The following is a 230,686-nucleotide window of genomic DNA, read 5'->3' as shown; positions in this document are numbered from 1 at the left end:
GGGTGTTCGCTGCGTGGTGGTCGCGGCGCCGTGTTCGGCGTGATCGCAGGTGCGGCGGTGATGCGCTGCCTCTACAAAGCCATTGTGGTCTTGGGCATTGAGCAGCAGTGGGAGATGGTGATCATCGGCGGAGCGCTGCTAGCCAGCGTGCTGTTCGATGAGATTTGGCGACGTTACCAGTTGTGGAAGTCGGCCAAGTCGGTGGCCACGAGCTAGGTCGCAGTCAGCCTGCTGATCAAGGTTGGAACGTCAGCGTGACTTCCGTGCGATAGCGTTTGCCATCGCGGAGGATGACCATCGAGATCGGACGTTGATCAGGTTGAGCCATGCCAGCCAAAGCCACCAAGTGATCGTCGTCTTCCACGTTGATGGAATCGAACTGCAGGATGATGTCGCCACGTTGCAGGTGTGCCAATTCGGCTGGTGAACCGGGACGGATGTCCTTCACCCGAGCCCCGCCCAGCTTGATTTCTTCTTGCGAACCCAACCGTGACTCGAAGTCGGGAGTGATCTTCATCGAGGCGTAGATCCCCGACGCCGGCGACAGATCCGCTGCGGCGAAGTTGGGGTCCAGCGTGACACCGAGGTACCCGCGGCGAAGGCGACCGTGAACGATCAATTCCTGGGCCACACGAGCGGCCATGTTGATCGGGATGGCGAATCCAATTCCCTCGCTGCCTCCACTGCTGCTGGCGATGGCGGTGTTCAGTGCAATCACTTCCCCGCGAAGGTTCAGCAAGGGGCCGCCGCTGTTGCCTGGGTTGATGGCCGCATCGGTTTGGAAGAAATCCTGCAGGTCGATTCGCTCTTCGCCGAGCGACAAATCACGGCGTCCTTTGGCACTCAGGATTCCGAAGGTGACCGAGTGGCTGAGTCCGAAGGGGCTGCCGATCGCAATCACGAAGTCACCAATTTGAACTTGGTCGCTGTTGGCCAATCGAGCCGCCGGTGGCATCTTGGCAAACGAGCTGGTCCCGCGACGGATGGAATCTCGTTCGGCCGATTCGATCCCCGCGATGGAGGGCGACAGTTTCATGACCGCGACATCGGTGTTGGGATCCATCAAGATCTTTTCGGGCACCCAACGCCGGCCATCACTGGTTCGCATCACGATTTGATCGGCGGCAGCCCCTTTGATGACGTGACGATTGGTCAACACCCAAGATTCCCCAGCAACGTCGAGAACGACACCGCTGCCAGCTTCATCAAACGATTCAGCGGTCGCTCCGCTGCCCTGAGTCTTGTGGGCCTCGATGTGGATCACGCTGGGTTTGACCAAGTGACTGACCCGGCGGACCAGGTTGCCTAACCGGTCAAAGTGCTCCACTTCTTCGGACAACTCGTCGAACAAGCGATCCCGTGCCACGTCGACTTGGTCGGACGTTGGCAGCATGGCTCCGGAGCGAGGTCCTTCCAGGCGTGAGCCACTGCCGATGACATTTCGTTCGGGGGCACCGTCTTGGGCTGAAGCCAGCGGGCTATGGTGAACTCCAGACAACAAGGCCAGCAACATCAGCGTTGCGGTTCGAGCGGTTGTTCTGAAGGAGAAACTCATCGGAATTCCGTCGGCGATCGGAAGGGGGGTGCCGTGAATCAAGGCACGACTGCATTCGTCACGTTGGAGATGGATCACGTTGGCGAACGTCCGGACGCGGAATGGGAACGATGAGGAACGGGGGTGCCCCGGACGCCAGCCAACCAAGTCGGCGGTTGGAGAGCGGGGCGATTCTACGCATCGTCCAACTCGCCGGACCAGCTTTCGTTTGCTGAAACGCTGAGGCATAACTGCCAGAAACCGACCAATCCGAACTCGATTTCGTTCCCGTTTGCTCATTTCGAAGGGCTAATGGGAGCGAATATTCCGGTCTTTTGGGTTAACGGGGTGTTCTATGTTGTTTGATGGGGGGCGTACATTTATTCTGAGGAGCATTATCCAATCCCTTGATTAGGGGATTCATCGCACGTGAACGGCTGGTCTCATCATGAAACGCACCACTTGGAAAGCTCGACCTTCTCTGTCCCGCACCGAAGCGAAGAAAGCTCGCACACGCTCGGAAAGTCAGAAACGTTCCAGGCGGCGACGCAGCCGCATGGAGACGCTGGAGAGCCGTCATCTGTTGGCGGCGATCAGTGGCGAAGTGTTTTTGGATCTCAACCAAGACAGCATGCAACAGGCCACCGAAGACGGTGCTGCCGACGTGCGTGTTTACTTGGATGAGAACGTCAATGGACTCATGGATGAGGGCGAAGAGTCAGTCCTGACGGACTCCGCGGGGATCTTCTCGTTCTCGCAGTTGCCAGCGGGGGAATACCACGTTCGGGTGTTGCCGGGACAAGGCTTGGTTCAAACCGCCCCGCAAGCTTCGTTTGGTTTGTTGGAAACCGTGACGGATGAATCCGGAGTGAATGTTCGCGCGTCGCAAGCGTTCCAGTTTGGAACGAACGAGGTCGACAACAAACGTGTGGTGGAGTTGCTCGGGCAGCCCATCGTCAGTCGGCTCGATGGCATCACGCGAATCAATGACGGTGATTTGCTGGCGGTGGACACTCGTGCCAACGAAGTGTTTCGGATCAACCCCAGCAATGGTGAGATCACTCGCTTGGGCACCACCAACGTCGACATCGTTGGCGGGGTGGCTTACGACGCCGTGACGGACAGTGTCTACACCTTGGTGAGAGGTGGTGGTGACAATTCGTTGCGTCGTCTGGCGCAGCTGGATGTGAACACGGCCAAAGCGACTTTGATTGGTGGGGGACGTTCGGGGTTGGCATCGGTCGCGGACATCACGTTTGATCCTGTCAATCGAAGGTTGATTGGTTTCGACGACACGGACAATGAGTTCTTTGCATTTGACCTGTTTGGAAACGGCCAAACGCTGTCCTATTCGTCGCGAAGCGTGGACACGTTCACGATGAGTTTGGCTGGTTCGGATCTCACGGCAGGGCTGCCGGCGGACAGCACCTACGTGACCATGTTCGACGCTGATGACACCGATTTGGTGTCGACCATTTTGGTGGATGTCGACACGGGGGAGGTGACCGATTCGTTTTTCGTCAGTCAACCGATCAAGCCGGTGGCGCTGACACGTCCGACGACGGGCAACAACTCTCAGTATGTGGAAGTGACAGAATTCCAAACCGTTGCCGGTTTGGAATTTGGAATCTCACAGGACGTGATCGGATTCCGAGTTCGTCCGAGCAACCCGGAATCAGGTGTGGGAGCCTTGGGCCAAGAAGGGCTGACGGTGGTCGGCGGTGCCATTGGTCCCGATGTGGTGGAAGTCACCTTGAACCGACGTCCGGAGGCTGACGTCGTTTTCAATCTGGGTGTCTCGGCGCCCGGCGGAAGCAATCCCGGTGTGACCCTGGAAACCAACCAGCTCGTCTTCACGCCGGACGATTGGGACCAAGTCCGCCGTGTGTTGGTGTCACCGGACGCTGACAATCCCGTCAACGTGATCACCAACATCGATCTTGAGATTTCGGTGGATCGTGACTTGTCGGATCCCGCGTGGGGCGATCTGCCGCTGAAAAGTGTGGGGGTCCGTGTGTTGCCCCCAGTGTTGTCGGTGGATTTGAATCAGCCGGTGATCAATGAATTGATGATCGACGCTGGCTTCACCGCAGACTTCAGCAACCTCAGTGATCAGTACATCGAACTGCGAGGCACACCGAACGAGCGATTGGCCAACGGGACGTATTTTGTTGCGATTTCAGAAGACAGCTCCAACGAAGGATCGGTTGAAACCATCATCGACCTGTCGGGACAAACCTTTGGGGCCAATGGTTTCCTGGTTCTGCTGCAGGAAGGCAACACTTACGAAGCCGCGTTTGGTTCGCGAGTTCTGGAAAGCGATCAGTCCGGTTTCTTGGGGTTGCCCGACGGGATTTATTCGGATGAGTCCAACAACGGTTCCTTGTTTCGGACCTTTGACAACCGCGGCTACTTCTTGATTCAAACCGATGTCCCACCAGCGTTGGGGGATGACATTGACACCGATGACGACCAACGAGCGGACGAAGGTGGTTTGTTGTCGACTTGGCACGTGATGGATGCGGTCTCGATCCAAGACTATATCTTTGGTGATAACTTCGCTTACGCACCGATTCTGTTTGCGGAGAACATCAGTTCGACCTCACGCAGTTACGTATTGCCACCAGGCGGAACGGTGGTGGAAGCCGATGGGTACGGTTACGTCGGTCGACTCGGGGATTCCATCGGGTCTTCGCCGGAAGATTGGGTTTTCGGAACACCGGTTGATGCCGCCGATGGATCAGCGGTGGATTTTGAAACTGGCGGCAAGCATGAGCTGCTGGCATCGTCGGTTTCGCAGCCTGCGCTTGCGGACCGGTTGCTCAACCACATTGGAGAAAGCAACTTCGTTGGCGGTGTTCGCGGGCAGATTTTGTTGGCACCTTCCGCGGGCGCCATCGCGAACGGGGCCCCGGCGGATTTGCGGTTGCCCGGTCAGGGGATCACCGTCTTTGCTGACACCAACGACAATGACCGCTTGGACGATTTGACATTTGTCGTGGAACCCGATGATGTGGTCCCACCGTTTGATCCGCTGGACCCCACGGTCCAGGATCTGACGTATGTGCTGACCAACGAGTATCCAGGTGTCACGATCACCAGCACGAGTGGGAGCCTTTTCTCGAACACGCCTGTGTTGGCAGAACGCCAGTACTTGAGCGGTCGGATCAGTGGCAACCGCGTCTTCAGCGACGGTGGTTTCCAGCAGTTCACAACCTACAACCGCTTGCGGTTTGATTTCTATCGCCCCGTCAAATCCGTGTCCATCGATGCGCTCGGCAGTGCCTTCACGTCACTGGTTTCTTACGGACGTCTGGACGCCTACAACGCCGACGGTGATTTGATCGCCACCGCTGTCAGTGGCGTGTTGGTCAACGGTCGCCGCGAAACGGTGAGCTTGTCGGTGCCCTTTGATGAGATTGTTCGTGTCGAAGCCTATTCGGACACCACGATCACCGGTGGGACAACGTTTGGTGCCTTTGATCGATTGACCTACGTGCAAAGCGAAGCGTCCACGGAAACCGATCAAGACGGCATCTATGAATTGCGATCGTTGTTTGAGGGCAACTATGACTTGCAGGTTCAAACGGGCACGGGGGCGACCGCCCTGCTCGGCACCGCCGAACATCCTTTCACCGTGTCACGCTTTGAGAACTATGTCTTTGAAGATGTGTTCCGCGTCAACACGCTTCCGAAAACCTCTGACCAAGTGATCTTGGTCGACGAGAATTTGCCGGTTGGAACGGAGATCATTGTTCAGCAAGCCGATGATGCGGATCAGCCGGTCGATGGTGGCGTGCCGCTGCTGTACGAAATCATCGGTGGGAATTCAGCCGGGCTGGTGGTCGATTCAGGAACGGGGAACTTGACCGTGACCGGCGACGCCGATTTAGATTTTGAGACGGAACCGAATCGAATCATCTCAATGCGAATCACCGATGCCGCGGGTGCGAAAACAACCAATCGCATCACGATTTCGCTGCGGGATATCAACGAGGCGCCGGTCGTGCAGGACACGCCTTTGGTGGTCACCGAAGACGTGCCGGCAGGTTCTGCAATTGGACGGATCCAAGCGTTTGATCCCGACATCGCCTACAACCAACAGTTGTCCTTTGAGTTGGTCGGTGGCGAAGCTCAGGATGATTTCAGCGTTGACCCGGTGACCGGGGTGGTGACGTTGTTGAATGCCGGCAGCTTGGATTTCGAAAACAACACACAGCGAACGTTGTTGGTTCGTGTCAGTGATGACGCAGCGATTCCAGCAGAGAATGTCGTCGAACAGTTGATCTTGGTTCTCAACGAGAACGATCGGCCGACGATTTCACAAACGCAGTTCACGTTGCCAGAAGTCGCGACCGGAGAACTGTTCCGGTTGGAAGTCAGCGATCCCGACGAAGGCCAGACGCATCACTTCGAAGTTGTTGGCGGAAGCGCGGCCAACTTCCTGCGTGTCACACAAGAAGGTGCGGTGCGGTTGTTGCCAGGTGCTGAATTGGACTATGAGTCGTTCCCAAATATGACGTTGAGACTTCGTGTCAGCGACAACGGCAGTCCACCTTTGGCGGAAACGGTGAACATTCAAATCTCCTTGTTGGATGTGAATGAATCACCGAGGTTGCAGCCCACGGTGGTGCAGTTCAATGAAGGCGGCATTCCTTCGGTCGATCAAATCTTGACGTTGGTGGATCCTGAGCAACGTCCTCAAGATCACAGCATTGAATGGCTGGATGGGCCTTCGAACTCATTGTTTGAATTTGTGGCTGGAACCGGCGCAGATGCGGGAACAGGAACGTTGCAAATCGCCTCTGGCGTGGAATTGGATTACGAGGATCAAGCGGTTCATTCGTTGAGTTTCCGAATCACGGACACGGTGGATAGCTCCGTCCTTCCCGTCACCGCAACCTTGCTGGTGGAAGTCCTCAACCAGAACGAAAGTCCCAGCATCACCACCGAGCGTGTGGTTGTTTCGGAAGTGCCCTATCCCAACGGTGCTCCCAGTTCGAGTGAGGCGTGGGTGATTGTCGGCCGGATTGGTGTGACGGATCCCGATGGGGATGTGGTCACGGCTCAATTGGTTGGCGGCACCGGTTTTGGGAACTTTGATTTGGATCCCAATTCGCGTTTGCTTCGCGTTCGTCCCAACGCGGTCTTTGATGCGGATGTACCGGGGGCCCCTCCGTTGACATTGGTGGTTCGTGCGGACGACGGCACAACGTCGACGGACCGTACCCTCACCGTCCAGGTCAACAACGTCAACGAGCCACCCGTGTTTGACATGTCGCTCGCCAATGCGACGTTCCAAGACCGAGCGTTGGTCAGTGGCCAGTACCTGGAAATGCAATTGCCCGATAACATGGTCAGCGATCCGGAAGGCGGCAACTTCTCGATCCGCATCTTCGGTGAATCAGGCACGTTGCCAAGCTGGATGAAATACGACATCGAAACGCAGACGTTGACGGGGACTCCGGGGCCTTTGGATACCGGTGTTTATCAGTTGACGGCTCGTGCATTGGAATTCGGCCCTCGCCCATTGGCGACGGATGTTGAATTCACTTACACGGTTGCGATGGGGACCACACCGTTTCAAAACGGCCGCAACCGTTATGATGTCGATTCCAACCAATCCGTTGCACCGCTGGATGCACTGCGAATCATCAACCACTTGCAAGCCAACGGTCCCGGACCGATGGATGTCGGCAGTCTGGAGTCATTCCCAGGGTTCCTGGATGTTTCCGGCAATGGGGAAGTGACTTCGCTCGATGCGCTGCTCGTGATCAACGAGATCAATCGCATGGCCAACGAAGCCGCTCAGGCTGTCGCGGGGGCTGAACCCATCGCAGTCGAGACTTCGGTCGATGATTTCTTGCGTCGGGAAGACGCGGTGGACGAGGTGTTGGCAGCGGAACTGAATGCACCGACACTGTTTTAATGGAAGATGATGAGGCACGATGGTAGAAACGGGCACGGACGCCGATGACGCTTTGCCTGATTCAAGCTTGCGTTCCACCCGCTGGGCTCACGCCGAGCGGGTGTTGAAGGAATCCTTTGGGTTCGAGCGTTTGCTGCCGCCTCAACGGAAGGTCATTGAACGACTGTTTGACGGTCGCAATGTGGTCGCGGTGATGCCAACGGGAAGTGGCAAAAGCTTGTGCTACCAATTGGTCAGCCAATGTTTGCCTCACCTGACCGTCGTGGTGTCGCCCTTGGTCGCTTTGATGAAAGACCAAGGCGACTCGCTGAAACGGCGAGGCATCGAGGTGGCAAGGCTGGACCATTCCGCGTCGCCGCAAGAGCTGCGTTTGGACTTGCAACGTGTTCGATCGGGGCACTGCAAGTTGCTGTACGTTTCCCCAGAACGTTTTTTTAACGAGCGTTTTCGTGCGGTCTTGGGTGAGACACCGATCTCGATGTTGGCGGTCGACGAAGCCCATTGCATGAGTGAGTGGGGGCACCACTTTCGTCCCGATTACCTGCGGTTGCCGGACGTGGTGGAGGAGCACAGCATCCCGCAAGTGCTAGCGTTGACTGCGACGGCGCCGACGCGAGTCGTGCGTGAAATTCGGTCCGCGTTTGGGTTGGAGCGAACCGATGTTGTGAAGCTGCCGACACATCGTTCGAATTTGCACCTGCAGTGCACCCAGGTGACCTCTCGAGAGCGGGATGAACGCTTGCTGGAACAGCTTCGGGCGGCGGCCAAGTCCCGAAGCAAGGGCGTCACGATTGTTTACGTCACTCGTCGTCGAACCGCCGAGCAACTGGCAGAATCGCTGAACGAAGCAGGTCTTTCCGCGATGGCGTACCACGCAGGATTGACCGGCGAACAGCGCGATGCGATCCAGCACTGGTTTTTGGAATCCAACCAAGGCATTTTGGTCGGCACAGTTGCGTTTGGCATGGGGGTGGACAAAGCCAACGTTCGCCGAGTGATTCACTACAACCCGTCGTCCTCATTGGAAGGGTATAGCCAAGAGATCGGGCGGGGCGGTCGCGATGGCAAAGCGACGCAGTGTCAGACGTGGTTGGTTCCCGAAGACCAAGTCGCGATTCGCAATTTGCCGTGCAGCGACTGGCCGACGAAGGCGTCCGTGGAACGTTTGTTGGATCGATTGATCGGCCAACCGGATTCGTTTTATTTGGCGCTTGGCAAACTGGCGTGGGAAGTGAATTTGTCTGCCGGCGTGCTGGGGACGTTCATGATCCAGTTGCGCCAACGTGGATGCCTGGAACTGCTGCCCGCTCGGTACGACGTCTACCGAGTCAAACCGAGGTGCGAGATTTCGGAAATTGTTTCGCGGAGTGAAGCGATTGACCCGGAGGCTGCGGAAGCGATTGTGGCGTCGTTGGTCAAAGCCAAGCGGGCGTATCGCGTCAACTTGGTTCTGGCGACGCGGCAATATGGCGTGTCCCGGATTCGCCTGGTCGCGGCGCTCGAGGCGTTGGCGTTGTCCGGGATCATTGAATTGGAATCGTCTGAGTTGATGCACGGGTACCGCTGGGTCGAGCGGATTGCTCGGCCCGCGGCGACGGTGAAGCACTTGCTGAAACGCTTTGACGCGTCGATGGATGCGACGCAGCAGCGAATCGATTCGATGATGGATTTCTTGGCCTGCAGCGAGTGTTTGCCGGTCTCGATGGCGGCTCATTTTGGTTCCCGTCGCTCGCGGCCCTGCGGGAAATGTTCGGCCTGTCGCGGCGAGGGGCCGTGGGATACCCAGCTGAATCCACCCGATTCGATCGGCGATTCGGCCTCCAAAGCGATGGCAGATGCGATGGCCGAGTATCCCGACCTCTTTTCAGATCCGATCGATCGGGCCAAATTCCTGTGTGGCTTGTACACGCCCGCTTTCATGCGTTTTCGCGTGAACCGGCATTTCGGCTTTGGTGTCTGTGAATCCGTTCCCTTCACGACCGTTTTGGCGGCCATGCGGGCGAACTGATTCGATGGGATCACTCGCTCACCAGGCTGCTGATTTGGTCGTCAATGACGTTACAACGCATGTAGGATGGGCACTTTTGCCCTCAGAGTGGTGGATGTCGGCCAAGAGTGGCCAACCGACAACAAAATCAATTCGCCGTCGTGCGTCGGGTTAGGACTGGCAAGCTGATGTTGTAAAACGACCGACGGCACACCGTTCCACTGACTTTGTCCTCTCGTAACCCCGTTTCCGCGAAACCGCTTTTTGAGATTGGCACCCATGATCACCATCGTTGACTACCAAATGGGAAACCTCCGCAGCGTCCAAAAGGCGGTGGAGCGTTCGGGCGTGGAAGCGGAGATCACCAGTGACGCCAGCCAGATCGCGGCGGCCGAACGGTTGATTCTGCCGGGCGTGGGAGCGTTTGGGGATGCGATTGGCGAAATTCGTCGCCGCGATTTGGAAAAACCGATCAAGGACTTCATCGCGTCGGGCAAACCTTTTTTGGGAATCTGCCTGGGCCTGCAAATGTTGTTTGAGCAGGGGCTGGAAGGCGGCACCCACGAAGGCCTGGGGGTGTTGGCTGGCGACGTGGTCCCGTTTGAATTGCCGGTGGAATACAAGGTCCCGCACATGGGATGGAACGCGGTCGACGTTCAATCGGCGGGGGCCGATCTGGGCATTCCATCCGGAACTCATTTTTACTTTGTTCACTCGTACTACGTTCGTCCGACCGATCCGTCGGTGATTGCGCTGACCTGTGACTACGGCGGCGAGTTTTGTGCTGCCGTGCGTCGTGGCAACTTGATCGCGACGCAATTCCACCCCGAAAAGAGCCAGGGAGACGGACTGCGATTGATGCAGCGTTTCGCAACCTCGCCGGTCGAAGTCGCCTGAGTCACCCGCCATCCAGCCTGGAACACACATCCATGAATTCATCCATCTCGACTCCACCCGCGCACCAGCTGCAAACCGAAAACGGGAGTTTGCAAATTCGGTTTGAGTGGCAGCAGGATCGCTACGCTCACGTCGTTCGCTGGCAGTCTGAATCGGGCGAGGTGTGCGAAGCTCGCAGCGAAGAAGGCTCGTCCGACCAGGATTGGCCCGCCTCGCCAGCACTTCAACAGTTGTCGACCGAGACCATCGAAGGCGTGCCGACGATCCTGGGAGTCGGCTGTGCCGGCAGCAGCCACTTCAGCGTCAGCGTGCAAGTGTTGGAAACAGGCGGCACCGCGGCAGATGAGAACCCGCTCCCTGCTGTTCGATTCGACTGGGCGGTGAGGATGTCGGCTGCCGCTGCGAAGGAGCATCCGGACGCCGACTTGGGGACCAAGTACACGGCGGAAAAAATGCTGGCAAGTTCTTTGCATGGGCAAACCGAAACGGTTTGCGATCCAACATCGGATGGCGGATCCCGATTTGTGCCGGATCCATCCGGTGGTGGTCGCACACGGCAGTGGAGCTACGACCTGCTCGGGGCGGCTTGCGCAGATCCCGAGTAGCGCAAGTCGTCAAGACTTTCGGGGATTCGCGCTGCCAATCGAAACTCTTGACGAGTTTCGCTACCCGAACCCTTCTCCATCCGGTGGTGGGCGCACACGGCAGTGGAGTTACGACCTGCTCGGGGCGGCTTGCGCAGATCCCGAGTAGCGCAAGTCGTCAAGACTTTCGGGGATTCGCACTGCCAATCGAAACTCTTGACGAGTTTCGCTACCCGAACCCTTCTCCATCCGGTGGTGGTCACACACGGCAGTGGAGCTACGATCTGCTCGGGGCGGCTTGCGCAGATCCCGAGTAGCGCAAGTCGTCAAGACTTTCGGGGATTCGTGCTGCCAATCGAAACTCTTGACGAGTTTCGCTACCCGAACCCTTCTCCATCCGGTGGTGGTCGCACACGGCAGTGGAGCTACGATCTGCTCGGGGCGGCTTGCGCAGATCCCGAGTAGCGAAAGTCGTCAAGACTTTCGGGGATTCGCGCTGCCAATCGAAACTCTTGACGAGTTTCGCTACCCGAACCCTTCTCCATCCGGTGGTGGGCGCATACGGCAGTGGAGTTACGACCTGCTCGGGGCGGCTTGCGCAGATCCCGAGTAGCGAAAGTCGTCAAGACTTTCGGGGATTCGTGCTGCCAATCGAAACTCTTGACGAGTTTCGCTACCCGAACCCTTCTCCATCCGGTGGTGGGCGCACACGGCAGTGGAGTTACGACCTGCTCGGGGCGGCTTGCGCAGATCCCGAGTAGCGCAAGTCGTCAAGACTTTCGGGGATTCGCGCTGCCAATCGAAACTCTTGACGAGTTTTGCTACCCGAGCCATTCTCGGTTGCAAGCGACTCGTGAAGTAGCAGAATGACCCAAACCATCGGCGGTTCGTGGGAAACCGACCGCTCGCCCTCGGATTGAAATACACTGTGGGTTTTCATTCCTCAGGATGCTGCCTTGATGTCGAACCCCATTCCTCGTCGCCAAGCGTTGTTGGCGGCCTCCACTGTCGCAGCGGCGGCTTTGCCCGCCACTCAACTTCTCGCGGGAGAGTCACGCACAATGCTTGCTGCCAAGACGAATTTGATGGACATGATTCCAGTGCCACCGCTGGCGATGAACACCAGCACGCTTCGCGGGCACAACTTGACCGTGCCCCAGCAAATCGAGGTCGTTGCGAAAGCCGGATTTGATGGCATCGAACCGTGGATCCGTGACCTGCGAAGCTATGTCGACGGGGGCGGCAGCGTTTCCGATTTGAAGAAGCAGCTCGACGACGCAGGACTGAATGTTGTCGGTGCGATCGGATTTGCCCGTTGGATCGTGGATGATCCGGCGGAACGCCAAGCCGGTTTGGACGAAGCCAAGCGGGACATGGAGTTGGTGGCATCGCTCGGTGGCAAACAAATGGCAGCGCCTCCGATTGGCGTTCACCGAACCGAAGAACTTGGTGAGGACGGGGCACCTTCACTGGAGACGATCGGCGAACGTTACCGGGCCATCTTGGAGCTTGGTGACACGATGGGAGTGACTCCGTTGTTGGAGCTCTGGGGGTTCTCGCCGGTGCTGCATCGCCTGGCGGAGTTGGCCTACGTTTCGACGGCCGCCGCTCATCCGTCCGCCGCCGTGCTGCCGGATTTCTATCACATCTACAAAGGCGGCAATGAGATGTCGTCACTGGGGATGATCGAAGCGTCCCGCATGCCGTTGTTCCACATCAACGACTATCCCGGCCAGCCCGGCATCGATGTCATCGCGGACAAAGACCGGGTGTATCCGGGCGACGGGGTGTGTGACTTGGTGGGCACGATTGCGATGTTGCTTCGCAACGGATTCGTCGGCACGTTCTCGCTGGAGTTGTTCAACCCAGGTTATTGGAAGCTGCCCGCTGAGCAGGTCGCCGCGGAAGGTTGCCAGAAATCTCGCGACGTGATCGCCCAAGCGGTGGAAGCAGCGAAGCACGCCGCAGCCAACCAGGCTTGATCCGAATGAATCCGATTTTTGCCTGGGGACGACGGCACGGGTTTCTTCTGACGTTGGCGGTTTTGTTCGCGATTGGATTCACCGCCGCTGACGTGCTTCGTCCGGTCGCGGAGCAGGAATGGCTTCGCGGCGCGGTCGTGTTTGCTGTCATGTGGGCATCGGGGATGACGCTGCCGTTGCGATCGGTGACGGATGCGGTGCGGCGCCCCATGGCGGTGCTGGCCGCGGTCAGCCTCAACACGCTGGCGGTTCCTGTGGCGGCCTGGTGGATTGCAGGGTGGATGGCGCCGGAATGGAGGTTGTCGTTCTACGTCGCTTCGTTGGTGCCTTGCACGCTTGCGTCGGCGATGGTGTGGACACGCCGCGCCGGGGGGGACGATTCGATTCCGATGTTGACGACGGTGGTGACCAATCTCGCCTGCGTGGGTGTAATCCCATTGGGATGGTGGTGGGTGTCGGAAACCGAAGCCGTGGTGGAACTCACCCGTGGTCTGCAGGCGGTGGCTGGATCGGCAGTGACGGCCGAGGCCGCTGGAGCGGGCGGTCAGACGTTGGCGGAGCAAGCGGTCAAGTTGGGATTGGTGGTGGTGGCTCCGTTGACCTTGGCCCAGTGCATGCGTCTTGGGGGGTGGGCCGAGTGGGCGGATCGAACCAAGCCAAGGCTGTCTTGGGCAGCGCAGGGCGGCATCCTGACCATGGTGGTGTTCGGTGCCGTGACCACCGCCGACAAGCTGGCCTCGATCACCGAGGAAGGCGGGATGGCGGTCTTTGCTCAACTGATCGCGACTGCCTCGGTGATTCACCTGCTGTGTTTGCTGGCCGGAATCCTATTGACCCGTTGGGTTCTGGGACGCGGCCCCGAGACACAGATCGCCGTGGGTTTCTCCGCCAGCCAGAAGACGCTCGCGATTGGCTTGCAAACATCCATGGACCTGGGGGTCAGCGTGTTGCCGATGATCATCTACCACGTCATTCAGTTGGTCTGGGACACCGTGGTCGCTGACGCTTGGATGGCAAGGGGAAAGAAGGATTCGTCTGACTGAAGCTTGCGCAGCCATCTCGGGGCTTCCACCCCGAGCGATCGAGGCCGTGCAGTTTTTTGATGCCGTTTTTGAGCGGGTTTTCACTTGTCGCACCCCCCCTGAAACGAAGTTTCAGGGGAGGTCGAGCGACGCCGTTCAGGCGTCCGCGAGGGAGGGGGCACGAGCATGGGATCGCAGTATGAATTGCCCTCCCCCGAAAACCTCGCTGAAGGCTCGTTTCTCGACCCCTCCCGTTTCACGGGCGGGGTTCGCAAGATTTGATGAGCACTGCACTTAAAAACTGCACGACCTCGATCCACGAGGTCTCCGTCGGAGCCTTGGACGCAAATTCGCCCCCGAGGCGCCGTCAACACTAAGCAGGTCGGCAGGAGTGATCAAGCACAACCATGTGAGCCGTTTGGGCGTTAGCCCCGGTTGTGCGTGAAAACCGTGGCTAACGCCAGCGGCTCACATACCCGATGACACCTGCGTACCTGCTTAGCTCGGAGCGGAAGCCCCGAGACCAGCGTCCCACGCTCAGAGCAGTTCGTTCCTGCTCAAGCCGAAACGTTGCAAGTACTTTCGCAAGCGGTCGGCGTCGTTGGGTTTGGCCTTTGCTTTACGTGACTCGGCAAACAGGGTTCGGCCGGCGTGTGACAGTGATCGGCTTTCGCGACAAACCCGAATGACATCGGCAAGTTGCACGCGATCGAAGCGATCCAGCTTCGAGACTTGGGTTTCGTCCAAGCAGCTGGCCAAGATGGACGTGTCCTCGCGGTGGGCATCGGCGACCTGCCAACTGGATCGCAAGCGGGCGATTTCCTCGGTCACCAATTCGATCGTGATGCGTCCGCCTTCGGCAAGCGTGCCCATTCGCGTCACGGCCGCATTGAGATCGCGAAAGTTGGCGTTCCAAGGTGTGGCGGGATCCATGGCGAAATCGACAAACGCCTTTCGAGCCTCTTTGCTGATCGTGACCTTCTGTCCGGAGTCACGCGTGAACTGCTGCAGCTCGTAGTCCAGGTTGGGGTCGATGTCGGCTCGCCGTTCATGGAGGCCGGGCAATCGAAACGACCAAAGGTTGATTCTTGCCAGCAGGTCTTCGCGAAACCTGCCCGCACTGACTTCTGCGATCAAATCACGATTCGTTCCCGCGATCAATTGAAAGTCGCTGTGGATGCTTTGGTCGGACCCGACCGGCGTGAATTCTTTCTCCTCGATCGCCCGCAGCATCATCGCTTGTTCATCCAGTCCCAGTTCACCGATCTCGTCGAGGAACAGCATGCCGCCATCGGCGGATTTTAGCAGTCCCGCACGTGCCGAGCTCGCTCCCGTGAAGGCTCCCTTGGTGTGACCGAACAACGCTGACATGGCCTGTTCGCCTCGGATCGTTGCGCAGTTGACTTCGACGAACGGGCCGCTGACCTGTCGCCGGCTGTGCTTGAGTTCGTAAACGAGTTTGGCAAGCTGCGTTTTGCCAGCCCCAGTCGGACCGGACATCAAGATCGGTGCCTTCGTCGCCAGAGTCACTCGCTCGATCCGGTCAATCAGTGCATTGAAGGACGGGTCCTTGGTTTCAATGCCGTGTTTGAGGATGGAGCGTGCTTCGTCTTGTTCTTGACCAAAGCGTTTGGCCAGTTCGTCGTAGCGGGACAGATCCAAGTCGATGATCTGGAACGTTCCCTGAACCGAGGCCGCCTCCTGTTGCTTGGATCGACCTCTCGCTGGCGGCGGCGACGTTTGAATCAAACGCCCCGGCAAGTGGCGGGACTCCGTCAACAGGAACAGGCAGATTTGTGCGACGTGGGTCCCGGTGGTGATGTGAACCAAGTAGTCTTCGGCGTCCGTGTCGAAGGCGTAGTCGCGAGAGAACTGATGCAGTCCCGCGTAGACCTCTTCCAGATCCCACGGGTCTTTCAATGCGATCGGATGCACTCGCACGGACGTTTCAGGGGAGACGGTCTCGATGTCCTGGACGACTTGGTCGGCCAGCTTGGAGTAACGACGTTCGGCGATCAGTTCGAACCGATCGACGATCAAGTCATCCTGCTGGCAGATCGCCACCGAGGGGCGCCAGGTGCCCCACCGATCGCGAGATTTGCGGGGTTGGTCGAGATGGACGCCGAGTAGGCCGATAACAACGCATTTCTTGTTCATATCCCACAGTATAACTGGCGAGCGGTTTGGATAAGTCTTGGGTGTGTTGCCCACTCCCGTGAATTGAGCTGTGTTTTTGTAAGTCATTGTGGTGATGCGTCTTACGTTCTTTGCCGGGGGTTTGGCACGGGGGATGCGTTAAGAAACCAACCACAGCATTCGAAATTCTCCAGCACGAGGCTTCCATGACCACATCCACCAAGACTCGCTCCACCCCGAATTCGCGATTCAAGTACTCCGGCCCCGGAATGGTTTCGACCGGCGAAGCGACCGCGTTGCTGCGGACGGAAACGACCGCGCCGATTCGGGTCTTCGGAACCGAGTCCATTCGCGAAACCTTCGACGACTTGTGTTTGCAGCAAGCCGTCAATTCGCGATTGGCCCCCGGGGTCACCGATCTGGTTTTGAATCCCGACGCGCACTGCGGTTACGGAGCACCAGTGGGTTGCGTGATGGTTTCGCCCACTCACATTTACCCAGGTCCGGTTGGTGTCGACATCAAGTGTTCGATGAGCTTGTTGCAATTGGATCTTCCTGCCGAAGCGATCGAGGACCGCAAGGTTCGTCGAGCGTTGATTTCGGCGATCTGCCAGCGCACGCCGACGGGGGCTGGGAAGGGGCAGCGCAGCGTGACCAAGGCACGGCATGTCAACCGAACCCTCGGGAAGCAATTGGTGACCGAAGGGGCAAGCGACGATGTGTGCCGCGCTCTTGGGATCCCGACCGGATGGGCATTCCGATGTGAAGACTCACATCATGTCGGACACGATGACACGGGGTTGGCACTCGAGAGTCGACTCGAATCGATCCTGGGGCATCGCCACATGAGCAACTTCAGCGACAAGATGCAGCAACTGGGGTCGTATGGAGGCGGGAACCACTTTGGTGAATGCGAAGTCGTGGAAGTGGGCGACAACGACCGCGCCCGTGAAGTGGCTCAGACGTTTGGTCTGATCGATGGAAACGTTGCGTTCTTGTCGCACTGTGGATCTCGCGGGTTTGGTCACAACTTGGCCTCGGGCCAATTCCGTACCTTGCAAGACAAGTTTGATCGGTGGGGGATTCCGCTGCCTGCGGGCGATCGCCAATTGGTTTACGCTCCTTTGGGAACCGAGGAAGCGAATGACTACCTCGATGACATGGCGTTGGGAGCGAACTTTGCGACCGTGAACCATTTGCTGATCAATGCTCTCGTACTGGAAGCGTTCCAAGAAGTGATTCCGGGAACCCGCGGGAACTTGGTTTACTTCATCAGTCACAACATCGCTCGAAAGGAAATCGTGGACAATCGACCAGCCTGGGTGCATCGAAAGGGAGCCACGCGAGCGATGCCGGGTGGCCACCATTCGCTTGCCAACACTCCGTTTGCAAAATCGGGACACCCGATTTTGTTGCCGGGGAATCCACGCGATGGGTCAGCGGTGATGGTGGCTGAGGAAGGTGCGTCGGCGTCTTGTTACAGCGTCAACCATGGTGCGGGACGGACACTCGGGCGTCGTCATGCCAAGCGTGTGCTGGATCAAGCGACGGTGGACGCGGAATTTGATTCCAACGACATCTTGAGCAATTGCCGGAAGTACCCGATCGACGAAGCCCCCGCCGCTTACAAGGACTTCAATGAGGTCCTGCGTTCGGTCAAGTCCGCTGGATTGGCGAGCGAAGTGGCTCGTTTGAAAGCCCGTTTCGTGATCAAGGATGCGAGCAAAGCAGATGATTGAAATCAATGGAAGCGAGGGCGAAGGGGGCGGGCAGATTGTCCGCTCTTCGCTCGCCCTCGCGGCGGTCACGGGGCAACCCATTCGCCTCACCAACATTCGCGGCGGTCGCAAGAAACCGGGGCTGCTGCGTCAGCATCTGGCAGGTGTGCGGGCGATCAAGCAGGTTTGTTCGGGCGACGTCAGCGGAGACCAATTGGGTTCGAATGAATTGACGTTGGTGCCTGGGGAATTGTCCGGCGGCGACCATTGTTTTGAAGTCGGTTCGGCGGGCAGTGCGATCCTGGTTGCGCAGACCATCCTGCCGGTTCTTCTGCATGCGGATGCACCCTCGACGATCGAGATTGGCGGTGGGACGCACGCGGCTTGGGCGCCGCCATTTGATTTCTTTCGGCGTTGCTACCTGCCGTTGTTGGCTCGGATGAATGCGAACGTGGAAGTCGATCTTGAATCCCACGGGTTTTACCCTGCCGGTGGCGGGCGGATGGTGATGAAGGTCACGCCCTCCTCCGGCATGAATGGGCTCACATTGACGGACCGAATCGGGAAACTGAAACCGAAGGTCACCGCACTGGTTTCCCGGATTCCAGCATCGGTGGGTGAACGGGAGTGTGACCTGATCGCACGAAAAACCGGATGGGACAAGAAGGCATTCCAGGTGCTCGATGTTCCGCGAGCCGGTGGTCCGGGCAATGTCGTGATGATCGAACTGGGGTTTGACAACGTCTGTGAATTGATCATTGGGTTCGGCAAGATCGGAGTCAAAGCGGAGCAGATTGCGCGTGCGACGCTGCGTGAGGCTCGAGCCCACTTGGCCAGCGAGGTTCCCGTGGGAGCGTACCTGGCCGATCAATTGTTGTTGCCGATGGGCTTGGCCGCGCGCCACGGGCACCGCAGTGAATTTCGCACGGGACCATTGTCGCAGCACAGTCAAACCCACATCGAGGTGCTGCAGCGTTTTCTCGATGTCAAGATTCAGTCTGTCACTGATGAAAACGGTTCCGTCCACGTCAGCGTTGAAGGAAACGAAGGCTAGCCGAGATCGATTCGGCAACGCGGAATCCGACTGTCATGATTGATCGTGCGGGCAACGCTACCCCCCAGTCGTCTCGTTGGCGACTCGAGTGTGTTGGCGTCCTGGCGTTTCACTCTTGGGACGGGTGGTGGATGTTGGTTCAACGCAAAGACGCAGAGACGCAGAGCGATGGTTGGGGAGGTGCGTGCGATCGGCTTTCTAGCGTCTGTTAAGCAGGTCGGCAGGAATGATCGGGCATACTCATGTGAGCCATTCGGCGTTAGCCCCGGTTGTCTGCAGGCGGGGCAGGACCCGAGTTGAAGTGCCGTGCTCGCAACAACTTGCGAACCTCGCCCGTGAGCGACGGGCTTGTCGATTTTGCTGTAGGTTGGCCACTCTTGGCCGACATCCGCAACTTGGACGGGCAAGAGTGCCCATCCTATATGCGTGAAAACCTTGTTGACGAATCAATCGACAAGCCGCAACGGAAGCGGGCCGCGAATGGGTTGGCGAAGAGAGGCTTCGCTGGTGGACGGTGGGGAGTTGGTGGCGGGGAGGCTGAGAGGCGGGGCGGTGATTGAAAAAGTGAAATTGTAAATTGTAAAGTTCAAATTGTGCGGGGCTCTCCGGGGATGGGGAACACGCGTCACTTCCCATGCCCGGCCCTCACCCTCGCGCACGCCTGAACGGCGTCGCTCGAGCGAGTGGTCTGTCACGACTTGTTTTTCGGGTAGTGGACGAGGCCACGAGTCCTGAACTGGCGTCCAATCCAAGGATCGTGGCCTCATCCACTACGATCAACCCTCACTTTTAGCTGTAACAGACCACTGGTTTATCGCTCTTCCCAAACTTCGTTTTGGGAGAGGTACGTCAGGTGGAAATCCGCCGAAAAGCGGTCTCGGAAGGTGCACGACCTCCGAAGCTGGGGGAGAGCTCACGGATTGATTCGAGTCAGGTTGGCAGGCGTCTTTCGGCGACTGGCGTTCTCTTTACAGGATCAACTTCATGAGTTCTTCGGCGGAGAGTTTGGCGGATGATTCGGTGCCTTCGAGCAGGCTGTCGGCGAGGTCGCGTTTGCTTTCATGGAGTTTCAGGATTCGTTCTTCAATGGTCCCTGTGGTGATGAATCGGTACACCGTGACGGGCCGCTGCTGTCCCATCCGGTGGGCGCGGTCGGACGCTTGGTCTTCCACCGCGGGATTCCACCAGGGGTCCATGTGGATCACGTAGTCGGCTGCCGTCAGGTTCAACCCCACGCCCCCGGCTTTCAAGCTGATCAAGAACACATCGCCTTCGCCGTCCTGGAAGGCATCCACGCTGGTCTTGCGTTTCTTCGCGGGCGTGCTGCCGTCCAGGTACTGATACGAAATCTGACGTTCATCGAGTCGGTCTCTCAAGAGTTGCAGGTGGCCGACGAACTGGCTGAACACCAACACCTTGTGACCGCCCTCGATCAGATCCGTCACCGTTTCAGTAAACCGTTCGAGTTTTGCTGCTTTCAGGCCTGCGTTGGCGTCGACTAGATCGGGGTGACAACAGAATCGTCGCAGACGCATCAATTCCGCCAGGATCTTGATGTGCATGGGGCGGTCGTCGTCACTGTCCTCCAAGTTTTGGAGTGCCTTTTGACGAATGGCTTCGTACATCGCGGCTTCCTTGTCACCCAATTCGATCGGCACGGTGATTTCGGTTCGCGGTGGGAGTTCATCCAAAACTTGGGACTTCGTCCGTCGCAGAATGAACGGCGCGATCAATTGCTTGAGTTGTCGCTGGACGTCGCGGCGATGATCGCGTTCGATCGGAACGGCAAAGCGTTCTTGAAACGACTCCGAGGAACCGAGTAGTCCTGGGTTGATGAATTGAAACAGGTTCCACAGTTCACCCAGATGGTTTTCCATGGGTGTGCCGGTGAGCACGACTCGGAAATCCGCTTCGAGTCCCATCGCTGCTTCGCTGCGTTTGGTGTCTGCGTTCTTGATCGCCTGGGCTTCGTCGAGAACCAGCGTCTGCCAACGTCGGGATTGCAATTTTTCCGCTTCGTTGGCCAGCAAACCATAACTGCATATCAGCAGGTCTCGTTTTCCCAAGGACTCAATGACCGTCTCGCGATCCGCTTCGCTGAACAGGACCGGGCGCAGCGAGGGTGCAAAGCGTGCGATCTCGGAAACCCAGTTGGCGGCCACCGATGTGGGGGCGACCACCAATGCCGGGCCGGACTTGCCGCGGTGGAGCAGAACGGCGAGGCACTGCAGCGTTTTCCCCAATCCCATGTCATCGGCCAGGCAGGCACCCGCGCCCAGGTGAGCCAAACGGGTCATCCATTTGAAGCCGTCGACTTGGTAGTCGCGGAGTTCTGCGTCCAGCGTCTTGGGAACTTTCGGTCGCACGCGGTCGGCCGATTCGATTCGCTTGATCTGCGTCTTCCATTGTTGGTCGGCAATCAGGTCAGCGTTGCCGGTCAGTTCGGCGATCGCGGTGGTGCGAATGGTGGGGAACCGCACTTCGTCTTGGCGGCGATCCGTGTACGCGGCCATCGTTTCCAGTCGCTTGCGAAAGTGTTCGGTGAGCGCCACAAATCGACCGTCGTTGAGTTGCACGAATCGGGATGTGCTGGCGCTCGCCATCTCCAGCAGATCCATCATCTCGATGGCCAATTGGTTGTCCACCTGCAGTTTGCCCGAAGCGGCGAACCAATCCTGCCCCCCATCGATCTTGATCTTCCAGTCCGACTCATCTGCGGACCCGGCGATTTGAAAGGCTTGCCCCTTGGGCCAGTGCAACGTCAAACGTGATTCTTCCACCAGCGATTCCAGTTCCAGCAGCGCTTCGAGAGCCTCCGCCGCAGTGGGCAGATCGATGACCTCGACGTTGGCCTGCTCACCCAGGAAGTCGCAATCGTTTTGCACCGCACGAAGGCTGTCTGATTCCGCCTCCAAATCCCGGCGAGTCGATCGCATCTGACCGTCAACCTTGGTGACGACCGTTCGACTGCCCTGACCCGGAACGAAGAAACCGCCACTGTCACCAAAGGGGCGAGTGAAGAAGGTGATTTGCAGGCCTTGATCGTAAGGCGTCAAGTGAGCGTGAATGGCGCTGTCAGCGACGACTTGCTCCGCACCCTCGGCGGCGACTTCGATCTCCGAATGCAACGGCGCGATCGGTGCCAGTGGCCGCACCGCGTCGAGCAGTTGATCGACGGCGGAGTCGGGCACCGTCAGACCGTCGGACAAAATCGACGCCAGTTTCAACTGTGCGTCGCTGAATTGAACAATCGAAAACTTCGACGTGCTCTCGCGTTGCACCAGCAAATGACAGTCACGGGATGTTGGTCGAGGTGACAAGGAAATCGTGGCGCCACCCTCGGGCGATTGCTCGACCACCAAACGAGCCTGACCCTTTTCAATTTCAATTGGCGATCGGGAGTCGTCGTCCATGAACAGACAGGGGTGATCGACCAGGGCATCGACCAACAACGCGGTTTCAAAGTAGTAGTAACGTTCCGTGTACCCGTAGGGATCGCGTGAAATGTCGCAACGGAGCGAGCCGCAAATCTTTCGATCCGAAGGTTTCAAGAAATCAAACTCGGCGAGTCGACTCGGGTCATGGATTCGCTCCAGAGCAATGGGGCGACCTTTGGACCAGCCCTTTTTGCCATAGCTTTGGTGAACCGGTCGACAATCGAGAGGACGGTCATCGGTCGCAATGGTCACCAACCACGCCAGACGGTTTTGCTCTTCCGGTATCGCGGAGCCTGGCTGCTTGGCAGAGGGAGACGCGGGCTGGTAACTGGCCGCAAAAGCTTGCAAGGCGCCAAGTTGTGTTTTCCAAATGGGTGTTCGCTCGAACTGACCGGCCATCGGTGATGTGCCGGTGGCGTGGTACAGTTTCGCAATCATTTTCGCAGTCGATTGATTTGGTTTGAGCCGGTTGGCGAGGGTCATCGCTTCGGCCGCCAGCCAATCCATTCCCGAGGCGCGATACAACTCGCTGACTTTGGCAAGGTTTTTCAGTTCACGGGCTGCTTGTTCCGTGCTGAAACAAATTTCACGCGCATAACCGCTGAGCAAAGTTGCCAAGGGGCGAGAGGCATCATCGGTCCAACTGATTTGGATGGATTGGGCCAGTCCCGGGTCGCCTAAAAAGTCGCACCCGCTCAACACGGCGTCACATCCTTGCAGCAGATCTTCATCCAATTGCTTGATGCGTCGTTGGATGATCTTTGCAGCCGTTGCGGTCGCTCGGGGATCGGACTGCCGGAGCAATAGCAGCGGGTAGTGAAGTCCGGCGAAGGTTTGGCATGCCGTCGAGGACGAGCCTTTCTTTCGCGATGCAGTTGGCATGGCGGTGGCAAAGTGTTGGATCGCTTGATCTCGATCACCGTGCAGCAGGCAGACCAGCCCAAGGATTTCGGGGCGTTGGTGTTTCAGCAGTTCCGCCAACGGCTGCAAGGCGGCAACGCGGCCCGCGGCAAACAATAAATCGACACCCACCGAAATGGCAGCCTCGTCCTCGGGGGACGAGCGTTTCAACCAAGCTTCGACGTGATCGATCATCGCCGCCGAGCCATTCGCCGTGTGCAACAGGGACGGTCCGAAGACCCGCCAGTAGGCATCTTGAAGTTCGAAAGGCAGGCCTTCGTAGACGGTCTCGTCAAAGGGCGTCAGCAGGCCCATTGTTCGTGCTTGGACCGCGTCCTCTGAGGCATGGTCGAAGTAGCCCTCCAAATCGCCTTGATAGAATGCGATCCGTTGTTTCTTTAGTTTGTCTGAAGGCTGATGTCGCTCCCAGGAGTATCGATGTGATTTGTGAAATGCGTTCACGATGGCCACCAGATCCGAGAACGTACCCTCGTGGATCGATGATCTCAGAATCGCATCGCCCAGGGACGGCCGAATTTGGAATTTGGTGCTGGATGGAAGCTGAATGTAGCCGATGTTTCGCAGTTGACTCATCATCGGCTTGATGACGGCCTGGGTGATCTTGGGAGGTCCTGGTTTGCCAAGCTTGGTCAAGCAAGGCAGCGCTTTTCGTACCATTTTCGATAGATCGGACAGGTCGACCGGGCCCCAAGCGACGGCGAGGAGTTGACATGTCAACTGCTGCAGTCCATCAAGAGATTCGAAGGGTTTTTTCGTTCCGCGGGATGACAATGGTTGAGATTCCAAGTTGATCTGGGATTGGCAGTCTGGGAGCAGCGATCCAGCACTGAGTCGACGGCTCGCTGGACATCTCCCCGAGCGAAAAAAAGATAGTCTTCCCGGTGGACGTTGCCTAACCGGGGACCGGCTCCTTTTGCGCCGTTCGATCAGTTCTTCGAGGATTCGGTTGGGAGAAGTCGTGGACGAGCCCGGAGGATGTCGCAGCCTCCGGCGGTGTTCGCTTCGTTCGACCGCCGGCTACTCTCTTGAACGCCTCCGGCGTGTTCCCGTTGGCGAGGTCGAACAGGCTGATGGAGGCTGAACTCCGCTCTTGTGAAACACTGGCGTGAAACGTTTCGGGGGTGAATTGGGGTTTTTCTCATCCACGCGGATTTGCTACGTCGGAGGTTGAATTGTTCAATGAATCTTCCCGTCTCGGATGAACCGCATGGCGAGTCGCCTTTTCCAGTCGATCGTTCCGTTGATGTCTGTCCTCCTGACGGCCCCTGTTTTGGTGCTGTGCGGAGGCTGTCACGATGGCCCCATGTATGCGCTCAAGCATGCCAATCCCTACTTCACGATGCGTCAGTGGAAGGCGGATGAGGCGATCGGGGTGACGGATCACAAGCGTCGCCAAGAGCTGCAGTCGCTGGCGGATTCGATGATCGCGATGCCGGAAGAGCGCCAACTGACTTGGACACCGCACCTGGAACAGATCTATGAAAACGATCCCAGTGCCGAGATGCGTCGTTTGGCGATCTTGGCCGCCGGACGTTCGAAAGACGCGGGCACGCTCGATTTGGTCGCCAAAGGCTTGAAGGATGACAACCTGAAGGTCCGCATGGAATCATGCCGTGCGTTGGGTGAGCGACCCGAAGAACAGGCGGCTCAGTTGTTGGCGTCGATCGCAGGTGAATCTCAAGACCAAGACGTCCGCCACGCCGCGATCGCGGCGCTGGGCAAGCACCCCGGCGAGATCTCAACCAATTCGCTCAAGCTGGCCCTTCAAGACCGAGACCCTGCCACGCAAGATTTGGTGATCGAAACGCTTCGTGAGAGCACCGGGAAAGACCTGGGCAACGACCCCGCGGAATGGATCGCTGCCTTGAACGGTCAGGCAAGTGAAGTGCCTGCCAACGGTTCGCTGTTCCGGTAACGCAATCGTTCGGGAACCAAATCGGCGATCGCAGAGCGGCTTGCGTTCTCGGGTCGCGGAACTCGTCAATGGTTTCGATTTGCATCCTGAATCGCCGAAAGTCTTGACGACTTCCGCTACGGATGGAATTCAAAAACCAAGCTTCGCCGCGGGGCTCGTCGATTGGGCGGAGCCAATCGGCGACGATGCGTGATGGCAAACTAGATTTTGCCGTCGAGACCCATTTGGTAATACTTGTGGGTGATCTTGTCTTGGTTATCGAGCAACCAATCGATCGATGGTTCGTTGTTCATCGCTTTGTGAATCGCTTGCGCCATCGCTTGGCGGTGAATGTCGAACAAGGCCTTGTGGTCCAAGTTGTCGTCATCAATGACACCAGGGTTCAACCACACACTGCAGATGATGCCGAGGTCGTTGGCCTTTTCCTTGGGGAGATCGCCAGCGCGAACCGCATCCAAAACTCCGTTGGCGATCGCGGCTTGGACCGTGCCCATCAGGATGTTGGTGTAACGACTGTTTTTGACCGTCACTTTGCTGACGCACAACGTCACCGGACGGACTTGGATGTCGGTGTTCAGAATCGCGAAGACTTTGGAGTGACCCATTGATTGGTCCCCCGTCAAAGTGGCCAGGGCCGTGCCAACGGGGCCGTCGAGTTCGCCGATGACGACTTCGGGTTCCGCTGCGGTGAAGGGTGGGCCACCGGCGACAAGCGATTCGCCCGTGCGAAGAACAATGCGATCTGACATCAAAGAACTCAATCAAAGGGGAAGAGGGTGGGCTCTGTCAAAGCCACGTTCAAACGGATTGCGGGGCATCACCGTCGCGGAAGTCGTCAAGACTTTCGGGATTTCGTCAAGCAAGTCGAAACTCTTGACGAGTTTCGCTACCCTGATTTCAGGTTTTGACGCACGATCAGCTCGTGGTCGACCGACCGAAGGATGGACTTCCCAGTCCTACGGTGCAAGCAACTTTTGACGGACTGGTGGATTGATCCGCTGGTCCACTCGCTGACGCTTCGGGTTGGGATCGATTGGCTGATGCACCAACGAAGGCCGAGCGACCAACGGTTTCAGCGATCAGCCAGCGTTGGTGTAGTAGCCAGGTTCGTCCTTGTTGTCGCCATTGAAATCACCCACGATCGGCTGCGAATCCGCTGACTCTCGCGGCACGGCGATGCGTTTGTCGTTGGCGGTCAACTTTCGGTCGCCATCGCTGTCGATGATCCAGACATCGCCTCGGACCACACCAATTTCATCGATGCCGTCACCGTCGAAGTCGCCCACGATTGGCTCGTCACCGGGACGGCCAAAGTCGTGGGGCTTGGTTTTGCCTGTCCAACGACCGTCGGCATCATCATCGAGCAACCACTGGCCGCCGCGGAAAACACCGATTTGGTCAATGCCGTCGCCGTTCCAGTCACCGGCGATGGGTGTGTCGACTTGTTCGCCGTACTGGAAGACGTGGTCCACCGCATCGGCCAACAGTCCCCCATCTTCGCCCCGCATCAACATCCGTTGCTGATCTTCGTTGGCGGTGGTTTCACGGGGGACCAATTCCTCACGTGTCAGGCCACGTCGACGTGTGTTGGCGGGGTCGGGCAAACCGGGGTCGCGGCGGATGCGAGCCCAGTCGTTTTCCCAGCGGCGTCCGAAGATCCCGACGTCGTCTTTGCCGTCGCCGTCCCAGTCACCCACGACGGGGCGATCGAGTTCCGTTCCGAGCCGAACCCAAAGGTCGCCAGCGTCCCATGTGCCGTTGCCGTTGAGGTCCACGAACCATTGTCCACCGATGAACAACACCGCTTCGTCAACGCCATCGCCATTGAAGTCACCGGTGAGCGCGGTGGCATCGGGGTGTCCCATTTGAATGTGAGAGCCCGAATCGGATTGTGATGCCAGCGTTCGAACCGTGGGGGTTTGGATGTGCCAAAGACCCGCCATCAAATCGTTTCGCATCAACGAGCTCGGCAGCTTGCCTTTTCGTTCGCTTCCTTCTTCGCCATCGCCATCGAGTTCGGTGCGGTAGTTGGCCGGACGAATCAGGTCGCCGTCATCGGAGAACTCGTCTGCCTGAACGATTCCTGAATCGGCACCGCCGCCTCGTGGGAAGCCACCGTTGATCACGCTCAGGTGCCAGCTGACTTGCCATTCATCTGCGAAGAAGAATTGCTGGTGGGGATCCAGGTGGATTCCAAATGCCATCGGTCGGATCGGGGTCTCGAACGTTTCGATGGGCACCAAAGGGCGACTGATCGGATCGGGAGTCGGGTATTCTTCGGGTGGAAAGTCTGGCGGATCTTCGATGGCAATTTCGCTGAAGTTGTTGTCGGCACTGGTCTGGCCAGCACCCACGAACAATTGCAGGATCGCATCGAACTTCGGGTCGGTGGATGAGTCCGCCATCAGGTTTTGAACGGACGTCGGGAACGTCAGCGTTCCTTCGCCGCTGTCGGAAACAAAGTCAGCGACGTTGATTGCCAAACCGCCAAGCGTGCCGGGCGTGTCCAGCGAATCAATGAAGCCCTCGGGTTGGACTTGGTAGACCGAGTAAACCGTTTCAGGTCGCAAACCGCTGAAGACGTAGAAACCATTTTCGTCGGTGGTGACGCGAATGGTTTCGGTGCCATAGGTTCCCGCCAGGGCTCCGGTGGCGCTGTCGATGGGACTGCCCAGCACATTGCGAAGTTCGAGTGTGACACCAGACAATCGTGTGTCGTCGTCTGTCAATTCGCCATCGCGGTACTCTCGCAAGTCTTCCGGGCTGGGAGCTTCCCGGAGCACCAGGTTCTCGCCGTCTTGGAAGACGTAGCCAGTGATCGTTGCGGGTGGCAACTCAGGGAAGTCGTAGCCGGTCGCGTCGATGCCGCCAGGAATCGTGATTTCACCGATCACATCGCTGCGAAGGACACGGCCGCCGAAGTCGCCGACGATCTGGCCACCTTGGAAATAGTCATCGGGTTGTGACTCGTGGACCGAGTAGGTTCCCGGCGGCAACGAATCAAACGTGTAACGACCTTGGTTGTCGGTTTGCGTGGTCGCGATGACTTGATCGGTCTCATCACGCAACTCGATGATCACGTTGGCCAGCGGAGTCTCGCCGTCATCGAAGACGCTGTTGCGAACCGTGTCCGCCCAGACCATGCCCGAGATGGTGCTGGGCAGAACTTCGCAGAAGTCGTAGTTGATCAGCGACTCGCCCCAGCCGACCGGGATCGTTGAGATCACATCGTCGACGCTGTCGTTGCCGCCTGCACTGCCGGCCATTTGGCTGCCGTGGAAGTAGCCGTCCGGTTGGGTTTCGCGAACGGTGTAGGAACCGGCCTGCAAGTTTCCAAAGTGATACGAGCCATCCGCAATGGTGGTCGTTGTGGTGACCAATTCACCGGCTGAGTTGAACAGCTCAATCAACACGCCGCCCAGTCCCGGTTCGTCGTGGTCTTGGAAGCAGTCGGCGTCTTTGTCGACGTAGACCACACCCGACAACTCCGATGGCAATCGCTCGCAGAAGTCGTAGTCGGTCAGCGTTTCGCCCCAGCCGATGTCGATGGTCGAGATCACGTCGGCAAGGCTGTCATCGCCGCCGCCCGAGCCCGCCTTTTGTCCGCCATGGAAGTAGCCTTCCGGTTGCGTTTCACGAACGGTGTAGACGCCCGATTTCAAGTTGCCAAAGTGATAGGCACCATTGGCGTCGGTGGTCGTGCTGCCGACCAAGGCACCGTTCTCATCGAACAGTTCCACGATCACGCCGGCCAGGCCAATCTCGTCTGCATCGCGGAAGCAATCTGCATCTTTGTCGACGTACACGACGCCGGACAACTCAGAGGGCAGCAATTCGCAGAAATTGTACTGCGTCAGGGTTTCGCCCCAGCCCATGTCGATGGTCGAAATCACATCGGCTTGGGAGTCGTTGCCACCGTGGCTGCCCGCTTTTTGACCGCCGTGGAAGTACCCGCTCGGCTGAATTTCGCGAACGGTGTAGAAACCGGCTGGCAGGAAGGTGAACTTGTACGCACCCGAGGCATCGGTGAGCGTGGTCGCGATGACGTCGCCGGCTTCGTTGACCAATTCAACGCGAACGCCCGACAGTCCTTCTTCGTCTGCATCGCGGAAGCAATCTGCGTCGCGATCGACGTACACGATCCCAGAAATTTCCGACGGTGGCCGCTCGCAGAAGTCGTAGTTCACGGCGACTTCGCCCGACGTCAGCGTGATCGAGCCAATTCGGCTGCCGTTTTCGCTGACGCCGCCTGCCGAACCCGGTTTGGCGCCGCCTTCGAAGTAGCCGTCCGGTTGCGTTTCGATGACGGTGTAGTTGCCAGGAATCAGATCGGTGAAGGTGTACCGACCGTCCGCGTCCGTTTGGGTTTGAGCAACTTGCTTGCCGCTCTCGTCGACCAAGGTGATGGTCACGCCTTCCAGGACCGGTTCGTCATCGTCTTTGAAGCAATCTTCGTCGAAGTCGACGTGCACGCGTCCACTGAGCGACGCCAGTTGGCGTTCGCCGAAGTCATAGTTCACGCCGTGCAAACCTTGACGCAGCGTGATGCTGACGAAACTGTCTGCATCCGACCCCAGTCCACCGACCGTGGTTCCGTCGATTTGCCCAACGGAGTCGATGCCGTCGATGTATCCAAGCGGCTGGGTTTCGATGATACGGTACGTGTCCGCTGCCAAACCGCTGAACTTGTACTCGCCATCGGGCCCGGTGACGGTGGTGGCGACGACGTTTCCATCCGAGCCGACCAGCACCAATTCGGTGCCGGGGATCGCTTCTTCGCCAGCGTCTCGATTTCCGTCGTTGTCCCGGTCGTGATAAACCTCGCCCGACAACGATCCCGGGGCGGCTTCGCAGAAGTTGTACTCGTGGCCTTCGCCGCCGGGCGGCAACGCGACGTTGGTGATGCGGCCACCATCGACGGAGCCACCAATGGGCACGAAGATGTTCGAAGCGATCGTGCGAATCTCTCCGGGATGCGATCCGCCATCCAGCAACCCGTCAGGCGTGATCTCAACGATCTCGTAGACGCCTGTACGAAGGTCATCGAAGAGGTAACTGCCGTCCGCACCGGTCCGGGTGGTCGCGACCAATTTGCCTTGCTCGTCGATCAATCGAACTTCGACGTTTTGCAGAGGCGTGCTGTCACCGGCGTCGTGATCGCCGTCGCAGTCTGCACCCGGCGCGGCCAAGTACACAAAGCCACCAATCGAACCCAGAGGGACTTCGCCGAAGTTGTATTCCACCCCGACATCACCGCCACCAAGCACGATGTCGCGAATTTCGTCGCCGGGATTGATCGCCGAACCGACCACTTGGCCGTCGATGGTGCCGGCTGCGTCCTGGCCGTCTTCCAAATCAGCGGGCTGGTCGACTTCGACGATGCGGTAACGACCTGGCATCAAGTTCGTGAATTGGTACGAACCATCCGCGTTGGTTTTGGTTTCAAGCTGGTTCTGGGGTGCAATCGTGTCGACGGGGACCAACCGAACCGTGACGCCGCCCAAGCCGACTTCGCCAGCGTCTTTGGTGCCCGAGTCGTTGTCGTCTCGATAAACGAAACCACCGATTGAGGCTGGGATCGGAGTTTGCGTGGCGGTCCCAACGGCGGCCGCGGAGCGGTTGGGCCGACTGTCGATGTCCGACCCTTCATCTGGCGGCAAATCCAGACCGTATTCTTGGGCTGGGTCACCAAAGTCATTCAGGAAGATCGCATCGGCTTCGGCGGCGTAGTAGTCCGGGGCTTCGAAAAGTGCTTCTAGGATCGAGTCTTGGAACTCTTGTCCCGAAGTGATGACATCGAGTCGACTGTTGAATTCATCGAGGTCCGGGAGGTTGCGGAGCACTTCGTCCACGTCGATCGTGAACTCCAGCCGATCGCCCGCGCTGAAGCCACGGAAGTTGAGCTTCAGGAATTGCCCACCGTCGTCGACGCTTGCCGTGACATCGGCGGGAGTTCCATCGAGTGTTTCGATGTTCTGGACCGTGAATGGATGCGCGCCATTTTTGCCGCGACCGCCCACCTCGGTGTCAAAGATCGGGTCGCCAACCGAGATGCCGTCACCGTCTTTGTCAGTGCGGATGATCAGTTCGGTCAGCTCAGTGCCGGGGGCTCCGCCGGTGAAAGAAAGCAGGAACCGGTCGCCTTTGGAATCGCTGCCGACGTCTTGATCGGATTCCAAGTAGTCCGTTTCGAGATAGACCAATCCCACATGGATCGGATCCGCCACCATCAAACGACGACTCTCCAGCGACTCGATGCGCATCTTCCGCCCAGTCGAAGCAGAAGTGTTGGGTGTTAGCAATCGTTCGAGACGTTTCCAGATCACGTTTGGTACCTCCTTGTACCGCACATTGATTTCAGTTGAACACGAGGGAGTTCAGGTCAGCTGAAGGAGTGGAAGGATGAGATGCGGTCGACGGCTTAGCGAGGTGTCGGTTCGCTGGCCGGGGACGACCCGTCGTTTCCGAGTGCAATCTTGCTGTCAGCGATCGCGTTCTGATTCAGGTCCCAGCGTCGCAAAGTCGCATCGAATCCGCCGGAGAAAACCATGCCATCGACTGCGGCGAGTGTTGCCACGGAGCCCACATGGCCTCTCAGTTGCCCGGCGACATAAAGCGAGCGGCCGTCGTCTGCCAGGTCGACCAAGTGAATCACATCGTCACTGCCAGCGGCAGCGATGCGGTGACTGTCGACGATCGCCAACGAGAACAACCGTCCCGAGGTAATCGTTTGTTGTGACAACACCTCATTGGTCCGGGTGTCCCAACGCATGATCACGCCATCTTCGTCGACACTGACCAAGATGTCCGAGTTCGGCATGAACGCCAGGTCCCGAACTCGTCGCTGGTGCAGATGTTGGTCTGCAATCAGTTTGCCGGTTCGGGGATCAAACAAGTGCAGGTGACCATCGCGGCCTGCGATCGCCAGGGCTTCTCCATCGGCTCGGTAGACACAGCATCGCAAATCATTGCAATCGCAAAACAATCGCTCGTGGTTGCCGGCCTGGTTCGAGATCAAGAAAACCTCTTTGTCAAAACCGACCGCAACCATTTGATCCCCGGCGGGCGAAAAGCTGACGCACGCCAAGGCTGGGGCGGAGCCGATTTCTTGCAGCACCGAAAAGTCGTCGTTGCGATCCCAGATGATCAGGCGACCATCATTGCCTGCCGAGGCCAAACGGCTGCCGGTGGCATCAAATGCGAGCGTGCGAATCATGTCGCTGTGCCCGATCGGGGAGCTTGCCGATCGATGCCCATCGCCCAGGGTTCGAACCACTTGCAGCGTTTCCAGGCGAAGCAGGCGGATCACATGGTCGTCGCCGGCAACTGCCAGCCATTCGCCACGCGGATCGATTGCGATCGACGTGACCACGACCTGTTTCACAGTTTCATCCACCGGTGGCAGTCGGACGACGCGAGCCTCCGGCAAATCATTGGCAGTGATCAATTGGATGGGTTCACCCACCAATCCGCCGCCGTTGGCATTCGGAGGAGGGGCTGCCGTTGCATTCCAGGCCGGTGAAACCAGGGATGTGGTAGCCAGGGCGACCAAAAGTTGACGCCGATTGATTGTGTTTCTCATTTCGTATGCCCCCGCATGACGAACCAGGGTGAGGCGACGCGTTCCTTGCGTACGCACTCCAATCGGAAGGATCGGCATGATCCGCCCAAGTCGTGAACCGAAATCTTCACGCGACGTGTTTCGATTTCGGAATCACGTTGGGGGGGAAGTCGCCAGGGGGCGTTTTCACTCGCTTGGGTCGAGCACCGTTTGGCCGCCCGTCATCCGCAGATACGCCATCGCCAATGGCAAGCTCGCGATCGGAGCGGTGATGGCCTGGCCCACATAAAACAGCAGCGCCCCGACCGTCGAGAGCAGAAAGTAGAACGTGACCACCTTCAGGCTCACCTTTCGGTGCACCCAAGACAAAGCAAAACTCTCTCGCAAGCTTTCGCCGAACGACGCTCGTCGATCCGCGATCAAGAACACGCTGGGCCAGAGAAGCCATTGCAGTGCGAAGATCAAAACAAAGTAGACGCACCCCACCGAGAATGTGCCCACCAGTGTCGCGGTTTCACGCGGCAAGGGCAGCACCAACATGAACGCGATCATGGCAATCACACCCAGCACCAACAACATCGCCATCACGACGGCAACGAACAGCATGAACAACGTCATGTGAAACAGCACGATCGCGGGAACCGACAGCCTTCCGCGTGACGGTGTTTCGTTCGAATCAGGCGCGAATCGGATGGATGGCTGATGGCTGCCTCGACCGTAGCGACTCACGGCCAGCGTCATCCTCGCCATCACCGAGGTGGTGTAGGCGGTGGTCAGAATGCCAACCCCAGCCACCATCCCCGATGCCAACAAAAACGTCAGCAGTTGAGCGGTGTCCTGTTGAGCCAAGGTCCAAAGCTCGCTCAATTGTTGACATGGCCAAGCGACCAACACAAACCAGATCAGCGTGGTCAGGCAGGAGACGCCGAGCAGAACTTTCCAGTTGCTACGAAACAGCTGGAAGGCATCGAACAAAACGCTTTCGACCGACGACTCGGCAGGTTGCAACAGCGTGACCGCTCGTTGACGGTTGGCAAACGAATGCGGGTCAGCGGGCGAGTTTTCGCGGAAGGTGGAGAGATCAATGGGTTGAGAGCAGGCGGCACAGACACCGCTGCTTGGGAGACCGCCGCCAGATTCTTCGCCGCGTGAAACAAGCGGGAATTCGATCAGCGCCATGCAATGGGGGCACGTCACGCGCAAGGCTTGGTGGCTCATGAGAAAATCCCAGCAATCACGCGTTGGATTCGTCTGGTTTGGTCGCTTCGGTCTGGGGTGGCCCCGATCCGGTTGGCCCAGTGTCAGTGGGTTCGGCGTCAGCTGTTTCTGATTCGATCAGCCAAGGGTTCTTCCAGTCGCCGAATTGCGTCATGTAATCGGCGCAGGCTTGGCAGGTCTCGCTTTCCTTTTCAATCCAATCACGGGTTTGTTGGACCAATTCAATTTCGCGTTCCAGTTCCAATTTTCCGGTCAACACCATGCATCGCAGGAACACAAAGTACGTGTCCAGCACGTCGCAGCGACAATAATCGCTGATCTCTTTGAGGCCACCTGCGTCATAAGACGATTGGACTTGATCGCCACTGAGTCCCATTTTGCCGGGTTTGGCCAATGATTGGGCGGCCAAGTTGAGGCCGCCGTTGAAGCGAGAGGCTCCGAAATTGGTGAGCAGTTCCTGCAAATCCAGGTGGGCGTGCGTGCTGAACCGGTTGCGGCGTGATTTGTAACCGCTGTCGTCAAACCACTTGGGAATCGAAATCCCATACCGAAAGGCGGACAGTTCCATGATCGGAATGTCAAACGAACGCCCGTTGAAGGTCACCCACTGGGGCATGTTGTACATCTCCCAGCCTTGCCAGAAGTACTTGGTGATCACATGCGGCCGGAACTCGGGTTCGTCCAGCGATTTGATGTCCACCAACCGAAAGTCGGAGGTGACTTTCGCGACCACCACGGCAATCGGGATTTGGAACGTGTAGGGGATGAATGTCGACCCGGTTTGCTCCATCCGCTCCGCTTGATATTTCGCGATCGCTTCGTCGGGGGACAAGTCTTCACCCGAGTAACGGACACGGGAGATGAGATCGCCATCAGCGATGCTTTCGACATCAAAGATCAGGTGCGAGACTGAGTCACTCATGGTGCTTCCTTTTCAGCGTTTGCCCACGGCGAGATGGGCTGCGGTTGCCTTCGCCTCGGGACATTTTGACCGGTGCGCACAAACTACCACAGACGCCTGGGGATTGGGGAAATCGCGTTGAGGCCGACTCGTCCCGATGGACGCGAATCACAGCACCAGAAAGGTGAAACCGGCGATCACCGCGGCTTCCGCCAACACGCCTTTTGCGAATTCATGCTGGGTGCTGTCGGTGTGCAGTGGTTCGACCGGACAGGAATAGGTTTGACAAGTCTTGCAATCGCCCGCGGACAAGACGCACTGACAGGGCGGTTCGCTGGCCATTCGGTAGGGCCAAATGGCGGTGTTCGAGAGAAACCAAAACGTCGAGATCGCGTTGGTGAGGCAACCGTGCCCATCGCCACAACGTTCCAGGTTGCGTTCTTCAAAATGCAAAGGTTGGTGGAAAAAGCAAACCGGGTAGCGATCGTAAGTCGGGATGGCATGCCAGTCGCTCTCGATCACGTGCACGGCCAACGGGGCGAGCAGTTCCGCGGCATGATTCTCAGGGAAGGAACCCGCGACGTCCGCCTGCACCACGCGGATTTCACGCACCGGTTTTTCCAAAGCGGCGAATCGTGTTTGCAATCGTTCCGCGGCACGATGATCAGGATCCGCGGCGGTGGTTTCTGCGGCGGTTTGGTCAGTGAGTTGGTACGTGGCGGGCAGAGCGGCGAGTGTGCTGGTTCGCTCGGCATTCAGCATCGTCCGAAGCGACGCCGGTTTCGTGGCGGGACGTGTCGACTCGGACACTGGGGTCGCCGAGACCGGATCGGATGGCTGCGCGTTCAGGGTTGCGGAACTGACCCACCAGCACCCCATCAGCAGCAACGCCCAGCGTCCGCCGGGGGTGCTCCAGCGGTGCCGGCGATCTTCGGTGACGACGAAGGCGGGCGATCGAGATCGAATCGAAAGTGCTTGGATGAAGTTCATGGCGTCGCTTCAATTTGCGTCCCGGTACCGGAGGGAACTTCCACCGGTCTCTCATTGTCTCAATCGGCGGAACGAATTCCTTTCCCCATTTCGATCGCACCAACCGCTAAATCAGTGGAAATCGTTGCAATCGGAACACCTTCACGCCGGGATCTGGGCGGTTTTTTGCCCCGGAACCAGTTCTTGAGTGGGGAACCGTGTTTTGAATGTTCCTGAAGCAAGCACGGATTAGAATATTTTCTTGCGAAACCATCGCGGCACGCGTTCTTCACTCGGTCACCAAAGCCTTCGGATTCATGCGATCATTCCAGCCCAAATTGGCTCGCGATTGGAGGTCGAGGGCGGCTCGAATTTGGTCGCGTTCGAGGGCAAAATGGAACCAAACCGAATCCAGTGAAACCGGCCCAGCCGCTCGGTTCGTGCCCAGCATTCGTTCGCTTGAAAAACGGTTGGTTCTCAATGCGACCGCGGAGCTGACCGCACTGGGAGAGCTGTTGGTCCAAGGGGACGCCGGGTTTGACACGATCGAATCATCGCTCACCACGGGGGGCGAGCTTCAATTCACCGATTCGGTGACCGGCGTGATTCCCATCACGATCGGTCACGATGTGTTCGGGAATCCGATTCGCGTCGATTCGATCGGCGTGGATGCGATCACGAGTGGCCGCGTTCGGGTGGATTTGGGCGGCGGCAACGATTCACTGCACCTGCGACTTCCCGATGGTTTGAACGCGACCGTTCGGGGCGGGCTCGGCAATGACACGGTCGATGTGGAAGTGCTTTCCCCGTCGACGATCGGAAACGAGGTTGAAGTTTCCGGAGAAATGATTTCGGTCAGTGGCAATGCGAAGACTTCGTTTGAGTTGTTGCCCGAGTTGGGAACATCGGTCGTCAACATCACCGAACTGACCACCCAGGATGTGGGGCATGTCGATTTGGGGGAGGCCCCCATCACGGTCCATGACCGCGTGCAGTTGCTCGGACTGCAAGACGATCTGGTCTTGGAATCCTCTTTGACGACACCTGTTTTGGAAGTGACGGGCCAAGGCGCCGTGCGTCAGTTGTCAACGAGCACCTTGGTGGTCGATGACTTGGATGTGACCGCCGATGCGGGCGTGACGCTGAACCAATCCAGCAACGAAATCTCCACCGTTCGGATTCTGACCAGCGATTCAGACGTGCGACTGGTCAGTCAATCTGATTTGAGCGTGGAGCAGATCAACGCGGGCGACGCACGAGTCGAGGTGCTCGCGAATTCGATCAACGACTCAGCGGACGACAACTTGGCTGATTTGATCGCGGATGAACTTCTGTTGGAAGCGAATGACGGCATCGGCAACGTACGCGAGTTGGAATTGCAATCGGTGACGCAGTTGGATGTCGATGCGGGTGACGGCAACGTTGATTTGGTTTCGCTGGCGGTGGACGAACCCGTGGTGGCACGCATTGAGTTTGGAAGCGGCGATTTCCGCTTGGAACAATTCGGCGGGCTGGATCTGACACTTGAAAGCGTGATCGTCGACCAAGGATCGATCTGGGTTCGAAACGATGGCGACGTCATCATCAAGGATGTGGTGGCGGGCGATGGGTACGTGGATGTGCACGCCGAGGGCGATTTGATCTTGATCGATGACGACTCCATCGAGGATGGTCCCGATCGAAAATTGGATCCCGAGATCGTTGCCCTGGGTACCGATGGGCGAGTGCGTTTGGCATCCGATCAACGGATCGTTGCTTCGGACAACGTCCAGATTCAAGCCGCGTCCATCGAAGCCGGCGCGGTGACATTGTCCGCACCGGTCATCGAACTGGGACAGCAATTTGAAATCAACACCGGAGACGGTGTTGGTATCGCCAGGCAATTCACGCCGCGCCCAGAACTTGATCCTGAGGACTTGGTTCCACCCAACCCTGATTTGCCGCCACGTCCAGCCGCTCCACCTGTCGCGCCCGAGCCAGGGGAATTGACGGAAGCGTTCTACCAGCATGACTCCATTCGGACGAACATCCTGTCGCAGTTTGACGTCAATGATGCCGAGGGAATTCTGTCCGTGAACGTGGGGACGGAAGGTGAAAACGGTTTGACCCTCCTGATTGATTGGGGAGCCGAATCGGATCGCTTTCAGCGCGTCGAGAATTTGCCAGGTTCGTTTCAAACCGCCAGCGTCAGTCACGTTTACATGGAGGACGACATTCTGAACTCAACGTTGAACGGACGCGGAAGTGCAACGGACCCACTGAACGTGTTGTTTGCGGTGGAACATCATGAGTCGATCGTGTTGCTCGGTGAATCGATCTCGCAGCCCAACACGAACGGAATTCTTGTTTCGATGGATGTTCCTGGAAGCGTGATTTCATCGACGGACAATCCACTGACGCTAACATCCAGCGGCCCGATCCTTGAATCAGGAGCGGCCTTCTTTGTCATCCCACGTGTGAATGTTCCTTTGGCGTTTTTGCCCATTCGGGACGTGATTCCAGAACCGGTTGATCCGGTGACCCCTGTCGCAATGACCACCACCACAACGTTGACCAGTGTGACGTTCGAAACCTCCGAGGCTTCGTCCAGCCCCGCGTCCATTCGCGATGAGTACTTTCAGCTTCGCGCTCTTTCGCCGGATCCCGATGCGGCGGACTTGATCGAGCCCATCCGATTGCCCGAACGAACGCTGGAAGGCGATTCGCTGAATCGACTTTTTTCTCAGTTGCCCGATGGCGAATATGAAATTCAGTACGTGATTGACGAAGCGGACGAGCGCACCATCCTGCAGGTTGAATTGAGAGACGGGCGTCCGATCCAAACCGGTGATGACCTGGAGGCCGGGACGTTGCGTTTGACGCCTCTAGATCTGGATGACTCGGACCTGGATGACTCGATTTCCGATCAACTCCCGAGTGAGGAGCGTGATCGTGACGAATGACCGAGATCCCCAAGGCAAGCCAGACAAGGGCATGCCGGATGACGAGAACTTCACCGCGAACCAGTTTGATTTGGATGAGACGGTCGAAGAAACCGAACCGGTTCAACGAAGCGACCATCACGGGCTAGGTGAAACCGTTGACCAGGTCGACTTGGACGCCACCTTGGAAGAAGCCGGGACCATGCCGGACCATCCAGCGAACGACCCCAATGCGACGCTCCCTGATTTGGACAAGACGGTCGATGAAACTCAGTTGACGGTGGAAGATTCGGATCAAACGCTGGACGAGAATGATTTCACTGTTGCGGAGTCCGATGCAACGATCTCGGATTCGGGGGCGACCATTTCCGGTGTCAATGAAACCGTGGTGGAAGAATCGGACTTCGACCCTGAGGCGACGCTGTTGGAATCCGAAAAAACGGTTGCCGATGCCAGCCTCACCCTGATCGATGAAACGATCACCGAAGGGAGTGCGACCGTCGATGAGGCGGATGCAACCGTGGGCACGATCCTGACAGACGAGGACATTGGCCAAACCATCAACCCTCGTGAATTGACATCCGAGGACGTGAGCTATTGGTCCAAGCTGTCTCAGGAATTCCATACCGGCGCGGCCACCGTGGCTTCGTTCAGCGAGATCGGGTCGGCGGTTGCCGGTTCTTCGCTGCCGCTGCGCGGACGCCAAGTCACGACGCCGCAGGAAAGCGAAACCGAAGCGTCGGACTACCGGTTGGTTCGTCTGCTTGGCAAAGGCGGGATGGGCAACGTCTTCGTCGCTCGCCAAGGATCTTTGGATCGGTTGATTGCGGTCAAGATCATCAAGCCGCTGGAGGAAGACAAACGCGACGCACTTCGCAAACAGGGGCGGTTGGAGGCCACGGAGAACAGTCGACGTCAGCAATTTCTAACCGAAGCGGTGATCACCGGCGACTTGGATCACCCCAACATCGTTCCGATTCACGATGTCGCGGTGACCGGCGAGAACACGTTGTTCTACGCAATGAAGCGTGTTGTCGGCACGCCTTGGAACAAGGTCATCGGCGAGAAGTCGCGGGATGAGAATCTCGAGATTCTGATCAAGGTGGCGGATGCGATCGCGTTCGCTCACACCCGAGGAATCATTCACCGCGACATCAAACCTGAAAACGTGATGCTGGGGGATTTTGGCGTTGTGATGGTGATGGATTGGGGGATCGCTTTTGCGTTGCCGCAATTCGAAAAATTGAATTCGATCACACCCGCGAAGGGTTTGGGCGGCACGCCATCGTTCATGGCCCCGGAAATGGCAACGGGACCACTGGAGGCGATCGGTCCGGCGGCTGACATTTACCTGCTCGGCGCGACGCTGTTCATGATTGTCACCGGCAAGGCACCGCACCATGCGAAGAACGTTCGCGATTGTTTGCGAGCGGTTGCCACCAACGAAATTCGGGACGTTGATCCTCGGTACGAAGGTGAATTGCTCAACATCGCTCGCAAAGCGATGGCGACTCGCATCGAAGATCGCTATTCGAGCGTGATCGAGTTCCAAGAGGCGATTCGCGAATATCGCTCGCACTCCGAAAGCGTCTCGCTGGCGGCCAGAGCGACAGACGATCTGAAAGAAGCCGAACAGACTCATTCGTACACGTTGTTCTCGCGAGCGACGTTTGGGTTTGAAGAGGCACTGCATCTTTGGGATGGAAACCAAACCGCACGAGACGGCATGGCTCGGGCGCGGTTGGCTCACGCTTCTGCGGCCCATGACAACAAGGACTTCGATCTTGGTTTGTCGCTGCTGAAGCCGGATGGCGATCTGCTGCACGAATCGCCTGAGCACGAAGCCCTGGCGGCGAAGCTGGAACAAGCCATCCAGGATCGCAAGGCTCGTGAATCACGGTTCAAGTTCTTGAAGCGTGCCGTCGCCGCGATGTTGCTGTTCATCTTTGTCGGCGGTGCGTTCGCATTGGTGACGATCAATGCAAAAGAACAGGAGGCCCGACGACAGGCTGGAATCGCCGAGCAGCAAACCCAGATCGCGAAAGAACAGGAGCAGATCGCGCTGAACGAAAAAGAAATCGCCAACGAACAAAGGGACATCGCCGAGCAGCAAAGGGACATTGCCAAAGAACAGAAATTGGTTGCAGAAAAGCAGACGGATCTCGCCGAAGAACGGCGAAAAGATGCAGAAGAGCAACGGGAGATCGCGAAGGAGCAAACTGCGCTCGCGAATCAGCGGTTTGTGGAAGCCAATGAAAGCAGGAAGCAAGCAGTTCAGGAGGAAGCCAAAGCAAAGGCGAGCGAAAAAGCCGCTCAGATCGCTCAAGCCCAGGCGGAATACGAGTCGTATGTTTCTCAAATTGGATTGGCCAAAGCACGTGTGGATCGCAACGAGTTCTCCGATGCTCGACGTATCCTTTCGGAATTGACCGCTGGCTACCGTCAACGATTCCCCGAGGAGCCGTTGCCATGGGAATTGCGTTGGTTGTCGGCCACGGTTCACCAATCCAAGGCCGTTGTGTCGCTGCCGGTGATCGCGAATGAGTTGTCGTTGGCGGAAGTTCCAGTCGGCGGCACCCAGCGTGGTTTGATCACACAGGACGATGGGCGTCTGGCAACGTTCTCCATTGCGAGTGGCACGCGTCTTTCCAGCCTCGGTCATTCTCACACTTCCAATCTTCACCCTCCCGCTGGGAGGGTCGAGCGAAGCGAGGGGAGGGCCGCGTCTGATCTTCCATTGCTCATCGACGCAACATGGAGCGATCCCAATGGCGGTTCCATCACCACCGCCGCAATGAATGAATCAGGCGACCAAGTGGCGATCGGAATGCTCGATGGAAGGATCGAAGTTTGGAATGGGGATCTCTCCAAGCGAACGTTGCGTTTGCCGATGCATGACGGACCCGTGAGCGACCTTGTCTTTGCCGATTCAAACACTTTGGTTTCGTCGTCCACCGATCGGACGGTCCGGGTTTGGGACCTGAGTTCGAATGGCGATGATGGCGTTCCTGGATACAGCGAGCACTGGCACATCGGTCCGGTCACAAAGGTCGCCGCCGTTCGCGATGGTGAAAACGTTTGGGTTTCGGCAGCCGTGAATGACTCAGCTCGCGGTCGCGTTGCGGTTTGGAGCATCAAACCCGATCAAGACGAAACGGCCGCCCGAATCGGTCGTTTCATGCGGCATGAATCCGAGGTTTCCGCGGTCTCGGTTTGGATGGAGGATGCTTCTCCCAAGTTCGCTAGCGGCGACACCGATGGACATGTGCTTGTTTGGGAACAAGACGATTTGGTCGATGCGGATCCAAGGAAGAGCATTCAGAACGCGGTCCAGAATTTGGCGTCAACAGGCAATGCTGATTCCGGCACCAGCAAAGCCGACTCCATCTCGCTGAATGAAACCACGCCGATTCATCGAGGCGGCGTGCAAGACATTCGCTACGATTCGCGGCTCGACCGATTGATCACCTCGGGCAAGGACTACGTGGTTCGGATTTGGAAACGATCTGATGTACCCGGTGAAGCCGAGTTGGGGCGATGGGCTCGTGAACGATCGTTGCGAGGCCACGGCGGCGCGGTCAAGGCGGCCTTGTTTGTTCCCGCGACCCAGGGCGACGTCCTGTCTTTGGGTGACGATCAAACGCTCCGGTACTGGGATTCGGAAACGGGATTGTTGGACAACGGAGCGGACGAAGATTTCACGTCCGTCTCCGTTCGCAACGAGAGCGACGTGGCGTCGAGCGGTTGGAACGCTTTGGAAGCAACCGCTCACGACGACGAAATTTGGTCGGCTCGGTTCAGTCCCGATGGAACCAAGGTGGTGACCTCCAGTCGTGATCACACGGCGCGAGTCTTGTCGATTGATCCCAAGACGTCTCGCTTCGACACGCGATGGACGATTGCTTCGGATCAACCAGAATCACCGCAGGCAGATCAGGGGCTGGAGTCCGAAGGCAGGCTGGAAGAGGGGACCGCGTTCGGTGCGATGTCGATGCGAATGGACCCCGTGCATCGACGGTTGTTCCTTGGCAACGCCGACGCCGTCGTCCGCATCTGGGACGTTGATCGTGGAACGGAACTCGGCAGCGTTCGTGGCACGGGGCTGAATGATGTGCTGGCCGTTTCGAAAGATGGAAGTCTTCTCGCCACCGGTTCCAGTTCGCCTGAGTCCGATGTTTTGGTTTGGAAGTTGAGTCCGTCGAAGTCCGTCTCGCCTCGGTTGCTGCATCGTTTGAATGGGCACGAAGAATCCGTCGCGGCACTGGCGATCTCTCCCAACAGTCGTTGGTTGTTCAGTGGCGACCGGGCCGGCCGAGGCCGTGTCTGGGATTTGCAAACAGGCGAACCGGTGGGCGAACCGATCGACGACTTGCTTGGATTCCGCATCAACACGGCATCGTTTGCTGGCGACTCGGAAAGCGTTTGGATTGGATCCGACAACCAATCCTTGATGCGTTGGCGTTGGTCCGATCGGACTTGGGCAGACCGCTTTGACACGGAAGGTTTCGTGACTGAATTGGTTGTTTCCTCCAATGACCGGCAGGCGATCACCGTTGATCAATCCAAGCGAACCGATCGAACGATCTCCAATGTGACGTGGTGGGATCTTGCCAGCGGCAAACCACAGCGGTTGCTCTCGGAAACGTTTTCACAGGATCAGACCAGTGCATTTGGTGGTCGTCCCAACTTTGGCGGGGTGTCCTTTTCGATCGATGGCAGTCTGGCTCGTCTGGTCGTGACCCCCATGGGCGAGCGTTCCAGTCGCGTCGAAACTTGGGACGTGTCCGGCGAGATCGGATCGGCGAAGCGAGTCGCAGCGGTGGAGTTGCCAGAACGCCTTGGTGAATGCACCGCGGTGGCGTCATTGCAAGGCGATTGGTTCCTGACGATGCATGGCAACGCAGCGTTCCTTTGGGACGGGAGTTCCAACACACATTTGACAAGCTATCGAGCTCACGGCGCGGTCACGCGAGCCATGTTTGCCGATGGTGATCGCCGCGTGATCACGGCCAGTCGCAGTGTCAAAGTTTGGGACGCCGAGACCGGCAAGACGATTGGCAAATTGGAATCGCCGCATGAGGGGACCATTCGCGCGATTGCGGTTGCTCCCAAACAAGCCTTCCGATTTGCTACCGGAGGCGACGATTCTCGAGTTCGTGTCTGGGACTTCGACGAAACCGCAGGGACATTCGAATCCGTTCGGCAATGGAACGATCCGGTTCTGCAGGGCGGCATCGCATCCTTGGACTTCAGTGCCGATGGTTCGTGTTTGCTAGCGACGAGCAATCAAGGTGCGGCGACGTTGATGCAACTCGATGGCGACGCGAAACTCAAATTGGTGGCTGACCCGTCGCTTGGCAAACTGAACGTCGGTCGTTTTTCAGACGACTCCCAGTGGGTCGCGGTCGGTGGATCCGACAACATCGCGCGAATGTGGAACGTCAAGGATTGGTTGGCGAACCCCGTGAAGAAGACCACAGAAGCCGGAACTCCCATTGAATTGATTGGCCACGCCGAACCCATTTCGGATGTGGCGATGTTGGCCAACCCGCTTCGATTGTTCACCGCCAGTGAAGATCGATCGGTGCGAGTTTGGGATCCCGTCGCCCAAGGAGCCCAGCAGGACGAACAGAGCCGATTTGGCCGTGTGTTGCTGGAACTGCGAGGTCACAAGGACGCGTTGTCGGCTTTGGATTTGACCGACGAGGGTGACCTGATGATGACGGCATCGGAAGACGGAACGGTTCGCCTATGGCCAGCAGCGACCGGCAAGGATTGATCGCGGGGGACGGATGGTTGTCAGTTGTCCACGCGAAAATGGGTGGCAAACCAGTGGCGAGTCCGGTCCCACAGTGACGTCGCCTCCACCTGAATCACGGCCTCGATGGTCCAGTCGGAAGGCGGAGCGAAATCGAACGGTCGCTCATCAGGATCCAGTGCGATGGTGACTTCGTAGGTCCCGTTTTGCTCGCTTGGCCGCGTGCCGACTTGTGTGATTCGACCGTGCCAGTCTGCACCTTGCGGGAAATGCGTGACGGCGGTTTGCCCTTCTCGGACCCATCCAATTTCGGAAGCGTCCACGGGGACCGAGACTTGGTAAGCCACGTCCGAAACGATTTGGCAGATCGGAGTTCCGCTGCGGATCCAAGATCCAAGGTTGATCGATTCGGTCGGTTGACCGCTCCAATCGATTTGGGATCGTGATCGTTGCCACTGCGTGATGGGTTTGGGGGTGGTCGCGGCAATTCGGCCCGCATGGGGAGCACGGATTTCGCGGTGCTCCGATTCGGCTTGCACCGTCAGCCATTCGTCCCGTTTGGCTTGCAGAGCGAATTCGATCGTCGGGATGTTGGTCGAAGGTTGCTGGGATGCATTGGAAGTGGTTCGACTCATTCGAGTCCCCTTCAGGCGGGCTTCCAATTCCGCAATCTCTCCCTCAAGACGCTGAGTTTGAAGTGAGGACTTCCAGTCAACCAGTTTCGCGACCAGCCCGTTGGACTGGACGGCCTGTCCTGTTTCAGCAACCGATTCCAAGCGTCCCGCAGCCAAGGCAAACACCTCGGTCCGTTGGGCTGGCTGAATTTTCGCGGTTCCCTTCACACGGTGAGGAAGCGGAACCAGAAGCATTGCCAACAACAAGGTCGCAAGCACGCCGAACATCCATCGCGACCGTGTGCGAGCTTTCACGGGATTCAGTTCGCTTGGTGGACGGACGATGGGAGCGGCCCAGGTTTTCAACACGCGGTAGAGGATGAATGCGATGGCGGCCAGACCAACGGTCGTCGCGCCGATCGACGCGAGAAAGTGGAGGGCCAGCCAACCGATCGCTCCGAAGACGACGATCCGATAGAGCGTGCTGGCAATCGCGTAGGTGAGCAGTCCGACGGAGTCGCGGTCGTTCTGGATCGCCGAGGGTTGCGATTCGGACTCGTTGCGAATCGCGGAGACGCCCCAGAACCAAGCTCGCAAACGCGATTGCAACGCGGATCGTGAACGGGATGCGAGGTTCGGAACGGACGCCGCGTCGGACAGCAGGTAGTAGCCGTCGTACCGCATCAAGGGATTGCCGTTGAGAATCAGCGTGTTGACTGACGTGACCATCAACACAAACACCAGCACGTCTTGCGGGAGTCCAGGCATCGAATGGGACCAAGCAATCAGAGCGAGAGATCCCATCAAGCACTCGGCCAAAATTCCCGCGGCGGAAACGAGCATTCGTTTCCAGGGTTGCGGAATCAACCACGCATCGCTGACGTCGCAGTACAAACATGGGATGCCAAACAAAAACATCACACCCATTTCATGGCAGTGACCGCCGAACCATTTGCACGCGGTTGCATGGGCCAGTTCGTGAATCAACTTGACGCTTGAGATCACCGAGGCAAGGAGCACCCATGTGGATGGGGATTGCAGCGTCAGTGCGCTCTGCCGGATCGCAGGAACCAAGTGTTCCCAGTTGGCGAGCAGCGTGGCTCCCGATAGCAAAGCCCATGCAGAACCAGCCAGGACGAATGATTGGCGATGCTGTCGAACCAAGGCTCGAAGGAATTGAACGGGGCGATCAAGCCAGCGGTCGGGATCGACCAAGGGAATGCGGATCGCCAACGGGTTGCGAACCGCACGCTGCCAAAAGGATGCGTCTGGTTCGCGTCGTGCGATGAAAGTCGGGCCGGTCGCCGATGAGGTTGCGATCCAACCCTTTTGATAGGCTTGATTGACAAAGGCCTCGAAATCCTCGCGTGAAAGTTCGGCGGGAGCGAGCAGACGCTGGCAGTGCAGGTGAGCTTGTTCGAGCGTTCGCTGCCCGTCCAGGCTGTTCAGGATCGCGAATTCTTGCTCGTTGACCATCCACTGAGCGGAGGACCGATCGTTGGATCCACGCACCGAAACCAGCGGATCTCGGATGACCCACTGAAACGATTTGCCGACACGTATGGCACGGCAGAACAGATCCGGCCGCAATCTCGGCTGGATGGCGGCGGAACTCATTGTGTCGTTCCGGATTTGTTCGATGGCAGCAACAGTCGAGCCGGTGAACCAGGCAGCACGTTCCCGTCGGTGTTGTCGATTTCGATCCAGAATCGGGTTTCTCGGGTCAGCGGATCGACTTCGGGGCTAATGAATTTCGCTTCCCCCGAGCGTTGGATGGTTTCGCCGGTGGCAAGTTCGATGGTCAGCTTTGGTTTGGATTCATTGCGAAGCCAATCGATCCATGTGGCGGGCAGGTAGCCTTCGACTCGCAGACGATCCAGACGCACCACCCGGGCGATCGCTTCACCTGGTTGCACCCAGTCACCAACTCGGTGGGAAACCTCGACCACAATGCCATCGATTGGCGACTTCAGCGAGTGTTGGTCGACATTCTCAGTTGCCAGTTCGAGTTGCTGCTGTTTCAGCTTTTTCTTCAAGAGGACAACGTTCGCCGCTGCTTCGGCTTGTCGAACCGCGACTTCGGCCGAGCGGATTTTGGCTTGCAAAGCTGCCGCCGTGGCTAGGTCGATCGATTGTTCCAGGCGAGCGTTCTCTTGTTCGAAGATGGCTTGCCGGGTTTCCAGGGTTCGTTGTTCGTAGGCGAGTTTGAATTGATCGATTTCGGATTGGGAAACCGCGTCATCGAAGTTTTCCTTGGCGTTGACCGCCCGTGTCCATTCGCTCTTGGCGACCGCTTCCGCTTTTTGAGCGGCCAGCACACGGATGTCGTTTTCGGCAAGTCGTTTTTGGATGGCTGCGCCAGCTTCGTGTTCCTTGGCCGCGCTTTTTTGTTCTTCCAAGAAAGCGAGAGCCGCATCGACGTCCAGTGTTTGGGCCAGTTGGAAATCGACGATCGCGAGTTCTTGTTCGGCGGATTGTTGGTGCAGTCTGGCCGCCACATCATCCAGGCTTGCCAGCAGCGAGCCTTGTTCCACCCTGTCACCCTCGGCCACTTGGATCTTGATCAATTGACCGGGAAGTGTGGCCACGGCGGATCCCGATTGCACCGGGGTGACGATCAAATCGCCGATCCAAGCGGGCTGAGATGATTCGTGGGTATCAGGTTTCTCGTCCTGCGCCAGTCCGGATTGCGAGACGAAAAGGAGGATTCCCGCTGCGATGAGTGCTCGGTGCATTACCAAATCTCCCGAAGGGATTCGAACAGGGGACGAAAGAGAACGTAGGCGAGGCTTCGGCGGCCGGCAGCCACGTCACCGACCACGGTCGAGCCCATTGGTTGGTCGGTGAGACCCTCGAGCGTTGGAGGGACAGTGGAGATCACTTGAACGACCGATTGTTGATTCTGATTGGGAAGGACCACGGAACCGAGGTGTTGGATCTCACCCGTCCAGGTGACATCGGGATGGGCACGCAGGCGCAATCGGCAAGTCAAAGGGAGGTCATCCGATTGAGCCTGGAGGACGTGTCCAATGTACTGCTCGGACAGTTCCAGGTTGGCACTCATTCCGGCGGATGAATCCACCACGTCAAACAACCATTGGCCTTGGAAGACATCACGGCCGACCAAGGATTCTTCTTCGTCCCAGCGTCGAACTTGGCCTTGGACATCCGATCGGATCGACATCGATGCTTGCACGGACTGCAGCAACTTCAGTTGCTGTTCATACGACCGGATGCGTTCTCGAAGAACCAGTTCATTGGTCGAGGATTGCAGTCCGCCCGTGTTGGACGAACTCGATGGAGCGGATCGATCGGAGCGGATCGTCCGGCGTCCTGCCAGCTCGGCTTTCGCGGTCGCCAGATTGCCCGCAACCGTTTCGGTTTGCAGGTCGAGTTCATCGCTCCGCAGTTCGACGAGCAGGGTGCCTCGTTCAACTTGTTGCCCATCTTTGACGTGAACCGATACCACGCGGGCTGCGGTCGGTGCGAAGAGTCGTTGTTGATGAATCGGTACGAGGCTGCCTTCCACGGGAAGTCGCAAAGGGACTTGGACCACCAACAGAACCAAAGCGACCAGTGCAACGATGGCCGCCCAAAGTGCCCGCGAAGATCGATGTTTGAGTCGTGGCGAGGAAGCTTGGAACTGGTCAACGGTCTGCTGAAGGGCGGGAGCAAGTGTGTGACTGATCGATTGCCAATCCGCGCGAAGTTCGGCCGAGTCGACCTGCTGCGCCGACGAGTCAAAGGTTTCGAGAATCAAAAACGATGTCGCCTCGGTGGCGCCTTTGGCACGCAGCGGCAAGATCAGGATGGTTTGAGCACCGGAGTTTTCGCGATATTGATCCAGTTGGTTGTGAAAAATCGTGTCCGAGTCAGTCTCAGTCGATTCGTGAATTTGCGAAAGAATGGCCTGCCAATCATGAACAACGGGGGAGTCCAGCTCAATCTCGGATTGCACGGAGGAGCCGATCGGAACCCATTGGTTCTCTTGCCGGGCAAACCACAGGACTCGGTCGGCGCGTGTGTGGGCGACGATGCGATGACACAGTTGATACGGTGTCAATTCATCGGTCGGCGCGTGAGTCGGAGAGGGATTGGTGGCGGTCATCGTTGCGATCCAGAGCCGGTTTCACGATGGAAACCATTTCTCCAGTTTAACTAGCCGGTGCAAAGTCTCAGGTTCGATGTCCAGAGGCCTGGGGAAACATTCGCTGCTCCAATTGATTGAGATTCGCTCAATCCCGATGCACTGATCAGTCGAAGAATCCGGATAGTGCCAGTTGCATGAGTATTGCTGCTTGCGCACTGATTCAGTGGACACATCGAGAGGGATACGTGACCAGAAGTCGGCCCACAGCAGGTCGTGCGATGATTCGGTGGGCTTTGGCTCCTCGAGCTCGGCGGATTTTCTGCGCCGGTTGGATGATCATGGCGATCGCACCGGGATTGGGCTCGCTGGGGTGCCGTGCATCACGGGCATTGCCAGAAACGGTTGGCAACCGCACCGCTCACGTCGATCGGATCATGGCTCGCGTGGACGCCGGGGCACCGCCTGAGACGCTCACGACTCCCGTCATCGCACCGCTGACATTGCGAGATCCCGAGGCATTGGCCAAAGCGGATTATCGCGACCTGACGCTGCAGCAGACGCTCAATCAAGCGATGAGCAACAGCGAGGTTCTGCGAGACCTGAATGCAACAGTGTTGCGTGCCCCCGAGACGGTCACGACGGATGAGAGCCCCGGACTGGTTCAAACGGACCCACAATTGGGAATGGAAGCCGCACTCTCGGCGTTTGATGCGCAGCTCACCGCCGTGGGGACATGGCAGAACAACGACCGCCGGTTCAACAACCGATTCTTTGGCGGTGGTGCCAATGCGTTCCAGCAAGACTTGCATGACTACGTGTTGCAGTTGTCCAAGCGGACGGCGACGGGGGCGGAGATCAGTCTGCGAAGCATCACCGATTACGATGCCAACAATGCGACGGGCAACTTGACCCCCAGTGCTTGGCAAACGCAATTGCACGCCGAATTGCGGCAACCATTGCTGCAGGGCGGCGGGTTGGCGTTCAACCGAATCGCTGGGCCGGCGGCGTTGCCGGGTGTGTACAACGGTGTGTTGATCGCGAAAACGAACAGCGATATCTCCAACGCCCAATTTCGCGAAGACGCTCGCAACTATCTCAGCAACGTCATCAATGCCTACTGGGATTTGTACTTCGCCTACCGCGATGTCGACGCGAAACAAGAAGCAGTCGCTCGTAGCTTGGAAACGTGGCGAAGCTACGACGCACAGAAGTCATCGAACCGACGTGGCGGTTCGGCGGAAGCTTTGGCAAGAGAGCAGTACTACCGGTTTGTGTCGGAGCTACAAGACGCGATTGCGGGCAAGCTGATTCAGCGGACTCAAACCAACAATTCCACCTCCGGCGGCACCTTCGCGGGCGTCACGGGAGTCCAAGCGGCGGAGCGTCGTTTGCGGTTGTTGATTGGATTGCCGATCGCCGATGGGCAACTGCTGCGACCGGTCGACGAGCCCATGTCAGCTCCGTTGATCTTCGATTCTCAGTCGTTGGCGATTGATGCGTTTCGAATGCGAAGTGAATTGCAACAGCAGCGGCTGCTGGTCAAGCGTCGCGAATTAGAAGTCATCGCGGCGAAGAATTTTCAGTTGCCCACACTGGACTTGGTCACCACGTATCGGCTGCGTGGTCTCGGCAAGGATCTGGCGGGTAGCGATTCCGCGTTCAACGAGCTTGGAACCGGCGACTATCAAGAGTACGAGGCGGGAGTCGAGTTCCGAATGCCGGTTGGTTTCCGACAAGCACACGCCGCGGTGCAGCACGCCAAGATTCAGGTGGCGCGTGAACGGGCGGTGTTGCGAGAGCAGGAGCGGCAGATCACCCATGACTTGATGGCGGTGATCGCAGAGACAGAACGGGCATACGCCCAGATGGAAACCAACCTGAATCGCTACCTCGCTTCGAAGGACGCACTCGACGCTCTCGAGGCCAACCGCAAGGCTGGTTTGCCGATCAGCCTGGAGCAATTGCTCGATGCCCAGCGACGGCTCAACGAGTCACAGACTCGTTACCACTTGGCGATGACCGAGTACATGATCGCGGCCAAAAACGTGTACTTCGAATCCGGCACGCTGCTGGAAAACTGCCACGTCGGAGTCATTGGAGACACGGTCAAAGCGATGCCAGTTGCTTTCGAGTAATCGTCTGGTGGCTGTCAGTTGAGCGGAAGATCTTCGACCTCTCGGGACATCGATTTGATTGCTGGTGTTTTTTGGGTTTCGAGTTTCTTTGTTCCCCGGCTCTGCCTGGGAACACACTGTCTTGGAGGCTCCGCCTCCCGATTGTGTCTCAGCAGGCGGAGCCTGCAGTGCATTGCGTTCCCAGGCAGAGCCTGGGAACGAGAAAAAGCCTCGTTTATAAAATCGATGTCCCCGGGGACATCGATCAGCTCGCGTGCATGACCCCGGAGGGGGCAAAGAACCTCAGCGCGAACCGGTTCAGGCTTTTTGCATCGAGAGGATGCGTTCGTGGCCGGCGAGGTCTTTGATCAGGTGGATCTCTTGGTAGCCACCGTTTTGCTCGGCCAGTGTCTTGCAAGCACCCGCGATCATGGGGCTCAGTTCGATGATCAGTTGGCCGTCATCGTTCAGACGCTGGACGGAATCGTTGAGCAACCGGGCGATGATTTCGGTTCCATCGGGACCGGATAGCAATGCACCGCGCGGTTCGAATTCGCGGACGGTGGTTGGGAGTTCGTCGTACTCGGACTGGCTGATGTAGGGTGGGTTGCTGCAGATCACATCGAAGGTTTGGTCGGGTTCCAGCCCATCAAACAAATCACTTTGCAGCAGCGTGACACGATCGGAGAGCTTCAGGTTCTCAACGTTCCACTTCGCGATGTCGAGAGCGGTCAAGCTGATGTCGACGGCGGTGACCTGTGTCTTTGGCAGCGACTTGGCGATCGCGACCGCGATCGCTCCGCTGCCGGTTCCGATGTCGAGCACCGTTGGGTTGGGTCGGTCTGACAGGCGACCTTTGATTTGGTCGATGGCTTCGATGACCAAGTGTTCGGTTTCGGGCCGGGGCACCAACACATTTTCGTCGACGCGAATGGAGATCGAATAGAACTCGCGGTAGCCGACCAGTTGGGCGACGGGGGCACCTTCACCGCGTCGTCGGACGAGTTCGCGGAAGGCGACGCGTTGTTCTTCTTCCGGGACTTTGTCGAACGCGGTGTACAGTTCGATGCGTTGACAACCCCGCGCGTGAGCGAGCAGGATTTCCGCATCCAATCGCGGGGACTCACTGCCTTTTTTACGGAAGAAGTCGGTCGTCCATTCCAGCAGACGCATGACCGTCCACGGGGTGTCGTTGCTGGTTTCAGCCATAGAGTTCAGTCAATCATGTCGCCGCGGAGTTGATCGCGATCGTATTCGATCAACGCTTCGGTGACAGGATGAAGATCGCCCGCGATGATTTGATCGAGTTTGTAAATCGTGAGGTTGATGCGGTGATCGGTCAACCGATTTTGCGGGAAGTTGTAGGTGCGAATGCGTTGGCTTCGGTCGCCGGAGCCGATCAGTCCCTTGCGAGCTTCGGCTTGCTTGGCCGCTTCTTCTTCTCGCTTCTTTTCGTAGATGCGAGCCTTCAAAACCCGAAGGGCTTTGGCCAGGTTTTTGTGTTGGCTTTTTTCGTCTTGGCATTGCACGACGATGCCAGATTCGTGGTGCGTCAGACGCACGGCCGAATCGGTTTTGTTGACGTGCTGGCCGCCGGGGCCGGAGGCACCGAAGAAGTCTTTGCGGTAGTCGTCTGGTTTCAGATCGATTTCCACGTCTTCGGGTTCGGGCATCACCGCGACGGTGGCGGCGGAGGTATGCACGCGGCCTTGCGTTTCCGTTTCGGGGACGCGTTGGACGCGGTGCCCGCCGGATTCGTACTGCAGGTCACGGAAGACGTTGTCGCCTTCGAGCGTCAGGGTGATGTCTTTGAAGCCGCCCATTTCGGTCGGGCTGGCGTCCATCACCTCGGTTTTCCAGCCCACCTTTTCGGCGTAGCGGGTGTACATCTCGTACAGGTCACGAGCGAAGAGCGCGGCTTCATCGCCACCGGTGCCGGCGCGGATTTCCATCACGCACCGTGTGCGGTGAGAGTCTTCCCCGCCAACGGTCAGCGACAGCAGATCTTCCCAGATGGTTTCTCGCTCCTTGCGAAGCGTCTCCATCTCGGACTCTGCCATTTCACGTTCTTCCGAATCCTCGGCTTCAGCCACCATCGCCACGCACTGATGGATTTCATCCGTCAGGCGTTTGAAGGATCGATACTGGTTGGCCAACCGGTTCAGTCCACCGTGTTCTCGTGCCGTCGCGCTCATGCGAGCGCCGTCGGAGAGGACGTCCGGGTTGGACATATCGCCTTCGAGTTTCTCGAAGCGAGCCAGTTTTTCCTCGAGGATGTCGCGGATGGACCCGCTCATTTGGTGGCTTTCTTGCCCTTCTTTTGCAGTGATCCGTAGGTGCCAGCAGCAAATTTCTTCTGGAACTTGTCGATCCGACCAGCGGTGTCAACGTATTTCAGTTTGCCGGTGTAGAACGGGTGGCACTCGCTGCAAATGTCGATTTTCAGCTCGGGACGCGTGCTGCGGGTGGTGAAAGTGTTGCCGCAACCGCAGGTGACGGACGTTTCTTGGTAGTTGGGGTGAATGCCGTCTTGCATGACGTTCAAACTCGAGCCAATGAGGGTGTTACGACGGTGGATTTCGACAGAACCGTCGGTCAAGTGAATTCGCTGTCGGTCGAATCCCAGATGTTACGTTAAACCAGGTGGTTTGTTCAAGGGCGAGGCTCCCAAACACGGGACAAATCCCCTGCGTGCAGGTGGATCAATCGGATGCCGTTGATCGAGGGGGATGCGTATTGAGTGTTTTCGCCCCCGAGGGTTTGATAATGCGAGTCGGTCGCATTAGAGTCCCCCTCCTTCGCTTTCAAAAGCTAGCCAGCCAATGAAAAACGCGTCGATGTCCAGCAATCCGAGCACTTTCGAGAGGGAATCCCCTCGAAACGTTGGAACTTGCGTTCGTGAGCACTCGTTGGATTGCTCCTTCATCGGTCGTGACTTCTCGCCAGCCATGCTTGTTCTTCATCGAAAACCTGTTTTCGGGACAATCGCATGCGCTCGGTCGCACCTTCGGAACCATCTGGCTTGAATTTGTCTGACTCTGCCTCGCGATCAAGGGCGGGGTTCACGTTGGTGGAACTGTTGGTGGTGATCGCCATCATCGGCGTTTTGGTGGGGCTGTTGTTGCCCGCCGTCCAGGCCGCCCGGGAAGCTGCCCGACGGATGAGCTGTGGCAACAATTTGAAGCAAGTTTCCCTGGCGATTCACAACTACGAGTCAGCCTACAGGAAGTTGCCGCCAGCTTGGACCAATCCGGGGCAAGGTTCGGGGTGGTCGATGCAGGCCCGAATTCTTCCGTTCCTGGAAGAATCCGCTTTGTCGGAAGGCGTCGATTTCAGTCGCGATTACGGTGCGTCCTACCTGACGATCGATGGCGTTCAGGTTCCGACATCCTCGTTCCGGGTGGCTGCCTATCAATGTCCCAGTGATCCGCGAGATGAGCCCCGCCACGGATCATCCGGCCCTCAGTATTACAAACTGAACTACGCGACCAACGAAGGGGTTTGGTTCGTGCTGGACGAAGCCACCGGTGCGGTGGGCGATGGGATGTTCGTTCCCGGCCGCTACCTTGGTTTTCGCGATTGTTTGGATGGGACCAGCAACACGATGGCGCTTGCCGAAGTCAAAGGCTGGACGCCTTACGCTCGCGACGCGAAACAAACCGGGACGATGACGATGCCGGTGAACACGGACGAGATCTGTGCGCTCGGCGGCGACTTCAAAACCGAAACCGGGCACACGGAATGGATTGATGGCCGTGCCCACCAGGCCAGCGTCACGACCGTGTTTTCACCCAACAAGAAGGTTCTGTGTGAAATTTCGGGGGTGGAGTACGACATCGACTTCACCAACATGCGCGAGGGCAAGTCGCCACCGGCGGGGGTTCGCACCTACGCGGCGGTCACCTCGCGAAGTTACCACCCGGGTGGCGTGCACGTGTCGTTGTTGGATGGCTCGGTTCGTTACATCACCGATTCGGTCGAACTCGAGCTCTGGCAATCGATGTCAACGCGAGCCGGGCATGAAGTGATTCAGCTTCCGTGAACAGGTTGGGATTGCTCAATGGCAAGCCCAGCGTTTCAGGGCGGAATCTGGACCGGTAACTGTTCGCAAGGGAAGAACGAGCGGAGCCCTTGACTGCGGGCCGCCGTGTTCCCACCTCTGGCACTTGGATGCAGGATATCATAGGGGTGTCACACGATTTTAAATTACCTTTGAGGGAGACGTTTGAGAGCGACTGGAATGAATGGTTGTCGGATTCGTCCAATCCTTCTGGATGGGACCGGAATAGTGTTCTGACCTGCACCATACGGTGTGTCGGAACAGCTTGCCTCGATGAATCGATCGATTCGTTTGGTGCAAGGAGTTTCGTCTTGGGGCAGATTTGATCCGAGGTGGTGGGTTTCGCCTGCCGATGCGTGATCGAGTGCTAGGGTTGAGCGGACAACTGGAACAATGCCTGACCGGTTCGTCACGAGTGTGCCCAGCGACTTTTCGCCGAGCACACGATGGTCTCGAAGGACCACGGCAACCAAATCAGGCCAGCGACTCAAGGAGCGATCTCTACATGCTGATGCGACAACCGTGCCCCGATCTTCAGTTCGCCTACTCCCCTCCGTTCGGAGCGACGCTCACGGAGAAGGGAGTGCAGTTTTCGGTCTTCAGCCGTTCCGCAACCGAAATGCGGTTGTTGCTGTACAACAAGGTGACCGATCGCGAACCAGCTCAAGTCATCGACTTTGATCGGGAAACCGATCGCTGGGGGGATGTCTGGAGTTTGCACGTGCCGGGGCTCGAAGCCGGCCAACTTTACCACTTCCAAGCCAGCGGACCGTGGGAACCTGAAAACGGTCACCGGTTCGATTCCACGGCTCGGTTGATCGACCCTTACGCGCAGGCCCTGGCGGGAACCTACCAAAAGCAGACCGATGGCGTTGTGCGTCCACCGAAGTGCGTGGTTGTCGATGGCACGTTTGACTGGGAAGGCGATCGGCACGTCCGACGTGACGTCAGCGAATCCATCATCTACGAAATGCACGTTCGTGGATTCACCAAGAGCAAGACTGCCAAGGTCAAGGCTCCTGGGAGCTACCTGGGCGTGATCGAGAAGATCCCGTATCTGAAATCATTGGGTGTCACCTCGGTGGAGTTGATGCCGGTGCATGAATTCCCCATCCGGGACCCCCAAGGCAAGAAAATTTCGCGGCCGAACTATTGGGGCTATGACCCCATGGCGTTCTTCGCGCCTCACCGTGGTTACGCGCATGACTCGGCGCCCGGTGCTCAGGTCAACGAATTCAAACAAATGGTCAAAGCCCTGCACTCCGCGGGGATCGAAGTCATTCTGGACGTGGTCTTCAACCACACCTGTGAAGGCAACGAACAAGGACCCACGCTGTCGTTCAAGGGACTTGAGAACCAAGTCTATTACATCCTTTCGGAAGGCCAGCACTACTGCAACTACAGCGGTTGTGGCAACACGATCAACGGCAACCACCCCGTTGTTCGCGAGATGATTTTCCATTGCTTGCGACACTGGGTGCACAACTATCACATCGATGGTTTCCGATTCGACCTGGCCAGCATCTTGAGTCGCGACCGGAACGGGAACTTGATTCCCAACCCACCGATGGTGGAACTGATCGCGGAAGATCCCATGTTGGCGGACACGAAGATCATCGCAGAAGCCTGGGATGCAGCCGGTGCCTATCAGGTCGGTAGCTTTGGCAATCACCGCTGGGCGGAATGGAACGGTCGCTACCGCGACGACGTGCGAGGTTTTTGGCGTGGCGATGCGGGAACGCTCGGGCCGATGGCAACTCGTTTGGCCGGTAGCAGCGATCTGTACCAGCATGCCGGGCGTCCCCCGTCTTGCAGTGTGAACTTGGTGACCACGCATGATGGTTTCACCATGAACGATTTGGTTTCGTACAAAGACAAGCACAACGAAGCCAACGGCGAGAACAACAACGACGGCGACAATCACAACATCAGTGACAACTACGGTGTCGAAGGTCCGACGCGCAAAAAGGCGATCGCCACGATTCGCAGTCAGCAAGTCCGCAACATGCTGGCGACGTTGTTGACCAGCCAAGGCGTGCCGATGATCGTCAGTGGCGATGAAGCTCGCCGAACGCAGAAGGGCAACAACAACGCCTATTGCCAAGACACGGACATCTCCTGGTTCGATTGGCGTTTGGTTGAAAAAAACGCGGACCTGGTACGGTTCGTCAGCGCATTGATTGAGTTCCGTAAGAACCAACCCACCATTCGTCGCCGGGAATACTTGACCGGGCAACCAGTCGATGGCCGGAAGGTACCGGACGTGTCATGGTACGGGCCGTCGGGGGATCCATTGAACTGGGATCAAGGCGAACTGGCGATGGCGGCGTACATCGCTGCTCCGAGCCGCATCGACGATCCAGAAGGTTTGGGACGCGACGTGATCTTGATGTTCAACAGCACCGGGGATCACCGTGACTTCCACTTCCCAGCGATTGCTCGCGGGACGCAGTGGAATTTGTTTGTCGACACGGCGGCACCATCGCCGGACGACGTTTATCCCAATGTCGACGGGCCGATGCCTCCGAACAACCGGATTGTGGAAGTCGGACGCCACTCGATGCGGATCTACGTTTGCAACGCGGAACCCAAGTAGTCCGGTCACGGACATGATTTGAAATTTGAATCCGCCTTCCTCGTTGCTTCGTCAGGAAGGTGGATCGCACGGCCGCCAGTCGGCCGCTCTTCTCTGGCAATCTATTCAACAGCTTTTCAACGATCCGCGGCGGGAGAAAACCCGTCGCGGATCGCTTCGTTTGTGGCTGGTCGGCTATCATCGTGGCATGCAGCCAACGGTTTTCTTGACGACCTTCTTCGCGGTGAAGCAAACGCCGCTGACGAAACCCCGCTTCCCATTGGGAGATCGTGCAGTGGATGGACGCCGCTTTTCAGCGGGGTTCCGCAGGATGCACCTCCTCCGAAACGAAGTTGGGGGGAGGTCGAGCGACGTCGTTCAGGCGTACGCGAGGGAGGGGGCGAGAGCATGGGATCGCAGCGTGAATTGCCCTCCCCCGGAAATCTCGCTGAACGCGTCGTTTTCCGACCCCTCCCGTTTCACGGGCGGAGTTCTCAGGCGGTGCATGCACAGCACTTCGAAACAGCGCGACCTCTTGGTTGGCTGGTGTTTGGGGGTGCTGTTGCTTGGTGGTTGGATGGGGTGCAAACCGGCACCGACCCAACCCGTTGGTTCGGTCGATAATCCCCCGCCTGCTGTCGGGCAACCGTTGAACCCGCGAGAGCAAGTGGCTCAGCATGTTCAAAGCGGTCGGTTGACGGAAGCCATTGAATCTCTGGATGAGTTGATCGCGACGAAACCGTCCGATGGATTGGCACTGGCATCGCAGGCGGCCAGTTTGGCTTACCAAGCAGGCGATCCGGCCGACGCGGTGAAACGACTTCGTGATTTGATTCAGGCTCATCCGCAGAACGTCGAGTTGCGTCGAGATTACGCGGGGTTGCTGGCTCAGCGTGGGTACCGATTTGATGCCAACGAGCAATACCGAGTGCTTGCCGGACGAGTCGCCTTGAGCCCACCGGAATTGATCGGTTTGATCTACCCGCATCGCCCTCAAGTGAACTTCGAATCCAAGCCTGACGTTCAAGACCGGGAAGCGGTGAAACGCAAAGGAGTTTTGAGCGTGGTAGCCGCGCTCCGCAGTCGTGGTGACTTGCAAGAAGCCATCGATGTGTTGGTCACCAGCGACGAAGTCGATGACAACGATCCAGCCGTCCTGGCAATGCTTGGTTGGCTGTATGCTGCCGCCCAACAAGAAGGCAACTGGATTGATTGGGCGACCAGCAGCGACTCGGTGCGTGTCAGCCGGTACCCCGCTTATTGGCTCGCGTGGGGAACCGCGTTGCGAGATGGAATGCTTGTTCCGGAGGAGCAGGAGTCCTCTGGCCAACTCGGCAATTCAACCGAATTTGCCGTTCGATGTTTCTTGGAGGCCATCCGCCGTGAACCGCACAGTCAAATCGCTTGGGACAGTCTGGCTGCCTCGTTGGATGTCTTGAAAGCGAAAACGGAAGTGGATTCCGATGCGGTGGAACAACGCCCGCTCGAAGAAGCTCGGGAACGTGTCAGCGAGCGATTGTTGCAACTCGATGAGACTCAGTGGTTGGCAAATCAGATCTGGAATTCACAGGCCAGTCCCCTGTCCCGTGAAGAGCAAACGGAGATGTTCGAACGGTTGACGGGCATGCTGCAAAAACAAGGTTGCCTCGGGGAGGCCCTGAGTTGGCAACTGCTGCTGGCATCGATGCAGCCATCAGGTGATTGGAAAGAGCTTCGACAAACGGTGCAGTCCACGTTGGCGAAGTATCCCAAAGGGATCGACGAAGCGGAGTTGTTGGTGGGATTGGATGTGAATCAATTTGCCGACCAGAGCAATGAGTGGATCACCGCATTGAACCAGCGATCACGGGTTGAGTTGCCTGGGACGGAACCGGGGCCAATGCAGGTGGACGCAGTCAGGGCTCGATTGGTCAATGTTGCCCAGGAATTGGGAATGGATTTCCGGTGGTTCAATGCCACGGATCCGGTGAAGTCGGAGTTCCGATTGCACGAGCCCTTGGGCGGGGGAGTGGCCTGCCTTGATTTTGATGCGGATGGTTGGGTGGATCTGTATTTCAACCAAGCCGCCGGTGAGGCAACCACTCATTCCGGTGCCAAACCCAACGCTTTGTTTCGTCAGTCGGATGGCAAGTTGGTCGACGTGGTGATGCCATCTGGCAGCGATGATCGTCGCTACGGCCACGGGGTCACGTCAGGCGATTGGAACCAGGATGGATGGCCGGATTTGTTGTTGGCGAACTTTGGCGAAAACGTTTGGTTGATCAACCAAGCCGATGGGACGTTTCAAAAACGGCTTGTCTCTGACTTTGATGCGACCTCTCCAGCGGCACCCGATGCGTTCACTCTGTCGGCTGCCATCGCAGATGTGACAGGCGATCATTTGCCAGACCTGATTTCAATTCAGTACATCGATGATCCCGAGGTGTTGAGGCCGATTGAAAGGAAACCTGACGGATCGCCGGTGAAGCTGCCCGGGCCTCTGCACTTTCAGCCCGCTTCCAGTGAGGTATTGGTTTCCGATGGGAAAGGGGCGGGGGAGTCTTTGCCTTTGGGTAACGAAGGTCATGGCCCCAGCACGGGGATGGGATTGATGGTCGCGGACTTGGATTCCCTGCCGGGGAATGAGATCTTTGTTTCCAACGATCAGCGAGCCAATCACCTTTGGTTTCGTGCCCCAGGCGAAGATGGGACGTTGGCATGGGGAGACCAAGCGGCCATTCGCGGTGTCGCGGTTGGTCCGGGAGGCGACATGAACGCGTGCATGGGAATCGCGATGGCGGATTTCAATCGCGATCAGAAATTGGATTTGCACGTCAGCAATTTCTACGACGAATGGGCCAACCACTTTTGCCAAACGAGCGCTGGGATGTTTGTCGATCGCGCCGTCGTGTTTGGTGTGGATCGGTTGACATCACGCATGACGGGGTTTGGAGTGCAGGCGTTGGATTACGACAACAATGGCTGGGATGATTTGTTGGTCGCCAACGGTCATGTGGAAGACCTCAGGGACCGCGGAACACCGTTTCAGATGAAGACGCAGTTGTTGGTCAATCGAGGCCAGCGATTTGAGTCCGCTGAAATGAACGATCCGAAAGGCGACTGGGAACGAGCTCGCCTGGGCCGCGGCGTGGCAACGTGCGACTTCAACCGCGACGGTCGATTGGACGCCGTGGTCACCTATGTGGACGCTGCTGCGGAACTGCTTCGAAACGAAACCGAGTCCGTTGGCAACTTCCTGCAACTACGGCTGATCGGCACGCAATCCGAACGTGACGCGATCGGGGCTCGGGTCGATGTGAGATCGGGAGAGGAAGTTTGGGCCGGAATGGTCGCGACGGGTGACGGCTACGCCTGCCGCAACGAAGCGATCCTGCACTTCGGATTGGGGGACGTTTCGTCACTGGATTCGATCACCGTGACGTGGCCAACCGGGGAGGTCCAGCGATGGGAAGCGAGCGAGAGCAAGCCCATCGATGTCAATCAACGTTTTTGCATCGTTGAGGGATTGGAGGAACCGTTCGAAGATCAGTGAGAGAGAACTCAACGGCTTCGATTTCGCTCGTTGAGTTTATCGGAGCGAAATGTGGCATCGGCTTCCAGCCTGTGGGGTGATCCATCACAGGCTGGAAGCCGATGCGACTGATTCAGACAATCATTTTGCGGCGGCTTGTTCAGCAGCGAAAGCCCGCAGGGGTTTGGGCAGCGGGAATTGAACGTCTTCTTCTCGGACGACTTGCGTGTCCACGACGGCGTCGAAGTGGTTCTGCAACCATTCGATCGTGGATTGAACCACCGATTCGGGAGCGCTTGCACCGGCGGTGATCAGCACGTTGTCCTCGTTGGAAAACTGATCCACGGCCAGATCTTGTGGGCCGTCGACCAGCATCGCACGTTTGCCTTGTTCCGCCGCCAGTTCGCGCAGTCGTTGACTGTTGCTGCTGTTTTGGCTGCCGAGGACAACGACCACGTTGGCATCTTCACGCAGCAGTTTGACGGCTTCCTGTCGGTTCTGGGTCGCGTAGCAGATGTCGTCTTTGGGTGGCGAGTGAATCTCTGGGAAACGCTCGCGAAGACGGCGAATGACTCGCCCGGCATCATCGACTGACAGAGTCGTTTGGGTGAGGTAGGCCAGTTGGGTGTCAGGTTCAAATTCCAAGCGATCGACATCAGCTTCGTCTTCGACCAACACGATCGCTTCGGGAGCTTCGCCCATGGTCCCGAGCACTTCGTCGTGACCTTCGTGCCCGATCAAGATGATTGTGTAACCCGCCTTGGCGTACTTGATCGCTTCCAGGTGAACCTTGGTGACCAACGGGCAGGTCGCATCGAGGGCGTGCAGTTTGCGGGCCTGCGCGGCCTTGCGGATTTCGGGCGAAACACCGTGAGCGGAGAACAGCAGCACGCCCCCTTCCGGAACTTCTTCGATGGTGTCGACGAAGACGGCCCCTTTTTCAAGGAAAGTCTTGACCACGAACTGGTTGTGGACGATCTCGTGGTAGACATAGACCGGTGGGCCGAATTTCTGCAGCGTCAGATCCAGTGAATCAATTGCCATGTTGACTCCAGCGCAGAAGCCTCGGGGAGCCGCCAAAATGATTTTCATGGGAGTTGGATTTCTGAGTTTGCTGGGGGGCGTCAACCATTGGACGCCGGCCGTGTTTGTTCTGGGGAGTTGGTCATCGGCTAGAATAACCGCAGAAGCCCCAAAACGTCCAACGGCTCGATTCCCGCTTTGTTCACTGACCCGCGTGGTCGACTCCAATCAGGTAAGTCCTTGCCCACTGTCAGCACCTTCGGCCGCAACCAGGAATCTTCCCCGGGAGAAGACCACGCCGAGCGAACTGCTAGCAAAATCATTCTGGGAGAGGATGGACACGGCTGTTTTCGAGATGCACTGTCCGATTCGCGTGCCGAGTGCCGAGCCATCGCCCGGGCCAGCCGCGAAAATTTTCTAGTGGCGACGTGTTTGTTGCCGCGAGTCTTTCGCCAGCCCTTTTACGATTTGTACGCCTTTTGTCGCACCGCCGATGATCGGGCCGATGAATCCGGGACGCCCGAAAAAGCCTTGGCGGCCCTGCGGGAGTATCGCCAGGCCGTCGCTGACATGTACTCCGTCGAGGAAGAGGGGGGGCAGAACGAAGGCATCTTCGTGGCGCTCGCCGACACGGTGCATCGGTATTCCATTCCGCGACAACTGCTGGACGATTTGCTCGATGCATTCACTCAAGATCAAACCACGAACCGCTACGAGGACGAGGAGCAGTTGCTCGACTATTGTCGGCGATCGGCCAATCCGGTTGGTCGGATGATCCTGCGGTTGGCGGACGCGGACACGGAAGAAAACGGATTGGCATCCGATGAGATCTGCACGGCACTGCAATTGGTGAATTTTTGGCAGGATGTTTCGCGGGATCGGTTGATGGGGCGGGTTTACATTCCGGAATCGATCATGCAGCGGTTTGGGTTTGACGGAAGCGAGATTCGCGGCGGTCTGGCACCAGGGCAGACGACTCCGGTGGCGATTCGTGAGGCGATCCAGTTTCTGTGCCAGCAAACACGTGCGAGGTTCCATCGAGGCCTGCCGCTCGTTGATCGCGTGCCGACCTGGCTGAGTGCGGATTTGCGATTGTTTGCCGAAGGTGGCTTGGCAACCATCGATGCCATCGAATCTATTGAATTCGACATTTTGCGGGTCCGGCCTGTCGTCCGACGCTCAACCCAAATGCGGTTGCTCGGACGTGCGATGTGGCTGCGTTGTTGGTCCGGACGTGCCCGCACGGGAGCAACACAATGACAGCCGAATTCAAACAGTTGGTGTCCAGCTACGCTGCCGTGCGACGGATTTCACGTCAATCGGGAAGCAGTTTCTATCGTTCGTTTTGGTTGTTGCCACGGCAGAAACGCGACGCCATGTCGGCTTTGTATGCCTTCGCGCGTGTGACGGATGATTTGGGTGATTGCGACGAGCCGATGGCTTTGCGACGGAGTTGGCTGCAATGGTGGCGGCAAACCACCGCGATGAATTTGATCGGTCAGGGGAACCAACCGGTTCGATTGGCGGATGGCCTTGAGAACCTCTCTCCGAATGCGTCAGTGGATTTGGTTCGGCATGCGACCGACATCATGCCCGCGCTTCGTCACGCTGCGAATCGATATGAGATCCCATCTCGCTACCTGCTGGAAATCATCGATGGCGTGATGGCAGACCAGCAGAAAAACCGGTTTGATACTTTCGAGCAGTTGGAACACTACTGTTACTTGGTTGCGTCTGCGGTGGGGATCGCGTGTCTGCACATTTGGGGATTTCGATCGCCTTTGCCGATGCAAGCGGCGGTCGACTGCGGGTTGGCCTTTCAGCTGACCAACATTCTGCGAGACGTCAGCGAAGATGCCGCTCGCGGGAGGATCTATCTGCCTCGCCAGCATTACGAGCAGCATGGTTTGGAAGAAGACGATTTATTGCATCCACGCCGAGACGCTCGATTGCGTTGCTTGTTGCTGGATGAAACACGCCGCGCGGCAGAGTTGTTTGAGTCGGGATGGCGTGTGTGGGATTCGTTGCACGAGGATGGCCGTCCGATGTTCAGCATGATGTGGCGAACCTATCGAAAGTTGTTGCAGCGAATCATGGACGATCCCGACGCTGTTGTTTCGCGAAGGGTTTCGTTGGGGATGCGAGACCGGATCGGGATCGTGTCCAACCACTTTGTTGGCCCGCTGTACCGACGACTTCCTGTTCCGCCGTTGGAGTTGACGACTGGGGAAGGCCGCCGTGTGTCGACGCATGGCAATGACCCGGCATGACAAAACACGTGGTTGTGATCGGAGGCGGAATCGCTGGGCTGTCAGCTGCCGAAGCGCTTTCTCGCACGCAAGCATTTGGGCGTGGTGAGTTGCAGGTCGAGTTGTTGGATTCACGCCACCAAACCGGTGGCCGTGCGGGCTCGTTCGTGGAACCCACCACGGGACAGACGGTGGATTATTGCCAGCACGTTGCGATGGGGTGCTGCACGACGTTGCTGGACTTGCTTCAACGCCTGGAGTTGTTGTCGCAATTTCAACGGTACGAAGAACTGACGTTCTATCATCCTCAGCATGGGTTCAGTCGTTTTCGTCCGAGTCCTTGGTTGCCACCGCCGTTGCACTTGGCATCCAGCTTGTCATCGCTCAAGCATTTGACAGGCAGCAACCGACGGCAGATTCGTTCGGCTTTGTGGCGTCTGATGCGGAACCAAGAGAGCGATTTGATCGATGTCACGGCACTGGAATGGTTGCAAGCCAACGGTCAAAGCGAAGACACCCGAACGAAGTTTTGGGATGTGATTTTGGTCAGTGCCTTGGGGGATGTGCCGCAGCGAGTGTCGATGGCTGCGGCCCGAAAAGTGATGATCGACGGATTCGCGGGTGCGAGGGATGCAAGTGACGTTTGGGTGCCCAAACGTCCGTTGTCTGAGATTTTTGGGGAATCGTTTCGAGAGCCTTTGTCGCGACGCGGAGTTCGGTTTGAACTTGGAAACGCAGTCCGTGGTATGCGTTGGGACGAGGGGAGTGAGCGTTGGATCATCGAGCGTTCGAGCGGTGAATCTCGGACTGCGGATCATGTCGTCGTGGCGACGCCCTGGCATGTCAGTCGTCGCTGGTTTCCTGACTTGTGGGGGAAGCAGGCGGGGCTGACTCCTTCGGAAAAGGAGGATTGGGAGTTGCCGTTTGCGTCGTCACCGATCACGGGCATTCATCTCTGGCTGGATCGTTCCCTGACTCCTCTGCCTCACGTGGTGATGGTGGGAACGTTGGCGCAGTGGTTCTTTCAGGAACCGATCGAGCAGGCCGAGCAATCCTCCCGTGCCGAAGGGGTTTACCATCAAGTGGTCATCAGCGGACGACACGCGGGGAGTGAATGGCCCAAAGAGAAGTTGGTCGCCGAAGTGGTGCGTGAGTTGTCACAGGCGTTCCCCGAATCAGGGACGCCTCAGATTCGGAAGAGCCGCGTTGTGACGGACCCGCACGCTGTATTTTGTGTCAGCCCGACGACTCAGGGGTGTCGTCCTGAATCAAAAACGTCGCGTGCGGGGCTTCATTTGGCCGGGGACGCGGTCGCTACGGGATGGCCAGCGACGATGGAGGGAGCCGCGATCAGTGGTCAAATGGCGGCGAAGTCAGTGGTTGAGTCACTGGGACAACAAGTTGAAAATGAGGGGATCGAAGTTCCCGTTGGACTGAAGCGAGGTTGGCTGGCTCGCCGATTGATTCGGTAGCGGGTGAACGCAGACGCAAGGGCTCGCGTGCAAGTGTCACTTGCCACCGTTTGCCGTGTACCTACGGTAATGAGTCAAAGGATCTTTTCTCACGGGAGTGAATCATTTTGGATCGTCGGATCCCCGCATCATTGGCCGAGCGTCGACGCTGGGTCGTTGCACCTGACCAGACGGATCATCCGCCGGGTGAGATGGTTCTGTACTGGATGCACAACGCTGTCCGGGGGCATGAAAATCCTGCCTTGGACGCAGCGATGTGGTTGGCGCACGAAAATGGTTTGCCGCTGCTGGTCTATCACGGGCTCTCGGAAAAGTACCCCTACGCATCGGATCGGCATCATGCGTTCATCCTGCAGGGAGCACGCGATGTTCAGCGAGAGCTGGAGGCGAAGGGAATCACTTACGCGTTTCATCTGGAACGTCAGGGGCATCGTGGTCCGCACCTGAGGGATTTATGTCGCCGGGCGGCGGTGTTGGTCAGCGAGGAAATGCCCGTTGCGCCCATTGCATGTTGGGTCGAACGATTGCGAAGTCTCGTGACGACGCCGATCATGTTGGTTGACACGACCTGTGTTGTGCCGTCTTTGTCGATTCCAACCGTTCCAACGCGAGCCTTTGAGTTTCGGAGTCTCATCCAGGATGCGTTGGCGGATCGATTGGAGCGTCCCTATGAAGAGTTGCCCGCCGACGTTCAACCGGCTGAGTTCACCGGGCCGCTTGGATTTGAATCGATCGATCTGCAGGACGTTCAATTGGCGGACTTGATCAGTCGGTGCAAGATTGATCATTCGGTTGGCCCCGTCGCGGACACTCCCGGTGGAACGCGCGCAGGTTATGCTCGTTGGGATCGTTTCCGGGAGACATCGTTGAGCAAGTATTCGGAGCGACGAAATGATGCGGACGATCCGTTGGGTGTCAGTCGCCTGAGTGGTCACCTGCACTATGGGATGGTCAGTCCATTTCGAATCGCTCGCGAAGCCGCTGCGTTGGGAGCGGGGAAATACGTCGATGAATTGGTGGTTTGGCGGGAGATGGTGTTTCGGTTTTGCCTGGAGCACGTGGAGGACCTCGACACCATGGCGGCTCTTCCTCAATGGGCTCGTGAATCGTTGGTCGAGCACGCCGACGATCCACGGGAGGAAGTCCTGGATTGGGAATCACTCGCACGTGGGAAGTCCTCGCAGTCGCTTTGGAATTTGGCTCAGCAGAGTTTGTTGCAGCACGGCGAACTGCACAACAATTTGCGGATGACATGGGGAAAAGCGTTTTTGGCCATGACGTCGAAACCCTGTCAGGCACTGGCTCAGTGCATCGACCTGAACCATCGGTATGCAATCGATGGCAGAAGCCCGATCAGCTACAGCGGTATCCTGTGGTGCTTTGGCCAGTTTGATCGTCCTTTCAAGCCTGAGCAGCCGGTATATGGGACGGTTCGTTCGCGGTCCGTTGATCAGCACGAGCGTCGCCTTGACGTGCCTCGGTTTGCTCAGTGGGTCAATCGCCCGATTGCCGCCACGCTGCCTCGCGTTGCGATTGTGGGAGCGGGACTGGGAGGCTTGACCGCAGCACGCACGCTTTCAGACCACGGTCTGGAGGTGCACGTCTTTGAGAAATCGCGGGGAGTCGGAGGGCGGATGGCGACGCGACGCGGCGAATCAGGAGTGGGCTTCGATCACGGTGCTCAGTACTTCACGGTTCGCGATGATCGGTTCGCGAGGTATGTGCGAAGCTGGATCAGCCAAGGCTTGGTCGCTCCCTGGATGCAGCCGATTGTGGAGTTGCAACCGGGAGGCCAGGTGGGGAAGGAAAAGTGCGGGACGCCTCGTTATGTCGGTGTTCCTGGCATGAACGCCATTGCCAAGCATTTGGCAGCGGACGTCAATGTCCATTTGCAAACCACCGTGGAGTCACTCAAGCGGGTGGGCGAACGGTGGCAGCTGAAGGTTGCAGACCCAAGTGGTTTGTCACCGGACGATTCTTTGAAAGGCGAGTGGAACAACGAATTTGATTGCGTGATCGTCAATTGCCCGCCGGAGCAAGCTGCCTCCTTGTTGGCTGGTCACTCCGGGATTGCTGCCACCGCTCGGCAGGTTGAGATGTTGCCCTGTTGGTCCGTGATGGTCCGCGGGGAAGGCTTGCCGGAGCTTGGTTTTTCAGGCGCCTTCATCAACGAGGGGCCGCTGTCCTGGATCGCTCGCAACGATGAAAAGCCGGGGCGGGGTGCCGAGGACGGATCTGCCAGTGCGTGGGTTATGCACGCTTCGGCGGATTGGTCGCAGCAGCACTTGGAGCAGTCGCCCGAGTGGGTGGGCTCGCAGTTGCTCGCTGCAATGCAGGAAGCGACGGGGCACCAATTCGCTCGCGTGGTTGAGTGCCAAGCTCATCGTTGGCGCTATGCCAATCCTGTGTCGCCTTTGGAGACGGATTGCCTTTGGGACGCGACCACAGGGCTGGGAGCATGCGGTGACTGGTGTGGCGGTCCGCGAATCGAAGGCGCCTTCCTCAGCGGGATGGCGATGGCAGGGGCGGTGTTGCGTCAGGCAACGATCGACCGTGCGGCTGCATCTCCAGGCAAGTTGGTTGATGCGACTACGCCGAAGCGAACAGCCGACGCGGTTTAGACGGCGGCGTGGAAGCCGCGGGGCGTTCGACGAACCCAGAGGCCACCGGCTCACTTTCGATTTGACGCATGGTTTGTTCGAAGACGGCTCGAGCTTCGGCTGAGCAGCTGGCGATCAACTCACGGACTTCGTCGGGATCGGTGACTTCGGAGATCGGTGTGACGCCGGACGATGTTTGGCTGAGCACCAGCACGCGGCGACCGCATTTGACCAGCAAGAGTTTGGTGCGTGGGTCGAGCATCACGTGCCCGAGTGGACTGAGAGTGGATGCGGAGAGCGGTTTGGAAACGGCAGAGCCACCCCCGAATCGACGACTGACCCAAACAAGGCCACAGAACAAAGCCAACACGATGGCGAGGCTGGATCCCACCGTGACCAGTGGAGCGATGTTCTTGGACCGAGAGGATTCGCCATCGGGCGAGAGTTCCAGGCCCGAGGTTTTGCTTTCTGAGGGCAGTTGGTAGGCGGATGCGTCTTGGTTGTCTGCCTGCATCGAGAGAGCAGGGAAACCGCGTCCGATGACTTTGGGCGGTTCCGGAGAAACGCTGTGAGAGGGCAGGGTGTCCGCACTGTAGGCGGCTTCGGTGCCGTAGGAGGTGTCTGAGCTGTAGTTTCGATCCGCGGCTGCGATTTCGCCAGCACCAAGGCAGGTGATGAGAGCGAAGGGGATGATGTTGGCAGGGGCAATGATGCGATTCATCATGAGCTTGCTCCGATCAATTCGGTCACACGAACACAGAAGTTGTCATTCATGACCAACACTTCGCCGCGGGCAATCATGCGGCCGTTGACGTAGATGTCGACGGGGTCGCCGGCCAGTTTGTCGAGCGCGACAACGCTGCCGGCGCGCAGGCGGAGGACTTCTTCGAGCCGCATCTGCGTGCGTCCCAGTTCGATTCGGAGGTCCATTTCCACTTCGCCGAGCAAGTCGACATCGTGGGCGGCTTCGCCGAGAGAGTTGGGCGAGAGATCGCCTAAAGCGAACGGTCGAGGGACATCCCGTTGATCGCTCTCTTTGTCGCCTGTGGCGGCAGCGAGAGACTGGGATGCTTCATTGAGCAACGCCTCAATATCATCTGTATTGAGTTGTTCGCTGGATTCCGTTTGATTCTCCGTCTCGCTCACGATCGTCCACTCCGTGTCACTCCTCGATGAGCTGGTATTCGTGAAACCCGACTCCCAGCAGTAAATCTTCGTCCAGAAGATGATTACATGTCGTCAAAATTCGACGCTGCAACAAGCCCAATTGGTTGTCTTGCAGTTCAGGAAGTTCGCTATTTCGGATTTTCATTCGAATCGCGTGCCGAAGACGCCCGTTTTTCGCGGTGAACTCCTTCGTCATCTTTTCGCGGTTTTTCTTCCGAATCAAACCGTAGAGCCTCAGTTCGACTCGAAAAGAACGCTCGGTTTCGATCGGGCTGAAGGTCTCGCCGAACGTTCCCAGATCAAATTCGATCTCTCGATTTTCATCGGATTGCTCTTCTTCGGCCTTCTCGGCGCCTTCTTGGACGGATTGGATCAACTCGGCTTCCGCCAAGGCGCTGACCTGTTCCGCACTGGGGACCAGGAAGAAGAACATTCCCGTTTCGAGGACGACCACCATTCCCACGAACAACACAATCAGGCTGGTGTTGCTGCGCGGTTTGGCCGGAGCGTCATCGAGTTCCGGTTTGTCTTCGTTTTTGTTTTCTTCGGCCATCGGATTGCCTTAAGCCTGCGGAGCTTGGACATTGGAGTCGGAATCGGAAGTCCCTTTGGGGTCCTCCACTGTTTCATCGAGCAGGAACACTTCGACACGCGAGTCGTTGCCGAATTTAGTGATCGTTGCGTTCCGGGTGATTGGTTCGGTTGCTTCGGCTGAGGAGACTCGGAATCGATCCGAGGCAATGCCTTGTTTCGACACCAGGTAGCGTTTGACCGTGGCAGCACGCCGGATGGCCAGCATCATGCCTTCATCGGTGCCAATGGTACGAGCGGCAAACTCAGCCGACACGTGTCCACGAACTTCGATGCGTTGTGGCTTCCCGCGAAGTTGTTTGGCAGTCTGTTCCAAAATGCGTTGGCTGGCGGGAGTCAGGCGATCGCTGCCCACTTCAAAGAACACGACACTGCCCACCGCGGTCATGTTGCCGGGACGGATGATGCGAACGTGCTGTTCTTCGCCGACGGGTGCTTTCTCGGGAACGCCCCCCTTGGCGGTGTCCTTTTTCTTCGCTCGTCCCGTGGTGGAGAGAACGGAGAATTCCGATGACCGCGGCTTGGCGTCGCCCGGTGCCAAGGCATCGAGCGTACGTTTGTAGCCGAACTGCTGCTGCATCGAATTGACGAGTGCCTGGTACGTGTCTTCTTCTTTGATCTCACTGAGTGAGACCAACATGATGAAGAACGTGAGCAGCAAACTCATCATGTCGCCGAACGTGACAACCCATTCGGGGATGGCGATTTCATCTGGTTCATCATCCATTACTGCAGTTCCCGTTGTTTGGTTGGCAGGTAGGTTTGCAGCTTCTGATCGATCGCTCGTGGGCTTTCACCCGACTGAATGGCCATGACGCCGCGAATCGCGATTTCCATGCTGAGTTGTTCGTTGCGGCTCATCAGGCCCAGCTTTTCAGCAAAGGGACTGAAGAACACGTTGGCGACGATGGCCCCGTACAGCGTGGTGATCAGTGCCACTGCCATCCCGGCTCCAATCCCCGATGGATCGGACATGTCTTGCAGCATCATGATCAGACCCATCAGGGTTCCGATCATCCCGTAGGCGGGAGCGAATCGGCCGAGTTGATCCATGATCGATTTGCCTTCGCGGTGACGCATCGCCATTCCAGCGACTTCGGTGCGAAGGACCTCTTCGACGATTTCCGGTGCCGTTCCGTCGACAGCCATTTGGAGGCCGGTCTTCACGAGAGCGTTGTCGATTTCAGCAATCTTGGATTCCAGTGCCAACAAGCCATCTCGGCGAGCGACTTCTGCCAGTTCGACGATCGATTTGATCAAGACCAACCGGTCTTCCCCTTTGTTCAAAATCACCTTCAAGGCGATCACCGGGCTCTTCAGCATCGAGCTCATCGGGAAGCAGATCAGTGCGGCTGCGAATGCACCTCCGATCACCACCAAGCCCGACGGGATGTCGATGAAGGCAGAGAAGGGGGCGTTACCAAGCAGGATCGAAACGAGGATCAAGCCGATCGCGAAGATCAGACCGAGCAGACTGGCGATGTCCATTGGATTGGTTTCTTCGAACTAGGATGTCGTGTGGAGGTTGGTATCCGTTGGTGCTGGACCAAGCGTGGATGGCATCGGCGGCAAGAAGTGCTTGCGTTGTTGGTATTCGATGGATCGATCAACGACCTCGTCCATCGTTTCCTTGACCGGCAAGCGTTCGCCGTTGGTCAGCGTTACAAATGTGTCGCCACGTCGTTCGACGTATCGAATCAACTCGGCGTTGAGGATGAAGGCTTCGCCATCGAGTCGAGTGAGCTTGATCATGTTCGGCGTACCCCGCGGTTTCTGTGGATCATTCGCTTCCGCGACCACTCTGACGATCACAAGCGATGCTGACGATCGAGACTGGTCTGCTGAAAGGTAGGTCACGTTTGTGGACAAGCGACAACAGGCCAGTGTTTCCTGAGGTGTTTTCGCAACACATCGGCGCAACCGGAACAACCTCTGCCATCGCAACCGTCACAGCGGGTGGCGCAAGCGATTCACCTTCCGCAGCCCCTTGGAATCGGAGGCTGTGCGGCTTTTTGCGGGTTTTCGAGCGGTGCACCTCCCTCGAAACGAAGTTCGGGAGAGATCGAGCGACGCCGTTCAGGCGTCCGCGAGGGTGAGGGCTGAATGTCCTTTCAGAGTAGAACATTTGTCCCCAAATGTTTGCGTGATGGTTTGGTGTCGTCGAGCAGTGTGACGCGAACGTTTGAAAGTGGGCTTGGGTGCGATGAGGCTTGGCGGTGGAAGGCTGCCCGACGGAACCGTTGAGGACAACTGTTCTACTCTGATGCACGACCTCGTCTCGAGGAAGGCAAAAGAAAACGCCGCGAAAGCAAGCTTTCGCGGCGTCCATGAAGTTTGGGCAGGGCCGGCAACTCAGCGAGCCGCTCGGAAACTCAGTTCATCATTTGACTCGTCGTGTCAGGCGCTGGGTGTGGCTGGCATGGGGGCGATCTGATACGCACGGTTGGTGAAGAGGAACTCAATGATGTTGCCTTCGTGCGGCTGCAACCAATTCAAGCGATTGGTTGGCAGCGGACCGATGTTCAATCGGTCGATGTCCACGCAACGCGAAGCGTCCTGGATGAACTTTTGATCGGACGTGATCACGGTTCCGATCAACGAGGTGCCGATGCGAGACAGCATTTGGTCTTGGGGGCATTCCACGACGCTGACGAACGGGAACATGTATTCCTTCGACGCGACGCCGCGGTCCGGTGAATCGGCGTGCAGGACCATGGGACGCAAGTAAGCGCAGTGGTCGCGTTCGATCAGCTTCTCACCGTATTCAGCCGTCATGTCAGTCACGCCGCTTTCCGCCAAGTCCTGCTGAACCATCGCGTAGGTTCCCGTGGCCATGGCGGGCACGGTGAAGGCTGCCAGTTGGGCGTCCGGGTCGCTTGGCGGGCGGACGTCGACAGGACCGATGCGTTTGGCGATCGCCGCTGCAATTTCGCGGGTGTGTCGGCTGGCCCAGATCCCAGAACAGTTGATGCAGCTCCGACCGGAATTGCTGAGCACGCTTTCCACCATCACATCCAGGAACATTTCCCAGTCGTCCACGATGTCATCGCCAAGCAAAATCTTTGAGAAGCCAGGTCCGTGCGGTTGCACCTTCGGGTTGCCCGCATGTTGAGCGATCGTTTGAGCGCTGCCGAAGATCATGCTCCGGGAGGTCTTGGCCATGATGGCTCCGCCCGCGTCATGCCCACCGGGGTACAGTCCAAAGGCAGCGGCAGGGACACCGGCCTCGATGAAGGCGGAGACCATCCGGTAGGGAGTCCAGGGTTCTTGCGAGCCCGGCTTGAGTGCCAGTCCGATTTGCAATGGAATCGCCGGCAGCCACAGCGTGTGGACACCTGGAGAATTGTTCGGAAGGATGGCTCCCAGGATCGGTGTTTGAGCTTGGTAGCTGACGGTCACGCCGCGACCTTCTTCGCCGTAGCCCTTGGACAGGATCGAGAGATCCAAACCGCGTGTCAGGCAATCCAGGATCTGTTCCATGTTGCTGAGCACGAAACTGTTCTTGGTCATGTTCGACCGGCACATGTGCTCGGGCAAACCCGTGCTGGCCGATTGTTGATGGATGAAGTCATCCACGGTTTGCTGCGAGTCACCGACTGACAGCGTTTCCTTCTCAAACAATTCGGCTGCCTTGCAGCACATCTTCAGCAGTTCGCTGGTGGGAACCTCCAGCAATGCTTCCCGCGCTTTATGGGCCACGCGCAAGTCGCGGCCGACAATGCCTCCGCCGACCGTTCCGATGCGTGCGATGGGTTCGCCGGTGTCGAAATGAACAACGTCATTGAAATCGATGGACTCGTATTGTTTGCCCCAACGAAGAGGATTCAGTGTGATCATGAGAGTCGAAGTGAAAGCGGAGGTTGAGCGAGAGGAAGGTGGATGAGCCAGTCAGCAGCGTCCATCAATAGACGCCGACGGTGGTGGCTCCCGCCAATTCGTGGAACGGACGCACGCCACTGACCCCATCCCAGGGATAAGTTTCAAATGGCTGTTCCCGTTCGCCTTCGTCACGTTCCATGAATCCAGGCACGAAGAATTCATCCGTCAGCGTGTACAGCTTCACGCGACCGGTTTCACCGTAGCCCACTTTCGCGTTGTAGTCGTCGAACTGCACCACTTCGGTGACCGCTCGTGGCTGGGGGGCGTAGTAGCTGATTTTGTACCCGTCAGCGGCACTGATGGGTTTGCTGCAGGCGAGTCCCATCAACGTGTTCCCGTAAGTGGGGGTCATGAAGACACCCCCTTCTTCCGGCGGCCCACCCAGCATTTCCTCGACGGCGAAGCGGGTCCACTGAGGTGTGAACTCGGTGCCACCTGAGAAGATTCCTTTGATGCCAACTTCTGCCAGGGACGTGCCTTTGTCTTCCAAGCCCTCGCTCAGGGATTCGAGCAGCTTGGGGGTGGCAAACATGCACTTCACATCGTGACCCGCGGTCAAAATGGTGATGGCCTGATCGATGCAGTGCTTCTTGTACTCTTCGAGGTGCTCCATCCAGCCTTTCTTGATCAACTTGACGACCCAGCGAGGGTCCAAGTCGATGCAGAAGCAGATGCCACCGCGATGTTGAGCGAGGTGCTCGACCGCCAAACGCAAGCGACGAGGGCCGCTCGGGCCGAGCATCAACCAGTTGGATCCTTGGGGGAAATATTCGTCGGGCAGCGTGTCGCTGAACAGTTCGTAATCTTTCCAATGATCTTCGATCACCATCCGGCTCTTGGGGACCCCGGTCGTTCCACCGGTTTCAAAGACGTAAACAGGTTTGCCTGCATGGCCCTTGGGGACCCAGCGATTGATTGGACCTCCACGCAACCATTCGTCTTCAAAGTGCGGGAACTTCTTGAGGTCATCAAAGGACTTCACATTGGTGAGCGGGTCGAAGTTGAGCTCCGCCTTTTTCTCCAACCAGAACGGGGATCCCGTTTCATCGCTGAAGTGCCAATGAACGGTTTTCAGCGTGTGTTCATTGAGCTGATCGAGTGCCTTTGCCGCAGCGGCTTGGACTTCGGGATTGATTGGAGCGGGAGCACCTTCAACAAGACTCATGGGGTCCTCTGGTGGGAATGGGGCGAGAGGAGGGGGAAGGGAAGGTTTGAATGCTTGGCATTATGCCAGAAAGGGAAGCCGCCGACGATCGGCGCATGAAAAAAGGCCGCGGGTTGAGACGGTCCCGCGACCTTTTGTGTCTGTCTGAATCAAAGAAATTGATCAGGGAGCGACTGGACTAGCTGGCAATTGTGGGAAGACGCTGTCGTCGTCGTCGTCATCCAGCGAAGCTGCGATGATGCCCAAGCCGGCCAAGGAAGCGATTCCACCGAGTCCGCCGCCGAAGCCACCGCCTCCGCCGCCACCGGAAAATCCACCGCCGCCACCGCCGGAGAATCCGCCACCACCGACAGGGTTACCGAAAGAGTCGACTGGATTGCCGAAGGCATCCACAGCGGTTCCGAAACCGTCTTCGACGATCATTCCATCGTCCACGATGGTTTCTTCGATGACGATCGATTCTGTGATCACGACTTCATTGCAAGCTTGAATGGCCATTGGCAATGGAGCGACTTGCATCGCGAATTGAGGGCAGCAGCAGTTGTTGTTTTTGCGATGTCCAAATCCAACGAACGTTTCGTTGTTGGCGTTGACCAAAGCCGTTTCCGTGTTGGCGGTTGCTTCGTCGACCAGTTCAAAACCAGCCATTCCCAATCCGGACAATCCAATTGCCAAGATCGAGTATTCACCCGCTTCGACGCCTGCGAATTCGAACGATCCGTCGCGATTGCTGACGACACGGTCAACCGTTTCGCCATCGTGGATCAAGAAGATGTTCAAGAGTCCGGCATCGGTCAGGGTGCGACCTTCGGCACCAGCCATGTGGATACGGCCTTTCATGCCACCGTTGGATTGAGCGACACGGAACAGGTTCTCGCCAACCACTTGGCTCGAGATGCCCTTCAGGTCCGCGTTGGCAATCGAAGTCAGGCTGTCTTTGCCAGCAGGTGGCAAGTAGCGAATGATCGACGATTTGATGATCGAGTAGTCGATGCCGGCAGCAGCGATTTCGGCGGTCTTGGGATACATGTCCGAAGAAGCCATGTCGTCGCCGACAACGTGCATGGCACAGCATGCGAAGATGCCATCAGCACGAGCCGAAAGAGCGTAAACGCCGGGGTTCACACCACTGAAGGTGAAGTCGCCTTCTGCGTTGCTCTTCGAACGCAAGGTCTGGCCCGATGCGTCGGTCATGACGATGGTCGCGTCGGCAATCGTTTCGGAAGATCCGTCTGCTGAAGGCAGAATCAAACGACCCGAAAGTTCACCCGCAACTTCTGGGTTCACCCACTGGGGAACCGTCAGGTGATCATTCAATTTGATGTTCGAATCTTGGGCGACAGCGATGGTCATCGTCATCGCAAGCATGCCAGCGAGGGCAGCAAAGCGTTTCATGGTGTGTCTCTGGTTAGGGTGTCTCAATTGCCTAAAATACATTCAATATCCAAGTCGAGATGGATTCTCTGCTCAGATGCCCAACAGTTTTGTCCGAATCGCACCGAAAGTCACGGCAAAATCACCGAGAAATTTGAAATTGTGGGAGATTGGGTAAGTTGTGCGAGCGAAGTGTAGGCAGGATGAGGGGCTGGGACAAGATTCGTTGTGTGAATGATGCGTGAATTGCTCTGTGACCGGCCCTTGCAGCGTTTTTATGGCAGATCAGGCACATCGCGTTCATGTGAAAGTTTTCTGCTGCTCGACTGATGTTGAATGACTGACGGGTTTTTGGGGTTCAAGATTCCTTGTTCCCAGGCTCTGCCTGGGAACACACCGTCTTGGAGGCTCCGCCTCCCGATCCTGTTTCAGCAGGCGGAGCCTGCAGTGCATTGCGTTCCCAGGCAGAGCCTGGGAACGAGAAACAGCCTCCTTCATGAAATCGATGTCCCCGGGAGGGGCGAGCGAAGCGAGGGGAGACCTGGTGATACGGAGCAGACACCGACTTCCCGATTTGATTTTCGCTGGGAAGTCGGGAAGGGGACCGATCTCTGCTCTGAAAGGTTTGGTAAGTCAGAGGACACTTTGAAAAAGACCGCCTCAGTGCTCAGGCGGGCATTGTCACGGCGACGCAGACTTCGCACCGGTTGCGAGCCAATTGGCGGACTTCCAGTCGCTCGACGCCCCAGGTGCGAATGAAATTGCACCAGCGTTCCACGTGGGTCGCGTTTTCGTATTCACCGAGTTTCATGGTGATCAACAGTCCACGGAAGCTCGTTTCGCGACTGTCCACCATGTTGCGGACGGTGCTGAGCGTGGCATCCGGTTTGACCGTCGAGTCGACCAGCAACCACTTGGCTCCGCGAAAAACTCGTCGTGGCAGGTCACCCGCCCGAGCGGGGTAGTGGATGAATCGGGGATGGTCGGCAATCCGCGGGTCCATTTCGGCTGGATCGACGCCGATGACTTGCATTCCCAGTTCAAGCAATCGGCCGCAGGCTCCGCCGGGAGCACTTCCGACTTCCACGGCCAAATCACCAGGCCGCATATCGAATCCACTCCAGGCGATCGATTCGGCCGCTTTGAAGTAGGCTCGGGAAATCGGTTCGTAGGCCGGTTCAATGGGCTGAACCCCGCCTGGCCAGCGTGTTGGCAGCGTGGTTGATTCGTGAGTTCCGAAGAACCACTGGGAGGGATCGACCAGCACGACATCGAGGATTCGTTGGCCGTTCTCGGCGATTTGATTTGGGCGAGCGCAGATCAATCCAGGGCCTCCGGACGCGGACCCGTCGTGCAGAGCCGACCAGATTTCGTCGGCAACCGCCGCGGAGACTTCGTCGATGCCGGGTTCAAAATCGAAGCGGCCAATCGCGGTGCGGTCTCGCGGCCAAACATGCAGTTGGTCAAACGGCACCTTCTCGGACGCGATGGCTTGTTGCAGCTTCTCGATCATCACGGACGAATGAGTGTTCTTGGCTGACCCCAGCGATCGAGACGCGGTCCGAATGAAAACGCCGGTGGGTGGTTGCCGTTTTTGATCGTGTTTGGCGGTGACAAAGCCTGGACGCGAAAAAGCCAGACGCCATCCTTCGCTGGCAATCTGTTCTTTGACCAAAGTCTCGGCGCCGTGGGCGCAGCACATCATTGCAAACGAGCTTTGTGTGTTGGGATCGTTGGTCAATGGGAATCCGAAGCTGAGGAGGTGGGTTGAGTGGTGTCGTTGTCGGATGACGCAGGGTGGTCAGCGGACGCGGGGGAACTCGCTTGCGAGAGCGAATTGTTTTCGATGTGAGCGAGCACGAGGGCCAAGTCTGCCGGCGTGATCCCGCTGATCCGTTTGGCTTGCCCTAGGTTCAACGGGCGAATTTTCGTGAGCTTTTCCTTGGCTTCGTTTCGAAGCGGTCCGATCCGGTCGTAGTCAAACGAAACGGGAATCGCTTTTTCGGCGTGCCGCGATTGCTTGTGGACTTCCGCTTGTTGGCGATCGATGTAGCCGGCGTACTTGATGTCGATCGCGCACTGTTCGGCGGCTCCTTTTCCAATGCTCGCCAACTCAGGGACTTGGTCGGCGATCAGGTCCCAGGTCACCTCGGGGCGGCGCAGGTAGACGTCGCCGCGAACGGTTGGGCCGGTTTCGGGTTGGATCTTGGATTGTTGCAGCAGCTTGGTCCCGCGTTCGATTTCCGCCAGTTTTTGATGGAATCGTTCGCGCCGAGCGGCGTCGATCAGCCCCAGTTCATCGGCCTGAGGAGTCAGCCGGCGATCGGCGTTGTCCTGTCGCAGCAGCAACCGGTATTCCGCTCGGCTGGTGAACATTCGGTAGGGTTCGTCGGTGCCACTGGTCACCAAATCGTCGACCAGCACGCCGATGTAAGCGTCTTGTCGGGACGGCACCCACGGAGTTTGGGACGCGGCGGCACGAGCGGCGTTCAGGCCCGCGATCAGGCCTTGTCCGGCGGCTTCTTCGTATCCCGTTGTGCCGTTGATTTGCCCGGCAAAGAACAACCCCGCAACCGCTTTGGATTCCAGGTGCGGCCACAGCTGAGTCGGGGGGCAGTAGTCGTATTCGACGGCGTACCCGTATCGCATGATCGCGGCTTTTTCCAAGCCGGGAATGCAGCGGAACATCGCGTCTTGAACGTCGCGGGGCAGGCTGGTCGAGATGCCGTTGACGTACACCTCGCACGTCTGTCGGCCTTCGGGTTCCAGGAACAATTGGTGACTGGATTTGTCGGCAAAGCGGACGACTTTGTCTTCGATCGACGGGCAATAGCGAGGGCCGCGTGAATCGATTTGGCCGCTGTACATCGGGGCCCGATCCAGGTTCGCTCGGATCAGATCATGCACGCGTTCGTTGGTGTGCGCGATGTGGCACGCCATCTGAGGGGAGCGGATCGCATCATTGAGATAGCTGAACGGCTGCGGGTCATCGTCACCGGGTTGCTCTTCCAATCCCGAGTAATCGATCGTGCGAGCGTTGAGTCGTGGCGGCGTGCCGGTTTTGAAGCGATCCAGTGTGAACCCCATTCGGTGCAGGGCGCCGCTGAGTCCGGCGGTGGTTCCTTCGCCCGCGCGACCCCCGGCGGATTGCGATTTGCCGGTGTGCATGATCGCTTGCAAGAACGTCCCGGTGGTCAGGATCACCGTGGGGGCGTGATAGACCGCGTCCCCGCGGACCCGGACGCCGATGACTCGCTGGGTTGCCAAGCGGTCTTGCCCCTCGGCGATCGGTTCGGTGATCAAGTCCTCGACGGTTTCTTGCCGCAGGTCGAGATTGGGTTGGGTCTCGATCCGATACTTGATGAAATTCTGGTAGGCCTTTTTGTCCGCTTGAGCGCGGGGGCTGTGCATCGCCGGGCCTTTGCGGCGGTTGAGCATCCGAAACTGGATTCCCGTGGCGTCAATCGCTTCGCCCATCAAGCCACCCAGGGCGTCGACTTCGCGAACAATTTGTCCTTTGGCGACGCCGCCGATGGCTGGGTTGCAGGACATTTGCCCGACCGTGTCCAGATTCGTCGTCAGGAGAGCGGTTTTAGCACCCAGGCGAGCGGCAGCCGCAGCGGCCTCGGTTCCCGCGTGACCGGCTCCGATGACGACGACATCGTAGTCATAGCGATTTTGAGGATTGTTCGTGGTCAATGGTTGAAGTCCACAGTCGGGAAACGCCGATGTTCGAAACACGGATTGTCTATGCGCGGTGGCGCTCGAAATTCACGCCCAACCAAATTTTGACCAAACCATGCGATTTGACCAGCACCAAAGTCGTTTGATCCGTCGCTCAGCCGCGTTTCGGCGTGCTTTGATAGCGGCGGCGGCCGTGGCGGGATTGGCCGGTGGCACGGTGACGGATTCGCGGGCCACATCGGCTCAGGAAGTGGTCGATGTGATCATGAATTCGAACTCGTTTCAAATTCCATTCAACATTGCGACCTCGGGGACGGCACCCGCCGAAGTGCAATTGTACGTGGCGGTTCCCGCAAACCAACCCAATCCGGCGGATCTGTCAGAAACAACTCCGGGGGACTCGCCCGGATCCCGTCCGCTGCCGTCCCCGCGAGCCAACCCGTACGCCGAAGTGGGCTCGCGGAGTCTTCCGGATGGGGCCCCCGGTCAGTGGAAGCTGCTCGATCGCCAACCACCGGACGCCCGCCAGTTTGATATTCGCGAATCCGGCGAAGGGACGTTTTGGTTCGCCACCCGAACGTTGGATGTCAACGGACGTCCGCACCCACCGGGGCCGATCGTTCCCGAATTGAAAGTGGTGGTGGACACACAGGGACCCAAAATCGATCTGCAGGCCGACGCAGATGCGGATGGACGAGTGGTCGCCAAGTTTTCGATTCAAGACGCCACCGAAGTCCGTCAACTGACGGTCCATTATGTGACCGACACGACCCGCCGGTGGCAGCTGGCGACCTTGGAGCGAGAAGGAAACACAGGCCGGTTGCAATTGCATCCGGAGGACGATTGGAAGCAATTGTCGCTGCGTCTCCGCGCCCTCGATCGCGCCGGCAACGAAACCATCGTCAGCGAGTTGGTCCAAAAGCCACGGGTCGCGTCGAAAGCCACCACCCGGTTCGCATCGGGCCCCAATGGCTATGGGCCCTCGTTTGGGCAAGGGATTTTTCAAGGTTTCGGAGATCTGCCGGGCGGGGCGTCCCATTCCACCAGCGGTCCTGCTGCGTTGGATGGGCCCGAGATGCTGCCCTTGCCATCAGGGATGATGCCGGAATCTGTTTCGCCCGTGACTCCAGGCGGCATCGGTGGCGGAAGTCAGGCTCCTGGTCAGTCAGGTTTGCCTCCCGCCGGGGCGATGGGAGGTGTCGAGGGCATTCGCACTCCCGAAGCAGAAGACTTGCCCGCCCCAGCGCGTCCTCAAACGCCTGCGGAAGCGATGCGCCCGCTCGATGCGCCCGCTCCTCAAGGACAGACGCCTTCGCCGGTTGCCGAAACGCCGCTGCTGCCCGGTCCGCAGTTGTCCAGTCCGCAGCTGTCCAGTCCGCAGTTGTCCAGTCCGCAAGGGCCTGGTCTACAAGGTGCGGGCCCGCCAATGCCAGCCGCTCAGGGGGCTGCGCCAGGGGCAACTGGAAACGCGTCCGCCTCAGAACCCGAGACGCCATTCCATGCGGGGCCATCGCTGCCGGAGTCGATTCCCGCGCCGGCGGGGCTCAACACGAACGCGCCGTCCCAGTTGAACGCTCCGGCACCCCATCCGCCGGTGGACGGGATTCAGCGTTCCAAAGAACCGGTTCAGTCGCCTTGGTCACCGATCACTGGTGATCGCAAAAGTCGTGATCCTTTGTCGGCAGGCAACGCCCCCGGCAATCCGTCCAACGGACGTTCGGCGGAGGCTCCTTCTGAAATGCGATATGAGTCGCAGCGTGCCAGTTCCGCGACGATGGAGCGAACCACGTTGGATCCGCGTGAAACACTGGACCTCAAACGGTTGGCGGAACGGTCTGTGATTCGGCACAGCGACAGCAATCGATTCAGCTTGGATTTTGAAATCGAAGCGATTGGCGGCCGCGGCGTCGAAGCAATTGAGTTGTATGGGACCATCGATGGCGGCCTGAACTGGAAACGGTGGGGCACCGATCCCGACAAAGCGAGTCCGTTTGACATCGAAACCAACGGCGAAGGCATCTTCGGATTCCAAATCGTGGTCGTCGCCGCCAATGGTTTGACCAGCCCACGACCGCTCAGCGGGGACGCACCCGACATTGTGGTGGTGGTCGACCAGACCGAACCCGAGGTCAGCATCAACGGGGCCCGCTATGGGGAAGCCGATCGTGCTGGATCGTTGGTGATCGCCTATCGATGCCAAGACCAATATTTGATGTCGCGTCCGATCACACTTTCCTTTAGTGATACACCGGAAGGACCTTGGACCACCATCGCCGCTGGGTTGCGAAACCTGGGCGATTACGTGTGGCCCGCGGACCCTCAGTTGCCACGTCAAATCTATTTGCGAATCGATGCCACGGACCAGGCTGGCAATGTCGGCAGTTACGTGCTCGATCAACCGGTGGACACTCGTGGGTTGGCCCCGCGAGCTCGCATTCGTGCGTTCCGATCCATCTCCAGTCGATAGTGGTGTCTCGCGTCTGACGCGTGGGGCACGAATCCTGCTTTTCAACTGATCTTGATTATGTCTCTGGAGTCATCCTCTCCCATGCGGATTCTGCTCGGCCAACCAGGTGATCTTTCCGATTGCATTTTGACATTGCCCGTCGCGTGCTCGCTGAAAGAGCATTTCCCGGAATCGCAGGTCACGATCGCGGTCGGAGTGGAGCAAGCTGACTTCTTGGAGCAGCATGCCGCGATTGACGAAGTCATTCAATTGCCAACCCGATGGAACCGATCTCCACGTGGCATCCGCGGCGTCAAGCAGACGCTGGATTCGCAGACCTACGAGGTGGCCATCGATTGTGATGACTCCTTTGTTTCTGCCTTGGTTTGTCAGTTGTCCGGTGCCAACCGCCGAATTGGTTGGGACACGACGCCACGTTTCGCACCCCGACGTCAGTTGCTCAACGAGCTGGTGACACCGGTGTTTCACCATGTGGTGGATCGTCGGTTGGAATTGCTGACGCCGCTCGCCGTGGATCGTCCACGAGCCCGGTTTGATTGGCCGGTCGATTCGGCTGATCACGGTTGGGCGATGCGATACCGGCATCGTTGGGCTGGACAGGACTTGGCGTTGATGGACACCGGCCGAGTTTTCACGTCGGTCGGATGGATGTTCGATCGCTACGCCGCGACCGCACGCTATCTGGCGGACCGGTTTCAAATGCACACCATCGTGACCTGGCGAACGTTCGAGGAACGATTGAAGGCGGAACAGATTGTGGCTTGTGCCGGGGACGCCGCTTCGCTGGCACCTGACATGACGCTATCATTGGCCGCTGCACTCAGTTCATTGACCCGAGTTGTGATCGCGGAAGACACACCGATCTTGCACGCATCGGTCGCCGCTGGTGCCAATGTGGTGGGCTTGTATGGTCCACTGGAAGGAACCGGATCGCCTTCCGCTCGCGGACCGTACCAGCAACACGCCTTGGCAATGGAAAACAAAGCCCGCGGCGGATCGCCCAATCGAGAAGCCATTAACCGGGTCGGCGTCGAACACGTCTGCCAATGGATTGATCAACTTCAGGCTCCTGCGTTTGCAGAGGCAGCCTAACTCCAACCGCTCTTGTCCTCCCTGTTATGACCGACCGCGTTGGCATCGTTCCCTTTGGCAATGCGGCCGAGAGCTACCACCGAATGCTGCCCGCATTCCCAGGGACGCTTGGCCAATCTGGTGTGCTTGGTGAGTCAAGTGATGAACCGCTTCGCCAGGTTCATTTCAGTCACGATTTGGAGGACGCGGATTGGTTGGTGGTCGCTCACCTGACCGCCGAGGTGCTACCAACAACGATTCCCCGGTCTCGGCGTATTTTGGTGACCGGCGAGCCTTCTCCTGCAGTCGACATTGGTGCCCGCAATGCCAACCAGTTTGGGATTTTGATCTCGCCCTACAACATCCCGGGTTACTCGGGGACTTGGGTTCCCAGTCATGGTGGATTGCCATGGTTCTTTGGACGACAAACCGAATCGCTTCGCCGACTGGAAGACCTCGAAGCGTTGCCCGTGCCTGAGAAGTCGCCGACGATCTCCGCCGTCATCTCCACCAAGGTGTTGCACGAAGGCCACCGACAACGTTTGCGGTTTGTCCATCGGTTGCAAGAAGCGATCGGTGATCGGTTGCACCTGTATGGTCGCGGGATTCGCGACGTGAATGACAAAGCCGACGCGATCTTGCCGCATGCGTATCACCTGTCGCTCGAGAATGTCTGCGAGCCGAATTACTGGAGCGAGAAGATCAGCGATGCGTTCTTGGGATACTCCCTGCCGTTGTACGCGGGTTGCACCAACATTGAAAATTGGTTCGATCCTGACAGCTTTGTGACGCTCCATCTCGATGACATTGACGGCTCGGTCAAGCACGTCCAGCAGATCCTCGACAGCGATCTCTATTCCCAGTGTTTGCCTGCGATTCGCCGAAGTCGGGAACGGGTGCTGCATCACGAAACGCTGTTTCATTTACTCGCCCGAACGATTGTTGCCAATCCAAGCGACGACCTACGCATGGCCACGGCTGAAACGATCCACACCAAGCCGGAACGAACGGTCTGGCAAAAGGTCCGCAAAGAGTTCAAACGCACCTACCACCGGCTCACGTTTCGGCCGTGACGAAGGGCTCTCCGTCGCCGGATTCGCCAAGGGCGAACGTGCATGCATGACTCCGGAGGAGTCCACGTTGGTAGCTCGGGGTGCCGGAACGGCGCATCGCTTGGTCCGGCCTACTTGCTGGAGCGTTCGCCCCAGAGACGGCCGAGGAGGTCGTGCAGCGTTGGGTCGTGTTGTTCGAGTTCGGCTCGCACGAAGGGGAAGAAGTCGTTGCGATAGAAGTAAGCCTCGGTGCCTTCGGCAAAGTATTCCTTGTGGTTGCTCAGTCCGTAGTGGCGGACGGTTTGGCCGGTGTACAGCAACACGTTTTCGTATCGTTTCTCCACCTTGGCGTCTTCAAACGCCGCGATGATCTCCGGATGATCAAAGCTCAGGAATTGATCGTGATAGGCATGCGCCAGTTCATGCAGAATCATCGCGGGATGCTTGAGCATCTGCTCCTTCGATAACAGCTGATTTGCTCGCGGAAGGTGAACCTTCTTCGTCAGTCGCTCATCGTGTCCATTGGCCAGCAACCAGCCACGGCTGGGATGGTACTGCATCGTTCCCAGACTCGGATGTTCTTCTTCGAGCCAAATCTCGACGCGTTGCAACTTCGCAAGTGTTTCGGAAGGGATCAGAATCTGGATGCGTTGCAGATGGTTGGCAAGCATCGTCAGCGAGCGGTGTTCTTTCTCGGAAGCATCGTCACCCGAAACAGTTTCACCCAAGAGAACGGGTTCGATGTGCACTCTCCAACCTTCGATTTCACGGACCACCGGATCGAATCGCGGGGGCGATTTGGCTGGGCCGTCGTTTGCCAACACCGGCGTCAGAACCGCCAGGCAAAGAAACGAGAGACCAAGCAGCCTCCCGGTGGAAGGTATCCGGATGGCTTGGTTCATCATCGGCTCTTGGTCGCATTGGGAGGTTCGACTGCGAAAGTCAGTCGGCCTTCACCATGTCCATGAAGCCGATCATCATTTCATTCCAACTTTGGTCGCCCCATCCAACGGTCTGGGAAGGATCGGGGTTGCTCAGATTGTATTCCGAGTTGTCAAAGACCGCACGGCAGTGGACGACGGTCCCCCGGGGCAATTTTCGAGGTTCCTTCAGGATGTACTTCATCTGCCAGTTGAAATCGTAGGCGGGAACGTCCAGCAGGATTTCTTCCTCGCCATTGGGGAAGTGCGCCGTGTAGCGGAACGCTTTGCCGCGCAGGTGCATGTGTGGTGTCATCCCAAGCAGTTCGATGTCCCTTCGGACGGTGTGCTTCGCCGTCACCACGTGGTTGGCTTCGCCAGGTGGGATTCTGAATTTTGTTTCGATCGCGATGGCGCCTTCCAGTTCTCGGTCCACATTGGCTTTGTCGGTGAACTTGACCCCGATGTACGACAGATCGCTTTGGGCGGTGCCGTTGGGGGTGTAGTGCATCTCAAACAACAGCTTGCTGCCGGCTTCCGCATGGATCGCGACCCCGTCATCCAGATCGACCGGGGTGCTGCCGGGAGCGTAGCCCACCAACACCTTTCGTAGATCCACATTCCTGCCGCCCGGCGGGATCACATAGACCAAGATATGGTGAACAACGGCTCGGTTTTGAGGGCGTGCTTCGCAGGCAATGACGAACTTGTCCTCGTCCCAACCAGGATCGATCACGAATCGCTGATAGTCGACCACTCCTTCGGCGGGCACCTCGAATGGTTTGTCTCGCATTGGGATGACTTGATCGGGCTCGCCAATCTGCCATCCCGTGATGAACACGGGAGGTTCGGGCAGGTCTGACGGATCACCCTCGGGCATCCCACCATCGACCCATTGTTCAATCAAGTCCTTTTCTTCCTCGGACAACCGCGCGTCGTTGGCGAATTCGCCGTGTGCCGGGTTGGCCGACCAAGGCGGCATGCGGTTGTTGCCGATCACTTCGAGGATCGTGTCCTCCCATCCCTGCGTGTCTTCGTAGCTGGTCAGGGTGAACGGCGCGATTTCGCCGTCGCGGTGGCAAGTCACGCATCGTGAATTGAAAATCGGTGCGATGTGTTGGGTGTAGGTGATCTCGCCCAGTTCCGCGACTTCTTTGGTTCGTCCGATGTGGCAACCAACGGCCTCCGTCTTTGGTTGGGTGATCGATTTTCCGGCCAGCAGTTCTTCCACCGCGATGGCCAAATCGGAACGTGTCTTCTTGTCGCGAGCGTAGCCGACTCCGTACTGGTCATCGATGCGGCCGTGGTAGCGAATGACGCGATCGGCATCGATCAGGAAAACCTCGGGGGTTCGTTCGGCTTTCATTGCATCCGCGACGACGTTGCCTTTGTCCTTCAGTATCGGAAAGGCGATTTCGTGACGATGCACGTAGGCAGCCATTTCGGTCAGGCTGTCTTGTTTGTTGGAGTTGATCCCGATGACCTGGAGGCCGCGATCTCCGAATTTTGCCTGAAGGTCATTCAGTCGTGGACCATACAGTTTTGCCAGCGGGCACTCGGTTCCCAGGAAGACAATCGCCGCGCACTTCTTGCCCTCGAAATCGCTTAGCGAAACGGGTTTGCCGTAGGCGTTGGGCAGCGTGAACGTTGCGACCTGCTCTCCGATCGGAGAAGTGTCCGAACCTTCGGACTGGCGACCCGTCGCGGCATTGGCGAACGGGAACCAGGCATTTCCACCAATCAAGCATACGACTGCGAAGCAAACCAAACGACGATGCATCAGAGACCTCGGGCGGAGAGAATCAACAGGAAACGCTAGTTTCGCTGAAATGCGGTGGGCGTGTCACCCGCAGTTCCGTCTCGAATTGTACCGAGGTGTTCGACGCCGTGGCGGAAAGGCCGGTTGGGATGCCTTCGGGCGGAACTCCCGGGGATCCGAATTCTGGCAAATCCGGCTACGGGAATGGCACGCCCCGATGCTCAAGACGCGGCGGAATCCTACGGCAGTTCGAGTTCGCCCGACCAAGGCTGGTTGTCGCGGTACCAATCGACGGATGCGGCCAGTCCCTCGTCCAGTTCCACTTTCGGTGTCCAGCCGATCAATTCCTTTGCCTTGCTGATGTCGGCAGAGGTGGTTTTGACATCGGCTTTGTGGAACGTCTTGTGTTCGACCTTGGCTTTCTTGCCCAGCAAGTTTTCGAGTCGACCGATGATGTCGTTCAAAGAGACTGGGGTTCCGCCGCCGCCCAAGTTGATGACTTCGTATCCAACGGGCTGCAGTGCCGCGATCGTTCCGGCGGCGATGTCGGAAACATAGGTGAAATCGCGAGATTGTTCGCCATCACCAAACAATTCGATCGGCGTGCCTTCGTCGATCCATTTGATGAATCGGAAGATGCACATGTCGGGACGTCCCGCGGGACCGTAGACGGTGAAGTAGCGGCAAACCGAGACGTCGATGTCGTACAAATGATGGTACGAGTAAGCCATCGCTTCGGCGGCTTTCTTGCTGGCCGCGTAAGGCGAGATTGGCGTGTTGACGGACAGCGTTTCGACAAACGGCATCGGTTGACCGGCGTACAAAGACGAAGTCGACGCGAGCACATACTTCTTCACGCCGACGCGCCGCATTTGGTCGAGCAGGTTGAGGCTGCCCATCGCGTTGGTCGTCATGTAGACGTGCGGGTTTTCCATGCTGTATCGGACACCAGCACGAGCGGCCAAGTTCAGCACCGCATCGAATGAATTTTCGTCGAAGAGTTTCTGCAGCGTCGATGAGTCTTCGATGTCGCCCCGCACAAACGTGAACGCGTCGCCTTGCGAGGTCAGTTTCTCCAATCGGTGCTCTTTCAACCGCACGTCGTAGTAGTCGTTGACGTTGTCGATGCCGACCACGCGGTGACCGGCCGCCAGCAACTGCGAGGCGACTTCGTTGGCGATGAAACCAGCGCATCCGGTAACCAGGTACGTTTTGGACGACGAATCGGGCATCAGTTCGTGGCTCTCGGTTCGGGGTTGTGGAAAGTTCGCTGGGGTTCGGCGAGGTTCAAACTATAGTGGGCGGCCAGTTCCTCCATCCGATTTGCCACGCAGTCTAGTCAATGAAACGTCCTAAAATAGCCGTCTTCTTTGGAACCCGTCCCGAAGCGATCAAGGTCGCGCCGGTGATCAAAAGACTCGCGACGGATGACCGATTCGAATTGCTGTCGGTTTCCACGGGCCAGCACCGCGAAATGCTGGACCAAGTGATCGATATTTTCGATTTGCCGGTGCACCATGATTTGGGGGTGATGACGCCCGGGCAAACTCTGGCCGGCCTGTCCTCGAAATTGATCGCGTCGATCGATCAAATTCTCGAAGCCGAGCAACCTGATTTCGCTCTTGTTCAAGGCGATACAACCACGGTTCTGATGGCCTCGCTGGCATGCTTCTATCGCCGCATTCCAACCGGTCACATCGAAGCCGGTCTGCGAACGGGCAACCTGGCCAGTCCCTTCCCGGAAGAAGCCAATCGGGTGCTGGCCAGTCCCATCAGCACGTTGCACTTTGCCCCGACCTCGGTCAGCGAAGCGAACTTGCTGCGAGAACGCATCGATCCCGCGAAGATCTTTGTGACGGGGAACACGGTGATCGATGCGTTGCACCTGGAGGTTCAACAACAATCCAATCCCGATGTCGCAGCGAAGATCGATGAAGAACTGGGGGCGGTTCTGCCGAGCGATTGGCGCGACAAACGGTTTGTGTTGATCACCGGCCATCGCCGCGAAAATTTTGGTGGTGGCTTCGATGAAATCTGCGGCGCGATTTCAGAATTGGCCGAGCGATTCCCGGACGTTCGATTTGTGTACCCGGTTCACTTGAATCCGAATGTCTCCGGTCCTGTCCAAAAGGCATTGGGTCAGTTCGACAACGTGTTGTTGTTGCCGCCGCAGTCGTATCGTCCGTTTGTGGCTTTGATGCAGGCCTGCGAGTTGGTTCTGACTGACTCGGGCGGCGTGCAAGAGGAAGCACCTGGGCTGGGCAAGCCCGTGTTGGTGATGCGCGACACGACCGAACGTCCCGAAGGCGTGGACGCAGGCACGGTTCGCTTGGTTGGTCCGGTGCGGCAGAATATCGTCGATGGTGTCAGTGAGTTGCTCCGCGACCGCCAATCCTATGACAAGATGGCGAGAGCCTCCAACCCTTACGGTGATGGCACCGCGTCGGAAAGAATCTTGGATGCGATCGCGCAGCACTACTGCTGAAGGGCTTGGGCAAGCTCGGTTTCATAAGCCCGGATCATTTGTTTGTAGTCTGCCAGAATCTTCTCGGGCACATCCACTTCTGCGGCATCATCGACCAATGCCGCGACGACGTTGCTCACCGTGCTGGCGTTGATCTGTCGCTCGGTCAGCAAAACGGTTTGATCCGAACCGATCACCGCCGCGCTGCCGGGCCTCAGTCGCAACAACCCAAAGACATCGTCCAGGGCGTTCGCGTCCAGCACGGTGACGGCACCGGACCACGCCGACGCCAATTCTCGGCGAAAACCAGCGTCCTCGGTTGCCACGACCCAGCGAACCCGAGACAGATTGGATTGACGTGACTGGGTGATCGCGGCGGCAATCCAGCGTGGTTCAGTGGCGGAGACCGCTTCGTCTTGCGATAACCGGAACAGCACCACTTCGGATGCCGTGCCATCAACACGCAGCGTCCGCATCGCATCGTTCGGCAAGCGTCGGCCCAGGATGCTGGATGGGGGCGGCGGAGGAACGGGCACAAAACGCGAAACACGTTGAGGCGTGAACGGCGGTTGGAAATCGAAACGAGAGGAGTCTTCCTCGTCTGACGGGGGAGCAAACTCTGCTCTCCTGAATTCGAGGGTCAGCGAACTCTGCCTCGCATCCAAGCCTTCGATCAGCGGGAGCGGCAACTCCACACGCCGAATCACACTGACCGTGGGATCGACCCAGAAGACGTAGGACTTGCCTTCGGTTTCGGCCGCGATGCGTCGCATCTTTTGTCCCGCGAAGTTCGCGTCGGGCAACCACTTCAGCTCCGCGGTGGGTTCGAAGATTCCGGACATCGGATCGCCAGCGAACAGCCACTCCAGTTGTGGTGGTGGACCAGCCAAGCCTGCCGACAACTTGGACCGCAGGACTTCATCCGCTAGCACGCGATCCAGGTCCAAGCGTTGGTTCTCGGGCTGCTGCCAGGAATCCACCAGCATTTGCGAATCGAAGTGGCGTGTTTCGGGTTCATCGAACCACGCATTCAATTCGACCTGATTGGATTGCAACGTCGAGTTGGCACGCAGGCGAACCGAGTAGGCTTGCACGTCCAATTGCTTGCCAGTCCAACGCACGCGGAACGGCGCTCGCTGTTCTTGCCTTCCGCCTGAAAACAGCTCGGCTGACGCGTCCGCCATTGGGACCACCCGCAACACGACTTCGCTGGTGTCTTGGTAGTACGAGCTGCCGCGATAGCGAGCGAAGATTTGTCGCAGCCGGTCGCGTGGTTCTCCCCGAGCAATCACAAATTGTTGGGGCGTGGAGGCGGCTTCGTCCGTGGAGGAGGGCGACGGGGAACACCCGGCGGTCCATGCAGTGACCCCGGCGATGATGCCGCACGCAAAGATCCATTTCGCGAACTGTTGAGTCAAACCGTCACGCTTTCGTGTCGCTGAGTGAATCCATTCGAACGGCTTTGCACAGCAGCCGCTTCTCAGCCGCGGATCGGCCACACTTTCGGCAGATGAATTCCGCCGACCGAATTTGTTCCGCCAGCAAGGGCAGGGCGTGCGCGAGGGTGGATTTGTCCCATTTGCAAATCGACTTTTTGGGCAGTTTCGATTGAGTCAAACTGAGATCAGTGTTCGTAAGTTGGGATTTCGCGACCGTCGATGGAGGCGGCCGCGCGGTGAATGTTGATGTCTTGAGTGTACGTCAACATTTTCACCGATCCATCCACCATCGCCGCATTCCAGCCATGCGGGTGGGCACTGCCAAAGTCATGGCAGGCCAAACAGTTGTCCGGTTGATCCAGTCCCGGTTGGCGGGCACCGAACCGAACGTAGGAATGAGTGGTCGTCGGAATTCCGGTGTATCCGGCCAAGGGAGCTCGGTCGCCGTAGCAGTCTCCCGTCGTGTATTTCAGCGAATCCATGGCCTTTTCCCCGACCAAATACGTGTGGCTCAGGCCGTCAAACACCCGAGACAACCGCGTGCGGCCGCCGAGTCGCCAGACGCCGTCACGCTGACTCTCAATGATGCGGTCGTCCACTTCATTGACGGTCGCGGAACCTCCGCACATGGCGTAGTCGGTTCGTCCACCGGTTTCGCCATAACGGCTCAAATAGGGTTCCAGCAGCGGGTAGGCGTCGGCATCTCGCCGGGTCGGGCAGTGAAACGTTGAGACCGACGACTGAACATGTTGCTGGACCCGGTCAGTCGGCATGATCATCGAAGCGGCTCCGATTTGAGCCAATGGGGGTGCCAAGTCCGCTTGTTCCATCAGCGCCATCGCTTGGACCATCCAATTGCCGCCGTTGAATCGAGGGTCGGGCTGCCGACGATTATCGAAATCGACCAGGTACGGCGGGACCTCGCCGGAGTAGCCTGGCAGGTCGCGAAAAATCGATTCGTAGTTTTGGCTGGCCAAGGCGATTTGTCGAATTCGATTGCGACACTTGGTCTGGCGTGCCGCCTCGCGAACGCTTTGAACCGCTGGCAGCAGAAGTGCGATCAGGACGCCAATGATGGCGATGACGACCAGCAATTCCACCAACGTGAATCCATGCCGTTTCACTGCTTCTTGCTCCGTCCTCACGGTCAAACCTCGATCACAGGGATGATTTGCGAGCCAATTGTCGAACTCGGTGGAACCAGCTTTGAGCAATCGTGGGGAAGATCAAAGGCTTCAAAAATCATCCCCGCCAGGAACGGGCTTCGATTGGTTCCTCTTTTTTCGGAGCCAGCATCCTGCAGAGTCCGCCAGGTCCGGATATGCCGGTTGTGCGAATTTGCCCCCGGGTAACGGTCACGCGTGTTCGACCTGTTGATTCCACCCCGTGGTCACCGCTCGGTGTGCAGAAGATCCCGCGGACTCGTCGATACGCCGGATAGCTGGTCACCGTCGCCTGACTTTCGTGCATCGCAGGATGCCGAATTTCGATCTTCGAAGCGACACGTCTGGCACGGTTCGCAAGGACCGTGGGGATTCAAGGATGAACACCCCTCCGAAACACGCTGGGACTGCGATGGATCGCAACATGAAACCACGAATGCAGGCAGATCAGAACCACGTTGATCGATTCCGCAAGGATCGATCTCGTCGTGGTTTGCTGGTCCGACGTGTTTCGTTGGCAATCTTGATCGCATCGGTGAGCGTGTCGGCACAGGCAGGGGACGGCTCGACGTCTGGCCGAGTCTGGCAACCGCGACCGCTGGCATTGCCACCCACCTCCGCGACGGCTCCTGCCTGGAAACCACCGACGCCCCAGCCCACCGTGGTGGCGCCCTCGCCGCCACCCGTCACGATCATCATGACGGCCCCGGCACCACCCGCGGAAGAGCCACCAGCGATCACGCGGCGCCGCCAAGCCAACCGGGGCGGCAGTGCAACTGCTTCGCTGGGTCGATCGCAACAAACGTTCTCTCGACCGATGCCCGCTTCGGACCCAATCAACCATCACGCTCGGACAGCAGAACTGGCTCAGTCCGCGGTCGATCAGCTTCGCAGTGCCCACTTCGCTGCTCGGCGAGGTGCGTTCCATTCGGCGAAAGAATCCGCAACGCAGACACTTCGGATCATTGCTTCCCTGCGAGATTCGCAAATGGGAGGCAACCTGCACACGTCTCAGCTCAACGAAGCGATCACTGCCATTCGTGAGTCGACCGATTTCACCGGACGTTATGGACCGGTCGACCAAGCCGCCCTGCAGCGATTGGTGGACGTGCACAAGACGCCGGCGCTGCACGGTGTGAACACATCCTCGTTGACCGCCGAACGCGCGATCGAGGCTTACCTCAACCACGCACGGCAGCGTTGGGTCGAGGCCACCGTGGGCGGACCGCTTGCGGCCGAAGCGACCCTGATTCTGGCGGACTTGGAAGCCGCAACGCTGACCCCGCAATCGTCGGATTTGACTGAGTCTCGCTCGCGTTTGCATGCCTCGGAACTGGCGTTGATGTATCGGCGTGCGGCGGTTGAAATTGGTCCCGACAATCCACAAGCCACGGCGGAGCTCGGGCGCAACTTGCTCCGTCGATCGATGCCCGCGATCGCCAAGGAGTTGTTGTTGTTGAGTGTGCAGCAGAAACCAACGCGACAAAGCGTCGAGGATTTGATGCGAGCGGCAAGCCAATCCGGCGACGCCCAGTTGGCCGCGGAATGCCAGCAGCAACTCGCGTCAACGAACCTGCCCAGCGAACTGCCCATTCAAGTTTTGTCGCCGACACAATTCTCGAAAACGAACCAGCAGTTTGCGGCGGCGAATTCAACCCCCACTCACTTACTCAGCAGTCAAGCTAGCGCGAGGGCAGGTCAGTCGGCTTACCCGCAAACGGCGTCTCGTCCAACCTCGCGGAACTCGGTCGGCCAAGGTCACTTGATCGTGCCAGCACAAAACGGTCGTTCGGTGCAATCGCGAATGGTTGATCCGTCGATGCCCGCCGCTCCCGCTCGTTCGACAACGCCCCGCAGCGGTCTGTTTTGGTAATGCAAGCCAACGCCCTCACCGTCCACCTGATTTCGATGGATCGTCCCATGAAACCAACTCGTCTTCGATCGGCGTTTCGTCGCGTTTGCCTGGCAACCGGACTGTTGTTGCCATTGGTCTTCGTGGGGGCCTCGTCCGCGCAGGAATTGGTCGCGCCGGGACAAGCGACGCCCGAAACCAACCCGCGTCCGACGGTGCTGGGGAGCAACACCGGCACGTTGCCCACCCCGTCGTTCGACATGGACAACCTGCCTGACAGTCCGCCGGTCAATGAAGATGAACTGCTGGAGGTCAACTCGCTGCGGGATTATCGGCAGCGTTTGGAAGAGCACAACTTGCGGGCCGAGCAAGCCAAGCTGGAAGCTCGTGCACGTTTCGAATCACGCTCTCGCGATTTGATTCCCGGGCTGCCGTCCCAACCCGCCCCGCCGGAACCGACCGCGACACGCAATGACACGTTGCCGGAGGCGGTCCCCGCGCCCTCACCGGCCCAAACCTTGGCTCCGCCACCCGTGCCGCCTGCAGCGAAGGTTCCAACACCGAAGCTGCCATCAGCCCAGCAAGCAACGGACAAAGAGAAGCTGCTGGAACTGCCGCCACCACTGCGTCCTCGTCAGCCTCAAGCGGACCGAGCGGTTCCCCCACGCCCACAGCGATTGGGCGGCAGTGCACCGGCAACCAGCCAGGATGAATTGCCGGAGTTTCGTCCTGTTCCAACTCGCAATCGGCTTCAGCCATCGGAACGAACCGAGCCGACAGCGCCCAGCGATCCTTCCAAGCGTCTCGAAGCGTTGATGGAAGAGGACACCGCGGTGGAATCGTCCAGCGATCTGGAAGCCCCGCGGAAGTCACCCGCGCCGGAGGCTCGTTCGACTCGGCCTGTCGCTCCGCCGACGCCTCCCGTGAAACGCACAGAAGGAAGTCAACCAAAGCGTGAGCCGGAGCCGAGGGAGCCTGCAACGGAACCGGAACCTCGTTCGCGGTCGGTGATCGACACCGAGGCAATTGACTCGAAGCAATTTTCGACAAACTCAAGCCGCAGTGGATCCGCTCCAGTTCGCAACATGGGCACGCCTTCGTGGCCGGACTTGATGCAGGACGAAGTCACGCGTTGGCCCTTGCCCGCGTCGTTTGCGTCGCACGGCGGAGGCCCCTTGTCGGGACATCCCAGTGCAGTCACCTGCTCGACGTGTGGTGGGTGCGTTGATCGCAATGGAGTTGGCGTCGAACGTCTGAGCAAGACCATTGGGCTTGGCACTGGAACCCATCCTGCCTGTCAGTGCTGGCGTTGTCCTCAAAGCATGCCATTCAATGTGGATGGACCCGGCAACTATCTCGGACCGGCACGCAGCACGCCGGTGCACGAGTATCGATTGCGTAGCGGCGACCAAGTTCAGTTGACGTTCTTGATCAAAACCGTTCGTTCAGTGGGTGCTTATCGTTTGGTTGTCGGTGACGAACTGCTGATCGAATCGGAAGCGGATGAAAAGCTGACCCGTGGAACGCTGGAACGTGGATTGGAAATCCAACCCGATGGAACGATCACGCTGCGGTTCATCGGTCAGATTCACGCTGCCGGACAAACCATCGATCAGCTTCGTGAATTGCTCAATGAACGCTACGAGGAGTACTACCCTGATCCGTCGATCGATGTGACTCCGGTCGCAACCGGCAACATCGCGCGACAAATTCGGGAAGCCATCAGCGGCTCCGAAGGGTTCAACCCTCAGCAAACCGTGCAAACGATCACGCCCGAGGGAACGCTCCGCTTGCCTCGGCTGGGAGCGGTGCCGGCGCAAGGTCTGACGCTGAGCGAACTGAAGCGTGAAATCATCCTGCGATACGATTCGATGTCGGCTGGTTTGGACGTGGAAGTCGTTTTGGAACAACAGGCTCCCCATTACGTGTATGTCCTTGGCGAAGTCACCACACCGGGCCGATTCGAGATCGATGCACCGACGACCGTGCTCGGTGGAATCGCCTTGGGTGGCGGGTACGTGCCAGGGGCAAACCTGCGTCAGGTCGTGATTTTCCGTCGCGGTCCGAACTGGGAATTGCTGTCCACAATGCTGGACCTGCGTGGTGCGATGATGGGCAAGGACTCTCGCCCCGTCGACGAGATTTGGTTGCAAGATGGCGACGTGGTCATCGTCCCCCCCAGCCCGATTCGGTTGTTTGATCGCTTCGTCAGCCAAGTTTTCACCGAGGGCGTCTACGGGATCGTGCCCTTCAGCGGGTTTGGGTTCTCGTTTGGAGATGGGAACTGATCGGTTTTCGAAAGTTGCTCCGGCGACTATTCTTTCGGGTACTCCACTCGGAACACCTTCAACCGATTCCTGAGCCCACAGATGCATTACCAACCATTGCCGTTCGATCGCGAATTGATCGACCGAATCATCGAAGAAAACCCCACGCCATTTGTCCTGTATCACGAAGACGGGATTCGTGCACGGGCTCGCGAATTGACCGATGCGTTCGCCTGGAACGAAGGTTTTCAGCAGTATTTTGCTGTCAAAGCCACCCCGAACCCGCACATTGTCGCGATGATGGCCGAGGAAGGTGGCGGGGCCGATTGCAGCAGCGTGGCCGAGCTGATCACCTGCGAGCGTCTGGGCATCACCGGCCAAGACGTGATGTTCACGTCCAACAACACCACGATGGATGAGTTCGAGATCGCCAACAAGCTCGGCGCGATCATCAATCTCGACACCCCGCATCACATCGACCAAATCGCTCAATTGAGCCCCTTGCCGGAAATGGTTTCCTTCCGATTCAATCCGGGGCCAGAACGCCAAGGCAATGTGATCATCGGTGATCCCAAAGAAGCCAAGTTCGGCAGCACCCGCGAACAACTCATCGACGGGTACCGTCGCTGTGCCGAGCTCGGCATTTCGCGATTTGGGTTGCACGCGATGGTGGTCAGCAACGAACTGAATATCGAAGCGTTGTTGCAAACCGCTGAGATGTTGTTTGAACTCGCCGCTGAGATTCATCGCGAAACCGGCATCTCGGTTGAGTGCATCAACCTGGGTGGCGGAATCGGGGTGCCTTACCAGCCCGGCCAAGAACCCGTTGATCTGCCCGCCTTCGGGGATGGTGTTCGTAAACTGTATGAGTCAATCTTGGTTCCCGCCGGAATCGCTCCGGTGCGAATCCTGATGGAAAACGGTCGTGCGATGACTGGGCCGTTTGGCTATCTGATCACGAAGGTCATCAATCAAAAATCGTCCTACAAAGACTACGTCGGCGTGGACGCTTGCATGAGCAATTTGATGCGTCCGGGCATGTACGGGGCGTACCATTACATCACTGTGATGGGCAAGGAAGACCAGCCCGCTGATCGCACTGTGGATGTGGTCGGATCGCTCTGTGAGAACAACGATAAATTCGCCATCGATCGCAAGCTGCCTGCCACCGAAGTCGGTGACATCGCGGTCATCCACGATGCCGGTGCCCACGGCCACAGCATGGGATTTCAGTACAACGGTCGTCTTCGGTCCGCTGAGATCGTGTTCAACGACGCGGGTGAGTTTCGTGCGATTCGTCGCGCCGAGAACTTCGATGACTACTTCTGCACGGTGGACTTTGATTCCGTCAAAGTCGATCGTAAGCAGTCTGCCACCGTTGGCTAACCAACTCTTCGTCCGCCAGGCTTTCGAGCCCATCGACTGATTTCACCACCACCATTTCCGATTGAGACTCCATGCCCAAACTGACTGTCGAAAACGTTGGCACCTTTGATGTCCCTGCTGGCAAACGATTGATCAAAGCCTTGGTCGAAGAAGCGGGCACGGACCAATTGCACGCCTGCGGTGGCGTTTCCCGGTGCACCACGTGCCGGGTGGAATTCGTGGAAGGGGAACCGGAGCAGATCACAGCGGCGGAAAAAGAAACTCTTCGCGTTCGCGAAGTGACCGAACCCGGTGTTCGTCTCAGTTGCCAGATCAACTGCGATCAGGACATGACCGTTCGGGTGATCAGCCGGCTCGAAGGCAGCGGTCGCAAAGACCAAGGCGGCGCGGTCGCCGACGAGATCGAGCCCGCCCCCGAGTGGACCACGAAGTAGTTCACTGAAAAGTGGGGTAGGCTCGCGAAGCAGGTGCGCAGGCGCCTTCGGGTGTGTGAGCCGTTTGGCGTTAGCCACGGTTCCATCGCACAACCGGGGCGATCGCTGGACCGCGAAATGTTTTCTGTTGTAGAGCGTATTCGTTTGCGCAAGTTTTCATCCCGGTAGGGATGTCAGATGGTAGCCGTCGGTAAGCGACAGCGCCACCGACGGACATGCAACCCGCGTCGCCACTCTCCATCCCGCCGTGGCCATCGGCCACGGCGGGATGGAGAGTTTTTTGGGTGGCTCAGTTTCCGGGGGTACGCTGCTACGCAGCAACCCCCGGCTACCATCTGAAATCCCTACCGGGATGAAGAACCAGAGGAGCCGGAAGAAAAATTGCATTCGTTATCGGAACGGCAATAGCAAACATTCAGCAGCCCAGGCGAACGCCCAAACGGCTCACATGGTGATGCCCGATCATTCCTGCCGACCAGCTTAGCGAGCCTGCGGCGGGATGATGTTGGCGAAGGAGTCGATCTTGGCTTGTAGCTTGCTTCGGATCGCCTTTTGATCGTCGGTCAAGGATTGCAGCGGCGACTGTTCGGTGCGATCCATCTCGACATCGAAGAACGATCCATCGCCATACAATTTGTAGCGTTGATTGCGAGCGAATTCGCGAGCCTTCTTGGGACGTCCGTTTCGTTCGTACCACATGAACATCGACTCACGGCCCTGGCCCTCGATGCCACGCAACACCGGCAGGAAACTTTGGCCATCGAGGGACAGTTTCGCTGGGATCTCAGCCGCACCAGCATCACACATCGTCGGCAAAAAATCGCTGAAGTCGATGATTTGCGATGTCACGCGTCCCGGCTGAATCACGCCCGGCCACGTGGCAATGCAGGTCACGTGGTTGCCCGCGTCGACCATCTCGCCTTTGGCACCGACGACCTCACCAAACCGAGTCTGAGTGACGATCGGTTTGTCGGTGCCGTTGTCTCCAGTGAAGATCAACACCGTGTTTTCGCGAATGCCGAGTTCACCCAGTTTTTGATCGATCCGGCCGACGATCGTGTCCACGTAAGCCACCATGTCGCCGAAGTATTTCGGTTGGCCTTTGTAGGTCTTGGAGCCGTGTGAAGAGAGGTCCCAATCATCTGATTCAGGCGTGGGGCAAAACGGGCAGTGCACCAAAGCCATGGGGTAGTAAGCCAGAAACGGCTGGTCGCGATTTGTTTCCATGAAATCGCAGAGGAAGTCGGCGAACAAGTCGGAAGAAAACTCGCCTTCGTTGTAATTCTCTTCCGTTCCATTTCGTTCGAGTCGCGGGTTGGGATAGCGCGTGTCCCGTTTTTGGTTGTCCACTCGTCCGCGAGTGTGCTGCCACAACAGTGACTCTTCGAACCCAAAGTGCTGGGGGGAATCCAGTTCGCTTCCCAGTTGCCACTTGCCTGCGATGCAGGTTCGATAACCGGCGGACTTCAACAGGTGAGCAAACGTGGTTTGTTTTCGGTCGAGCGTTCCAAACTTCACGTAGTTTCGCTTGTTGGTCATGCCGGTCATCAGCTTGACTCGCGACGGCGTGCAGATGGGTTGCGAGTAACAATGTTCGAACCGCAAACCTTGGCTGGCGATCCGGTCGATGTTGGGCGTTTGATAGTCGAGCGAACCGTTGGCACCGATGCATTCAAACCCCATGTCATCGGCCATGATCAGCACGATGTTGGGGCGGTCGCTTGATCGTGGTGGACGGGGTTCCTCGGCCGAAGTTGTGCCCGTGGTGAAGACTAGTGAGCAGGCCCAGACGGCAAGCGTGGACCACGGCGTTCGTTTGAGCATCCTGTTTCGCAGATCAGTGTTTGGGCTCATCGGTTCCAGCTCGGTTGAAGGTCACTTGCTTCGAAAGATTCGCATCACACCCGTCAAAAGTGCCAGTGCGCCGAGTGCCGGTGCGATGGCCAGGATCAGCCTCGGCTGAGCGGCGACCACGACGATGCCAATCACGCCGGCGACCGCCAGTCCAGGTGGCAACCATCGAGCAGGCCGTTTGAGCGAGTCCCAGGCCAACCACAAGGCGCCCAGGACCAACCCGACTCGCAGCAGGGCGGCAGCCACGAAGGCGTGGGTCGAAGCCGATCCCAGCGTTTCTTCGCCGATGCCTGCGAAATAGAACGCTCCCCCCAGACAGAGCATGGTCGCCGAGAGGATTCCGATGACATTTCGCCGCCACGAACGCTCGGGTGTCGAAGCGGAAGTGTCCACCGGTTCACGTTTTTTCCCGCTCTCTTCACGCGAAGTTTCCACCGCTGCGGCGATTATCTTCAGTGCAATGCGTGAATAGTTTGGCATGGCCACCCTGGGCGGGAATCTCGGAGGAAAGCAATTCCTGGAGTATACTGAGAATCCGCTGAAGGTGCCCCGGCAATCCGCTGATCGTGCCCCGGCATCCTCCCCGTTCACCATGAACTTGCTTCCCCCCCATCCAACAATCCATCGAATGATGAAATCATCCTGGCTCACGTCCCTCCGTCGTGCCCGTCCCAAGTCATGGGCGATCGCTTCCCTGATCTGCGCCGGCGCCTGCTGTGGTCATCTCGCCACTGCCGACGATGCACCAAAACAACCGGCGCCAGTGGAGACCGAAACGCAAGCTCCGGCGACCGAAATGCAGCCGCTCTTCGACGGCAAATCGCTCAGTGGATGGACCAACCCTTATGAATGGGGCAAGACCGAAGTGGTCGATGGTGAAATCCATCTGACCGCCGACAAAAAGTTCTTTTTGGTGACCGAGAAGGTATTCCACGACTACGAATTTGAGGGCGAGGTCAAGCTTCCCGAAGGCCAATCCAACAGCGGCTTCATGGCTCGTGGGCAGGTCAAGCCGAACGAAGTCTTTGGCTACCAATCCGAAGCCGATCCCACCGATCGTCGTTGGTCGGGCGGATTGTACGATGAGCGTCGCCGGCAGTGGCTCAATCCATTGTGGGAGCAACCCGAAGCCCAAGCCGCGTTCGATCGCGATCGCTGGAACCGCTATCGAATCCGCTGCGTCGGCAATCACTTGCAGTTCTTCGTCAACGATGTCCCCACCACCGACTACTTCGATCCCGTTGATCTGAGCGGCCGAATCGGGCTGCAGCACCACGGCGAAAAAGGCCAGACCTATCGGTTCCGCAACCTGAAGGTGCGCAACCTGGGTAGCCACGAGTGGAAGCCTTTGTTCGATGGCAAATCGTTGGACGGATGGGAAACCGTTGGCGGTGGCACCTGGACGGTCGTCGATGGCATCTTGCAAGGCCGCGCCAGCAGTGAAGCCAACGAACCCAATGGCATGCTGTACAGCAAGCACCCGATGACCGATGGAACCTATCGCATTGAATATCGATTCAAAAAGGGCGACAGCGGATTCTTTGTTCGCAGTGAGATCACTGAGAACAAACCGTTCGTCAAAGGTGTTCAGTGCGAGATCGACAACTCCGATGAAGTTGGCGGTCTGTACCAAACGGGCGGAGCAGGGTGGTTGGTTCGTCCGCTGCACTACCTTGAATCGGGGTTCCCTCAAGACCGTCATGCCGTTGTCAATCGACACTGGAAACAAGCCCGTGAAGGTTTGCAACTCGACAAGAAACCAGTGGTCTCGGACGACGATGAAACGCCTTGGAACATGATGACCGTCAGCGTTCATGGCAAACGCATCGTCGTGCATTTGAACGATTGTCTGGCCGTTGATCACGTCGTCGAAGACTTGGCAGATGCCGGAGTGATCGCCTTGCAATTGCATGGCAACCAAGACCTCGAAGTCGACTTCCGCAAAGTCGAAATGCTGGTCCCAACCAGCGAAGAGTAGAGCGAGGGTTCCAGGACGGTTCGCGACCCCCGGCTACCCTCTTTCACCGGAGGTCGTGCAGTTTTCTGGTGCTGGGTTTTGGCGGGTTTCTGCAGCAACCACCCATCACAACCCGACGCGTGAGCGAGGGACGCCCCCAACTCCCACGACGGCCCCATCCGGGGCGACCGTTTGTTTTCCGGCATCGGTCTCTCGGGGCTTCCGCCCCGAGCGAAGCATGACGGCCCCATCCGGGGCGATCCCCAGACGCCCGCCACCATTTATTTTTCGAACGTTCCAAGGGAGGGTGATCATAAACGCTTGGCAACACGGTACTTGAAAACTGCACGACCTCACCGCTCGGGAGGGCGAGCGGTGAACTCATCGCGTAGCCCTTCCCCTCGCTCAGAGGTTGTGCCGATTTCTGATACCGCGTTTCGGCGGATTTTCACATGTCGTGCCTCCCCCGGAAATCTCGCTGAACGCATGTAGGATGGGCACTCTTGCCTTTTTGTACCCCACATCTTCTGGGAGCCGTTTGCGTTGTAAATGCAGGCGTTTTGAAGCCAAACATCCCTTGCCCAAGAACCATTAAGCAGGTACGCAGGTGTCATCGGGTATGTGAGCCGTTGGCGTTAGCCACGGTTTTCACGCACAACCGGGGCTAACGCCCAAACGGCTCACATGATTGTGCTTGATCATTCCTGCCGACCTGCTTCGTGTTCGATCAGCGGAGATTAGTGTTCCCTTGGCCGCTCTGGCGGAACACTAATCCACTCTGATCGGACACTAATCTTTGGTGTTTCGAGATGTGGGGTATAAAAAGGCACTCTTGCTCGTCCAAGTTGCGGATGTCGGCCAAGAGTGGCCAACCTACAGCGAAATCGACAAGCCCGCTGCGTGGGCGGGGGTCTCAAGACGCTACTGGCACGGCACTGAAAAACTGGACGGCCTCGCTCAGAGGGAGGGTGAAGTCGTCGTTTATAGAATCGGTATTCCCTGCAGTGGTTTTGATGTGGCGACCCCGAAGTGGACGTTTCACTTCTCCCTTGGAAGTCGCTTCAGCTTGGCGTCATCGAGATCGAGGCCCATCTCGCTGATGGTCATCACCAGCTCGGCTTGCCCACGCAGGCCCAGTTTTTTTGTGATTGCTGATTTGTGTCGTTCGATTGTCTTGGGGCTGCGGTGCAGCAGTTGAGCCACCTTGGGGACATTCATGCCATGCCCAAGTAGCACCGCAACTTCGATCTCACGCTGTGTCAGGATGTCCAGCGGACCAAAGTCGATGAACGCCGTTTCGATGCTTTCGATGGAGTCATCGGACGTCGCCAAATGCAAACCCGATGTGGTTCGGCTGATCACCAGCACGCGACCAAAGGGAGGCTTGGAATCACGAATGGGCCAAACGGTTGAGTGAACTTGCTTTCCGTGATAGATATGCCGAATCGCGAGTGGCTTGCCCTCTTTCAGCACACGCCCAATCATCGCCAACCGTTCCTGGACGTACTGCGGCGAATGGAAATCATGGATTGATTTCCCGGCGTACTCAATGTTGGGTGCGGCCGAGAAAAGCATCATCGCGCAGTCGTTGACGTAGAGGAGCCGACCTTCTTGATCCGTGACACAAACCCCGATCCCTGGAGTCTGAGTCATCGCAGTCCAAATCGAATTTGGATCGAACTCTGGCGGATCAACCCGTGTTCTCAGCCTCGATGAGCTTTCTTCGCTTTGGGGTGGGGTGGAATGGGGCACAAGCGACTCATGGGGGGGCGCGGGAGCAGCGTTTGAGGGGATTCCCTCATAGATTACTCGCAGCGATCCGTCGATACTATCTGAACGGCACCGAGGATTCAGATGGCTTATGCAAAAGTCGCATGGAGGAAACGCAGCCGTTGCCACGGATTGGCTTTTTACACATGAAGAAGTCGATTGCAGTTCGGGCAGCCCAGCGAATTGACCGCGAGGGCAAGCCAACATGAATCGATGAAGGTGGAAAGCAATGGGAACACGACGAGACGGTCGGGTTGGAGGGGCAGCAACCACACCGTCTTGTCGTCCCCATGCAGAACGACAAGAGTTTCCATGCCCCTGATTCATGTCACGACCCTGGGGCTTGGTGATCACGCTGTGTTCAGTGTCCACGGGCACATGGTCCAGGGGCACATGCCCGCAGCTGCGTTGTGCGTCCCTGGGGGACGAATGACAGACCACGTAGGCCAGGTCCCACCTGGCATGGTGAAACGGTGTGCATTTGGGAGGGATGGGAAAGTTTTGTCCCATAGCTTTGGTCGTGTCTCTGAAGCCGTGAAACAGACGCCCTTGTGGCCGTGACATTCTCCACCGGTGATCGCAGCGTTGGGCTGGAAAAAGGTGGGATGGTGGGGATTGCGACTGCACGCCTTCTTTCCCGGAGGGAATGCAGAGGGTAGCCGGCGGTCGAGCGAAGCGAATACCGCCGGGAAGCCCCCCCGATCACATGGTTGACCCCGAAGGGGTCGAAGACTTTTACGGCCGAGTCTTCTACGACACCCTTCGGGGCCGACGCCGCGATCTTTTGTCACTGTCCGGTGGTTTTCGCTTTGCTCGACCACCGGCTACCGTCTGTGACCACTTCGTGGCCTCACTCGCGAACGCGAGCCCCTGTGAAACCCGAGCAAAATGCGACCACCTTGATTGGACCGCTTACCACCGATTCGTCAGGCCAGGCCCCGCCTGGCGCTGGTGACTCGCCATTGGATCTTCCCCGTCAAACGACGCCTGAGTTCCGATCACACCTCGCTTCTACCGAAGCATCGGCGTGGGTTCCAGGTGAGACCTGGCCTCGAAGTGGCGCCCGTTTCAGCTCCGAGAAAACCATCACGCGTTGGCGGCGGCCCAGGCGGCGAAATTAGTGACGGTGTCGTCCTCGCGGTTGCCGACTGGCAAACTGCTTTGGACGAACTCGCCGACATCGCAAAGGTCCGCGATCGAATCGACAATCACGTCGGGGCCGTACGCGAATTGGCCGAGGTCTTCCTTTTTCGTGCCGCCGGACAAGGTGAGCACGGTTCGGTAGCCCATTTGGACGCCGCCCAGGATATCGGTTTCCATCGTGTCGCCGACCATCACGGTTTGGGAGGTGGCCAACTTCAGTTCCTTGCGAGCAGCTCGCATCATGATGGGGCTGGGTTTCCCCACACTGAAGGCTTTACGCCCGGTGACCGCCTCCAGGTAGGCGACCGTGGCCCCACAGCCCGGTCGTGTGCCGTTCTTGGTCGGGCAACTGGGGTCCAGGTTGGTGGCAATCAGTTTGGCACCACCAAGGATCATGTCGACCGCGGATTCCAATGCGTTGAGTGTGATCGTGCGGCCTTCGCCAACGACGACAAAGTCGGGCGAGTGATCCACGATGGAGAAGCCGTTTTGATGCATTGCTTGCAACAAGCCCCCTTCGCCAATGATGTACGCGGTGCCATTGGGTTTCAGTTTGGCGAGGAAGCGTGCCGTTGCCATGGCACAAGTGAAGATGTGGGCCTCTTCCACGAAGATCCCCATCCGTTGGAGTTTGGTTTGCACATCACGCCGAGTCCTTTGACTGTTGTTGGTCAAGAACAGAAAAGGAATGTCCTGACGAATCAATGTGTCGATGAACTGATCGGCACCTGGGATCAGCTCACTGCCGCGGTAGATGACGCCATCCATGTCGATCAAAAAGCCCGTTTTCATCAAATCACTATAAGAGGTTGAGGTTCGAAAACTTCATCGGCATTGGTTTGCCGGTGTTGAGATTTCGAATTGATCGCAGCTTTCATACCAATGATTTCAAGGGTGGATTCGTTCCCGCTGCATATCAGCACGGTCGGGGCATCGAACACGTGCTTGAACCTTGAACACCCCCCTGCTCAATTCCAGGGCACATTGCACGGCAAAGAGCAGGAGGCTGGGCGGTTCATGAAATCTTCATGAATCACTTCACTTCCAAAGCATGGCTTTCGCTGTGACTGTTGTACTGGGGAGCGTACATCGATTCGATGCTTGCCATCCCCGTCTGATAGTTCCCGCGTAGCTGCACACGACAGCGAGATTCCAACACATAGGTTCCCTTGGTCAGGTAACCAATGAAGAAATGCTCGGCAGCGTCTCGAGTGCTTTGGTAGTATCCCAACGCATCTTGCCGGCGGTATTGAGACAACACATTGACGGGCTCGGTGCCACTGCCGCGATGGTCTCGCAGGTGCAAGAATTCCATGTCGCGATCACTGCGGATGATCAATCTGGAAACCAGTTCATCGCCAACGCGAACGGGTTCGTCGCCGACAGGACGCAGCACGGGGCCGGAATCCGTCGCACGGACGACAAACAGTTGCTTCTCGATTTGCAGTGGCGTGCCATCGTGCGGCGTGATGTTCTCGATGTTCTCAAAGTACTGCCAGTGGACTCCACCCCAAGCGATGCCTGAGGTTGTTTTCTTGACCTGAATCGATCCCATCTCGGGCGTGATCTCATCCGCCGAGAAACGGTGCTGGTAGAAACCAGTGCCCGCTTCGACGTTGCCTTTGGGAACTTCTTGCTGCCCGACTGCAATGTCGACGACTTCATCGGAAGCCAGCTTGTCGGTGCCTCGCAGCAGCAACGCGTACACCGCATCGGCGGTGGATTTGGTGGTTTCCCAAGACTGGGTTTCTTTCTGCCGCAGCAACCAAGCCTGGCAGAGTTCCACCCGTTTGAGATCGCCCGCGACTTCGTCGAGTACCTCGATCATCATGGCCTGCGTTTCAATCGGTGCTTGGTACCACCACCAGCCTGAGTTGGCGTCGTTCCAGTGCATGCCCTGCTCGTCGATCACCGAGCGTTCGATCAATGAAGCGACGATTTCTTTGGCTTCTTTGAGTCGGCCCAGTCGATGCAAAGCGATCGCGGCGTGCCCTTGGCTCATCCGGCTCGGCAAGGACAACCAATGCTCGGCAAGTTGATTGGTCCAGTACTCGACCGCTTCGAGGTGCTCCGGTGCGGTCGGTTGATCCTTGTAGAAACTGCGGCCATACAACAGCATCGCCACGGTCGGCGAGACATGCACTTTGCTGCGGTTTTCGGTTTGGATTCTTTCGTACAGTTTGGTTGCGTAGGCATCCAAGTGCGTCAGCGCTTTCATCGCAATCTGCATGTCGACCTCGACACCCAGATGTTGCAAGCGACCGAACCCGGTGACAATCAACATCGTGATGGTGTCATTGGACGGACCGCCATCGAACCAAGCGAAGCTGCCATCTTCCTTCTGCAGTTCCTGTAAGCGTCGCGTCAATCGGTCGGCTTGATCATTGACCCGATTGGTATCAAACAAAATGCCAACGTTGCGACGAGCCTCGGATTCGGACTTGGACTGCAACACCCAAGGTGTTTCGGTGAGGGCGATCGACTTCAGTTCTTCGTTCTGGGCCAGAGGGCTGTCCAGTGTGACTCGACCAGCGACCTCGGGTTGGTTTCGCCATTGTTCAAACACGCGTTCGATTCGCGGGTCGGACGTCGCGATGTGCCGCGCCAGCAAGTTCGCATACAAGCGATGGAACGTTTGCTCGCTGCATTCGTGGGGATACTCCATCAAGTAAGGCAGCGCCATCACGGCGTACCAAGCCGGGTTGGAAGTCATCTGAATGGTCAGCGATTCGCTCGCCAGCGTATCGCTTTTTCCTTCCAGTAGCTTGGGCAACGTGAACGTCTTTGTTTCCGCACCATCGATCGGCAGTGAGATGGACTCGTGCACCAAAATGCGGCGGGTCAAAACCGGCAGGTAGCCTTCTTCGCCATCCGACAAACGTCCGGTCGAACCGACGGCCTTGTAGACCAAATAACCGATGCCATCGGGGACCTGGATTCGCCATGAGAACGTCTTGGACTGGCCGGCGGGGATTTCAAACGATTGCTTCGGCTGGGAATTGCCGACTTGCTCATCGACCGACTCGCCGCTGGCTGCTGACGACAGGTTCAATGCCACCACGCCAGTTTGCGTCGAAGCCGATTGGTTGCTGACTTTGACCGTCAGTTCAATTTCGTCACCTTCCCGCAACGTCCGAGGCGGGTTGGGTTGAACCATCAAGTCTTTGCTGGTGACTGCGGTGCCCGAGATGGTTCCCGAGGCAAGGTTGGCGCCGTGGGCAAATCCCAGCAACTGCCAACGAGTCAGTGCTTCCGGCATGGTGAACTTCATCTTCACCACCCCGTTCTCGTCCGCGATCAATTCCGGGAAGAAGAACGCGGTCTCGTTCAGATTCTTTCGCGGCGGGATGCCGGACAAATCGATTTTGGGATCATTTGATTCGGGGGGAGCATCATCGGCTGCTTCGGAATCGCTCGTGATCGCACTTCCAGCCAACATCAAAGGAACGGCTTGTTTTCGCATGGGAGCTGATGCCGGCATCGCTCCATCGGCCATCATCATGTCGGACTCTGCCATCGCCATGTTGCGAGACATCCCACGAGCCATTGGCATTGGTCTTCCGTAGAATCGGTTCAGCTGCAATTCAGCAACCCAATCGGGATAGCTCAGCTCGCCTCCGGGGTATCCACGGTGCGACCACATCACAACGGTCGTCAGACCTTGCCAACCGTTGTTCAAGTGCGGGCTGCGTGTGCTTCGATCGCGATAGAAAGCGTTGAAGCCGGTTGCAAAGCGATGCTTGGCAAACACGTCCAGGGAAGCGTCGTACAAGGTTGCCACCATTTCCATGATGGAATCCTGCTCGGCCTTGGTCGATTCATCCACCACCTTGGGTTCGATGACCGCTGTCCAAGTCTCTTCTGCACCGGGTTTGAGTTTGGAAACAAATCGTTCCCAGCGGATGGACCACTCTTTGTTTGTCCAAGGAACGTTGACGATCTGTTGGTGCAGATGCAGTCGGTTCTCGTGGATCATCATCACGCGGACGACAAAGCCACCTCGCATCGATTCATCGATCGCCTGTGTGATTTCGACTTGAGTCTTGTCGCCGGAGGTCCAGTATCGCTGCAAGATCTCGCCGCGATGCTCGACTTCCACCAAGGCCTTTGCGTTTTCGTAACCGCTGCCCCAAACGGCATGGAATGTTTCGCCCGGTTCCCACTGAGATTGAGGCGTCGCGAACAGGCTGGCGATCGGCAGACCGAGCTGATCCGCCTTGGGGTCGAACACTCGCAGTGGCAGCAACGCTGAGACGGAGTTGCCCGCTGAGTCCACCGCTGACAAGACCGCTCGATAGTGCCCCTTGGAAAGCGAGACCTCCCACGAACCACGCCCATTGGCGTCGGTTTGCAAAGTCTTCGAAGATTGCAATTCATCCAGTGGCCAAGAGTTGGGATCTTCGGGACGAACTCGTTTCGCTTCGTCGTTCGCATCCACTGGCAACGGTTGATACGTGCCCCATCGCGGTTGCGGGACGACTTCGGGAGCCTTGAGCGACCAGACTTCGATCTTGACTTCGGCGGCCTGGGCTTCACCATCGAGCGACGTCGTGTGAACCTGAATGTCGACGGGGTCTTGTTCCGTCAGCCAATCGGGACGGTCGACGCTCATTTGGGCTGACATGGTCGTGTAGCCCGCGGTGACCGTGCGTTTGTCTGATCGAGTTTCGCCGGTGGTGTCGACGACGTCAGCGGTGATCACGTATCGGAACGTGGGTTCGCTGTCTCGATCGACCGAGGCATCGGGCACGGCATCAAAGGACACGTCAAATCGCCCCAGTTCGTCCGTGGTCGTTTCGCCTTGGACGATCGTTTGCGGTTCGGCGGGAGGCGTCGGGATCCACCAGCATCGCCATCCCCACCAAATTGGATATTGGACTTGTCGAACCACGGTGTACCGAACGGTCGCGTCGTTGATCGCCGCCCCGGTGTAGGCGGTCGCGCGACCGGAGACCGTCACCGATTCTTCCAGGCGGACGGGATCCTTCGGAGCGTCCAAGGTCACTTCGAACTTGGGGCGTTTGTACTCTTCCACGCGAACGGTGGCGGAGCCTCGCGGGAACTCTCGGACGATCAACTGCATTTGGCCGGTCAGCCCCGACGTCGGCAGGTGGAAGCTGCCGTGGCAACTGCCGCGATCGTTGGTGATCAAGTCCAACGTCTCAACCACTTGGTTGTTTGGATCGAGCAGTTGAATCTGAAGCGATTTGCGATTGTGGGTTTCGTACAGATTCTGGGATTGGTTGTGAGTCGTCGCGATCGCTTTGAAGCGAAGCGTTTGACCCGGGCGGTAAATTGCTCGGTCGGTGAAGAAAACGGTGCGACCGCCGAGTTGCTGCGACGTTCGAGCGGGGCGAATGGAATGATGCTGCTGAGAGGGAAGGTGATCCTTGCCGTTTTGGGCCACCAGCAACAAGTTGTCACGGTTGACTCCCTCGTGGGCTTTCATTTCGAAGCGACCGTTCTGATCAGTTGTCAACGAAGGGAGCGATCGGTATCGGTAGCCATTGTTGAACTTGTTTCGAGGTTGGCCTTCATTGGTCCAGGTCCAAACCGCCACGGTTGCCTGTGGGACCGGTTCGCCCGTGTTGGAATCCAACACGTGCCCTTCGAGGATGCCTTGGTTCCAGCGGCCATCGGTGACGAGTGCCAGTTCGCTGACCCAAATTTGTTTGCCCGCCAGGTAGTTCTCTTTCCAAACAAAGTCTTTGTCGACACTGGCGATTAACAGGTAGCTTCCCTTGGGAAAATCCTGGGGGACGTTGACTCGGTGAATGTTGGTTTTGAAGTCCGCCGTCTCCTCCAGGTCAATCGACCACTGATGCGCGGCTGGTTCTTCCGCGTATCGTTTCAGCCACTCGCGTTCGTTGTTCTGAAGCATCTGCCCCGTCTTGATCAACTGATCAAAACCGAGCGAGACCAGTTTGAAGTGCACCTGGGTGATGTTCTTGTAGCTGATCTCAATCTCGGCTTGAGCGGATTGTTCCAGGGCCGGGTTCCAAACCCGTTCCGTTGCGATGTTGAGTTGCGGTGCCTCGATTTGCTCGATCAACGCGGCGCACTGGCGTCCGCCAAAGCTGTCCGGGTGAGCCGCCAGTGCTGCTTTCGCGATTTGATGAGCGCGAACGAACTCTTCTTTCCCCATTTCAGTTTGAGCGAGCTGAAAGCTGGCTCGGGTGCTGATCGGATGACTTGTGTTCTCACTGAGGAAACGCTGCATCGCGGCTTGCGAGCGGTCGTCCTGGGTGGTGCCAACCGCGTTCTGATCCGCGAATTGCAAACGGTTCCAATTCGCATCGAGGAACGCGTCTCGTTGGTCGTCGGCGTTGGATTGTCGGAAGCGAACCCAGTCCTGCATCAACTCGGTGGCCTGGCGAAGCGGCGATTCGAGATCAGTTTCCGGGATTTCCCAAGCCAGGAAGTCCGCGACGGGATCCAGGATTGGCGAACTCGCTTCCAGTTCGAAACGCTCGATTGGTCCGCTGTAGATCGACTGGGCGTCAACGAAGTGGTCGATCGCTTGGTTGGCTAAGAAGTCATAAACCGTCGGGCGATATGACTCGGGGGCGCTGCCCTGCGTGATCAGTCGTTGGATGGATGTCAGTTCGGTGGTTTTCAGCTTCTCGGAGTTCTCCAAGGCTTGATCGAACAACGCCCCGGCGTGGCGGATGATCCGCTGGGCACTCCAGGTTTTCAGATCATCGGCGGACTTGATCGGCGTCGTGTCGTCTTCGCGAGTTTCGATCTCGGTGCGGTTCCGGAATCGCCATTGGTTCTGTTGTTGATAGGAATAGAACCAGCTGGCCAGCACGGCTTGCAGCAGCGGTTGGGATGCCTCGGGTGCGGAATCCAGGTCCTCTTGCAAATGCAGGATCCGGTCTTCCGCGCCGCCGCCATCGAGTTGTCCTCGCAGCGAGGCTCGCATCCCCATGGCCAGAACGGCATCGTCGTGGTCTTCTTCGGCGATTGCGGCGGGTACGATGGCGTCGTAGTGTTTGATCGCGGTCTTCGGCAGTCCCTTTTTCAACGCTTCTTCGGCAGCCTCGAATTGCTGTTTTCGCCACGCGGCGTCTTGGTTGGGTTCAGCGGCCATGGAGAGTCTCAGGGGCGAGGAAAGCAGCCCGAGCAACAGACTCAAGACAACAAAGACGCAAGTCACGGTACGAAGTTGCCGCATAGTAGATCACCTCAAGAAGCTGCAAAGAAAAGACACTGCCTCTCAGGGTAACGATTGATCGAGCATGTTATTAGGCGGAAATTTTTGGATCGTGGCGTGGTTCTTTTTGGCCGCGTTGGTGTACAGCAGCGCTGGCTTTGGTGGCGGGTCCACGTACACCGCGTTGCTGGTGCTCAGTGGCGTCGATCATCGCGTTTTGCCCATGCTTTCTTTGGTTTGCAACCTGTTGGTTGTGTCGGGCGCCTGTTTGCGTTTCACACAGAAAAAGCAAATGCCTTGGTCACGTTGTGTCCCCCTGGTGGTCGGGTCGATTCCGATGGCCTGGGTCGGCGGATCGATCCCGCTCGACCGAGCGGTGTTTGTTCCGCTCCTGAGCGTCACCCTGATCTTGGCGGGTGTCTTGTTGCTGTTGGGTGGGCAAACCAGGCAGGCCAAAGAATCCGCTTCGGAGCCGGTGGATTCCGAAGATGACTTGCTAGCAAATCCATCCATCACGCCAGACAGGAAGCTTCCATGGCGATCCAGCGTGGTTTTGCAAATGGCTCTCGGAGCCGGGTTGGGGTTGTTGGCCGGATTGGTGGGGATCGGGGGCGGGATTTTCTTGTCGCCGGTGTTGCACCTGACTCGCTGGGGTCACGCTCGCGACATTGCAGCGACCAGTTCGCTGTTCATCCTGGTCAACTCGGTCGCGGGCTTGATGGGGCAAACCAGCAAACACGCTTGGTCACTCAGTGAGATTGCCGTGGAATTTCAAACGCATGCCCCGTGGTGGCCTTGGTTGTTTGTCAGCGTGTTGATCGGTGGTCAGATTGGAAACCGGGCCGCGTCCAGTTGGTTGTCGCATCGGACCCTTCGGCAAATCACTGCCGTGATTGTGCTGGCCGCGGGGATTCGCCTGGGGTGGATGTAGGTAAAAGTGGCTTTCGTTCAGCGGCGCACGGCAATTTGCTGTCGTAGTGGACGAGGTTACGAGTCCGTTGAGCAGGACTCGTAACCTCGTCCACTACGACAGCCTGTGATTCCTGCTCACAGGCTAGAAGCCGATGCCACACTAACCGACCAACTTTTGATGCGATGCGATCAGTTGATCCGCGGCGGCATGGATTTCGTCGACGGTGTTGAATCGCCCGATGCCGAATCGCACGCTTCGTCGGGCTTCCGATTCGGTCAATCCCATCGCCAGCAGCACATGGCTGGGAAGAGCCTCGGTGCTGCTGCAGGCGGATCCGCTGCTGAATGCAACGTCTGGCGTGGCCGCCATCCAGGCTTCGCCTTCGATGTCTCGCAAACGGACGTTCAGGTTGCCTGGCAAGCGGGCCGATGAATCCTCTCGCCAACTGGTGCCATTGAGTTGCAAGCCATCGAGCGCGGAATGCAAACGATTCCAAAGCAACTCACGCAGTTCCAAAATCCGTGAGGTGTCGCTTTCGAGATCGTCGTTCGCGATTCGCATTGCCGTGGCCATCGCGACGATGGTGGCAGGGTTCAGCGTTCCGCCGCGAAGCCCTCGTTGCTGGCCACCGCCGACGATTTGGGGACGCAATCGCACGCGTCGATTGCCGTTGCCGACCACCAGGAAACCAGTGCTCTTGGGACCATAGAATTTGTGGGCTGAGGCGGTCAGCAAATCAACGTCAGTCGCTCGCACATCGACCGGCAATCGCCCGACTGCCTGAGTCGCGTCGCAGTGCAGCACCGCGCCCGCTTCGTGAGTGATCTCGGCGAGGGATTGGATGGGGGCGATGGAGCCGATTTCATTGTTGGCCCACATAATGGAAACCACCGCGGTCTGCTCGTTGACCACGGCACGCAACTGATCCACGTCGACTTGTCCGGCGGACGGGTGGTCGTGAGGATGCACGCCCACGCGAATGATCTCGATGGGTTGGCCGCTGGCAGTGGCTTGCTTGGACAAGTCATCCGCCACTTCCAAGACCGCTGGATGTTCGGTTTCGCAAAGCACCACTTGGTGCCGTTTGCAACGCGGGTGCATCAGGAAACCTCGCAGAGCCAGGTTGATGCTCTCGGTGGCTCCGGACGTCACGACCATGCTTTCGCGAGGAGCATTCAGGATCGCGGCCATCGAATCGAGCGATTGGTCGATCGCCCGGCGAGCTTCGCGTCCGGCCTCGTGGGAATCGCTGTGCGGGTTGCCAAAGTGCTGCGTCAGGTAGGGCAACATCGCCTCGACGACACGTGGGTCGCAGGGCGTCGTGGCATGATGGTCGAGATAGATCATCGGAGATCGCGATCCTTGGATCGTCGCTAGCGAATCGCTTTGCCGCTTGGCAGCGACGCTTGTTGCACAACGGCCTGGTCCAACGTGGCCTGATTCGCGATCGGGGAGCCCTCCAGTGGCGAGAACTCGGCGTACACCGGCAGGTAGCTGGACACCGTTTGTGCTTCGGAAAGGCTGAGATTGTACACGCGAAGGAAGTCGTAGACTCCACCGCGACCGATGGCTTCTGCGGTCGATTGAAAATCGAACACAATGTTTTCGGTCTGATGCCGTCCGAAGATATCCGTGGGCGTGCTGGACACGGCCGCACGAACGGTTTGACCCGCGATGGTCGGCAACAGGTACGCGTCATCGGCTTGGAACAACCCCATCATCAGGATGTCATCTTCGCCTCGGCCGTCATCTCGAATGGAATCGAACAACTGCCCCAGCAAGGCGACTTCGCTGGGGGCTCGGCCCAGATCGATTCGCACGTTTGCCACCGTGAACGTCCAGGCTCTCGCGGCACTGGGTTGCGCCGCGCGAAACCAGGCGACCAACGGGTCGTAAAGCATCTGTTGGTCGGGGTCGGCAACCGTGTACGTCTGTGTTCGGTCGACTCGAATGCGATCGGGACGAAACAGAATCACCATTTGCTCGCCACGGTCGGAGGGACCAGTTGAACCACCGAGAACGTAGTCGAAAACGGGGCCGCCGCTGCCCAGTGAGTTTTCGTTGATCGCGTCGACCATCCGGGGCACGAGGTCTTGATGAATCGACGAAACCTGCTGAAGCGCGATCAGGTCGAATTGGCGAACAACGCGGATCAGGTTTTTCCGGCAGATGTTGCTGGCCAGTTTGGTCGGCCCGAATCCATCCAAGGACCAGGATGCGATGCGAAGATTTCGGTACTGGGGCGGGCGCTTCGCCGAAATCTGCTCGGCCGGGGCCGCACCGTTGGTGCCGTCGACCGGGGTGCCCCAAACGCTTTGTTTTGTGGAGGGGCCTGAACGCAGCATGTCGCTGGGGCTGTAGATGACCGGGTCAGCTTCGATCGGATTGCCCGACTCATCGACGGGCCAATTCAGGGATCCGCCAGCTTCTGTCGACGACGTGAACGTGAACGGGTCGTCGAGTTTCTCCCAAGCAAATTCGGCTTTGGGTTTGATCGCGACCCCGTCCAGCCCGTCGATGTTGTAGTGTTGGAAGAAATACCATCCCCCGCCGATCAACAACACGACGATCAAAGCCATTTGAATAGGATGGCCTTTCTCGGTTGGATCGGACATGACTGCCTCCGGGACAATTGGGGCGGGTTTTGGGGCGACGAGCGTTTTCTGGGCGTGGCAAATCAAATCGACCCGCCACCATCGTGTTGAATCGGCCCCCGCATCGTTGCAGTCCAAAAAATGGACGCTCATCCCCCTGTCCCTCGCAACCGGCATACTTTCTGGGGGGCTGGACCTGTCTTTTCCCAGCGACCTTGGTCAATCTTCTTTCCCGAAGCCAGCAATCGCGGTGTGAGCCGCTGACACTGTTCGCTTGGCTCGTTATTCTGGTTGCTCGTACCGTCCCAGCTTTTTCTATCAAGTGGTTGAAACGTTCCCGTGAGCGACATCATTCCCGTCGAAGTTCCTACCGTTGGCGAATCGATCAGCGAAGTGCAAATCGGCAATTGGCTCAAACAAGAAGGTGACTGGGTCAAGAACGGCGAAGACCTCGTCGAAATTGAAACGGAAAAAGCGTCGGTGCAAATCCCCGCTCCTGTCAGCGGTTTCTTGCAGTCGATCACGAAACAGTCCGAGGAATTCGCCGAAGTCGGCCAACAAATCGCCTCGATCCAAGTCGCGGAACAGCCCGCTGGCGGCGGTGGATCTGCAAGCGGTGGTTCGGCCCCTGCGGCTGGCAAGCCCGCACCGGCCCCTGCAGCCTCGGCACCCGCACCGGCCGCATCCAGTCCCGCCCAAGGTGGCGGAGGGTTTGTGATGCCCGCCGCCCAGCGGTTGCTCGATGAACACAAGTTGGATTCGTCGCAGGTTCCCGCCACTGGTCCCGGGGGACGCTTGCTGAAAGAAGACGTGTTGGCTTACATCCGTAGCGGAGCCTCCCGCCCAGCTGCACCGCCAGCCGTTCCTGCCACGCCTGCGCCCGCTCCGGCTCAGCCAATGTCGGTGCCGGAAACTCCGTCGTTGATGACCAGCGGTGGTTACCGGTCCGAAGAAGTCAAACCGATGAGCATGCTGCGTCGCACAATTGCGTCGCGTCTCGTCCAGGCCCAGCAAACCGCGGCTCTGCTGACGACATTCAACGAGATCAACATGGCACCGGTCATGGCGATCCGCAGCAAATACAAAGACGCCTTCGCCAAGAAACACGGTGTCAAACTTGGCTTCATGTCGTTCTTTGCCAAAGCCACCGTGGAAGCCCTGCGACGTTATCCCGCCGTCAACGCGGAAATTCGTGGCGACTCGATGGTCTATCGCAACTACCAAGACATCGGCATCGCGATTGGCGGTGGCAAGGGCTTGGTCGTTCCGGTCCTTCGCAATGTGGAACGCATGTCGTTCGCCGAAGTCGAAGGCAGCATCTCCGAGTACGCTCGCCTGGCGGGTGAAAACCGGTTGCAACCCAGTGACTTGATGGGCGGCACGTTCACGATCAGCAACGGCGGGATCTACGGATCGCTGCTCAGCACGCCGATCGTCAACCCACCGCAAAGCGGCATCTTGGGCCTGCATTCGATTCAAGAACGCCCCGTCGCGGAAGACGGCCAAGTCGTGATTCGTCCGATGATGTATGTCGCGTTGACCTATGACCACCGCATCGTCGACGGTCGGGAAGCGGTTGGGTTCTTGGTCGCGATCAAAGAAACGATCGAAGACCCAGCCCGACTGTTCTTGGAAGTCTGATCAGTCGACGTTCCAGCGGACGCCGTTTTCATGGCGGGTGTCGCGAAACTCATCAAGAGTTTCGGGGACGGGGACCAAGAGTTTCGGGGACGCAGTGCAGTCGAACGTCTTGCCGACATCACGATGACGAGATCGTCGGCTTTGTCGGTCGGGGCTGAAACAACCGGGCCTAACGGCCAACGGCTCACTTTTGCAGTCGTTTGACGACTTCGGTGTGGCCGTTGCTGCTGGCAAAATCGATCGCGGTCTCGCCATCGGTGTCTTTCTTGGTCGGGTCGGCGCCCGCCTCGAGCAACAGTTCGACGACCGCCATTTGGCCTTCCGCAGCGGCAAACATCAGCGGTGAAAAGTGTTCTTCGCTGTCGACCAGATCGACTGCCGCGCCGGCATCGAGCAACAGCTTGACTGTTTCGGCGTTGTCCGCGGTGGAGGCGTACATCAGCGCCGTGCGTCCAAATGAATCTCGGTGGTCGACTTCGACATCCTGGGACAGAAACCATTCGACCACCGGGGTGTGGCCGTCAAACGCGGCCATTTGCATCGCTGTGCGTTGGTGTTCGTCCATCGCCGACACTTCCACGCCTTGGCCAGCGAGTCGTTTCACCCCCGCCAAGTCGCCCAGCATCGCGGCTTCGCGAAATTGGTCTTCGGGGGACGTCTCGGGCAGTGGCACATCTTCCGACGTGGCCATGCCTTCGGGAGCTTGCGGTGCCAGGACCTCTTCGCGTTCTCGTCGCGGGAAATCTTCGGGCGACAGACGCTTGGATTCGCACCCCGAAAGCACGGCGGTGGAGCCGAGAATCAAGACGCTGAACAACGAGAACGAACGAACGGGAACGCGACGCGTCCGAGGCGGGTGGTTTTGCATGGCCCTAACATAGTCTCAGCCACTCAGGCCGGCCAAGCTCAGGCACTGAATTGACGCAGCAGTTTCAGAGGCACGCCGATGGAGATCACGTGGACCTCGCCAGTGAAACGGACAGCGTCTCGCTTTTCAAAGCCAACCTTGGGGGCGGCAAAGGTCAGCGTGTGATCGGCAACAAACGTTGTCGCGCCCGTTTCTCCCGTGTCGCCGTTCATTCCGGTCGGGATGTCCAGGGCGAACCGGATTGCCGAGGCTGCGTTGGCCGCCTCCACGACCTCCGCGTAGCGACCTCGCAGTGGCGGTTTGGCTCCGGTGCCCAGCAAGCCATCGACGATGATGTCTGCCGCCGGCAACTGCGGGGGCTCGTCAGATTCTTGAAGAATCTGAATCTCGATCCCTGAAGCTTCGGCGATCTTGGCTTGGATGGCAGCGTCACCGTGCAGTTCGTCCGTTGGTGCCATCGCCACGATCGTCACCTCTCGTCCCGCCAGTTGCAGGTGCCGGGCGATCGTGAATCCATCGCCACCGTTGTTGCCTTTGCCGCAGAGGACCAGCACACTTCCGTCGGGGGCGATTTGGTCGATGCGTTCCGCCGCTCCGCGTCCCGCATTTTCCATCAACACAATGCCAGGGATTTGAAACTGCTTCATGGCCACCTGATCAATCTCGCGAACTTGGTCGCATGTCATTGGCGGCAGTGGGGGAACCTGATTCATGGTCGCTTCCTTTGAGTTCGAGCGGGGCGGGGAGGTGTGAAGCAAGCCGTTCTTGTTGTTGCTGACAAAAACAGCCGCTCCGATTCATTCCCAGTGGTGCGAACGTCTTCCGTGAGAAACAATGGATGGACGTGGGCGGCGTGCCCATGGTTTGTTCCTTGGCCCATGATTTGTTCCCTGGACCGTGTTCTTCTCGGATACCGAAGATGCCTCTGTACGAATACGAATGCAAGACGTGTGATGACGTGGTTGAGATTTTGGTTCGATCTCAGGATGAAGAAGTGGCCTGCCCGAAGTGCAGCAGTGCTGAATTGACGCGTGTTCTCAGCGTCCCCTCGGCTCCCTCGATGAGCGGCGGCAGTTCGAGTTTGCCCATGGCGGGCGGTGGCGAAGCCTGTGGTGCCCCGCGATGTTGCGGCGGCGGTGGTTGCCAAATGTAAGCAGGTAGGCAGGAATGATCGGGCAGAATCATGTGAGCCGTTTCGGCGTTAGCCCCGGTTGTACGTGGGAACAGTGGCGTTTGCGATGACAGTTCAAATGCCAACAGACTCCTGCCGACCCGCTTGATTTGCCGGGCGGCAGCCACTTTTCGCGAGCGGGGCGAATTCTCAAACGGGGCGTGGAATCGTTTACAATCCACGCCCCCATCTGACGCTTAAGCCACGCGTGAACAATAAGTGACGATGTTAGCGGTGTGGCGCAAGCCGCCTGGTGAGGAACCGGAGGGCTCGCGCCCTTCCGCTACGTCACTTGTTGTTCACGTGGTCCTAACGCGTCCTATCCCCCAGGAGAGTTCCATGAGCCGCTTTCTCACAGTGCGCGCGTTTGCACTGACCACCGTGTTTCTCTCAGCCGGTTTGTTCTCGCTTTTCGCGGTTGCCGAGGCCAACGCGAAAGAAGATCGAGAAACGATTGTTCGCAACGACCGCGAGCGTGTCCTGGCGACCGGCTATTGGATTTACAACGACCTGGACGCGGCTTACGAACAAGCCCGCCAGTCCGGCAAACCGATCTTGGTGGTTTTGCGTTGCTTGCCCTGCGAAGAGTGCGTCAAGCTGGACGATGACTTGGTCGAAGGCGACCCTGAGCTGAAGCGTCTGCTTGATCAATACGTTCGCGTTCGTGTGGTCGGCACCAATGGCTTGGATTTGAACGTGTTTCAGTACGACACAGATCAGTCCTTTGCCGTTTTCATGCTCAATGCGGACAAGACTGTTTACGGTCGCTTTGGAACACGCTCCCACCGCACAGAATGGCTGGGCGATGTTTCTTTGGAAGGAATGGCTGCGGCCCTGCGAGAAAGCTTGAAACTGCACGCAGCCTACCCGGCCAATCGTGAATCGCTGGCGGGCAAGACCGGTGATCCGTTGGAGTTTGTTTCTCCGGAGAAGTACCCGACGCTGTCGGACCGGCCTGACCATCTGAATTACTCCGGTCAAGTCGCGAAAAGCTGCATCCATTGCCATCAGATTGGTGAGGCGCGACGCGATTACTACTGGCAAAAAGGGCAGTCGATCCCGGAAGAGGTCCTGCATCCTTACCCACATCCCAAGTCGATTGGATGGGTGCTCGATGCACGGTACCCGGCTCGCGTGAAGAGCGTTGCGGAAGACTCCGCGGCTGCCAAGGCTGGCTTTCAAGTCGGCGATGATTTGCTGAGCATCCATTCGCAACCCTTGGTTTCGATGGCCGATGTGCAGTGGGCTCTCCATCAAGTTCCCGCCGAAGGTGCTGAGGTTGAGATCCAAACCAAACGCGGTGATCAAACACAGACGCTCACCTTGTCGCTGCCGGAGGGCTGGCGGCGATGGGACGATTCTTCTTGGCGAGTTTCGTCGTGGATGATGCGTCGGATTGCTGGTGGGGGAATGCGTTTACTACCTCTGGACGAAAGTGAGCATCGGGAGCTACAGTTGCGATCTCCGATGGCACTCCGAGTTGCCAACGTTGGCAAATTTGGACTCCATGCGACCGCTCACAAAGCCGGCGTTCGCGTGGGCGACATCTTGATTGAATATGACGGTGAATCGGATTTGATTCGCGAGGCCGACATTTTCGATCACGTGAATGAACAGCATCGCCCGGGCGACCGAGTCCAGATGAAATTCCTTCGCAATGGCCGTCCACGAACGGTCGAAATTCCAATTCAGAAGTGACCCGAAGTTTTCGATCGGGGCTACCATCTGCCCGCGGCACGGACGCCGCTTTTTTGAATTTCCTCGATTCGTCTTGATCTGATTGCGTGTTTCCCGGTAATTCTTGCGGTGGAGAAACGCAGTATGAATCACCCTCAAGAACACGCCCCCGGCGTCGAGAATTCGACAGGCTTTGATCGAGCCCCGGAGGTCTTCGTGACCAATTTTCACCGACGATTCACCGGTGTTTCCGCAACGGCCAATGCCGTTGTCTCTGGCCAAAAGTCCCGCCTGAAGCTGTGTTTGGTCGGCGATCCTCTTCCTGACGCCCCCGAGCCTCTCAGCTATCACAAGGCCCTTCGCTCCAGTTCCCAGCGGCCTCCGAATCGACCGTTTTCGATCTGGCATGTGCGTCGCAACATGGAAATGAGTGCGGCGATCTTCGCTCGCGATGTCCTGCGACTGCCCATTCGGATCGTGTTCACGTCGGCCGCCATCCGCCGTCACTCGGCGTTCCCGCGAGCCCTGATTTCACGGATGGATGCGGTCGTCGCAACCACCGAAACTGCCGGGGCCTTTGTTCCCAACTTGGCCTCGGTCGTGCCGCACGGGGTCGACACTCACAAATTCACGCCTGCTGACGATCGCGTCGCAGCTTGGCAGGCGACCGGTTTGCCTGGGAAACACGGCATCGGCATCGTCGGCCGTGTGCGAGCTGAAAAGGGGACGGATTTGTTCGTCGAATCGATGTGCGAACTGCTGCCCCAGAATCCCGATTTCACCGCCGTCGTGATCGGTCGTGCCAAACCCGAGGACTCCGCGTTTGAAAAAACCCTGAAGGCCAAGGTCGACGCTTGCGGGTTGACCGATCGCATCGTTTTCATTGGCGAAGTCCCCAGTCATGAGCTGCCAACTTGGATGCGAAGTCTGTCATTGCTGGTCGCGCCGGCCCGCTACGAGGGCTACGGCATGACCGCGCTTGAGGCGCTGTCCAGTGGCGTTCCTGTGGTGGCGGCCGACACCGGTGTCTATGCCTCCGTGATCGAAGAAGGTGTGACGGGCCATGTCGTCCCGATTGGCGGTCGCGAGGCGCTCCGACAAGCCATTCAGGAAATGATCCAGGATCCAAGCCGGCTCCATACGGCTGGGCAGTTGGGCCGATCCTTCGCCGTGAATTCGCTCAGCCTGAACAACGAGATCGACGGTTACCAGCAAGTCTACGACCGCCTTTGGGCAGGTGAATCCTTTCGTGCTCGCCACGCTGCCTGAAGATCATCGCTTGACTTGGAAGGCGACTCGCTGATACCTCCGAGTACTCTCCCGTCGACGAAGCCGACTGGACCACACCGCCAAACTTTCGCCGTGACGCGCGTCATCGCTGAACGAGGACAGAACGAATGCCCAAGAAAACAGTCGGACAACGAATTGCTCAGCTCTTTCGCAAGCCGTGGAAGACCCTGACCAACTCACGTTACCGCGATTTCCGACGGGCTTACAACCAATTCCGAAGCGATGGGATCCCCACCAAGCGATACGAGTTTGATGACCTTGGATCCAATTCCATCGTCTTGGATCTCGGCGGTTTTCGGGGCGAGTGGGCCGATGACATTCATGCTCGTTACGGTTCGACCGTGCATGTTTTCGAACCGCACCCACGATTCGCGTCCGAACTGCAGGCCAAGTACGCGGGCCACTCCCACATTCATGTGCACGCGGTCGCGCTGAGCAGTTCCGATGGCGAGCTGATTCTGTCCGACACCGGGGATGCGTCTTCCGCCATTCGCGAAGGCGAGAAATCGATCAGTGGTCGCCGAGTCGAAGCAGGGGCCTACTTGCAAAGCATCGGCGTCGATCATGCGGATCTGATGAAGGTGAACATCGAGGGAGGCGAGTATGACATCCTGCCTCACCTGGCCAGCCTCGGATGGCTGCCGCGGATTGAAACCATTCAGGTCCAGTTCCATGACTTGAGTGCATCCAGCGACGACGACCGCAACCACATCCGCCGTGACCTCGCACAGTCACACGGGGAAGACTGGTGTTACCCGTTTGTTTGGGAACAATGGTCCAAGCCCGCCGACGTGATTCAGATGCCCCAACGCGCCGCCTAAACACGTCGGCAGGAATGATCGGGCAAAACCATGTGAGCCGTTTGGGCGTTGGCCTGGACTGCTAAATCTTTGCTATTGGCGCTCCAACAGCGGATGCAAGTTTTCTTCCGGCTTCTGCCTTTCTTCATCCCGGTAGGGATTTCAGATGGTAGCCGGGGGTCGCTGCGTAGCAGCACACCCCCGGAAACCGTGGCTCCAAAAACTCTCCATCCCGCCGTGGCCCCTGGCCACGGCGGGATGGAGAGTGGCGGCGTGGGGTTTTCATGTCCATCGGTGACGCTATCGCTTGCCGACGGCTACCATTTTGCATCCCTACCGGGATGAAAACTTGCGCAAGCGACAATACTCTCCAAGCCCAAACGTTCAGCAGTCCAGCGTTGGCCCCGGTTGTGCGTGGGAACAGTGGCGTTTGCCATCACAGTCCAAATGCCGAAAGGCTCCCGCCGACCTGCCTCGACCGACGTCTCAGCAGTATCGAGCTAGTTGCTCCATCGCAGGTTCGAAAACTCAAGTCGGCCGGGCCAAACGAAGTGCCGTTTCGATCCACTCCGCAGGATTTTGTCGAGGGTCAAATCGGAGGAAAGGGAGTTCCAATTGATCGGCCAGTTCGGCCATGCCGGTGGAATGCTGCTTGGGAAACATCAACAACCAATGTGGGCGGTCAACGCTCGATGTGGTGGGGCGGTTCTCGTCCGTTGCGCTCGACGCCCATTTGGAGAGTCGTCGGGCTTTGTCTTGCAAGTATTCGGGCGTCCAAAATCCGATCACTTCCAAGTGGATGATGCGTCCATCTTCGTGACGCATTAAGAAGTCAGGTGTGAAAACGCTTTGGCCATGGACCAGCAACTCAGTCTCTCGTTCCAGTCGCCATCCCGCTGGCGGATTGCGATTCCAGGCGGCATCCACGGCACGCTCAAACTCCGAATCAAATTCATTCTCGGGTGGAAGCGGAGATCGAAGGCCGTCCTGGGGTGACAGCGACAATCGAAACGCTTGCTTGTTGGGGCCAAGCACACGTGCCGTCATCCGCCAGTCCTGGCACGCCAAAAGTTTGGGCAATAGCTTTGCAAACCCAACTCCATAGCGGGTCGTTTCGCGAAGTGAGGAGCCTGGTCCGTCCAACTCAAAACGCAGCCCAAGTTGGACGGTCCCGTTCTTCGTCCATTTCGTGCGTTCGATCCGGTGCATCAATTGGGCTAGCTTGGCATGCCGCGCGATGGTTTTGAAATCCGACCTCGCATCGATTCGAATCGAGGTCGCGCGGTACAGGGCCGCCTGGGTTTGGGCGACGTTGTACGCCGACAGCGCTTCCTCCGCGGTCAGTTCCTTGTCGAATGATTGCAAGCGTTGCAACTCGATCACATCTGAAAACATGTTCGATTCAATTTCCGCCCAACTCATCCCCAGGGATTCGCAGACCTTTTGTCGAGCGGTTGAGAGGTCGTGCTCGAAGATTCCTTCCCGAGCCGTGACAATGGGATGAAGTGGCGCGGCCTCTTCAAATACCCGCTGACGCAATCGGCTGGCGGATGGTCCACCACGTTCGTATTGTCCGAAGTCGTCGAGCAGCTTGCAAAAGGCAGCCATGCGTTTGGGCGGGCAACCCGGAATGTTCGCAAGCACCTCCGCGACGCCGCGATGCAAGTCTTGCCGAATTTCGCCGATGCCGGCCCGGTAAATCTGCAAGCATGTGGCAATCCCTTCCGAGTACGCAGCGTCACGGACACGCTGCAACCGATCCGGTTTCAAGGTTCGATTGTCAAAGTTGAGCTGAACGATCGAGTGTTCACCGCGCAGCATCAGCTTGTCTTTCGATAGGCATCGTTGCGTCGCCGTGTTCGACTGCGTTTCACTTCGTTGGTTCCATCCGCCACGATTTCATACAGCACGGCGGTTTCTTTTCGAGATCCCCTGCGAAGCACGCGTCCGAGTCGCTGGATCGCCTGACGCTGACTGGACAGCCCGCCCAGCACGATGGCTGTTTTCACTTCGGGTAGGTCGACTCCCTCGTCCAGCACTCGGTTGGCCACCAGCACCGGGTAGCGTCCGTCGGCGAATCGTTGCAGCACTTCGCGGCGTTCCTTTTTGCGCAGTGTGACAGCAGGCAAGGGACCATGAACCGCATCGAGACCGCTCGGGCCATCACGTTGGTGCCTGTGAACACGATCACGGGCTGGCCGTTGTGGAGTCGGAACAGGTCTTCCAGTGTGCGCATTTTGGCTTCCGCTTGGTCCTCGATTTTTTGCTTGGCACGATAAGCACGCATCGCCTTTTGTGCCGCGAGGGAACGTTCCGGTTCGCTGTCCACCGCCGCCGACAATTTGTGAATGTCTTCCCATCGGAACGTTGGATCCAGTTCTCGCTGTGTCGCGACAAACTCCTGGACTGTCTCGGAAAGGCCACGATAGGCGTTCCGTTCCGACTCGTTCAACGAGACCGCAATCCGGTGAACACGGTACTCTGCCAGTGTTTTTCCTTTGGCTTGCCCAATCGTTTGCTGGTGCAGTGTCGGGCCGACCAGCGTGTGCAAGGCTTGCAATCGTGATTCTTCCGTCGGCAAGGTTGCGGTCAATCCCATGCGAATCGTCGCGGTCGACATTCGTGCGGCGTCGCTACGCCAAGTGCCTGACAAATGGTGCACTTCGTCGAAAACCAGCATCTTGAAACGGTCACCGATTCGCGGCATGTGAATCGCCGCCGAGTCATAGGTTGCAATGCTGATGGGGGACACGCGATGCACGCCATCGCCGATCAGGCCCGCGTCGACACCCGTTGCCTCGCGAATTTTTTCGTGCCACTGATACATCAGGTCACGCACGGGAACGACGATCAAGACGCTGCATCGGGATCGCAGGATGCATTCCATTGCCACCACGGTTTTGCCTGTCCCTGTCGGCATGACCAGCAGACCACATTGCCCGCCCGATTCAAAATCACTGACCGCTTGATTCTGGTCCGGACGCAATTGAATGTTTCGTTGGTCGTGCAAGCTTGGCTGCCAATCCGGATCCGGTCCAGCCTCCCATCGCCACCACGAAGACGAATCAATTTCGAAATGCTCTTGATCCCATTTTCGCAGGTGAGCCTGCAACTTGCCCGCCCACATCGCATCGCAACGAAAGCAATCGTCACGATCATCGAAGACCAATGGGATCCCTCCCATTCGGCCGGCAACCGACGCTTGCGACCAACCGACGTCCCGCCAGCCACGCAGTCGCAAAGTGCCCCCATGAAAATCAATTGCAATCAAGAATCAAACCAACGCCAAACAACCAAACGGGCAGCACGGTGCACACAACACCCGCGCACTTGAGCAGCATAGCCCAGCGGAAACGAACCGGAAAGAATTGCCCTGCTCCCTGCTCCCTGCTCGTACTCGTACTCGTACTCGTGCTCGTACTCGTGCTCGTACTCGTGCTCGTACTCGTGCTCGTGCTCGTGCTCGTGCTCGTGCTCGTGCTCGTGCTCGTGCTCGTGCTCGTGCTCGTGCTCGTGCTCGAAAGTCGAAAGTCGAAAGTCGAAAGTCGAAAGTCGAAAGTCGAAAGTCGAAAGTCGAAAGTCGAAAGTCGAAAGTCGAAAGTCGATTACGAGCACCGTTTCACTGAGCACCGAGTGCAAGCACGAAGGTTCGCAGCCCAGGTCAGTCCCCTCTCAGGTCGAGCGAGAGAACACCTCGATGCCGGTTTTTTGAGGTGGGCACCAATTGGCGGCACAGTGCGGGCAGTGCTCCGAATCGACGCGAATCAAGCGGTCGCATTCGTGGCAACTCGTCTGGGCGATGCGTGGGTGAACGCTCAGCACCGCCAGTGGAGTGATCCAACCGGCGAGCAAAGAAAAGCACTTCCAGGCGACGGAACATCGCGATGACAACGCTCGCCGACGACAGGCGAGATTGGTCAACCACCAGGCCAACCCGCCGTGTGCCAATGCGCCCAGTGAAAGGGCCAAATTGAACAACCATGGCTGCGAAATCACGACCGAAGAATCTGCGGCCCACGGCCGTTGCGACAGCCCACCGAAGCCAACAGCGAACACCGGGGGAGCCACCGTCGCAACGAGTGCGTCCGCGGGCGTTTGAGTTGGAACCCGAGGAATGAGGTAGGTTTCTTGCGAGACGACCTGCCCAGCATTGTCGATGTGCAATGACTTCACAAACGAGCCGTAGGCTTCCCGAATCAAATCGAAACCGTCCTCGCCACGGTCCAGGTAATGATGCGAGATCCAATTCGAGTTCACCGCCATTTCCGGTTGTGCAAACCAGTCCGCCGGCAAAGCGATTGGCGTCGGTCGGCTCAGCGCGAACGTCGGCATCGGAGCGTAGGCGGTGTTCCGATCGTTCCGTTCGTAGGCAGGTGGCAAGGGAACTCCTGGCTCGGTGCTTTCCATCGCGTGCAGCGTCAACTCGTCGTCGTGAAGCACCAGTGCGGTTGCACCGCGATCACCCAAGCTTGGTGAAAAGCTGATTTCATCGATCGGCATTTTTGCGACGACGCGCATTTTCTGCTCCTTGATCATCGCCTCGTAAATCCCGTCTTGGTCCACCAAGCCAACCGTCTTGTTCCAGGGACTGTCTGCAAATCGCAAGATTGCCATGCGGTACTGATTCAACGGATCGTGACTTGCAAATGGCTGGCCGGTTGACCCGAAACCACTGCGATCGAGTGTCATTGCCAGCAACGGTTCGTCGGCTGTGACGGAGCTCGGATCGACATACGCTAGGTAGTAGCCATCGTCGTGACAAAACCAAGTCAATCCAAACGCACGTTCGTGGTAGGTGCTGGTGTCGATGGCTCGGAATGGCGGGTGTTGATCCTGGGGCTTCATTGGCGACATGGAGGCGGGTTGAATCAGTTCCGCAATCTGACGATCGGTCAGCGCGACCTCGTCTGCGTCGCTGTTTTGCGGCGAAGCAAAAGACGCGGATTGGACTTTGTATTCCGATCCACCAAGCTCCTCATCCCAGATGTATTTTTCGCGTGTCCTCACCAAACGTCCGTCGGGCATGTACCGATGACTCTCGATCATTCCATCGCTCGCGGGCTGCACGAGGTTTGACATCGTCACGCCGACGAATGCGGTTGCCGCGCCACCAACCACCAGCACCGATGCGATCACCCCCGCACCTGCCAATCGCGACGCAAGCGTGCCGTCGGACGCGAGCGGCGGCTGGTTGGATTGCCGAACGAACGTGTGCTGCGCGATCGCGGGAAATGCCAGCACGAAGAATGCGACCCCGCCCAGGATCAACGCCACCGCCCACGTCGCCCAGAACGTCATGAATGCGAAGTAAGCGAGGGCGGTCACCGCGATCGCCGGGACCAGGACCACTGTTTTGGAACCCAGCCATCGCGAAGGGCGAGCCATCATCCAGACCGTTGCGGGATGAAACGAAAACGCGGCGAGGTAGCACCAAAATCCGGGAATCAACATTTGCGGGTCGGCTGGCCGAGTCGGGGGTGCGACCCGCGCCAGCCAAACGTAGGCGATTGTCCAAGGCACCAGCATTGCAACGAAGTGAACCAAAAAGGCAGCGACCGTTTTGCTCCAGTAGGACTGCCAACGCGCGACGGGATGTGAAAACAACCAACCGCGAACATCGGTTCGCTGCTCTCCCCACGTTTGCAACAATCCCAATACCAACGCATAGACGGATCCCCACAGCGCGAGAGAGCGACTGAGGGCCTCCGGCAGATTCGAGGGATTGGTAGAACGGTTTGGCATTTCGGTGTAGACCACCACCGCCAAAATCACCATGGCGATCGGTAGCGTTCGGATCGCTTCCCGCCATTCCTTCCAAAACAACATCATGATTCATCCGCCAAGGCAAGTGAGGAAGTGGACACTGCAAACGACTCACTTCGTTGTGTTGTCAGGTACGCGATCACCAGATCGTTCAGTGAGGTTGGCAACGTTTCCACATCGCCCGCAGCAACTCGTGCGAGCGACTCGACCACCTCATCCGACACGTCCGCGATGCAAACCACGCACTGACCGGAAACGAAACGCAGTTCCACCAATCCGGGAATCGTTTGCCGTAAGTTCGACTCCAGTTCGAGATTGGAGAGCGAACGGAGCGGCGTGAATGCCATTCGCTGGACCCGGTCCAGGAAGTCATCCAAGGACGTTTGCACCAACAATCGTCCGCCCACCATCACGGCAATTTCATCGGCGATGCGTTCCACGTCGTCCATCAAATGCGTGCTCAGCAACACCGTTCGAACGCAACCGTCGGTCGTTTCGCCAGCTGCAAAGTCGACCAGCGTCTCATTGAGCGCACGGCGGCTGACGGGGTCCAATCCGAGTGCAGGGTCATCCAGGATCAGCAACTCCGGATCAGCGGCCATCACGGCTGCCAGGCTGACGCCAGCACGCTGGCCACGACTGAGCGAACCGATTCTCTGAGAGGATGAAATTCCAAAGTGTTCCACCATCGATCGATAGCGATCACCGTCCCAATGAGCGTGACCTTCCGCCGAAAAGCGTTCCATCTGTGACACACGCATCCAGGACGACAAGTAGTGCCCTTCGACCATGTAGCCAATCCGTGAAAGCATGGCCGGCGTCAGTTCGCGACTGTCCACGCCCAGCGTCTCGCAGCGGCCACGGGTTGGATCCAGCAACCCCATCATCATCCGAATGGTGGTGGTTTTGCCGGCACCATTGAGCCCCAGCAAGGCGGTGACCTTGCCGGTGGGAACCTGGAACCCCAGCTGTTCGACCACGCAGTGTTGGTGGAAGTAACGTGTCAAACCAAACGTCTCGATCGCCGCCTTCATGAACGTTTCCCTCGTTTGCCAGTGGCGTTTCCGCCGGACACTTTCCCGCCGCTCAACTTGCCCAGTTCCTTTTCCACCAACGCCACGATTTCGTCGGGCGTGAACCCCAGTGTCGTCCCTTCGCTGACCAACGGTTCCACCAGCAAGGCAACCCGGCGAACCCGTTCGGATTTGGTGTAAATCTCGCGTCGCTGCGTTACGAAGTAGCCGCGGCCTTGCTGGCTTTCAATCAACCCATCCCGTACCAGTTGCGAGTACGCCTTGGCGACGGTGTTGTGGTTGACCACCAAGTCCGCTGCCAACCCCCGCACACTGGGCAACGCGTCGCCCACGCTCAGTTTGCCCGCCGCGATCCCACCACGCACCTGCTGAACGATCTGCCGAAAGATCGGCACGTCGCTTCCGGTTGTGATCTGGATGGTCAGCATGGTCGCCTCGAACAAAATCGGCCGCGGACTACCGTACCGCATGAGGTAGTACAGTAGGCAGGTCGGTTTCAGCTGTCAAGCGAAAAGGAGCACCTGATCGTCGCAGGGGAATTCGCCCCGGGGATTCATCGTCCTTGTACACTGGGAACAAGCCGACGCCCCTGAGAACGATGCCCGGCTCATTTCCTGATCCCCTCACCGAGGAATTGCATGACAAATCAAACCTTGCCTTTATCCGTTTTGCTTCTTTTCGTTGCTGGTGTCGGCACGACCGGTGCCAGAGCGGCAGAGTCGGTGACGGAGTGTCAGCAGTGGCAGGAAGTCCAACTCGACTTCACGGCAGAGCAGGGAACCGCGAATCCTTACACGGACGTGGAGGCTTGGGTTGATTTCACTCACGACGATGGGACGACCATCCGCCGTCAGATGTTTTGGGATGGTGGGAACACCTTTCGTGTTCGGTTTGCATCGCCACTTTCGTCAGGCAATTGGCATTGGCAGTCATCGGATCGCGACAACGATTCAGGACTGCATGGGAAAACCGGTTCCTTCCAAGCGGTCGAGTCAAAGACGGAAACACCCACTGTGTTCACACAGCATGGTTTTTGGAGCATTCCCTCAGGTGGCCGAAACCTGATCCATGCGGACGGGACTGCGAGACTGCTGTGTGCTGACACGGCTTGGGCGTTGCCTTGGCGAGCGACCGTTGATCAAGTGAAAACGTATGCCAAGGATCGGCAAGCCAAAGGGTACAACGCCGTGTTGTTGATGACGGTCCAACCGGACCTGAAGACCAAAGGGCCGCGTTCTCGCACCGAAGCGGAAGGATTCGAGGTTGGATTTGAGGATCTGCCAAGCGGGACGCTGACGAAACTGAATCCCGATTACTTTCAGACGTTTGACCAGTTGGTGGATGTGTTGACATCCCATGGGATCGCTCCTGTTTATCAACCTGTGTTCCATGGGTACGGATGGAAAGGTGGCGGCACGGCAGGCAACGTGGTCAGCGCCGAAGACTATGCCCGGTATTGCCGCTACCTCGTCGCTCGCTACGGAGCCCGCCCCGCGATTTGGTTGGTGGGAGGAGACGGTCCAGCCGAGAAAGCCTCCATCGTCGAGCAACTTGATGCCGCGGGAACGGAAATCGAGAAGTGGGATGCGTACCAACAGCCAACCGGAATTCACTATTCGCCCCATGCAAAGAATCGCACGCACCAAGACAAAACGTGGTTGGATTTTCAGTGGTGCCAAACCGGGCACGGTGGCGAACACCTCGCCGAGCGGGTCGCGGACATGTGGCGGAATCGTCCTGTCAAAGCAGTCGCCAATGGCGAACCCACGTATGAGAACATTGGTCGTACCGGCAAAGGAGCCGGCTGGTGGCAGGGCCACGAAGCGTGGTGCAATCTGACCGCAGGCGGCACGATGGGCGTGGTCTACGGAGCCGGCAGTTTGTGGCAATGGCGGCTCGATGCCAACGAGCCCGGTCACGCAAATTGGTGCACCGCTCCGGGGGCAGGTTGGCGCGAAGCCCTCGACTTTGAAGGTTCCAAGTATCCCGGCATCGCAGCGAAAATCTTGGAGGGTTTGCCGCTTGCGAACATGAAGCCGAATTGGGACTGCACTTATGGACGACGTGGTCTGTTGGTGCCAGGGAAACTGTTCGTGTTGTATTTGCCAGAAGGCGGGAACTCGGCGATTCTCTGCCAGGAGGTTCCGCGATCGTATCGGGTTTATGATCCGAAAACCGGAAAGGTCATGGCAGAGGGCACGCTCGAGGACAAGCCAACCGCTGAGGCCAAGAGTGACTCATCCGGTGAGCCTCGCGTGCTGGTGTTCACAGCGGACTGAGGTGGTGAGTTTCGGAGCCTGGCTGGCCACCGAATACAATGTCCCCTGCCGTAGCTCGCTTCGTTCGGTATGGCCTACGTCGCTGCAAGGGACGTTCGAAAAATGAATGGTGGCTGGCGTCTGGGATTCGCCCCGGATGGGGCCGTCGTGGGAGTTAAGCAGGTACGCAGGTGTCATCGGGTATGTGAGCCGTTGGCGTTAGCCACGGTTTTCACTCGCAACCGGGGCGAACGCCCAAACGGCTCACATGGTTGTGCCCGATCGTTCCAGCCGACCTGCTTAGGGGCGTCCCTCGCTCACGCGTCGGGTTGTGATTGGTAGTCATGGCCGACTCAGACGGGCAAGAGTGCCTTATTGTACCCCACATCTTTTGGGAGCTGCTTGCGTTGGGAATACAAGCGGTTTGAAGCCAAATATCCCTTGCCCAGGAATTATTAGTGTTCGATTAGCGCCGATTAGTGTTCCCTTGACCGCTCTGTGGAACACTAATCCAGTCTGATCGGGCACTAATCTTTGGTGTTTCGAGATGTGGGGTACAAAAAGGCAAGGGTGCCCATCCTACGCGTTGAAACGTCGTTTCGGCCTGGAGTCAACGATGCGACCACGCGGACGCCCGAAGAAACCCAATGTTGCCCAACCAGCCAATTCGGTGTCCGACACGAATGGCACGGGCGTAAGCCTAAGCTGCTGTGGCGTAACGGTTTCGGTTCGGATTGCGTGGGCATTGCATCAGCTTGTAGTTCTTCGCTCGCCGTTTGATTTCTCTTTTTTCTTGCCTGCCCGGTCGGTTGCCAACGGTCAATTCGGAAATCACTTCAAGTAAGTTCGCCCATTGCTGATGGGGGCGGATCGAGCCCAAGCGAAGCGACGAAGCGAACTCTTCGATTGCCTGCATGGCGCCAGTGAAGCTGAGTCGGGTTGGGCACAAGCCGAACTTCAACGCGGAGGCCAACATCGCACAGCGAACCAAGTTGTAACCGATCATGTGACAGTGGATCTCCTTACGCACCATCTGAGGACTCTTGCATCGCAAGTGATCCATTTGCATTTGAGTTTTCAAACTGCGGATGTGTAACTCAACTAACCACCGTCGAGAGTAGAGCTCTGCAAGTTCTTCCGCTGTGTAGATATCCGCATCAAGCAGCGTCGTTGCCAGCGTGATCTCACGTGTGCGAAACCCCTTTTGAGTCACCTTGTACTTCAAGTGTCGAACGAAAATCGAATCGGGATACTGAGCGTACTCGTCTTCGCTCATCCACTTCGGACGTTGCGGTTTTTGGTAGAGGACCAACTGATCGAGATAGCACAGTTTGAGTCCGCGACGAAAGTCGATCTTGCGAAGATGATGCGCTCGGGCAACCAAATCGATGCCACGCCTCTCGCCTTCGGCAAGCAACCAGAAACTTGCGTAGTAGCGATCCGCAAGCAAGATTCTGACCCGCAAAATCCGGTCAAAAACCGATCGCAACAGCGATGTTTCCCCGGTTTGCTTTCCCGTGTATGGGCCAATGGCAAAGTGGTTGATCGCGCCAGTCGCCAGTGAGAAGAGCCCGATCATTCGTACCATTGGGAATCCACAACCTGGCTTCTGCGACTTCATCTGAGGATACTCCTCTTGGTTCTCTTTTGAGACCGGGGAAAGGGGACGGGGGTAGTTTCGGGTGTCCAATCAGAAGAAGAGTAGGAAGCAGACTGTTTTGGACGAGGAAGAAAAGAGGGGGCGGGGGTCAAAATCAGACGCATCCTCTCAACAATGACCACCGTCCCATGGATCTCGCTCGGTTCTGAAAGAAGTTGACGCAGAGGCGGGGAGTCGCAGAGACGCAGGGGAGAGCCGTAACGCCTGATATCCCGTCTGGTCCCTCTGCGCCTCACCGCCTCTCGCGACTCTGCGTCGAAATTCGTGTGCGGGACTGAGGACCGATCAAACGGGACGGAGTTCTTTTGACCAAACGCATGCCCAGGAGAACTGGGGTAGCAGATCGCCGGATGGTGACACCCAACACCCATTGCTCATTCTCACTTCGGCGTATCATCGATTTTTTGTCGGTGACCAGCGATTCGGAATCGGACGCGATCGCGTTCCGGCTGGTGGGAGTGGCCACGTTCGGTCTCCGCCGCCGGGCACTCACTCCGGTTCCGCCTTGTGACGGAAATTGCCAGCCATCTTCCTGTGCCCCCGAAGTTGCAATGCTGGACCGTGACTCAGTCACTTGCCGGTCAAAGTCGCCGAGCTGCCCAAAGGCCTCGTGGTCTGTCGCAAACTAAAAGTGAGGTTTGATCGTAGTGGACGAGGCCACGAGTCCTCGGGGTTGACGCCAGTTCAGGACTCGTGGCCTCGTCCACTACCCTCGTAATAGGTCGTGACAGATCACTGGCCTGAACGCTTTCGGAGGTTGGAATCGACGCATCGATGTGGCGTGACTGGGTATGGGGCTGGCAGAAATACTTCGATAGAACCAGCTGTGTGGGTTGCCCAGAATCAACGAAAGCCGATGACTCATGCCGACGTTTCTTAGCAACGCGTGAACAGCAAGTGACGTTGTTAGCGGTGTGGCGCAAGCCGCCCGGTGAGGAACCGGAGGGCTCGCGCCCTTCCGCTACGTCACTTGTTGTTCACGACACGCTCACTCGCGGGTGAAACGCAGCAGGTCGTAGGACTGGGCGGTCTTTCGATCGGTCATTTCGAGCGGCCACCAGTCGTATTCGAGGTAGCGATCGGTTTGCTTGGTGATGACGTAGGCTTCTCCGCCCGATCGCAGTTTCTTTGCGGCGGTGACCATGAAATGCTCGGCGATTCGGAAGTCGCCGTAGTAGGGCGGGTTGAGCAACGCGATGTCGCAGGGGGGCACGTCCGGCAGCTCTCCATCGTGATTGACGATCGCGGTCAGGTTGGTGAGTTGGTTTTGAGCTGCCGCACGCTCGGTGCACTGGACGGCTCGCGAATTGCAATCGACGGCGTAAACGTGACCGGTTTGTGATCGCACGGCGGCTGCCATTGCGACGGCTCCGTTGCCGCATCCGAGTTCCAACACTGTGGATCCTTCGGGGATCGGCGCGTGCCGGATCATTGCCGCGGCGGCTCGGTCGACCGACCGATGAGAGAACACCGATGGACGAGAATGCACGGTCAGGATGCGATCGTCGACTCGGTGAGTGAATTCGGCGTCGAAGGTTTTCGGTTTGAATGTCTCGGATGATTTTCGCACGACGTAAACACGTCCGCTCGCGTGATCGTGGCATCGGACTTTGGGACCGAGAGCCTGCAACTGATTCAGCAGCCAGGTGTCTTTGGGAGCGTTGACCGCGGCGATCAGTTCACCACCGATTGTCAGCCTTTGCCATGATTGATGAATGAGGTTGCGATTCATCTCCGCTTCGCCGGTTTTCAAGACCGGCAACAAAGCGAGATCCCACGAGGTGTCAGGAAGATCGGGTTGGCAGATCACATGAACGTCTGCCGACGTCACCTCGCGAGCCTGTTCGGCGCGGTGCAAATCCACGAACCAGCTCGTGACTTTCGAGCTTGGAAAGGCGGCAATCAGTGCATCGGCCGATTGCCCTCGTCCCGGTGACATCACGATCGCGGAGGCGAGCGATGGGTGGGGGAAAGAAGCCAAGTGATCGATCAGCAATTGTTCCGACGGAAGCGGAGGCAGGTCACTCACCGCCAACTCCAATTTGTAGGGTGACGGTTTCGTCTTCGAGAAGATTCACGGTCTGAATCCTTGCCCAGTCTTGGGCTTCGGCTTGGACGCGATGTGTGCCACGAAAGGCTCGGACGGTGGCGATGCCTTCAGCGTTGGTTTGAACGGTTTGGTTGGTCCACCAGGCTTGAAAGATCAGCTCTTCCCAGACTTGGCCGTTGGGTTTGATTGTCCAGTCCTCTCGGATCATGGCGCCGTGGGGACGCCACATGTCGCCTTCCCAGAAGCCCCAGGTTGTGAACCCGGTGGTCGCAGAGTGAGCGAACACCAGCGTCAGGAAATCACGAGTGAACTGGGCTTGGGTGGCTTCGTCACGGGAGTCGATGTCGAACTCGGTGATCTCGATCGGCAACTGGAATCGTGACAGTTCGTTGAGCACTTTCCAGGCTTCCGGCATGGTGATCAGGTCGGCTTGAAAGTGCCCTTGGACACCGATGCCTTCCACGGCCCCGCCGCTGTCCAAAATCTGTTCGATCTGCTGGGTGTAAGTTGTGAGATGCTTGGACCGTTCGCTGCCACCGGTCATCAATCCGTATTCGTTGATGAACCAGAGGGCCTCGGGTTGCGATCGCTGGCCTCGATTGAAGACGTCGGCGTAGTAGTCGTTTCCTAAGACATCGCCGACCAGTGACACATCGCGAAGTTCATTGATCGCATCCCAGACCGCGATTGGCATGTCACGTGTTCGCTCCAGAGCGGCGTCCATCGCGGTTTCGATTTCGGCCTGGAATCGCGAGGGGTGATCGGCCAGTTGTTGGACGCGATCGGGAATGAAATGCGGGTACAGCAGCAGGTGGTTTTTGATTTCAAAGCCCGCGTCGATGGCCCACTCGGCGGTCGCGTCGGCTTTCACAACACCGGCGGGACGGTCCGTTCCCCAGTCCGCCCAATAGCGAGGCAGGGTGACACGGTTGAACCAACGCTTGGTTTGCTCGCGAAATTTGGCGGCGTCTTCGCCAGCATGGATGGGTGTGTTGCCCACGAACGTCCCGAAGGCGTAATCGTGCTCTTGCTGTTGGACGTGAACGGTTGCACCGGCCAGCGGTTCGCCGACCGCGTTGACGACACGGACCGTCAGGTCGCTTTTACGATGGCGATCGATGCTGCGCTGAGCTTCCGCTCGCCAGGCATCGTTGTCCGCGCCTGGGTAGAACAACCGCGTGAACGGAAGGCTTGCGTCGGGAACGTTTCCCAGCCCGATCAATTTCAGATCGCGAATTTCGAGTCGTTGCTTCTTCTCGGCGCACTGGATCGAGGCGTAGATACGATTGGCGTCGTAATCCTGCTTGGCACGAAAGCAGATTCGAAACGGATGCCACTGATTGGGAACGTCGAAGGAGCGAAACCCGTTGGGTTCTTCGATTGGTTCCCAGGGATCGTTGGTCGCCATCGAGACATGAATGCTTCCCAGTCCATCCGTGCTGGATGCGATGGCTCGTGCGTCGAAGGAGACGCAGAACACGTCGGACTCTTGCACGGGAATTGAGATCGGCTCGCACTGAACCTGTAACGCCCAGGCTTCTTCTTGCGGGGCAGGGCAGTTGACCGTGATCAGGTTGTTTTGTCGGTCGATCGAACCGGTGCCGGGGCGGACGTCGAGTCGAAACTCGGCGGTGGGAACGAGTGTGATTCCCTCCGCCGAAGTTTGCGATTCTTGTGCGAACGCATGGATGAGCTTGGCCGGTGTCCCGAGAGAACTCAGGAGCAAAGCGATTGCCAAAGAGGCCTGCCACCATCGCATGATCAAGCTCAATCTTGGATCTTGAGCAGGGCGTACTTGCGTTTTCCGCGGCGGAGCACCAAGACGGATCGACCGTCCAAGTCATCGGCGACCAAACGTTTTTGAACGTCTTCGACGCGAGCGTTGTTGACGTACACGCCGCCTTCGGACAAGGCCCGGCGAGCGTCTCCGCCGCTGTTGCAGAGCTTCGCCGTTTGCAGTGCTTCCACGATCCACAAACCTTCGCCTTCGAGAGCCGACCGCGGCACGTCGCAGGAGGGGACGTCGGCAAAGATCTCTTGCAGTTGGGCGTCCGTCGTGTCACCGATTTCGCCGCCGAACAGAATCTGCGTGGCGCGTTGAGCCGATTGGACTCCGGCTTCGCCGTGAACCAGTTCGGTCAACCATTGAGCCAGTCGTTTCTGCGCGGTGCGTTGGCCGGGATCGTTCTTGGTTTTGTCATCGAGTTCGTCGTATTCGGCTCGCTCGATTTCGGTCAGGTAGGCCAGGCAACGCATCACGTCTTCATCGGCGACGTTGATCCAGTACTGGTAAAACGCGTAGGGGCTGGTTCGCTCGGGATCCAACCACACGGCGCCGGATTCGGTCTTGCCCATTTTGCGACCGTCGCTGGTTGTCAGCAGCGGCGCGGTGATGCCGAACAATTGCTTGCCCAGCATGCGACGACCCAGGTCGATTCCGGCAGTGATGTTTCCCCATTGGTCGCTGCCACCGGCTTGGATGCGGCAATCATGGGTCTTGGCCAGGTTCACGAAGTCGTAAGCCTGCAAGAGCATGTAGCTGAATTCGGTGTAGCTCAGGCCGGCTTCGCTTTCCAATCGACTGCGGACGGATTCTTTGCCCATCATCGCACCGACGGGAAAGTTCTTGCCGACGTCGCGAAGGAACTCGAGGTAGGAGTAGTTCTTCATCCAGTCGAAGTTGTTCAGCAACTTGGCGGCGTTGGCACCTTCAAAGTCGAGGAAGTGACGCATTTGAGCGGCGACGCCATCGACATTCTTTTGCAGTTGATCCGCCGACAACAGATTGCGTTCTTCGCTTTTGCCGCTGGGGTCGCCGATCATCCCAGTGGCTCCACCGACCAGGGCAATCGGATGGTGGCCGGCGCGTTGGAAGCGACGCAGCATCATCAACTGCATCATGCCGCCGACGTGCAACGAGGTTGCCGTGGGGTCGAACCCAATGTAGATCGTTTGCGGGCCCGAATTGAGCAGCTCGGCGATTCCGTTTTCATCGGTGGTTTGATTCAGCAAACCTCGCCAGCGGAGATCTTCGATCAGTGGGTTGGTGGCGTTGGAAGTGGTCATGCGAATTCGCTTCGGCATTCGTTCAGGATCGCCTCCGCGATGCGGAGATCTTCGGGGAAGGTGATTTTTAAATTGTCTGCGGAACCAGTGACAAGCTGAACTGGGTGAGAGGTTCGCTCCACCAGTTGAGCGTCGTCGGTGGCCATGCGGCCTCGGTCGCGAGCGTAAGCTTGACAAATGACGTCGATCGCGAACACCTGGGGAGTTAGTGCGACGTAAGTGTGGCGACGATCGACCGTGTCGGATCCATGGCTGGTGGCCCGTTTGAGGGTTCCGGAAACGGGGGCCGCCAGGATTGCCGCCCCGGTGTCAGCGGCCTTGGCGAAGACCCGGTCCAGGTCGACTTGGCGAACCAGCGGTCGAGCGGCGTCGTGGATCGCGACCAGTGTTTTCGTGGCGGTGCCGTTGGAAGCAGATTCGGCCGCGAATTTCTGGACTTGATCCAAGGCTGCACGAACGCTCTCGCTGCGTGTCGCGCCACCTCGAACAAGGTGGATTGGGACGGCGGAGGAAATCGCCGCGATCTGTTCGCGAAACGTGGAGTCGTCTTCCTCGGAGATTGCCAGCACGATTTGCCGGACGTCGCCGCGATGTTGGAATCGATCCACGGCGTGTTGCCACAGCGGTTTGCCGTCCAGGACCGCAAACAGCTTGTTGGACTGGCTGCCAAAGCGTTGCCCGCTGCCGGCAGCGGGCATGATCACAGAAACGGAGGCCGCGCAGTTCATCAAGCAGGATCGCCGATCAAACGCGCGCGACGGGGTGCTTCAGCGGCAACCAAGCCGCGTTGTCTTTGTGGCTGGCGACGCACTGCTGGATGAAGTACATGCCTTCGACGCCATCGTGAACGCTGGGGTACAGCGTCGTCTTGCGATCGATGGTGGCTCCTTCAGCGCGTTTGGCCATGTCGTCAAACGCGGCGGCGTAAACGTTCGCGAAGGCTTCAAAGAACGCTTCGGGGTGCCCTGATGGCAAGCGACAGGATGCCGCGGCGATGGGGTGCATGTAAGGCGCGTTGGGATCCCGCGTGTAAATCTGATGAGCCTTGCCGTTTTGACGGTAGTGCAGCTCATTCGGGTTTTCTTGACGCCACTTCAGCGAACCCTTGGTGCCGTCGATTTCGATTTCCACGTCATTTTCGCGGCCGTGGCTGATTTGCGATGCCGTGACCGTTCCCAGGGCACCGTTTTCATAGCGGATCACGGCGGTGCCGTAGTCATCCAGTTGGCGTCCTTCGACGAATGATTTTAGGCTGCAACTGACCGTTTCGGGCAACACGCCCGTCATGAAGCGACCCAGGTTGTAGGCGTGCGTGGCGATGTCGCCGAAGGCACCCGCCGCACCGCTCTTGGAGGGGTCGGTTCGCCAAGCGGCTTGCTTTTGATCTTCCGCTTCGATTTTGTCGCGAAGCCAGCCCTGAATGTACTGAGAGCGGATCGCGTTGATCTCACCGAGTTCGCCTCCCAAAATCATTTCGCGAGCTTGGCGAATCAGTGGGTAACCGGTGTAGTTGTGCGTCAGAGCGAAGACGACGTCCGAGTTTTCGACCGTCTTCAGCAATTGTTCGGCTTGGTCCAAGTCGAACGTCATCGGTTTGTCGCAGACGACGTTGAAACCAGCTTCGACCGCGGCCTTGGCAATTTCAAAGTGCGTGTGGTTGGGGGTGGTGACGCTGACGAAGTCGATCCGCTGGTCCTCGGGAAGCCGCGATTCGGCGTCCAGCATGGCTTCGTAGCTGCCGTAGGCTCGCGATTCATCGACGCCGTATCCGGGGGCGGATTGGCGGCTGCGTTCCGGGTTGCTGGAGAAGGCTCCGGCGACCAATTCGCTGCGATTGTCCAGTCCAGCAGCAACGGTGTGGACGCGACCGATGAAGGATCCCAGACCACCACCAACGATTCCCATGCGGAGTTTTCGGTTCAGGGGAGCATTGAGCGACATGATGATTTTCGCGAGAAACGTGGAAAGAGGCGGTTCAGGACACGAGATTCCAATCGTAAAGTTCTCAGCCGATGCGTACAATCACAGGCTGAATCAACTCCATTGTTCCCTTCCTCTGCCGCTAGCTGAGAAACGATTCATGAAAGACATTGCAGATTCCGCTCAATTGCCAGTCGTTCCAACCGAATCAATGCGATGCTGCGGGAATCGCGGATGGATGGTTGGTGTGACCTTGGCTGCCGTCGGGGTGGCCATCTACTTCGCAGGTGTCGCCTCCGAAGCCCGTCGTTCAGCAGAAACCACTGCGGTGGGATCAAGCTCATCCACCCTGGCCAATTGGCAAAACCTGCCGATTGCCAACGCGACCGCCGCGGTCAGCAGCGAAAAGTTCTCGTTGGCGACCGGTTCCGTCAGTGACCAAGCGGATGGATTGTTTGTGCTGGATCACAATTCGGGGCTGCTTCAGTGTTCGGTGATGTACCCGCGAGTCGGTCGTTTTGCGGCCACGTTCACGGGGAATGTCGCCGAGGCGTTGGGAACGGATGGCAAAGGTGGGAGTTACATCATGGCCACCGGACAAGCGGATTTTCCTCGTAGCAGCAGCAATCCAGTCGGTCGCTCGGTCATCTATGTCTTGGACACCGCGACGGGCAACTACGCCTGTTATGGGGTTCCCTTCAATGCACAGGCGATGAATTCCAACCGTCCTCAACAAGGGGTGTTGGTGTTGATTGGACAGGGAACTGCCAACCCTGTGATCGATCGCGACGATCTGCGTTGAGCTGGAAACGGTACTTTTGAACGCACGCTCATCCGACACGCTGGAAAACTTCCACGATCGATCCCTATGGGACCCATCGTGGAGGGATGCACTGGTTGCCGGCTCGATGATCGCCGGCATGGTTTTGGTGCTGGCAGGGATGGGGCGTCAGTTTTGGTGTGAGTGTGGTTCGTGGGTCCCGTGGTCCTGGGACATCTGGACCGCCCACAACTCGCAGCACGTGATTGACCCGTATTTCTTCTCGCATGTTTTGCACGGCGTGTTGTTTTACTGGGCGCTGCTGTGGGTGCCGCGGCTGAACCAAACGTGGCGTTTCTTGATCGCGGTGGGATTGGAGGTGAGCTGGGAGATCCTGGAGAACTCGCCACTGATCATCGAGCGTTACCGCGAGGCGACGATGGCAGTGGGCTACACCGGGGATTCGATCGCGAATTCGGTCACGGATGTGGCGGCCTGCATGCTGGGGTACTGGTTTTCGTCCCGATTTGGTTGGCGTTGGTCGGTCGCTTTGTTCGTGCTCAGCGAGATCGTGATGTTGATCCTGATTCGCGACAATTTGCTGCTCAATGTGTTGATGTTGGTCAGTCCGATTCCGGCGATCCAAGAGTGGCAGAGTGCCTGATTCGATCTTGCAAGCATCCTCCGCCGGATGGTATTGCGGAGCGTGAATGTTTGAGAATCGGCGTGTTGGACGCCGTTTTCATTGAAAATGACTGACTCCACGCCATGGAAGGCTGAATCAGGATGTCTGCTGGACGATTCCATTTGATCGCGTTGACGCTTGCCGTCAGTGCTTTGTGTTTAGGCTGGGACACTCGAACCTTCGCGGCGGAAGCGGAGTGGATTTGGGCGTCGGGGACGACCGCGGAGCAAGCGATCCCGCACGGTGAAACGTGCTGGTTCCGCAAATCTTTGAACCTCCGCCATCGCGGCGAGGCCATCATCGAGATCGCGGCGGACGATGCCTACGAGGTGCATGTCAACGGTCGCAAAGTCGGCGAGGGCGAGTCCTACCGGCAGATGCAAGAGTTCGATATCAGTGACTACATCGAACCGGGACGCAATGTCGTCGCGGTGCAGGTGCAGAACACTCGTGGCGACACCGCCGCGCTTGTCGCTCGGGTGTCGATTCGACCTGAAATGGGCGAGAAATGGTTCACGTTCAGCTCCGATCGGACTTGGAAAACCAATCTGCAAGAAATTCCGCTGTGGAACACCGCGGCTTACAACGATGGAGCCTGGCAGTCAGCTTCGGTGTTTGGCCCGCTCGGTGAAACCGCTCCATGGGACCGCGAACCCAGCGTGGAGGTCGAAGTCGCCAAGGAGGATTCCGAACGTTTTCAAATCCAGCGCGGCTTCGGTGTTCAGCGTTTGATCAACGACGAGCAAGTTGGATCCGTCATCGCGATGGCGTTTGATGAATTTGGGCACGTGTTGCTGTCGCAAGAAGGCGGCCCGTTGTTGATCGTCACGGACCGTGACGACGATGGAGTCCCCGAAGACGTCCAGACCTATTGCGACCAAGTCGAGTCCATCCAAGGCATTCTGCCACTCAACGGCGAAGTGTTTGTGACCGCCGACGGTCCCGATGGTTCAGCTCTTTATCGCTTGATCGATGAAGACCGAGATGGCGAACTGGAAACTGTCAAGACGATCGTGAAATTCAGTGGCAACGGTGGAGAGCATGGCCCTCACGGATTGCGTCTGGGACCCGATGGAATGATTTACATCTCGGTCGGAAGCTATGTCAAACCGATCGGGAAAACAGGCAGCGGCGAAACACTGAAAGATGTTTACGAAGGCGACTTGCTGCCTCGTTATGAAGATCCCGGCGGGCACGGACGCGGGGTGAAGGCACCCGGTGGAACGATCATTCGGACCGACATTGAAGGCAAAGTCATCGAGCGTATCGCCGGTGGATTGCGAAACGCATACGACTTGGCTTTCCACCCGGAAGGCAACTTGTTTGTGCATGACGCGGACATGGAAGCCGACGTGGAAACGCCTTGGTACCGTCCCACCGCCTTGATGGATGTGACCGAAGCGAGTGAATTCGGATGGCGACCGGGTTGGGCGAAATGGCCTGAGTATTACATCGACCGACTGCCAAACGTGTTGGACACCGGGCGCGGCAGCCCCACTGGGATTGAGTGCTATGAGCATCACATGTTCCCGGTTCGCTACCACAACAGTTTGTTCATGGCGGATTGGTCCGAAGGTCGGATTCTGAACGTTCGCTTGAAACCCAATGGCAGCGGATTCCAAGCGGACAGCGAAGTGTTCTTGAAAGGGCAGCCGCTCAACGTCACCGACTTGGCCGTCGGTCCAGACGGGGCGTTGTATTTCTGCACCGGAGGTCGCGGGACCGCCGGCGGTGTTTACCGCGTCGTCTATCAAGGCAAAATTCCTGAGGCGATGAAGCAACTCGGCAGCGGCATCGCAGCTGCCGTTCGCCAGCCTCAACTGGATGCGGCTTGGTCGCGTCAACGCATCGCCGCGATTCGTCGCGAGCTGGGAAGCGATTGGGATCAACAATTGGCGGGAGTCGCCTACAGCGATGAAAACCCACCGTCCTACCGCATTCGAGCCATGAACTTGATGCAGATGTACGGGCCCGTTCCCAGTGACGATTTGCTGATTGAATTGTCCAAAGCCGAAAGCGAATTGGTGCGACGTCGAGCTGCGATTCAGCTGGGACTGAACCCCTCATCGCGAGCGAAGGCTCGTTTGAACGACATGCTCACCGACAGTGACTTGCGAGTCCGTCGTGCGGTTTGCGAAGCGATGCTGCGGAGCAATCAAATTCCTGATGATCCACAACCGTTGATCGATCTGCTGGCCCATGAAGACCGAGTGCTGTCCTATGTGGCTCGCCAGGTCTTGCAACGGATTCCAGCCGCGAAGTGGAAGGAAACCGTCATCCTTCACGAAGACACACGGACCGCCTTGGTCGGCATGTTGGCACTGGTGGCCGCGGACACGAACAAGATGACTGGGTTGTTGGTGCTGAAACGGTCCAGCAACATGATGCAAGAGTTTTTGAGCGACAAGGACTTCGTTGACACGCTGCGTCTGTGTCAAGTTGCTTTGCATCGTTGCAACATCAAAGCCAACGATGTGCCTTGGTTGGCAAAACAAATTGCCGATGAATTTCCTGCGGGAGATTCTCGCATGAATCATGAATTGATTCGTCTGGCGAGCTACCTGCAAGCGGAATCGCTGGTGCCGCGTGCGATGGAGTACTTGGAATCCGATGCTCCGGAACTGGACCGTGTTCTGGCCGCGATGTGCTTGCAACGCATCGACCGTCAATGGTCGGCACGCGAACGGTTTGCATTGCTGAAGTTCTATGAAGGCATCGCTGGACGAGACAGCGAAGGCTCTTTGCCGATGTACATGGTGGGTGTGACCCGTGATTTCGCGCGTCACCTTTCCGAGGACGACATCCAGGCGATCCTGGACGAAGGCAGTCGTTGGCGAAACTCGGCTCTCGGCGCTCTGTTTCAATTGGAACGTCCGATCAGCGAGGCCACGGCAGAAAAACTACGCACGCTGGACGATGAACTGACCAAGGAAGACAAGGTCGATGACGTTCATCGTCGATTGCGAACGGGTATCATCGCGATGCTGGCAACCGCTCCTGACGACGCCTCGTCGGCTCACCTGCGAAAGATTTGGCGAACGGAGCCTCAGCGTCGCGCGGTGGTGGCGATGGCGTTGGCGCAGAACCCAGATGGAGAAAACTGGGACTACTTGGTTCGCAGCTTGAACGTCTTGGATGGTCCCGCAGCGAATGAAGTGGTCACTCGACTTCGAGCCGTGCCGATCGCCACCGATGATCCCATGGCATTGCGATCGTTGGTCTTGATGGGATTGCGAGCTGAAAAAGAAGGGGCCACGTTTGAAAGTGTGGAGCAATTGCTGGAGCATTGGACGGGGATGCAGCGACCCGAAGGTGCCAAGCAATCCATGGCTGCTTGGCAGCGTTGGTACGCCAAGTCGTTCCCCGATCGTCCAGTGGCGGAACTCCCGCGAGAAGAGGAATCACGTTGGGACTTCGAACAATTGATCACTCACCTGGAGAGTGATGAAGGGCAGGGTGGTGACGCACTTGCAGGGGCGGAGGTTTACGCCCGGGTCCAGTGTGCCAATTGTCACCGTGCTGGCAACCAAGGGACTGTGATCGGACCCGACCTGACCAGTGTGGCGAGGCGATTCACTCGCCGCGAAATTCTCGAGTCGGTTCTGTACCCGTCGCACGTTGTGAGTGACCAGTATGCGAGCAAAAAGGTGCTGACGCTGGATGGCGATGTTTACGTTGGCATGGTCAGCAAAGCCGGAAGCGACTTGCAAATTCGCGATTCGAACAACCACGTGACAATCTTGGCTGAATCCGAAGTGGATTTGATTCAACCGAGCCAATCAAGCATCATGCCGAGTGGTTTGTTGGACGAGTTGTCCTTGCAGGAGATCGCCAACCTGATGGCGTATCTCAACGATGCCAACCGGATTGAGGTCGCAACCCGACCGGAGTGAGTGCAGCGATTGGGTTCGCTGTCAAAAGGTTGGTATTAACACCGCTTTGGACTGCGCAGGTTTCGTTCCTCGACTTCGCCCCAACGGGGCAGCCCTATGCCAGCCCAGGGCAACGCCCTGGGTTGTGGCGGGACCAAGATTACAAAGCCCCAACGGGGGCGGTCCTAGCGGGTTTTGGGGAGTCTTTCTTAGGGCCGCCCCGTTGGGGCTGGTGTCGGAATCTCCGTAACGAAACCCCAGGCGATGCCTGGGGCTATCTTAGAGCTGCCCCGTTGGGGCGTAGGACAGAATAAAAATCAACGTCGCATTTTCCGTGTCAACACCGAACATTTCGCAGTCCAGCGTGAGGCCCGGTTGTGCGTGAAAACCGTGGCGAACGCCAACGGCTCACATACACGATGACACCTGGACGCCTGCTTAGATCAGACGATCCAACAACGCCGTGGCCATCCCGAGGACCAGCAGGAACCCGCACATGTCGGTCACCGTGGTTAGCAATGGGCCACTGGCAACGGCGGGGTCAAACCCAAGTCGTTTGAGCAGCAGTGGAACGGTGCCACCGATCGAGACCGCGATCAGAGTGTTCGCGCACAACGCGATTCCCACGACCAGTCCGAGGTAAGGGTTGCCGTCCCAGATCACGGCGACAATCGCGACCAGCAGTCCGAGCACCGATCCGTTGATCAGGCCGACACTCATCTCTTGCAGCCACACGCGAAACATTTCGGCGGGGCGAACCAAGCCAAGTGAAAGCTCTCGCATGCTGACCGCGACGGCTTGATTGCCGCTGCAGCCGCTCATGTCGCTGATAATCGGAAGGAACACGGCCAGCGCGATCACTTTGGACAGCGTGTCTTGATACAAGGCAATGACACCCGCCGCGCCAATGTTGAGCAGGATGTTGATGCTGAGCCAGCTCAGGCGTCGTTTGGATCTTTGCCAGAGCGGCATCGTTCGCAGTTCTTCCCCGCCGATGATCCCCTGGCTTTTGAGGAAGTCGTTTTCGGCAGCCCGGGTCGATTCGTAGTCCACTGCGTTTCGGTGGACGACGCCCAGGAGTTTGTGGTTGTCATCGACAACGGGGACGCCCAGGAAGTGATGGGCGTCAAAGAAATCTCGCAGTTCATCCAGTGGCATGCTGGCGGTGACCGACAGCGGATCGAGGATCATGATGTCCGCCACCGGGTCGGTGCGTTTGGCGAACAGCAGGTTCCGCATTGGCAACACGCCGACCAATTTGTCGTTGTCGTCAGTCAGGTAGGCGTACTGGACGTCGTAGTCGCGAAACTCTTCAGCGTTTTCGGAGAGTGTCGTGATGACTTCGTGGACCAAGCTGCTCTGCTTGAAACGCAGGATCTCGCGAACGAGCAAGCCACCTGCTTGGTCATCACTGTAGGCGGCCAGTTCTCGGACCGAGGCCGCGTCCGCGGGCGGCATCGCCAGCAGGATGGATTCGGCTTGTTCGTCGTCCAAGTCACCCAGCAAGTCAGCCTGCTCATCGCTGGACATCTCTTGGACGATGGCCGCGGCATCCGCTGCATCCAATGCGTCGACCAATTCGGCCGCTTGGGTCTCACTGAGGTGTCGCAGGACTTCGGCTGCTTCCTCGGCGGGGAGCAACGTCAGGACCGCGGTGTGGTGCTCTTCGTCCAAGCGGCTCAGAGCCAGAGCCTGGTCGTTTGCCCCCAGACTGGAAAGATAGCTCTCCAGGCCTTCCGCGTCACCGGCTTCGGCCAGTTCGCCCAGTCGCTCCCACGGTCGCCAATCGGATGGCGGCCCGGTCTCGTTGGAATCGGGAGGCACAGAGCGTTCGGGGGAGGCGGGAGCATTCACGGGTGCAGAGGGCCGCTGGAAGGTGTAAATTGTCGGATTTGAGTTGCCACGGCTATTCCTACCGAGACCTCGTTTTGTCACTTGTTGTCAGACTATTGTCCGATTTGATCGCGTTCTCGACGGTCAGTCATACCAGCAATCAGGCGATCACGGAGTGGGTGGCGGAGCGTTTGCAAGCGCAAGGGTTCGAATGTGAGCAAACGCGGTACCTGGATGGCGAAGGTGTCCCAAAATTCAATTTGGTTGCCAAGCGTCTGCCGGTCGACTGGCCGGAAAAAGCGAGCGACTTGTCCATGCCGTCCGGCGATCGGGCTGAAAACCAAACGGGGCTGGCCTATTTTTGCCACACCGACGTTGTGCCGGCGGATCGATGGGTCGGGCCCGGCGGAAACCCCTTCGAGGCGGTGTTGGAAGGCGACCGTTTGTACGGTCGCGGTGCGTGTGACATGAAGGGATCGTTGGCTGCGATGCTGGCTGTGGTGGACGGTTTGGATGCGTCGAAGCAATCCGCGCCGCTCTGGATCGTTTGCACTGCCGACGAGGAGACGGGGCTCCGAGGTGCCAAGGAATTGGCGCAAAGCAGTCCGGCCTATCGCGACCTGGTGGCTCATGATCCGGTCGCATTGATCGGTGAGCCAACGGAGTTGCGGGTCGTCCACGCGCACAAAGGCATGGGGGGATTTCGAGTGGTCTCGCACGGGCGAGCCGCCCACAGCAGCACCAATCGAGGCGTCAATGCAAATGTTCTGATGATTCCCTTTCTGCAAACGATCCTCGAATTGCACGAACGATCGCAGACGGACCCGATGTTGCGAGACGATCGATTCGATCCCCCGACGTTGACGTTCAACTTTGGGATCAGCGACCACGCTGACGCGACCAATATCGTTCCGGATCGCAGCGAAGTGTGGGCCAATTGGCGGGCGATGCCCAGCGTCGATGGCGGCTGTTTGATGTCCGATGCGAAAGCGGCTGCGGAGCAACTCGGGTTGCATTTTTTCGGCTACAAATCCATTGCACCGCTGGAAACTCGCACCGACGATCCGGCCCTTGTTCGAATGTGCGAGTTGGCCGTCCCTTACTGCGGGCGGGAAAAACCCGAAACGGTCTGTTATTCCACCGACGGCGCGGTGTTGGGAGAACTCAGTCACCGAATCGTTTGTGGGCCAGGCAGCATCGAACAGGCGCACACGGTCGATGAGTTCATCGAACTGAAATCGCTGGAAGATGGCGTCTCGCTGTTTCGTGATGCCGTTCAGGCCTTCGCGATGCGGTCTTGCTAGCTCACCAATTTGATCGACTGGTGGAGGAGTCAGACGAAGAACGAGTCGATCCCAACGGCATCAAACGCGGATTCGTAGTGCTCGACGCGAGTCGGGTGTGGTTCATCGCCCGGCCACCAAACCGCGACCACGTCAAAGCGACAGGCAACGCCGAGTAGCTTTTGACGTTTCAAGTACCGCAGGGCAGCGCGGGTGATCCGGGCTTGTTTGTTTTCGTCGACTCGGTCGGCCGGGTGCCCCGGTCGTGTGGTGGAGAGCGTTTTGACTTCCACAAACACCATCAGCCGTGGACGTTTGCGAATCGCGATCAGGTCGATTTCACCAGCGCGATCGGATTCACTTTCGGCGATGACTTGCAGGCCTTTGCGTCGCAGCAACCGAGCGGCCACTTGTTCCCCGCGGCGACCGAGTTGGGCGTCGTCATCAATCGCACCAAATCGCTGGTCGATGTACCACTCGTGCCAACGATGGGCATGCGAGGTGATCCAAGCGAGCGTTCGGGGGACGCGATGGAGGAAGCGATCGGCGGCCAAACGTCGGCCTCAGGGTTTGGGGACGTGGCGGTATTGTCCGAAGTTCTTTTCCGCGATCCGGCGCATCCGACTTTCGCCTTCGCGGCTGTGGTAGCTGATCGTGTGAACGATGCTGATGGGGTCGGTGTCACCGAACAAGTTGGTCGACCGGTTCTCTTCGGTGAGCAAATCTTCGATGCCTTGTGGGAACTCGCCGTCGGACAGCAGGAAGATCACGTCGGGTTTGAGTTCCAGCGCGAATCGCAGCGGTTCGTAGGGAGCTTTGCCGCGGTCCATCGACACTCGCATCGCCCAATTGCGAAGTTGTTGTTTGTTGTTGGGGGTGGCGTAAGCACTGCGTGATTCGGGGGTGGGAGATCCGGACAGCTGCATGTAGTCGCACTCGGCGTCAAAGAAAACAACGTAGAAGCGTTGTTTTTCAGTGAGCATGTCAATCGATTGAAGCAGGGCGGATCGAGCCGAGGTGAAGGCGTCGCCCATGCTGCCAGAGCTGTCGACGAGATAGACAAAGTGGTTGCCACCCCCTTCGACCCCGCAGAATTCCATTTGCGAATTGGCGTCGGAACTCAGCTTCTGCATCGCTTGAGAAGCCGCGGACGAGGAGCTGGAAAGTGACGAGAGGTTTGCCGCGGCCGTCGCGACCGAGTCCATGGCGGTTGAGGTGATGTCCACGATCGGCATCTCACCCATCTCACTGACATCGTACTGCGTTTCATCGGGCTGCGACTGAGTCGGCTCGGTGACCGGCTCGCTGCTTTCGATGGAAAAGGTTTCCATGGCGCTCTCTTCGTTCTCGCTGGTCGCGGAAGCGGAGAACGCCATTTGATCTTTGGGGCGTGCGTTGTTGAGAGTGAACGCGGCAAGGATGAACAGCAGAACCACGTGGACGATGGCGCTGGCGATCACCGCGACTGGTTTGCGACGACGGCCGCTGGTGTCGGTTTCGTCGTCATCCGCAATGACGCTTGGAAGCGGTTTGTTGGACGGGGGTGGTTCGTCATCCGTTGGAAGGTTTTGGTCGGCTGGAAGGCGTTGGTCGGCGGAGGAAACAGGCGAGTCTTCCAGCAGTTCAGATTCAGCAGTCGCGTCGGTTTCGACGGGGGCTCGATCGGTGGTCGCGTCTGAATCAGGAACATCCATCGGAGCGGGGGAGATCGCATCCGGGAATGTTGTTTCGCCGAGGCGTCTCATTTTCGGTGCTCGCACCGAGACGCCGTGTCCAGGATCGTGGCGGGTGGTGACGTTCGCGAAGGAATCAACCGCTTCGCGGACTTCGTTCCAAGACGCGAAGCGACTGGTTCGTGCGAAGCCCGGGGGATTCCAGTTGTGTTGCGATGCAGAGGAGGCTGGTTCGTCGATGCTGGGCGGATCAGCCGTCTCGCCCTGTTCAATGGAGGCGCGGCCAATGGATTCAAGCTCCGCTTCGATTTGGGAAGCGGTTGCTTCCAGTCGGGCGGCGTTGGCTTCGAGCCGTGCCGCATGTGCCTCGTGACGGACACGAATCAATGCGGCCTGCAATTGTTGTTTCCGTTCACGCAACGCGTCGGCATGGTCCGGTGGCAGGCCGGAGGGGGGATCGACGCGATTGGGATCGGGAACGTTCATCAATCCGAGGGGAGCAGTCGGTTGAATTCACGCATCCATGCGGGGTGAGCGGGCCAAGCCGGTGCGGTCACCAGATTGCCATCGACGTGGGCGGTGTCCATGCCTTCGCCGGGCGGCATGTAGGTTCCGCCGCCAATTTGAACCTCGGGGGCGACGGCGGGGTAGCAACTGCACTGGCGATTCTTCAGCACGCCGGCTGCGGCCAGGATTTGCGGTCCGTGACAGACGGCGGCGATGGGTTTGTCCTGGTCCGCGAAGTGGCGAACGATGTCGAGGACTTGTTCGTTCAGACGCAGGTACTCCGGTGCGCGGCCGCCGGGGATCACCAAGGCGTCGAAGGTTTCGGGGTTCAGACCATCGAAGTCGGCGGTGATGGCGAACCGGTGGCCTGGTTTTTCGGTGTAGGTCTGATGGCCTTCGAAGTCGTGGATCGCGGTGGCCACGGAGTCACCGGCGGATTTGCCGGGGCAGACGGTCGCCACCTCGTGCTCCAGCATCAGCAGCATCTGATAGGGAACCATGGCTTCGTAATCTTCGACGAAGTCGCCGACGAGCATCAAAATTTTGGCCATTCTGGCTGGGAGCGGATACGAGGGAGTGGGATCAAGGCCGCCAAAAAGAGCCCGCGGAACGCACGGAAGCTCACGGCCTCGATGAAAGACGCGAAAAACTGGGGGCGATTACGACGTTTGAATCGATCTTGCGGCCCTTTTTCTCGCCAGCCGAGTGTACCGGAAACCGTTCCAATTGGGAAATTCGCGGTCGCGGTGATCGTGGATTATGCTGAACGGTCTTCCGGATGGCTCCCGTTCTTTTCTGGTATCGCTGCAATGCATCGCTTTTCTCAATTCCGCCTCATCCTTTCATTCACGCTGGTTGCCGCCTGCGCTTTGGGGGGCGCTGCTTCTGCACTTGCTGATCACCAACTGCTCGGCCCCGTCGAGACCCGCCAGCTTGGGTTGGAAGAGGTGTGGCGTCGCAGTCTGAGCGTCCCGGCTGGTCGCCAATCCATCGTCGATCAGCAGATGGTGGTTCACGAAACGCAGAGTCATGTGTTTGTGGAAATCGTCCAAAAGTCGGGGGAATCCAAGCCTGCCGCAGCGGAAGCTGACGCCGAGTCCACTGAAAATGCGATGGACGAAAACGCTGTCGTCTACGCTCGATTTCAGGTCGACACCGATCTGACCAAACGGGGAGCCATTGACCAGGCGGAAGCAGAACGCTTGGGCCGGAATGAAATTCTTCGATTGAAACGCCGTGGCATCGAAGCCAAATCACGGATTCAGAAGGTGCCAATGATTCGGTTTTACACCTTGTCAGATGATGGGACCGTGGAATGCCGAGACGCTGAATCGGGGGATCTGATTTGGTTGCAACGGGTCGGATCCGAACAGCGTGGCTATGGCGGTTTGGGCGTCGATGAAGCGTTTGTCTCCGTCGTCAACGGTGGCGAGTTGATCAAGCTGGATGTCAAAAATGGACAGGTGTTCGGTGTCACCTCACTGGAATATGTGCCACTCCGAGGCGTCGTGCATTGCAACGGGTTTGCGTTGGTGCCGTCGATTGGTGATCGGATTGTTTGTTATGGATTGGTGGATCCAACCCTGGATCCTTTCGCTGAAATCGTCGCAGGATCGTCCTTGGCGGTGCCCACGCATGCAGCGGATTCCAACAAAGTGGCTTGGGGAACCAGCCGAGGTTTTGTTTACGTGATGGAGATGGAGGGCGAACCCAACGTGCAATTTCGATTGAACACGGATGGCATCGTCAGCGGTTCTCCGGCAGCTGCATCGGGAGAACGATTTTTCTTCGGCTCCGAATCCGGCCAGATCTATGGCATCAAAGCGACTCGTGAAGGCGAAGTGCTGTGGAGTCGGCCAACGGGCGAGCCGATTTATTCCAGTCCAATTTTCTACAACGAGAAGGTCCTGTACCCGACCATCTATGGCAACCTGATGTGTGTTTCGGCGAGTGACGGCTATTCAGTTTGGCCGCAGATGGTGCCGGGTGTTCAGGAGTTGCTCGGCGCGATTGATGGGAAGATCTACGCACGCAGTTTGTCGGGATCCCTGTTGGTGATGTCAGCGGAAGACGGCAAGTTGCTCGGGCGTTTTCCCGGCATTCAGCCCGAGGCTTTGGTGGTCAATCGCCATTCCGATCGCCTGTACTTGGTCAACGATCGTGGCACGATGCAGTGCCTGCGACGCCCCGGCTCGGTCTTGCCAAAGGTGCTCAAGTCAACGGCTCCTGTCGAAACCGAAGAGGAATCTGAGGTTCAATTGGAGACAACGAAACCGAAAGAGACAGCGCCAGAGAACGCCGATCCGTTTGGTGGGGGCGGTGGCGCGGATCCATTCGGGGGCGCGATGGAAGACCCCTTTGCTCCTGCGGGGGGGCAAGATCCATTCGGCGACTTCTGAATCCGGCCCAGGATCGCCCTGTGCAGCCCTCTGCAGAATCGGAAACGTTTCCTCGCAGAGGCGTGCACGTGATCTAGCGCAAAGTCGTTCTTTTTGGTAGAATGCTGACTGCTATTTGACGCTTTTTTTTGACGAGCGGGCGAGACCGCCTGCAGCGTCGAAAACCCCGCATTTGACGGCCTCCACGGGCCGCCCATTCATGAGCGATTCCTCCTCGACTGACCCTGCTTCGAACGACCCATCCGAGGATCCAAACGTTGTGCCCGCGGGAGCGGTTTCCGGCGACGGGGATGCAGCCGAGGTGATCGCTGGTCCGCAAAAGCCGGTGGAGCGTGTTTCGACGGGACCGGCGGCGAACTCGGAGTACACCGACAAGGATTTGCTGCACCTGTCGGATCTTGAGCACGTGCGCGAACGTCCCGGGATGTACATCGGTGACACGACCGTCCGCGGTCTGCACCACTTGGTCTACGAAGTCGTCGACAACTCGATCGACGAAGCCATGGCTGGTTTCGCCAAATCAGTCAGCGTGATCGTTCACACCGATGGCAGTGTCACGGTGGAAGACGATGGTCGCGGGGTCCCCGTGACACGTCACGATCAGTTGTCAGAGGAGCTGGATCGCGAAGTCAGCACGCTGGAGGGCGTGATGACGGTGCTGAAGTTCGGCGGCAAGTTCGAAAAGGGGGCCTACCAAACCTCCGGCGGTTTGCACGGTGTGGGTGTGACCGTGGTGAACTTCTTGAGCCAGTGGGCCGAGGTGGAAGTCAGCCGGGATGGGTCGACTTGGACTCAGGGTTACGAACGCGGGATTCCCACCGGCCCGATTCAGAAAGGTCGGCCGACGAAAAAAACGGGGACCAAGACCACATTCAAAGCCGATGGGCAGATTTTCACGGTCACCAAGTACAACTTCGACACACTGCAGAAACGGCTGCAGGAACTGGCGTTCCTCAACAGTGGCGTTCGCATCAAATTCCTCGACGAGCGAAACGGCGAAGGCGGCGACTACCAGTATGACCGTGGGATCGTTGAGTTCGTGGAGCACCTCAACCGTGCCAGCGACGTGTTGCACGGCGATGTGATTCAGTTCGTCGGTGAGAAAGAAGGTGTCGAGTACGACATGGCGCTGCAGTACAGCACCGAGTTCACGGAAACGGTTCAGTCGTACGTCAACAACATTCACACCATCGAAGGCGGAACGCACGTGTCCGGTTTTCGATCCGCTCTGACGCGGACGTTGAACAACTACGGCAAAAAAGAAGGCCTGTTCAAGAGCACCACGCCAACCGGCGACGATTTTCGAGAGGGTCTGACGGCGGTGATCAGCGTGCGGGTTCCTCACCCGCAGTTCGAAGGTCAGACCAAAACCAAGCTTGGCAATGGCGAGGTCGACGGCATCATCACCAGTGGCGTTGGCGAAGCACTCAGCAAGTACTTGGAAGAGAATCCTCGAACTGCCAAGGCGATTGTTCGCAAAGGTTTGCTTGCCGCGGAAGCTCGCGAAGCAGCTCGCAAGGCCAAGGATCAGCTGCGAAAGCGAAAGGACGCCCTCGGTGGCGGTGGTTTGCCCGGCAAACTTCGCGATTGCATCTCCAAAAACATGGAAGAGTGCGAAGTCTACCTGGTCGAAGGTGATTCGGCTGGTGGGTCGGCCGAAGGTGGGCGGATGCGAGAGTACCAAGCGATCCTGCCGCTTCGCGGTAAGATCATCAACGCGTACAAGAGTCGCGAAGACAAGGTGCTGGCCAACGAAGAAGTCCAGTCGATGATCCAAGCGATTGGGACTGGAATCGGTGCCGATCAGGATCTCACGCGACGCCGGTACAACAAAGTCATCATCATGACGGATGCCGACGTCGATGGCAGTCACATTCGCACGTTGTTGCTGTGTTTCTTCTATCGACAGATGTACCAATTGGTGGCCGCGGGACACGTTTATGTGGCCCAGCCGCCTTTGTTCCGGGTCTCGCAAGGCAAGAGCCGCTACTACATCCAATCGGAAGAGGAGATGAAGGGCCAGTTGCTCGAACGCGGTTTGAATGACACGCGATTCGAGACCGAAGATGGACGCAGCGCCGAAGGCGATACCATGCGAGCCCTCTGCGTCGCGCTGGCGTCGATGGAAGATGCGATCGTTGCCTTGGAACGACGCGGTGTCAGTCTGCGTGTTCACAGCGAACGATTTGATCCAGTCACCGGCAAGCTGCCTCCGTTCTTGTTAACGATCCTGGGGGAAGAACACTGGTTCATGAAGCAAGCGGATGTGGAGACTTACCTCGCTGAAAACAACGCTACCTTGGACATCGACCAGCCTGAAGAAGAGTTGAATGCCGACGGTGAGCCGGTCGCTGAGAGTGATGAGCCTGAAAGATTGGTCGCTCACCTGGCCGAGCTGCATGAGGTTCGGACGATCAACAGCGGTTTGAAGGACATGGAGCCGCTTGGGTTCGGGTTGCAGGATTTGATCCCGGCCGACCGAACCGGTTCCACCACGCCCCGCTTTGAACTCGTTCGTGGCGAAGACCTGCGTCGACCGCTGGAAGACCTGCGGGAGCTGTTGCCGGAAGTGCGGGCTGCTGGTGAAAAGGGTTTGCAAGTGACCCGCTTTAAAGGACTGGGCGAAATGAACGCGGAAGAGCTCCGCGAAACAACGCTCGATCCCGCCAACCGGACGCTGGTGAAGGTCAATCTGACTGACGCAGGCGCCGCCGACGAAATGTTCCGTTTGTTGATGGGGGACAAAGTTGAGCCCCGTCGCGAATTCATCGAAACCCACGCACTTGATGTGCGAAACTTGGACGTCTAGCACGATGGTCACACCGCCTCCCAGAGACAATCCCGAAGGTTCGGACATCGAAACTGCGGAGGCGTTGATTCAGAGCGTTGCCCAGGTCAAGGAGCAGGTCGGCCGAATCGTGGTCGGTCAGAGCGATGTGATTGAGCAATTGCTGATTGCGATCTTGGCTCGCGGTCATTGTTTGCTGGAGGGTGTGCCGGGATTGGCAAAGACGTTGATGGTTCGGACCTTGGCCAGTTCGATGAGTCTGGATTTTCGTCGCATCCAGTTCACGCCTGACCTGATGCCGGGCGACATCACCGGCACCGACATCATTCAAGAGGATCACGAAACCGGCCGTCGAGAGATGCTGTTTCGGCCCGGTCCCGTGTTCACACAAATGTTGTTGGCCGACGAGATCAACCGGACGCCGCCCAAGACTCAGGCGGCGCTGTTGGAGGCGATGCAGGAGCACGAGGTCACGGCGGGCGGCAAGACCTACGCTCTCAAAGAGCCGTTCTTTGTTCTCGCGACGCAAAACCCGATTGAGCAGGAGGGGACCTACCCGCTTCCAGAGGCTCAGCGGGATCGGTTCTTGTTTCATGTCGTCGTTGGGTATCCCTCTCGCGATCAAGAGTCCGAGATTGTTGAGCGGACCACATCGGGTGATCTGGCGGATGTTCAGCCCGTCGTCAGCGGCGAAGACATTTGCAAGTTTCAATCCGTTGTCCGCCGGGTTCCATTGCCGGAGCACGTGAAGAACTGGGTGATTGACGCGGTTCGAGCGGCACGCCCCAGCGAGCCCGACGCGAAGGGCTGGGTGAAAGAGTGGATCCAATGGGGGCCTGGTCCGCGCGCGAGCCAGCAGTTGGTGCTGGCGTCCAAGGCACGTGCGTTGTTGCACGGTCGCACACATGTGACGCTTGAAGACGCACAGACGCTCGCCTTGCCGGTGTTGCGTCACCGAATTGTGCCAACTTTTGCCGCCGAAGCGGATGGGATTGCAGTCGAGGATTTGGTCGCGCGTTTGGTGGCCGAGCAGAGTGCCGGGGCGGCATCTGTTTTGTAGGAACGCCGGGCGAACGCTGCAGGTTATGAAAGGCGGTTGGCTTTGCCGGCCATTCTCAGCTCTCGGCTCGAGCCGCGCGGCGGTAGCTTCCCAGCACGTGAGTGTGATGCGTCGCAGTTTTCAGGTGTTCGATTGCTTTGGCAACGGCGGGGTCCTCGCGATGACCTGGGAATTCGACGACAAAGAAGTACTCGTTCTTTGTCCCCGGCTGAGGAAACGATTCGATCCAGGTCAGGTTGAGCTCATGCTGCTTGAAGATGCCCATTGCATCGGCCAGTGTGCCCGGCTGATGGGCGACCTGAAACAGAAGGGTTGTTTTGTCGTTTCCAGTGGCGGTGGGTTGGTTGTGTCCGAGGACCGCGAAGCGGGTGATGTTGTCACGGTTGTCTTCGATGTTGGCCCCGATGACGCGAAGTCCGTGCCGGCGTCCGGCCGCTTCGCTAGCGATCGCGGCGACTCCAGGCTGAGTGACAGCCAATTTGGCGGCGGCAGCGGTCGAGCTGCATTCGATCAGTTTTGCAGTGGGTAAATGATTTGCCAGCCAGGCGCGGCATTGTGAGATTGCCTGCGGTTTGCTGTGGACTTCCGTGATTGCGTCGCGATCGCACATCGCCAGCAGTTGGTGGTGGATGGCAAGTTGGACTTCGCCGGTGATCGAGACTTTGCCTTTGGAAAGCCGGCCAAAGGTGTCGACCACGCGGCCATCGGTGCTGTTTTCAATCGGGGCAATTCCGCCCGCACAGTCGCCTCGCTCGACCGCGTCAAAGACCGCGCCGATGGATGGGACAGGCAAGAGATTGGCTGCCTCACCAAAGTAAGCGAGTGCTGCGAGGTGGCTGTAGCTGTCTGTCGGTCCAAGGAAGGCGAAGGTGCCAGGTCGGGTGGTGCGCCAGCAGGCGGAAGCGACGTGTCGCAAGACACTGCGTTGGTCTTCGGGGCAAATCGTGGGATTCGCAGCCGCTTCGTCTGCTTCCTTTTGGCTGACGAGGCGGTCGATCGACGCCAGGGTGCCGGCCCAATCGGATTCCGCGTTGGAGGCTGCTTGTTGGGTCATCACCCGACAGCGTTCACGCAATAGTTCCAGGATTTGGGTGTCGATGGATTCGGTTGGATTGCGTGATTCAGGTGAGCTCATGGGATCTGTCTTTCGAGCGTGTGCGAAAGGTGACTGCCGTTTTGGCAAGGCAGCATTGTGGCACAGAGCAAGGATTTAGGAGGGCTGCCAAAACGGAATGGAATGTTTTTTTTACAGCGGTCGAGTTGGGTTTTTGTCGGCGAATCAGGTGTTTTTCGAGAGTTGTCGTTTTGGCAAGAGGGGCGTGTGAAGGTGTCTGGCACAGATCTTGCCATATCTGGCGATCGAACCAAAAGGCTGACGAAATGGACCGCCCAGGTGCCGCGGTCGGCCCGGCGAAACCCAGACTCATATCATTTGACACCCACTAACCCGCTCGGACACAGGAGTTCACGCATCATGGCACAAGGCGAAAAAATCATCGGCATCGACCTCGGGACCACCAACAGCGTGGTCGCGATCATGGAGGGCAGCGAGCCCAAGGTGATTCCCAACGCGGAGGGAAATCGACTGACTCCAAGTGTGGTCGCGTTCACCGACAAGCAAGAAACCATCGTCGGCGAACCCGCTCGACGTCAAGCCGTCACCAACCCGAAACGCACCGTTTACTCGGCCAAGCGTTTCATGGGGCGTCGTCACAACGAAGTTCAGTCGGAAGAAAAAATGGTGCCTTACGGCGTCACCGGCGGACCGGGCGACTACGTGAAAATTCAGGTGGGCGACAGTGAATACACCCCACAGGAAATCTCTGCCAAGATCCTTCGTAAGTTGAAGGAATCGGCGGAATCCTACCTGGGACACAAGGTCAACAAAGCGGTCATCACCGTTCCTGCGTACTTCAACGACGCACAGCGACAAGCGACCAAGGACGCTGGCCAAATCGCCGGTTTGGAAGTCGCTCGGATTATCAACGAACCAACCGCTGCTGCTCTGGCATACGGTTTGGACAAGAAGAAGGATGAAAGCATCATCGTCTTCGACTTGGGCGGTGGTACGTTCGACGTCTCTGTTCTGGAAGTTGCCGACAGTGGTGACGAAGATCAAGAGAGCCGCGTGTTCCAAGTGATCAGCACATCAGGTGACACTCACCTCGGCGGCGATGACTTCGACGAAGCATTGATCAACTATGTTGCCAGCGAATTCCAAAAGGAAAACGCGATCGATCTTCGCAACGATGCAATGGCTTTGCAGCGGTTGCAAGAGGCTTGCGAAAAGGCCAAGAAAGAGCTCAGCACGTTGCCTGAGACCGACATCAACTTGCCCTTCATCACGATGGATGCCTCGGGACCGAAGCACCTGACGATGAAGATCACTCGATCCAAGTTTGAAGAGTTGATCGATGCGTTGGTGGAACGTTGCCGCGGTCCAGTGCTGCAAGCATTGAAAGACGCTGGGATGGACCCCAAGGACATTGACGAAGTCGTGTTGGTCGGTGGTAGCACACGTGTGCCCAAGGTTCGCGAAGTTGTCAAAAGCATCTTCGGGAAAGAGCCTCACCAAGGCGTCAACCCTGACGAAGTGGTTGCGGTGGGTGCTGCGATCCAAGGCAGCGTTTTGGCTGGTGACCGCAATGATGTGTTGCTGCTTGATGTGACCCCGCTGACGCTCGGAATCGAAACCGAAGGTGGCGTGATGACTGCCTTGGTCGAACGCAACACCACGATCCCAGCCGAGAAGAAGAACGTCTTCAGCACGGCTGCTGACAATCAAACAGCAGTGACCGTTCGCGTTTTCCAAGGGGAACGCAAGATGGCCAATGCGAACCGGTTGCTGGCTGAATTCAACTTGGAAGACATTCCCGCCTCCCCGCGTGGCGTGCCGCAAATCGAAGTGAAATTTGACATCGATCAAAACGGCATTCTGAGCGTTTCGGCCAAGGAATTGAAAACAGGGAAGGAAGCCAATGTCGAAATCAAAGACAGTGGCGCGTTGTCTGACAGTGACATCGAGCAAATGCAGAAGGATGCGGAAGCCAATGCCGAGGAAGACAAGCGGCAGTTTGAATTGGTGGAAGCACGCAACAAGGTCAATCAGCAGGTCTACCAGCTTGAGAAGTTGATGGGCGAGAACGATGACAAGTTGTCCGATGACGACAAGGCTCCGATGAACGCTGCGATTGAGAAGGTCAAGAAAGCCGCTGAAGGCGATGACTTGGCTGAGATCAAGGCTGCGTCCGACGAACTGGAAGCTGCCTCACAAGCATTCAGCAAGGTCTTGTACGAAAAAACGGATGCAGCTGGCGAAGCAGGAGCTGATGCGGCGGGTGCCGCTGGCGCAACTGCGGGCGGTGGCGATGACGACGACGCGATCGACGCGGAGTTCGAAGTCAAAGAGTGACCCAACCGATGTGAGTCGGATGGGTGAATCCTTTCGGCTCGCACGTTTTTGATAACGGCGAGTCTCGTTCGGCTGCATCGCAGCCGAGCGGGCGCTCGCTTTTTTTATGTCTGTTCATTTTGTCCTTGGCGATGCCGTTCGGCGCGGAAATTGTATTGCTGGTCCTCTCGATTGATTCCGTGTCCCACCCCCTTGTCCCACCCTCCTACTCTGCCTGGAGATTCTGATGGCCTTTCGAATCGACAAACTCACAACTCAAGCTCAAAACGTGGTTGCTGAGGCGCAAGCCCAGGCCACTTCCGCAGGCAACGCCGAGATCGATCCGCTGCATGTGCTTTCCGCTGCGGTGAACCAGCGAGATGGAATCACAACGCCATTGCTGGAAAAGATCAATGTGGATGTATCCAAACTGAAGTCGTTGTTGGTGAGCGAATTGGAAAAGCTTCCCAACGCGTCGGGCATGGGCCAGGCGCGTGTGTCCGCGAAACTGCAAGCGGCACTCGAAGCGTCGGCGACTTCTGCGGAATCGTTGAAAGACGAATACGTCAGCACCGAGCATCTGCTCGTCGGTTTGGCTCGCACCGACAACAAGGCCAAGAATCTGTTGTCCTTGTTGGGCGTTTCTGAGAACGATCTGCTCACAGCGATGAGCCAGATTCGTGGGTCGGCCCGTGTGACAGATCCCAATGCGGAATCGACGTATCAAGCCCTTGAGAAATTCGGCATCGACCTGACCCAGTTGGCTCAAAGTGGCAAGTTGGACCCGGTCATTGGACGCGACAACGAGATCCGTCGTGTGATCCAGGTTCTCTCGCGTCGCACCAAGAACAACCCGGTGTTGATTGGCCAACCGGGCGTGGGCAAAACGGCGATCGCAGAAGGGTTGGCCCTCCGCATCTTCGAAGGCGATGTGCCGCAAAGCCTGAAAGGCAAGAAGGTGGTATCCCTGGACATGGGGGCTTTGGTCGCCGGAGCCAAGTTTCGCGGTGACTTCGAAGAGCGATTGAAATCGGTGCTTCGTGAAGTCAAGGATTCCGATGGCAAGGTGATTCTGTTCATCGACGAGTTGCACCTCGTTGTGGGAGCAGGCAATGCCGAAGGTTCGGCTGACGCGGCGAACTTGCTCAAGCCTGAGTTGGCTCGCGGTGCACTGCGATGCATTGGCGCCACGACGCTGGACGAGTATCGGCAGCACATTGAAAAGGATGCGGCGTTGGAGCGGCGGTTCCAGCCTGTGTTTGTGGGCGAGCCCAATGTGGAAGACACCGTGGCGATTCTGCGTGGCTTGAAGCCTCGTTATGAATCGCACCACGGTGTTCGGATCACGGACAGTGCGTTGGTTGCCGCCGCCAACCTTTCCGACCGCTACATCTCGGATCGGTTCTTGCCGGACAAGGCCATCGACTTGATCGATGAAGCCGCCAGTCGCTTGGCGATGGAAAAGGAAAGTGTGCCTGAACCGATCGATCGTTTGCAGCGACGCCTTCGCCAATTGGAGTTGGTTCACCGGCAGTTGGTGGATGAACAAGAGGCTTCTGCGGTCGAAAAACGAGTCGATGTGGAAGCGGAGATGGAAGCTGCCAAGGCGGAACTGGCCAGTTTGAAGGAGCAGTGGGAAACCGAAAAGATGGGGTTGGACGATGTCCAGTCCGTTCGCCAAGAGGTGGATCAGTTGCAGCATCGTTTCGCTCAGTTGGACGCGGAAGCCAAGGAGAAGCAACTCCGAGGTGAGAGTCCCGAAGACGCCTACAGTGAGATGTTGCAGGTGCAATCGCGGCTGCGTGAATTGCAGGCTCGAATTGATGAGGCTGAAAAACGCGATGAGTCAGCGCAAGAAGAAAGCGACGGTCCTGCGGATGAAAAGCGTCGTCTGCTCCGCAAGGAGGTGACGGAGGAAGAGATCGCTGAGGTTGTCAGCACTTGGACCGGCGTTCCCGTCACTCGCATGATGGAAACCGAACGGGCCAAGTTGTTGGTGATGGAAGAGCGTTTGCATCAACGAGTGGTGGGCCAGGATGAAGCGGTCACCGCCGTCTCGGACGCGGTCCGTCGCAGTCGCAGTGGTTTGCAAGATCCCAATCGTCCGATCGGATCCTTCCTGTTCTTGGGGCCAACCGGTGTCGGGAAAACGGAGCTTTGCAAGGCGCTGGCAGAAGTGATGTTCGATGACGATTCCGCAATGGTTCGCATCGACATGAGTGAGTTCATGGAACGGCACAGTGTCTCTCGTTTGATCGGTGCCCCTCCCGGCTATGTTGGCTACGAAGAGGGTGGCAAATTGACCGAGGCTGTGCGGCGGCGCCCGTACGCGGTGATCTTGCTCGATGAGATGGAGAAGGCTCACCCGGACGTCTTCAATATTTTGTTGCAAGTGCTCGACGATGGGCGACTGACGGACGGGCAAGGCCGGACGGTGAACTTCACCAACACGGTCGTTGTGATGACCAGCAACGTTGGCAGCCAAGTGATCCAGCGCGTCACCGAGGAAGGCGGCGGCGAAGACGAAATGCGTGCGGCGGTCGAGGAAGCTTTGAAGGCCAGGTTCTTGCCTGAGTTCCTCAACCGGATCGACGACACCGTGATCTTTCATCCGCTGCAGCAGACACAAATTCGGCGGATTGTGGAGTTGCAACTCGAGGAGCTTCGGACGCGACTGGCAGCCAACGGTTTGTCGGTCGAGATTTCGGAAGCCGCGATCGATCAAATCGCGGAGGTGGGATACGACCCTGCCTACGGTGCACGCCCTCTCAAACGTGTGATCCAACGCGAGATCCAAAACCCGCTCGCATCCGCGATTTTAAAGAACAGTTATCCGGAGGGCACGGTGATCAAGATCGATCACAATGGCGACGGATTTGTGTTCTCGGGTTGAGTCGCTGCAGGAGGGCAACAGGGGCCGGTTCTCGCCGGCCCCTTTCTCATGGCGGGCTCCGTTCCGATCACAAAGCTGGCGGAATTGTCACGTGGACACCCTGAGTTTGTTGTTTGGCGTCCCGAGTCCTGCGACAATCACGGGGCCGATGATCCGTCTCCTTTCCGGTCAACGCTCCCATGAGATCTGGGGGCGGGTGCTGGAGCAGTTTGGGCATTGGTTGTTGGGTTTCGTTACGATGAGCTCACTTTGTCCCCAGTCCTCACGAGAGATTGTCCCTGATGTTGCAACGTTTTGCCTTGGTGTTGACGCTGGTTTGCGTTTCTTCCGTGATTGGTTCCGCCGCGGAACAGCCCGCATTTGATGCTGAAAAATCGAAGCTCTCTTTCATCGGTTCCAAGCCGGATGGCAAGCATGAAGGTGGTTTCAAGAAGTTCACCGCTGACGCGGCCTTGAATATTGAAGAGCCCAGCAAGGGCTCGCTCAAGATCGAAATCGATGCGACGAGTCTTTGGTCCGATGCTGACAAGCTGACCAATCACCTGAAGAACCCGGACTTCTTTGACGTTCGCAAGCACCCCAAGATCACGTTCGAATCGACCAAGATTGAGCATGACCCGTCCGAAGACAAAGTGAACATTGTCGGGAAGTTGACCATGCTTGGCAAAACGGTCGAGGTCACCATCCCGTCGATGCCCAAGTTGACCGAAGACATGCTGGTCTTGGCTGCGAACTTTGACATCGATCGAACCAAGTGGGGCATGACCTACGGCAAGGGCAAGATCGACGACAAGGTTGCCATTCAAGCTCTCTTGGTCTTCAAGCGATAAGACCGTGGAAACACAAATTTTACTTTGGTGTGTGATGACGCCAGCGATCCTGTCGCTGGCGTTTGTCATTGGTGCTTGGGCAATTCTGCGATCCAAGCTGACGGTTGCCCCGGATCGCTTGCCGGCAATCCTTTCGGTGATCGGGTGGTCGATTGCGGTGAGTGCCTGCATGTTGGCAAGGCAGGATCTGGTTTGGCCTGCCCTGGACGCTTGGCAAGTCGTGTTGGCACCGATCTTTGTTTCGTCGTTGTTGTTGGCGGGGTGTTCTTGGGCACCCGCGTTGACGAACGCCACCGATTCAAAATCCAACGCTGGATTTTGGTGGTTGATCGCTGGTTTGGGATCCGTGGCCACGGCCATGTGGAGCATGCCCACCGGTGAGGGTTGGACGGACATGTTGCCGCTTCATCGTCCTTGGATGGCCTCCGTCGCTGGGGCCGCGTTGATCAACGTTTGGTCGTTGGACCGCATGCGGAGAACCGGTGCAGCGCCGTGGATCCTGTGGGTTGGACTGGCGGGTTTGGTCGCACCCACGTTGTTGGCCGCCAGTGCGTATGGTGGCTTGGCAGAGTGGATGGTCAGTGCGCTGGTGGCGACGACTGTTTTCGCCATCGCAGCGGCGCTCCTGCCCGAGTCAAAGATCGGAAGGCTGTTTCCGGCAGTGCTTCTGCTGGCGGCGAGCACAACCGCAACGGGGCGGTTCTACACTTACGAAGAACACCCGGCTTGGTTGTACGGTTTGATCCTGCTGCTGCCGACTTGTGTCTCCATCCCCGACGCTTGGCTTCAAAATCAATCGACAACTGTTCGAGTCTGCACGGCGGTCTCTGTCGCAGTGGTTCTGCTCAGTGTGATCGGATGGTTTCTGCTTGGGGATGCTCTGTTCGCCGAGCCGACGGAGGAATGGTGATTTGGAAGTGGAAAGGGCCACAGGGCCACAGGGACTGAGGGACTCAGAACTCAGAACTCAGAACTCAGGACTCAGGACTCAGGACTCAGGACTCAGGACTCGTTCCATTTGCAGAGGGAGTTGACGTAGGCGGAGCCTCCGTCTCGGTTCCAGCCATCGAGTTGGCTGGGTTCTTTGAGTTGCTGGCCGCGACGCATGGGGGTCACAATGAATTGGCTGTCGATGTCTGGAAGCGTCGTCATGTCACCCCATAGTTTTTCGAATTGCGCGACCGGGAACACGTCTTCCTGTGCATGACCCCAACGTTTCTTGACTTCTTTGAGCGTGATGTAGGTTGGCAAGCGAGCCGCCATTTGACGGACGGCGGCATCGACGGCCGACGCGTCGTTCAGTGAATCTCGATCCAAGCCAAAGGAGTCCAGCAGGGCGTCGATGTCGATCCAGGTTGTCATCGAGTTGTAGAACTTGAGCCCAAACTCGATGCGTTCGTCGGGCATCGCGAGTCCTTCGACCAAGCGTGGACGACCTGCGACGAGGGCCAGTCCACCGCCGCGATCTTCGAGGCGACGAGGGACGACTTCGTAGCTGAGCGTGGCGCCGGATTCGATGTGCAAGCCGAACAGTGCCGGGTCCACGTTGGCACCCAGGGTGTCGATGTTGTGCAGCATCAGATAGCGAAGCGATGGTTGGTCACGCAGGAGCTGCGAAAGGGTTCCGTTTCGAAACAGATTCGGGATTTCGTACCAGTGACCGACCGGATGAACGCACTGGGCCGCGACGTTGTCGGTGTAGTCGGAACCTTCGCCGGTTTGCTGCGCCCAATTCGCGATCGCCGACCGAGCGCTTTCACGCATCTTTTGTTGTTGTTGATCCAGGACCTGCTGAGCGGTTTCTTCCCAAAGAAAGTGCAGGTCTCGAACCATGGGAACCATTCGCAATCCAACGCTGCGGCCACTGGAGACATGCACCGGACCACCGTGCCCATAGTTCTGGGTGCGATCCAGAACCGTGCGGATCGCTTCGTCTGTCATCCAGCTGGTCGTGATGATGTGGGGGATGACGCCGCCGTGCTGAGCGGTGGTGGCCCGGTTCTTCGCCAAGTGGATTTCCAAGAAGCTTCGGTGCTTTCCCGCAAATCGGTGAAACGGATGCAGGGCTTTGCAAACCCCGGCGCCTTGCGTCCAGCGGCTGCCAACGCCAGCCGCCAGCGTGATGACGCCGACTTGCCCGTCCGCGATCGCTTGGGAGCCAAGCTTGGCCAAGCGATCCTCCACACCATCGCGAGTGTCGGTGACGTGGGCTGGTGTGACATCGGTGATTTTGAGATCGCGAGAGAGTCGGTTGGCGGCCAAGCCAAACTTTCCGGCTCGCATGTCGGCCCGGATCTGCTCGTGTTGAGCCCGGTCAAAGCCGCTCCGTTTCAGGATCGCGGCCAGCGAATCATCGCTCATTGATGGCGCGTCGTTCTTCTCGTTTTCAGCTTGGCTGTCCGATGGCAGGACGCTTCGAAGCAGCAGAGCTGCATTGGCCTCGAGATCGTTTGGATCGCTGCAGCGTCGTGAGATGCCAGCGAGTTCCTCGCGGGTTTGAGGTGAGAGCTCACGCAGTGGTTTGCGAAGCCACTTGGGCATCATCAAGGCGTAGTACTTTTGCGGCAGGGCAGCGGACTGGGCTGGCAGCAGCTCCGCGAAAGTGCCGTGATCGTTGATTTGAAAGTCATAGACAACCGGATCCATTGCGAACGGCAACGCCGTTTCCAGTTCGCGTTTGACTGTCACCATCTCTTGGCTGAGCCAATCTTGGGCGGCTTGTTTGATGGTGGGATCAAAGATGAATCCCATGCCGCCGCCGGACATTCCGCCCAGCATCCAGAATCCCCAGAACTGATCCCCGTATTGCTCACGACAACGCTGGATCATCACATCGGTGAACCGATTGGTTGCCCAGGGGATGATGGTCTGCAGTGGGCCTTCGAAGTTCTTGGTCGTCAGTGAACCGAGGCGACGGATGTCACCTTGTTGCAGTGCATCGACCACCTCGTCGTAAATCGACATCGCTTCTTGACGCCCGATCCATTGGTCGCGTCCACGAACGAGGTAGTGCTCGGTGACCATCTCGAGAATGGGGCCGACGTTCTGTGCCATCCCGCCGTGCACGACGACCAGCGAGTCTTGCAGTTTTTGACGGGCGTCGGTGCTGATCCGATCTTCGCCGAGGACTTCATGGTCGGGCATCAGGCGCCCGCGACTGATTCCAAATTCGGGATCTTCTTCGCCAGCGGTTTGGCCACAGATGAGTTTGATACCGGGCCACACGCCGCCGGAATCTTGCCACCCACCACCGCTGCCGCCGATCCATTCGCCCAGAATCGCGCGAGCGGCGATCAGTCGGCGGTCCGTTTCCGTGAGCACGCCTTCGAGTGACTGGATTTGCCCGGTCGCTCGCATCAGGTTGCTGATCAGAGAACCGAGCAGGTTGGTGGAAACGGCGAGTCGTGAACCTTTGGGAATGTCGTTGATTTTGGAAACCAGTTCCAGGCCTTTGCCACGACCGACGACGCGTTCGAGCAGCGAGGCCATGTCGGACCCGCAACCTTCCAAGCCCGGAGGAACGACGCCGGCCGCGATCACGGCGGCTTTAAGAAGTCCCAGGTAGTCTCGGGCGAAATCGAACATCTCGGCGACCGTCGTGACTTCGACGCTGGCGTTGAGGTCGACACTGACCAATCGAAACACCGGTTGATCAATCACTCGCAAGTAAGTTTCGATTGGCGGTCGTACCTTTTCGTCCCGCCCGCGAACACCGAGGTCGACGGAGACGTTGATGACTCGGGCGCCTTCGGGGTAGTCCATTCCCAGAAAGAAGATGTCGCTCCAGGCGGAATGCGAGACATCCATTCGCACGGCGGTGGTTTCTTTCAAGACCGGCGAAAGGTGCGGGCTGCTTTCGGTTGGTAACAGTTCTTTGCGGATTCGGAGTGGGTGTTCAGCAACATGCCCCAAGCGAAACATCCATTGATTGCCGCGAACCGTGCGAACACTGTGGCGGACTTGGTCGGCGAGTGTTTGGAACCCCAGTTCGTGATACGCCGCCGCGAGCGCGCTGGACAAGGCGTCGCTGGGACCATCGCTGGATTGAACTTCCAGGAACTCGTCGATGGCTTCTTGGAAACGTCGGCCAAGCAAGTGTTCGTAGCCTTCGAACGGGATGCTTCCGGAGACCGATTGATCGAGACGCGATGGCAGGTGATAGCGATAGATCGCGGATAAAAAGAACAACGCTCGAACGCGTTGGTACAAGTTTTCTTCTTGGCGACGAAAACGATCCAGCTCGGCAATGTGCTGGAGAAGTTCGGGGAGCGTGGCGTCCTCGAGCAGTGATTCCAACGAGCGATCTCGCAGGTTAGCTTGATCGGTCGTGATGGTTTCAATCAACGAATTCAGGGAGCGAAGTTCCGGCATCAGTTGGACCCTTCTGGTGTCGATGATTCCGCCGAAGAATTGGACGCTGGCGCGACGGGCGACTCCGATCGTGTGGCCAGCAGTTCGACCAATTCGGTGAGCAAGAGGTCTCGGTCACGTCCCGACAAGCCAATCGCCAGTTGTGCGATCAGGACGCCGTATTGCTCGCCAATGTTGTAGCGGCGACCTTGCAGTTGATACGCGAGGTATTTTCCACGGTGAGGGAGCTTTGCTGCCGCGTCGGAAAGCGATGGGCGTTCCATGCTTGGATCGGCCACGACTTCATGCAGGCATTCCATGACCGCAGGAGTCAGAACGTGCATGCCGAAGTAGCCCAGGTAGTATCCGCTTCGCAGGCCCGGCGTGATCAGTGATTGTTCGGCGAGCGTCGGGGTTGGTTTTTCGACGACGGTGCGAACGTCATACAGACCATCGAATCGCGGCACGCTGGCTCCGCCGACAATGCCAAAGTACGGGAGGCGATGTTCGCGAGTGGACTGGACGGCGGAGACAGGACAAGCGTGTTGCTCTGCCATTTGGATCAATTGAGCCGCGCAGCTTTTCGACGTTGCGGACAGATACAGGTGGTCGCTCACCAGGTGCAGAAAAGCGTCCTCGCCGCAGAACGATTCGGCTTGCAGGATCGCATCGGCATAGCCGAGGGGGCGTTCCTGATGAACGAAGTGCAGGTTCCCCAGAGAGCCACCGGCGGCTTGGCGGTAGTTGTCCTCGTCACCGGGTTGGATGACGACGCAGATCTCTTCCACACCCGCCGATAGAGTTTCTTCGACGATCAATTGGAGTGCCGTTTTCTCTTCGCCCGAACCGTCCACCAAGCGTTGCAGCGGAAGGGTGTTCTGGTTGGGGGCTGCGGCGGTGATGACCGCTTTTCGAACTCGCATGGGTCGGTCTTGCAGAAAAGGAAAAGGCCTTGGTTGGGTGCTTCGACCCACAGAATAGTCGAGGTGCTCGAGACCGCCACCGGATCAACCCAATCGGGGAGTCTGAGAGCAGGTTCCCCCGCCGCGGGAACGGTCAGCTATCCTGTTGGCGTTCCGCTTGGGAGGGCTGTGTTGGTTCTTCCGTTGGTGCGGGGTGCAGTTGATGGTCTTTCGATTCAAAGGTTGGTAGTGCGAGTCATCCCCCATTTTCGCGATGTTTTGATCGGGTTGTTGTTCTTGGCGATTGGGATGGGTGCTGGCGTTTCTTGCCGAGCCGACTCCAGTTCGCGGCCCAATGTGTTGGTGGTTCTGACGGACGATCAGGGCTGGGGGGATCTCAGCCTGCATGGCAATCCCAACTTGCAAACGCCGCACATTGATTCGTTGGCTCGCGATGGCGTGCAGATTCAGAACTTTTATGTGTGCGCCGTTTGCTCCCCGACTCGAGCGGAGTTTTTGACGGGGCGCTATCACACGCGATCGGGCGTGTTCAGCACCTCAGCGGGCGGTGAGCGGATCGACGCGGCCGAGCGGACCATCGGGGATGCGTTTCAAGAAGCGGGCTATGCGACGGCGGCTTTTGGGAAATGGCACTCGGGAATGCAGGCACCGTATCATCCCAACTCACGCGGGTTCGAGGAGTTTTATGGTTTCTGCAGTGGTCACTGGGGCAACTACTTTTCGCCCATGTTGGAACACAATGGCGAAATCGTGCAGGGGAAAGGGTTCATCGTGGATGACCTGACAACCCATGCCATCGATTTCATTGAGCAGCATCGCGCTGATCCGTTTTTCGTTTATCTGCCGCTGAACACACCGCACTCACCGATGCAGGTTCCCGATGAAGATTGGAAGAAATTCGAAGGCAAGGAGATTGTGCCTGACTCTCGTCCCGAGAATGCCAAGCAGGAAGATGTTCAGCACACTCGGGCGGCGCTCGCGTTGTGCCAGAACATTGATGACAACGTCGGTCGGTTGTTAGGAGCCTTGGATCGATTGTCGCTTTCAGAAAACACGATCGTGGTGTTCTTTTGCGACAACGGGCCGAACGGTTCTCGGTTCAACGGCGGGTTAAGAGGCCGCAAGGGAGCGGTTCACGAGGGCGGATTGCGTTCGCCTTGCTTGATTCGGTACCCAGAGAAACTTGAAGCCGGTCGAACGGTCGGGGGGATCGCGGGAGCGATCGACCTGTTCCCGACTCTTGCCGATCTGTGCGAAGTCGAGGTGGGGGCCACCGCGGGACCGCTGGACGGCATGTCGCTGCAGGGCGTGTTGAACGATCCGAAGGAGTTGCCTGCGCAACGTTTGATTTTCACGGCTTGGAAGGGCAAGCTCAGCGTTCGATCCAACCAGTATCGCTATCACCAAAACGGCGATCTGTTTGATTTGCAAGCGGACCCCGGGGAAACTCGATCGGTCGCGAAGGAAAATGCTGCCGTTGTGGCGCGAATGAAAGGGGCGCTCGAGGATTGGACGCAAGAAACCAAGCCTCGTGAGCGGAACTATTCCGAGGAGCAGGTCTTTCCTGTCGGGCATCCCGATCATGCCTGGACGCAGCTTCCCGCCCGTGATGCGCAGGCAACCGGCGAAATTCGCCGGAGCAATCGGTTTCCCAACAGCAGTTACATGACTCATTGGCATTCGGAAGCGGATGCCGTCACGTGGGACGTGGATGTTTTGGCTGGCGGGCAGTTTGAAGTGGAGTTGCACTACGCGTGTCCGGAGTCGGCAGTGGGAACACGGTTGCAATTGGAATGGCAGCAACCCGGTGTGATGGAAGCAATTCAGTCTGTCGTGACGGAGGCCAATCCTTCCGGGGCCATTCATTTGGACAAAGATCGATCCAAGCGGGTGGAGAGCGACGAGAAGCGATGGGCCAAATTGTCGCTCGGGCGGATCGCTTTGTCGGAGGGCAGGGGACGCCTGTCATTGACCTGCCCAAGAATCATGGGCGAGGATGGGGAGCATCGAGGCGTGGAGATTCGGCTGATGATGCTGCATCGCGTTCCCGCCGAGTGAGCGACCCCACCTGAAAAGCAAGCAGAATGACGGAATCGGAAAAGAGAAGATCGCGAATCACCACTCGAACGCTGCAGCGCATGCGGGAACGCGGCGAACGAATCACGATGCTGACGGCCTACGATTTTCCGACTGCGAAAATTCTGGACGAGGCCGGTGTCGATGTTCTGCTGGTCGGCGACACCGTCGGCATGGTCGTTCAGGGGCACTCGACGACGTTGCCCGTGACGATGGATCAAATGATTTACCACGCGGAAATGGTCGGCCGAGCCGCGGAACACGCGATGGTCGTGGTCGATTTGCCATTCCCCGATGGCCAGCTCGATCTGCTTCACAGCGTCCGCTGTGGGGCTCGCGTGTTGAAGGAAACACAGTGCCACGCGGTTAAGTTAGAAGGCGGGGCTGAACAAGCCGAGCGGATTCAGGCGATGGTGGGTGCCGGGATTCCCGTGATGGCACACATTGGGCTGCGTCCGCAAAACATTCACGTGGAAGGCGGCTATCGATTGCAGCGTGACATCGAACGGTTGGTGGCCGATGCCAACGCCGCGGAGGCCGCCGGTGCGTTTGTGGTTTTGATCGAGTGTGTGCCCAGCGAAGCCGCCGCCGCGATCACCGCGGCTGTCAGTGTGCCAACGATTGGCATCGGTGCGGGACGAGACGTTTCGGGGCAAGTCTTGGTGACCCATGACATCCTGGGGCTGACATCGGGTTACACACCCAAGTTCACCCGGTTGTTCGCCGACGTGGGGGCCACCATCCGAGAGGCGGCCAAGTCGTACTGCGACGAAGTGAAGGCGGCGAGCTTTCCCAGCGACGCGGAATCGTTTGAGTGATTCACGCCAGCTTTGTCGATCGATTGATTCAGATAGATTCCTCGCAACCTTGAGATTGCAACATGCAAGTTTTTGATTCTTTAGATGAGCTTTCCAACGCTGCTGCGGATGCGTTTTGCAACTTGGCCACCGAAGCGATTGAAGCGCGGGGTGTTTTTCGCGTGACGTTGTCCGGCGGTTCGACTCCCAAGCGTTTGTATGAGTTGCTGGCGACGAAAGAGTTGCCGTGGCAGAACATCGAGTTCTACTGGGGCGACGAACGCAACGTCACGGAAGACAACTTGGACAGCAATTACCGAATGGTTCGAGAAGCGTTGTTGTCGCATTTGCCGGCTGGTTCATTCCGAGCTTTTCCGGTGCCGGTGGATCCCGACAACCCTGCGGCCACGGCGGAAGCCTACGAGAAAACACTGCGGGAAACGTTTGCGGGTTCCGATCTTCCGACGTGGGATTTGGCGCTGTTGGGAATGGGCGATGACGCTCACACGGCGTCGTTGTTTCCTGAAACCAAGGCGATCGAGCAGAACGATCGTTGGTTCGTGGAGAACTGGGTGCCCAAGATGGAAACCTATCGCTACACACTGACCGCACCAGCGATCAATTCCGCTCGTCAGCGTTGGTTTTTGATTGGTGGATCGAACAAGCGTCAGGCACTCGCGAGTGTTCGAAGTTCCGCCAGCGATTTGCCTGCCGCGCTGTTTCCATCGCGATTGATTGAGTCGCCGGCTTGGTTTGTCACACGAGATGCCGTCGCGACTGCTTAAGCAGGTCGGCAGGAGTCTTTCGGCATTCGAACTGTTTTGGCAAGCATTATTCCTGCCACATACAACCGGGGCTAAGGCCCAAACGGCTCACACGGTTCTGCCCGATTATTCCTGCCCACTTGCTTGGAACAAGCTCACGATCGCGTTGATGCACCAGACGAAGATCATCACCATCAATCCCAGCAGGATGATCAGGGTGATCACGATGGCCATCAGGATCGGCCAAATGCTGCGGCGATGTTTGTCCTCGACGTAGTACTCCCGCAACAACAGCAAGTTGCGGTGGTTGGCTTTGTAGAACAAGTCAAAGAGGTTGCCCAAGATGGGAATGGTTCCGACCAAGGCATCCAGGCCCACGTTGGCGAGCATCCTCAGCACGAGCCTTGGGCTGGCACCATTTTTCGCCATGGTTGCGATCAAGATTCCGGAAAGACCCATGCTGATCGCATCGCCGGCACCGGGGACGAGGCCAAGAAGGAAGTCCAATCCGAAACGCACCTTCGTTCCGGGGATGCGAAAGCGGGTGTCCAGCAAACGGCTGTAGCGATCGACCCAACGCAGCGATGGATGGCTGAGTTGCACCTCCGTCAGGACAGCCGATTCACCGGTGAGCGATTGGGAGGCAGATTTCATGAGCGTGGAGGGGCTGGGGATGGGGCGTTGGATTTTAGCCGGCGTCTTCAGAATCCGCGCTGCAGTCCGGGGGTGATGTCCAAATCCAGCGGTGCGAATTGGTCGGCTTCGTATTTCTTCCAGGCGATCGCTCCCATGACCGCGTTGTCAGTGCACAGGTGCGGTGGCGCGATCCAGAGTTCGAACCCGTCTTTTTCGGCGGCGGCCTGCAGGTCACGCCGCAAGCGTAAGTTGGCAGCCACGCCACCGCCGACGATCAGCCGATTGGTTCCGCTGCCGGGTTCGTTGGGACTGGAAGCGTTGCGATTCCTGTGCCGCTTGATTGCCCGACGACATTTTGCGACCAACACATCCACCACGGCAGCCTCGAATGACGCGCAGACGTCTCGTTTGACTTGGTCTGAGATTTCCAAGGTGGAAAAATCTTGCCGACCGGGTCCAGCGATGGCGTACCGAACCGCGGTCTTCAGTCCGCTGAATGAAAAGTTGTCGCCGGGATCGTGGATCATCGAACGCGGGAAGGAGTACGCTTGATCGTTTCCTTCCATGGCGAGCTTGGCGACCTCGATACCGCCCGGAAACGGCAGCGAGAGCATCGCGGCAACTTTGTCGAATGCTTCGCCCGCGGCGTCGTCGATGGTTCCGCCGAGGTATTCCAGTTCGATGGCGGTGTGACAGTGGTACAGGCTGGTGTGCCCGCCCGAAACGATCAGTCCGATTGCCGGGTAGATGTCATCGGGGGCACCGTCGATCAATTGGCACGCGTACAGGTGAGCGTGCAGGTGATTGAGTGCGATGAGTGGTTTGTTCCAAGCCAACGCGAGCGTTTTGGCAGCAACGACGCCGACCAGCAGGGAACCAGCCAGCCCAGGTCGATCGGCCACTGCGATCGCGGTCAGGTCCTCACCGCGGACGTTGGCCTGGTTCATGGCCGTGTCGATCACCGGCAGGATGCGTTCCAGGTGGGCTCGCGCGGCGATCTCGGGAACGACCCCGCCGAATTGTTCATGCAATGTTTCTTGGGTCGCGATGCATTGTCCCAGGACCGTGCCGTCGCGGCGGATCACGGCCGCGGCGGTTTCGTCGCAGGTGGATTCAATGGACAGCAGCAACTCGGGGCCAGTTGCGGCGGTCATAGCTGGACTCGTCCGAGGACGTTGTAGGTTGGCCCGTGTTTTTCTAAAAAGCTGCCAACGACATGGATTTCGCGGACGTTGAACTCGCCCACTTCGTCGTCTTCAAATTCCCGCCATCGATCGATGACTTCTGAATTGGCTCGGCGGCTTCCGCTGCGAGTGCGTCCCACGGTCAGGTGAGGCCGGTAGTCTCGGGGTTCGGGTTTGTAGCCGAGTTCTGCGAAACGTTTTTCGAGATCCGCGACCAAATTGGTCAGCGAGGAGGTGAAATCGTCGACGGCGATGGTCAGCACACGAGGTCGTTCGAGGTCGGGGATGCCTGAGGTACCCTCCAGAACCAAGCCAAAGGGATCCAGGGCGTCACAAGCTGCTTGCAGTGTGTTGCAAACCGTCGGTATTTCAATGTTGTCGACTTCCCCGAGGAACTTCAGCGTGAGATGAAGATTCTCGTCGGGAACCCATTTGATTCCGTCTCCAGGGCTTTTGGTTTCCGCCATCCAACGCGATGCTGTGCGGGCGAGATCGGATGGCAACGGAATGGCCAAAAAAGTGCGAATGGTTTTCATGAGCGAAAGTTTAACGAGATGACGTTTTCAGTGCATCGGTTCGAACCACCGAGCTTTGTGCCGCATCGTTGGCGTCGAGGGGGGCACTTGCAGACATTGCTTGCACCGCGGGCAACGATGGGGATGATCGAATGGCAAAAGCTATCGACTCAAATCAAATCCGAGAAGCATCGGTTGCCGGTGTCGGAGGGCGACACACTGATCCTGCATGACGATATGCCTGCACCTTGGGTGGAATCTCCTCGGGGCAGCGTGCTGTTGTTGCATGGGATTTGTGGCTGTCACGCGGCCGATTACATGGTTCGATTCACACGAAGGTTGCTGGCGATCGGCGTGCGTGTGTTCCGATTGGACATGCGAGGTTGTGGTGAATCCGTGGCGTTTTGTCGAGGGATCACGCACGCGGGACGAAGCGACGATGTGTTGGCTGCGATCGAGTTCATTGCTTCGTTGACGAGCGATCGTGGGACGCCAATCGGAGCGGTGGGAACCTCCTTGGGCGGCAACCAATTGCTGCGTGCGGCGGGACGAGTCGGGGCCGGTCTGGATGCCCGTCCCTCGTACTGGGATCGTGTCGGGCCGATCGTCGCGATCGCGCCACCGATCGATTTGCAGGCCTGCAGCGACCGGATGGAGGCTTGGTCCCTGCGTTTTTACAACCACTACTTCATCACTCAGTTGCTTCGACGAGCCAAGTCGACGTTGCAGATGCGGGAGGAGTTGGGCGGTCTGTTGGACGGTCGGGCTCCAAAAACACTTCGTGAATTTGATCGCCGGATCACTGCGCCCATGGCTGGTTTTGCGGATGAGCGTTCGTACTACGCAGAGTCTTCGGCTCATTCGGTGGTGGAACAGATCGATGTGCCTGCGTTGATTGTCACCGCGGCCGATGACCCATTGGTGCCGGTTGATTCGTTTGTCGCTCTTCGCGAGCGGCTTCGCGAATCCACTCGCGTGTTGACGATGCCGACGGGCGGCCACCATGGGTACACCCAGTTGGATGGAACCGCATGGACCGATGAGCTGATCGCAAAATTTTACGACGCGGCCTGGTAAGGCTGGCCGTGCACCTTTTTTGTCCGGTGCCGTTCGGTACGAAGCGTGCGGAAGACGTTCCCTTTGATCTCGATTGGCATTCCCCCGCACCGGAACACGCTCTTCATGTTGGCACTGCCGCGCGTGCGGAATTGATCCGGGCCCGGGTTCGACGGAAAACGCACGTCCAGTCGCGGAGCGACGGTAGTTGGGGACAGGTCGCAACCACCTGTCGCCGCTCCGCGGCTTGGTTGTTTTCGATGTCGCCGTGGGAGACCTCGGGTTGAAACCCGAGGCTGGCTGATGTCACCGCTCCGCGGTTGCGGTTGCGGTTGCGGTTGCGATTGCGGTTGCGGTTGCGATTGCCGATGCGATTGCCGATGCCGATGCCGATGCCGATGCCGATGCCGATGCCGATGCCGATGCCGAGCACGAGCACGAGCACGAGCGTGGGCGTGGCGACGCAGTCGCAGGCGTTGGTGGGCTCAGTTGACGCCTTCGAAGGCGGCCTGGATCAGGTCGATTTGTTCCAGTTTGTGAGCTGCCATCGACCCGGTGCTGGGGCTGGCTGATTCCGCACGGGTGGCCTTGGTGAACCGGAAGCGAGTGTTGAGCTCGTCCCCGATCTTGAGTTTCAGGTACGGCCACGCACCCATGTTCTCGGGTTCTTCTTGGACCCAGCGGATTTCAGTTCCTTCGGCAAGACCTTCGAATGCGGCGAAGATTTCGTCTGGGGACAGCGGGTAAAGTTGTTCTAGACGCATGATTGGCACGCCTTCGATGTTCTTGTCTGTGCGTTCTTGCAGCAGGTCGTAATAGACTTTGCCGGTGCACAGGAGCAAGCGTTTGGCGTCTTCGAGCGGCACCTTGCGATCTGGCAAGATCTTGCGGAAGCCGCCCTCGGCAACCACGTCCAGCGGGCTGGTGACCTCGGCGTGCCGCAGCAAGCTCTTGGGCGTCAAGACAATCAATGGCTTGCGCCATTTGCGGATGACCTGACGACGAAGCAGGTGGAAGTACTGGGCCGGCGTGGTGGGCTGGCAGATCTGGATGTTGTCTTCGGCTGCCATCGCCAAGAAACGCTCGACACGAGCGCTGCAGTGTTCAGGCCCCTGTCCTTCGAAACCGTGAGGCAGCAGCATGACCAAGCCGGAGAGGCGATTCCACTTGTCTTCGGCACTGGCGATGAACTGGTCCACGATCACCTGGGCGGCGTTCCAGAAGTCGCCAAATTGGGCTTCCCACAGGCACAGGCCGCTGGGGCAATCGAGTGAGTAGCCGTATTCAAAGCCAAGCACACCGGCTTCGCTCAGCGGGCTGTTGAACAGTTCCAAGCGAGCTTGGCCGTCATGCAGGTTCTTCAGCGGGCAATATTCGTTGCCGTCACGCATGTCGTGCAGGACCGCGTGGCGGTGGCTGAACGTTCCGCGTTCGCAATCTTGCCCGGTCAATCGAATGGGGTGGCCCGCATCGAGCAGCGATGCGAACGCGGCGGCCTCTGCTGCGGCCCAATCCAGAGGTCGTTCGCCGCTTGCCATTTCACGGCGTTGCGACATGGGCCGCTTGAGCTTTTTATGAGGCGAGAACCCTTCCGGCAAACGGGTGAGCTTGTCGAGCAATTCGCTCAGTCGCTCGACCGGCATCGTGGTGTCGACTTCGTCGGTGGGTTCCGGTCCGCCGAAGTATTCCATCCAGTTCGCGGCCAGCGTTTGCGTGTCGGGGACAAAGGACTCGTGCTTGCTGGCTGCGAATTCGCTCTCGAGTTTCTCGGTCCGGTCGCGGCTGATTTCGTCGGCTTCTTCTTCCGTGATTTTGCCGAGTTTCAGCAAGCGATTGAGGTACTGTTGCCGGACGCCGGGACGGCGATCAATTTCGGCGTACATTTGCGGTTGGGTGAATCGTGGTTCGTCACCTTCGTTGTGCCCCCAACGACGGTAGGCGTACAGGTCGATGACCACGTCGCGATGGAATTTTTTGCGGAAATCCATGGCCAGCGAGACGACTTGGGCAACCGCTTCGGGGTCTTCGCCGTTGACGTGGAAAATTGGGATTTGCAGCATCTTGGCCACATCGGTGGCGTAGGTGGTGCTGCGTCCCTCGTCGGGTTCGGTGGTGAAGCCGACTTGGTTGTTGATCACGACGTGCAAGGTGCCGCCGGTGCGGTAGCCTTTCAGTTCGCTGAGGTTCAGCGTTTCTTGGACAACACCTTCCCCGGCGAAGGCCGCGTCGCCGTGAATCAGGATCGTCATCACGTCCTGGCGGTCCGTGTCGCCACAATTGTCCTGTTTGCAGCGTGTTCGACCGAGTGCCACGGTGTTGACGTATTCGAGGTGGCTGGGGTTAAAACACAGTGAAATGTGCAGGTGGTCACCCGAAGCGGTCTTCCAGTCGCTGCTGTATCCAAGGTGGTAACGAACATCGCCCCCACCGCGGCTGAGTTCCGGCGTGGGGTCATCGAACGACCAAAAGATGTTCATCGCCCGTTTTTTCAGAATGTTCGCCATTACATTGAGGCGACCACGGTGCGCCATCGCCATGACCACTTCTTTGACTTGATGCTGGCCTGCTTTTTCAAGCGCCAGGTCAATCAGAGGGATCAGGCTTTCCGCACCTTCGAGCGAGAATGTTTTGGCACCGACGAATTTGCGGCGCACGAATTCTTCGAAAATCGTGGCGTCGGCCAGTCGGGTGTAGATACGGCGTTGAACTTCGTGGGACAGGTCCAGCCGATTTTCGGTCGTTTCCATGCGGCGCTGCAACCAATCGCGAATGTTGCGATTGTCGATGTGCATGAACTGGGCGCCGATGCTGCGGCAGTAGGTGGACTGCAGTTTGTTCAGGATGACGTCGAGGGTGCTGCCCGAGACGTTTTCCAAGATGCTGCTGTCAAAGGGACGCGCCAGGTCCTGTTCGCTCAACCCGTGGCTTCGTGGCGACAATTCGGGGCAGGTGTGTTCGAACAACCCGAGCGGGTCCAGGGTGGCGATCAGGTGACCCCGAACACGGTATTCGCGGACCAATTGGTCCACCCGGTCTTGAATTCGAGCCAGCCAGAGAGCTTGGTCGACATTCTGGTCGCCCGTGGATCCGGTGCGATCGGTCGTGTCGGCAGCGCTTCCGGCTTGGCCTGATGCAAAGGCGGGAGCCACCACAGAGCGTGCTCCCGAGGGCGTTCCGTTGGTGCCAGAGTCACCTTGCACGCTCTTGGGGGGCGAAGCAGAAACGCTTGCGCCAGCTCCTACCAAGAACTGCTCAAAGTATTGACGCCAGGTTTCCGAAACGCTCGACGGATCACGCACGTATTGCACGTACAAGTCGTCGATGTAGTCCAACGAATAGCTATTCATGAGTCCCGCAACGAACCGCCGTGGCCAAGCGAATCGCAAAGGAGGAAGGAAACGTGGAAGGTGGGGCAAGCGTTGACAGGCACGGCTCCAACCGGGGTGCCATTGTCGCGCTGAAGTCTACTGTACGGAACCGATCCCGGGGTGGGTAGGACGACCGGGTGAACTTTTCCTCGGTTCTCGGTACGTTTGACGCGGCGACAAGGTTTTGGGAACGTTTTTCCCAACCGCTTCGTCTTTGTTTGCTCCTCTTTCCGATTTAGAAATTTACTCAGAATGGCCGTTTTAATTCAGCTCCGAGACGCCGAGAAACGGTTCGGCGACCAAGTCTTGCTCGACGGAGCCAATGTGTCGCTGGTGGACGACGTGAAGGTGGGCTTCGTCGGACGAAACGGAGCCGGCAAATCCACGATGCTGCGAATCCTGCTCGGCGAAGAAGATGTCGAACGCGGCGAGGTGATTCACCACCCCAATTTGCGAATTGGCTACCTGCGGCAGCACGATCCTTTTCAGGAGGGCGAATCGGCGCTCGATTTCCTGATGCGTGACAGCGGCGAACCGGATTGGCGTTGCGGTCAGGTTGCCGGTCAATTTGAACTGAAAGGAGACTATCTGGAGGGGCCGGTCAAAGCCCTGTCGGGCGGTTGGCAAACCCGAGTCAAGTTGGCGGCATTGTTGTTGCACGACCCCAACTTGCTGATGCTGGACGAACCCACGAACTTCTTGGATTTGCGGACCCAGATCTTGCTGGAACACTTTCTGCGAGACTTCGGCAAAGCCGCGTTGATCGTCAGTCACGACCGCGCGTTTTTGAAAGCGACCTGCAGCCAAACGCTGGAGCTTTCCCGCGGGCAGCTAACGATGTTCCCCGGGAGAATTCAGGAGTTCCTCGAGTATCGCGATGAGCGCCGCGAGCACGAAAAACGTGTCAATGCGACGGTGCTTGCCAAGCAAAAACAGTTGCAGCGTTTCATCGATAAAAACCGTGCGAATGCGTCCACTGCCAGCCAGGCACGCAGCAAAGCCAAGCAACTCGAACGATTGCAGACGACCGAGGTGGTGGGCGATGAGCCCACCGTCAACATCCGGGCACCGCGCGTTCAGCCGCGGCAGGGGACCGCCGTCCGCTGCGAAGGCCTCGCAATTGGCTATCCGGGGCACGTGGTGGCCGAAGACATTTCGTTGGAGATCGAGCACGGGCAACGAGCAGCGATCGTGGGTGACAACGGCCAGGGAAAGACGACGATGCTGCGGACACTGGTCCACTCGCTCGAGCCTATCGAAGGTTCGATGAAATGGGGCCACGGGATCGAGATCGGCACGTATGCCCAGCACGTTTACACGACGTTGGATGAGCGGCAGACGATTCTCGAGCATCTCGAATACGCCTCGGATCCTGAAACCACTCGCCAAGATGTGTTGGCGATGGCAGGGGCATTGTTGTTCCGCGATGAACACATCCAGAAGAAAATCAAGGTGCTCTCCGGTGGAGAACGCGCACGTGTTTGCATGGCCAGTTTGTTGCTGGGCACGGCGAACGTGTTGGTGCTCGATGAACCGGGAAACCACTTGGATGTCGAAACCGTCGAGGCGCTTGCGGAAGCGTTGAAGCTGTACAAGGGCACGGTGATCTTCACCAGCCACGATCGTCACTTCATGGCCGAAGTCGCCACGAACGTCATCGAAGTCAGGGACCGGCGAGTTCGCAACTACTTTGGCAGTTACGAGACCTACTGCGAGGCGGTCGAGAAGGAAATTGACGAAGGCGAACGGGTTCGCAACGCGAACGCCAAGGCGGCGGGGACCGCACCCAAGGCGGGGGCGGCCAAGAGCAGCGGGGATTCACGTCAGGACCAGAAAGAACAACGTAAACGCGAAAAAGAGGTCAAAAACCTGGAGCGAAAAATTGCCAAGCTGGATGACGAAAAGAAGGAGCTGAACCAGAAGCTGCTGAACGAAACCAACCCTGCCGAAGCGGTTCGTTTGCACGATCAAATGCAAGCCTTCGAAACGGAACTGGCGGAAGCGGAAGAACGTTGGATGGAACTGAGTGCGGACCAGTGGGAGTGAGTGGAGGCTCGCGGTAGGCGAGTCCCACCATCGCTGAGTTCAGACTCCACGGGTCGCGTTCATTGAGCTTCGCGGGTCACTGAGCGCTGCTGGGTTCAACCAACAGCAGGTCGTTTTCGGGCATCGCCAGGGTGAGGTTTTGGGTGATCCCGCTCGGCCAGCGAACTTCCATGGTGACCTCCGAATCGTTGTTCGGAATCGCAAAGGTGAGGGTTGGTTCGTTCGAGCATTGGTATCCCGAACCCGCCATTCGCTGCCGCATCTGTGTTCCCGAACTGCTTGTCACCAGGACGGTTGTGCCGATCGCATCTCGCTCGGAGGAAACGCCAACCACGCGAACGGCCAACGACTTGGTCACGCGAGGTGTTTGGTTGATCAGCAGGGCCGTGGGGCGGAACAAATCGGTGACGACCAAGTCGGTTTGCCCATCCCGGTCGGCATCCAGTGTCGCCATGGCGCGTCCCAAACGCGGTTCTTCAAAGTAGGGACCGGCGGTGGATCCAGGGACCCATTGCCATTCATTGTTCCCGTCGATGGCAAACAACTGGGCAGGCATTTCATACTGCACGCCATCGTGTGAGAAGTCATCGATGTGACCATTGGCGATGACCAGTTCATCCATTGCGTCACCATCCAAGTCGATGAATTGGGTTCCAAATCCAAGCATGTCTTGACTGGTCTCAGCCAAGTGAACCGCCTCGGTTGTGTCTTGGAACAAGCCCTCGTGAACTTGTTCGTAGAAGGTATTGGATTCGTCGGTGAAGTGAGTGACGAACAGGTCCATGTCGAGGTCCCCGTCCGCATCGGACGCTGCAATCCCCATGGAAGCCTCCGCGGCGGATTGATGGTTGAAGGCGAGTCCGCGAATGGTGGCTTGTTCGTGCAGTGACTTCGACGCCGGTTCAAATCGCCAGAAATGATTCGCGGTCATGTCGTTGGAAATGTAGACGTCCAACCCATCGGCACCGTCAATCTGTCCGACCAGAATTCCAAGCCCGCGACCGGGGTCGCTGTTGGCAAACCAAAGGTCGGTTTGATCCTCAAAGTGAGACGAACCCTTGAGGACTCCACGGTTGCGATGAACACGATCGCGTTCGGCAGGCAAGGTGGTTGGCTGACACGAACGGTATGCCTGGATTGTCTGATCGAGGCAACGTGTTTGATAGGGTGAGGAGGAGCCGCAGTAATTGACTTCGATCAAATCTGCGAGGCCATCGTGGTCGATGTCAGCGATCGCAGTCGACGAACTCCAGGTGTTTCGTGGATCGGTGCCGACGTCAGTTCGAGCTTCGCTGTCGGAAGTCATTGCATCGTCTGGACGATCAAACATCCACCGTGTGACGTTGGTGAAGGTTCCGTCCCCGTTGTTTTGATACAGGGTGTTGATGCCGATGTTTGCGATCAAGCAATCGGGAAAACCATCTGCGTTGAAATCGCCGATGCCGACTCCCTGCGTGAACCCAGTGTCAGCCAAGCCGCTGGCGGAGGAGACATCGATGAAAGTTCCTGCCAAATTGCGGGCGGTGGTGTTGGGTTGGCTGTCGCGTCGACCGGGTGTGCCACCTGCTGCTGTCAGGTGAAGATCGGGCCAGCCATCCAAGTCGAGGTCCAGCACCCCGGCGCCACCCAGACCCGATTGCCACAGCCACAGCCCGTCCTCTGGTCGTGGACGCTGCAGACCAACGGTGTGGTTCAGACCTCGGTTGGCCGCTTCATCGATCAACCGGTACCCGCGATCACGGATTGTACGTGCGGGTGCCGGGCGTTTGGGCGTGTTCGAAGCTTCCAAGGTGGAGCGGTCGTCCTCTGACAGACGCCTGAACCATCCACGCTCCGCCGCCGCGGCGAGTCGCTCTCTGGTATCGGACTTGGTTGGCAACCACTGCGTGTCAAAGGTTTGCCAGGGGGTTTTTCCGGTCAGTTGGCTTCGAGCGGCCGCGTAGGTGTCCTGCAGGTTTTCCGCAGGGTCTTGTGGTAATGCGAAAGCGGCCCGCAGCCAAACCACGGCTTCCCAGTGCCGCCCCAGGGCTTGCAGTTTCTCCGCCACAACAACTGCCAGGCGTTGTGAGTTGCGACGCCAGCCAAGGAAACCATCGATGGCGTCTCGCAACTCGTTGACCCGCCCGGCTCGAACCGCCACTTTCTGGCTCAAGTCGAGGTTGCCTGCACTGGCCAAGGCCGCGGTCAGCTTGGTCAGTGCTTCGTGGTGATTCGGGTCCAGCCGCACCGCTTCTGTGAAAGCTGCGACGGCGAGCGAGGAATCGCCGTTTCGGTTCGCCCAGACACCACGAGCCAGCCACACTTGCGGGTGTTCCTCGTAGTCATCTGCAAAGGGTTGGAGGGCAATCTTCTGAAGGGTTTCGGTGTCGTTTTCTTCCACGGCGGCTCGAGTCAAGAAAGCCCAGGCAGGTGTGAATTCAGGGTGCTGCTTGACGACAGGTTTCAGTTGCTCGAGGACTTTTGCCCAGCGATGGTTGTAGGCGTCAAATCGAGTCATCGCGTATTGAGGCCGCAAGTCCGAGGGGTTGAGTTTGAGGGCTTGCTCACACATCTTGTCATCCGCCTGCGGACGCGACGAGTCACTGACGATCACCAGTTCCGAGATACCTGCCTGTCCTCGTTGAATCAGGTATTGCAAGTGCACCATCGCATCCCGCTCCAGCGCTTGACTGATCATCAAACCAAGCAGTGAAACCCTGCGACCAGCATCGTCGGGATGCAATTCCACGCATCGTTTCATCAATTCGATTGTGTCGAAGGTACGGCCCTGTGCCATGTAAGCATGACCGGTCTTCTCGAACAAATCGGCAGCCGGCAGGTCCGAGACTTCGATGGCCGTGTCGAACATCTCAATCGCATCGCTGGTTTCGCCGAGCGCGTTCCAGGCATCGCCGAGTTCTTCGTAGGTGTCGGCGTGGTCGCCCGCGGTGAGCATTGCTTGACGCGAGATGGAACGCAGTGACTGGGGGTCGCGGGCGGCGACCGCGGCCGCGATTTGTCGCCGGAACGAATGGGGATCGGAGTCACTGACCACATCGTGCCGACCAGCGGTGTGTTCCTTGGGAGCTGCATCCGTCTCGATGGAGGCGTGGCCAGCGCTTGATGGCGTAGCATTGGACGGATCACTTGGTCGGCATCCAGGCAGCCAAAGGATCAGAAGAATAAAAGCGAGGTTGCCGCCGAATTTCATGAGGGATCGAAAAACGAGTTGCGAAGCGTACCTGTTGGAGATTACAGCAGAACGAGGGGAAGGAGTTCACGTACAAAGGTACAAACACAAAAAAAACGGGCCCCGAAAGAAATTCGGAGCCCGTTCGAAGTTTGATCGGCGACGATTCGGGATGCTGAACGCACCTCGTCGTCGGATCCTAGAGATCGTCGATGCTGACGATTTCTTTCATGCCACGTGTGCTCAACGCACCCCACAACCCGTAGGGGCTGGCCGAGCCAGGAGCACGGTTTCCGGTTTGACCCAGCATGACCACGCCATTGTGGATGTTGCCCGAGTCAATCGAATCGGTCACGAAACGGACTGCACCATCACCCATCAGCACGTGCACACCACCTTGGTGGCGACTGCTGGGTGGGCAAGCACCGGTGTCGAAGTCGCCTGATCCACCGAAACAGATTTCGGCATTAGGAGGCAAGATGCAGTTGAAGCCGGTGTAGATGATCGGGGTGTCCATCCAACGGAAACCACGTTTCCAATCGGCGTTGCCGGTCCGGATTCCGCTGCTGCCAGTGCCGGCAACATCAGGATCCCAGAATTGGGGGCGGGCGGGGTTGATCCAACCGGCTTGGTCACGGCAGTGAGCAGGGTTGTTGTGAATCGTTCCCCAACCGACTCCATAACGAGCATTGGTCGTGATCGCGTTGTCACCAAGGTCGGTTGCGATCTCACCGCACGCGATGGTATTGGACAAGCCATCCAAGACGTCGCGGAATTTCAGCTGACGACGGTGGTAGAAGAAGCCACGGTTGGTTGCGTTGGCGTTTTGGCCATTGTTGGGAGTCAAGATCCATTTGCCACCACTGTGACGCATGTAACCGTGGTTGACCCAGTCCGTGCTGTCGCCAATGCAAGCGGCGTAGTTGGTCCGGCCGTGTGCTGGTGCACCGCGACCTGGATCACTGGGGCAACGGAACGTTCCGACTTCGGTGAACCAAGGACGGTAGGAACCGCCCCAAGGTGCTGGGCCCATGGGTGGGAAACCTGGGTCAATGGCGTTGCCATTCATGTCCAAGTTGTAAGGGTTGCTGATTTGCTCCCAGAGACCTTGTTGCTCGATGAACGGTAGCACGGCGGGCAACCAGCTCAAGCGAAACTTGTTGGTGGTGAACCCGGGGCCGGAACCACCTGGGTCGCCATCAAGGTACGTGCCGCCAGCTTGCTTCGGCAAAGCATTGTAGGCGGAGTGATAGTTGTGAAGGCCCAAGCCAATTTGCTTGAAGTTGTTGCCGCACTGCATGCGACGGGCTGCTTCACGAGCAGCTTGGACGGCGGGCAAGAGCAGCCCAACGAGGACACCAATGATGGCGATGACAACCAGCAGCTCAACGAGCGTAAAGCCGGAAGCTTTTGTTCGGTTTCGAACCATTTCGCGCTCCAAAAGACGAATAGAGAAGAATAGGAGAGTGCAGGAATCAATGGCGAGCGAAAACACTCGCCGGGTCCCTGCTATGTCTTACGGGCGAAGGTTACGAGGATCTAAGGGGGCTTGGAATCGCGTAAGATGAAGCGCAAGGGTAGATGAACGATTCCTTGCGAATTTTGAAGGGGTGTTTGCTGCCTTCTCAATCGGGTGGGGAAGCGGAGGGTGCGTGAAAGGACGGAGTCGTTTGCTGCGAAGGAAAACACACGCGAAATGAGCTTTTTTCCCGGGTGAAACGCAGGCAAGGAATGGGGAGGGTGCGAGTTGCGACGTGGTCGGCGCGGGACAGGCCAGTTGCTCGCGCATGAAAAAACCCAGCACTGAGAGAGTGCTGGGTGGAGATAAAAATTTTTGAAATTTCTGTGACTAGTCTTGCTGCGCGTCTGTGGCAGCATCCATTTCTTGCTCGTACGAACTGTCGTCGTAACTGAATTCAGCAGGCGGTTCAATTTGAGTGGTGCTGTCGTCAGGAGCGCAGCCCATGACAGAGAATGTGCCAGCGAATACGAGCAGTGCGAAAAAGGTCTTGGTAGCTTTCATGGTATGGCTCAATGAGGGGAATGGATTAACACCAGGTAAGCCTAATCGCTTGTGAAAGTTGCTGGCAAGAGTTTGGCTCAAGGTGAGCGGGGTGCGAAATTCACCCAGTGAATGTTTGGCTGTCCTTCGATGATCAACCCTCGTCGATTTAAATCTACTTTGTTGAAGGCTTGCTTCTCTCCACTGGGCCAGTTCACTTCAATCCGGTGCAACCTTTGGTTGGCAGGGATTCCGATGCAAACAACGGCTTCATTTCGGCACATGTAGCCGTCTCCTGTCACGATCGCGTGATCAATGGAGCTGTCATTCAGTTGCACCTGCACTGTAGCGCCGATCGCGTCTCGTTCGGAGTTGGTGCCGATGAGCTGCAGTTGCAGCCAGTCGTTGATCGTCTTGGTTTGGTTCTCCAGCAGTGCCAAAGGTTCCATCAAGTCGCCGACCAAGAGATCAACCAAACCGTCCCGATTCCAATCGAGTCGGGCGACGGAGCGGGCCAAGTGCTGGTTGGCAAAGTAGCCGCTGACATCGGCGGGCTGCGTTGCCATCCAACGGTGATTGTGATTGATCAGCAACTGGGTGGGCATCCGGAAGTGTTGCTTTTGTGGTCGTCGATCTTCGATGTCGCCATTGCCAACGACGAGATCTTGGTCGCCATCGTTCTCGAAGTCGATGGCTTGAGTTCCAAACCCAAGCATCGTCCGAGAGTGTTCTTCGAGACCACTTGAGAAGACGGCATCGGTGTAAAGGTGGTCTGCTTGTTGCAGATAGAGATTGGACAATTCGTCATCGAAATTGGTGACGTGGAAATCGAGAGTGTGGTTGCCATCAAAATCTCCCGCCGCGATTCCCATGCTGGCCAGCGGGCGACCAGTGATCCCGTTTGCGACACCGCTGAGAACGGCTGTGTCATGAAAGGTGACGTTTGAAGTTGCGTCGCGATCCCAGAGTTGATTTTGAGTTTGGTCATTGGTGACAAAGATTTCGTTGCTGCCATCGGCATCAAAATCACCGACCACCAAACCCATTCCGCGATGTGCTTCTGATGTGGTGGGGCAGAGTTCGCGAAGGGCGTGGCCTTCCAGTGATCCGCTTGGACTGCTGAGAAAGACACGGTCTGCCGCGGCGGTGAACTGCATCGGACCGGGCAAGCGAATCGGGTTTCCGGAGGAAGCGAATTGGATCGAATCAAAGATTCGTTCATCGTCGACGTAGTTGATCTCCACGATGTCTGGCAAATGGTCACCGGACACGTCCGCAATGGCCAACCCGGTCGTGTAGATCCCTTGGTCCCACGTTTGATCCACCTCAGCGGATCCAAAGGTGCCGTCGCCTTGGTTGATCAACAGGCGATTGCGTCCCATGTTGCCAATCACCAGGTCTGCGAATCCATCTTGGTTGAAGTCACCCGCTGTCACCGCCATCGAATACCCGCGGTCATCGACGTGGGCGGAGGCGGTAGCGTCTGCGAACGATGAGCCCAGGTGACGAGCGAGGTAGTTGGCGGATTGTCCGGGCTCGGTTGCGTTGCCATCGCCCTGGGCAGCGTAGATGTCGGTGTTCCCATCCAGATCAAAGTCGAAGCAGGCCAGTCCCGAGCCGAGTGGTTGGTGCAGCAAGAAATGCTTTTCGACGGGCGGGTTGGCATTGCGATACTGGAAGGTCAGGCCAGTTTGCGAAGCAACATTTGCGAAGTGTGGTTGCATCGATGGTTCGTCGTTGGGCGTTTGTTGAAGTGGTGTGTCGGAGGCTGGCACGGTCGGTCCTCGTGAACGGACGAGCGACTTCCAATCGGTTTGGGGGGGCGTCGCGGGGGGCAACCCGACGCGTTGAGCGAGCAAGGAATCGGCAGAGTTGATGGTCTGTTTCAGCTGGCTCAACGCAGCGAGGTGTTGATCGACTCGAGCCTGTTGCGGGTTGGTGTATGCGATGGCGTTGAACTGCCAAGCGAGCGATTCATACGGCAGTCCGACGGAGGTGACTTGTTGAGCCAAGATTTGGCAGGCTCGGCCGACGTTGCCTCGTCGAGTCACGGTGGAAGTCGCGAGCTCGGCCAGATCCTTTGCCAGTTGGGCGCGTTCTTCCACACGGGAAGCGGCTGGGTCGGAGTTCAGGCCGCGCAGCGCGGTGCTGAGGCGTCGCAACGCTGACTCGTGAAGTGGTTCCAGTTCAACGGCCCGCTGGAAGGCTTGGCTCGCTGACGTCCATTCTCGGTTGGCCTGGTACCAGGTCCCGATCGCCATCCAGTGGTCGGGAAACCGTTGGCATTCGTCGGGAGCTTCCGCAAAAGCAGAGGATGCTTCCTCGGTTCTTCCCATCTCCGCCAAGATTCTTGCCCGCAGTGCAAGCAAGGCTGGTTCGTCCGTCGCAAAACCGGGAGCGTTTTCAAGGACGTCCATGGCCTGTTGGAATTGATTGTCGTCAAGCTTCTCGCGAGCCATTGCCAGGGCTTTTTGGGATGGCTTGGCGCGTGAGTGTTGGCTGTCATGGATTTGTTGATCGGGTGCCAACAAGCAGAGCAGTTCCACCGTTGTCATCGGCGAGTGTTGAACCAAGCGTCGAAGGTGCTCGTTGGCTTCGAAACGATTGCCTTGTTCGTTTTGAAGGGCTGCGATGGAACGGAGCGAATTCACATTGGAGGGAGCTGACTCGAGCAGTTGCTTGTGTCGGTCGATGGCAGCGTTGTAGTCGCCGCTTTCCGCCAGCCAAGCGGCTGCATTGGCAAGCAGCGTGGGGCGGTGCTGCGGCAAACGTTCGGCGGATTCGTCCAGCAACTCGATGGCAACGTCGAGGTTGCCCAGGGACCGTTCGGTTTGGGCTGTCAACGCGATCAATTCCAGTTGATCGGGTTGCGATTGCAAGAGCGATCGCAGTTCTGTCAGAGCGCCCGAGGGGTTCCCCGATGCAAGGAGACGTTGGGCATGCAACAGGGAGGGGGCTGCATTGTTTGCTGAGTCCGTCCCGGTCTGCGGCGGCGTCTTCGCGGAAGAGGACTCGGCAGGTTCAGCTGAGCGAGAGGGGAGGGGCGAAACTTTGGTGGACGAGTCCTGGCGGTCGCAACCCAAGATCGCTAGCAGAAGAAGCAGGACGAGGCTGGCAGAAAAGGAGGCGACCGGTTCGGTCCATTTGGACATGGCTCGTCACTGCAGAAGTGAAATCAACGTTGTGGATTTCACTCAGTGTAGCCGACCTGGTCGTTTTGACTGTCGCGTTAAAATCGCAGTTGACCACCAATGCTCAGGCCGTGCGCCACGTAATCGTTTTGGATGAATCGGAATTCAGGACGGGAAGGCGAGGTCACGATGCCGGGAGGGGCCAGCAGGTCGGGATCGACATCGCGGTCGATTTGGTCACCTGGGCGAGCGACGTTCGGCATGTAAAGCAGCGTGTATCCAACCGTCGCGTCCAAGCAACTGGTGAGGTGCACGCCGAGCGTGAACCCGACTTCGGGAACCATCGTGAACTCATCGCGACTGAACGTGCCCGAATTGTCTCGTTGAGCGTAGAGGCCGCCGGTGTATTCGTCGGTCACTCCCGATTCGGTGATGGTGGTGTTCCCATTGATGGAAACGGTTTGGGATGTCGTTCCCACCGCGACACGCAAGAGGCTTTCCAGCCAAATGCGTTCCAGGTTGGCTTGGTAGACCACTCCCAGTTGCAAACCATCAAATTCGTTGCTGGTCCGAAACGCTTCGTTCAGGTTGATCGTGCCGGGGGCGGCGGTGAGTTGCGATTCGAGTGATTCTGAAAACGTCAGCGATTCGTCCAGTTCGATGTGTCGATACCCGATCAGCCAATCGACTCGGTCGGTGTTGCGGCAGGTCACGCAGTTGCCGCCGCATGTTGGACACAAAGCAATCCGACCGTTGACCAGGTAGGAGTTGAGTTTGGAACTGGCCCCGACCGACAAACTGCCGTCGACCACGCCGGGATAGTTGATCAACTGAGACGTCTCGATGTCGGTGTCGGTTCGATAGAATGGGCGAGCCACAATTTGAGTTCCGCCATCGCGGCTGAAGCCGGATTCATTCGATCCGATTCGGAAGAATTCTCCTTCGATTCCGAATGCCGAGGCGGGTGTGACGAAGAACCCACCGCGGAACCGGATGCCGTTGGTGCTTTCATCGTTGATTTCGCCGCCATACAAGGTTTGGGTGTTTGCTAGTCCCAACACACCTGCATCGGTTTGAGCGGTGCCCGTGGGGCTGGTCGTGACCAAAGCAGGAGTGTCCATGCCGTCGGCCCACCAGCGGATGTAGTCGGTCCGCAACCAGAACCGATCCTGCGTGGCAACGGTGGGAGCCAACAGGTTGCTCGGGAACGATTGGCTCGGAAACCCTGCTAAGAATCCGCCACCTTGGGTGCCGGAATTGTAGGCCGCGGTGGCGTAGGGATCGAGGTTGTTACCACTGACTGGGACGACCGCATACTGTTGAGCTTGCACGCGTTGAGTTTCACATCCGAAGCTCAGCAATAAAATCAGCGAGGCGATGATTGCGCCGCAAGTGAATGGTTTGCTGAGAGAGCGTGAAGCGTGGGACGCGAAACGTAGATTGGTCGGGGCTGGCATTTTTTTTCCGTTCTAGATCGGATTCGCTCAAGATTTTGGCGTGTCCAACCGAACGGATCGTCAATCCAAGTCCATGGCGTCAAGACCAAACGAGGATCCTGGGTCAATTCCAACGATGCAACCGTTGTGAAACAGGCCTGACTCGCAAGGTCCCGGGATGATGTGCGGAAGAATTGCAGGAGCTGTTCGTGGGAGCTCTGCGAGAGAGATCGGACGACGCCTTCCCACGCGTGGACGCGCTCGATGGCCGACGGGATTCACTCGCCAGAGATTGACGATGGGCGCATGAAAAAGCCCGACCTTTTCCCCCCGAAAAAGGCCGGGCTTGACTCACGAAATCGATCCGAGCGTTCCACCGGCTCCCCGTTGCCCGGCATCGATTTGTTGTCGCGAGTTCGCTTCAGTCCAATGGATCAACGATCCGTCGGACGGTTCTGAACGCCTGGTGTTTGCATGAACGAAGCCAGGAAGCTGCGTTTGCTGTTGTCGACGACGGTGAAGTCGGTCAGGGCAACCACTGTTGGGTTGGTCCCACCCACGTCAATGTCGTCGATGCTCTCGCCATTGCCCAAGGTGCCTTCCGAGGCACTTGGGAACTCCGGCCCATCGCTGGTGCCACTTGGCAGGGAAAGACGAGTGACTTGGTACTTGCCAGGCAACAAGTCTTCGAACAGGTATTCACCATTGGCATCCGTGGTCACTGTCACGGGAGTGAACGTGCTGCCGTCGGTGAGCGTGCCGGTCAGTTGCAGTTGAACACCGGCGTACCCAATCTCGCCTGTGTCCCGAACACCGTTGCCGTTGGCGTCACGGTACACGTTGCCCGAGATTTCATTGATGGCTTGGTCAATGGCGGTGGTTGCGGAAGCCGTGTTGTCGGTGGTGTTGGTTTCCGCGGTGGTGGTGGAGACCGTCACGTTGTTGACTTGGTCATCCGTCACGCCGTCGTTGACAGAAGCAATGATGGTGAACTGGAACGAACTGCCTGAGGCAATCGTGCCGCCGTTGACCGTGACCGTTTGACCGGTTGCCGACAATGCTCCGCTGGGTCCTGTGCCGCTGACGAATGTCAGTCCGGCTGGCAGAGTGTCAACCGCCGTGACGGCTGCTGCTGGCGAAGGACCGTCGTTGAAGACATTGACGGTGTAAGTCAGTTGGACACCGGTTTGAGCCGTCGTCACGTCCACGGTCTTGGTGACTCGCACGTTGGCTTCTGGAACCACGGTGACGGGCACGGATGCCGAGTTGTTGTCCGTTTGGGTTTCACCGGTGTCGGTCGCCAACGAAACGTTGTTGGTGATCGAACCGGAGGCGTCGTCATTGACGGTTGCCGTGATGGTCAGCGTTCGAGTCGTGCCAGGAGCAAGGTCGAATTCAGGGAAGACGATCACACCGTTGGTGGTGCTGGTGGGCGTCACGGCGGCACCGCCTGAGGTGGCGGAGGCGAATGTCAGCCCCGCGGGCAAGGTGTCGGTCACAATCGCACCGGTTGCCGTCGAGGGGCTTTCGCCGTTGTCGGTTTCGGTGCCGTCGTCATTGGTGTCGTGCGAGACCACAATGTTGAACGTCACGGTGTCATTGGGACCGAAGGTGGTGGCACCGCCCTGGACGGTTTTGGCGATCGTCAGATCGAACTCAGGAGTCACCGCCACGGTGACGGTGTCGGTGTTGTTGGTGCTATCCAGTTCCGTCACCCCAGGGACTGCGACGGCCGCTGAGTTGACCAGGTCCGTTGTCACGGTGGGATCCACGTCCGCGGTGACCGTGAAGGTCCGCGTGGTGCCAACAGGAATCGAGGCGTATTCGACTTCCAACAAACGAGTGGTGGTGTTGAAGTTGGAAGTCGAAGAACCAGCCGCGGTGATCACCACGTTGGACAGTCCGGCTGGCAACGTGTCGGTGACGCGAGAGTTGATTGCATCGGAAACGCTGTCGTCGTCATGCGAGACTGTGAAGGTGTAGGTCACGGTGTCCGCACCTGGGACAACGGTGGCTTCCGCCGCCGTCTTTTCCAGGATCAAGTCGATGCGAGCATCGGGATCGATGTTGACGGTGGACGTGTTGTTGTTGGAGTCCGATTCCGGATCCGTGGTGCTGACCGTGGCTGTGTTGGCGATCACATCGAATTCATCCGAGCCGATTCCGACTTCGAATTCAAACGTCAGCGATTCGCTCGGGTCCAGGTTTGGAACGGTGAAGGTCAGGGTTTGACCTGTTTGGATCACGGTGACCCCGGACGTTCCAGCATCAAAGCTGCCTGCGACCAAGGACAGGCCATCGTCCAAGATGTCGACGACCGAAACTCCGCGAGCTTCGGACGGTCCGGCGTTGCTGACCACGACTTGGTAGGTCACAAAGCCGCCGGCAACAACTTGGAATGGTGAGGTGCTGTCGATGATGTCATCGGAGTCATCGCCATCGGTGCGATCATCTGGAATCCGAGTTTCGACGACGGTTTTGGCGACCGTCACATCGACTTCTCGAACAACGTCGGTGGTGTCATTGGTGGTGACATCGGGAGCGTTGTCTGCGGATGCGGTGACCGAGTTGTCCAGCGGCGAATTTGCGTCGGCGATGGTGGGATCAACCGTGACAATGATCTCGATGGTTTCGTCTTCCCCGGCGGCCAAGTCACCCAAGACCATTTGGATCTTGCCGATGTCGGGACCCGCGGTCACGAGGCTGGCTGAACCCGCACCGTCGGTGAAGCTGGCCGAGACAAACGAGACTCCTGCGGGCAGCGTGTCCAACGCGGTGACGTTGATCGCGTTGTCGGAGCTGGTGTTGGTGACCGTGATTTCGTAGGTCAGTTGGTTGCCCGCGGTGACGGTCGTCAAGTTATCCGTTTTGGTCACGCTCAACGTTGCGATCGGAACGTCCGCGTTGGCCAGCGAAACGTTGTTCAGCAACGGGTCGGAGTCGACTGGGTTGGTGGGGTCATTGTCGACCTCCACTTCATACCCACTGACGTGAGCTTCGTTTTCAGGGTCCGCCGTGATGTCGGTGTCGATGTCGGTGAAGACTCGGTAGGTCACCGATCCCGAGGCTGCCAAGGCACCAACGCTGAAGGTGCGGATTTCGCGACCGGCTCCGCCGACCTCGGTCGTGGTGGTGGTGGCAACGGCACCGCCGCCGCTGTCTTCGACGCGATCGAACGTCAATCCTTCAGGGATGTAATCTTCGACGTTCACATCGGTCGCGTCGGTGGGTCCCAGGTTTTCAATCACCAAGTCAAACACGGCGGTGCCGCCTGCGATCAGGCTCGACGAGGCGGTGACCAGCGACTTGGTGATTCGCAAGTCCGTGTTGGGGACCACACCAAAGTCGACGGTGGAGTTGGTGTTGTTGTCGGTGCCGTCGGTCGTGGGTTCGCCGTTGACTTCCAGCGTGATGGCACCGCTGACCAAGCCGATTCCATCGACATAGGTGCCATCGTTGTCGTCGTTGGCGTTCAGGTCGGTGTCCGCTGCTGCGGTGCCACTGGCGGAGTGCCCAAAGAGTGGTTGGCCCGTTGCGAATTCGGACTCAGGGATCACAACGGCGTAGGTTCCAGGGCCAAGTGGATCGCCGCTGGTCAGCGTGGTGAACGTGTAGGCGCCGGTGGTGACGCCGCCGGTCACGGTGGTGGTTGCGATCGGCGTGTCGCCAGCATCGACCGTGTCGGCTGGACCGCTCAATGCATACAGTTCGACCACGATTTCATTGCCCACACCGGGGTTGGGGAAATCGGGTTCGCCGGCATCGCGATCGCCGTTGTTTTGGTTGGCTTGGTTGGTTCCGCCGCCATCATCGATGAAGATTTCACCGCCCAATTCCATGGGCTGAATGCTGGCCAGGTTGATGACGTTTTCGTTGCTGCGTTGGGATTCCAGGACCGAAACGAAGAGGTCCAAGCTTGGAGCTCCGCCGCCGGCATTGCTGCCAACACCGTCCACGAAGACTTCGATCGCACCGACGTCACCAAAGTCGGCACCCGTTCCGGTGTCGGAAAAGGCACTGAAAGGGACGAACAACTCTTGAGCAAGGCCGATGTTGCTGGGCAGGTCCAGTTGGGCGGTCGAGAAGTTGGCGGCGTCGGTGTAGATTCGGATTTCCAGACCGTCGGTCACGACTTGGTCGCTGCGGACCGAAAGGACGATCCCGGCTGCGTTGTCCGAGTCAGAAAGATCGGCACTGCCCAGTCCCGTTGGGTCCAGAACCAGGGCACCGCCATCGGCGTCCACCCCGTCGTATTGCACGAGCAGGGTTGCGGTGACGTCGCCACCATTGCTGAAGACCAGTTCACCAGAACCGGTGACGATCTCGAACTGGCTGTCGCCGCTGGTTCTTGCATCCAGGAAAATCTCAACGTCTCGCTCGTCGCCGATCACATCGCCACCCGAGGTCAACGCACCGCTGCTGCTGGTGGTGGTGCTGCCGGCGACCGTCTCGGTGATCGGTTGGGATGGTTGGTCGATGGAAAACGCATCGATGGTGGCGGCGGTCACACCGGTGTCGTCTGTGATGGTCACGGTCGCGGTGTCAGGGAAGACCAATCCGCTGAGGTCAGCACCACCCGGGGCGTCTTCTTGAGTCAAAAAGTACACACCGGTGGCTGTTGTGCCCGTGGCGTCGGAGCCGTCCAGGTTGGTGAAGCGGTACTCACCATCGGCCACCGTGGTGACGGAGCCTTCCACCACGTCGGTGCCGATTTCCAGCGTTCCGTTGGAGTTGGCGTCACGGTACAAGGTGATCAACGCACCCTCGATGGCTGGTTCGCCACCGTCCATTGATCCGCTTCCATCGCTGTCGATGTAGGCGATGCCGCTGATCGCACCCAGGTCGGCGGCCATCAGCTCTCGCTTTTGCAGGGATTCCAGTCTCAGACGCCGTTGTCCGCGACGACCACGACGACTGGATTTCGCTTGATCAGCTTGATTGGTGCGACGGTTTTGACCGGTCAGACGGTCGATCATGCGTTGGAAGATCATGTCCAATTCCCTGGAAACTGTTGTCTTGTTGGGGGAGCGTGCGTCTCCGGAGCCTGCCACGCGAAATCATCTGGGATGACGCGACCGGCTCGTGGCTGGGTGGGGCCTTGGATGCGCTCACCCGGCGAATGGTTTCATTCTTCACCGCTCCGAATCCCTCGGCTTCGGTGTAATCGGCATGTTTGCTTCATTCGGGTCAGCTGATTCATTGCGAGTCAGCGGAATTTTTCGAATTGTTCCTCCCAGCACCCCACTCGGGATTGCCGGTCGAATCAGCAGGCCTTGCCAAGCCTCTGGACGTGTTCTTTACCAGCGGTACTCGCCACCGAAGCTGATGCCTTGGGCCCAGTAGTCGGAGTTGTCGAATTCGAAGGCCGGGTAGTCAGCCAAGACCGTGCTGGCTGCACCGTTGGGCAATTGAGCCGTGTCGACGCGGCGGTCGATGTGATCGCCAGGTCGCACCACGTTGGACCAGTACAGGAACGTGTATCCGAACGTGGCTCGCAGTTGATCCGTGACTTGGTACCCCAGTGTCAGGTCAAGTTGTGGCAGGACAGAGAACTCGTCGCGGCTGTATTCGCCGATGTTGGAGTTCTGAGCCAGCAAACCGCCCTTTTGAGCTGCCGCACCGTCGATCGATGTTTCACCGTCGATGGTGACTCGTTGGCGAGTGTTGCCAACGCCCAAGCGGATCAGGGCATCAAAGGTCCAGTAACCGCGGGTTCGTTTGTACATCCAACCCAGGTCCAACCCGTTGAACTGGTTGCGAGTCCGGAAGTCATCGAAGATGTCGTACTGCATCACCGCTGCGGTGCCTGATGGGATGCTGGTGAGGTCTTCGGTGATTCGAACGCCTTCACGCAGTTCGACTTGGCGGAATCCGATCAGGTATTCAATTCGTTCACAGGTGTGTTCCGGGCAACCGCAGAAGACGCCTTGGCTGCAGCTGGTTTCGCTGCGGCGTAGGTGACGCAGGTTGATTCCCCAGCCTCGCAAGCGACTGTCGACATCGACGGCCACGGTTCCCGCAAGTTGGCTCGGGAAAGCGACTTGTTGCTGATCTTCGACGCTGCCGTTGGCCACGTTGATGAAGGGACGACCAAGGTATTGTGAGTCTGCACCACTGGCACGGTAGCTGTCGGTTTCTTCCCCGATTCCAAAACCTTCTGCACCGATGCCCCAGGTGTGGCACTTGTCCAACCAGAATCCGAACTTCAGACGCAAGCCGTCCATGTTGTCGGTCAAGACATCTTCTCCGCCGTACAACACGCGACCCGGATCATTCGGGAAACGTTGCGATGGCAACACGTCGGTGGACACCAAAGGTGGCAACGACATGCCGTCTTGCCACCACATCAGGTACTCAGCGGAGAACCATCCGTCTTGTGGCCAGCAAAGTGTCATGCAGGGACGCATCGCGTCGCAGTCGTTGTATTCGCCGCACATCGGATCGCCGTTGTGGCAAACACCACTGCCGCAACCGATGCCATCGCATCCGCCATAGCTGAGTGAACCGCAACCGCCATCGCACCCATGGTCGCCGCATCCGCAGCTGCCCATTGGCATGGAGTCGCAACCACCGTCCAGCATCGGGTCGTAGATGACCTGACCGTCCAATGGCATGGAGTGCGTCATGGAGCCCTCTTCAATGATCGGGTGGATCGAAGGCGGCATGGGCGGAGAAGGCAAAGGTGACGTGTGGTCCACCAAGCGAACGTTCGCCGACTGGGGGCGATTCGCGTTGGTCGACTGCGAGGTCGTTTTTTGCGAGAGGTCTCGGACCGGCTGCCACGAAGCTCGAGCGTTCTGCTCGATGTAGCTCGCGTCGCGGACCGAACCGGATTGGCTCGACCGAGTTGAGTTGGTTTGTGCATGCAAAGGGGCTGCCATCACGGCAAGCGACCCAAAGATACAGAAGTAAAACAGACGTTTTGACACGGGCGTCACCCATCAATAGCTGGAGTCGGGGGGGAGGTGAGGCTCGACCCCGTTGGGCAGACGGACAAGTGCATGTCACGTCGCGCCGTCGGTCGAGAATCACCGGCTCACCACTCGTATCGACCCGGTTTGTTGAGATCCTGCATCCAAAAACGTCAAAATTGGAAAAATCGTTAGAGGCACCGCCTTCGGAAAACCTTCTCGGGTCTGCCTAAGTCCCCAGGGCTTCGCTTTTTGATGCTGTTGTTTCACAAATGCTGTTTCACGCGTCATCAGCGAGCGGTCTCGCGGTCGCGAAACGTGTTCTGAAACGATTCCGCTATTCACGTGGTGTGGCGTTCATCACCTCGTTCTGCAAGGGCCAACAGGACAATGCGGGGATTTGCAGTTCGAGAGAGCTGCGATCCCTCTATAATACGCGTGTTCTGCTTCCGCCCAGAAACCCGCCTCGACCTCCCTCCATGCCATATTTCTGCCCCGGTATCTCCCTACCAGCCGATAAGAATTCCCCGATTCGTCCTGTGTTTGGGGGGTGTGATTTCAGGTCCATGCTCCGCTGGAGATGTGCCCTCGAACGCGGCATGCGGATCGGTCCGCTTGCCTTGCTAAGCTGCCTGTGCCTGAGTGGCGTCGTGGCGGACGTGGCTTCGGGTGCGGAACCAGTCAAAGCAAACAGTCCCACACCCGGCGACGAATCCCCGGTTGATTTCAATTCCCAGATTCGCCCGATCCTGGTCGCGAATTGCACGTCGTGTCACGGTGGGGTGAAACAAGCCGGTGACGTCTCGTTCATCTATCCTGAGCAAGTCCTGCCGCCGGATGGATGGATCGTGGAACCAGGCGACCCGGACGCGTCGATCCTGATCGAACGGATCACGACCGACGATGCCGACACTCGCATGCCGCCGCCGGATGAGCATCCCGATCCGCTGTCGCCGGAAGACATCGAGTTGCTGCGTCGCTGGATTGCCGAAGGAGCCCCGTGGCAGAACATGTGGGCGCTCACGCCGTTGACTCCCGCCGTGTCTTCCGTCGCTTCCGAGCTGGCCAGCAAAGAGGTCCCCAGTTGGGGAACCCAGTCGCTCGATCAAATCGTGCTGGCAAATTTGAAAGCCAAGGATCAAACGCCGAGCGAAGAAGCACCGGCGGAGCAGTGGCTCCGGCGAACCTCGTTTGATCTGATTGGATTGCCACCGTCGGAAGCACAACTCAAGGGGTTTCTCTCAAAGCTGGAATCAGCGTCTTCGCCGAATGAAAAAGAAGCTGCCTACGCGGCGCAGGTCGACGCGATGCTGGCCGAGTCTCATTTTGGTGAAAGATGGGCATCCGTGTGGATGGACCTCGCTCGCTACGCTGACTCGATGGGGTTCGAAAAAGATCCGCATCGTGACATGTGGCCTTACCGCGATTGGTTGATCGAAGCCTTCAATGCCGACATGCCCTACGACGAATTCACCATCAAGCAATTGGCGGGTGACTTGGTCGAAGACGCGACGGCGGAAGACTGGATCGCAACCGCCTTTCATCGCAACACGCAAACCAACACCGAGGGCGGGACCGACGACGAAGAGTTTCGTATCGCCGCGTTGATCGACCGCGTCAACACGACTTGGACCGTGTGGCAGGCCAGCACCTTTGGTTGCGTGCAGTGCCATTCGCATCCGTATGATCCGATCGAGCACAACGAGTACTACGCATCGTTGGCGATGTTCAACGACACGATGGATGTGGATCTCCCAGATGATTATCCCACCATTCGGATCCCCAACGATCCATCACAATTGGAACACGCGATTGGTGTGCAGCGACGAGCCGAAGAGCTGCGTCATCAACGCAATGCAGTTGGATGGAACGTCACCCACACCGCGAAATGGCAGTCGGTTGCGCCAACTTCGTTTGCAACCACCGACGGCAAACTGAAGCAGGTCGATAATCAGATTGTCGCGGATGGTGGCACCTTCCCGCCTGGCACGAAGTACACGATCGAGCTGGATCTCGAGAGTTTGCAAGCTCAATTGGGTGAGCAGTCTTTGTCGGCGATGAAGTTGGACATCTTGCCGCTCAGCGATGATCCAGCTCAGTGGCCCGAACAAGGTTCCGTGCTCAGCGAACTCACTGCCGAATGGATCGACGCCGAAGGCAAGGCGACCCCGGTCGAGTGGGCCGGCGTCATCGTGGATGCGATCACCGGCAGCACTGAACCGAAAGATGTTCTTCGCGGCAACGCGTCGGGTGCCGGCGAATACCCGAAGCTGACTGGACCACGGCAAACCGTGTTCGTGATGCGAGAACCGAGTTCCTGGGAATCACTGAGTGAGAAGTCGATCCAAACGCTGCGGTTGAGCATGCGTCAGTCGCACTCGACCTCGGGAAACGTCGCCACACCGATCCGTCGATTGGAATGGTTCGCGACATCGGACGAGGAAGCCAGCCAGTTGCTCGCCAGCGACGAGTGGAAACAGCTTAGCGAGTCGCTTCAACAGGCCCGCAAGGAAGCGTCGCAGGTCCAAGGTCCCAAGCTGCCAATCGTTTCCAATCGTCCGGTATCCGCCGGGCGAGACACACGTGTGTTCGTGCGTGGGAATTGGATGGAACATGGGGAACAGGTTGATCCGGCCATTCCCGTGGCCTTCGTCCAAGGCACCTCGGTTCGTCCCGCGGACGTGAAGAACCGCTTGGACCTGGCACAATGGTTGGTTTCCAATGACAACCCGCTGACCCCGCGAGTTTGGGCCAACCGAGTGTGGGCTCAGTTGTTCGGAATTGGGTTGGTGGAAACGCAAGAGGACTTTGGATCCAGCGGTCTGCAGCCGACCCATCCGCAGTTGCTCGATCACCTGGCCCTGCGACTGCGAGACGAGCACCGTTGGCACCTGAAACCGTTCCTGCGTGAGTTGGTGTTGTCATCGACTTATCGCCAAACGCATCACGTCAGCAAAGAACTGCAGCAGGCCGATCCTCGAAATCAGTGGTTGGCTCGCGGACCGCGAACGCGATTGACTGCCGAGATGGTTCGCGATCAAGCGTTGGCTGTGTCAGGATTGTTGACCGAGCAAATCGGTGGCCCGTCCGTCATGCCGCCCCAACCCGATGGCGTTTGGCAGACCGTTTACAGTGGGGCGTCTTGGAAAACGGCGGCCGGCCCCGAGCGTTATCGACGGGCGCTTTACACTTACTGGCGACGAACGAGTCCCTACCCGAGTTTCTTGACCTTCGATTCACCCACGCGAGATCTGTGTGCACCACGGCGAATCGCGACCAACACGCCTCTGCAAGCCTTGGTGACGCTGAATGACCCCGTCTACGCCGAATGTAGCAGCGCGTTGGTGGGTCAAGCCACCGCAGCGGAATCCATGGACGCCAGCGATCTGATCGAATCACAAATCGCTCGGATGTTCGTGCTGGTGACCCAAAGCCAACCGACGGAATGGGAACTTCATGAATTGAAGGCACTCTACGACGACTTGGACGAAACCAGCGGCGTCCCACAAGGCGACGGCAAACTCAACGTGGACCAGAACGCACTTGCGATTGTGGCCAGCACCATTTTGAATCTCGACAAAGCACTGACCAAATGAATCCTCTCAACGACTCTGTGCGTCATGGTTTGTTGGAATGGCAAACACGGCGACACTTTTTGCAGAACTGCTCGCTCGGTTTGGCCGGGATGTGGTTGGGCAGTCAAGCCAACCCTGTTCGCGGTGAGGCCGCGCAATCCGGTGTCACGGCACCGAGGTTGGCACCGCATTTCCCACCCAAAGCCAAACGTGTGATCTTCCTGCACATGGCGGGCGGACCGAGCCAGTTGGAATTGTTTGACTACAAACCGGACTTGCAACAACTCGATGGGCAAGACACACCAGCCAGCTTCTTAGAAGGAAAACGTTTCGCCTTCATTCAGGGCGTCCCAAAATTGCTGGGGCCGCAATTCCCCTTTGCACAACATGGCGAAAGTGGGGCTTGGGTTTCCGATCGACTGCCCCACTTTCAATCGGTGGTCGACAAAGTTTGCTTCGTCAAATCGATGCACACAACTCAGTTCAATCACGGTCCCGCTCAGTTGCTGTTGCACACCGGCAGTCAAAATCTTGGCTCCGCGTCCTTTGGTGCATGGACGATGTACGGCCTCGGCAGCGAGAACCAGAACCTGCCCGGGTTTGTTGTCCTGGTCTCCGGCGGCAAAACACCGTCGGCGGGAAAGAGCGTTTGGGGATCGGGCTTCCTGCCTTCCGTGCACCAAGGCGTCCAGTGCCGCAGCAAGGGCGACCCGGTGCTGTACCTTTCCAATCCGGAAGGTGTCAGCCGCGTCCAGCGACGTCGTGCATTGGATACGCTGGCGAAACTCAACCGAGAAACGTTTGAGCAAACCGGTGACGCCGAGGTGCTGACGCGAATTTCTCAGTATGAAATGGCGTTCCGGATGCAGACCAGTGCGACCGAAGCGTTTGACCTGACTCAGGAAACCGCCGACGTTCATGCGATGTACGGGACCAAACCCGGCGAAGAATCGTTTGCGAACAATTGTTTGCTCGCTCGCCGACTGGCTGAACGCGACGTGCGTTTCATTCAACTGTTTCACTGGGGTTGGGACTCCCACGGTGCCGGTGCCAACGAAGCGATCAACAAAGGGTTCCACGATCGTTGTCGTGAAGTCGACCAGCCGATGACGGCGCTGCTGAAAGACTTGGATCAACGTGGCCTGCTGGAAGACACGTTGGTTGTCTGGGGCGGCGAGTTTGGTCGAACACCGATGCGAGAGAATCGTGGCGGTCGCGAGATGAAGTTGATCGGTCGCGACCACAATCCGGGTTCGTTCACGATGTGGTTTGCGGGTGGCGGAATCAAACCAGGCGTTTCGATTGGGCACACCGACGACATCGGTTACGAGGCGGTCGAGAACAAAGTTTCGCCTCACGACTTGCACGCGACGCTTCAGCATCTGCTGGGCATCGATCATCACAAACTGACTTACATGAGCCAGGGCCTGCCGCAACGATTGTCCAACGTGACCCAGCCTTCACGGATCGTGACGGACATGTTCGCCTGAGCTGATTCGCTTGACCTGCCATCTCGGGGCTTCCACCCCGAGCTATCCACGAGGACTCCTCCGGAGCCTTGGACGCAGATTCGCCCCGGAGGGGGCCGTCATCGTTAGCTCGGGGCGGAAGCCCCGAGGCCATCTCAGCCGCTTAGGCCGGGGTAGCGTTGTTGCAGTTCGGAGCGGGCTTCGGCGGCGCGGTCGGGTTTGCCGACTTTGGTCCACAGATCCGCGAGTTGCTTCAGAGCTTCGGAGTGCGGGCCGGGGTGAGTCGAGAACATGAGTTGGGTGTGCAGGTAGGCGAGCAAGGCTCCTTCGGTGTCGCCCATGGCCGCGTAGCTGGCTCCTTGAGCGTTGTAGATCTCAGCGGCGGTCTCGGTGTCCGTCGGATTCAACTTGGCAATCAGTTCGTTGACCATGTCGAGTGCCTCTTGCCCTTTGCCTTGTTTCGCCGTGGCGATGGCCAGGGCTGCTTTGGACAGCGTCTGCAGGCGCGCACCCTCGGGCGATTGGACACCAATGCTGACGATCTTTTGCAAGTCGCTGGCGGCCTCGGCGTCTTTGTCTTGTTTCAGTTTGACCAACGCATTGAGATACAGCGATTCGATTTTGGTTTCCGACGAGGGAGCATTGCGAAGCGACCCGTAGTACTTCGACGCTTGGTCGTACGAACCCAACTTGACCGCCAAGTCACCGAGCAGTTTGGCTGTGTCGTAGAAGTGCCAGGAGCCCGTGTTTTGCTTGATGAAATTGAGTGCGGCGGTAGCCGAGGCTCGCAAGTCGCCATTGCCGGACAATGCCTGTTGGGCTTGGCTGTACATCACGTAGTAGGCGAAGTCCGCTTTCTGAGGGTCGCGGTTCAGTTTGCTGGCATCGACAGTCTTGAGTTCTGCAATCGCTTGATCGAATTGATTGTCGATTGCGAATTCACGGCCTTGGGTCAGGCCACCGGGATCGCCTTGGAAGAGCACCTTCTCAATCGCACCGGCGTTGAACGTTTGGTCCTTGCCGGACACCGACATCACAATGCCGTTCTTGCTGATGGATTTGATCTTTCCCAAGACAACCTCGCCACCGCGCGGGTACAGCCGGTCGGTTTGCGCCATGACGGGGGACGCAATCAGCAAACCGAGCAAAACGGCACTGCAGCGAATGGAAAGACGAGCGGTGGCAATCATGGATGTCAGTGCTTGAAGAGTGAATGCAGGTTGTGAAGGCGTAGCGAAAGTCGTCAAGACTTTCGGCGAATCCGGGTGCAGCTCAAAACTCTTGACGAGTTTCGCTACCCCGGACATGGAATTGACATGGAACGTCACTTCAGGCCAGTCGCGGGTTGCCCAGCGGCTTGTTGAATCTGTTTGAGCAACGCGTCGAACTTTTGCTTTTGTTCCGGCCCGCCCATTTCGGGATATAGGACAACCAGTCCGGTGATGTCCCGAATGGCTTGTTCCACGATGGCGTCGCTGTTCGTCGATTTGCCTTGCAGGTAACGGCACAGAGCGACGTGGTAGCGAGATTCGAAAAAGATGTCTCGGAACTGTTCGTTTCGCTGAGTGAGTTGACTGATCCGGCCCCAGCCCCAAATCGTGTTCTTTTTGTCAGGTCCAGGGCGACCTCCACTGAGTGCGGACTTGTAGGCTCGACCGGCCAATTTGGGTTGCAACTCGCCTGCCCATTGTTCGTACGTGAGCGCGGCTTCCTTTTGTGCGTCCAGCATCATCGATTTTTGCTTCAGAACGCTTTCCAGTTCATTGAGTGCCGCCGAATACTCGCCTCGCAGGCGTTGTGTCTTGCCCAGTAAGAATCGATTGGTCAGGCCTGCTTCGGAAGGATCTTTCAAACTGGTGAAGGTATCGGCAGCCGACGTCAGCAACGCGGCGGCTTGACCATCAGCTTTCTTTTGACCCGGGGCCATGGTGGCCTCACCAAGTTCCATCAGGGTCTGGCCAACCCATTGCAGGGTCGCTTTGTCGTCCGTCGAATCAGCGATGCGAGTCAGGAAGACCTGGAACGCATCGACGAGTTTGGTCTTCTTGGCCGGAGGTGCCGTGTCGAGTTGTTGACGAATGTCGTTTGCCAGCGACACGAACGTGCTGACCAAACGTTTCTCGCCGTCGGCTCCCTGGGCATTCGAACGAAGTTCATCGATTGCGCCCGCCGCACGGTCAAGCAACTTGTCCGTGCCTTCGTCGCTGGTTGTCATCAACCCAACCACCGCTTGCAGTTCCGTGCGATACAAATCGGAAATCATGGAAGTGGAGGGCTTGTCCATCTTCGATCGGTTTGCGATGGGGCCGAATTTCGGGTGGTCCAGTGTTTGGACAGCAGCATCGGGGGCATCGGTTCGGACTTGGATCTTGGCCAGGGTGAGTGCCGCTTGGAATGCTTCCATCGACACCAAGCCACCTGAGATCCCGTCGAGTCCCTTTCGAAGTTCCTTGGCGGCGGCGTTCATTTGTGCTTGCGATTCGTCTGGTTTCTCTTCTGAAATCAGGCGAATGGAGTCGTTCCACAGCGATTGGCCGAGCAGCCGAGCCAGCATGAATTTTTGTGGTCCGTCGGCCATTTCGTCGATCAGTTTTCGGCTGCCATCAAAGTCATCGTTGCTCAGTGCCAACCGCACCATGATGTCTTGCGCAGCGGCGGCCTTGGGATCATCCGGCCAGATGCGAACGAGGTAATCGCCAACGGATTGCAATTCCTTCAACCAGTACTCGGCTTCGCGATCGCCGGACTGGGTGATCAGTTTTTGAGCGGACCCCAGTGCCAAGACGCCACCGACCAACCCCGCGTCAGTTCCAGGAGCGTTCTGAGCGAGGAAACGGCCAGCCACAAAGCTGTCCCGGAAGTGGCTTTCCTGTTGCAGCAAGTAGGTCAAGAACTTGCGGGCTTCGTTGACCTGCATGGTGTCCGATTCGGCATCGATCATCGACAACCCACGCCGCAGGATGATCACCCCGGTCTGACGCGCGTTGACGAGGGAGTCTTCGACTTCCTTGATCTGGTCGGCGGGAGCTTGGTCCGCTTGCAGCTTTTGAAGTTGTTCGCTCAACAACTGAGTCGTTTGAACCAATTGGTTCGCCGAGCTGAAGGCTTCGTCAAAGTTGGCTGGGTCGTCAGCGGTGGGAAGTTCCACGGTTTCATCGCTGGATGCCACGCCGAGTTCGGCCAGCAGAGTTTGGGTTTCGTCGGCGTGAGGACCTTCCACTTTTCTGGCCGACAAGAGCAGTTGCCTGGCGTCGCTGGTCGCTCGTGTTCGTTCGTTGGGTTTGGTGTCTTTCTCGTCCTTGCTTTTGGCAATGAAGGCTTTGGCAAGCTCGATCCGCAGTTCTTGCGAAATCGGCAACCGCTTCTCGTTGGGCCGCAGGGTTTTTTCAAACTCTTCGCCTTGTTGGATCGCGTCTTTGTAGTTCGGTGGGTCTTCTGCGAGCGCGAGTTTGATCAGTCCGATCGTGGCCCCGATCTTGGGTTCACGAAGCGGATCGGCGTCCTGCTGTTCCAGCATTCGCGTGTAGCTTTCGATCGCCTTTTCTTTTCGGCCCAGCAAGCGTTCGATGTCACCGCGTTTGTGATAGGCGGACGCACCGATGATGTACTTCTCATACTTCTCGCTCAGTTCGACCATTTCGACGAGCGCTTTTTCGAGCAGGCTCTTGCCGTCTTGGGCTGGGTTTTCGAACGTCTTCGCGCCCATCATCTGAGCTTCGCCCGTGTTTTGGCGAGCGAGCAAGTACTCGAACCGATACTGGTCTCGCAGAGCTGCCTTGTCGGGATCCTTGGCAGGATCGATCTTGGCGCCCTGCATGCCTTCCAACTTGGATTTCAGATCCGCTTGGATGTCGTTGAAGGTTTTGGCGGCCTTGGCATAGGTCTCTCTGGCCTTGGTTCGCTTGTCGGAATCCAGCTCCCCACTCATGTATTGGGCTGCGCGAACCATTTGCAATTTGCCCAGCATCGATCGGGCTTCGCTGGCTCGTTCGTGAGACGAATTGGCGTTCACGTAGGCCTGCAGTTCCGATTCCGCTTTCTCGAATGCTTGGTCGCGTTGGCTGGTGCTGCGGGAGGCGATCGCGGCATCGATCGACGTCTGTGCTTTTTCGAGCGGGATCGCGGAAAGCAGCTTGGGGGCCACGCCGGGGACATTTGGCAACCGATCCAGGTACACATCGGCCAGTTCGTAGTAGCCCGCCGAGCGAAGACGTTTCAAAAATTCTTCCGCGGGTTCACCTTCTGCGGCAACGTTGGACGATGACTGCAGAATGGAACTGAAGAACATCGCCGCAACGACCCGGATGGCTAGTCGAGTTCGGCGACGAGACGATGGAGTCGGTGCTGGCATAATGGGTGCAGACGAGATGGGAGAAGAGCTTCGGATGGTGGTGCCGCGACCCTTGCGGTTGTGTTGCATCGCAAAGGACTAGATTAAAGTGCGAAAGTACCGGGAGCAACCTTTTGCGGCCGGATGTGTCCACGAATCCAATGCGTGACCATGCGTATCCCCAACGAAATCAATCGTGACAATCTCTATCGTCGACGCGCGAGAGGTGGCCTTCCCACCCAAACTTACCGGCGGCTGTTTCGGTTGATGCTGGCGTTGGTATTGGTCCTGATGGTGATGAGGCAAGCGGCGCGTCCTGGGGTGTATGCGATCTTCTTTCCCGAGACGATGGTCCCGGTCCAAGTGGAGACAACCTCGCGTTTGGCCGAGAAAACCGACGCGCAAGAGGCTCTATCGGAGTGGGAAACGGTTCAGGCTGCCGTCGCAGAACAAATTCTTTCAGAAGACCAAACGCTCGAAGACGGCGAACGTACTCCCACCCGAATGGAGCAGGATTCGCTCATCGCTCAGGTGGACGACGGAACCGTTTGGCGATCGGCGGATCAGCCCGCTCTGTGTGCGACGTTGGCGCTGCACCGATCTCAGCAGGCTTGGACAGCGGAGCCACCCTTCGAGCCCGTCCTGGAAACGGGGGTGTTGCCTTTGTTGCAGCAGCCCGACGTTTACCGCGGCCGAACGGTGCGTGCGACCGGAAAGTTAGTGCGAATTGTTTCCGTCCAAGCCAACGCGAACCAATGGGGAATCGATCGCTACTGGGATTGTTGGTTGCATCCCGAAGACGGAAGCCTGCGGCCTTGGCTGGTCATCGTTCCTGAATTGCCCAGCGGAATTCGCGAATTGGTGCCCGCCCTTGTGAGTGATCCAACGTCCAGCGGTGCCGTGGATGTGGATTCACCGCTGCCGACAATTGTCGTCGAGGGGGAATTTGTGAAGCGGCTTTCGTATCAATCCGCGGACGGGGTGGAGCTCACGCCCGTTGTCGTGGGGCATGTGCAAGCAGTCCGGTCCAACGGCAACCCTGTTGTCGGGGCCGCGATTCAGTCTGTGCCGATGAAAGGTTCGGGGGTGCAGTCGCAGGAGAAGTCCCGTCCGCTGTCCTTGGGGATGATTGTCGTGATTGCGACTTTGATTGGCGTGGGCATCGGAGTCTTGGTGATGTGGCGTTCGGCGGTCTCGCACCGGCGTCTGCGGGCCCGACGCCAGCAAGATCATGTCACCTTGCCACTGGTGGCGTGTTTGGCGTTGGGGTTCTCGTCGTTGACAGTGAATCAGGTTTGGGGTGTCGCGCCCCAGGCCGACGCAATGGACCGTGTGGAAGAGAATGGCACCGGGGCAGGTGACTCGTCGCTATTGAACCTGTTGTCAGGGTTTGACGTCGAGCGACTGAAACGACTCGGCGATCGGATGCAGACGGGCAGCAATGGCAACGCGGCCAGAGACGAACAAGCCAAGTTGGTGTTCCGGTTGAAGCGGCTGTCGGAATCCACGTTGGATCAGCGGCGCCCCAAGTTGGCACCATCATCTGTTTCAGTGGGCGATGCCGTTGAGATCGACGGAAAGATTGAGTCGTTTCAGTTTGTGGCCGTTCCGGATGAGCTGACGGAGTTCTTGGGCCTGCGTCAGTTGGTGGAATTGGTTCTGGCGGATGAAGCGGGGTCGCAAAGGCAGGTGGTTGCCGCGCCGTTGCCAAAGCAGGTTGCGGTGGGCGACCGGTTGTCGGGCATCGGGGTTGCACTTCAAGGTGGCGACAAGACGCCGGCGATTGCCGTGGCTGGAAATCTCCGTTGGCATCCGGTGCAACCGGAGTCACTCGGCTGGCAGGTGCTCAGCGAGTTGGATGTGGACATCTCGCGATTGCCCGAGATTGTGTCGCTCAGTCGCCGACCTTTGATGGACGCGGACTCTCAGGTTTTCTTCTCGATGATTGGGGCGGCGCATCAAGCCGGTTCGATTCCCATCAGCAGCGAACCGCTGGGGCCCATTGCGTCTGCGATGCGAGCGTCGGCGGTGGAGGTCAGTCCAACGGATCTGTTGAAGGAGCCCCAGAAGTGGATGGGGCAGTGGATCCGGATCGATGTGGAGACAGTCCGGTGGACCCGCGTGTCGGTGGAGTTGGATGCTCGGGCCCAGCAGGTTGGCAGCGACCATTACTACCAAATCGACGCGATGGGTGATCTGGGCAATGTGCAACTGAAGATTGCGACAGAAGATGGCGAGACCGTCACCATGCAAAATCGTTATCCGGTGACGTTGGTGACCGCCGAGTTGCCCGCGTTCCTGGCCGAGGAGAACGCTCTGTCACGCACGATTTCCAAGCCGGTTCGGGTGGAAGGGTTTTTCTATCGCTTGTGGAGTTACGAGTCCGATTTCATGGCCTCGCACGGCGGCAAGCAGTTTGCGCCGTTGTTGATCGCGGGCCGTTGGGGCGATCGAACTCCAACATCGAAGGATCCCATCGGCGTTGGTTGGATCGGAACCCTCGCGGCCGCGGGAGTGGTCACGGCGATTGTGGCCGCACTCGCGTTCGCTTGGTTCAATCGCCGCGGTGACCGCTTGGCACGCCAGCAGCGAGTGTAGAGGTCAGTTCCAACTCAATTTGAGGGTAGCGGAACTCGTCAAGAGTTTCGTTGGTTGCTGGAAAACCGAAAGTCTTGACGACTTCCGCTACGGCCGTAACTCGTTTTTAGGCCTAGCAGACCACTACCGGTCTTCGCCCAGTTTGATCTCAAAACCGGTTCGTTCGTTGATCGTTTCAAAGAATCCACGAACGATGTTGGTCGCTCCGTCGTCACCGATCAGCTGAGCCATGAAACGCTGTTGCGGCTGGCTGAATTGCTCACGCAGTTGATCCATCTCAGGTTGGAACTGAGTGGGTTGAACCACGTAGTAAACCGAGAGAGGTGCGTTGGGGGCGACATTGGCTTGGCCCACTTCGGTGTTGAAGACCGATCGCATGAATTCATCACCGACCGAGTTCAGTTCAGGGACATTGCCGATCGAAGTTTGCATCATGCCAACCATGTTGAGCCAGCTGAACGGGCCCAGTCCGGTGTGCAAGTTGTCTTCTTTGCCTTCCGGGACGATGTCAGCCAGTTGCTTGCCTTCGGTCAAGGAGTCGGCCAGTTTCCTGGCGGCTGCTTGGGCCAATTCGCGAGCTTCTTCCGTGCGGATCGCCAGGATGACTTCTTCGCGAACCTCGTCCAATTCGGGGGTGTACGCTTCGATGTCTTTGGTCTTCCAGGAAACATACGACTTCGCATTTTCGAGGTCCACCGAACGTTGGGGCGCGAACGCTGGTTGGGCAGGGATGGACGAACCGTCCTGCATGGCGGCTCCAAACATCATCGCGTAGTAGGGAGCACCGCGTTGTTGCAGCGATTGGCCCAACCCGTAGGATTCGCCGATCGGCTCTTCACTGACGGAGACACGATTGACCAAGCCAGTCGTGCCATAGCCGAGTCCCTTTTCTTCTGCGATCGCCTTCAAGTCCGGACGTGTGGGAGCCTCTTCGGCGGTCGAAACGCCGACCGCAACGTTGCTCTCGTGGACGGCCATTTCACTGAAGTAATCCCGCATCAAAGCGTTCATTTCGGTGATGGTTTGGTCCAGCTTTTGACGTGCGGTTTCGGAAACCATGTCGGTGGCAATCGCATCGCGAACGTCTTCGAACGATTGGGGTTTGGTCTCGGCGGGTTCGTCGCCCAGATCCAATCCATCGCCCAGTTCCATTTCGTCGTCGCTGGTCTCAGTGGCTGGGGGAGCGTCAGCAGGAGTTTCAGCGGCGTCATCGTCGTCTTGGAACGCGACCAGTTGAACCGCTTCGTCGCGTGAGCGGAGCATGGAACTGTCTTCGTTGGCCGGTTCGTCTGTGCTTTCTTCGGAGCCAGTTTCTTCTGAGCTGGTTTCCTCAGCAGGAGTTTCTTCGGAGGCGGGCTCTTCCGCTGGGGGTTCCTCGGACGAGGTTTCGCTGCTTTCTTCGCTGGTGGGCTCGGTTTCAGCTTCCGCTTCGGTGGTTTCTTCCACCATTTCTTCCGCGACCGTTTCTTCGGTTTCGGTGGCGGGAGATTCTTCTTCGGTCGTTTCCGCTGTTTCTTCGGCTGCTTCTTCCGCAGCGTTTTCGATTTCCATCGCTTCGAGTTCTGCGGTGGCGTCCTCGGTTGCCTCGACGGGCATTTGGAAATCGCCACCGGCCAGTCGGCGTTCGTACTCGGCGCGGATGGCTTCTTCGGTCAGCTTGGCTTTTTCTCGTTCAACGAAATCGTTCAGGTCGGCGAAGACGAATTCGATCTCGGCCGAATCCGGACGACGGAACTTGGGTTCAGGGCTTTGGTCGTTGGGATAGGCCAGCAGATCCTTTCCAGCGTCGTAGACCTCTTGGATCTTGGACTGGCTGGGGGATTCATCGGTTTGGTCGAGGTATTCGGCGACCAGCACGCCGTAGGCGTCGATGTTGGCGGACTGATTGGTCTTCAGGAAATTTCGCCACTGAGCCAAGGGGGTGGTGACGGGCATGCGGCCGTTCATCAGGCCCACCATCGCACTGCGTTGGTAAAGATCCGATAGCAAATGCATCCGCAACTGTTCGTACAGTTGGATGGGACCCATTTGGTTTTTGGTGAACTGCATCAGCATCGAACCGATTTCGTTGTCGCTGAGCAATCCATCGGTGTACCGGCTGAGCCAGTTGCGAACGGACGTGTCATCCAGCTCGAAACCGGCTTTTCTGGCTTCGCTGTAAAACCGCATCGTGTTGATGGTGGCTTCTTCGCTTGGATTCGCATCGATGCCGAGCGATTGGATCTGGCCTGATTCTTGGTCGTATTGAAAACCAGGGACCTGTGGCACTCCGCCACGCCGGATCGTTTCTTGGCCCAAATCGCTCAGGAACCCGACGATGGCACGGTGCTGCTGCGTTGTGCGGGCGACGCGGCTCTGCGTCAGCGTGACACCGTCATAGACCGCCGCGACTGGGTCGGAATTGGATCCGCCTCCTCGCCGCAGGTAAGTGTCCAACGCAGGCAAGACGACGAACGCAAACAATGCCAACAAAGTCAACAAGACCATCATTGGTTTGAGGTTGCGTCGAAAAATCTCGAACGGGCTACTGCTCATCGTTGGGTCCAAAAAACAAAATGGTTGCAATTCAAACCGCAGAGGGTATCCCCACGGGAATTTACTGGTCAAGGTGAGTTGAATCGAAGGCTCGCCAGCGGGGCAAGCACCTCGGGGTGATTCGGCGGTCGATTGGGTGAAAGGGGTGTCAGAATAGGTAAGCGACGAAGAATGGCTGGTTCGTCACCACGCTTCGGGAGCTTCCTGGCCTTTTGGTCACCAAAAAACCGACCATCGCCTGCTCACTCGGAACGAGATGAGCCGTGAAAAAGAATCCGGGCTCCTTCTCTGAGAATGAGCTTGGGGAAACATCCGAGCTCTGAAAATCGCGGCGATCTCACCAGATCCGAATGCGTTCTTCGGGAGCGATGTAGAGCGGGTCGGTTTCGTCGATTCGGAACGCTTCGTACCAAGCGTCCATGTTGCGGACGATTCCGTTGACGCGGTATTCGCTGGGGCTGTGCGGGTCCGTGATCAAACGTTTCCGCAATTCGGGTTCGCGATACAGGCGACGCCAGATCTGGGCCCAGCCCAAGAAGAATCGTTGATCACCGGTCAAATTGTCGATGACCTTGGCCGGTTGGCCTTCCAGTGACAAGCGATAGGCTTCGTAAGCGACGCTCAGGCCGCCCAGGTCGCCGATATTTTCGCCCAGCGTCAGTTCGCCGTTGACGTTCATGTCCTCAAACGGTTGAAACGCATTGTACTGGTCGACCAAACCGGAGGCTCGCTTATCGAATTCTTCGCGATCCTTGGGCGTCCACCAATTCACCAGGTTCCCGTCGCCGTCGTACTTGCTGCCTTTGTCGTCGAAGCCGTGCGAAAGTTCGTGACCGATCACGGCGCCGATGCCGCCGTAGTTGACCGCGTCGTCGGCGGCCAAATTGAAGAAGGGAGGCTGCAGGATCGCAGCCGGAAACACGATTTCGTTCATCGTCGGGTTGTAGTAAGCGTTGATGGTTTGTGGCGTCATGTGCCACTCGTTGCGATCAATCGGTCCACCCAACTTGGCGAGTTGACGCTCGGTTTCAAAAATCGACGCGGCGATCAGGTTGGTCGCGGGGGACTCAGCCGTGATTTCGAGTTTGCTGTAATCCTTCCATTCGTCGGGGTAGCCGATCTTGGTGTGGAATTTGCCAAGCTTCGTGAGGGCCTGTTTCTTGGTGCCTTCGCTCATCCAGTCACGCGATTCAATGCGTTCGGCGAAGGCGCGTTTGAGGTTTTCAACCAATTCGTTCATGCGACGCTTGGCTTCGGGAGCAAAGTGCTCTTCGACGTACAGTTGCCCGACCACCTCACCCAAAACGCTGCCGGTCAAATCGACCGCTCGTTTCCACATCGGTTGCTGCTCATCGATTCCCGAGATGGCTTTGTCGTGGAATTCAAAGTGGCGTCGTTCCAGGTCTGCCGTCAATGCGGATGCGTAGGCATCGATCGCGTGGAATTGCAGGTACGCTTTCCATGCTTCAAGGCTGTGGTCGGCGAAGAGATCACCAAGAGATTTCAGGTAGCTGGGCTGCCGGACGACAAAGGCGTCTTGGTCGGTCAGGCCAATCGCATGGGTCATCGCAGGGACGTCGAAGCCCGCGATCGTCTCATCGACTTCCGCGAGCGTGAGTTTGTTGTAGGTTTTTTCGGGGTCGCGATTCTCGGTCTTGGTCCACTGGTTCTTCGCCAGTTCGGTTTCGATGGCCACGACTTGCTGTGCCAATTCATCGGCGGACTCAACCGACAAAACTTGCAGCATGTCTTGGACGTACACCTGCAACGCTTCGCGGGCCGACACGTATTGGGGATCGTCTTCGAGGTAGTAGTCGCGGTCGGGGAGCGTCAAACCTGACTGAGACAGGTACACCGTGTAGGTGTCGCTGGCCTTGGCATCGACGCTGATGTAGGCACCCAAGGGAGCGTCCACGCCGACGCGAGACAGTTGACCGATCGTGGCACCGAGCTCGTCTTTGGATTTCAATCCGTCGACGATCTCCAAAACCGGTTGGATAGGCTTGAGCCCGAGTGCGTTGCGTTGGTCGAGGTCCAACACACTGCGATACAGATCGCCGACCTTTTGGGCTGGCGTGCCCTGCTCGGCTTTGGTCTCAGCCGATTGTTCGATCAACGCTCGGACTTGGGACCGCGTCGCGTCGTCCAGCACCGTGAAGATTCCGTAGTTGGATTTGTCCGATGGAATCGGCGTGTTTTCCAGCCACTCTTCATTGGCGTGCAAGTAGAAGTTTTGGCCCGGTTCGACGGTGGCGCTGAATAGAGACTGGTCGATGCCAGAGACTTTGTCGGCAACCGTTTGGCTGGTCTTGCCGGGAGATTCCGCGGAGACAACGGCGGGCTGCAAGACTGTGCCGAGCAAGGCCAAACCCGCGGCGGATTTGCCAAGCGACGACAGGCCGGCCAAAGCGATTCCAAAGCAGCCCTGCAGGCGAACCCCGCGGGAAGAACGAGGGCTTGAGGGTCGGGGCATACGAGTGGTCACGAGCAATCCTTTTGTCGAAACGAGTCGATTGGAAAGAATCAATGGGAGGGTGCGAAGTCAGCGGAGAAACGACCCCTACGATTCCAGCGAATTGCTAGTTCGTGAGGCGAAACTCCGGGGGCATCGTCCCACAAATCCGGGTTGGTGTCAGGTGCTGAAATGCGACACTTGGGCACCCCGGCCGGGTAAGATGTCTGACCCACCCGCACCCCCGCCTTTCGTCCCCACTGCGAGGAAATTATGCCAAAGCCCCATCCCACCCCCGAGTCGCAATCCGTCTCGCGTCGTCGTTTCCAAAAAACAGCCGCGACCACATTTGTGCTCTCCGCCGGAACGGCTTTGTCGCGTGCCCAGGCAGCGGGATCCAACGATCGCGTCGGTCTGGGGTTCATCGGCGTCGCCAACCGTGGCAGCCAATTGATGAAGGCCTTCGCGGAGCACAAGGATTGTCAGCCTGTGGCGGTCTGTGATGTGGATTCCCAAGCGATGGCGACGGCCGCGGCAAAAGCAGGCGAAACCGCGGGCGGCAGCGTCTTTCAGACCGGTGACTACCGTGATTTGTTGGAACGTTCCGACGTCGATGCCGTGGTCATCGCCAGCCCCGATCATTGGCACGCCTTGCAAATGATCTCGGCTTGCCAAGCGGGGAAGGACGTTTACGTCGAAAAGCCACTCTCGGCGACGATTTTCGAAGGCCGAGCGATGGTCAAGGCCGCTCGCAAGTTCAACCGGGTCACGCAGGTCGGCACGCATCGCCGTAGCAGTCCGCTGTATCACGAATTGGCCGGGCGGGTGCAGGATGATTTGCTGGGCAAAGTCTGCGTGTCACGCGCGTACCGGCTCAGCAACATGGCTCCCGCTGGCATCGGCAAGCTTCCCACGTCGAAGCCACCCGCCCATCTGAATTGGGACATGTGGGTGGGCCCGCGGGCCGAGCAACCCTATCAAGACAACATCGCTCCGTACAAATTTCGTTGGTGGCAGGACTACAGTTCGCAAATGGGGAATTGGGGAGTTCACTACCTCGACGCGATTCGTTGGTGCCTGGGCGAAGAGGCACCGTCCAGCGTTTGTGCGATGGGCGGACGTTTTGGTGTCGACGATGACCGCACGATCCCGGACACGATGGAGGTGACATTCCAATTCGCATCGGGTCGATTGGCGGTCTTTGGACAATACGAAACCAGCATGAACCCGACGCTCGCCTCAGGCGAAATCGAACTGCGCGGCACCAAGGGTACGGCGTACGTTTCCGAACGCCAGTACGAGATCCTTCCTGAACGACGCGGTCAGTTTTCGAAGCAAGAAGACTTTGCCAAGCCGGAGACTCGTTCGGAGGTTTCCAACAATCACGTGCTGACCGTCAATCACGCTCGCAATTTCTTGGACTGCATGGTGTCGCGTGAACGCTGTCACGCTGACATTGAGATCGGTCATCGCAGCACCACGTTCTGTCACCTGGCGAACATTTCGCAAACGCTGGGCAAGCGACTGGAATGGGATGCAAAGGCGGAGCGGTTCACCAACGACGAAGCCGCCAACGAGATGTTGCACTACGAGTACCGGTCCCCGTGGAAATTGCCCTCGGTTTAAGACGTCGTCGCTGCGTAGGCCAGGTTCCGCCTGGCATGGGTGAAACGCCGGGGCACGGTGCGCTCGCGAGCGACGTTGAATCACACGCCTCGCTTTGTTCCAAAGCATCGGACGTGTTGCCAGGTACAACCTGGCCTACGAATCTTAGGTAGCCGGATTCGCCAGGATTCGGAAGGCACCAACGACGAAGCCGCCAACGAGATGTTGCACTACGAGTACCGGGCCCCATGGAAATTGCCCACGGTTTAAGACGTCGTCGCTGCGTAGGCCAGGTTCCACCTGGCATGGGTGAAACGCCGGGGCACGGTGCGCACGCGAGCGATGTTGGATCACACGCCTCGCTTTGTTCCAGAGCATCGGACGTGTTGCCAGGTACAACCTGGCCTACGAATCTAGGTAGCCGGATTCGCCAGAATTCGGAAGGCACGGCGATGTCACCCACCGAATTATTGGCGAATCCGGCTACGGTCATTTCTGGGTGTCTTGCAGGCTCTTGTCGATCAATTTCAGTTGCTTTTGAACGCGCTGCTCGACCGATTCGGGGCGGCCGAGCTCTTGGATGGATTCACTGAGTTGTTGCAACTGTTTTTCCAGTTGCTGAATGTGCAGTTGCTTCATGCGGATCTGATCCAATTCAAGCTCGATGAACAGACGCTTGATCCGATTTTTTGCTTGGGGCACCTCCTCTTCGCCTGCGTCTGTCAAACGCTTGAGTTCTCGGGCGATTTGTTGGCGAATTTCCTGAGTCTTCTCTGCGACCTGTTGGAGGGAAGGATCGAGGACGGGTGATGCGGACCGCTTCGATGGTTGAGCGGCGAATGGATCGGCTCCGCTGGAGGCTGCAAATGGATCCGATGACTGTGGCGACGAATTGGTTTTCGACGGGGACCCTCCAAACGGGTCGGAGGCCGCAGGGGCAGCAAACGGATCTGGTTGAGCGCCGGGGGAGGGCGTTCTGGCAAACGGATCGCCGTTAGGATGGTCAAACGGGTTGCGGTTCATCAGCTCTTGCGAGAAGAACAAGTCAATGCGGGGGCGTCGGCCGCTGGTCTCGGACGACTCGGCCAAATCCAATGCGATCGCGATGTGTTGTTCCATGTTGGATTTCAAGGTCGCCTGGCTTCCAACCGGGACCTGCAACCAAATGCTGCTTTGGTCTTTGGGAATGCTGAAGTCACTGGGCAGGAACGTCACACGGTTCAAGCCGAATCGCAACGCCTTGAGGCGGATCTTTCGTTTCCAAGAATCGACGTCTTCTTCTTTCATTCCCTCCGGCATGCGGGCGATGACGTGCCGCTCGGGTTTGTCGGGGATCGAAAGTTTCATGTCCAAGTCGATCAAACCCGAGGTGGGTTGGCGGTATTGAACGGTGGAGAATGGCATGCCTCCCATGCCTCCCATGCCGTGGTTTTGGGGTGGGAAACACTTCAGGACGTCCTGAACCGTCAGGAAGGGTTTGGTCTCGAAGTCATAGTCGGGACCGAGAAGAATCGTGACTTTGAGAGGGAGGTTGGAAGGTGACGGAGGAGGCGTGCTTCCCATTCCCATGTCCATCCCTCCATACATGTCCATCACCATGTCTTCCTGCGCCTGCAGCGAACCAGTGGGCATGGTGATGCCAAACATCAAAGGAAAGACAACCGCAAACAGCAGACTCAGTCGTGTGCACATGAGAATTCTCCGAGTAGGCCAGGTCTCACCTGGCGATGGTGATGGGTGAGCGGTGATTGGTCTTGAGCGAAGTACGGAACTGTTCCGGAATAACTTCCCATCTTCCACTGCCAACGGTACTGGCAGCCTGGAAGGGCAGAGTAGAACATTTGTCCCCAAATGTTTGCGTGACGGGTTTGTGTCTTCGAGCAGCGAGACGCGAACGGTTTCGAATGGGATGGGGGGTGACGAGGCTTGACGTTGGAGAAATGCCCGACGGAACAGTTGAGGGCAACTGTTCTACTCTGGTGCCACCGATCAGCGGACGCTGGGCCAATGAACCCGGGAAGTGGTTTCGGACAGTTCCTAAGGTTGTTCCTTGACTTCGAGGCTTCTTTGCAGCGATTCGATCTGCATCTGGATCAATTCGAGTTGGGAATCGATCTCGGCCAGCGAGGTGGATTCGTTCTTCGTTGGTTCGGCCCACACCGATTCGGTGACCGGCCCCGCGAAGGCAAAGTCGGGATCGACGGGCTCGGGTTGGGACGCGGAAGGATTGCTAGCCGGTCGCGTCTCGACGACAGTCGATTGGTTCGTTCTCGATCGGTTCCAAACATTGGTTGCGATCAATGGGACGGTAACCAGAAGCAGAACCGCCAGTAAAACCGCGAGACGGATGTGGGGGCTTTTCGATGCCATCACTTCGCTCGGAAGAGGGATGCTGGGTTGTTGCACGTGGGCCAAGCAGGCTTCCAGCAAACGCTGCGTTTCTTCGGCGCTGCTGATTCGATTTCGTGCGTCCTTGCGAAGCAATTGATCGACCAAGTGGTCCATCCAAACCGGAACGCTCGCTTGGCTTTCCCGCATCGGACGATGAGGATGATCTGTGATCCGGCGCAGAATTCCGTAACTGGTTTCCGAACGAAAGGGTGGACGTCCCGTCGCCATCGCGTACAGCACGCATCCGAGTGCAAACAGATCGCTGCGAGCATCGACCGATTCACCACGGGCTTGTTCGGGTGACATGTACTGGGGCGTTCCCGCGATCACGCCGGAGCGTGTGACCGTCACGTCATCGGCGGCCCGGGCCAAACCAAAGTCGGTCAACATCGTTCGGTCAACGGCAGGTTCGATCAGAATGTTGGCGGGCTTCACGTCGCGATGCACCAATCCTTGTCGGTGGGCGGCAGCGAGCGCCGCGGCGACTTGGATGCCGATCCGCAGCACGTCGTCGATCGGCAACGGACCCTCGGTGTCGATGCGTTGCTGCAGTGTCCGGCAAGCCACATACGGCATGACCAAGTAGGGCAGGGTGGCCGATTCACTGACGGACAAAATCGGCATCACATTGGGATGCACGATCGCCGCGGTTGCCTGTGCCTCGCGAAGAAATCGTTTGCGTGCCGTCCCGATCGAGGCCAAGTGGGGCGACATGACTTTGATGGCCACCGGACGGTTCAGTTCCGGTTGAAAACCTTTCAACACGATGCCCATGCCGCCGTGCCCGATCACGGATTGAACTTCGAACTCGCCGAGTTTGCCAATCGCATCGGGTTGATCGGTTGGCTGCAAAAACGAAACCGCGAAATCGGCCAGCCAAGCCGTCTCGCTGGGAGCGGCCAGTTTGGGTGTGTCGAGCGCGAGGCTGCCCGACATGGTTTCACGCCGGAGCGATTCGCGAATCCCGTGGGAGGACTCCGCGAATTGTTCGATTCTGGTCTGGCAAAGCTCGCATTCATCGAGGTGGGAGGTGACGTCTTCGTCGGTCTGTGCGTCGGCGTGCTCGTCGAGCACCAATCGCAGGACATCGTCGCTGGGGTGCCAGGCGTTCACTGCATCACCTCGTCGAGAACCAATCGAATGCGACGCAAAATGCGGGAACGGGACATGTAAATGCTGCCCGCGGAAACGTTCAGTTCTCCGGCGATCTCAGCAACCGGTCGGCCTTCGATCATCGTGCCCCAAAACGCTTTCCAGCTTGTCGGGGCGAATTCGGAGCGGACTTTCTCGGCGGCCCAAACGATCAGTTCATGTTGGTACTGATCTTCCAACGCGGGATCATCAATGGCGGGCTGTTGGTCGAGTTGCAACAGTGCGTCCGTGCCGCCTTGCCCGGTGATCTGTTTTCGCTGGCGAGCCATGTACTTGATGACGACGTTGCGGGAGACCTGGTGGACCCAACGCCGGAACGAGGCTTCTTTGCCGTCGTCAGAGAACCCGTCAATGCTGCGTGCGATCGAGATCAGGACTTGCTGTGTGACGTCGGCAACGTGCGACGGGGGCGTTCCATGCCGAGCGACCAGGTGCTTGAGAAACGGTTCGTAGGTTTCGACAAACGACCACCAAGCCGATTGGTCTGCCGCACCGCCCAATCGAACGATCAAGCTCGGTCGTGTTTCGGGAGAATGCATGGCTGGGGACCGCCGAAAAGAAAAGCTGCACCGGCTCCGTCACGTGGCTCCTGTCGGAGCGACGCTTGAACGAAACGTGTCGTCTAAGCAACGCGTCAACAACAAGTGACGATGTTAGCGGTGTGGCGCAAGCCGCCCGGTAAGGAACCGGAGGGCTCGCGCCCTTCCGCTACGTCACTTTTTGTTCACGCGTTGCTAAGAAGAACAGTCCTCCACCGAGCGAGAATCTCACGCCTGTCGAAAAGTTTTTTTAGATTCAGTTTGGTTTCGCGGGTTCACCCAGCGTTTCGCGAATGGCGTCGGCCAATTGTTCGCCCAGCTTCGATCCGCCGCCGACGAAGACTCGCGTCACGGTGCCTTCTGCGTCGATCACGACCGTCTGAGGAATCGCGTTGGCTTGGTAGCGTCCTGCCGCGACACCGTCGATGTCCAGCACGACTTCGGGGCTGACGCCGATTCGGTCGAGCGTGTTGCGGATGTCTTCCGCACTTTCTTGCAAATTGACCGCGACCAAACGGACTTGTTCGGGATCAAATTCGGCAACGGCTTCCTCGATCACCGGCATGGCTTGCATGCATGGACCACACCAGGTCGCCCAAAAATCCAGAACCAGTGTTCGGCCGGTTTGATCGGCGATGCGGAACGGTTCGCCGTCCAGTGTTTTGAGTTTGAAGTCTGGAGCAGGGTGCCCTACCAGAGGCGATCGCGTGCCGGCCATCGAATCGTCGCCGCCACCCGAGTCGCCAATGATCGGTTCGGGGGCATTCACGAGCTGCCAAATCGCGTGCGGGTCATCCGCTAACTCAAAGTCATTTCGCACGCCGAGGTAAAGTTCTTCGCAGTTGGCGAGCGGCAAGCGAATCGGACCGAGGAAAAAGTTTTCACCGATCAGGGTTTGGTTGATGACGCTTTCGGGGACCAGCGACAAGCGGTTGCCATCGAGCATCTTGCCTTGCACCGTCAGTGCATCCGAATCGACGTCCGTTTCGTCGGCTGCAATCTCTTGGGAGGCATCTTCCTCTTGGGGAGCATCTTCGTCGGTTGGTTCTGGGGCCTCATCGGTATCGATTGGTGGCTTCAACCAAATGATTTGCGAGATGACATTGCGCGGAATGGTGATCGTTTCCAAACGGGATTCGACTTCGGCGGCGAATTCCGTCAGGCTTACCAATCGGCAACGCATCATGTCGCCATTGTTGGCGATCAAGAGATGGGTTGGCGGGCTGTTCTTTCGATTGCGTGGAACGGTGAGCAATCGCTCGCGTTCCTGTTCATCGATGACCGGTTCGGATCCGGTCGAGTTCAGATGGATCGCACGGATTTGTTCACGAGGCAGCTTGGTTTTCTGAGTCATTCCGGATTCGAAGGTGACGTCCTGCTCATCGATTGAAATCACTTTGCCAGGAATGACTTCGCCGGTCTTCAGATAAATCGGCCTGCCGGCGATCGCTTTGAGATTGGCTTGAGGGTCAAAGACTTTGCTGAAAACATTCCAAACCCCAGGCTTTGCGGCTGGCCGGATGGCCGGGGCCGGTCGATTTTGAGCCCGAACCACTGCGTTCTGTTTTTTGAGCGTTTGGCGAATTTTTTGAAGCCTCTCGATGCGAAGTTCCGTCGCGGACTTGGTGGTTTCCACTTTCGGACGCAGAACCAAATTTCCTTGGAGGTTGGGACGCATGACAGACGCGGTGGTGCCTGACGGTTCGAACCGAAGAGCTGTCGGTTGGGTGTCCGGTTCCGCGTCGAGCAATCGCCCGTGAAGCCGCGTGCCTTCGAGTTCCAAACGCATTTGCCCGTGCTGGGGCGGGACGCTTGGTTTCGATGCTTGGAAGTCGATCGTGTCGATGCTGGAGATTGGGATCTCGACTTCGCCCTGCGTTGCTTCGGCAACCACACGCAGGGACTGCTCATCGATTTGTTGCAGGCTGCCGCTCAGACGCATTCCATCAAAGGTGCGGATTTGCAATTGATCGAGGCTGGGAAGTTCAGGTTCCGAATCCTTTTCGGGGGCGTTCTGAATGAGATCCATGACCATGATTTGATCGGCATGGATGGAGCGTTCTTCTTCGCCTGCTTGGAACTGCCACAAGTTGTCTTCGATGCCTTTCCAGATGCCTTGAAAGGCCTCACCGTTGGTCAGGTGAACTGTCGTTTCGATACCGGCTTCGTCGGAGTTCTCAGGCGCTTCAGCGGTGTCATTGGATTTTGGAGTCGGGTCGGTGGCGTGCAGGACTTGCAAGGAACGGATTCGGAGGGTGCCGTCGATGTTGCGGAAGTAAATGCCGGTCTGAGCAACACGTGGCGTTTTGATTGGCAGTGTGTACTGCGTCAGGGTTTCGCCACGCATGGATTCGATCATCACATGACGGTTGGCTTGGTCGATCTTCAACGTCACCTGCAGCCGGTTGCCGAGTTCCTTGAGCTTCGCGATCGACTGCACGCCAGCCAGCGAGCCATCCTCCCAGACGGCGACGATGTCTTCATCCCAAACCTCAATGTGAAAGGCATCCGCCCAAGTGTTTTCCGCCGATTCAGGATCGACGCCGACGGCGATCACAAAGTTGGGTTTTCCTTCCCAAGCGATGTCCAATTCGATGCGAGCCATAGGAGGCAGTTTTAGATCGCGAAAAATGGTGGCCATCGAGGTGCTGGTTTCCAGCGTGCCTTTGGAATCCACCCAGCTTTCGAGTTGACCGTTTGATTCCCAGTCATCGCGTGAACCGGGACCTTGGAAGACCATTGCGCGGCTGTCATCCCAGCGAAAGATTTGCCGGACCATGGCGAGTGGTAACTCGGACGTTTCTCCACCGGTGAGAGAAACCATCAACGGATCGCCTACCTCGACAACGTTGCCGAACAGACGGTCACCATTGAGCAGTTCGAATGCGAATTGCCCTGGAGTGGCTTTGATTTCCGATGGAGGCGGGAAGGTGGTGGAGGCCAACGACGCAAACGGAAATGAAAACGGAGTTGCGAAACCGGCGTGTTGCCAGTTCACCAGGGGAGACGCTTCCTCGGCATTCATTTCGGAGGCCGAGAATTGTCCTTGAACATAGTCGCCGTTGTTCAGGCGGAGGATTCCTGACAATTCATCGGCGAGCAATTCAGCGGTGAACAACGGTGCGGTCAGGGAGACAAGGATCCATCCCAGCAGGGGCATGGACGCAGTCACCGCGGTGGTGGGTCGTTTCATGCGATCGTGATTCTCAATTGTTTTCATCGTTCGTAGATCGGCAGGAAACGGAAGTTGAGCGCCATCGCCAAGAGCGACAAAGAGGTTTCAACGGTGGGGCCAAAGTTGCCCGAGAAGCTTCCGTCGTCGCTCTGGCTAGCTTTCAGTTGACGGATCAAATCCTTGTTCCATTTTTCCCAAGCTTCGACATCGCCCTGAAACAACGCCTGGGCTTGGTAGTAGTTGCCATAGCTTTTGTAGGAACCACCGGAGGTGTCCATTTGATTGGTCAGAGCGGTGAGGGTGGCCTTGAATTCGGGCATGTCTTTTCGACGTGAGACGGCATAGACCAAACACCCAATCGAAATTCGCGGTGTCGAATTGTCAAACCCACCCAGTCCCGCGTAAGCGACTTGTCCTGCCGGGCTGGTCATGGATTTGAAGTAGGCCACGCCTCGATCGATTGCTTCGTCAGGAACTTTGACGCCAGCGTTTCGAGCCGCCAACAATCCGACCATGACAGCGCCGCTGACGGAGGTGTCGGCGTCTTTGGCGTCCGCGCCATATCGCCACCCACCGTAGGAGTTCTTCTTCTGCGACGTCACCGCGCCGCGAACGGCGAGTTCCAAGGCCTCGCCCAGTGACCGGTCCAACTTCTTGCCGCCGGTGGTGAGCAGGCGTTCGTTGACCACACCGTAGGCTTCGGCGAGGGCCAAGGTCGCGAAACCGTGGTTGTACATGCTGGCGTGCCCGCCGGGCCCGCTGTTGCCACCGAGGATGCCGGAGTTGGGATCTTGCGAGTTGACGATGCTGATCAGACCACGGCGGATGTTGCTGCTGTAGATGCCGTAGTTGGGGTCTTCCCCCGAGGCTAGGAACGTCATCACGGCCATCCCGGTTACACCGGGGCCGGCGTAGGAACCGCCGGACCAATCGCCCGATTCGCTTTGTGATTTCGCCAGGTACTGCAGGCCTTTTTCGTACACCTCTCGCACATCACGCGGGACCACATCGCCCAGCTGCGCGGTTGGGAATTGGGCTTTGACCGGAGTCGTCAACCAGGTTCCGATCGCGAGCGATGCGAGCAAAACGAGAACGGTTTTGGAGCGAATGGCTTTCATTCGATGAACCCTTGTTGCTTGAGCATGGGGCGAAATGCTTGGGCCCTTGCTGCCAGCTTTTCAATCACTTGAATTTGTTCTTCGTCAAGAAAGGAAATGTCCTCTTCGTCACTCAACTCACTGATCCAAATGTAGAAGACGTATTGCTGCAATCCAGGTTGTTGGTCTTTTGAAAGAACTTTTTGGATTTGCCGGGCTTTGTTTCGAAAGTGTTCTTGCAGACGACGCTGTTGTTTGGCAGTCAGTGCCATTCCCCGACCCACCGTGGCCAAGAAGACTTTGCTTTGCGCTTCCACCTGGGCTCGGAACTGTTTGAGTTGGCGTTCTTCCAGTTCGGTCGCTTGCTCTTCGGTCATCACGTAGCGAGTGACCTTCTGCATCAGCGATCCTTCGCCAAACAATCCACGAGTCAGTTCTTGCTGCAGGGGAGATGCCAATTGATAGGCTTCGTTGATGTTTTGGTTGTCATCCTTTGATTCCATCTTGAGGAACGTTTCACGAGCGTCATTGACTCGATCAAAGAAACGTTTGATGTCACCTTGGCCAGCCAACCGCAGGGCGTCTTTTTGTCTTTCTGTCAGAGGAGTGGATTGTTCGATCCGGACGAATTGAAGTTCGATTTCTTTTTTGAGGCTGGAGCGACAACGTGCTTCATCTCGACCATGTCGTTGGAAGATCCAGCTGTCAAACTGATTCAAGTCGATTTGGTTCTGTGCGCAGCAGCGAGTGGGAGGCATCACCCCAAAAGTGCCAAACAGAATGGCAATGAACAAACCGAACCATCCAAACCGATTCATTGCAGCCACTCCTTTTCGAGATACAGTTCGGCGTTCTGTCCGATCATGATGCCCATGCTGACCTGCTGGAAGGAGGACCACGCCGCTTGTTGATCTGAGTTGAGGACCTTCCGAAGCAAATTGCTTGGGATGACCGGAACAAAATTTGGGTTGTTGAGATAGCTGCCGACCCATTCCACGTCGAGATCTTCCCAATCATCGAGGAAAACCGTTCGCAATTTTCGGCGTTGGACCTCGGTGAGAATCAACTTCGAATCCAATAACGTGACGAAGTAGTCCGTGGCGGCCTCGCGTTCGATTCGGTCTCGTTGCGAGGATTCCTGTTTGTACTTCTGGAACTGCTTCTCGGTTAAAAGCAACGGCAGGAAGTCCATGGTGTCGTCGCGAATTCGGCGGATGGGATTGGCATTGAGCGTTTCCCCATTGAGTCCATGGAATCGAGGTTGGTTGGCCACGCGAATGTTGTTTGCCAGGAGATCCCCCATCTCATTGAACGCTTCTTCCGCCGACTCGACGATGGCTTTCATCTGTTCTTCAGTCGGTTCGCACACTCGGTGCACAAACGACAGTTCTGCGTTGACCAATGGTTTGAGAAACTCAGGCGGTTTGGGTTTCTTCGCCAATAGTTTGTCGCCTTTGGCTACCAAGCGATTGAGAGCATTGAATTCTTGTACTGCTTGCACTCTCCGTTCCTGCGACGAGACCGGACGAGTCGTCAATGCCAACAGTCCAAGCAACAGGAAACTCCAACGGCGTGTGACCATCAGGTGCCTCCCAGTCGGCTGAAGTATTGATCCAGTCCGCGACGAAATTCTTCGGGCAGTTCCGTGCCGGTTTCGCCGGTCGATTGCGTGACGTTTTTGTTCTCACGCACTTCCTTTTCGTTCTTGCTTTTGCCAAGCAATGCCAAAGCGGAATCGGCGCTGTTGCCGCCTCCGGTTCCGCCACCAGGCGAACCGCCACCGCCTCCGCCGCCTTTGGGATTGATGCGTTTGGATCGCAGGATCAGTTCAATCGCTTCGGTCTCGGCTGCGATGGCTTGTGAGCCCGTGTTGGGTTGTTTCAAGATCGAAGTTGCCTCGGTCATCACGGAGTCAACCTGAGCCAGCATCTTGAGTTCTTTCCCGAAGTGCTTGGTCGCGTCCGGTAATTCGCGGATGCGTTCGATCACATCCACGACGCGTTCGTTGATCTCCGTTTGAGTCTTGGCCAGGGTTTCGGACGTGGCTTTGTGCTCTTTGGATTCAACGGCCTCTTTGGCTTGTTCGGCCACGCGTGTTTCGTCACGCAGGTTGACTTCGGATTCTAAGATTTGCATCACGTCGCGAACGATCGACGGTGGCAGGCTTTCCGGTGACTTGCCACCGGGACAACTGCCATTGCAAGCGGGATCGACCAAGTTTTCAGCCCAACGATCCAGCGAGTCCGACCAGAACTCACACTGCGCGACGGACATGCCCTGTTGGTCTTTGATCGCCGCGGAAAGTTGACGCAGGCCGCCGATCACATCACTGGATTTCATTTCGTCCAAGGTGACTTTGAACTGAGCGAAACGTCGTCGTTCAAAGTAGGCCTCCATGTCGTCCATGATGTAGGAGATCTGTTCGGTGCTTTCGTCCTCGGCGGTTTGCAATTCCGTGAAGACCTCTTTGACTTCGTCGTCGATGCGTGGGGCACTTTGGCCGAACGCGGGTTCGAGGTGATTGGTCAGTTGCTTGGCGACCAAGTTCTGTTTGCGTGAGGCAGCCTTCAGTCGTTTGACCAACGTGCTGCCTTCCAGGTTTGCCAGGATAAGATTGAGTTCGTCGGCGATTTTGTCGAATTCGTCGAGCAGTTCTTTTTGCTCGGTGATCGCTTGCGCCATCTTCAATGGCTCATCCTTCTTCGGTTTGTCATCCGAGGGTTGGCTCTTGCCCATCACGGTGGTCGTTGGCAAACGCAGCGCAGGGTTGCTGGGTTTCTTGGGTCCGCCGGGCGAACCTTTGCCTTCGTCGGGTGAGTTGGCTGAGGATTCCATGTCGGCCAACTGCGGTGCCGCGCGTGGTTTGGGGCCAGGGTGCTTGGACGCTTGAGCACCGGGGCCGGGACCGCCCGCACGGTTTTGTCCCGCTTTGGGGCCGCCGGGACTTTTGGGGCCAGGTTTGGATGCAATCTTGGGTGCTTCTTGTGCCGCGTCATCCAGCAAATTCGCGACGCTGGGCATCCGGTTGTCGGAGAGGTCCTGAAGGACTTGCAGCATTTCCGCCCAACTTTCCAAGTGGCCAACTCCGATTTCGGGATTCTTCGAGGCTGCCAAAACCAATTGGTCGCCCATTTGACCGAGCCGTTCCAATCGACGACCGTTGGACCGTTCCGCGGCGGCTTGGCGTTCGATGTCGCGTTGGTGCTGGTCGAGTTCCACTTCGTCGGCGGACAACGCTCGAAGTTGTTTGTTCTTTTCGTGGAGTTGTCGTTCCCGGTCGCGAACATCGAGGGCTTGCCGGTGCCATTTGCTCAATTGTTCGGTCATCCAGATCGCATGTTGGTCCGGGGTGAGGACGTACAACAAAAACGGCGGTGACAACACACGAGCACGCTCGGGCAAGTAATCCTCCGCCCAAACTTGCAGTTCGATTGGTTGAGCGGGAATCCCCAACGACTTGGCCGAGAACGTTCCCATCGCTTCCAAACTGCTGGCGGATGGATCGCCTGCTGCGAGAGCCCGTTCGCCTTCGGCAGGTTCTTCGACCGCACCGACATCCATGCCTTTCCACTGGATGCCAACACGGCGGATGCCGAAGTCATCGTTGGCACGGACTTGGAACGTCAGTGTTTCAGAATCCAACACGACGGCTTGGCGTTCCAGACCATCGCAGATCAGCGTGGGGGCTTCGTCGTCAATCGCTTCGATCGACAACGTGAACGGTTCGCGTCCCGTCAGACCCATCTGGTCACGCCATTGGAACTGCAGCGTTTCGGTCTCAGTGGCTTGCACGGGATCACTGGCCAATTGCGGTCCATCGACCGGACGCGATTGTTCGTTGACTTTGCCGTCGGCCAATTCACGATTGGCAATCGCGGTCACAACGGCTTGGCTTCCGCGAACGACGGTCAAGGAGCCGCCTCGCGTGTCGATTTGTTTGGGTTCGGGTTGGCCGAGGT

140 protein-coding genes (2 of these 140 running past the window's edge) are annotated in these 230,686 nt (G+C 57.9%); 56 read left to right on the top strand and 84 right to left on the bottom strand.

What is annotated here, in order from left to right; translation table 11 throughout:
- A protein-coding gene (locus UH5x_RS15575; protein ID WP_047812244.1) for an ABC transporter permease crosses the window boundary here: on the top strand, positions 1 to 216 show its 3' portion. It extends 1,071 nt beyond the left edge of the window; 216 of the gene's 1,287 nt are visible here — the last part of the coding sequence; its start codon lies beyond the left edge, outside the window; it ends in the stop codon at positions 214 to 216.
- Positions 217 to 235: 19 nt separating this feature from the next.
- Here the strand turns inward: UH5x_RS15575 and UH5x_RS15570 are convergent, their stop codons facing one another.
- Positions 236 to 1,393 (bottom strand): S1C family serine protease, encoded by a 1,158-nt coding sequence (locus UH5x_RS15570; RefSeq protein ID WP_047812302.1) that lies wholly within the window; start codon positions 1,391 to 1,393, stop codon positions 236 to 238.
- Positions 1,394 to 1,982: 589 nt separating this feature from the next.
- Between UH5x_RS15570 and UH5x_RS15565 the strand changes: the two genes are divergently transcribed.
- The 6 genes from UH5x_RS15565 to UH5x_RS15540 all read left to right on the top strand — a co-directional run bounded on the left by UH5x_RS15565 (position 1,983) and on the right by UH5x_RS15540 (position 13,956).
- Positions 1,983 to 7,463, top strand: coding sequence for a cadherin domain-containing protein (locus tag UH5x_RS15565; protein WP_482632938.1), 5,481 nt, complete (start codon positions 1,983 to 1,985; stop codon positions 7,461 to 7,463).
- Between the two features lie 19 nt (positions 7,464 to 7,482).
- Complete coding sequence (locus UH5x_RS15560) at positions 7,483 to 9,471, top strand: RecQ family ATP-dependent DNA helicase (protein WP_482632937.1); 1,989 nt, start codon at positions 7,483 to 7,485, stop codon at positions 9,469 to 9,471.
- 258 nt (positions 9,472 to 9,729) lie between these two features.
- Positions 9,730 to 10,347 carry an imidazole glycerol phosphate synthase subunit HisH gene (gene hisH, locus UH5x_RS15555; RefSeq protein ID WP_047812246.1) on the top strand — a complete coding sequence of 206 codons (618 nt, stop codon included), beginning with the start codon at positions 9,730 to 9,732 and terminating at the stop codon, positions 10,345 to 10,347.
- 32 nt (positions 10,348 to 10,379) lie between these two features.
- The gene (locus UH5x_RS15550) at positions 10,380 to 10,952 is read left to right on the top strand and encodes a hypothetical protein (protein WP_047812247.1); all 573 of its coding nucleotides are present in this window, start codon (positions 10,380 to 10,382) and stop codon (positions 10,950 to 10,952) included.
- A 1,094-nt stretch (positions 10,953 to 12,046) separates the two neighbouring features.
- Positions 12,047 to 12,913 (top strand): sugar phosphate isomerase/epimerase family protein, encoded by an 867-nt coding sequence (locus UH5x_RS15545; protein WP_047812304.1) that lies wholly within the window; start codon positions 12,047 to 12,049, stop codon positions 12,911 to 12,913.
- Positions 12,914 to 12,918: 5 nt separating this feature from the next.
- Entirely contained in the window at positions 12,919 to 13,956 is a 1,038-nt protein-coding gene (locus UH5x_RS15540) for a bile acid:sodium symporter family protein (RefSeq protein ID WP_482632936.1), read from the top strand.
- A gap of 516 nt (positions 13,957 to 14,472) precedes the next feature.
- Here UH5x_RS15540 and rtcR read toward each other — a convergent pair.
- Complete coding sequence (gene rtcR / locus UH5x_RS15535; RefSeq protein ID WP_482632935.1) at positions 14,473 to 16,092, bottom strand: RNA repair transcriptional activator RtcR; 1,620 nt, start codon at positions 16,090 to 16,092, stop codon at positions 14,473 to 14,475.
- Positions 16,093 to 16,277: 185 nt separating this feature from the next.
- On the opposite strand from rtcR, the gene UH5x_RS15530 reads away from it, so the two are divergent.
- Positions 16,278 to 17,810, top strand: a complete 1,533-nt coding sequence (locus tag UH5x_RS15530; RefSeq protein ID WP_047812250.1) for an RtcB family protein — start codon at positions 16,278 to 16,280, stop codon at positions 17,808 to 17,810.
- Positions 17,803 to 18,843: an RNA 3'-terminal phosphate cyclase gene (gene rtcA / locus UH5x_RS15525; RefSeq protein ID WP_047812251.1), complete on the top strand. Its 1,041-nt coding sequence runs from the start codon at positions 17,803 to 17,805 to the stop codon at positions 18,841 to 18,843. The genes UH5x_RS15530 and rtcA overlap by 8 nt, the downstream gene beginning before the upstream one ends.
- Positions 18,844 to 19,811: 968 nt before the next feature.
- On the opposite strand, the gene UH5x_RS15520 is transcribed toward rtcA, so the two are convergent.
- A complete protein-coding gene (locus tag UH5x_RS15520; RefSeq protein WP_482632934.1) occupies positions 19,812 to 23,858 on the bottom strand; it encodes a DEAD/DEAH box helicase in 4,047 nt (1,348 codons plus the stop codon).
- A gap of 541 nt (positions 23,859 to 24,399) precedes the next feature.
- Here UH5x_RS15520 and UH5x_RS15515 point away from each other — a divergent pair.
- Complete coding sequence (locus UH5x_RS15515; protein ID WP_047812253.1) at positions 24,400 to 25,116, top strand: HEAT repeat domain-containing protein; 717 nt, start codon at positions 24,400 to 24,402, stop codon at positions 25,114 to 25,116.
- A 200-nt stretch (positions 25,117 to 25,316) separates the two neighbouring features.
- On the opposite strand, the gene fae is transcribed toward UH5x_RS15515, so the two are convergent.
- From fae to UH5x_RS15485, 6 genes are all read right to left on the bottom strand, one after another.
- Entirely contained in the window at positions 25,317 to 25,865 is a 549-nt protein-coding gene (fae, locus tag UH5x_RS15510) for a formaldehyde-activating enzyme (protein ID WP_047812254.1), read from the bottom strand.
- 330 nt (positions 25,866 to 26,195) lie between these two features.
- A complete protein-coding gene (locus UH5x_RS15505) occupies positions 26,196 to 31,379 on the bottom strand; it encodes an MSCRAMM family protein (RefSeq protein ID WP_482636004.1) in 5,184 nt (1,727 codons plus the stop codon).
- A gap of 158 nt (positions 31,380 to 31,537) precedes the next feature.
- A complete protein-coding gene (locus UH5x_RS15500) occupies positions 31,538 to 32,698 on the bottom strand; it encodes a WD40 repeat domain-containing protein (RefSeq protein ID WP_482632933.1) in 1,161 nt (386 codons plus the stop codon).
- Positions 32,699 to 32,863: 165 nt separating this feature from the next.
- The gene (locus UH5x_RS15495) at positions 32,864 to 33,895 is read right to left on the bottom strand and encodes a hypothetical protein (RefSeq protein ID WP_482632932.1); all 1,032 of its coding nucleotides are present in this window, start codon (positions 33,893 to 33,895) and stop codon (positions 32,864 to 32,866) included.
- A gap of 16 nt (positions 33,896 to 33,911) precedes the next feature.
- A complete protein-coding gene (locus tag UH5x_RS15490) occupies positions 33,912 to 34,817 on the bottom strand; it encodes a 3'-5' exonuclease (RefSeq protein WP_047812258.1) in 906 nt (301 codons plus the stop codon).
- Positions 34,818 to 34,964: 147 nt separating this feature from the next.
- Positions 34,965 to 35,786 (bottom strand): hypothetical protein, encoded by an 822-nt coding sequence (locus tag UH5x_RS15485; protein ID WP_482632931.1) that lies wholly within the window; start codon positions 35,784 to 35,786, stop codon positions 34,965 to 34,967.
- Between the two features lie 419 nt (positions 35,787 to 36,205).
- Here UH5x_RS15485 and UH5x_RS15480 point away from each other — a divergent pair, with 419 nt between their 5' ends.
- Together UH5x_RS15480 and UH5x_RS15475 are read left to right on the top strand one after the other, a co-directional pair.
- Positions 36,206 to 38,707 (top strand): hypothetical protein, encoded by a 2,502-nt coding sequence (locus tag UH5x_RS15480; RefSeq protein WP_482632930.1) that lies wholly within the window; start codon positions 36,206 to 36,208, stop codon positions 38,705 to 38,707.
- The gene (locus UH5x_RS15475; RefSeq protein WP_482632929.1) at positions 38,697 to 44,465 is read left to right on the top strand and encodes a WD40 repeat domain-containing serine/threonine protein kinase; all 5,769 of its coding nucleotides are present in this window, start codon (positions 38,697 to 38,699) and stop codon (positions 44,463 to 44,465) included. The genes UH5x_RS15480 and UH5x_RS15475 overlap by 11 nt, the downstream gene beginning before the upstream one ends.
- A 20-nt stretch (positions 44,466 to 44,485) precedes the next feature.
- Here the strand turns inward: UH5x_RS15475 and UH5x_RS15470 are convergent, their stop codons facing one another.
- Genes UH5x_RS15470 through UH5x_RS15460 form a run of 3 tightly spaced genes read right to left on the bottom strand, consistent with a single transcriptional unit; the run spans position 44,486 to position 49,166 of the window.
- Positions 44,486 to 46,675, bottom strand: coding sequence for an HlyD family efflux transporter periplasmic adaptor subunit (locus UH5x_RS15470; RefSeq protein ID WP_482632928.1), 2,190 nt, complete (start codon positions 46,673 to 46,675; stop codon positions 44,486 to 44,488).
- Positions 46,672 to 47,793 carry an efflux RND transporter periplasmic adaptor subunit gene (locus UH5x_RS15465; protein ID WP_482632927.1) on the bottom strand — a complete coding sequence of 374 codons (1,122 nt, stop codon included), beginning with the start codon at positions 47,791 to 47,793 and terminating at the stop codon, positions 46,672 to 46,674. The genes UH5x_RS15470 and UH5x_RS15465 overlap by 4 nt, the downstream gene beginning before the upstream one ends.
- Entirely contained in the window at positions 47,793 to 49,166 is a 1,374-nt protein-coding gene (locus UH5x_RS15460; RefSeq protein WP_482632926.1) for an efflux RND transporter periplasmic adaptor subunit, read from the bottom strand. Before UH5x_RS15460 ends, UH5x_RS15465 begins: the two co-directional genes overlap by 1 nt.
- A gap of 260 nt (positions 49,167 to 49,426) precedes the next feature.
- On the opposite strand from UH5x_RS15460, the gene UH5x_RS15455 reads away from it, so the two are divergent.
- Positions 49,427 to 51,283 carry a TolC family protein gene (locus UH5x_RS15455; RefSeq protein ID WP_047812308.1) on the top strand — a complete coding sequence of 619 codons (1,857 nt, stop codon included), beginning with the start codon at positions 49,427 to 49,429 and terminating at the stop codon, positions 51,281 to 51,283.
- Between the two features lie 297 nt (positions 51,284 to 51,580).
- On the opposite strand, the gene prmC is transcribed toward UH5x_RS15455, so the two are convergent.
- From prmC to rpmE, 3 genes are read right to left on the bottom strand one after another with little or no spacing between them, the layout of a single operon-like run.
- Positions 51,581 to 52,471, bottom strand: coding sequence for a peptide chain release factor N(5)-glutamine methyltransferase (gene prmC, locus UH5x_RS15450; protein ID WP_482632925.1), 891 nt, complete (start codon positions 52,469 to 52,471; stop codon positions 51,581 to 51,583).
- Positions 52,472 to 52,476: 5 nt separating this feature from the next.
- The gene (gene prfA, locus UH5x_RS15445) at positions 52,477 to 53,559 is read right to left on the bottom strand and encodes a peptide chain release factor 1 (RefSeq protein ID WP_047812264.1); all 1,083 of its coding nucleotides are present in this window, start codon (positions 53,557 to 53,559) and stop codon (positions 52,477 to 52,479) included.
- A complete protein-coding gene (rpmE, locus tag UH5x_RS15440) occupies positions 53,556 to 53,798 on the bottom strand; it encodes a 50S ribosomal protein L31 (protein ID WP_047812309.1) in 243 nt (80 codons plus the stop codon). Before rpmE ends, prfA begins: the two co-directional genes overlap by 4 nt.
- A 453-nt stretch (positions 53,799 to 54,251) precedes the next feature.
- Here rpmE and UH5x_RS15435 point away from each other — a divergent pair, with 453 nt between their 5' ends.
- The 3 genes from UH5x_RS15435 to UH5x_RS15425 all read left to right on the top strand — a co-directional run bounded on the left by UH5x_RS15435 (position 54,252) and on the right by UH5x_RS15425 (position 61,429).
- Positions 54,252 to 55,304, top strand: coding sequence for a DUF1559 family PulG-like putative transporter (locus UH5x_RS15435; RefSeq protein ID WP_482632924.1), 1,053 nt, complete (start codon positions 54,252 to 54,254; stop codon positions 55,302 to 55,304).
- A gap of 523 nt (positions 55,305 to 55,827) precedes the next feature.
- Positions 55,828 to 57,918 carry a glycogen debranching protein GlgX gene (gene glgX, locus UH5x_RS15430; protein ID WP_047812310.1) on the top strand — a complete coding sequence of 697 codons (2,091 nt, stop codon included), beginning with the start codon at positions 55,828 to 55,830 and terminating at the stop codon, positions 57,916 to 57,918.
- A gap of 484 nt (positions 57,919 to 58,402) precedes the next feature.
- Complete coding sequence (locus UH5x_RS15425; protein WP_482632923.1) at positions 58,403 to 61,429, top strand: FG-GAP-like repeat-containing protein; 3,027 nt, start codon at positions 58,403 to 58,405, stop codon at positions 61,427 to 61,429.
- Positions 61,430 to 61,549: 120 nt separating this feature from the next.
- Here the strand turns inward: UH5x_RS15425 and ispH are convergent, their stop codons facing one another.
- Positions 61,550 to 62,500: a 4-hydroxy-3-methylbut-2-enyl diphosphate reductase gene (gene ispH, locus UH5x_RS15420; RefSeq protein ID WP_047812266.1), complete on the bottom strand. Its 951-nt coding sequence runs from the start codon at positions 62,498 to 62,500 to the stop codon at positions 61,550 to 61,552.
- Positions 62,501 to 62,791: 291 nt separating this feature from the next.
- Between ispH and hpnC the strand changes: the two genes are divergently transcribed.
- From hpnC to UH5x_RS15400, 4 genes are all read left to right on the top strand, one after another.
- A complete protein-coding gene (gene hpnC / locus UH5x_RS15415) occupies positions 62,792 to 63,691 on the top strand; it encodes a squalene synthase HpnC (protein ID WP_482636003.1) in 900 nt (299 codons plus the stop codon).
- Positions 63,688 to 64,701, top strand: a complete 1,014-nt coding sequence (locus tag UH5x_RS15410) for a phytoene/squalene synthase family protein (protein ID WP_047812267.1) — start codon at positions 63,688 to 63,690, stop codon at positions 64,699 to 64,701. The genes hpnC and UH5x_RS15410 overlap by 4 nt, the downstream gene beginning before the upstream one ends.
- On the top strand, positions 64,698 to 66,152 hold the full coding sequence (gene hpnE / locus UH5x_RS15405) for a hydroxysqualene dehydroxylase HpnE (protein WP_482632922.1): 1,455 nt from the start codon (positions 64,698 to 64,700) through the stop codon (positions 66,150 to 66,152). The genes UH5x_RS15410 and hpnE overlap by 4 nt, the downstream gene beginning before the upstream one ends.
- A gap of 107 nt (positions 66,153 to 66,259) precedes the next feature.
- A complete protein-coding gene (locus UH5x_RS15400) occupies positions 66,260 to 68,773 on the top strand; it encodes an FAD-dependent oxidoreductase (RefSeq protein ID WP_482632921.1) in 2,514 nt (837 codons plus the stop codon).
- On the opposite strand, the gene fliO is transcribed toward UH5x_RS15400, so the two are convergent.
- The 11 genes from fliO to mnmG all read right to left on the bottom strand — a co-directional run bounded on the left by fliO (position 68,742) and on the right by mnmG (position 80,669).
- Positions 68,742 to 69,476: a flagellar biosynthetic protein FliO gene (gene fliO / locus UH5x_RS15395; RefSeq protein ID WP_482632920.1), complete on the bottom strand. Its 735-nt coding sequence runs from the start codon at positions 69,474 to 69,476 to the stop codon at positions 68,742 to 68,744. The genes UH5x_RS15400 and fliO overlap by 32 nt on opposite strands.
- Positions 69,473 to 69,898, bottom strand: coding sequence for a flagellar motor switch protein FliN (gene fliN, locus UH5x_RS15390; RefSeq protein ID WP_047812270.1), 426 nt, complete (start codon positions 69,896 to 69,898; stop codon positions 69,473 to 69,475). The genes fliO and fliN overlap by 4 nt, the downstream gene beginning before the upstream one ends.
- Before the next feature lie 16 nt (positions 69,899 to 69,914).
- Positions 69,915 to 70,472, bottom strand: coding sequence for a dihydrolipoamide acetyltransferase (locus UH5x_RS15385; protein ID WP_047812271.1), 558 nt, complete (start codon positions 70,470 to 70,472; stop codon positions 69,915 to 69,917).
- Positions 70,473 to 70,481: 9 nt separating this feature from the next.
- Positions 70,482 to 71,237, bottom strand: a complete 756-nt coding sequence (locus UH5x_RS15380) for an OmpA/MotB family protein (protein ID WP_047812272.1) — start codon at positions 71,235 to 71,237, stop codon at positions 70,482 to 70,484.
- Positions 71,237 to 71,998, bottom strand: coding sequence for a motility protein A (locus tag UH5x_RS15375; RefSeq protein ID WP_047812273.1), 762 nt, complete (start codon positions 71,996 to 71,998; stop codon positions 71,237 to 71,239). Before UH5x_RS15375 ends, UH5x_RS15380 begins: the two co-directional genes overlap by 1 nt.
- 18 nt (positions 71,999 to 72,016) lie before the next feature.
- Positions 72,017 to 72,262, bottom strand: a complete 246-nt coding sequence (locus tag UH5x_RS15370; RefSeq protein WP_047812274.1) for a flagellar FlbD family protein — start codon at positions 72,260 to 72,262, stop codon at positions 72,017 to 72,019.
- A gap of 645 nt (positions 72,263 to 72,907) precedes the next feature.
- Positions 72,908 to 74,347 carry an aldehyde dehydrogenase family protein gene (locus UH5x_RS15365; protein ID WP_482632919.1) on the bottom strand — a complete coding sequence of 480 codons (1,440 nt, stop codon included), beginning with the start codon at positions 74,345 to 74,347 and terminating at the stop codon, positions 72,908 to 72,910.
- 64 nt (positions 74,348 to 74,411) lie between these two features.
- Positions 74,412 to 75,554, bottom strand: coding sequence for a hypothetical protein (locus UH5x_RS15360; RefSeq protein ID WP_482632918.1), 1,143 nt, complete (start codon positions 75,552 to 75,554; stop codon positions 74,412 to 74,414).
- Positions 75,555 to 75,716: 162 nt separating this feature from the next.
- Positions 75,717 to 76,949, bottom strand: a complete 1,233-nt coding sequence (locus tag UH5x_RS15355; protein WP_047812278.1) for a carboxypeptidase-like regulatory domain-containing protein — start codon at positions 76,947 to 76,949, stop codon at positions 75,717 to 75,719.
- 646 nt (positions 76,950 to 77,595) lie between these two features.
- Positions 77,596 to 78,669 (bottom strand): class I SAM-dependent methyltransferase, encoded by a 1,074-nt coding sequence (locus tag UH5x_RS15350; protein WP_482632917.1) that lies wholly within the window; start codon positions 78,667 to 78,669, stop codon positions 77,596 to 77,598.
- Positions 78,666 to 80,669 carry a tRNA uridine-5-carboxymethylaminomethyl(34) synthesis enzyme MnmG gene (gene mnmG / locus UH5x_RS15345; protein WP_047812280.1) on the bottom strand — a complete coding sequence of 668 codons (2,004 nt, stop codon included), beginning with the start codon at positions 80,667 to 80,669 and terminating at the stop codon, positions 78,666 to 78,668. Before mnmG ends, UH5x_RS15350 begins: the two co-directional genes overlap by 4 nt.
- Positions 80,670 to 80,727: 58 nt before the next feature.
- Here mnmG and UH5x_RS15340 point away from each other — a divergent pair, with 58 nt between their 5' ends.
- The 3 genes from UH5x_RS15340 to UH5x_RS15330 are packed head-to-tail and all read left to right on the top strand — an operon-like array spanning position 80,728 to position 85,223.
- Positions 80,728 to 83,079 carry a hypothetical protein gene (locus UH5x_RS15340; RefSeq protein ID WP_482632916.1) on the top strand — a complete coding sequence of 784 codons (2,352 nt, stop codon included), beginning with the start codon at positions 80,728 to 80,730 and terminating at the stop codon, positions 83,077 to 83,079.
- A 57-nt stretch (positions 83,080 to 83,136) separates the two neighbouring features.
- Positions 83,137 to 84,171, top strand: a complete 1,035-nt coding sequence (locus UH5x_RS15335; RefSeq protein WP_236695909.1) for a glycosyltransferase family 9 protein — start codon at positions 83,137 to 83,139, stop codon at positions 84,169 to 84,171.
- 26 nt (positions 84,172 to 84,197) lie between these two features.
- Positions 84,198 to 85,223: a glycosyltransferase family 10 domain-containing protein gene (locus UH5x_RS15330; protein ID WP_482632915.1), complete on the top strand. Its 1,026-nt coding sequence runs from the start codon at positions 84,198 to 84,200 to the stop codon at positions 85,221 to 85,223.
- A 110-nt stretch (positions 85,224 to 85,333) separates the two neighbouring features.
- On the opposite strand, the gene UH5x_RS15325 is transcribed toward UH5x_RS15330, so the two are convergent.
- From UH5x_RS15325 to UH5x_RS15315, 3 genes are all read right to left on the bottom strand, one after another.
- Positions 85,334 to 85,951 carry a M90 metallopeptidase family protein gene (locus tag UH5x_RS15325; RefSeq protein ID WP_482632914.1) on the bottom strand — a complete coding sequence of 206 codons (618 nt, stop codon included), beginning with the start codon at positions 85,949 to 85,951 and terminating at the stop codon, positions 85,334 to 85,336.
- A 193-nt stretch (positions 85,952 to 86,144) separates the two neighbouring features.
- Positions 86,145 to 87,902, bottom strand: coding sequence for a thioredoxin family protein (locus tag UH5x_RS15320; RefSeq protein ID WP_482632913.1), 1,758 nt, complete (start codon positions 87,900 to 87,902; stop codon positions 86,145 to 86,147).
- 218 nt (positions 87,903 to 88,120) lie between these two features.
- Positions 88,121 to 89,113, bottom strand: a complete 993-nt coding sequence (locus UH5x_RS15315; RefSeq protein WP_482632912.1) for an SDR family NAD(P)-dependent oxidoreductase — start codon at positions 89,111 to 89,113, stop codon at positions 88,121 to 88,123.
- A gap of 110 nt (positions 89,114 to 89,223) precedes the next feature.
- Here UH5x_RS15315 and wecB point away from each other — a divergent pair, with 110 nt between their 5' ends.
- Positions 89,224 to 90,366, top strand: coding sequence for a non-hydrolyzing UDP-N-acetylglucosamine 2-epimerase (gene wecB / locus UH5x_RS15310; RefSeq protein ID WP_482632911.1), 1,143 nt, complete (start codon positions 89,224 to 89,226; stop codon positions 90,364 to 90,366).
- Here the strand turns inward: wecB and UH5x_RS15305 are convergent.
- Entirely contained in the window at positions 90,357 to 91,763 is a 1,407-nt protein-coding gene (locus UH5x_RS15305; RefSeq protein WP_482632910.1) for a hypothetical protein, read from the bottom strand. The genes wecB and UH5x_RS15305 overlap by 10 nt on opposite strands.
- Before the next feature lie 206 nt (positions 91,764 to 91,969).
- Positions 91,970 to 92,935: a DUF1559 family PulG-like putative transporter gene (locus tag UH5x_RS15300; RefSeq protein ID WP_482632909.1), complete on the bottom strand. Its 966-nt coding sequence runs from the start codon at positions 92,933 to 92,935 to the stop codon at positions 91,970 to 91,972.
- Between the two features lie 391 nt (positions 92,936 to 93,326).
- Between UH5x_RS15300 and UH5x_RS15295 the strand changes: the two genes are divergently transcribed.
- The 4 genes from UH5x_RS15295 (at position 93,327) to UH5x_RS15280 (ending at position 98,886) form a co-directional block, all read left to right on the top strand.
- Positions 93,327 to 94,820 (top strand): tetratricopeptide repeat protein, encoded by a 1,494-nt coding sequence (locus UH5x_RS15295; protein WP_482632908.1) that lies wholly within the window; start codon positions 93,327 to 93,329, stop codon positions 94,818 to 94,820.
- A 35-nt stretch (positions 94,821 to 94,855) separates the two neighbouring features.
- A complete protein-coding gene (locus UH5x_RS15290) occupies positions 94,856 to 97,087 on the top strand; it encodes a polysaccharide biosynthesis/export family protein (protein WP_482632907.1) in 2,232 nt (743 codons plus the stop codon).
- An 81-nt stretch (positions 97,088 to 97,168) separates the two neighbouring features.
- A complete protein-coding gene (locus tag UH5x_RS15285) occupies positions 97,169 to 98,452 on the top strand; it encodes a diaminopimelate decarboxylase (protein ID WP_047812289.1) in 1,284 nt (427 codons plus the stop codon).
- A 71-nt stretch (positions 98,453 to 98,523) separates the two neighbouring features.
- Positions 98,524 to 98,886 (top strand): 2Fe-2S iron-sulfur cluster-binding protein, encoded by a 363-nt coding sequence (locus UH5x_RS15280; protein WP_047812290.1) that lies wholly within the window; start codon positions 98,524 to 98,526, stop codon positions 98,884 to 98,886.
- A 480-nt stretch (positions 98,887 to 99,366) separates the two neighbouring features.
- Here UH5x_RS15280 and UH5x_RS15275 read toward each other — a convergent pair whose 3' ends face one another.
- The gene (locus tag UH5x_RS15275) at positions 99,367 to 100,740 is read right to left on the bottom strand and encodes a sulfatase family protein (protein WP_482632906.1); all 1,374 of its coding nucleotides are present in this window, start codon (positions 100,738 to 100,740) and stop codon (positions 99,367 to 99,369) included.
- Positions 100,741 to 100,761: 21 nt separating this feature from the next.
- Positions 100,762 to 101,220, bottom strand: a complete 459-nt coding sequence (locus UH5x_RS15270; protein WP_047812292.1) for a hypothetical protein — start codon at positions 101,218 to 101,220, stop codon at positions 100,762 to 100,764.
- A gap of 148 nt (positions 101,221 to 101,368) precedes the next feature.
- Here UH5x_RS15270 and UH5x_RS15265 point away from each other — a divergent pair, with 148 nt between their 5' ends.
- Complete coding sequence (locus UH5x_RS15265; RefSeq protein WP_482632905.1) at positions 101,369 to 102,718, top strand: 3-keto-disaccharide hydrolase; 1,350 nt, start codon at positions 101,369 to 101,371, stop codon at positions 102,716 to 102,718.
- 1,017 nt (positions 102,719 to 103,735) lie between these two features.
- On the opposite strand, the gene UH5x_RS15260 is transcribed toward UH5x_RS15265, so the two are convergent.
- The 3 genes from UH5x_RS15260 to UH5x_RS15250 form a co-directional block, all read right to left on the bottom strand.
- Entirely contained in the window at positions 103,736 to 104,350 is a 615-nt protein-coding gene (locus UH5x_RS15260; protein ID WP_053061144.1) for a PAS and helix-turn-helix domain-containing protein, read from the bottom strand.
- 1,203 nt (positions 104,351 to 105,553) lie between these two features.
- Positions 105,554 to 106,402 carry an HAD-IIA family hydrolase gene (locus UH5x_RS15255; protein WP_047814332.1) on the bottom strand — a complete coding sequence of 283 codons (849 nt, stop codon included), beginning with the start codon at positions 106,400 to 106,402 and terminating at the stop codon, positions 105,554 to 105,556.
- Positions 106,403 to 106,643: 241 nt separating this feature from the next.
- On the bottom strand, positions 106,644 to 112,703 hold the full coding sequence (locus UH5x_RS15250) for an alpha-2-macroglobulin family protein (RefSeq protein WP_482632904.1): 6,060 nt from the start codon (positions 112,701 to 112,703) through the stop codon (positions 106,644 to 106,646).
- Between the two features lie 148 nt (positions 112,704 to 112,851).
- Here UH5x_RS15250 and UH5x_RS15245 point away from each other — a divergent pair, with 148 nt between their 5' ends.
- Positions 112,852 to 113,697, top strand: coding sequence for a TSUP family transporter (locus UH5x_RS15245; protein ID WP_482632903.1), 846 nt, complete (start codon positions 112,852 to 112,854; stop codon positions 113,695 to 113,697).
- Between the two features lie 141 nt (positions 113,698 to 113,838).
- On the opposite strand, the gene UH5x_RS15240 is transcribed toward UH5x_RS15245, so the two are convergent.
- Positions 113,839 to 115,026: a cysteine desulfurase family protein gene (locus UH5x_RS15240; RefSeq protein ID WP_482632902.1), complete on the bottom strand. Its 1,188-nt coding sequence runs from the start codon at positions 115,024 to 115,026 to the stop codon at positions 113,839 to 113,841.
- A 26-nt stretch (positions 115,027 to 115,052) separates the two neighbouring features.
- Positions 115,053 to 116,294, bottom strand: coding sequence for an exonuclease/endonuclease/phosphatase family protein (locus UH5x_RS15235; protein WP_482632901.1), 1,242 nt, complete (start codon positions 116,292 to 116,294; stop codon positions 115,053 to 115,055).
- Between the two features lie 318 nt (positions 116,295 to 116,612).
- Here UH5x_RS15235 and odhB point away from each other — a divergent pair, with 318 nt between their 5' ends.
- Positions 116,613 to 117,914 (top strand): 2-oxoglutarate dehydrogenase complex dihydrolipoyllysine-residue succinyltransferase, encoded by a 1,302-nt coding sequence (gene odhB, locus UH5x_RS15230; RefSeq protein ID WP_047814327.1) that lies wholly within the window; start codon positions 116,613 to 116,615, stop codon positions 117,912 to 117,914.
- 184 nt (positions 117,915 to 118,098) lie between these two features.
- Here odhB and UH5x_RS15225 read toward each other — a convergent pair whose 3' ends face one another.
- Positions 118,099 to 118,782 (bottom strand): ankyrin repeat domain-containing protein, encoded by a 684-nt coding sequence (locus tag UH5x_RS15225; RefSeq protein ID WP_047814326.1) that lies wholly within the window; start codon positions 118,780 to 118,782, stop codon positions 118,099 to 118,101.
- Positions 118,783 to 118,820: 38 nt separating this feature from the next.
- Positions 118,821 to 119,495 (bottom strand): NAD(P)H-hydrate epimerase, encoded by a 675-nt coding sequence (locus UH5x_RS15220; protein ID WP_482632900.1) that lies wholly within the window; start codon positions 119,493 to 119,495, stop codon positions 118,821 to 118,823.
- Between the two features lie 206 nt (positions 119,496 to 119,701).
- Between UH5x_RS15220 and UH5x_RS15215 the strand changes: the two genes are divergently transcribed.
- The 4 genes from UH5x_RS15215 (at position 119,702) to UH5x_RS15200 (ending at position 123,741) form a co-directional block, all read left to right on the top strand.
- A complete protein-coding gene (locus tag UH5x_RS15215; RefSeq protein ID WP_047814325.1) occupies positions 119,702 to 119,935 on the top strand; it encodes an FmdB family zinc ribbon protein in 234 nt (77 codons plus the stop codon).
- Positions 119,936 to 120,292: 357 nt separating this feature from the next.
- Positions 120,293 to 121,651: a Trx7/PDZ domain-containing (seleno)protein gene (locus UH5x_RS15210; protein ID WP_482632899.1), complete on the top strand. Its 1,359-nt coding sequence runs from the start codon at positions 120,293 to 120,295 to the stop codon at positions 121,649 to 121,651.
- A gap of 123 nt (positions 121,652 to 121,774) precedes the next feature.
- Positions 121,775 to 122,899, top strand: a complete 1,125-nt coding sequence (locus UH5x_RS15205; RefSeq protein ID WP_482632898.1) for a glycosyltransferase family 4 protein — start codon at positions 121,775 to 121,777, stop codon at positions 122,897 to 122,899.
- Positions 122,900 to 123,027: 128 nt separating this feature from the next.
- The gene (locus UH5x_RS15200) at positions 123,028 to 123,741 is read left to right on the top strand and encodes an FkbM family methyltransferase (RefSeq protein WP_482632897.1); all 714 of its coding nucleotides are present in this window, start codon (positions 123,028 to 123,030) and stop codon (positions 123,739 to 123,741) included.
- Positions 123,742 to 124,248: 507 nt separating this feature from the next.
- Here the strand turns inward: UH5x_RS15200 and UH5x_RS15195 are convergent.
- The 6 genes from UH5x_RS15195 to UH5x_RS15170 all read right to left on the bottom strand — a co-directional run bounded on the left by UH5x_RS15195 (position 124,249) and on the right by UH5x_RS15170 (position 130,945).
- Entirely contained in the window at positions 124,249 to 125,541 is a 1,293-nt protein-coding gene (locus UH5x_RS15195; RefSeq protein WP_482632896.1) for a DUF790 family protein, read from the bottom strand.
- On the bottom strand, positions 125,541 to 125,777 hold the full coding sequence (locus UH5x_RS15190; RefSeq protein WP_482636002.1) for a helicase-related protein: 237 nt from the start codon (positions 125,775 to 125,777) through the stop codon (positions 125,541 to 125,543). The genes UH5x_RS15195 and UH5x_RS15190 overlap by 1 nt, the downstream gene beginning before the upstream one ends.
- On the bottom strand, positions 125,726 to 126,991 hold the full coding sequence (locus UH5x_RS15185; RefSeq protein ID WP_482632895.1) for a DEAD/DEAH box helicase: 1,266 nt from the start codon (positions 126,989 to 126,991) through the stop codon (positions 125,726 to 125,728). The genes UH5x_RS15190 and UH5x_RS15185 overlap by 52 nt, the downstream gene beginning before the upstream one ends.
- A 401-nt stretch (positions 126,992 to 127,392) precedes the next feature.
- Positions 127,393 to 129,549, bottom strand: a complete 2,157-nt coding sequence (locus tag UH5x_RS15180; RefSeq protein WP_482632894.1) for an ABC transporter permease — start codon at positions 129,547 to 129,549, stop codon at positions 127,393 to 127,395.
- Positions 129,546 to 130,517: an ABC transporter ATP-binding protein gene (locus UH5x_RS15175; RefSeq protein WP_053061141.1), complete on the bottom strand. Its 972-nt coding sequence runs from the start codon at positions 130,515 to 130,517 to the stop codon at positions 129,546 to 129,548. The genes UH5x_RS15180 and UH5x_RS15175 overlap by 4 nt, the downstream gene beginning before the upstream one ends.
- Positions 130,514 to 130,945: a GntR family transcriptional regulator gene (locus UH5x_RS15170; RefSeq protein WP_047814320.1), complete on the bottom strand. Its 432-nt coding sequence runs from the start codon at positions 130,943 to 130,945 to the stop codon at positions 130,514 to 130,516. Before UH5x_RS15170 ends, UH5x_RS15175 begins: the two co-directional genes overlap by 4 nt.
- A gap of 210 nt (positions 130,946 to 131,155) precedes the next feature.
- On the opposite strand from UH5x_RS15170, the gene UH5x_RS15165 reads away from it, so the two are divergent.
- Entirely contained in the window at positions 131,156 to 132,796 is a 1,641-nt protein-coding gene (locus UH5x_RS15165; protein WP_482632893.1) for a glycoside hydrolase family 140 protein, read from the top strand.
- Between the two features lie 679 nt (positions 132,797 to 133,475).
- Here the strand turns inward: UH5x_RS15165 and UH5x_RS15160 are convergent.
- From UH5x_RS15160 to UH5x_RS15135, 6 genes are all read right to left on the bottom strand, one after another.
- Positions 133,476 to 134,396, bottom strand: a complete 921-nt coding sequence (locus UH5x_RS15160) for an IS4 family transposase (RefSeq protein ID WP_482632892.1) — start codon at positions 134,394 to 134,396, stop codon at positions 133,476 to 133,478.
- A 1,027-nt stretch (positions 134,397 to 135,423) separates the two neighbouring features.
- Complete coding sequence (locus tag UH5x_RS15155; RefSeq protein WP_482632891.1) at positions 135,424 to 136,464, bottom strand: class I SAM-dependent methyltransferase; 1,041 nt, start codon at positions 136,462 to 136,464, stop codon at positions 135,424 to 135,426.
- On the bottom strand, positions 136,457 to 138,244 hold the full coding sequence (locus UH5x_RS15150) for an endo-1,4-beta-xylanase (RefSeq protein ID WP_482632890.1): 1,788 nt from the start codon (positions 138,242 to 138,244) through the stop codon (positions 136,457 to 136,459). Before UH5x_RS15150 ends, UH5x_RS15155 begins: the two co-directional genes overlap by 8 nt.
- A gap of 8 nt (positions 138,245 to 138,252) precedes the next feature.
- On the bottom strand, positions 138,253 to 139,551 hold the full coding sequence (tyrS, locus tag UH5x_RS15145) for a tyrosine--tRNA ligase (RefSeq protein ID WP_482632889.1): 1,299 nt from the start codon (positions 139,549 to 139,551) through the stop codon (positions 138,253 to 138,255).
- Positions 139,548 to 140,279: a 2-C-methyl-D-erythritol 4-phosphate cytidylyltransferase gene (ispD, locus tag UH5x_RS15140; RefSeq protein WP_482632888.1), complete on the bottom strand. Its 732-nt coding sequence runs from the start codon at positions 140,277 to 140,279 to the stop codon at positions 139,548 to 139,550. Before ispD ends, tyrS begins: the two co-directional genes overlap by 4 nt.
- Before the next feature lie 16 nt (positions 140,280 to 140,295).
- Positions 140,296 to 141,573: a Gfo/Idh/MocA family protein gene (locus UH5x_RS15135; RefSeq protein ID WP_173442736.1), complete on the bottom strand. Its 1,278-nt coding sequence runs from the start codon at positions 141,571 to 141,573 to the stop codon at positions 140,296 to 140,298.
- Positions 141,574 to 141,631: 58 nt separating this feature from the next.
- Here UH5x_RS15135 and UH5x_RS15130 point away from each other — a divergent pair, with 58 nt between their 5' ends.
- From UH5x_RS15130 to UH5x_RS15120, 3 genes are all read left to right on the top strand, one after another.
- Entirely contained in the window at positions 141,632 to 142,273 is a 642-nt protein-coding gene (locus UH5x_RS15130) for a hypothetical protein (RefSeq protein ID WP_047817378.1), read from the top strand.
- A gap of 16 nt (positions 142,274 to 142,289) precedes the next feature.
- Positions 142,290 to 142,895, top strand: coding sequence for a DUF2585 family protein (locus tag UH5x_RS15125; protein WP_482632887.1), 606 nt, complete (start codon positions 142,290 to 142,292; stop codon positions 142,893 to 142,895).
- Between the two features lie 122 nt (positions 142,896 to 143,017).
- A complete protein-coding gene (locus tag UH5x_RS15120; RefSeq protein WP_482632886.1) occupies positions 143,018 to 146,809 on the top strand; it encodes a DUF7133 domain-containing protein in 3,792 nt (1,263 codons plus the stop codon).
- A 417-nt stretch (positions 146,810 to 147,226) separates the two neighbouring features.
- On the opposite strand, the gene mgtE is transcribed toward UH5x_RS15120, so the two are convergent.
- Positions 147,227 to 148,642 (bottom strand): magnesium transporter, encoded by a 1,416-nt coding sequence (gene mgtE, locus UH5x_RS15115; protein WP_047817381.1) that lies wholly within the window; start codon positions 148,640 to 148,642, stop codon positions 147,227 to 147,229.
- A 29-nt stretch (positions 148,643 to 148,671) separates the two neighbouring features.
- On the opposite strand from mgtE, the gene UH5x_RS15110 reads away from it, so the two are divergent.
- Positions 148,672 to 149,925 carry a M20 family metallopeptidase gene (locus tag UH5x_RS15110; protein ID WP_047817382.1) on the top strand — a complete coding sequence of 418 codons (1,254 nt, stop codon included), beginning with the start codon at positions 148,672 to 148,674 and terminating at the stop codon, positions 149,923 to 149,925.
- A gap of 29 nt (positions 149,926 to 149,954) precedes the next feature.
- Here the strand turns inward: UH5x_RS15110 and UH5x_RS15105 are convergent, their stop codons facing one another.
- Genes UH5x_RS15105 through UH5x_RS15095 form a run of 3 tightly spaced genes read right to left on the bottom strand, consistent with a single transcriptional unit; the run spans position 149,955 to position 152,635 of the window.
- Entirely contained in the window at positions 149,955 to 150,458 is a 504-nt protein-coding gene (locus tag UH5x_RS15105) for a YraN family protein (RefSeq protein WP_047817383.1), read from the bottom strand.
- 9 nt (positions 150,459 to 150,467) lie between these two features.
- Complete coding sequence (locus tag UH5x_RS15100; RefSeq protein ID WP_482632885.1) at positions 150,468 to 152,063, bottom strand: vWA domain-containing protein; 1,596 nt, start codon at positions 152,061 to 152,063, stop codon at positions 150,468 to 150,470.
- Positions 152,063 to 152,635, bottom strand: coding sequence for a DJ-1/PfpI family protein (locus tag UH5x_RS15095; protein ID WP_482632884.1), 573 nt, complete (start codon positions 152,633 to 152,635; stop codon positions 152,063 to 152,065). The genes UH5x_RS15100 and UH5x_RS15095 overlap by 1 nt, the downstream gene beginning before the upstream one ends.
- A gap of 258 nt (positions 152,636 to 152,893) precedes the next feature.
- On the opposite strand from UH5x_RS15095, the gene UH5x_RS15090 reads away from it, so the two are divergent.
- The 3 genes from UH5x_RS15090 to UH5x_RS15080 all read left to right on the top strand — a co-directional run bounded on the left by UH5x_RS15090 (position 152,894) and on the right by UH5x_RS15080 (position 158,331).
- The gene (locus UH5x_RS15090; RefSeq protein WP_482632883.1) at positions 152,894 to 154,483 is read left to right on the top strand and encodes an outer membrane protein assembly factor BamB family protein; all 1,590 of its coding nucleotides are present in this window, start codon (positions 152,894 to 152,896) and stop codon (positions 154,481 to 154,483) included.
- 199 nt (positions 154,484 to 154,682) lie between these two features.
- Positions 154,683 to 157,292 (top strand): DNA gyrase subunit B, encoded by a 2,610-nt coding sequence (locus tag UH5x_RS15085; protein WP_482632882.1) that lies wholly within the window; start codon positions 154,683 to 154,685, stop codon positions 157,290 to 157,292.
- A gap of 4 nt (positions 157,293 to 157,296) precedes the next feature.
- The gene (locus UH5x_RS15080; protein WP_047817459.1) at positions 157,297 to 158,331 is read left to right on the top strand and encodes an AAA family ATPase; all 1,035 of its coding nucleotides are present in this window, start codon (positions 157,297 to 157,299) and stop codon (positions 158,329 to 158,331) included.
- A 55-nt stretch (positions 158,332 to 158,386) separates the two neighbouring features.
- On the opposite strand, the gene pheA is transcribed toward UH5x_RS15080, so the two are convergent.
- On the bottom strand, positions 158,387 to 159,466 hold the full coding sequence (pheA, locus tag UH5x_RS15075; RefSeq protein ID WP_482632881.1) for a prephenate dehydratase: 1,080 nt from the start codon (positions 159,464 to 159,466) through the stop codon (positions 158,387 to 158,389).
- A gap of 339 nt (positions 159,467 to 159,805) precedes the next feature.
- On the opposite strand from pheA, the gene dnaK reads away from it, so the two are divergent.
- From dnaK to UH5x_RS15055, 4 genes are all read left to right on the top strand, one after another.
- Positions 159,806 to 161,743: a molecular chaperone DnaK gene (gene dnaK / locus UH5x_RS15070; RefSeq protein ID WP_047817389.1), complete on the top strand. Its 1,938-nt coding sequence runs from the start codon at positions 159,806 to 159,808 to the stop codon at positions 161,741 to 161,743.
- Between the two features lie 226 nt (positions 161,744 to 161,969).
- The gene (gene clpB, locus UH5x_RS15065) at positions 161,970 to 164,615 is read left to right on the top strand and encodes an ATP-dependent chaperone ClpB (protein WP_047817390.1); all 2,646 of its coding nucleotides are present in this window, start codon (positions 161,970 to 161,972) and stop codon (positions 164,613 to 164,615) included.
- Positions 164,616 to 164,896: 281 nt separating this feature from the next.
- Positions 164,897 to 165,445: a YceI family protein gene (locus tag UH5x_RS15060; protein ID WP_482632880.1), complete on the top strand. Its 549-nt coding sequence runs from the start codon at positions 164,897 to 164,899 to the stop codon at positions 165,443 to 165,445.
- Between the two features lie 34 nt (positions 165,446 to 165,479).
- A complete protein-coding gene (locus UH5x_RS15055) occupies positions 165,480 to 166,355 on the top strand; it encodes a hypothetical protein (RefSeq protein WP_482632879.1) in 876 nt (291 codons plus the stop codon).
- Between the two features lie 92 nt (positions 166,356 to 166,447).
- Here UH5x_RS15055 and UH5x_RS15050 read toward each other — a convergent pair whose 3' ends face one another.
- Both UH5x_RS15050 and UH5x_RS15045 read right to left on the bottom strand, forming a co-directional pair.
- Positions 166,448 to 169,816 (bottom strand): UTP--glucose-1-phosphate uridylyltransferase, encoded by a 3,369-nt coding sequence (locus UH5x_RS15050; protein ID WP_482632878.1) that lies wholly within the window; start codon positions 169,814 to 169,816, stop codon positions 166,448 to 166,450.
- On the bottom strand, positions 169,816 to 170,718 hold the full coding sequence (locus UH5x_RS15045) for a sugar phosphate nucleotidyltransferase (protein ID WP_047817393.1): 903 nt from the start codon (positions 170,716 to 170,718) through the stop codon (positions 169,816 to 169,818). The genes UH5x_RS15050 and UH5x_RS15045 overlap by 1 nt, the downstream gene beginning before the upstream one ends.
- A 228-nt stretch (positions 170,719 to 170,946) precedes the next feature.
- Here UH5x_RS15045 and UH5x_RS15040 point away from each other — a divergent pair, with 228 nt between their 5' ends.
- The 3 genes from UH5x_RS15040 to pgl all read left to right on the top strand — a co-directional run bounded on the left by UH5x_RS15040 (position 170,947) and on the right by pgl (position 174,376).
- Positions 170,947 to 172,776: an arylsulfatase gene (locus tag UH5x_RS15040; protein ID WP_482636001.1), complete on the top strand. Its 1,830-nt coding sequence runs from the start codon at positions 170,947 to 170,949 to the stop codon at positions 172,774 to 172,776.
- Between the two features lie 26 nt (positions 172,777 to 172,802).
- Positions 172,803 to 173,612 (top strand): 3-methyl-2-oxobutanoate hydroxymethyltransferase, encoded by an 810-nt coding sequence (panB, locus tag UH5x_RS15035; RefSeq protein WP_482632877.1) that lies wholly within the window; start codon positions 172,803 to 172,805, stop codon positions 173,610 to 173,612.
- A gap of 62 nt (positions 173,613 to 173,674) precedes the next feature.
- Positions 173,675 to 174,376: a 6-phosphogluconolactonase gene (gene pgl / locus UH5x_RS15030; protein ID WP_047817396.1), complete on the top strand. Its 702-nt coding sequence runs from the start codon at positions 173,675 to 173,677 to the stop codon at positions 174,374 to 174,376.
- Between the two features lie 105 nt (positions 174,377 to 174,481).
- Here pgl and UH5x_RS15025 read toward each other — a convergent pair whose 3' ends face one another.
- The 3 genes from UH5x_RS15025 to thpR are packed head-to-tail and all read right to left on the bottom strand — an operon-like array spanning position 174,482 to position 176,711.
- Positions 174,482 to 175,009, bottom strand: a complete 528-nt coding sequence (locus UH5x_RS15025) for a DUF4112 domain-containing protein (RefSeq protein ID WP_482632876.1) — start codon at positions 175,007 to 175,009, stop codon at positions 174,482 to 174,484.
- Between the two features lie 47 nt (positions 175,010 to 175,056).
- The gene (gene tsaD / locus UH5x_RS15020) at positions 175,057 to 176,145 is read right to left on the bottom strand and encodes a tRNA (adenosine(37)-N6)-threonylcarbamoyltransferase complex transferase subunit TsaD (protein ID WP_047817398.1); all 1,089 of its coding nucleotides are present in this window, start codon (positions 176,143 to 176,145) and stop codon (positions 175,057 to 175,059) included.
- Positions 176,142 to 176,711, bottom strand: a complete 570-nt coding sequence (thpR, locus tag UH5x_RS15015; protein WP_482632875.1) for an RNA 2',3'-cyclic phosphodiesterase — start codon at positions 176,709 to 176,711, stop codon at positions 176,142 to 176,144. The genes tsaD and thpR overlap by 4 nt, the downstream gene beginning before the upstream one ends.
- Before the next feature lie 123 nt (positions 176,712 to 176,834).
- Here thpR and UH5x_RS15010 point away from each other — a divergent pair, with 123 nt between their 5' ends.
- On the top strand, positions 176,835 to 177,767 hold the full coding sequence (locus UH5x_RS15010) for a YheT family hydrolase (RefSeq protein ID WP_236696749.1): 933 nt from the start codon (positions 176,835 to 176,837) through the stop codon (positions 177,765 to 177,767).
- Between the two features lie 103 nt (positions 177,768 to 177,870).
- Here UH5x_RS15010 and UH5x_RS15005 read toward each other — a convergent pair whose 3' ends face one another.
- Together UH5x_RS15005 and UH5x_RS15000 are read right to left on the bottom strand one after the other, a co-directional pair.
- Positions 177,871 to 178,191 carry a hypothetical protein gene (locus UH5x_RS15005; RefSeq protein ID WP_482632874.1) on the bottom strand — a complete coding sequence of 107 codons (321 nt, stop codon included), beginning with the start codon at positions 178,189 to 178,191 and terminating at the stop codon, positions 177,871 to 177,873.
- Between the two features lie 40 nt (positions 178,192 to 178,231).
- On the bottom strand, positions 178,232 to 181,093 hold the full coding sequence (locus UH5x_RS15000) for a 2-oxoglutarate dehydrogenase E1 component (RefSeq protein ID WP_482632873.1): 2,862 nt from the start codon (positions 181,091 to 181,093) through the stop codon (positions 178,232 to 178,234).
- Between the two features lie 273 nt (positions 181,094 to 181,366).
- On the opposite strand from UH5x_RS15000, the gene UH5x_RS14995 reads away from it, so the two are divergent.
- Positions 181,367 to 183,160 carry an ABC-F family ATP-binding cassette domain-containing protein gene (locus tag UH5x_RS14995; RefSeq protein WP_482632872.1) on the top strand — a complete coding sequence of 598 codons (1,794 nt, stop codon included), beginning with the start codon at positions 181,367 to 181,369 and terminating at the stop codon, positions 183,158 to 183,160.
- A 76-nt stretch (positions 183,161 to 183,236) separates the two neighbouring features.
- Here UH5x_RS14995 and UH5x_RS14990 read toward each other — a convergent pair whose 3' ends face one another.
- From UH5x_RS14990 to UH5x_RS14960, 7 genes are all read right to left on the bottom strand, one after another.
- Entirely contained in the window at positions 183,237 to 186,350 is a 3,114-nt protein-coding gene (locus tag UH5x_RS14990; protein ID WP_482632871.1) for an FG-GAP-like repeat-containing protein, read from the bottom strand.
- A gap of 178 nt (positions 186,351 to 186,528) precedes the next feature.
- The gene (locus UH5x_RS14985; RefSeq protein WP_047817462.1) at positions 186,529 to 187,758 is read right to left on the bottom strand and encodes a DUF1559 domain-containing protein; all 1,230 of its coding nucleotides are present in this window, start codon (positions 187,756 to 187,758) and stop codon (positions 186,529 to 186,531) included.
- Positions 187,759 to 188,178: 420 nt separating this feature from the next.
- Positions 188,179 to 188,352 carry a hypothetical protein gene (locus UH5x_RS14980; RefSeq protein WP_053061320.1) on the bottom strand — a complete coding sequence of 58 codons (174 nt, stop codon included), beginning with the start codon at positions 188,350 to 188,352 and terminating at the stop codon, positions 188,179 to 188,181.
- Positions 188,353 to 188,429: 77 nt separating this feature from the next.
- Complete coding sequence (locus tag UH5x_RS14975) at positions 188,430 to 191,483, bottom strand: CRTAC1 family protein (protein WP_482632870.1); 3,054 nt, start codon at positions 191,481 to 191,483, stop codon at positions 188,430 to 188,432.
- Between the two features lie 77 nt (positions 191,484 to 191,560).
- A complete protein-coding gene (locus UH5x_RS14970) occupies positions 191,561 to 192,919 on the bottom strand; it encodes a BBP7 family outer membrane beta-barrel protein (protein ID WP_482632869.1) in 1,359 nt (452 codons plus the stop codon).
- Between the two features lie 413 nt (positions 192,920 to 193,332).
- Positions 193,333 to 197,889, bottom strand: coding sequence for a beta strand repeat-containing protein (locus tag UH5x_RS14965; protein ID WP_482632868.1), 4,557 nt, complete (start codon positions 197,887 to 197,889; stop codon positions 193,333 to 193,335).
- A gap of 306 nt (positions 197,890 to 198,195) precedes the next feature.
- The gene (locus UH5x_RS14960; protein WP_482632867.1) at positions 198,196 to 199,827 is read right to left on the bottom strand and encodes a BBP7 family outer membrane beta-barrel protein; all 1,632 of its coding nucleotides are present in this window, start codon (positions 199,825 to 199,827) and stop codon (positions 198,196 to 198,198) included.
- Between the two features lie 548 nt (positions 199,828 to 200,375).
- Between UH5x_RS14960 and UH5x_RS14955 the strand changes: the two genes are divergently transcribed.
- Positions 200,376 to 203,405: a DUF1553 domain-containing protein gene (locus UH5x_RS14955; RefSeq protein WP_482632866.1), complete on the top strand. Its 3,030-nt coding sequence runs from the start codon at positions 200,376 to 200,378 to the stop codon at positions 203,403 to 203,405.
- A complete protein-coding gene (locus UH5x_RS14950) occupies positions 203,402 to 204,874 on the top strand; it encodes a DUF1501 domain-containing protein (RefSeq protein WP_047817409.1) in 1,473 nt (490 codons plus the stop codon). Before UH5x_RS14955 ends, UH5x_RS14950 begins: the two co-directional genes overlap by 4 nt.
- Positions 204,875 to 205,008: 134 nt before the next feature.
- On the opposite strand, the gene UH5x_RS14945 is transcribed toward UH5x_RS14950, so the two are convergent.
- Together UH5x_RS14945 and UH5x_RS14940 are read right to left on the bottom strand one after the other, a co-directional pair.
- A complete protein-coding gene (locus UH5x_RS14945) occupies positions 205,009 to 206,043 on the bottom strand; it encodes a tetratricopeptide repeat protein (protein WP_482632865.1) in 1,035 nt (344 codons plus the stop codon).
- Between the two features lie 134 nt (positions 206,044 to 206,177).
- Positions 206,178 to 209,141, bottom strand: a complete 2,964-nt coding sequence (locus UH5x_RS14940; RefSeq protein WP_482632864.1) for a hypothetical protein — start codon at positions 209,139 to 209,141, stop codon at positions 206,178 to 206,180.
- A 186-nt stretch (positions 209,142 to 209,327) separates the two neighbouring features.
- Between UH5x_RS14940 and UH5x_RS14935 the strand changes: the two genes are divergently transcribed.
- Positions 209,328 to 211,781: a LapA family protein gene (locus UH5x_RS14935; protein ID WP_482632863.1), complete on the top strand. Its 2,454-nt coding sequence runs from the start codon at positions 209,328 to 209,330 to the stop codon at positions 211,779 to 211,781.
- A 123-nt stretch (positions 211,782 to 211,904) separates the two neighbouring features.
- On the opposite strand, the gene UH5x_RS14930 is transcribed toward UH5x_RS14935, so the two are convergent.
- Both UH5x_RS14930 and UH5x_RS14925 read right to left on the bottom strand, forming a co-directional pair.
- The gene (locus UH5x_RS14930; protein ID WP_482632862.1) at positions 211,905 to 214,316 is read right to left on the bottom strand and encodes a hypothetical protein; all 2,412 of its coding nucleotides are present in this window, start codon (positions 214,314 to 214,316) and stop codon (positions 211,905 to 211,907) included.
- A gap of 337 nt (positions 214,317 to 214,653) precedes the next feature.
- The gene (locus tag UH5x_RS14925) at positions 214,654 to 216,843 is read right to left on the bottom strand and encodes a M13 family metallopeptidase (RefSeq protein ID WP_482632861.1); all 2,190 of its coding nucleotides are present in this window, start codon (positions 216,841 to 216,843) and stop codon (positions 214,654 to 214,656) included.
- A 198-nt stretch (positions 216,844 to 217,041) separates the two neighbouring features.
- Between UH5x_RS14925 and UH5x_RS14920 the strand changes: the two genes are divergently transcribed.
- Positions 217,042 to 218,394 carry a Gfo/Idh/MocA family protein gene (locus UH5x_RS14920; protein ID WP_482632860.1) on the top strand — a complete coding sequence of 451 codons (1,353 nt, stop codon included), beginning with the start codon at positions 217,042 to 217,044 and terminating at the stop codon, positions 218,392 to 218,394.
- Between the two features lie 468 nt (positions 218,395 to 218,862).
- Here the strand turns inward: UH5x_RS14920 and UH5x_RS14915 are convergent, their stop codons facing one another.
- From UH5x_RS14915 to UH5x_RS14880, 8 genes are all read right to left on the bottom strand, one after another.
- Positions 218,863 to 220,065, bottom strand: a complete 1,203-nt coding sequence (locus UH5x_RS14915; RefSeq protein ID WP_482632859.1) for a hypothetical protein — start codon at positions 220,063 to 220,065, stop codon at positions 218,863 to 218,865.
- Positions 220,066 to 220,410: 345 nt separating this feature from the next.
- On the bottom strand, positions 220,411 to 221,877 hold the full coding sequence (locus UH5x_RS14910; protein WP_482632858.1) for a serine/threonine-protein kinase: 1,467 nt from the start codon (positions 221,875 to 221,877) through the stop codon (positions 220,411 to 220,413).
- Positions 221,874 to 222,455 (bottom strand): sigma-70 family RNA polymerase sigma factor, encoded by a 582-nt coding sequence (locus UH5x_RS14905; RefSeq protein WP_047817417.1) that lies wholly within the window; start codon positions 222,453 to 222,455, stop codon positions 221,874 to 221,876. Before UH5x_RS14905 ends, UH5x_RS14910 begins: the two co-directional genes overlap by 4 nt.
- Before the next feature lie 256 nt (positions 222,456 to 222,711).
- Positions 222,712 to 225,675, bottom strand: coding sequence for a TlpA family protein disulfide reductase (locus UH5x_RS14900; RefSeq protein WP_482632857.1), 2,964 nt, complete (start codon positions 225,673 to 225,675; stop codon positions 222,712 to 222,714).
- Positions 225,672 to 226,748 carry a prenyltransferase/squalene oxidase repeat-containing protein gene (locus UH5x_RS14895; protein ID WP_482632856.1) on the bottom strand — a complete coding sequence of 359 codons (1,077 nt, stop codon included), beginning with the start codon at positions 226,746 to 226,748 and terminating at the stop codon, positions 225,672 to 225,674. The genes UH5x_RS14900 and UH5x_RS14895 overlap by 4 nt, the downstream gene beginning before the upstream one ends.
- Positions 226,745 to 227,545 carry a hypothetical protein gene (locus tag UH5x_RS14890; RefSeq protein WP_482632855.1) on the bottom strand — a complete coding sequence of 267 codons (801 nt, stop codon included), beginning with the start codon at positions 227,543 to 227,545 and terminating at the stop codon, positions 226,745 to 226,747. Before UH5x_RS14890 ends, UH5x_RS14895 begins: the two co-directional genes overlap by 4 nt.
- Positions 227,542 to 228,309, bottom strand: coding sequence for a hypothetical protein (locus UH5x_RS14885; protein WP_482632854.1), 768 nt, complete (start codon positions 228,307 to 228,309; stop codon positions 227,542 to 227,544). The genes UH5x_RS14890 and UH5x_RS14885 overlap by 4 nt, the downstream gene beginning before the upstream one ends.
- On the bottom strand, positions 228,309 to 230,686 hold the 3' portion of the coding sequence (locus tag UH5x_RS14880) for a hypothetical protein (RefSeq protein WP_482632853.1). It continues 907 nt past the right edge of the window; only the last 2,378 of its 3,285 coding nucleotides appear in the window; its start codon lies beyond the right edge, outside the window — the gene reads right to left on this strand; its stop codon occupies positions 228,309 to 228,311. Before UH5x_RS14880 ends, UH5x_RS14885 begins: the two co-directional genes overlap by 1 nt.

The organism is Rhodopirellula sp. UH5 (genome assembly GCF_056839225.1).
The sequence above is the reverse complement of the archived record's forward strand: the minus strand, read 5'-3'. Positions and strand labels throughout refer to the sequence as shown.

What these genes read in the sequence shown, in the direction of transcription:
- UH5x_RS15520 (WP_482632934.1), bottom strand. Translation starts at nt 23,858, where the DNA reads ATGGTACGAAAAGCGCTGCCTTGCTTGACCAAGCTTGGCAAACCAGGA.
- UH5x_RS14935 (WP_482632863.1), top strand. Translation starts at nt 209,328, where the DNA reads ATGTGTCCACGAATCCAATGCGTGACCATGCGTATCCCCAACGAAATC.
- UH5x_RS15100 (WP_482632885.1), bottom strand. Translation starts at nt 152,063, where the DNA reads ATGAACGTTCCCGATCCCAATCGCGTCGATCCCCCCTCCGGCCTGCCA.
- UH5x_RS14975 (WP_482632870.1), bottom strand. Translation starts at nt 191,483, where the DNA reads ATGTCCAAATGGACCGAACCGGTCGCCTCCTTTTCTGCCAGCCTCGTC.
- UH5x_RS14915 (WP_482632859.1), bottom strand. Translation starts at nt 220,065, where the DNA reads ATGTGCACACGACTGAGTCTGCTGTTTGCGGTTGTCTTTCCTTTGATG.
- UH5x_RS14920 (WP_482632860.1), top strand. Translation starts at nt 217,042, where the DNA reads ATGCCAAAGCCCCATCCCACCCCCGAGTCGCAATCCGTCTCGCGTCGT.
- wecB (WP_482632911.1), top strand. Translation starts at nt 89,224, where the DNA reads ATGAAACGTCCTAAAATAGCCGTCTTCTTTGGAACCCGTCCCGAAGCG.
- UH5x_RS15550 (WP_047812247.1), top strand. Translation starts at nt 10,380, where the DNA reads ATGAATTCATCCATCTCGACTCCACCCGCGCACCAGCTGCAAACCGAA.
- UH5x_RS15200 (WP_482632897.1), top strand. Translation starts at nt 123,028, where the DNA reads ATGCCCAAGAAAACAGTCGGACAACGAATTGCTCAGCTCTTTCGCAAG.
- UH5x_RS15060 (WP_482632880.1), top strand. Translation starts at nt 164,897, where the DNA reads ATGTTGCAACGTTTTGCCTTGGTGTTGACGCTGGTTTGCGTTTCTTCC.
- UH5x_RS15355 (WP_047812278.1), bottom strand. Translation starts at nt 76,949, where the DNA reads ATGAAACGCTTTGCTGCCCTCGCTGGCATGCTTGCGATGACGATGACC.
- UH5x_RS15215 (WP_047814325.1), top strand. Translation starts at nt 119,702, where the DNA reads ATGCCTCTGTACGAATACGAATGCAAGACGTGTGATGACGTGGTTGAG.
- UH5x_RS15505 (WP_482636004.1), bottom strand. Translation starts at nt 31,379, where the DNA reads ATGCGCATCGAGTCGCTGGAGAGTCGTCGTTTGATGGTGGCGGATCCG.
- UH5x_RS15195 (WP_482632896.1), bottom strand. Translation starts at nt 125,541, where the DNA reads ATGCTGCGCGGTGAACACTCGATCGTTCAGCTCAACTTTGACAATCGA.
- UH5x_RS15290 (WP_482632907.1), top strand. Translation starts at nt 94,856, where the DNA reads ATGGATCGTCCCATGAAACCAACTCGTCTTCGATCGGCGTTTCGTCGC.
- UH5x_RS15240 (WP_482632902.1), bottom strand. Translation starts at nt 115,026, where the DNA reads ATGATCTATCTCGACCATCATGCCACGACGCCCTGCGACCCACGTGTC.
- ispH (WP_047812266.1), bottom strand. Translation starts at nt 62,500, where the DNA reads ATGAAAATCATTTTGGCGGCTCCCCGAGGCTTCTGCGCTGGAGTCAAC.
- UH5x_RS14945 (WP_482632865.1), bottom strand. Translation starts at nt 206,043, where the DNA reads ATGATTGCCACCGCTCGTCTTTCCATTCGCTGCAGTGCCGTTTTGCTC.
- UH5x_RS15210 (WP_482632899.1), top strand. Translation starts at nt 120,293, where the DNA reads ATGAGCCGCTTTCTCACAGTGCGCGCGTTTGCACTGACCACCGTGTTT.
- rtcA (WP_047812251.1), top strand. Translation starts at nt 17,803, where the DNA reads ATGATTGAAATCAATGGAAGCGAGGGCGAAGGGGGCGGGCAGATTGTC.
- pheA (WP_482632881.1), bottom strand. Translation starts at nt 159,466, where the DNA reads ATGAGCTCACCTGAATCACGCAATCCAACCGAATCCATCGACACCCAA.
- UH5x_RS15270 (WP_047812292.1), bottom strand. Translation starts at nt 101,220, where the DNA reads ATGCCAAACTATTCACGCATTGCACTGAAGATAATCGCCGCAGCGGTG.
- ispD (WP_482632888.1), bottom strand. Translation starts at nt 140,279, where the DNA reads ATGAACTGCGCGGCCTCCGTTTCTGTGATCATGCCCGCTGCCGGCAGC.
- UH5x_RS15315 (WP_482632912.1), bottom strand. Translation starts at nt 89,113, where the DNA reads ATGCCCGATTCGTCGTCCAAAACGTACCTGGTTACCGGATGCGCTGGT.
- UH5x_RS14930 (WP_482632862.1), bottom strand. Translation starts at nt 214,316, where the DNA reads ATGAGCAGTAGCCCGTTCGAGATTTTTCGACGCAACCTCAAACCAATG.
- UH5x_RS15180 (WP_482632894.1), bottom strand. Translation starts at nt 129,549, where the DNA reads ATGATGTTGTTTTGGAAGGAATGGCGGGAAGCGATCCGAACGCTACCG.
- UH5x_RS15080 (WP_047817459.1), top strand. Translation starts at nt 157,297, where the DNA reads ATGGTCACACCGCCTCCCAGAGACAATCCCGAAGGTTCGGACATCGAA.
- UH5x_RS14965 (WP_482632868.1), bottom strand. Translation starts at nt 197,889, where the DNA reads ATGATCTTCCAACGCATGATCGACCGTCTGACCGGTCAAAACCGTCGC.
- clpB (WP_047817390.1), top strand. Translation starts at nt 161,970, where the DNA reads ATGGCCTTTCGAATCGACAAACTCACAACTCAAGCTCAAAACGTGGTT.
- UH5x_RS15380 (WP_047812272.1), bottom strand. Translation starts at nt 71,237, where the DNA reads ATGGATGATGAACCAGATGAAATCGCCATCCCCGAATGGGTTGTCACG.
- UH5x_RS15540 (WP_482632936.1), top strand. Translation starts at nt 12,919, where the DNA reads ATGAATCCGATTTTTGCCTGGGGACGACGGCACGGGTTTCTTCTGACG.
- UH5x_RS14890 (WP_482632855.1), bottom strand. Translation starts at nt 227,545, where the DNA reads ATGAATCGGTTTGGATGGTTCGGTTTGTTCATTGCCATTCTGTTTGGC.
- UH5x_RS15205 (WP_482632898.1), top strand. Translation starts at nt 121,775, where the DNA reads ATGAATCACCCTCAAGAACACGCCCCCGGCGTCGAGAATTCGACAGGC.
- UH5x_RS15260 (WP_053061144.1), bottom strand. Translation starts at nt 104,350, where the DNA reads ATGACTCAGACTCCAGGGATCGGGGTTTGTGTCACGGATCAAGAAGGT.
- fliO (WP_482632920.1), bottom strand. Translation starts at nt 69,476, where the DNA reads ATGATGAATCGCATCATTGCCCCTGCCAACATCATCCCCTTCGCTCTC.
- UH5x_RS15530 (WP_047812250.1), top strand. Translation starts at nt 16,278, where the DNA reads ATGACCACATCCACCAAGACTCGCTCCACCCCGAATTCGCGATTCAAG.
- UH5x_RS15515 (WP_047812253.1), top strand. Translation starts at nt 24,400, where the DNA reads ATGAACCGCATGGCGAGTCGCCTTTTCCAGTCGATCGTTCCGTTGATG.
- UH5x_RS15320 (WP_482632913.1), bottom strand. Translation starts at nt 87,902, where the DNA reads ATGCATCGTCGTTTGGTTTGCTTCGCAGTCGTATGCTTGATTGGTGGA.
- UH5x_RS14905 (WP_047817417.1), bottom strand. Translation starts at nt 222,455, where the DNA reads ATGCATTCTCCCGAAACACGACCGAGCTTGATCGTTCGATTGGGCGGT.
- rtcR (WP_482632935.1), bottom strand. Translation starts at nt 16,092, where the DNA reads ATGAACAAGAAATGCGTTGTTATCGGCCTACTCGGCGTCCATCTCGAC.
- prfA (WP_047812264.1), bottom strand. Translation starts at nt 53,559, where the DNA reads ATGAGCGGGTCCATCCGCGACATCCTCGAGGAAAAACTGGCTCGCTTC.
- UH5x_RS15385 (WP_047812271.1), bottom strand. Translation starts at nt 70,472, where the DNA reads ATGGCCGAAGAAAACAAAAACGAAGACAAACCGGAACTCGATGACGCT.
- UH5x_RS15470 (WP_482632928.1), bottom strand. Translation starts at nt 46,675, where the DNA reads ATGAGTTCCGCCGCCATCCAGCCGAGATTGCGGCCGGATCTGTTCTGC.
- UH5x_RS15090 (WP_482632883.1), top strand. Translation starts at nt 152,894, where the DNA reads ATGCATCGCTTTTCTCAATTCCGCCTCATCCTTTCATTCACGCTGGTT.
- UH5x_RS15285 (WP_047812289.1), top strand. Translation starts at nt 97,169, where the DNA reads ATGCATTACCAACCATTGCCGTTCGATCGCGAATTGATCGACCGAATC.
- UH5x_RS15570 (WP_047812302.1), bottom strand. Translation starts at nt 1,393, where the DNA reads ATGCTGCCAACGTCCGACCAAGTCGACGTGGCACGGGATCGCTTGTTC.
- UH5x_RS15175 (WP_053061141.1), bottom strand. Translation starts at nt 130,517, where the DNA reads ATGAAGGCGGCGATCGAGACGTTTGGTTTGACACGTTACTTCCACCAA.
- UH5x_RS15235 (WP_482632901.1), bottom strand. Translation starts at nt 116,294, where the DNA reads ATGTCCGATCCAACCGAGAAAGGCCATCCTATTCAAATGGCTTTGATC.
- UH5x_RS15170 (WP_047814320.1), bottom strand. Translation starts at nt 130,945, where the DNA reads ATGCTGACCATCCAGATCACAACCGGAAGCGACGTGCCGATCTTTCGG.
- UH5x_RS15265 (WP_482632905.1), top strand. Translation starts at nt 101,369, where the DNA reads ATGATGAAATCATCCTGGCTCACGTCCCTCCGTCGTGCCCGTCCCAAG.
- UH5x_RS14980 (WP_053061320.1), bottom strand. Translation starts at nt 188,352, where the DNA reads ATGAAAGCTACCAAGACCTTTTTCGCACTGCTCGTATTCGCTGGCACA.
- UH5x_RS14900 (WP_482632857.1), bottom strand. Translation starts at nt 225,675, where the DNA reads ATGAAAACAATTGAGAATCACGATCGCATGAAACGACCCACCACCGCG.
- rpmE (WP_047812309.1), bottom strand. Translation starts at nt 53,798, where the DNA reads ATGCAAGACGGCATTCACCCCAACTACCAAGAAACGTCCGTCACCTGC.
- UH5x_RS15295 (WP_482632908.1), top strand. Translation starts at nt 93,327, where the DNA reads ATGAACACCCCTCCGAAACACGCTGGGACTGCGATGGATCGCAACATG.
- UH5x_RS15425 (WP_482632923.1), top strand. Translation starts at nt 58,403, where the DNA reads ATGCACAGCACTTCGAAACAGCGCGACCTCTTGGTTGGCTGGTGTTTG.
- hpnE (WP_482632922.1), top strand. Translation starts at nt 64,698, where the DNA reads ATGACAAAACACGTGGTTGTGATCGGAGGCGGAATCGCTGGGCTGTCA.
- prmC (WP_482632925.1), bottom strand. Translation starts at nt 52,471, where the DNA reads ATGGCTGAAACCAGCAACGACACCCCGTGGACGGTCATGCGTCTGCTG.
- UH5x_RS14895 (WP_482632856.1), bottom strand. Translation starts at nt 226,748, where the DNA reads ATGAAAGCCATTCGCTCCAAAACCGTTCTCGTTTTGCTCGCATCGCTC.
- UH5x_RS15085 (WP_482632882.1), top strand. Translation starts at nt 154,683, where the DNA reads ATGAGCGATTCCTCCTCGACTGACCCTGCTTCGAACGACCCATCCGAG.
- tsaD (WP_047817398.1), bottom strand. Translation starts at nt 176,145, where the DNA reads ATGACCGCCGCAACTGGCCCCGAGTTGCTGCTGTCCATTGAATCCACC.
- UH5x_RS15335 (WP_236695909.1), top strand. Translation starts at nt 83,137, where the DNA reads ATGTCTCTGGAGTCATCCTCTCCCATGCGGATTCTGCTCGGCCAACCA.
- pgl (WP_047817396.1), top strand. Translation starts at nt 173,675, where the DNA reads ATGCAAGTTTTTGATTCTTTAGATGAGCTTTCCAACGCTGCTGCGGAT.
- UH5x_RS15375 (WP_047812273.1), bottom strand. Translation starts at nt 71,998, where the DNA reads ATGGACATCGCCAGTCTGCTCGGTCTGATCTTCGCGATCGGCTTGATC.
- UH5x_RS15460 (WP_482632926.1), bottom strand. Translation starts at nt 49,166, where the DNA reads ATGACCGCCACCAATCCCTCTCCGACTCACGCGCCGACCGATGAATTG.
- UH5x_RS15130 (WP_047817378.1), top strand. Translation starts at nt 141,632, where the DNA reads ATGAAAGACATTGCAGATTCCGCTCAATTGCCAGTCGTTCCAACCGAA.
- UH5x_RS15165 (WP_482632893.1), top strand. Translation starts at nt 131,156, where the DNA reads ATGACAAATCAAACCTTGCCTTTATCCGTTTTGCTTCTTTTCGTTGCT.
- UH5x_RS15435 (WP_482632924.1), top strand. Translation starts at nt 54,252, where the DNA reads ATGCGCTCGGTCGCACCTTCGGAACCATCTGGCTTGAATTTGTCTGAC.
- UH5x_RS15245 (WP_482632903.1), top strand. Translation starts at nt 112,852, where the DNA reads ATGTTATTAGGCGGAAATTTTTGGATCGTGGCGTGGTTCTTTTTGGCC.
- UH5x_RS15455 (WP_047812308.1), top strand. Translation starts at nt 49,427, where the DNA reads ATGATTCGGTGGGCTTTGGCTCCTCGAGCTCGGCGGATTTTCTGCGCC.
- UH5x_RS15490 (WP_047812258.1), bottom strand. Translation starts at nt 34,817, where the DNA reads ATGAGTGACTCAGTCTCGCACCTGATCTTTGATGTCGAAAGCATCGCT.
- UH5x_RS15495 (WP_482632932.1), bottom strand. Translation starts at nt 33,895, where the DNA reads ATGAGCCACCAAGCCTTGCGCGTGACGTGCCCCCATTGCATGGCGCTG.
- UH5x_RS15010 (WP_236696749.1), top strand. Translation starts at nt 176,835, where the DNA reads ATGATCGAATGGCAAAAGCTATCGACTCAAATCAAATCCGAGAAGCAT.
- UH5x_RS15000 (WP_482632873.1), bottom strand. Translation starts at nt 181,093, where the DNA reads ATGAATAGCTATTCGTTGGACTACATCGACGACTTGTACGTGCAATAC.
- dnaK (WP_047817389.1), top strand. Translation starts at nt 159,806, where the DNA reads ATGGCACAAGGCGAAAAAATCATCGGCATCGACCTCGGGACCACCAAC.
- UH5x_RS15280 (WP_047812290.1), top strand. Translation starts at nt 98,524, where the DNA reads ATGCCCAAACTGACTGTCGAAAACGTTGGCACCTTTGATGTCCCTGCT.
- UH5x_RS15365 (WP_482632919.1), bottom strand. Translation starts at nt 74,347, where the DNA reads ATGATCACACTGAATCCTCTTCGTTGGGGCAAACAATACGAGTCCATC.
- UH5x_RS14985 (WP_047817462.1), bottom strand. Translation starts at nt 187,758, where the DNA reads ATGGTTCGAAACCGAACAAAAGCTTCCGGCTTTACGCTCGTTGAGCTG.
- UH5x_RS14950 (WP_047817409.1), top strand. Translation starts at nt 203,402, where the DNA reads ATGAATCCTCTCAACGACTCTGTGCGTCATGGTTTGTTGGAATGGCAA.
- UH5x_RS15565 (WP_482632938.1), top strand. Translation starts at nt 1,983, where the DNA reads ATGAAACGCACCACTTGGAAAGCTCGACCTTCTCTGTCCCGCACCGAA.
- UH5x_RS15410 (WP_047812267.1), top strand. Translation starts at nt 63,688, where the DNA reads ATGACAGCCGAATTCAAACAGTTGGTGTCCAGCTACGCTGCCGTGCGA.
- UH5x_RS15160 (WP_482632892.1), bottom strand. Translation starts at nt 134,396, where the DNA reads ATGAAGTCGCAGAAGCCAGGTTGTGGATTCCCAATGGTACGAATGATC.
- UH5x_RS15485 (WP_482632931.1), bottom strand. Translation starts at nt 35,786, where the DNA reads ATGAACTTCATCCAAGCACTTTCGATTCGATCTCGATCGCCCGCCTTC.
- UH5x_RS15225 (WP_047814326.1), bottom strand. Translation starts at nt 118,782, where the DNA reads ATGCAAAACCACCCGCCTCGGACGCGTCGCGTTCCCGTTCGTTCGTTC.
- UH5x_RS15360 (WP_482632918.1), bottom strand. Translation starts at nt 75,554, where the DNA reads ATGAGTCTTGTTGAAGGTGCTCCCGCTCCAATCAATCCCGAAGTCCAA.
- UH5x_RS15050 (WP_482632878.1), bottom strand. Translation starts at nt 169,816, where the DNA reads ATGCCGGAACTTCGCTCCCTGAATTCGTTGATTGAAACCATCACGACC.
- UH5x_RS15095 (WP_482632884.1), bottom strand. Translation starts at nt 152,635, where the DNA reads ATGGCCAAAATTTTGATGCTCGTCGGCGACTTCGTCGAAGATTACGAA.
- UH5x_RS15120 (WP_482632886.1), top strand. Translation starts at nt 143,018, where the DNA reads ATGTCTGCTGGACGATTCCATTTGATCGCGTTGACGCTTGCCGTCAGT.
- UH5x_RS15545 (WP_047812304.1), top strand. Translation starts at nt 12,047, where the DNA reads ATGAACACCAGCACGCTTCGCGGGCACAACTTGACCGTGCCCCAGCAA.
- UH5x_RS15465 (WP_482632927.1), bottom strand. Translation starts at nt 47,793, where the DNA reads ATGCACCGAGCACTCATCGCAGCGGGAATCCTCCTTTTCGTCTCGCAA.
- UH5x_RS15045 (WP_047817393.1), bottom strand. Translation starts at nt 170,718, where the DNA reads ATGCGAGTTCGAAAAGCGGTCATCACCGCCGCAGCCCCCAACCAGAAC.
- panB (WP_482632877.1), top strand. Translation starts at nt 172,803, where the DNA reads ATGACGGAATCGGAAAAGAGAAGATCGCGAATCACCACTCGAACGCTG.
- UH5x_RS15560 (WP_482632937.1), top strand. Translation starts at nt 7,483, where the DNA reads ATGGTAGAAACGGGCACGGACGCCGATGACGCTTTGCCTGATTCAAGC.
- UH5x_RS14955 (WP_482632866.1), top strand. Translation starts at nt 200,376, where the DNA reads ATGCTCCGCTGGAGATGTGCCCTCGAACGCGGCATGCGGATCGGTCCG.
- tyrS (WP_482632889.1), bottom strand. Translation starts at nt 139,551, where the DNA reads ATGACCACTTCCAACGCCACCAACCCACTGATCGAAGATCTCCGCTGG.
- glgX (WP_047812310.1), top strand. Translation starts at nt 55,828, where the DNA reads ATGCTGATGCGACAACCGTGCCCCGATCTTCAGTTCGCCTACTCCCCT.
- UH5x_RS15055 (WP_482632879.1), top strand. Translation starts at nt 165,480, where the DNA reads ATGACGCCAGCGATCCTGTCGCTGGCGTTTGTCATTGGTGCTTGGGCA.
- UH5x_RS15330 (WP_482632915.1), top strand. Translation starts at nt 84,198, where the DNA reads ATGACCGACCGCGTTGGCATCGTTCCCTTTGGCAATGCGGCCGAGAGC.
- UH5x_RS15250 (WP_482632904.1), bottom strand. Translation starts at nt 112,703, where the DNA reads ATGGCCGCTGAACCCAACCAAGACGCCGCGTGGCGAAAACAGCAATTC.
- UH5x_RS15220 (WP_482632900.1), bottom strand. Translation starts at nt 119,495, where the DNA reads ATGAATCAGGTTCCCCCACTGCCGCCAATGACATGCGACCAAGTTCGC.
- UH5x_RS15150 (WP_482632890.1), bottom strand. Translation starts at nt 138,244, where the DNA reads ATGCGATGGTGGCAGGCCTCTTTGGCAATCGCTTTGCTCCTGAGTTCT.
- UH5x_RS15500 (WP_482632933.1), bottom strand. Translation starts at nt 32,698, where the DNA reads ATGAGAAACACAATCAATCGGCGTCAACTTTTGGTCGCCCTGGCTACC.
- UH5x_RS14940 (WP_482632864.1), bottom strand. Translation starts at nt 209,141, where the DNA reads ATGTTCTTCAGTTCCATTCTGCAGTCATCGTCCAACGTTGCCGCAGAA.
- UH5x_RS14990 (WP_482632871.1), bottom strand. Translation starts at nt 186,350, where the DNA reads ATGAAATTCGGCGGCAACCTCGCTTTTATTCTTCTGATCCTTTGGCTG.
- UH5x_RS15255 (WP_047814332.1), bottom strand. Translation starts at nt 106,402, where the DNA reads ATGAAAACGGGCTTTTTGATCGACATGGATGGCGTCATCTACCGCGGC.
- UH5x_RS15275 (WP_482632906.1), bottom strand. Translation starts at nt 100,740, where the DNA reads ATGAGCCCAAACACTGATCTGCGAAACAGGATGCTCAAACGAACGCCG.
- UH5x_RS14885 (WP_482632854.1), bottom strand. Translation starts at nt 228,309, where the DNA reads ATGGTCACACGCCGTTGGAGTTTCCTGTTGCTTGGACTGTTGGCATTG.
- hisH (WP_047812246.1), top strand. Translation starts at nt 9,730, where the DNA reads ATGATCACCATCGTTGACTACCAAATGGGAAACCTCCGCAGCGTCCAA.
- UH5x_RS15370 (WP_047812274.1), bottom strand. Translation starts at nt 72,262, where the DNA reads ATGATCAAGCTCACTCGACTCGATGGCGAAGCCTTCATCCTCAACGCC.
- UH5x_RS15340 (WP_482632916.1), top strand. Translation starts at nt 80,728, where the DNA reads ATGCGATTTGACCAGCACCAAAGTCGTTTGATCCGTCGCTCAGCCGCG.
- thpR (WP_482632875.1), bottom strand. Translation starts at nt 176,711, where the DNA reads ATGAAAACCATTCGCACTTTTTTGGCCATTCCGTTGCCATCCGATCTC.
- UH5x_RS14970 (WP_482632869.1), bottom strand. Translation starts at nt 192,919, where the DNA reads ATGCCAGCCCCGACCAATCTACGTTTCGCGTCCCACGCTTCACGCTCT.
- UH5x_RS14995 (WP_482632872.1), top strand. Translation starts at nt 181,367, where the DNA reads ATGGCCGTTTTAATTCAGCTCCGAGACGCCGAGAAACGGTTCGGCGAC.
- UH5x_RS15025 (WP_482632876.1), bottom strand. Translation starts at nt 175,009, where the DNA reads ATGAAATCTGCCTCCCAATCGCTCACCGGTGAATCGGCTGTCCTGACG.
- fae (WP_047812254.1), bottom strand. Translation starts at nt 25,865, where the DNA reads ATGTCAGATCGCATTGTTCTTCGCACGGGCGAATCGCTTGTCGCCGGT.